Below are 222,376 nucleotides of genomic sequence, written 5' to 3'. Positions count from 1 at the left end.
CCAGCATCATGGTGTAGAACTGCTTCATGATGGCGATGACGATGAATGCCGCCGCGATCGCGCAGAAGTGCGCCAGTTGCAGCTTGAACGCGGCGAAGTCGCGCGCTTCCAGGGCGTTGTAGAAGACGCGGTTCCAGTTGGTCAGCCAGACGTTGGCGGCCACCAGGGCCAGGTTCAGGCCGACGACCAGCGCCAGCAGGCCGAGCGCCGCCTTGCGGTCGTCGGACACCCAGTAGGGCTTGAGCAGCCGCCAGGTGGCGCCCAGGCGCAACTGGCCGCGGATGTCGCGGGGAGCGGGGCCGGTGTCTGCGGCCGGGTCGTCGGGGCGGGGCGGGGCGAGGGACATGGCGGACATCCACGTGGCAACGGTGCCACGTTAGCCACGCTGCCTTAAGTGCCGCTTAAGGCGGCCAGCCGGGCGGACCGCACGGCCTCGCGGATGCCGCCGGGCCGGTCCGCATGCCGGGCGGCGATGGCGCCGGCATCGACTCCCCTGACCGTGTCCCGCCACGCCGTCCATTGCGCCACGTCCACCGGCATCCGCCGTTGCGCGGCCGCCAGCAGTTGCTCGAAACGCTCGGGCTTGCGCAGGGCGTCCGCGCGTTCCAGCAGGGCCAGCACGCGTTCGGGGTCCCGGCCCGCGCGCGGCAGCTCGGCCAGGGCCAGTTGCAGCAGGCGCGCCATGTCGTTGCAGTCGTTCGAGGCGCGCAGCCGCTTGCCCAATCCGGCCGGGTCGGCGCTGTCGGAGCAGAGCAGCGCGTAGCGCGAGGCCAACGGCAGCCCCGCATCGGCGGCCTGGTCCAGCACGGCCAGCAGTCGGCCGTCCACCGCCAGGCCGGGCGCGACACGCGGCAGCGCGTCGGTGTCGGCCAGCACCTGCAGCATGCGGGAGGGCCGCTCCTGCATCAGGCCGCGCGACAGCTCGCGCCAGACACGTTCGGGCACCAGGGCATCGACCTCGCCCTCGGCCGCCATGCGGCGGCACAGTTCCAGGGTCTCGGGCGCCACCGCAAAGTCGTGGAAGCGCGCCGCGAAGCGGGCCAGCCGCAGGATGCGCACGGGGTCTTCGGCGAAGGCCGGGCCGACGTGGCGAAAGCGCCGGGCGCGCAGGTCGTCCCGGCCGCCGTAGGGATCGATCAGGCGGCCATCGGGGGCCTGGGCGATGGCGTTGATGGTCAGGTCGCGCCGGCCCAGGTCGTCCTCCAGCGTGACCTCGGGGCCGGTATGGAAGGTGAAGCCCTTGTAGCCGCGTCCCGACTTGCGCTCGGTGCGGGCCAGCGCGTATTCCTCGCGCGTGGCGGGATGCAGGAAGACGGGAAAATCGCCGCCCACGGGTACGAAGCCGCGGGCCGACATCTGTTCCGGCGTGGCGCCCACCACCACCCAGTCGCGGTCGCCCGCGGGCAGGCCCAGCAGCGCATCGCGTACCGCGCCGCCCACGACGAAGACCGCCAGTCCGTCGGTGGCCGGGTCGGGACCCGGCGCCGGCCGGGCGAGGTCAGCGTCGGCCATGGCGCATGCGGAACATGTCGAAGCGGGTGTGTTCGCCCTGCCCGAGGTAGTCGGGCGCCAGCGCCTCCAGCGAGCTGGGATGGATGCCCAGTTCCGGCGCCAGCGGCCCGTCCAGGACCGCGTCCCGCGTCAGGGTATCGAGATTGTCGCGCGTGATCAGAGGCGAGCCGGGCAGCATTTCCATGGCGGCGGCCTGCAGCTTGCCCAGGCCCATGGGCAGCGGCAGCACGCGGCGGGGATGGCCGCTCCAGGCGGCGGCCTTCTCGACCAGTTCCCGCAGCGTATAGGCTTGCGGTCCGGCCACGGCATAGGTCTTGCCGTAGGTACGGTGATCGCCCAGCGCGTTGACCATGGCCTCGGTCAGGTCGCCCACGTAGATGGGCTGCAGGCGCGCCGATGCGCCCGCCACCGGCAGCACCGGGAAGCAGCGCGCCAGCGCGGCGAAGGTATTGAGGAAGCGATCGTCGGGTCCGAACACCACCGACGGCCGGAAGATGGTCAGCGCGCCCTCGGGCCAGGCATCGAACACACGGCGCACGGCGGCCTCGCCGTCGCCCTTGGAGCGCTGGTACATGCTGGCGCCGTGGGAATCGGCGCCCAGCGCGCTCATGTGCAGCATGCGGGTCACGCCATGCGCCACGCAGGTGCGGGCCAGGCGTTCCGGCAACTCGACGTGCAGCTTGCGGAAGGTCTGGCCGTAGGGCGTGCCGCGGTCGCCGTGCAGCGTGCCGACCAGGTTGATGACGGCGTCGCGCCCCTGCACCAGGCGGTTCAGCGTGGCGTCGTCGGACAGGTCGGCCAGGGCGATGTCCACCGTGGGCAGCGGCAGCAGGTGGCGGGCGCTCATGTAGCGGCGGGTCGGGACCAGCAGCTTGCGGCCCTGGGCCGCCAGGCGGGCGACCAGGTGGCTGCCGATGAAGCCCGAACCGCCTAGCACGAGTATGCGAGGGTAGATCATGGTCATGGCGTGCGCTTCCTCAGGGTATGGCGGTGGTCTCCACCGTCTGCGGGACGACCGTTCCCAGCCGGGCCTTGAGCGATTGCGGTTGTCCCGTGAACAGGGCCGCGTAGTACGTGGCGTTGGACAGCACCTTCTTGACGTAGTCGCGGGTCTCGGTGAAAGGAATGGTCTCGGCGAAGATCGCGCCTTCCACCGGGCCCGGCAGGGTGGCGCGCCAGGTATGGGGCCGCCGGGGACCGGCGTTGTAGCCGGCCGAGGCCAGCAGGGGGGAACCGCCCAGGTCGTCCAGCACGATGCGCAGGTAGCTGGTGCCCAGGGTCAGGTTGGTGTCCATGTCGTTGACCCGGTGCTGCGCGTAGTCGCTCATGCCGATGCGGCGCGCCACCCACTTGGCGGTGGCCGGCATCAGCTGCATCAGGCCGGAGGCGCCCACGCTGGAGCGGGCGTCCATGACGAAGCGCGACTCCTGGCGGATCAGGCCATACACCCAGGTCGCGTCCACGCCGATCTCGCGCGCCTTGTCCACCAACTGGTCGCGGAAGGGCGTCAGGAAGCGCAGGTTGAAGTCGTGCTGGTCGCGCGTGCGCTCGGCGGTGTTCACCGCGCGGTCGTACAGGTTCTCGCGATGCGCGAGCTGGGCGGCGGCCAGCAGTTGCCGGTCGTTCATGCCGCGCAGCGCGTAGTTCCATTCGCGCACCGCTTCGGTGCGCCAGCCCAGGCGGAACAGCGCGACCGCGCGTTGCAGGCCCGGGTTGTACTGCGCCTTGGCCAGCTCGTCCGGGGTGATCGGCGCCGTGGACGTGGGGATGGTGGTGGCGATGCCCAGTTCCTCGGCGGCCAGCTGGCCGTAGAAGTTGAATTGCCCGGCGATGCTGCGGTAGCCGGCCTGGCCTTCCTGCACGGCGCCCAGCGCGACCAGGCCGCGCGAATGCCAGTAGATCCAGGTGGGGTCCTCGCGCATGGCGGGCGGCATTTGCTCGATGTAGCGGTTCAGCGTGCGCCAGTCCACGGGCTGCTGGCGCAGCACCATGCGCGCGCGCCAGCCCTGGTTGTATTCGGTCAGCCTGCCGCCTTCGCCCGCGCGATACCAGGCGACGGCGATCGGGTCGAGCTTGAACGAGGCCTGCAGCGCGAACTGGTTGCGCACCCAGTTGGCGTCGTCGGCCGGCAACTGCCTGGCCCAGCTGCGCTCGAAATAGTCGTAGCCCACCTGCAGATCGTTGCGCGCCAGGCGGCTCAGCGCGGTCACCACCAGCTCGCGGCCGGCGCGGTCGCGCGGCAGCGTGTTCTGCCGCACCAGCCAGATCATGGGCTGGTCCAACAGGCCGTTCAGCGTCTTCTGCTGGGCCGGATCGAACACGTAGCGCGCCATGCGCCGGGCATTGGCCAGCGAGTTGGTCTCCAGCATGTTGCGCATCTGCGTGGCGAAGTCGTCCCACTGCATGACGCCGTCGGCCTGGAGCCGATCGTACAGCGACCAGCAGCTGTCGCCCGGTTCGAACTTGGACATGGCCAGTTGGGCCGTGACCCGTTCGCCGCGCGCGTGCATGGCCAGTAGCACCGCACAGTCCACCTGCGGCGTGTTCACCGTGGTGTCGGCCAGCGTGCGCACGGTGGCGTAGTCGGCCTGCTTGGCGGCGGCCAGCAGCCATTCGCCGCGCAGCCGCTCGGCCAGGTAGGTGCCGCGATGGGCGGCCACGAAGTCGTTCAGCTCGGATTCGGGCAGCGGCTTGCGCGGATCGTTCAGCTGTTGCCGCAGCAGCCAGTACTGCGGATAGGCGGCCAGCACATGGCCTTCCAGGCGCGGGATCAGCGAACGGACGATGTCCCAGTTGCCCGTCTGCACCGCGGTCCGCGCCGCCAGCAGGGCGTCGTCGGACCCGGGCGCCGAGACCTGCGCGCAGGCGCTGCCCATGGCGGCGCTTGCCAGCACGGCGGCAAGTGCTGTAATGCGAATTCTGTTGAGGAGAGCTGAATAGGCCATGGCAGCAAGAATAGCATCGGGTAAACCCAGGGAGGCCACCGCCGCCGCCCTGCGTCCACGCCTGCGCGCCCTGCGCGCGGCCATGAGCGCCACCGAACGCGCCGCGGCCGACGCCCGCATCGTCGGCCTCCTGCAAGGCAGGATACACGACTACCTGGCCGCCGCCCCAAGGAGCGGCAGGCGCGTGGTGCTGTCGGCATTCTGGCCCATCGGCGACGAACCCGACCTGCGCCCCGCCTTGCAGGCCTGGGCCCGCGACGACCGGCTGGAACTGACCCTACCCGTCATCTTGACCAAGGCCGCTCCCCTGGAGTTCCGCGCCTGGACGCCCGATGCCACGATGGCCCCCGGCGCCTACGGCATCCCCGAACCCCGGTCCACCCCGGCCCGCACCCCCGACATCGTCCTGGTCCCGACCCTGGGCTACACCGTCGACGGCGACCGCATCGGCTACGGCGGCGGCTACTACGACCGCACCCTGGCCGCCCTGCGCCAGGGCGGCCACGCGACCCTGGCCCTGGGCATCGCCTACGCCTGCGGCCGCCTGGCCCCCGACGTGCACGTACCCGAGCCGCACGACATGCGGCTCGACGCCATCATCACCGAAGAAGGTTGTATTCCCGGCCCCCACACCACCGGCCAGGGCGCCACACCCGCTACACCATAAGACGCCGCAGGTTGTTTCCGGCCTTGGGGCGCGGGGCGCTGTGAGGCGCATTCGGAGCCGCCGGAGTTGGCGCGGTCGGCGGGGAAGCAAGGGCGTGCATGTCTGAGCGCGGCAGTAGGGACAGTCCGGGGGACTGTCCCCGCGCGAGTTCACGCCCGCCCCGCCGACCGCGCCAACTCCGGGAAGTCCCGGCAAAGCCGGGACCGGCTACGCTGCGCCTCACAGCGCCCCGCGCCCCAAGGCCGGAAACAACCGTCTAAAGAACTCGAACGACCGTCACCGCTCCAACTCTTCCCAAACAGCCTGCGTAGCATCCGCCTGGTTCATCGTATAGAAATGCAACCCCGGTGCCCCCCCATCCAGCAACGTCTGGCAAAGCTCCACCACCACATCGTGCCCGAACGCCCGGATCGAAGCCCGGTCATCCCCGTACGACGCCAGCCGCAACCGTATCCATCGCGGAATCTCCGCCCCGCACATATCCGAGAACCGCGCCAGCTGCGTGTAATTCGTGATCGGCATGATCCCCGGCACGATAGGCGCCAGCACCCCCTTCGCCGTCGCCCGGTCCACGAAATCGAAATACGCATCCGCATTGAAGAAATACTGCGTGATCGCGCTGTTCGCCCCCGCCCGCATCTTCTCCACGAACCGGTCCAGGTCCGCCTCCGGCCCCTGGGCCTGCGGATGCATCTCCGGATACGCCGCCACCTCGATATGGAACCAGTCACCCGTTTCCTTGCGGATGAAATCCACCAGGTCCCGCGCATAGCGCAGCTCGCCCATGTCGCCCATGCCCGACGGCATGTCCCCGCGCAGGGCCACCAGCCGCCGGATCCCGGCCTGCCGGTACGTATGGAGAATCTCGCGCAGGCTCTCGGGCGTCGAACCTATGCACGACAGGTGCGGGGCGGTCTCGTAGCCCAGCTTCTGCAGCATCGATACCGCCAGCATCGTGCCGTCGCGGGTCGAGCCGCCCGCGCCGAAGGTCACGCTGGCGAAATGGGGATGCAGACCTTGCAATTGCTTGGCCGTGCGGACCAGCCTTTCCTGCGCCGGGGTGTCGCGCGGCGGGAAGAATTCCAGGCTGAAGACCGGCGCGGCGTCAGCCGGCGCCGCGTCGGGAAAGACGGATGAACTCACTTGCGGGCAACCTGTAGGAAGAGGGTCAGTTGGGCACGATGGCCGACAACAGGCCCGAGATCAGACTGTAGAGCAGCGCGCCGATGACCGCCCACCAGAATCCGTTGACCTGGAAGCCCTTCAGGATCGAGCCCGCGAACCAGAACAGCAGCGCGTTCAGCACGATCAGGAACAGGCCCAGCGTGACGACCGTGATCGGCAGCGTGAGCAGCACCAGGACCGGCTTGACCAGCGAATTGAGCAGGCCCAGGACCAGCGCCGCGATCAGCGCCGAGCCGAAGCTCGCCACGGTGATGCCGGGCAGCAGATAGGCCACGACCAGCAGTGCCACGGCGTTGAGCAACCAGACGAGTAACAGGGTCATCGCGAACTCCTTGCCAAGGGGAAAAGGGGGCGTCCGGGGCGCGGCGGCCCCGGAAGGGGAACGATCAGTAGCGGTAGTGCTCGGGCTTGTAGGGGCCCTCGACCGGTACGTTGATGTAGGCGGCCTGGTCGGCGCGCAGTTGCGTGAGCTGCGCGCCCAGCTTCTTCAGGTGCAGGCGCGCGACCTTCTCGTCCAGGTGCTTGGGCAGCACGTAGACCTGCCCCTTGGCGTACTTCTCGTTGCGGGTCCAGAGCTCGATCTGGGCGATGGTCTGGTTGGCGAACGAGGACGACATCACGAACGAGGGATGGCCGGTGGCGCAGCCCAGGTTCACCAGCCGGCCCTGCGCCAGCAGGATGATGCGCTTGCCGGAGGGCAGGATGATGTGGTCGACCTGCGGCTTGATCTCTTCCCACTTGTATTGCTTGAGCGAGGCGACGTCGATCTCGTTGTCGAAGTGGCCGATGTTGCAGACGATGGCCTCGTCCTTCATCGCGACCAGGTGCTCGTGCGTGATGACGTGGTAGTTGCCGGTGGCCGTGACGAAGATGTCGGCCTTGTCGGCCGCGTAGTCCATGGTCACGACCTTGTAGCCTTCCATGGCGGCCTGCAGCGCGCAGATGGGATCGACTTCCGTCACCCAGACCTGGGCCCGCAGCGCGGCCAGCGCCTGGGCGCAGCCCTTGCCCACGTCGCCGTAGCCGCACACCACCGCGACCTTGCCCGCGACCATGACGTCGGTGGCGCGCTTGATGCCGTCCACCAGCGACTCGCGGCAGCCGTACAGGTTGTCGAACTTGGACTTGGTGACCGAGTCGTTGACGTTGATCGCGGCGAAGGCCAGCTCGCCCTTCTTGGACATCTGGTAGAGACGGTGCACGCCGGTCGTGGTTTCCTCGGTCACTCCCTTGATCTGGGCGAGACGGGTGGAGTACCACTTCGGATCGCGCTTGAGGGTGTTGCGGATCGAGTCGAACAGCGCGACTTCCTCGTCGCTGCCGGGCTTGGCCAGCACGGTGGCGTCCTGTTCGGCGCGGGTGCCCAGGTGCAGCAGCAGCGTGGCGTCGCCGCCGTCGTCCAGGATCATGTTGGCGTGGGTGCCGGCCGGCCATTCGAAGATCTGGTGAGTGTATTCCCAGTAGTCGGCCAGCGACTCGCCCTTGATCGCGAACACCGGCGTGCCCGAGGCGGCGATGGCCGCGGCGGCGTGGTCCTGGGTCGAGAAGATGTTGCACGAGGCCCAGCGCACGTCGGCGCCGAGGGCCTTGAGCGTCTCGATCAGCACGGCGGTCTGGATGGTCATGTGCAGGCTGCCGGCGATGCGGGCGCCCTTGAGCGGCTGGGTGGCGGCGAATTCCTCGCGGATCGCCATCAGGCCGGGCATTTCGGTTTCGGCGATGCTGATCTCGCGGCGGCCCCAGTTGGCCAGTGCGATGTCGGCGATGCGGTAGTCGGGGGTCTGGGCGTTGGGTACAGCGTTCATGGGGACTCCAAAGTGCTTGCCCTTTGACGCCGCGGCGTGAGCCGGGAAGGCTCGCCGCATGGCCTGCAAGGGGCAGGATGTGGGGCGAGCGCCGTTGCCGTGGACCGGCGCCGCCTGGGGCCGCCGCCGATCCGTTACCTGAGCCTGGCGGCCTGGCGTGGTGCCGGTCGTCGCAACGCTCCTCAGGTGGCAAGCATTGTAGCGGGTTCCCGCGCTGCCGGCATGACAGGCGGGGGCGCGGGACGCGGCCATCCGGTATCAGAATGTCGCGGGGGCCAGGTCCGGATTGCGCTTGAGCTCGGCCAGCAGATAGTCGGCCAGCGCGCGGCAGCGCAGGGGGATATGGTCGCGCTGGGGCAGGTAGAGATGGACGTCGACCTGGCGCGAGACATAGCCGATGGACAAGGGGAGCAGCCTGCCCGCGCGAATGTGCGGTGCCGCGTAGTAGCTGGCGATCTGGCCGATGCCCGCGCCGTGCAGCACCGCGCGGTGCTGGCTTTCGGCGTCCTGCACCGACAGGGCGCCCTCGGGATTGAGCGTGACGATGTCGCCGCCCGACTGGAAGGTCCACGGCCAGAGCCGGCCCGTGCGCGGATGGCGCAGCAGCACGCAGCGGTGGTCGCGCAGGTCGTCCACGTGGCCCGGCACGCCCCATTCGTCCAGGTAGGCCGGCGAGGCGCACAGCACGTGGTTGAAGGTTCCGGCCTTGCGGGCGACCAGCGAGCTGCTGGGAAGCTCGCCGCCGATGATGCCCACGTCCACCCCGTGTTCGACCACGTCCGGCAACTGGTTCAGGGTCAGCATGTCGACCCGGACCTGGGGGTAACGGTCCATGAAGCGCCCCATCAGCGGCGCGACGAGTTCAAAGCTGATGGCATAGGGCAGCGCCAGCCTGACCGTGCCCACCATCTGCTCGGTGCGGTCGCGCAGGACGTCGAGTCCGCCCTGGATGGTTTCCATGCCGGCGCGGCAGCGCTCATGGAAGGCCCGGCCTTCCTCGGTCAGGTTGATGCTGCGGGTGGTGCGGTAGAACAGGCGCACGCCCACCTGCTGCTCGAGCTGCCGGATCTGGGCGCTGACGGCCTGCGGCGTCACGCCCAGCGTGCGGGCCGCCTTGCTGAAGCTGCCCGCTTCCGCCGCCCGGGCGAACGTGACGATGAGCCGCAAGTGGTCCATATTTACAAATGCAGCTTGAAAGTGATTCAAGCGATTATCCACTACACGATAAATATCGACCACCCTAGACTGCGTCTGCATCGAACGCCTTCGGGGAGATGAATATGGATGGCAAGCGCAAGGACGGCATGCGGCCGGGCCGGCGGGCGGGATTGCGCGCCGGGGCCGGGCTGGCCGCCTGTTGGCTCGCGGGTGGAGGCCTGCTGCCCCGGCCCGCGCTGGCCCAGGGGTTTCCCGCCAGGCCGGTGACGCTGGTCGTGCCCTTTCCGCCCGGGGGCGGGGTGGACCCCATCGCGCGGCTGCTGAGCGAGAAGCTGGGCAAGGCCTGGGGGCAGCCGGTGGTGGTCAGCAACCGCCCCGGCGGCGGCAGCAGCATAGGTACCGGCATCGTCGCCCGCGCCGAACCCGACGGCTACACCCTGCTGGTCACCGCCAACACCTTCGCCATGGCTCCTCACGTCCTGCCCCGGAACCTGGGCTACAGCTTCGACGTGCAGCGGGACTTCACGCCCATCGCGATGATTTCCTCCACGCCCATGCTGCTGCTGGCGCATCCCGGCCTGGGCGTGAAGAACGCCCGCGAGCTGGCCGAGCTGGCCCGGACCGGGCCGCCCCTGGCCTACGCGACCTCCGGCAACGGGTCGCCCATGCACATCGCCGGCGAGCTGTTCAACCGCACCGCCGGCCTGTCGCTGCTGCATTCCCCCTACCGGGGCGTGGGGCCGGCGCTGAACGACGCGCTGGGCGGGCAGGTCAAGCTCATCTACCTCGGCTATGGCGGCGCCAAGCCCTACATCGAGACCGGGAGGCTGGTGCCGCTCGCCGTCGTGGACCAGCGCCGCAGCCCGCTGATCCCCGACCTGCCCACGATGGCCGAGCAGGGGTTCCCGGGCGTGTTCGTGGACATCTGGTTCGGCGTCTACGGCCCGGCGGGGATGGCGCCCGCGCTGGCCGACCGCCTGAACGCCCGGATCAACGCGGCGCTGCGCGAGCCGGATGCCGTGGAGCACTTCAAGCAGCGCGGCGAACTGGTGGTGGGCGGGCCGCGCGAGGTGCTGGCCAAGGCCACGCGCGACGACTACGAGCGCTACGGCGAGATCGTCAAACGCTTCAAGATCCAGGCGGATTGAGCCATGTCCGCGCCCAACTTCCTGATCTTCATCACCGACCAGCACCGGGCCGACCACCTGGGCTGCTATGGCAATCCCGTGCTGCGCACGCCCCACATCGACGCGCTGGCCTCGACGGGCGTCCGCGCCGAGCGTTTCTACGCCGCCAGCACGACCTGCATGTCGAACCGCGCGACGCTGATGACGGGGCGCCTGCCGTCGGTGCACGGTGTCGTCCACAACGGCATCAACCTGTCGCTGGACCAGACCACCTTCGTGGAACTGCTGCGGGACGCGGGCTATGCCACCGCGCTGATCGGCAAGTCGCACCTGCAATGTTTCGGCTACGACCATCCCGACAAACGAGCCTGGCGTCCCGTCGAGGGACGCCGGTCGCCCGCCGAAGGCCTGCGCGACGCCACCAAGCGGCCGCGCATGGGCGAAGGCTACGACAACGAATGGACGCCGGACTGGAAGGCGGGGCGGCGCCGGCGCGTCGACACGCCCTACTACGGCTTCGATCACGTCGAACTGTGCACGCTGCACGGCGACCAGGTGCAGGGCGACTATGCCCGCTGGCTGGCCGGGCGCCATCCGGATCCGGACAGCCTTCGCGGACGGGACCATGCGCTGCCCGCCCAGGGGTACGGGGCGCCCCAGGCCTGGCGCACGCGCCTGCCGGAATCGCTCTATCCTTCGTCCTACATCGGCGAGCGGGCCTGCGGCTGGCTGGAGTCCCTGGCCGCGCAAGCCGGGCCGAAGGCACCGTTTTTCCTGATGTGTTCTTTTCCCGATCCACACCATCCCTTCACGCCGCCAGGCAGGTTCTGGGATATGTACGATCCGGCCGGCGTGCCGCTACCGGCGTCGTTCCATGCACCCGGCGCTTCGCCGCTGGTGCGGAGCGTGCACGATTACGGCCGCGGCGGCGGCACGCGCGAGGGCTATACCGCCTTCCCCGTCTCGGAACGCGAGTGCCGCGAGATCACGGCCCTGACCTACGGCATGATCGGCCTGATCGACGAGCAGGTCGGCCGCGTGATGGCGACGCTGGACCGCCTGGGCATGCGCGAGGACACGATCGTCATCTTCACCAGCGATCACGGCGACATGATGGGGGACCACGGCGTCATGCTGAAGGGGCCCATGCACTACCAGGGCGTGGTCAGGGTGCCGTTCATCTGGAGCGATCCCGCGTTGCCGGAAGCTCGGCCCGGCACGGTATGCAAGGCGCCGGCCGGAACCCTGGACATCGCCGCCACCGTGCTGGACCGGGCAGGCATCGCTTCCTACAACGGCATGCAGGGCTTGAGCCTGCTCGATGTCCTGCATCGCGGCGCTTCGTTGCCGCGGCCGGGCGTGCTGGTGGAGAACGAGCCGGTCATGTTCCAGTTCGGCCGTCCGCGGCGCTTTCGCCTGCGCACGCTGTTGACGGGGAGATGGCGGATCACGCAGTCGGACGACCGGGCGCTGTGCGAGCTCTATGACCTGGAGCAAGATCCGCTGGAGCAGCACAATCTCTGGGACGATCCGGCCGCGGCCGGCCGGCGCGCCGAGCTGACCGATCTCCTGCTGGCCTCCATGATCGAGCACGCCGACGCATCGCCGCTGCCCGCCGGGGTTGCCTGAGGCGTCAGCGGTGGCCGTGCGGCGGGTGCAGGTCCGGATAGACCAGGGATAGCAGCGCCAGGTCCCGCAGGTCTTCGGTGGACAGGTCGGTTGGCGCCAGCGTGCCCAGGGCCCGCATGCCCTTGCGCAGCCAGGCGCGCGACTCGCGTCCGTCGGCGAAATAGCTGCCGGCGAAGATCAGCGCCTTGGCGATATCCGGGCGCGGGCCGTCGCGCCACTGGCGCGAGAAGAAGTGGCGCAGGTAGCGGACCTGGACCACGAGACTGCGGCGGGTGGTCTCGCTGGCCAGCCCGCCGCCGCGCAGATCCCATTTGATCCAGTTGACGATGCGGGGCGCCAGGCTGGGCGCTTCCCATCCGGGGCCGCGGCCCGGACCGTTGGCGACCGCCCAGTTCAATACCAGCGCCCGGTGCCACTCCCGTCGCTGCTCGGCGTCGGCGGCGTTCAGGTCGTCGAAGCGGTGCAGCTGGCCGATCCAGTCCTGGCCCCAGGGCTGATGATGCCAGCCGCGCGAATCCGGCAGGACGCGTTCGATGCCCTGGAAGGAAAAGGCCCGGGGAGCGGTCATGGAGCGGGGGCCGCTGCCGGCCGGCCAGCGCCGCGCGGCGGGCCGCAGCGACGGCGACCGGCCATGGACGGGGTCCATCAGATAGCGCTCGTGGCGCTTCAACCCATGGACGTAGTCGCGGACGAAACGGGACAGGAGGCGGCGCAATCCGGCCGGCGGGCGCCGGTCGCCCCGGACGTGGCCTGCCCCGCCGGTGGCCTGCCGGGTCACAGGAAGTGGCGCAGATCCGTCAGGCACGGGGACTTGAGGTGACGGGCTAGGCATGGCGTCTTGGGCGGAACGGACAAGGTGAAGGGGACGCCGGGCTCGAGCAGGAGGACGATCTGGAAGTCCCGCGGCAAGTGGGGGTATAGCGGCGTCAGTTCTCCCAGATCGAGGTTCGGCAGGGAGACGTTCAGGAACAGCGTCGTCGGCTGCCATTCGGCCAGGACCTGGACGAGGTGCCGCCGGTCGTGCACGGCGCGCGCATGGCAGCCCTGCTGGCTGAGGAAGTCGCAGACATCGGCGCAGAACCGCTTGCCCATGTCGGCCACCAGCACGCGCTTGTTGGTGCGCGCGGGCGGGGGGGAGGGCGAGGCGACGGCCAGGGCGAAGTCATTGCGGGGGATGCGCTTGGCGCTGCGGCGCGGCGTCTTGCGCGCGGGGCGGGCCTTGGCCGCGGGGGCGGCCGGTTCGTTCCGGGCGGGGGCGGCGGTCATGGTGGCGGTCCGGTCAGTGACGTTCGCCCGCGCAGGCCGCCAGGCGCCACGGGCTGGGCCGCAGCCAGGGAGCATGCAGCGCGGGAAGGCCCGCCAGGACGCCCTGGATCCATACGCCCGCCTCGCGCGGCAGGCGCAGCAGGTCGGCGGGATCGTCCACGCCCTGGATGACGACCGCCGGCGCCAGCCGGCGGCACAGGCGGATCAGGCCGGAGGTGCCGCCCACGCCGTGCAGGCGGCGCGCGCGATGCAGGTATGCCGGAGCGATCCTGACGATGTCGGGACGGGCATCGAGCAGGAAGTCCACGGTGCCGCCGGCCGCGCCGAAATCGTCGATGGCCAGCAGGCAGCCCAGTTTGCGCAGCCGGCCGGCAAGGCCGAGGGCTTGCCGCGATTCCAGCCTGTCGTCGCTCTGGGCCAGTTCGATCACCAGCCGCCGGGCGAGCCGGTTGTCGGCGCGCAGTTCGTCCAGCAGGGGGGCCCAGCCGGCCTCGTCGGCCAGCATGTCCGGCGAGACGGAGCAGCCCAGCGTGATCCAGGGGTGGTCACGCAGGACCGCCATCACGGCCTGGACAAGCGCAAGGCCGGGCGCGTCCCGCGCGTCGTCGTCGGGCGATGCCAGCAGGCGGGACGTGACGCTCTGGTAGAGGTTGCGGGTGCCATCCAGCAGCGACGAGACAGGCTGGAACGCCAGGGCCCGGGCGCCGGGTCCGGGCATGTCGACGTAAGCGGGCGGCGGGGCGGGAAAGGAGAGAGGGAGGGCCGGCTGCGCTGGCGATGGATGGGTAACCTGCATGGAATGCTGCCTTCGACGTCAGTTCTCTCGACCTGCCGTCCATGCCTATGGACCGATAGTCAAGAATGCAAGGATAAGGGGGGCATCGCATCTTTATCTGAGCAAATCTGAGCAAGCGGCCCCGATTCCGCGATTCAGATCGTGGCGGCCATGGTGCGGCTGCAGTCCAGGACCAGGTCCAGCATGGCCTGGGACGCCGGGCTCAGGCTGGCGTCGCGCAGCGTTATCAGGTCGAGGCTGCGGGTTGCGCCCTGGTCGGCCAGGGGCAGCAGGCGGACGGTCCGGCTGGCGGTGACGGCCATGGTCGGCAGCAGCGTGACGCCGAAGCCCTGGGCCACGAAGGTCAGCAGCGACGTGGTGTTGTGCAGGTTCAGCGGCGCCTGTTCCACCAGGCGCGACAGTTCGGGCGAGGAAAAGCGCGAACACAGGCCGTTGGCGATGAACTCGGCCGGATCGATGTCGCGCCAGCGGACCGGCCGTTTCAGCGCGTTCAGGCGGTGCCCGGCGGGGCAGACCAGCACGAAGGGATCCTTCAGCAGCGGTTCGGCCTTCAGGTCCGGGTCGGCATTGGAGGCGGGCGCCGTGGCGATGCCGAAGTCGACGACGCCGGCGGAAACGGCCTGGATCACTGCCGCCGAATCGATGTCCCGCAGGTCGATGCGCACGCCGGGGCGGGTCGCCCGCATGCGGGCAATGGCGGCCGGCAGCAGACGGGTGGCCGCCGACGGCACGGCGGCGATCCGGGCGATGCCCTGGCCGCCCTGCGCGTAGCCGCGCATCTGGGCCAGCGCGGCATCGAAGGCATGCAGCGCCCGCTGCGCCTGGAGATGCACGTGCCGGCCCAGCGGCGTCAGCCGGTTCTTGCGCTCTCCTTCGAACAAGGCGCCGCCCAGTTCCGCTTCGATCTGCTTGAGGGTCATCGACACCGCGGCGGGCGTGCGGCCCACCCTGTCCCCCGCCTCGACCAGCGCCCCGGTGTCCACCACCGCCACGAAAGTCCGTAGTTGGTCGATCTTCATTCAAGAAAAATTTGAATTTATTGAATATCTTTTAGTTTGACTGAATTTCATCCGGATCTCTACAGTTCCGCTACCAATGACGCAGGAGCTGGAACCGGGAATGGGCATCGACAGGTCGCAACCCTTTCGCATCGACGGGCTGCAATACAACAACTGGTCCGAGAAAATCTTCCGCCAATGGCGGGAAGGCGGCCTGGACGCCGTGCACGTCACCATCGCGTATCACGAGAACTTCCGTGAGATGGTGCAGGTCATCGAGCGCTGGAACCGCTGGTTCGAGACTTTCCCCGAGCTCATCGTCCTGGCCCGCGGCGCCGACGACGTGCGCCGGGCCCGCGAGGAGGGGCGCACGGCGGTCGTGTTCGGCTGCCAGAATCCTTCGCCCATCGAGGACGACATCGGGCTGGTGGAAGTGCTGCACACGCTGGGCGTGCGCTTCATGCAGCTCACCTACAACAACCAGTCGCTGCTGGCCAGCGGCTGCTACGAAGCGAACGACGGTGGCGTCACGCGCATGGGGCGCGAGGTCATACGCGAGATGAACCGCGTCGGCCTGGTGATCGACATGAGCCACTCGGGCGAGCGTTCGACGCTGGAGGCGATCGAGCTGTCGCGGCGTCCCATCGTCGTCAGCCACGCCAATCCGCACGCCTGGGCGCCCGCGTTGCGCAACAAGTCGGATACGGTCATCAAGGCGCTGGCCGCGTCCGGCGGCATGCTGGGCTTTTCCCTGTATCCCCATCACCTGAAGGACAAGTCCGCCTGCCGGCTGGAAGCGTTCTGCGAGATGGTGGCCCGCACCGCCGAGCTGGCCGGCGTGGAGTCGTTGGGCATAGGTTCGGACCTGTGCCAGGACCAGCCGGACTCCGTCGTGCAGTGGATGCGGATGGGGCGCTACACCAAGCGCATGGACTACGGCGAAGGATCGGCCGCGCAGCCGGGGTTCCCGCCGCAGCCCGACTGGTTCCGGGACAGCCGCGACATGGCCAGGATCGAGGCCGGGCTGCGCGCCGTCGGCTTCTCCGAACGGGACACCGCGATGGTGCTGGGCGAGAACTGGCTGCGCTTCTTCGAGGCGGGTTTCGGACCCATGCAGGCCGAGACGCGGGAGGCGGCGTGATGAGCATCCACAGAGTCGGGCCCGGCAAGCGCATGTCGGAAATCTCGGTCTTCAACGGCGTCCTGTACCTGGCGGGCCAGGTGCCCCGGGAGACACGCGGGCGCGACATACGCGAACAGACGGCCGAAGTGCTGGCCATGATCGACGGGCTGCTGGAAGGCTCGGGCAGCAACCGGTCCCGGCTGCTGTCCTGCCAGATATTCCTGCGGGACATGGCGCTGTTCGCGTCCATGAACGAAGTCTGGGATGCCTGGGTCGCCGCCGGCCAGGCCCCGGCCCGCGCCACGGTGCAGGCCGCGCTGGCTTCGCCCGGGTGCGACATAGAAATCGTCGCGGTCGCCGCGGCCTGAACCGTCAAGAAGGAGACCTTTCATGTCCATGCATCGCGTTGCCGCCGCCGTCCTGGCGCTGTCGTGTGCCGCGGGCGCCCACGCGGCGTCCTTTCCCGGCAAGATGATCCACCTGGTCGTGCCTTTTCCCCCCGGCGGCGTGGCCGATCTCGTGACGCGCACGGTGGGCCAGAAGGTGGCCCAGGACATCGGCCAGCCCGTGGTGGTCGACAACAAGCCGGGCGCAAGCGGCATCATCGGCGCCGAGCACGTGGCGCGGGCGGCGCCCGACGGCTATACGCTGCTGGTGGCGAACCTGCCGGTCATGTCCATCAACGAGCTGCAATACTCGGACCTGCCTTATTCCGCGAGCCGCGATTTCACGCCCGTCGTCATGCTGGCGGACCAACCGTACATCATCGCCGCCAAGCCCGGCCTGCCGGTCGCCGACCTGGCCGCATTCACCCGGCTGGCCAAACAGAAGCCGGGCGCGCTGACCTTCGGCTCGGCGTCCATCTCGACCTACCTGGCGGGCGAGCTTTTCAACGCGCGGGCCGGTACGCGGATGACGCACGTGCCCTACAAGGGCAGCGCTCCCGCCATCAACGACCTGCTGGGCGGGCACATCGACCTGCTGCTCGATCCCGTCATCACGCTGCTGCCGCATGCGCGCGCCGGGAAGATCCAGGCGCTGGCGGTGACCTCGCCCACGCGCATCGACATCGCGCCCGAGATCCCGACCTACAAGGAAGCCGGCCTGGAAGGGCTGGACATCACCTCCTGGCAGGGCATCGTGGCGCCCGCGGGAACGCCGCGCGAGGTGGTCGAGACCTTGAACGCGGCGTTCAACCGCGCGCTCAAGTCGCCCGAGGTCGCGGCGCCCTTGAAGGAGCAGGGAGTCTCGGTGAAAGGCGGATCCGCCGCCCAGTTCGCCGCCTTCGTCGAGGCCGAGAACCAGCGCTGGGCGAAGCTGGCCCGGGAAGTAGGCTTCCAGCCCACCAAGCGCTAGGAGGCCGCGCATGTCTGACGCCGATGAACGCCTGCGCGCGCTGGGGCTCGCGTTGCCGCCGCCCACGCCCACGCTGTTCTCCTACGCGCCGGCGATCCGGTACCGCGATACCGTCCACGTAGCCGGACAGATACCCAAGACCGGGGCGGATACGCTGCTGGCGCAGGGCGTCGTGGGCGAATCGGTGGACGCCGCCGCGGGCCGCGAGGCCGTCAGGCTGTGCGTGCTGCATGCCCTGGCATGGGTGAAGCACCTGGCCGGCGGCACGCTCGCCGACGTCGAGCGGGTACTGCGCGTGAACTACTTCTTCCAGGTCGGCCGCGAACGCGGCGGGTGGTCGCAACTGGCCGATGAAGGGTCCGAGCTGCTGGTCGCGCTGTTCGGCGAGCGCGGACGCCATCCGCGTTCCGTCATCGGCGTGAGCGAACTGCCGCGCAACGCGCCGGTGCTGGTGGACCTGGACATCGCGCTCCGGGAAGGCGCCCCCGGCGCCTGAAGCCCGGGGCCGCTACACCGCGCCCTGCGGGTACCAGTCCAGGTCGGCCTTTTCGCGGTTCGGATCGGCGGGCACCTGCAGCTCCAGCAAACGCGAGGCGATCGCGGTCCAGCTGTGCTCCAGCGCGTGCTGGCGGATGTCGGTGCCCGACAGTTCCAGCGCCCCCATGCAGGCCGCGCGCAGGTTGTCGTGCAGGACGCCGGTGCGTCCTTCGCTTACGACCGCCATCGGCGCCTCGCTGCGATAGGCGGCCACCGGCGTGCCGCAGGCGATCGCCTCCAGCATGACCAGGCCGAAGGTATCGGTCTGGCTGGGGAAGACGAACACGTCGGCGCCCGCGTAGTAGCGCGCCAGCTCGCCGTGCGGCTTCATGCCCAGGAACACCGCGCCGGGATACTTGCGCCGCAGCCGCGCCTCGTCCGGCCCGCCGCCCACCACGACCTTGGTGCCTGGCAAGTCCAGGGACAGGAAGGCATCGAGGTTCTTTTCCCTGGCCAGGCGGCCGACGCTCAGGAAGATGGGGCCGGGGTAGGGCAGCGCGCCGCCCGCTTCGGGACGAAAACGCTCGGTATCCACGCCGCGCGCCCAGATGTGGAGGTTGCCCAGGCCCCTGGCCGCGAGCGTGTCGCGCACGGTGGGCGTCGGGACCAGCACCCGCTGCGAGGGGCGGTGGAACCAGCGCATGAAGCGCCAGGTCCAGTTCGCCGGGATGCCCATCCGGGCCTGGAGATAGTCCGGGAACATGGTGTGGAAGGACGTGGTGTAGCGCCATCCCCGTTGCCGCGCCAGCCGCCGCGCCGCCAGGCCCAGCGGCCCTTCGGTGGCGATGTGCAGGGTGTCCGGCTCGCGGCCCGCCAGGGTGCGCAACAGGTGCCGGCGCGGTTCCACGCACAGCCGCACGTCGGGTTCGGTCGGGGTGGGGATGGTGCGGCTGCCGACCGGGCTGACGACGATGAGTTCGTGGCCCCAGGAGGTCAGCGTTTTCTGCATGTACGTCCAGGTATGGACGACGCCGTTGATTTGCGGATGCCAGGCATCCGTGACGAGGACGATGCGCATGGGCCGTAGGGGTCGGTGCGATGGCGCCTATTTAGCCTGCGGCATGTGACAGGCCGAAGACTGTCATGATGCGGGCGCCACGGCCCGGCCCGCCGATCAGCCCTTGCGCCGCGGGTAGCCCTGGGCCCGGATCCGCTGCCACACCGCCTGTTTTTCCTCGGGACTCATCTGCACCCAGTTGGCGACTTCCATGGCGGTACGGCCGCATCCGCGGCAGATGTCGTCGAACAGGGTGGAGCACACCGCCACGCAGGGCGAATCGGGGGTGGAGGAGGGAGCGGGAGAGTCGGAAACGGGTAACTTGGCGGTCATATCGCGGCAGTGTAACGCCAACCGCCGCCCCTTCCGGCCAGGGCCGCCCGGCCCGCATATCCTTACTTCGAACGATTGGTTCCAGGAAGCGCCGGGGTGTTCTAGCATAGTCGGTTCCTTCCATTCTCCACCGACGCATCCATCATGACCTTGGCCACCACCCGCCTGGGCCGCACCGGCCTGACCGTCAGCCGCCTCGCGCTCGGCACCATGACCTTCGGCCTGCAGACCGAGGAATCCGTCGCCCGCCAGATCCTGGACAAGGCGGCCCAGGGCGGCATCAACTTCCTGGACACCGCCGACGTCTATCCGCTGGGCGGCGGCTTGAACACCATAGGCGCCACCGAGGAAATCCTGGGCCGCTGGCTGCGCGACGCGCCGGGCGGGCGCGCCGGCTTCGTCGTGGCGACCAAGGCCTTCGGCCGGACCGGTCCGCACCCCTGGGACCAGGGATCGTCGCGCAAGCACCTGTTGGATGCGATCGACGCCTCGCTCGCGCGTCTGCAGACGGACTACGTCGATCTCTACCAGCTGCATGGCGACGACACGCGCACGCCGCTGGACGAGACCCTGGAGGCCCTGGATACCATCGTGCGTTCCGGCCGCGCCCGCTATGTGGGCGTGTCCAACTTCCTGGCGTACCGCCTGGCCCGCGCGCTGGGCAAGTCCGAGCTGCATGGCCTCGTGCGCTTCGTCTCGGTGCAGCCCCGCTACAGCCTGCTGTTCCGCGAGATCGAGCGCGAACTGCTGCCGCTGGCGCAGGAAGAGGGCCTGGGCGTGATTCCGTACAACCCGCTGGCCGGCGGCCTGCTGACCGGCAAGCATCGCCGCGGCGCGCCCACCGAAGGCACCCGTTTCACGCTGGGCACCGCGGCCGAGCGCTACCAGGAACGCTACTGGGCTGACCGGTATTTCGACACGGTCGATGCGCTGCAGGCGCTGGCCAAGGAGGCGGGCGTGTCGTTGACGACGCTGTCGGTGGCGTGGGTGCTGGCCAACCCGGCCGTCACCGCGCCGCTGCTGGGCGCGAGCCGGCCCGGTCAACTGGACGATACGCTGGCGGCGGCGGACTACGTGCTGGACGCGGACCTGAAGCAGCGGCTGGACGAACTGACCCAGGTCTATCGCTGGGGCGATTCGGCGCGTTAGCTCCGGCGCGTTTGCTCAGGGGGCGCGCACCGCCTGGGCGATCGTCTGTATCGCTTGCCGGAACCAGATGTGAGCCGGGTCCCGGTGGTTCAATTCGTGCCAATACATGCTGATGTCCGGGTTGGCGATCTTGAACGGCGGCTGGACGGCCTTGATGTCCAGCCGCTTGGCGGCTTCGCGGGCGATGCGCAGCGGAACGGTGGCGATCATGTCCGTGGCCGCCACCACCGCCGGCACGATAAGGATGTTCGGCACCCGGATGGCGTGCCTGAACGGATGCCTGGCGTTGCCCAAGGCGCGTGCGACCGACGTCTCGATGGACCGATAGGAGGTTTCGTCGGCGCCCCAGACCACGTGGGGATACGCGAGGAACTGCCGCAAGGTGATGCGCCCGTCGATCTCGGGGTGCCGGCCGCTGACGATGCAGCACGCGCTCTGGGGATAGATGAGCTTCTTCCTGAGGTCCGACGGCGGATGCAGGATGTGGCCGATGGTCAGGTCGCATGCCTGGTCCCGCAGCGCTTCGACCGTGCCACGCATGTCCGAGGGCTGGATCGTGAGCCGAATGCCGGGCGCATGCTGCCGCAGATGGCTGGCGATCGGGGGCGCGAGCAATAGCGCCAGGCCTTCCGTCGTAAGGATGCGAAAGTGCCTCTCGGATGCCTGCGCACGGAACGTGCGTTCATGCAGGCGGCCCGGTTCGAGCAATTCCAGTGCGACCCGGGCGCGTCTGGCCAGTTCCAGTGCCTTGGCCGTGGGTACCATGCCCTTGGCCGTCCTGATCAGCAGCGGATCGTCGAACTGCCGGCGCAGCCTGGCCAGCGCCGCGCTCATCGTGGACTGGCTGATGCCCATGCGCTCGGCGGCACGGGTGACGTGGCGCTCCTGTATCAGCGCTTCGAACTGCACGAGCAACTGCAAGGTGACGGGAGAAACCGGGGAGCGGCCAGGCATGCGAGGCCTCCTGCCAAGGTCGGAATCATGGAATGGAATGAATAATGCCATCGATTCGACGCTATCGATCATCAGGCTTCCGGCTGCTTAAATCTGCTCCATGAAAAGACCATGAAACGGGACGGAGACAGACGATGGCCAGGGTTTCCTATGTGGATGAGCGTTCTCATCCCGAGCTGGCGGCGTTGATCGGACAGATAAGACAGGAGCGCCGGGGCAAGCTGATTCCCGTCTATGGGCTGCTGTTGCACAGCCCTGACGTGGCGCGCGCCTGGATGGCGCTGATCAACGCGGTGCGCTGGAGCACGCGGCTCGATGCCCGCGTGCGTGAACTGGCGATTCTCCGCGTTGCCGCCTTGAACGGCGCGTCTTACGTAATCGACGTGCATCGCCGTCATTTCACCGACGCGGACGGCCTGGCCGCCGCCGAATGCGATGCCCTGTGCGCGCCACGGGTGCCGCCTGGCGTGTTCGGCGCGGCGGATACGGCGGTCATTGCCTACGTGGATGAATCGACCTGCGGTGCGAAAGTGCCGGCGCAGGTGTTCCGCCGCGCGCGGGAGTTCCTGGACGAGCGCCAGATGGTCGAGCTGACGGTGTTGGTCGGCGCCTACAACATGCACACCCGCGTCATCAACGCGCTGGAAATCGATCCCGAATAGCCGCAGGCCGGCGCCTATCCACCTCATCATCGGAAGTCACATGTCCAGCCCTCGCATCGTCGTCGAAGAAGACGTATTCACGCGCGTCCTCGGCGTTATTCTCGACCCTTGCACCGAGGCCGCACGTATCGCGGCCTTCGAAGATTTCTTCGCCCACGACGTTCCCGATTTCCGTGCTTGGCTCGACACCGTGCGCGCGCGCTGCCAGCGGGTGTTTCCCGCTACGGTGGTGTTCGTGGCCTCGCCTTCGGAACTGCAAAGGGAACTGCCGCAGGCTGACGCGGTGCTGGTCGAATCGCTGACGGTGGGGCGTCGGGAACTGGAACTCGCGCCACGGTTGCGCGCCGTCCAGAAGTACGGTGTGGTGACCCGCAACATCGACGTGCAAGCATGCGGGCGCCAGGGGGTTGCGGTGCTGACCTTGCGCAGGCGCGCCAATATCGCCTGCGCGGAGCAGGCCATGATGATGGTGCTGGCATTGGCCAAACGGCTGCCGGAATTGAACGGGCGCACGACGGTTCGTCGTCTGCGCGACGCAGGCTTCAAGCCCGGGCCGTTCGACCGGGCGCATACCCCGAGTTCCAACTGGGCTCGTGTCTCGGGCATTTCCATGCTCAACGGCGCGACCATGGGCATCATCGGCATGGGCGAGATCGGGCGGGAAGTCGCCCAGCGCGCGCGGGCCTTCGGCATGCACGTCGTCTACACCCAGCGCACTCGGCTGGCGGCCGGGGACGAAGCGGCGCTGGGGGTCCAGTATCTGGAGATGGATGAGTTGCTTGGCCGAAGCGATTGGCTCGTGCCGCAATTGCCGGCCACGCCTTCCACCGAAAGGCTGCTGGATGCGGCCAAGTTCGCCAGGCTCAAGAAAGGCACGCGCGTGGTGAACGTGTCCCGTGCGCAGGTCATGGACCGGGAAGCGACGCTGGCCGCTCTACGCGACGGAACCCTGGCGGGCCTGGGCCTGGACACGCTCTGGAGCGAGCCGGGCGAGGACGACGACGAATTGCTGGGGTATCCCCAGGTCGTGCTGACGCCCCACATGGCGGGCAGCCCTCGCTTGAACGCCACGGCCGATTTCGAGGAACTGGTCGCCGGGCTTGACCGGGCGCTGGCGCGCTGAGGCGGTCGGGGACGTTTGGAACAAACAGGCGCCTACTGCGCCAGAGGAGGAGATTCCATGAGTCGATGCACAGCGGGTTGGGCGGCGGCACTGGCAGCGGTTTGCACGCCGGCCCTGGCCCAGGATGCCTGGCCGGAGCGGCCCGTGCGGATGATCGTGCCGTTCCAGGCCGGCAGCGCGACCGACTCGGCGGCGAGGGTGGTGGGCCTGCGCATGGGGGCGTTGCTCAAACAGCCTGTCATCGTCGAAAACCGGGTCGGAGCGAGCGGCCTGATCGGGGCCGAGGCGGTCGTGCGCGCGGCGCCCGATGGCTACACGATCCTGCTCGGCACGGTCAGCACTCAATCCGTGTCGGTCGGATTGGGCAGCAAGATGTCCTTCGATCCGGTCCGGGACCTGGCGCCTGTGGGCCTGATAGGCGCCTCTCCCTATGTGTTGGTCAGCGCCTCGCGCATCGCGGCCAAGGACCTGAACGCCTTTGTCGCCGAGGCGCGGGCCCAGCCCGGCAAGCTCACCTACGCCTCCGCGGGCAACGCCAGCATGGCCAACCTCGCCGCCCAATTGCTGGCTTATCAGGCGGGCATCCAGTTGGCGCACATTCCCTACAAGAGCTCGGCGCAATCGGTCACCGACACGATCAACGGCACCATTGCGTTGCAGTTCGGGTCGGTCATGCCCGTCTTGCCCTACGTCAAGAACGGTGCGCTCAAGGCCTTGGCGGTAACCGGCGCGCGGCGGCTGCCTCTGCTGCCCGATGTGCCGACGGTGGCCGAATCCGGATTGCCCGGCTATCGCGCTGAATTATGGATGGGACTCTTCGCGCCCAAGGATACGCCGGCGGATGTGCTGGACAGGTTGTCCCGCACGTTGAACGCCACGCTGGCCGACAGGGAGGTGGCAGACAGCCTGCTCGCTCAGGGCATACAGGCAACTCCCCTGGACCGCCGGGCCTTTGCCGGCTTCGTCCAGGCCGAGACAGCGAAGTGGAGCAAGGTGGTCAAGGATGCCGGCATCACAGGCGAATGACCGCCGGCCCCCTTCCCCGGTACGGGGCAGGGGGCAAACAGATGGCCCGCAATTTGCTTGGATGGCCGTCGGGGGATGAAGCTCCGGCTGGTCCCCGCAGGTGCACCACATTGGAATTGCCATGCCTGCGGCGTCGTGCGCATTGAGCCGACATGGGGCATTTTTTTGGCATGTTCAGTCTCAAAAAAGAGATTCATGAGAATTTCTTTAACACCGACTCTTGGGGATTCAGATATCATGAACCGCGTTTTCCGCCTTTTCTATACGGCCGTGGCCGCGTCGCTCCTGCCCTGCCTGGCCAGTGCGCAGACGTATCCCAATCGTCCCGTCAAGATCGTGGTGACGTTCACCCCCGGAGGCGCGGCCGATGTCACGGCCCGTGTGTTCTCCGAGAAATTGGCGGAGCTTTGGAAGCAGGGTGTGGTGGTCGAGAACCGCCCCGGGGCCGGCGGCTCGATCGGCGCCGAAGCGGTGCTGCGAGCGCCGGCGGACGGCTACACCTTGCTGCTCGCGACCAATACGCACGTCATCAATCAGGTCGTCTATCCCAACCTGGCGTTCGATTTCACCAAGGACTTCGCGCCGTTGGGGCTATTGACTTCATCACCGATGATGCTGGTGACCAATCCTTCCCTGCCGGCCAGGAACATGAAAGAGTTCACGGCACTCCTGAAGGCCAATCCGGGCAAGTATGAGATTGCCAGTTGCAATGTCGCCAGTCCTCATCATTTCGGCCTGGAGATGTTCAAGCATGCGATGAACATCAAGGCGTTGCATGTTCCGTATCGCGGCTGCACGCCCGCCGTCGCCGACGTGCTGGCAGACCATGTCCACGCGGCAGCGGTATCGGCCCCGGCCGCCATCGCTTTCACCAAGAACGGCAGGCTGAACGCGCTGGCGCTGTTTTCCACCGAGCGTAGCGAGTCGGCCGCCGGCGTGCCGACGATACGCGAGTCGGGCATTTCCGAACTGAAGGACTTTTCGCTGGACAACTACTATGGACTGATGGCGCCTCCTGGCACGCCGGCTCCTGTGCTCAAGAAGATAGAGGAAGATATGCGCCGCGTGGCCGCGATGCCGGACGTACAGAAGCGCTTGAGGGACGCGGGGCTGGACATGCTCGTGATGAATCCCGAGGAGATGATGAGGCTGGTGCGCGCGGATTACGAGAAGTACGCGCGTGTCGCCAGGGACGCGAATATCCAGCCCGAGTGATCCGTCCGTGCCGCCGCCATCACCGGCCGGGGCGGCCCGGTTCTTCCCATTGGATTTCGAAACCAGGAGACCACATGTCCACCTTGCAGCTCAGCCTAGGCTGCTGCGACTACGACCGCACGCGCGCATTGTTCGATGGCCGGGTGGCCGTCGAAGGATGCGAGCTCGTTCCGCTCGCCCTGCATCCCGAAGAGATCTTCCATCGCGCCTTCAACGGCCAGGAGTTCGATATTTCCGAACTTTCCTTGAGCAGCCATACGGTCATGACGGCGCGCGGCCAAACCGACTACGTCGCCATTCCCGCGTTCGTCTCGCGTGTATTCCGTCATTCCGGCATCTACATCCGGACCGATCGGGGCATTGACAGTCCCGCGGCGCTCAAGGGCCGGAAAATAGGCGTGCCTGAATACCAGATCACCGCCAACGTCTGGATCCGGGGCATGTTGCAGGACGAGTTCGGGCTTCATCCGCGCGACGTGCATTGGCGCCGGGGCGGAGTGGAGCAGCCAGGCCGCGAAGAGCGAGCACCGATCGATCTGCCGCCCGACATCGACGTGCGCCAGATCGGCAATGACGAGACCTTGTCGGGGCTTCTGGAGTCGGGGGAACTCGATGCGGTCTTCAGCGCCAAGGCACCGTCTTGCTTTCAGCGCGGGGCGCCTGGCGTGGGCCTGATGTTTCCCGATTTCCGCGCGGTCGAGCGGGATTATTTCGCCCGTACGCGCCTTTTCCCCATCATGCACGTGGTGGGCATCCGCCGCGCGCTGGTGGAGAAGCACCCCTGGCTGCCGGTCAGCGTCTACAAGGCGTTCGTCCAGGCCAAGCGCCTGGCCATGGAAGAGCTTGCCCAGATCGGGCATCTCTATGCCTCGCTGCCCTGGGGCGTGGCCGAGTACCAGGCATCGCGCGAGTTGATGGGGGACGATTTCTGGAGCTACGGACTCGAGCCGAACCGGCACGTCCTCGAGACTTTCACTCGCTATCATCACGAGCAGGGACTCTCGCCACGCCGCGTGGCCCCGGAGGAACTGTTCCACCCTGGCGTGCTGAACCTCTCGAAGAACTGACGTACCAGATGGCGGCTCAGGAGAAATAGAAGCGCAGCGCGGTGTCGCCGAATATCCGGCGACGGATGGCGGGATCGGCAATGGTGTCGACCAGCCAGTCGATCGCGGCCGGGTAGCTCATGGTCGATTCGGCGCCAACGAAGGGGCAGTCGCTGGCCCACATCAGGCGCTCGTGGCCCGCTTCGCGGCACAGGGCCTGCGCGCACTCGCGAGCGTTGGCGCCCAAGCGGTAGGCGCCCGACAGCTTGACCCAGGTCCTCCCCTTTTCCACCGCGCGCAGCATGGCCCGGAAGCCTTCGCTGTCGACGCCGGCGACCGGATCCGGTCGCCCGATGTGGTCGATGACGATCTTGACGCCCGAGCGTTGCAGCGCAGGCAGCACTTCAGGAAGACGCGGTCCTTCGATATGGACGTGAACGTGCCAGTCGAGATCGGTCAGGCGGCGCAGGAATTTGCGGTAATCCCAGGAATCCAGGTCGGGCAGGCGGTCCAGGCTGATGAAAGGCAGGCGTACGCCGCGCATGCCCGCCGCATGCATGGATTCCAGAACCTGCCGTTCGATCGAGGGTTGCACGATGACCGTACCGCGCAATCGCGCCGACTTGCCCAGAGACTCGAGCACGTAGTCGTTGTAATCCCCCCAGGGACTGGCGGCGGCGATGACGGCGTAGTGCACGCCATGCCGGTCCATGGTGTCCAGCAGTTGCTCCACCGTGAAGCTGTAGTCCGGGCTGTGCCGCGGGTTGGGCACGAGCGGCATGTCGCGCGTGAAGACGTGGACGTGGGCATCGACCAGTACCGCGTCGGCCGGGGAAGTCGCGAAGGTCACGGAAAAGCTCCTGCTAGTTCTGTTGCATGGGAATGCCCGCCTTGCGGATGACGTCGGCCCACTTGGCGATGTCACGCTTGAACACGTCCGCCAGCTCCTCGCGCGTGCTGCCCTGGGCCTGCGTGCCGAGTTCCTCCAGGCGCTGGCGGATGGCGGGTTCGCGCAGTACTTCGTTCAGCGCGGCGTTCAGGCGGTCCAGCCTGCGGGGCGGCGTGCCGGCCGGTGCGAACAAGGCGTTCCAGCCGGCGACTTCGTAGCCGGGCACGCCGCTCTCGGCGACGGTAGGCACCTTGGGCAGCCAGCTCGAGCGGCGGCTGCCGGTGGCCGCGATCGGCGTTGCCTGGCCCGACGTGATGGCGCCCTTGAGCGCCGCATAGGACTCGAACATCACGTCGACGTCGCCGCGCAGCAAGGCGGTCAGCACTTCGGGCGTGCTCTTGAAGGGCACGACCATGGCATCGATGCCGGCCATGGACTTGAACAGTTCGGCCGACAGGTTCTGCGTGCTGCCCGGGTTGATGGTGCCCAGCACCAGTTGGCGTTTCCTGCCCTCGGCCAGCAGCGCGGGCAGGGATTGCAGCTTGCCCTTGGCGTTGGTCAGCAGCACCAAGTCGAAGTAGGCGACGGTGGAGACGGGTTCGAAATCGGCGACGAGGTCGTAGGGCAGCTTGAAGAGGGTCTTGCTGATCGCCGTGCCGTTGGCGAACACCGCGAGCGTATAGCCGTCGCGCGGCGCGCCCAGTACGGCGTTGGCGGCCACCACGCCGCCCGCGCCGGGCTTGTTCTCGACCACGACCTGCTGGCCCAGGCGTTCGGACAGGCGCTGCGTGACCAGGCGCAGCGAGATGTCGGCCAGCCCGCCGACGCCGAAGGGCACGACCACGCGTATGGGTTGCTCGGGGTAGCGGTCGTCCTGCGCGTGTAGCGGGGCGGTGGCGGCGAACATCAGCGCGGCGGCAATGGGCCGCGCGGCGCGGTGGAACATGGCGGTCTCCTCGTGGCGCGGTCCGGGCCCGTGCCGAGGCATGCGGGAGGACCGTCGATTCGCCGCCAGTCTAGGCAACCGGGGTTGCGCGGACAAATGAATTGTTTGGCGGATTCATGCGCGCCGTTCATGGACGGCCGCCAGGCGGTCCCGGATCTCGGCCACCAGCAGGTCGCGCATGGCCTGCGCGGCCGGAGCGAGCACGGCGCCGTGGCGCGTGACCACCGCCAGATGACGTGCCACCGAGGGACCGGCCAGCGGCCGCGTGACCACGCCGGGCGCCCTGGTGGCCGACAGCGCCGGCACCACGGTCAGCCCCAGCCCGTTGGCGACGAAGTCCAGTGCGATCGACGTGTGCTGGGCCTCGTAGGCCCAGCGGAACTGCAGGCGGCGATCGCCCAGCGCATCGTCGATGGTGGCCGCGTTGCCGGCGGGCAGGCTGATACGGATCAGGGGTTCGCCGCGCAGGCGCTCCCAATCCACTTCCCTGGCCCGTGCCAGGCGGTGGCGGGGCGGGCAGGCCAGCACGAACGGTTCTTCGGCGAACACGTCCATGTCCAGCCCGAACCGGTTCGAGCTGGCCAGCGACACGCCGAAGGCCGCGGTGCCGTTGTGCACGTGCTCGGCGATCTCGCCGATGGAATCGTCCAGCACGCGCACCGAGATGTCCGGATGCTGCGTCGCGAAGCGCAGCAGCGCCGGCGACAACTGGGTGGCCGCCAGGGTCGGTAGGCAGCCGAACACCAGCCAGTGCGGCGCGCTGCCCGCGTGCTGGCGCACGGTATCGTAGGACAGCTCCAGCTCCTGCATGGCCTTGCGCACGCGCGGCAGCAGGGCGCGGCCGGCATCGGTCAGCGTGATCGCGCGCGTGGTGCGCGTCAGCAGCTTCATGCCCAGGCTGTCCTCCAGCTTGCGCAGGCGATGGCTGACCGCTGTCTGGGACAGGTTCAGGTGCGTGGCGGCCGGCAGGAAGCCGCCTTGCTCGACGATGCAGAGAAAGGCCTGCATGCCGAGGAAATCGATTTGCATGGATGCCTCGTCGGAAGGAAAACGGCACAGCGACATCATCATCACGAGCGGGGCGGCATGCAAGGAATTCATGGACTGGTGCAAAACAATCATTTGAGGCGGGTCGGCCACCGCCTCTAAGCTCAGCGTCCCGCAAACCAGGAGGCGAGACCCGATGCCGTGCCCATACCCTGTCCGTCGCGCGTGGCTGCATGCCGCCGCCTGCCTCGGCGCCAGCCTGGCACTGGCCGCGCCGGCCGAGGCTGCCCGCTATCCGTCCCGGCCGGTCACGATGGTGGTGCCGTTCTCGGCCGGCGGTTCGGTGGACGCCGTGGCGCGCATGCTGGCCGCGCAGCTCGGCCGGCGGCTCGACGCTCAGTTCGTGGTCGAGAACGTTCCTGGCGCCGGTGGCGTGATCTCCACCCAGCGCGTCGCCCGCGCGGCGCCCGACGGCTACACACTGCTGTTCACCACGCCCAACCACACCATCAATCCGGCGATCACGCCACGCCTGTCCTTCGATACGGAAAAGGACTTCGCGCCCATCGGACTCATCGCGCAGATCCCCGAGCTGCTGGTGGCCAACGGCCAGCAGCCCTTCGACGACTTCAAGGGCTTCGTCGATTTCGCCCGCAAGAACCCGGGCAAGCTGACCTACGGTTCGGCAGGCAACGGCACGCTGCCCCACGTCACGATGGAACTCCTGCTGGAGAGACTGGGCATCCAGGTCGTGCACGTGCCCTACAAGGGGGCGGCGCCGGCGCTCAACGACCTGCTGGGTGGCCAGATCGCGGTCAAGATGGACACCGTCACCACCTCGCAGCCCCATTTCGCCAGCGGACGGATCAAGCCGCTGGCCATCGCCAGCGCGAAGCGCTCCGCGTTGCTGCCCGAGGTGCCGACCATCGCCGAGTCCGGCGTGCCGGGCTACGAAGGCATCCTGTGGCTGGGCGTGCTGGCGCCGGCGGGCACGCCGCGCGAGGTGATCGACGTGTTGCACCGGACGATGGCGGATATCGGCAAGGACCCCGCCTGGAACAGCCAGTTGCAGGCGGCGGGCGTGGAGCCCAGGACCAGCACGCCCGAGGACTTCGCCGGCATGATCTCGGCCGAGATCCGGCAATGGAAGGACGTGGTGCGGCGTGCCCGCATCACCGCGAACTGATGGAGAACCCCATGTCCGGCCAGGACGCGCTTCCGCTGACGCCGCCGCCCGACCCGCACCCGCGCAAGCCCCGGCTGGCCGCGCCGGCGGGCGCCATCGATTGCCATGTGCACTTGTTCGGACCCGCCAGCCGCTATCCGTTCCATCCGGGCAGCAAGTATCGCTCGGCGGACGCGCTGCCCGAAACCAACATCGCCTTGCAGGACACCTTGGGATTGTCCGGCGCGGTGGTGGTCAGCGGCGCCGGCTACGGCCAGAACCCGGACCACCTGGCCGAAGTGCTGCGGCGCTTCCCGGACCGCTTTCGCGGCGTGGCGCTGCTGCCCGACGACGTGGACCGCGCGCGCGTGGCCGAGCTCGACGCGCTGGGCGTGCGCGGCGCCCGCTTCGTCAGCCACGGCCATCGCGGCGCCTTGCCCCGATTGTCGTCGCCGCGCATCCCCGAGCTGATCGCCGAGTTCGGCTGGCACGTCCAGTTCTATCCGCATGGCACCGACCTGGTCGAACATGCCGATGCGCTGCTGCGGCTGCCCAACCGCATCGTGCTGGACCACTTCGCCTGCATTCCCGCCGCGGGCGGGGTGGAGCAGCCGGCCTTCCGGCGGCTGCTGGAGCTGCTGGATACCGGGCGTGTCTGGGTGAAGATCTCCGGCCCCATGCGCTGCACGGCACAGGACTACCCCTATGCCGCCGTCACGCCTCTGGCGCGCGCGTTGGTGCGCCATGCGCCCGAACGCCTGTTGTGGGGCAGCGACTGGCCCCACACGAACATGCAGGGCAGGGGCATGCCCAACGACGGCGACCTGTTCGACCTGCTGGCCGAGTGGGTGGAGGACCGTTCGGTGCTCGAACGGATCCTGGTCCGCAATCCGCGCGAAGTCTACGGAGACTTCGGCGGGTAGCGAGGCGTTACCGCGCCGACCGCAGCGCCGCCGCCTTGTCGGTGGCTTCCCAGCTGAACTCGGGCTCGGAGCGGCCGAAGTGGCCGTAGGCGGCCGACTTCTGGTAGATCGGGCGCAGCAGGTCCAGCATGTTGACGATGCCCTTCGGACGCAGGTCGAAGTGCTCGCGCACCAGCTTGGCGATCTGGTCGTCGGGGATGACGCCGGTGCCGTAGGTGTCGACCGTGATGTTGATGGGCTCGGCCACGCCGATGGCGTAGCTGACCTGGATCTGCGCGCGCGTGGCCAGGCCCGCGGCGACGATGTTCTTGGCCACGTAGCGGGCGGCATACGCGGCCGAACGGTCGACCTTGGACGGGTCCTTGCCCGAGAACGCGCCGCCGCCGTGCGGGCACGCGCCGCCGTAGGTGTCGACGATGATCTTGCGGCCGGTCAGGCCGCAGTCGCCCTGCGGGCCGCCGATGACGAAGCGGCCGGTGGGGTTGACCAGGTAGCGGGTCTTGTCGGTGATCAGGCCATCGGGGAAGGTCTTCTTGATGATCTCTTCGATGACGGCTTCGCGGATGGTGTCCTGGCTGACGTCCGGCGAGTGCTGCGTGGACAGCACCACGGTGTCGACCTCGACCGGCTTGCCGTCGACGTAGCGGAAGGTGACCTGCGACTTGGCGTCGGGACGCAGCCACGGCAGGCGGCCGTCCTTGCGCAGTTCGCTCTGGCGCTGGACCAGGCGGTGCGAATACCAGATCGGCGCGGGCATCAGGTCGGGCGTTTCGCTGCACGCGTAGCCGAACATCAGGCCCTGGTCGCCGGCGCCCTGGTTCAGGTAGTCGTCCGAGGCGCGGTCCACGCCCTGGGCGATGTCGGGCGACTGCTTGTCGTAGGCGACCAGTACCGCGCAGCCCTTGTAGTCGATGCCGTAGTCGGTGTTGTCGTAGCCGATGCGCTTGATGGTGTCGCGGGCGACCTGGATGTAGTCGACGTTGGCGCGCGTGGTGATCTCGCCCGCCAGCACGACCAGGCCGGTGTTGCACAGCGTTTCCGCAGCCACGCGCGAGGTCGGGTCCTGCGCGAGGATGGCGTCCAGGATGGCGTCGGAGACCTGGTCGGCGACTTTGTCGGGGTGTCCTTCGGAGACGGATTCCGAAGTGAAGAGGTAGGAATTGGCCACTCGATAGTCCTTTGAAAGCTGACCGGCGCGCACGCCGGCTATCGGTTCCGCGGCGTGTTGCACGTTGCTGGGTCTTGGACCTGTGGCGAGCAGCGACGCTTTAGCGGCATTTATGCGCGCACCGGACGGGCCGGCGCCGCGATCGCCCCGCAAGTTGTCTGTTAACTCGGCGATCTTTCCCATTTTAGGGGAAAATCCCGATGGAGCCCACCCCCCAGCCGGCAACGTGGCCGCGGGGCCTGTTCTTCGAGGTTCGGATCGTTCGATGCTGCTGACTTTCTATCGTTTGCTCGCGCGGCTGCCGCTGGGCTGGCTGCACCGCCTGGGGCGCTGCCTGGGGCTGCTGGTGTATCGCAGTTCCGCCGACTATGCCGCGCGCCTGCGCGCCAACGCCGCCCTGGGCGGCTATGAAGGCGAGGATTTCGCGCGCCGCTCGGCCGCCGCCGCGGGGGAGGGCGCGCTGGAGATCCCGCGCGTCTGGTTCCGTCCCGACCGGGCGCTGGCCGAGTGCCGCACCGACGACTGGGACGCGGTGCAGGGCGCGCTGGACGAGGGCAAGGGCATCCTGTTCCTGACGCCGCACCTGGGCTGCTTCGAGGTCGCGGCGCGTTACTACGCCCACCGGGGCGGCCCCATCACGGTGCTTTACCGGCCGCCGCGCAAGGCCTGGGTATCGCAGCTGGTCGAGGGCGGCCGGCGCGGTCCGAACCTGGACACCGCGCCCGCCAACCTGCAGGGCGTGCGCCAGCTGGTGCGGGCCCTGCGCCGTGGCGAGGCCATCGGCATCCTGCCGGACCAGGTGCCCGGCAACGGCGAAGGCGTCTGGGCGCCGTTCTTCGGCAAACCCGCTTTCAGCATGGTGCTGCCCGGCCGGCTGGCGGCGCAGACCGGCGCCGCCGTGGTGCTGGCGGCGGGCGAGCGACTGCCCGGCGGGCAGGGCTGGAAGGTCCATTTCGTGCGGCTACCCGGCCCGGTGCCCGAGACGGCCGAAGACCAGGCCGCCTGGGTCAATGCCGGCATGGAGGCCATGATCCGGCGTTGTCCCGAGCAATACCTGTGGGGCTACAACCGCTACAAGGCGCCACGCGGCGAGACCCCGCCGGCGGCATGACGCGCGGGCATCACTCGGTGAAGAACTTCGCCCCGCCGAAGAAGCGGTTGGGCTTCATGAAGACCGAGAGGAAGGTCGCCCCTTCCGGGGCGCGGGCGATGTGGATGTTGCCGCCCGGCCGCCAGACGAAGCCCCCCGGACCCACCTCGCCCTCGTCGTCCACCAGGCGTCCGGACAGGATGTAGGTTTGCTCCAGCGCCGTGTGCTCGTGCAGGGGCACGACCGAACCGGGCGCCATCCGGAACAGGATGGTCGACATGCCGCTGTCGGCATCGGCATACAGGATCTTCATGTCGATGCCGGGGAAGTCCGTCGGGTGCCAGGCCATGGCGGCGGCATCGACGTAGCGCGAGCGAAGGTTCGGGGGCTGGCTCGGCCGGGCGGGCGAGCGCTGTTCATGCGGTTGTGTCATGAGGCATTCCGTCGGAGGGAACAAGTGGGGAAGGGCCCGCCAGCCGCAGGCTGAACGCGCGCTCGTGGGACAGGCCGGGCAGCTCCGCGCGGACCCGGGTCACGGCGGCCAGGTCCAGCGGCACGGTCAGGCAGTCGGGCTCGTCGCCCAGTTCGCCCAGCGTGTCGCCCCAGGGGCCCAGCGCCAGGCTGTGGCCGTAGCTGGCCCGGCCGCCGGGGCTGTCGCCGCAGGTCGCGGGCGCCAGCACGAAGGCGCCGTTCTCGATGGCGCGGGCGCGCAGCAGCGCATGCCAGTGGGCGGCGCCGGTGGCGCGGGCGAAGGCGGCGGGGACCACCAGGATCTGCGCGCCGGCCAGTGCCAGCGCGCGATACAGGCCGGGAAAGCGCAGGTCGTAGCAAATGGACAGCCCCACGCGTCCCCAGGGGGTATCGACCACGACGGCCTCGTCGCCCGCGGTGTAGGCCGACGACTCGCGTATCGTCCTGCCGTCGGGCAGCGTGGCGTCGAACAGGTGGAGCTTGTCGTAGCGGGCGGCCAGGCCGCCTTCGGCATCGAACAGCAGGCTGCGGTTGAACATGCTGCGCGGTCCGTCGGGAACCACCAGCGAACCCAGCAACACCCACATGCCCAGGTCCCGCGCGAGGCTGCGCACGGCGGCCTCGACGTCGTCGGCGCGGGCGGCCGCGGCCCGCATGGCCTGCCGGCTGCCGTGCAGCATGGCGGCGTACTCGGGCAGAAGCAGCCACTGGGCGCCCTGGCTGCGCGCCCGCAGGGCCATGGCCGCCAACTCGTCCAGGTTGCGGTCCAGGTCCGGGCCCGGGCGCACTTGCGCCAGCGCGACGCGCACCGGTTCTTCCATGGTCATCGTGGCGTCAGTCCGATCATGCGCCGCGCCTCGTCGGGCGCGGCGGGCTCCATGTCGAGCGCATGCAGGATCTCCACCGCGCGCCGGACCAGCTCCGCGTTGCTGCGCGCCTGTACGCCTTGCGACAGGTACAGGTTGTCCTCCAGCCCCACGCGCACGTGGCCGCCCAGCAGCGCCGCCTGCGCCAGCATCGGGAACTCCTGGCGGCCGATGCCGAAGGCCGCCCAGCGCGCGCCCGCCGGCAGCTGGCCGCGCAGGTGCATCATGGTCTCGCTGTTGGCGGGCGCGCCCCACGGTACGCCCAGCACCAGCTGCCATAGCGGGTCGGGTTCGATCACGCCGCGATCGATCAGGTGCCGCGCCAGCGCGATGTGGCCGGTGTCGAATATCTCCAGTTCGGCCTTGGAGCCGGCCTCGCGGATCACGGCGGCGATGGCCTCGATGTGGTCCGGCACGTTGATGAGCGCTCCCTTGCCGAAGTTGAGCGATCCCATGTCCAGCGTGCAGATCTCCGGCCGCAGCGCCAGGATGTGGGCGCAGCGCTCGGCCGGCGGGCGCAGGTTGGAGCCGGCCGCCGCGGCGTTCGGCGCGGAGGCGTCGGGCAGGAAGCGTGCGCCGGCGCCGGTGGTCAGGTTCAGGATGACGGGCGAGCCGCTGTCGCGCACGCGCTCCACCACTTCCCGGTAGAGCGCGGGGTCCAGCGATGGCTTGCCGGTGGCCGGGTCGCGCACGTGGATGTGGGCGATGGCGGCGCCCGCGCGGCAGGCTTCGATGGCCGACTCCGCGATCTGGCGCGGCGTGACCGGGACGGCCGGGAATCGCCCGGCCGTGTCATCCCCGCCCGTGATGGCGCAGGTCAGGATGGGGGTGGGCACTATCTCCTCCTTAAATACATACGTTTGTTTAAATTATAGGCGCGGCAAAATAAGGCGGTCAACGCTTCCGACGTACAATCGGGACTCGTTCCCGTTACGGCCTTCCATCCATGACCCGTAAATCCGCTTCCGCCGTGTCAGCCCCGCCCGCCACGCGAGTCCGGCCCCGTGGCTCGCAGAACGCGGCCGGAGAGGAAACGCGCACCACCATCCTCGACGTGGCCGAGCGCATCTGCGCGGCGGAAGGGTTCGAAGCCTTGTCGGTGCGCGCCATCAGCGAGGCGGCCGGCGTGAACCTGGCCGCCATCACCTATCACTTCGGCGGCAAGTCCCAGCTGTTCGAGGAAATGTTCCGGCGCCGCGTCGTGCCGCTGAACGATGAGCGGCTGGCGCTGCTGGACGCGGCGCTGGCCAGCGGCGCCCCCACGCTAGAAGCGGTGGTGCGGGCCTTCGTCGAGCCGCCCATGAAACTGACGGCGGCGATCAACGCCCGCAGCAACAATTCGGCGCTGGTGGTCATGCAGTTCCTGTCGCGCGCCTTCGCCATGCCCGGCGAGAACGAGTTCCTGCAGACCTACTACGAACCCGTGCGCAGCCGCTTCATCCTGGCCCTCAAGCACTTCCTGCCCAAGCTGCCGCTGGAGGAAGTGATCTGGCGCTACAACCTGATGGTGGGCGGCATCATCTACGCCATGGGCGGCTGGGAGCGCATGGAACGGCCGCCCGCTGCCTTCGCGTCCGCGCCCCTGCCGCAGGTCCACCACCGGCCCGACGACATGGTCGACCGCATGGTGCGCTTCTTCCTGGCCGGCCTGCTGGCCGACTAGCCTTCCGGCGCGGTTCCGCGCCGCGCGTCCGTTCCCTTCGTTTCCCTTGCGCCCGCCGTCCCGCAGCGCGTTCGCCTTGCCGCGCGCATGCTGCTCGAACCATCGATGCCAGGGTTAACCCCGGTGGCGAGTGGCCGATGGCGGCCTATAATCGCCATTAATAATTCAAACGTTGGTTTAATAAATGCGGGAGACAAGCATGGTTCGACACTTCCTGGCGGGCCTGGCCGCCTGGGCGCTGGCCGGGTCCGCGCACGCCGCTGCCGGATCCTGGCCGACGCATCCAGTCACCATCGTCGTGCCCTATGCGCCGGGAGGCGCGACCGACGCCGTCGCGCGGCTGGTGGGGCAGCGCATGGCCGAGAAGCTGGGGCAGCCCTTCATCGTCGAGAACAAGCCCGGCGGCAGTTCCAACATCGGCATGCAGGCCGTGGCGCGCGCGGCGGCCGACGGCTACACGCTGCTGCTGGTGGCCAACTCCATCGCCACCAACAACAGCCTGTTCGCCGACCTGCCGTTCGACGGCCAGCGCGACTTCGCGCCGGTGGGCATGATCGCCTCCGCACCGCTGGTGGTGGCGGTGCCGGCGGCCTCGCCCTTCAAGACGCTGGGCGACCTGCTGGCCCGCGCCCGCGCCAAGCCGGGGGAATTGACCTACGCATCGCCGGGCATAGGCAGCTCCGCCCATCTGGCCGGCGAGTCGCTGAAGCAGGCGGCGGGCATCGAGGTGCTGCACGTGCCCTACAAGGGCGCGGCGCCCGCGCTGTCCGACATGCTGGGCGGGCGCATCTCGTTCATGCCGCTGAACACGGTCGAATCCATGGCGCACATCAAGGGCGGCAAGTTGCGCGCGCTGGCGATCGCGCGCGCCAGCCGCATGGATCTGCTGCCCGACGTGCCGACCGCGACCGAGGCGGGCGTGCCCGGCTACGAGGAATCGGTGTGGTACGGGCTGGCCGCGCCCGCGTCCACGCCGCCGGCGGTGCTGGACAAGTTGAACGCGGTGCTGCGCGAGGTCGTCGACGAGGCGGCGGTAAAGCAGCGGCTGGTGGACCTGGGCGCGACGCCGTCGCCGGGGACGCGCCAGCAGTTCGCCGACTTCATCGCCCGCGAGCGGACGCGCGTCGCCAAGGTCGTGAAGACCGCCAACATCCAGGCCGAGTGACGCCATGCCATCCATCGAGCCGGCATCCAGGGCGCCGACGATCACGATAGGGGCCGTGGGTGACCTGTACATGGGCAAGCCGCTGCATGGCGAGACGGATCCCGGTTTCATCGCGGCGGTCCAGGCCCTGCGCGAGTGCGACGTGCGCTTCGCCAACCTCGAGATCCAGTTGCTGAGCCATCCGACGGTGGCAGCGGCCCAGGCGCCGGGGGCGTGGGCGGGCGCGCCGGCGGCGCTGGCCGGGGACGTGGCCTGGCTGGGCGTCAACGTGGCGTCCACGGCCAACAACCACGCCGGCGACTACGGCGTCGACGGTCTGCGCCAGACCGAGGCCGCGCTTCGCGACCTGGGCATTCCCCATGCCGGCACCGGCGCCGACCTGCAGCTGGCCCTGCGCCCCGCCATGGTCGATACCCGGGGTGGCCGCGTGGCCGTGCTGGCCGTCTCGTCCAGCCACCTGGACCACGCGCGGGCCGGGCGGTCGCGAGACGATACGCCTGGCCGGCCGGGGGTCGCGCCGCTACGCTTCGGCACGCGCTACCGCGTCGATGGCGAGGCCTATGCCGCGCTGGAACGCATCCGGGAGCACCTGCCCGTGGGCAAGCATCGCGAACATCCGCTGGCGAGGGCCTACGACGATGAGCGCGGCCCGGCGTTGTCGCTGCTGGGTGCCCGCTTCGTGCGCGGCAAGGATTTCGGCGTGGAGTCCTGGGCCGCGCCCGACGACGCTGCCGACATCGAGGCGGCGGTGCGCGCGGCGCGCCGCGACGCGGACTGGGTGCTGCTGAGCATGCACACGCACGAGTACGACAGCCGGCCCGACATGCCGCCGGGCTTCGCGGTGGAGATGGGCCGGCGCGCCATCGAGGCGGGCGCCGATGCCGTCATCGGGCACGGCGCGCACGGCGTGCGGGGCGTGCAGCTGCATCGCGGCCGGCCCATCTTCCATGGCATCGGCGCCTTCGTGTTCCAGCCCTACCTGTTCCCCACGCAGCCCGCGGATTTCTTCGATGCGTACGCGATGCGCGACGAATCATTGGCCGACGTCTACCGTGCCCGACGCGACAGCGCCGGCTTCTACCGCAGGCGTTCGGCCTGGGAAGCCCTGTTGGTGCGCCTGACCTGCGGCCGGGACGGTCCGCCCACGTTCACGCTGCAGCCGCTCACCCTGTGGGCCGAGGGAGAGGGGCCCGACGGCCTGCCCAGGCTGGCGCGCAACGGCGAGGGCCTGAAGCTGCTCGAGAAAGTGCGCGACCTGAGCCGCGAGCTGGGAACCGACCTGCGGCTGGACGCCGCGCAACATCTTTTGCATGGGCATGGCGCAGCCGTGTCCGCCCAACCAAGGAGGCAGTAATGCGTATCTGGTATCAGCTCGTCTCGTCCGAGACCGGCATGGCGAATTTCCTGCGTGCCACCCAGGCGCTGTGCGACGGCGCCGCGCTGCCGGGGACCAAGGTGGAAGTGCGCGGCACCCGGCAGGGTGCGCTGGGCGACCAGTTCCGCCTGTTCTGGAACTACGACGTGCGCGAGATCATCGACAACGCGCTGGCCATCCGCCAGCAGGGCGGCTACGACGCGTTCGTGCTGGCCAACTCGCTGGATCCCGCACTGGTGGAGCTGCGCGAGATGCTCGACATTCCCGTGGTCTCGTTCATGGAGGTCTGCTGCTTTCATGCCTGCACCATGGGCGAGCGCTTCGGCCTGGTCGTGCCCAACGAGAAGATGGTCCCCCGTTACCGCGAGATTCCCATCGGCTACGGGTTGCGCGACCGGCTGGCCTCGGTCGAGTACATCGAGTTCTCGAACATCCGCGGCTTCGATTCCGTGTTCACCGACACGCGCGCCGGCGATGACTGCGTGGAACAGATCCTGGCCGCCTCGCGCCGGTCCATCGAGCGCGGCGCCGAAGTGGTGATCCCTGCCGGGCCGTCGTCGACGCTGCTGGCCCAGCGCGGCATCTTCGAGGTCGACGGCGTGCCGCTGCTGGACTGCTACCGGCTGCTGGTCAAGGCGACGGAAATGGTCGTGGCCATGAAGGAGATGACCGGCGTGCACGTCAGCCGCAAGCTGCTGTACCAGGCTCCGCCGGAGGAATACGTGCGCAAGGTGGCCGAGGTGCGCAACATCGACGCCCTGCGGTCGCGGTGATGGCGCAGCCGAGCGGCGGGAGACGCGGATGATGCGGGAACGGCTGGCCATCAACCAGATCACCACGCCCGCCTGGTCGCTGGAAGAGGCCATTGCCGGCTACGCGCGCCACGGCGTGCACGGCGTGGGCGTCTGGCGCGACAAGCTGGCCGAATGCGGCGTGGCGCGGGCTCGCCGGCTGCTGCGGGACGCGGATGCCTGGGTGCCGTCGCTGTGCAAGGCGGGCGACCTGGCGCAACTGCGCGAACGTGGGCCGGGCGCCGCGCTGGCCGATTGCCGGCAGGCCATCGATGAGGCGGCCGAGATCGGCGCGGGCGCCGTCGTGTTCGTCTGCGGAGGCGGTGCGGTGGCCGGCCTGGCCCGGGCGCGCGAAGAGGTGCGGGACCTGCTGTGCGAAGCCGCGCCGTTGGCCGCCCAGGCGGGCGTGAAACTGGGCATCGAGCCTTTCCACCCCATGCACGCCGCCGAGCGCGGCTGCGTGAACACATTGGCGCAGGCCCTGCGCCTGTGCCGGGAAGCCGGCCCCGGCTGCGGCGTCGTGCTCGATGTGTTCCACACGTGGTGGGATCCCGACCTGTACGACAGCCTCGCGCCGCCGCACCTGCCCCACATCGCCACCGTGCAGTTGTGCGACTGGCGCGTGCCCACCCGCCATCCGGTCAACGACCGCGCCATGATGGGCGATGGCGCCGCCGACCTGGCGGGGCTGCTGGCCTGCCTGGCCCGCAACGGCTACGCCGGCCCGTACGAAGTCGAGATCTTCTCCACCGACTGGTGGGAGCGCGATCCGGACGAGGTGGTGCGCATCGCCATCGAACGCTGCCGGATCCTTCTTTCAAACCCATGCAACGGAAAGACGCCATGCAAGCCATATCGTTGATCGTCGAGTTTTCCATCAAGCCCGAGCACCGCGCGGAGTTCCTCGCGGTCATGCAGACGCACGCCGCCAACTCGCTCAAGGAGGAAGGCTGCCTGCAGTTCAAGATCATCACGCCGTCGGCGCCGATGGACGACCGCGTCTTCCTGTTCGAGGAATGGAAAGACCAGGCTGCGCTGGACTGGCACCTGGCGCATTCCGCGCTCAACGACACGCGCAAGCGCTACGACGCCTGGATCTTCAACCGCCACATCACCCACGGCCGCGTGGTCGCGCCCGCCGCCTAGGCTACGGTCGCCGCCCTTCCGACAACGAGGAGACACCCATGCATGCCTTGCTGCGCTTGATCGTGTTCACGTCGGCCGCCGCACTTGCGGGACCGGCGCCGGCCCAGAACGGCTATCCCGCCAAACCCGTGCGCATCGTCGTCGGCGCCGCGCCCGGCGGCCCCACCGACCTGGTCGCGCGGCTGCTGGGGGACAAGCTGTCGCAAAGCATGGGCGTGCCCTTCATCGTCGAGAACCGTGGCGGGGGCGGCGGCGTGATCGCCGCCGAGACCGTGGCGCGGGCGGAGCCCGACGGCTATACGCTGCTGATGGGCACGGTCAGCACGCACGGGATCAATCCGACGCTGTATCGCAAGCTGGGCTACGACGCGGTCAAGGACTTCACGCCGATTTCCTTGGCCGTCACCTATCCGCTCGTGCTGGCCATCAACCCCGCCACCGTTCCCGTTGCCAACATGACGGAGTTCCTGGCCTATGTCCGCCAGCATCCGGGCAAGGTGAACCGCGGCTCCGCCGGCAACGGCACCTCGATGCACATCGCGGGCGAGCTGTTCAACAGCCTGGCGGGCACCAGCATGACGCACGTTCCCTATCGCGGCAGCGCGCCCACCGTTGCCGCCTTGCTGGCCGGCCAGATCGGCGTCGACTTCGAGAGCATTCCCGTCGTCATGCCGCATGTCGAATCGGGCAAGCTGCGGGCCCTGGCCGTCACCAGCGCCAAGCGCTTCGAATCGATGCCGGATGTTCCCACCGTGGCCGAGACGCTGCCGGGCTATGAGTTCGTCGGCTGGCTGGGACTGGTCGCGCCGGCGGGAACGCCGCAGCCCATCGTCGAGACGCTGTCCCGCAAGATCGCCCTTGCCCTGCGGGACAAGGAGGTCAAGGCCAAGTTGCTGGCCCAGGTCATGCAGCCGGTGGGCGATACGCCCGAGGAGTTCGGGCGCTTCATTCGCAGCGAGATCGCCAAGCTGGGCGCGGTGGTGCGGGAGTCGGGCGCGACGGTGGACTAGGGAATGCGAGGCTCCTTTTAGGGGGGCAGGACCTAGGCGGGATCGACATTCATGGCATCCATGATGACGGGCTTCAACTGTAGGATTGAGTTCTTGAACCGTCCTTGGTCGGTGGGGCGGGGCGGCCCGCTCGGGGGGCGCAGCGAAGCCGGTCCCGCTGCGCGGGACTGCCCGGCGAGGGCAGGCTTGGCGGGGCGGGCGCAGAACTCGGGCGGGCACAGTCCCCCGGACTGTGCCTACTGCCGCCCTCAAACAGCTGCGCCCTTGCTTCCCCGCCAAGCCCACCCTCACCGGCGGCTCCGAATGCGCCCCCCGAGCGGGCCGCCCCGCCCCACCGACCAAGGACTACCACGGTGACGATCGCAGATCGAGACGCGGCGATGGGTCTTTCTCCATTTAATAAGACGACCGTGCTGAAGTTCATGGGGCTACGTGACGAGCGGTGCAGGTCTTGTCCGATGCGCAGGGGCCGGGCAGTCCCGCGCAGCGGGACCGGCTTCGCTGCGCTCCACCGCCTGCCCGGCCCCTGCGCATCGGACAAGACCGGGTAAAGAACATGAACGTCGATTCAGCCTCAGGCCGCGCTTTCCAGTATCGCGGCCAGCCCGTGCTCCATCGCGTGCCGCGACACCACCAGTTCCAGCCGCAGCATCGCGCGCGTGGCGCCCACGAAGATCTTGCGCGCCGTCCGCTCGTCCAGGTGGTCGAAGTCGACCTCGGTGAAGACGACGGCGGGGGCGGCCTGGCCCTTGAAGCGGTAGACCGACTCCATCAGCACTTCGCCTTCCGAGAACTCAGGCTTGCCGAACAGGTCGTAGCGGCCGGTGAAGGTGCGCATGGCATGCGGGCCGAGCTGGGTCTGGCCCAGCACGGCCGAGCTTTCGCGGCCGCGGAAGCTGACCACCGCGATGTCGGCGCGCTTGAAACCGGCGGCCAGGCATTGCGAGATGGCCTTCTTGGTGTGCGCCAGCAGCTCCGCCTCGTTGTCGTAGACCAGCACGCCCAGGCCGCCGGCGGCGATGGGGCCGCGCGGCTCGATGTGCTGGTCGTCGGGCAACAGCCGGTCCAGCAGCTTCACGATGCTGCGCGGGCTGCGGTAGTTGCTTTGCGCGCGCAGCGTGACCCAGTCCGGCAGGTGCACGGCGGGCTTGCCGTAGAGGTTCTGCATCGGGTCTTCCAGCCAGACCATGCGTGCGTGCTCGCGCGCATGGCGCAGGATCTGGTCGCGCCATTCGTCGGAGAAGTCCTGGCCTTCGTCGATGATGATGGTGTCGAAGCGCAGGTGGTCGGGCACGGCTTCGCGCGCGGCGCGTGCGACCAGGGTGGTGAAGGCGTCGGGGCCCGAGAAGTCCACCGGCTGCCCGGCGGCGTGCAGCACCTTGTCGCACAGGGTGTGGAAGGTGCAGGCCAGGCCGCCGTCGGGCGCGATGCCGTTGAAGTGGTCGGCCAGCGGCCGGTTGAAGCACACGTACAGCGGCCGGCGGCCGGCGTCGATGGCGGCGCGGAATTCCGCGTGGGCGAGCTGGGTCTTGCCCGAACCGGCGGTGCCGATCACCCTGAGCCGGAACGGCTCGAACTCCAGCCGCCGCGCCCAGTGCGCCAGGCCGCCCGAAATGCGGGTGACCAGCGCCCGCGCCTGCCCCACCAGGGCGTTGGCGTCGGGTTCGAGCTGGATGATGTCGTCCAGGAAGCGGCGCACGGCCGGCGCGGCCTGGGTGGCGGGCGCCTGCGGCAGCGCGAGCTGGATGACCGCGCACAGGCGGTCGCGTTCGGCGGCATCGACGATGCGTTCGGACGACAGTCCGGCGGTTTCCGGGTGGCGCACCGAGTAGTCCGGGCAGTACAGCAGGTATTCGACGCGGATGGCGTCCAGGTGGGGGCGCCGGGCCAGCCGGCCGCGCAGCACCGCCAGTTGGCGGGCGATCTGTATCGGCACGTTGGTGCTGTGGCTGGGGTATTTCTTGCAGAGCCCCTCGGGCGTTTCCTCCAGGAACCCGCTGACCTGCTCGATCAGCAGCAGGTCGCCGGCGGCGTTGACGATGGCGAAGTCGATGTCGCCATAGACCGAGAAACCGTGCTCCACGTTGGTCCAGTGGACGGCATGGTAGACGGTGTAGGAATCGGGCAGGCCGCGTTCGAGCGTGGCCAGGGTTTCGATTTCCCGGCGGGCGGCGCCGGTGGCGTTGATTTCCCGCCAACCGTCGGGGACGATACGAGCCATTGCGAGTTCCAGTAGACCGGCCAGTCGCCAGAATACCAAGCTCCGCCCCCGGCGGCGCGTGGTGCCTGGGCGCGGACTATAATTCCGGCATGACCTGGCACTTCACCAAAATGCATGGCGCGGGCAATGATTTCGTCGTCCTGGACGGCGTGCGCCAAGATATCCGGCTCACCCCCGAGCGGGCGCGCAAGCTCGCCCATCGGCAGTTCGGGATCGGCGCCGACCAGATCCTGCTGGTCGAGCGGCCCACTCGTTCCGATGCCGACTTCCGCTATCGCATTTTCAACGCCGACGGCGGCGAGGTCGAACACTGCGGCAACGGCGCCCGCTGCTTCGTGCGCTTCGTGCACGAGCAGGGGCTGACCGACCGCAATCCCGTGCGCGCCGAGATCTGCACCGGCATCATCGTGCTGAACGAACAGGACGATGGCGAGGTCAGCGTCGACATGGGCCGCACCAGTTTCGATCCGGCCGCCGTGCCGTTCGATCCGGCGGGCCTGACGCCGCGGCGCGAAGGCGCGGACGACGTCTGGCCGCTGGACGTGTCGGCGCCGGGCGAGGCCGAACGCATCGTCTGGGTGTCGGCCGTCGGCATTTCCAATCCGCACGCGGTGCAGGTGGTCGACGACGTCGACGCCGCGCCGGTGGCGTCCGTCGGTCCGCGGGTCGAGAGCCATCCGCGCTTTCCCCGCCGGGTCAATGCCGGTTTCATGCAGGTCGTCGGTCGCCACGACATCCGGCTGCGCGTCTACGAGCGCGGCGCGGGCGAGACGCTGGCCTGCGGCACGGGCGCCTGCGCGGCGGTGGCCGCGGGCATCCGCCGGGGGCTGCTGGAGTCGCCGGTGCGCGTGCAGACGCGGGGCGGCGTGCTGACCATCGCCTGGGACGGCGAGCAACTGCTGATGACCGGCCCGGCCGTGACCGTGTTCGAAGGCACCGTCGACGTCGACCGCCTCCTGGGGTAGAGGGGGGAGGGGAATCCACCCCCCACGCGCTTCGCGCGCCCTTGCCTTATATCAACAATGAATTCCGGAACGTACATGGACGCCAACGAAGTCGCGCAATACCTCAAGGACAACACCGATTTCTTCGAACGGCACGCCGAGCTGTTCTCCACCATGAAGGTGCCCCATCCCCACGAGGGCAAGGCCGTCTCGCTGGCCGAGCGCCAGGTGCTGGCGCTGCGCGAGCGCGTGCGCGGCATGGAGCTGCGGGTGTCGGAACTGGTGCGTGCCGCTTCCGAGAACGAACACATCTCCGACCGGCTCCTGCTGTGGAGCCGGGGCCTGCTCAAGGAGCGCGATCCGCAGGCGCTGCCCGCCGCCGTTGCCGGCGGCCTGGGCGAGATCTTCAGCGTGCCCGACGTGGCGCTGCGCATCTGGGCCGAGACCGCCCTGGGCGATGCCGAGGCCCCCTGGCGCGGAGAAGTCTCGGCCGATGCACGAACCTTCGCCAATGGACTGATGTCGCCGTACTGCGGCCCCAACTCGGGCTTCGAGGCCGCGGCCTGGCTCGATCGCGAAGTGCGTTCGCTGGCCCTGATCCCGCTGCGCGTGGGCATCGCGCCCGAAGCCTTCGGCCTGCTGGTGCTGGCATCGCCCGACGCCGAGCGCTTCACGCCCTCGATGGGCACGACCTTCCTGACGCGCATCGGTGAACTGGCCAGCGCGTCGCTCTCGCGCCTCCTGACCGAGGCGCCGCGCGCCTGAGCGCGTACCGTGGCCGACGATCCCCGTCCCGGTTCCGAGGCCACGGGGCCGGCGCTGGCCCGGCCCATGCTGGAATGGCTCGAACACCTGGGTTCGGGCCGCCGCTATTCCCCCCATACCCTGGCCGCCTACCGGCGGGACCTCGTCCACCTGGTCGAACTGGCCGATGACGTGCCGCTGGAGCGCGTGTCGCAGGGGCACGTGCGTCGCTACCTGGGACAACTGCACGCGCAGGGCATGAGCCCGCGCAGCCTGGCCCGCCTGCTGGCCAGCTGGCGCGGCTTCTACCAATGGTGGGCGCCGCGCGTGGGCATGCCCGGCAATCCGGCCGCGGGCGTACGCGGCCCCAAGGCGCCGCGCGGCCTGCCCAAGGCCTTGTCGGTGGACCAGACGCAGGCCCTGCTCGATCACACCCCGCCCGTCGCGGCGGAAGTCACCGGCCAGAGCGCCGAGCAGCGACATGCCATCGAATTGCGCGACACCGCCATGTTCGAACTGTTCTATTCCAGCGGCCTGCGCCTGTCCGAACTGGTGGGCCTGGACCTGGCCTACGCGCGCGAACCAGGCTACGAATCATCCAGCTGGCTGGACCTGGCCGAGGCCGAGGTCAGCGTGCTGGGCAAGGGCAGCAAACGCCGCATCGTGCCGGTCGGCACCCAGGCCTGCGAGGCCCTGCGCGCCTGGCTGGGCGCGCGTCCCGTTCTGGCCGCGGGCGGCGATGCCCACGCGCTGTTCGTCGGACTGCGCGGCCGCCGCATCTCGGCCCGCGTCGTCCAGGCGCAACTGGCCAGGCGCGGCCAGGCCGCGGGCGTGCCCACCCACGTGCATCCGCACGTGCTGCGCCACAGTTTCGCCAGCCACGTGCTGCAATCGGCCGAGGACCTGCGCGCGGTGCAGGAGATGCTGGGCCACGCCAGCATCTCGACCACCCAGATCTATACCCGGCTGGATTTCCAGCACCTGGCCAAGGTGTACGACAAGGCGCATCCGCGGGCGGGTCGCAAGGAACCCGGGAAGAAGGAATAGGGCGGATCCGTTCCAGGCCCTGCCAGGCGTGCGCGGGGAGCAATTTGGGCCTGGCGCCCGGCGGCGGTACCATGGCGGCCTGCCATCCGGCCCCATCCCTCCGCTTTGAAGAAGTCCCGATGAACGACGTCGTTCTCAAGCCCGGCAAGGAAAAGTCCCTGCTGCGGCGCCATCCCTGGGTCTATGCCACGGCCGTGGCGCAGGCCGTCGGCCGGCCGCTGGCCGGCGATACCGTGCGCGTGGTCGACAGCCGCGGCAATTTCCTGGCCTGGGGCGCCTACAGTCCCGATTCGCAGATACGCGTGCGCTGCTGGACCTTCCGCGAGGATGAGCCGGTGGATGCCGGGTGGATGGCCGCCCGGGTGGCCGACGCCGTGGCTCGCCGCGCGGCGCTGGCCGGCCGCACCGACGCGGTCCGGCTGGTGTTCGGCGAGGCCGACGCCCTGCCGGGTTTCGTGGCCGATCGCTATGCCGGCCAACTGGTGGTCCAGTTCCTGGCTGCCGGGGTCGAGCGCTGGCGCGAGGCCCTGGTCGATGCGCTGGTGGCCGCGACCGGCTGCGCCGACGTGTACGAACGCTCCGACGCCGCGGCGCGGGAACGCGAAGGCCTGGCACCCCGCACGGGCGTGCTCCGGGGGGCGGAGCCGCCCGCCGAGGTCGAGATCGTCGAGGATGGCGTGCGCTACGGCGTGGACGTGGTCCATGGCCACAAGACCGGCTTCTACCTGGACCAGCGCGAGAGCCGGCGCCGGGTGGCGGAGCTGGCCGCGCTGGTCGGGCCCGGCGCCACGGTGTTGAACTGCTTCTCGTACACGGGCGGTTTTTCGCTGGCGGCGATGCGCGCCGGGGCGGCGCGCGCCGTGTCGGTCGATTCGTCGGCCGACGCGCTGGCGATGGCCGCGCGCAACGCGGTCCGCAACGGCCTGCCGGAAGCGGCCTTCGAGTGCCGGGTGTCCAAGGTGGCCGAGGCGCAGAAGGCGCTGGCCGCCGAGGGACAGTTGTTCGATATCGTGGTGCTGGACCCGCCCAAGTTCGCCCCCTCGGTGCACCACGTGGACAAGGCGGCGCGCGCCTACAAGGACGTCAACCTGAAGGGCATGAAGCTGGTCAAGCCGGGCGGCTACCTGCTGACCTTCTCGTGTTCCGGCGCCATCAGCGTGGACCTGTTCCAGAAAATCGTGGCTGGCGCCGCGGTGGATGCGCGGCAGGACTTCGTGCTGCTGGAACGGCTGGCGGCCGGCATCGACCATCCCATGCGCATGACCCACCCCGAAGGCGAGTACCTGAAAGGGCTGCTGCTGCAGCGGGTCTAGCGGCGCGGCCGGAGCGGGCCAGGTGCCTGCCCGGATGGCCCGTTTCAGGGCGTATGTGCCCGCTGCCGTCGCAAACGGTTACCAAAATCGGCCGAAAGGCTTGAATTCCCCCAAAACGACCCCACATGTCGCGTTTGCCGGTGGCGATTCGTGGTACACCGTCCGGTGCTTTTTGTCTGGGGTCGCCTCCAGCGGAAAGCAATTGCGCCGCGGGGGCCTACCGGGGGTTAGTCCGGGTTTGCCCAGGCAAAGCGGCTTGTGCTGTAATCCGGCCCCGCTTGGCGGGCCGAACGGAAGGAGCGACGCGTGGAGGATCTGGCCCGCGAGGCGATACGTGCCCAAGGCGCACGAGTCACCGCGACACGGGTGCATGTCTTGGCAACCCTGATGGAGGCGGCAAGCGCGCTGTCGCACCAGGAGTTGTTCGACCGCATCGGGTCGTCGGTGTCGGTCGACCGGGTCACCGTGTACCGCGTGCTGGAATGGCTGGTGCAGTCCGGCCTCGCGCACCGCATCGCCGGGGAAGACCGCGTCTGGCGTTTCAGCGTCGCCCGGCCCGGCGACGAAGCGGGAGCGCCCCATGCGCACCACCACCACCACGGCGAGCCGCATGGGCACTTCCAATGCGATGTCTGCCGACGCATGTTCTGTATCGATGCACCGGTGGGTATCCAGCAGAATCTCGATCGCCTGCCCGACGGTTTCGAAGGGCGCGATGTGGAAATGGTCGTTCGCGGGCGCTGTCCCGCCTGCGTCCAGGCCGGCCGCGAAGCCGGCGACGAACGCAAAACGCATTGACGCGTCCCCGGACGCATGTGCAAGGAGCTGTATAGATGAAGGCTGTGGACAAAACACCGAAGCAGATTCCGGTAACTGTCCTGACGGGGTTCCTGGGCGCGGGCAAGACGACGCTGCTCAACCGGATTTTGAACGAGCATCATGGCCGCCGGATCGCCGTGATCGAGAACGAGTTCGGGCCGGAAGGCGTGGACAACGATCTCCTGATCCAGGACCGCGACGAACAGATCATCGAGATGAACAACGGCTGCGTGTGCTGCACGGTGCGCGGCGATCTGGTGCGCATCCTGATCGACCTCAAGGACAAGCGGCGCGCGGGCGCGCTGGACTTCGAGCGGGTCATCATCGAGACCACCGGCATGGCCAACCCCGGCCCGGTGTGCCAGACCTTCTTCATGGAAGACGAGGTGGCCAGCTACTTCAGGCTGGATGCCGTCATCACCGTGGTGGACGCCAAGCACGGCATGCAGACGCTGGACGAGCAGCCCGAGGCGCTCAACCAGGTTGGGTTCGCCGACCGCCTGCTGGTTTCCAAGGTGGACCTGGTCGAGGACGCCGACTACCAGGCCCTGCGTTCGCGCCTGGTCCACATCAACCCGCGCGCCACGATCACGCCGGTCAATTTCGGCGAAGTCGACCTGAAGGAAATCCTGGACATCAATGGCTTCAACCTGAACGCCATCCTGGACATCGATCCGGAGTTCCTGGCCGACGAGCATCCCGATGCCGCGACGCACGACCACGATCATGACCATGGACACGACCACGATCATGGCCACGGCCACGAGCACGGCGAGCACTGCGCGGTAGACGGCTGCGACGATCCCAGCCACCATCATGCGCACGGCCATCACCACCACCATCACGACGACGCCATCGGCGCCTTCGTCTTCAAGTCGGACAAGCCGTTCGATCCCATGCGCCTGGAGGAATTCCTGGGAGGCGTGGTGCAGGTGTACGGAACCGATTTATTGAGGTACAAGGGTATTCTGTACATGAGTGGCGTGAACCGCCGGATGCTGTTCCAGGGCGTGCACATGCTGATGGGCGCCGATGCCGGCCGGGCCTGGGCGCCGGGCGAGAAGCGCGGCAGCAAGCTGGTCTTCATTGGTCGCAACCTGCCTCGCGACGTCTTCATGCACGGCCTGGAGCAATGCCTGGTGTAGGTCGCCCCCCTACGCGCTGACGCGCGCCCCCAGGGGGCGGCGCTGGCGGACCGGCGGAGCCGGATCCGCGGCGCCCATGGTGGGATACCCGGCTCGCCGGGAGCGATTGGAATATGCGGTGCTGTGTGGGAATTGGAAAGCCTTATTGATTCGCGCGGAGCATTTTCATGGCAACGAAAGCGTCGAGCAAAACCTTAAAAGTCACTCAGGAGGACGCGTTGGAAAACGTGATGACCAAGCCGGCCGAGGCCGTGCTCTCTGAAAAAGAGTTGTTGGCCATGCCCGAGGCCGACTATATGAACGAAGCGCAGCTTGCCTTTTTCAAGAGCCGGCTCCAGGAAATCGAGCGCGAACTGCTGCAGAACGCCGGTGAAACCACCGAGCACCTGCGCGAGACGCCTTTCGTGCCGGATCCGGCCGATCGCGCCACGATCGAGGAAGAGCATGCGCTGGAACTGCGCACGCGCGACCGCGAGCGCAAGCTGCTGAAGAAGGTCCAGCAGGCGCTGGGCCGCATCGAGTCGGGCGAGTACGGCTGGTGCGAGGAAACCGGCGAGCCCATCGGCGTCGCCCGGTTGCTGGCGCGGCCCACGGCCACGCTGTCGCTGGAGGCGCAGCAACGCCGCGAATTGCGGCAGAAGCTGTACGGCGACTGACGCGATCGTCCGCGCGATCCGTATGAACGGCGCCTCTGGCGCCGTTTTTTTCGCGAAAACTTGCTTTATCATGAAGTATCAAGATGAATCATGATGGAACGGCCATGACCACAACCGTTCGGGAGAAATTCTCCTCTCAAGCCGCCCCTGAAGTGCTCGCCGCCTTGCGCCAGATCGCGGAAACCCAGGGACGCCAATTCCAGGCAGTGCTGGATGACGCATTGCGCGATTACATCGACAGGCAGCAAAAAGAACGTCCCCGCCGCCACGTCATGGCTGCGTTCGCGTCGAGTGTGGACGAATTCGACAGTCTGTATCGCGAACTGGCCAAGTAGACCGTGTCGCACGATTATCTGACCGTGGCGGACGTGCTGGGCATGCATGCGCTATTGATGCAGCGCTACGGTGGCGCGCCGGGCGTACGTGATCCGGGTGCAATCGAAGCGGCACTGTTTCGGCCGCAAACCGGCTATTACGAGGATATCGTGGCCGAAGCCGCGGCCCTGATGGAAAGCATGGCGATCAATCATCCGTTCGTGGACAGCAACAAGCGCATCGCTTTCGCCGCGGCCGACGTGTTCCTGCGCATCAATGGCTGGCGCCTGCAACGGCGACCGGCGCGTATCCACAAGGAGACGATGCAGATGTTCGAGGCAGGAACGTTCGATATTGCCCATCTCGATCCGTGGCTGCGCGGGTTTGCGGTTTCCGGGGAATAAGGCTCAGGGCGGGAGACCCACCTCTTGAATCGGGCCCCGTCGCCCCCACTATCCAGAAGTCGTTTTCGCTCGCCGGCCCGGCGCGCCAGCGCGGGGCCTCGGGCCCATCAGGAAGAGCAAATGGAACAATTCCACGGCACGACCATCATCAGCGTGCGCCGCGGCAACCGCGTTGCCCTGGGCGGCGACGGGCAGGTCACCCTGGGAAACATCGTCATGAAGGGCAGCGCCCGCAAGGTGCGGCGCCTGTACAAGGATTCGGTGCTGGCGGGTTTCGCCGGCGCCACGGCCGACGCCTTCACGCTGATCGAGCGTTTCGAAGGCAAGCTGGAAAAACACCAGGGCCACCTGCTGCGCGCGGCGGTAGACCTGACGCGTGACTGGCGCACCGACCGCGTGCTGCGCCGGCTCGAAGCCATGCTGATCGTGGCCGACCGGGAATCGACGCTGGTGCTGACCGGCAACGGCGACGTGCTGGAGCCCGAGCACGGCCTGGCGGCCATCGGTTCGGGCGGCGCCTATGCGCAATCGGCCGGCCTGGCACTGCTGCAGAATACCGACATGGCACCCGAGGACATCGTCAGGAAGTCGCTGGCGATCGCGGGCGATCTTTGCATTTACACCAACCAGCATCACACCGTCGAGGTACTGGAATGAACATGATGACCCCCGGTGAGATCGTCTCCGAACTGGATAAATACATCGTCGGCCAGGACCGCGCCAAGCGTTCCGTGGCCATTGCGCTGCGCAACCGCTGGCGTCGCCAGCAGGTGGCCGAGCCGCTGCGCCACGAGATCCATCCCAAGAACATCCTGATGATAGGCCCGACGGGCGTGGGCAAGACCGAGATCGCCCGCCGCCTGGCCAAGCTGGCCGATGCGCCCTTCGTGAAGGTCGAGGCCACCAAGTTCACCGAGGTGGGCTACGTGGGCCGCGACGTCGACACCATCATCCGCGACCTGGCCGAGGTGGCCGTCAAGCAGGTGCGCGAAGCGGAAATGCGCCGCGTGCGCACGCAGGCAGAGGACGCCGCCGAAGACCGCATCCTGGACGTGCTGGTGCCACCCGCGCGCGACGCGATGGGCAACCCGCAGCGCGACGACAATGCCGCGCGCCAGACCTTCCGCAAGCGTCTGCGCGAAGGCCAGCTCGACGACAAGGAGATCGAGATCGAAGTGGCCCAGCCGGTGCCGCAGATGGAGATCATGTCGCCGCCGGGCATGGAGGAAATGACCGAGCAGATCCGCGGCATGTTCGCCGGCCTGGCCCAGGGCAAGAAGAAGGCGCGCAAGCTGCGCATCAAGGAAGCCTTCAAGCTGCTGGTGGACGAGGAGGCCGGCCGCCGCGTGAACGAGGAAGAGCTGCGCACCAAGGCGTTGGCCAGCGTGGAACAGAACGGCATCGTGTTCCTGGACGAGGTCGACAAGATCGCCACCCGCCAGGAGACCAGCGGGTCGGACGTCTCGCGCCAGGGCGTGCAGCGCGACCTGCTGCCGCTGGTCGAGGGTACGACCGTCAACACCAAGTACGGCATGGTCCGCACGGACCACATCCTGTTCATTGCGTCGGGAGCCTTCCACCTGTCGCGGCCGTCCGACCTGATCCCCGAGCTGCAGGGGCGCTTCCCGATCCGGGTCGAGCTCGATTCGCTGTCGGCCAAGGATTTCGTGCGCATCCTGTCCGAGACCGATGCGTCGCTGGTCAAGCAGTACACCGCGCTGCTCGAAACCGAGGGCGTCAGGCTGGAATTCACCGACGATGGCATCGAACGCCTGGCCGAACTGGCCTTCGCGGTGAACGAGAAGACCGAGAACATCGGCGCGCGCCGGCTGTACACGGTGATGGAAAAACTGCTGGAGGAACTGTCGTTCGACGCGACCCGCAAGAGCGGGGAAGTGGTGCGCATCGATACCGACTACGTCAACCGGCAGCTGGAAGAAGCCGCGGCGCACCAGGACCTGGCGCGCTACGTGCTGTAAGCCTTATTTCGGCTGGATGGCCGTGATCGTGTATTGGCCGTTGATTTTTTCGGCGGCGAACCGCACGTTGTCGCCGGCCTTGATCTGGCTCAGCATCGAGGGGTCGGCCACCTTGAAGACCAGCGTCATGGCCGGCAACTGAAGGTTGGAGATCGGGCCGTGCTTGAGGGTGACCTTGCCGTTCGCCGCGTCGATGCGGCGCACCTCGCCTTCGGCATTGAGCGCCTGCGCAAGCGCGGCGCCCGCGGTCAGCGCGAGCGCGGCGACCGTGGCGATCAGGGCGAGTAGACGTTTCACTGCATTCTCCTTCTTGCGATAGACGCGGCGGGCAAGCCGCCGATACCCGAAATGCTAACAGGGTCGACCGGCGGGCTACCCGGGCATGGGGATTGGTTTCATCCGTTGCAGGTATGCTCGGCCAGGCCGCGCGTGCCCATGCCCGGGGTCGCCAGCCCGCTCAGGATGGGGCAGTCCGGACGGTGGTCCCCATGGCAGTGGGAAGCAAGCTGCTCCAGCGTGGCCTTCATGGCCTGTAGACCCCGGATCTTCTCGTCCAGTTCATCGATGTGGGCGCAGGCCAGGCGCTTGACCTCGGCGCTGGGTCGGCCGCGGTCATTCCAGAGTTCCAGCAGCGTTCCGATCTGCGGGATCGAAAAGCCCAGGTCGCGCGCATTGCGAATGAACTGCAGCGTATGGACATCGCTTTCGCCGTAGAGCCGGTAGCCGGATTCGGTGCGGTGGGCGGGCGGTATCAATCCTATGGATTCGTAATGCCGGATCATCTTGGCCGAGACGCCCGATGCCTCCGAAGCCTGTCCGATGTTCAACGCCTGCATGGTGATCTCCTGACCTGGAATGGGACGATTCTAGACCTTCCCATCATGTCAAGGTAAATACGGCCAATCCGCGGTATTTCAAGCTTCGCGCCTTTTGTGGACAACCCTGGGGGCAAGGCTGTGGAAGACCGTTGGAAACCTATGTGGACAACATGTGGGCAACCTTGTGGAAAGGCTGTGGGCAAGCTGTGGGTTTCCTGGGGAAATGCAGTGGAAAACCGGGGGCGTTCATGTGGAGAAGCTGTGTGGAACCCTGTGGGGAAGCCGTGGACAGCCCTGCGGACAAGCCTGGGGAAAAGGCCGGGACAAGCGGGGGATAACGGCGGGATATCCTGTGGACGGAATCCGGCTGGCGCAGTGGCTACAATTGAGCCTGTTTGTCCATTCCTTCCCTCAGGCGCGCCGCCATGACCGACACCCATCAAGCAGATTCCTCGTCTCCCGAACACGGACCGCTGGCTACGCTCACGCCCCGGATCAAGGCCGGCGTGCTGGCCGAAGCCCTGCCGTACATCCGCCGTTTCCACGGCAAGACCATCGTGGTCAAGTACGGCGGCAACGCCATGACGGAAGAACGCCTGCAACGCAGCTTCGCGCATGACGTGGTGCTGCTCAAGCTGGTGGGCCTGAACCCCATCGTCGTGCATGGCGGGGGCCCGCAGATCGACGACGCGCTCAAGCGCGTCGGCAAGCAGGGCAGCTTCGTGCAAGGCATGCGCGTGACCGACGCCGAGACCATGGAAGTGGTGGAGTGGGTGCTGGGCGGCCAGGTCCAGCAGGACATCGTGATGATGATCAACGAGTTCGGCGGCAAGGCCGTGGGCCTGACCGGCAAGGACGGCGGCCTGATCCGCGCCCGCAAGATGCTGATGCCGGACAAGAACAACCCCGGCGCGCAACTGGACCTGGGCTTCGTGGGCGAGATCGCGTCCGTCGACCCGTCGGTGGTGAAGGCGCTGCAGGACGACCAGTTCATCCCTGTCATCTCGCCCATCGGCTTCGGCGAGGACGGCATGGCCTACAACATCAACGCCGACCTGGTGGCGGGCAAGATCGCCGAGGTGCTGCACGCCGAGAAGCTGATCATGATGACCAACACTCCGGGCGTGCTGGACAAGAACGGCAACCTCTTGACCGGCCTGACCGCCAGCAAGATAGACGAGCTGTTCGCCGACGGCACCATCTCGGGCGGCATGCTGCCCAAGATCTCGTCGGCCCTGGAAGCCGCCAAGAGCGGCGTGAATTCCGTGCACATCGTCGACGGCCGCGTCGAACACTGTCTGCTGCTGGAAATCCTGACCGCGCAAGGCGTGGGAACCATGATCAAAAGCCACTGATGGGGGCCATGTTCGCCGGTCCGCCCGCATCGCCCCCTGGGGGGCGCGCGCAGCGCGTAGGGGGGGACCTCTACGTAAGTGAAGTTGCCGCGGCGGTTACTGGGGTACCTTCGGTGGCGTCGGCGCCGCGGCGGCAGGTGCGGCGGCCGTTGAGCCGCGTGCGGGTGACGCGGCGGCCGGCGGGCGCGGGGAAGGGGGAGCCGGTCTGGTTCTTCGACCTGGACAACACGCTGCACGATGCCTCGCACGCCATCTTCTCGCACATCGACCTGTCCATGACCCAGGCGGTCATGGAGACACTGAACGTGTCCGAGGAAGAGGCCCACGTGCTGCGCAAGCGCTACTGGCAGCGCTACGGCGCGACGCTGATCGGCATGGTCCGGCACCACGGCGTGTCGCCGGCGGAGTTCCTGCACCGCAGCCACAGCTTCGACATCCGCCCGCTGGTGCGCGCGGACAAGGATTTGCGTAACCGGTTGTCACGGCTGCCCGGACGCAAGATCCTGTTGACGAACGCGCCACACAATTACGCCCGCACCATCCTGCGCCATCTCGGCATCCTGCACTGCTTCGACAGCCTGTGGGCGGTCGAGGACATGCGCTTCCATGGTGAATTCCGGGTCAAGCCTTCGCCGGCTTTGATGCGCCACGTCATGGCCATGGAGGGAGTAAGCGCTAACAATTCAGTGCTGGTCGAAGACACGTCCGCCAACCTGCGCGGCGCTCGCAAGGCCGGCATGCGCACCGTCTACGTCCGCCATCCGGGCACGCCGTTCGCCAAGACGCATCGAGGACGCCCGCTTTTCATCGACCTTCAAGTAAACTCCGTCAGTCACTTGTTGTTACAGCGTCGCGCCCTGCGCCGTAGTTAGCCGTTTCCGTCTGGGGCGGCCCTGCGAAGCGGGCGATTTTTCCTCCTTTGCACGGAAACCCACCGCGACATGGCCTCTAGCAAGACGAGCGAGCGCAAGACCCAGATCCTCCAGATGCTGGCCGAAATGCTCGAGCATCCCAAGGGCGAACGCATCACCACCGCGGCGCTGGCCGCGCGTCTCCAGGTTTCCGAAGCCGCGCTGTACCGGCATTTCGCCAGCAAGGCGCAGATGTTCGAGGGCTTGATCGAGTTCATCGAAAGCTCGGTGTTCGGCCTGTTCAACGTGATTTCCGAATCCGAGACCAGCGGCCTCGCGCAGGCGCGCAAGGCCATCCTGATGCTGCTGACCTTCGCCGAGCGCAACAAGGGCATGACGCGGGTGCTGATCGGCGATGCGCTGGTGTCCGAGGACGAACGCCTGCAGGAACGCATGAACCAGTTCCTGGACCGCATCGAGGCCTCGCTGCGGCAGTGCCTGCGCAACGCGCTGGCCTTGAACGAGCTGCCTCCCACCGACGACATCCATGCCCGCGCCAGCCTGATCCTGCATTTCATCCTGGGACGCTGGCAGCGCTACGCCAAGAGCGGCTGGAAGAAGTCGCCGTCGGAATTCCTGGACGTGCAGATCCAGATCATGCTGGCCTGACCGCCGCCGTCCGGTGGCCAGTCAGTCGCGGCCGGTGCCTTCCCAGCCGCTTTTCGAGATGTCGAACACCACGCCGAAGGGGTCCTTGAACTTCTTCTCGAAGTTCTTCTTTTCCGGATCGTTGCCCAGCGAGAAGAAGAACTTGCCGCCGGCCGCCTCGATCCGGCGCTCGGCCTCGGCCAGGTCGTCGACCTGGAAGCCGAAGTGGTGCACGCCCGCAAAACCGCTGGACGGCGCCAGCGGATGGCCTTCTTTGTACTGCAGCAGGGCCAGGTTGGTGCTGCCGTCCGACAGGTAGATGCCCGAGCCCATTTCCAGGTCGTCGCGCCCGACGCGCTTCATGTCGAACGCGGTTTCGTAGAAGGTGGCGGCTGCCTCGAGATCGGGGACGACCAGCGCGATGTGCTTGATCTTCATGGGGACCTCCCAGGGCGGGCGCCGATACCGTTCAGGAGGCGGGTGGATGCGCGGGACGCCCGCCGCACACCGGGCAGCCCGCGTCCCGGCCCACCCGCACTTCGTGCCATTTCATCGCCAGCGCGTCCAGCATCAGCAGGCGCCCCGACAGGCTGGTGCCGATGCCCGCCAGCAGCTTGATCGCCTCGGCCGCCTCGGTCGAACCGACGATGCCCACCAGCGGCGCGAATACGCCCATGGTGGCGCAATTGACTTCGTCGACGTCCTCGCCGTCGGGGAACAGGCAGTGATAGCACGGCGCATCGCCGCGCCGCAGGTCGAACACGCCGACCTGGCCGTCGAACCGGATGGCCGCGCCCGAGACCAGCGGCTTGCGGTGCCGGACACAGGCGCGGTTGATGGCGTGGCGGGTGGCGAAGTTGTCGGTGCAGTCCAGCACGATGTCGGCGGCGGCCACCTGGGCGTCCAGCGCCTCGTCCATCAGCCGCTGGGTCAGGGCCTGGACGGCGACCTCGGGGTTGATAGCGGCCAGGGTCTGCTTGCCGGATTCGGCCTTGTAGCGGCCCACGCGGTCGGTGGTGTGCAGGATCTGGCGTTGCAGGTTGGTCAGGTCGACGGTGTCGTCGTCGGCCAGTACCAGGTTGCCCACGCCTGCCGAAGCCAGGTAGAAGGCGGCGGGCGAGCCGAGTCCGCCCGCCCCGACGATCAGGGCACGCGCCTCCAGGAGGCGCTGCTGCCCTTCGATGCCGATTTCGTCCAGCAGCACATGCCGCGAATAGCGCAGTAGCTGCTCGTCGTTCACTTGGCCGGCGCGGGAACGGGTTGCTCGGGCGGCGCGGGGACGGGCGCGGCGGGCTTCTCGTCCTTCGTGGCGTCCTTGGCCTTTTCGGCGGGAGTCTTGTTCCGCTCGGCCAGTTCGGCGGCGGCCTTGGCCACGTCTTCGGCCTTGGCCAGCTGCACCGGCTTGCCGGCCAGCAGGTTCAGCGCCTGCGCGAGCTGGAAGTCGTCGGCGCTGCCGAACTCGATCGGCTTGATGGTCTTGCGCTCGGCGGCCTTGGCCGGATCCTGGGCGGCCGACTTGATCTCGCCGTTTGGATCCTTGTCGTTCAGCAGGTGCTTGGCCAGGTCGGCTTCGCGCGGCCGCTCGTACAGGTCGCCCTCGGGCGTGTCGGTGACCGGGTAGTCGGGCACGATGCCCTTGGCCTGGATGGACCGTCCGTTGGGCGTGTAGTAGCGCGAGGTGGTCAGCTTGATGGCCGAGTCGCGCGAGATCGGCAGGATGACCTGTACCGAGCCCTTGCCGAAGGTCTGGGCACCCAGCACCCGGGCGCGCTTCTGGTCCTGCAGCGCGCCGGCCACGATTTCCGAGGCCGAGGCCGAGCCGGCGTTCACCAGCACCACCATGGGCACGGTCTTGGTCCAGGCCGGCAGGCGCTTGATGTAGTCGTCGCTGCTGCGCAGGTAGTCGGCCGGATTGGTCTGGTACTTGCGCTTGGCGTCGGCGGTGCGGCCGTCGGTGGAGACCACCAGCGTGTTCTGCGGCAGGAAGGCGGCCGAGACCGCGATCGCGCTGTGCAGCAGGCCGCCCGGGTCGTTGCGCAGGTCCAGCACCAGCGCCTTGGGCGCGCCGCTCTTGCCCAGGCGTTCGAGGTGCGTGGCCAGGTCGGCGCCGGTCTGCTCCTGGAACTGGGCGATCCGCACGTAGGCGGTATTGCCGTCCAGCATCTTGCTGCGCACGCTCTGGACCTTGATGATGTCGCGTTCGATCTTGACGACGATGGGCTGGACCTCGTTCTTGCGCACCAGCGTCAGCGTGATCGAGGTCTTGGGCTTGCCGCGCATCAGCTTGACCGCATCGTTCAGCAGCAGCCCCTTGGTGGACTTGTCGTCGATCTTGACGATGAGGTCGCCGGCCTTGACGCCCGCGCGCGCGGCGGGGGTGTCCTCGATGGGGGAGATGACCTTGACGAAGCCGTCCTCGGTGCCGACTTCGATGCCCAGGCCGCCGAATTCGCCTTGCGTGGCGGTCTGCATTTCGCGGTAGGCGTCGGCGTCCAGGTAGGCCGAATGCGGGTCGAGATCGGACAGCATGCCGGCGATGGCGCCGTCGATCAGCTTCTTGTCTTCGACCGGCTCGACGTAGTTGTTCTTGATGGTGGCGAAGACATTCGAGAACTGCCGGAGTTCTTCCAGCGGCAAGGGGCCACGGGTTTCCCGCTGCGCCACGGCGGTGATGCCCAGGCTGACCAGGACACCGGCGACCACGCCCAGGCTGACCAGGCCGATACTGCGAACTTTACTCTTGCTGCCCATGTATTCCTCCGGGCCCCGGTTCGGGACGTCAAGCTTTGACATCCCAGGGCCTCGCGGGTTCTCGTCGATAGGTTGAATGTGCTGGGGAAGGCGCGCAAGCGCGCGTGCGATCAGGATATCCGGGTAGGGGGGTCAGCGCAACGAGGCCCACCGCAGCGGGTCGAACGGCGCGCCTTGATGCCGCAGTTCAAAGTATAGGCCCGATTCCGCCTGCCCTCCGGTGGCGCCCACGCTGGCCACGACGTCGCCGCCCTTGACGTCGTCGCCGACGTGGCGAAGCACCGACTGGTTGTTGCCGTAAATCGACAGGTACTGGCTGCCGTGGTCGATGATCAGGAGATTGCCGAAGCCTCGCAGCCAGTCCGCGAAGACCACCTTGCCGGCGGCGACCGCCCGTACCTCGGTGCCTTCGCTGGCGCGGATGAAGACGCCCTTCCAGGTGCCGCCTTCGCCGCGGGCGGCGCCGAAGCGGCCCACGATGTCGCCCCGCACGGGCAGGCGCAGGCGGCCGCGCAGCTTCTCGAACTGGCCCGCCAGCGAGGCGTCGGGCAGGGTGTCGTTGCGCGCCACCGCGCGCTCGGGCGGGGGCTCGGGGGGCGGTGGCGGGGGAGGCTTGCCGGCCTCGCGCGCGGCCTGTTCGGCGGCGCGCTGCGCGGCGGCCCGCCTGGCCGCTTCCTCCGCCCGGCGGGCGAGTTCCGCCTTGCGCGCCTGCTCGGCCTTGCGGCGGGCTTCCTCGGCGCGCCTGGCCAGCATGCGGGTCAGGTCCTCGATCACGCGCGACAGGCGCTGCTCGTCGCGCGCCAGGCTGGCGGCCTGGCGGCGCTGGCTGTTCAGCTTGGACGAGATGTCGGCCAGGACCTTGCGGCGCTGCTCGGACTGCTTGAGCAGTTCCTGGCGCTGGTTGTTCTCCTCGGACGCCAGTTGTTCCAGCTCGCTGCGCTTGGTGTCGGCCTGGGCCCGCAACTGCGCCAGTTCCTCCAGCTCGCCCTGCAGCTCGGTCACGGTGTTGGCGCGGGCCTGGGCGATGTAGCCCAGGTAGGCGAGATTGCGGTTCAGCCGCTGCGGATCGTCGCCCGACAGCAGCGCGCCCCAGGGCGTGAGGCCACCCACCGCGTACTGGCGGCGCAGCAGGTCGGCCAGGTGGGCCTGGCGCTGGGCCAGGTTCTTTTCCTTTTCGGCAATGGCCTGCTTCTGGCGCTCCAGCTCGGCATTGGCCCGGCGCTGGGCGTTGCCCAGCTCGACCAGCCGGCGGTTGACCTTGGAGATGGTCTGCTCCGACTCCTTCAGGGCGTCGGCCGCGTCGGCGTGTTCTTCCTCGCCCTCGGCGATGTCCTTCTTGAGCGCTTCCAGTCGCTTGCGCAGGGCTTCGCGCTCGCGCGCCACGGCCGCCGGGTCGGAGGGCGCCTTGCCCGCGTCGGCGGCGGCCGCGGCAAGCGGCCAGCCCGCCGCCGCGGGCAAGGCGATCAGAAGTATCGCCGCGAGCCGCTTCACTTGGCCTTGGCCTTTCCTTGCGCGGCCACGGCGGCCATGGCGGCGGCGATTTCGTCCGCGTTGCCCAGGTAGTAGTGGCGGATCGGCTTGAGGTCGTCGTCCAGCTCGTACACCAGCGGCTGGGCCGTGGGGATGTTCAGGCCGACGATGTCGTCGTCCGAGATGCCGTCCAGGTGCTTGATGAGCGCGCGCAGGCTGTTGCCGTGGGCGGCGATCAGCACCCGCTTGCCGGCCTTCAGCGACGGGGCGATGGTCTCGTTCCAGTAGGGAACGACCCGGGCCACGGTGTCCTTCAGGCATTCGGTGGCGGGCAGTTCGTCGGCCGGCAGGCCGGCGTAGCGCGGATCGAAGCGCGGGTGGCGCTTGTCGTCCGCGGACAGGGGGTTCGGGGCGATGGCGTAGGCGCGGCGCCAGACCAGCACCTGTTCCTCGCCGTACTGGGCGGCGGTCTCCGCCTTGTTCAGGCCTTGCAGGGCGCCGTAGTGGCGCTCGTTCAGGCGCCAGCTGTGCTCGATCGGCAGGTACATGTGGTCCATGGCGTCCAGGGCGATCCACAGGGTGCGGATCGCGCGGCGCAGGACCGAGGTGTAGGCGAGGTCGAAGTCGTACCCTTCCTGCTTGAGCAGTTCGCCCGCCTTGCGGGCTTCTTCGCGGCCCTTGTCCGTCAGGTCGACGTCGGTCCAGCCGGTGAAGCGGTTTTCAAGGTTCCATTGGCTTTCGCCATGACGCATCAGTACGAGTTTGACCATGTCCCGGGAGCGCAGGGGCGCTGCGCGTAAAGGTTGAATACAATTCGGCTGCCCGCCCGAAAACGGCGGGGACTGACGGCAGCAGCCCGTTGAAAAAGCGGCTGCCTATCCCGACATTTTATAATCCTGCGGCATTGTCTTTGCCGCGGGGCCGGAATCGGGCCGCCGCAACGGCAAAAATCCGGCGGATCTTGTGGTTTTCCCGCCGTTTTGCGAATTCGTAAGCGCGCGTAACGCCAGGCTGTCCGGCCGGCGGGGCGTGTGTTCCTCCCACCAGGTTTCCAGGGTCCGCTCGTGAAATTCATCCTCGACAACATTCTCCTGATCGCATTGGCCCTCGTGTCGGGCGGCATGCTGCTGTGGCAATCGCTGCGGGGCGGCCAGGCCGGGGGGGCCATGAGCGCGGCCGAAGCCACGGCCGCGGTCAACCAGCGCCAGGCGGTGTTCGTCGACGTGCGCCCGGCGGCCGATTTCGCGGCCGGGCACATCGCCCAGTCGCGCAGCGTGCCGCTGGCCGACCTGGCACAGAAGGCGGCCGGCCTGCCCAAGAACAAGCCGCTCATCCTGGTGGGCGGCAACGGCCGCGACGCGGCCAAGGCGGTGGCCCAGTTCAAGGCCCAGGGTTTTGCCGAGGTCAGCAGCCTGTCGGGAGGACTGTCCGGCTGGGTGCAGGCGGGCATGCCCATTGCGAAGGGATAGCGCCATGCAGAAAGTCCTGATGTATTCGACGGGGTATTGCCCCTTTTGCATGCGCGCCGAGATGCTGCTCAAGCAGCGCGGCGTGCAGGAGATCGAGAAGGTGCGCATCGATGCCGAGCCCGAGCGCCGGGCCGAGATGATCGAGCGCACCGGCCGGCGCACCGTGCCGCAGATCTACATCGGCGATACGCACGTGGGCGGTTTCGACGAACTCGCCGCGCTCGACCGCGCGGGCGGGCTGCAACCCCTGCTTGCCGGCCAGGCGACGCAGGACCAGTGATTTCGTTGTAGCCGGGGCGCGTCCCCGGCGTGTTCTTTTGGTGCATACGTTTCGGCTCCGCGCGTACCGGGGGCCGGGTTCAGCCAGCAGGCTTTCCGTTTCCAGACTTTCTCCCCATGTCCGACAATCAAGAGCAGCAAGCCCCCGTGTTCAACATCCAGCGCGTCTACCTGAAAGACCTGTCGCTGGAGTTGCCCAACGCGCCCCAGATCTTCCTGGAAACCGAGCAGCCCGGAGTCGAGGTCGCCATCGACGTCGGCGCCCAGGCGCTGGCCGAGACCGTCTTCGAAGTGACCGTGACCGCCACCGTGACCACCAAGGTCGGCGACAAGGTCCTGTACCTGGTCGAAGGCAAGCAGGCCGGCATCTTCGAACTGGCCAACATTCCGCTGGAGCAGCTCGACCCCATCCTGGGCATCGCCTGCCCCGGCATCATCTACCCCTACCTGCGCAGCAACATCGCCGACGCCATCACCCGCGCGTCGATGGCGCCGCTGCACCTGGCCGAGGTGAACTTCCAGGCCATCTACGAGCAGCGCGTGGCCCAGGCCGCCGCCGAGCAGCAAGTCGCCCAGGCCGGCAACGATGCCGGCCTGATCCTGCCGCCGGGCACCAAGCACTGAGCGGCCGCGGCATCATGGCGGACATGGCGCCGGGCCTGCGCGTCGCCGTCCTGGGGGCGGGCAGCTGGGGCACGGCGCTTGCCGCCGCCTGCGCCCGCGGCCATGCCACCATGCTGTGGGCGCGCCGTCCCGAACTGGCGCGCCGCATCGCCGATACCCACGAGAACGCCGATTACCTGCCCGGGGTCGCGCTGCCGCCGGATCTGCGCTGCACGAGCGAACTGGACGACCTGTTCGGCCACCTGCGCGGTGCCCCGCGCCCGCTGCTGATCCTGGGCGTGCCGGTGGCCGGCATGGAGCAGGCCTGCCGCGACGTGGCGGCAGGCGTGGCCCGCCACGGCATCAGCGACCTCGCCGTGGCCTGGACCTGCAAGGGCCTGGACGCGGGCACCGGCCGGCTGCCGCACGCCATCGCTGAGGCGGCGTTCGCCGGCGCGGCCGGTATTTCCACCGGCGTGCTGTCCGGCCCGTCCTTCGCCCGCGAGGTGGCCCGCGGGCTGCCGGTGGCGCTGACCATCGCCAGCGCCAGCGCGGAACTGCGCGACCGCGTGACCGATGCGCTGCACGGCGGCGCGATCCGCGTCTACGGCAGCGAGGACATCGTCGGCGTCGAGGTCGGGGGCGCCGTCAAGAACATCATGGCCATCGCCTGCGGCATCGGCGACGGCCTGGGCATGGGCGCCAACGCCCGTGCCGCCCTCATCACCCGAGGCCTGGCCGAGATGACGCGCCTGGGCGTGGCCCTGGGCGCGCAGGCCGACACCTTCTCCGGCCTGACCGGACTGGGCGACCTGATCCTGACCGCCACCGGGGACCTGTCCCGCAACCGCCACGTTGGCCTGGAAATCGGCCGCGGCCGGTCGCTGGACGAGATCCTGGGCGACATGACCCAGGTGGCCGAGGGCGTGCGCTGCGCGCCGGCCGTGCGCGACCTGGCTCGCCGCTGCGGGATCGAGATGCCGATTACCGAGGCCGTCTGCTCGGTGCTGTTCGACCGCGTGCCGCCGGCGCAGGCGGTGTCTCGCCTGCTGGCTCGTGATCCGAAGGTGGAAGCCCCCCCTACGCGCTTGCGCGCGCTCCCCCAGGGGGGCGATGCTGGCGGACCGGCGGAGCCGGATCCGCGGCATCCTGGGTCGGAGGTGCCTGGGGCCGGGGGCGGTAGGGGTTCTTAAGGGAATTTCAGATGGATGCGGTTTGTGTGTATTGCGGGGCCAGTGCCGGGAACGATGCCTTCTTCGCCGAGGTGGCGCGCGACTTCGGGCGCGCGGTGGCGGCGCGGGAGATGCGGCTGGTGTACGGCGGCGGCAGTGTCGGGTTGATGGGGCACGTGGCCAATGCCGCGCTCGAGGCGGGCGGGCAGGTGACCGGGGTCATCCCCGAGCGGCTGTGGGAAAAGGAAGTCGGGCACAAGGGCCTGACCGACATGTACGTCGTGCCCACCATGCACGCCCGCAAGGCCCGCATGGTCGAGCTCTCGGATGCCTTCGTCGCGCTGCCCGGCGGTTTTGGCACGCTGGACGAACTTTTCGAGGTGCTGACCTGGCAACAGATCGGCTACCACTCCAAGCCGGTGGGGTTGCTCAACGCCAACGGCTATTACGATGCCTTGCTTGCCTTCGCGCGCCATGCCCATGAACAGGGGTTCGTGCGCGCCGTGCATCTCGAGGCGCTGATCGTCGACACCGATATCGACCGCCTGCTGGACCGCCTGGCCAGCGCGCAGCCGGTACATGTGGACCGATGGGTCAAGAACAGCGACGCGGTGTGAAGCAGTCCCGCCCGCCAGTCCAACATCCAATAACGGAGATATCCATGCATTCTTCCGCCTCCTCCGCGCCGGCCCTGCGCCGCCGCCTGCTCGGCGCGGCCGTGGCCGCCGGCCTCATGGCCGCCACCCCCGCCTTCGCCCAGCACGACTGGCCCAGCCGGCCCATCAAGCTGGTCGTGCCGTTCCCCGCCGGCTCGTCGCCCGACATCATCGCGCGCGTGATCTCGCAGCCGCTGGCCAAGCAGCTCGGGCAGGCGATCGTGATCGACAACAAGCCCGGCGCCGGCGGCAACATCGGTACCGGCACGGTGGCCCATGCCGCGCCGGACGGCTACACCATGCTGTTCACCATCAACGGACCGCTGGCCACCGCCCCCGCGCTCTACACCAAACTCAACTACGACCCGCTGAAGGACCTCGCGCCCGTCACGCTGGTCGCCACCAGCCCCAACGTGCTGGTCGTGCCGCCTTCGCTGAACGTCGACTCGGTCGGCGCCTTCACCTCGCTGGTGAAGAAGGAGCCCGGCAAGCTTAACTACGGCACCGTCGGCGCGGGCAGCTCCGCCCACCTGGCGATGGAATTGCTCAAGGGCAAGGAAAACCTGGACATCCTGCACGTGCCGTACGCCGGCTTCCCGCAGGTCGTGACCGCCATGCTGGGTGGCCAGGTGCAGGCCGGCTTCATGGTGCCCGCCATCGCCATGCCGCAGGTGCGCGACGGCAAGCTCAAGGCCCTGGCCGTGACCAGCACCAAGCGCAGCCCGGCGCTGCCCGACCTGCCGACCATGGGGGAGCAGGGCGTGCCCGATTTCGAGGTCATCTCCTGGCAGGCCATCCTGATGCCCGCGGGTACGCCGCAGCCCATCATCGACCGGCTGAACAAGGAGCTGGTGCAGATCATCAAGAGCGAGGAAGTGCAGAAGCAGCTGACCGCCCAGTACTTCACCGCCGCGCCGTCCACCCCGGCCGAACTGACCGCGCTGATCAAGAAGGAACAGCAGACGCTGGGCGCGGTGATCAAGCGCTTGAACCTGACGCTCGATTGAACGGGGCCCGTCCTCTTCAAGCCAAGGCGCTCTCCGGAGCGCCTTTTTTCCAAGATGAGAACGTCCCCTGGGGGACAGCGCCGCCGCACAGCGGCAAGCGCGGGGGCTATTTTCCATCTGGCGCTTCAGGCCAGATGCACCGCTCGTGCCAGCATGAACGCGCCGGTCGCGGCCAGGACCAGCGCCGTGCCGCCCACGAAGCGCCTGCCGGCATGCCGCCACGCCGCCCGCATCTCAGCGCCTGCCGTATTCATCGCGCCGGCGCCACCAGACTCCCTGCTCGTTGCGCCCCAGCGGCGCGCGGTCCAGCCACTGGTACATGCCCCAGAGTCCGTCCAGCCCGCGCGCGTAGGTGGAATAGGTGTGGTAGACGGTGCCGTCCTGGATCGCGAAGGCGCTCATGCCTGGGCGTTCGCGCAGGTAGGTGTTCGTGTCGGTGCCGCACATCGCGGCCAGGCGGCCATCGACGCGCTGGCCGGTGTCAGCCGGGGCCGGGTGGCAGCCGCAGGCGGGTTCGCGCCGGTAGTTGTAGGCGATGCCTTGTTCGAACTGTTGGGCCTCGGTGTGCGAGACGCTGAAGTCGAAGTTGAAGTCGGCGTCCTGGGACGAGGCCCAGGGAAAGCGCCAGCCCATGCGCTGCCTGTACGCCAGCAGCCTGGCCAGCGGCGCGCGCGAGACCGCCATCAGCGTGACGTCGTGGTTGGCCAGGTGGACGGCGAAGCCGTCGAAGCTGTCGGCGATCGACGAGCAGGACGGGCATCCCGCCTGATAGTCGGGACCGAACATGAAGTGATAGACGAGCAGTTGCGATCGTCCCTGGAAGAGGTCGGCCAGCGATGCGCTGCCTTGCTCCGTGTCGAAGCGGTAGTTCTTGCCGATCGCCACCCAGGGCAGCGCCTGCCGCTGCCGGGCCAGTGCGTCCGATTGGCGCGTCAAGGCCTTCTCGGCCTCCAGCAGATCGAGCCGCGCGGCCAGCCATTCTTCCCGTGTGCCTGTCGTATGTCGCATCATCGTTTCTCCTTGGATTTCCCGCGGGTCGGACCCGATCGGCGCGATCGGCATGCGGGAGGCGTGTGCTAGATTAGGATCGGGCCGCCGGACGGCGGGAGTGACAAATGTGGCGGGATTCGGATGGATGCGCTGATAGCCGAGGCCGCCCGGGCGCTGGCCGCCGGTGATCCCTTCGGGGCCTTGAACCGCGTGGCGCTGCGCGACGATCCGCCGGCACTGGCGCTGCGCGGCATCGCGATGGCCCAGCTTGGCGAATTCGTCCGCGCCAGGATGCTGGTGCGGCGGGCGGCTGGCGCGTTCGGACCCGGGCAGGCCCTGGCCCGCGCGCGCTGCGTCGTGGCCGAGGCCGAGATCGCGCTTGCGTCGCGTGAGCTGGCCTGGCCGGACAAGGCGCTGGCGGCCGCGCGCGCCACGCTCGAGGCGCATGGCGATCTGACCAATGTCGCGCACGTGCGCCACCTGGAAATCCGGCGTTGCCTGTTGATCGGCCGCCTGGCGGAGGCTGAACGGCTGCTGGCCGGGGTCGATGCCGGTCCGCTGACGGTTGCCGCGGCGGCCATCCATGAACTGCTGGCGGCGGGGATTGCAATGCGGCGCCTGCGCACCGCCGACGCCCGGGCGGCGCTGGCACGGGCGGAACAGGCCGCGAACCGCGCCGGTATTCCCGCCCTGCAAGCCGAAGTCAGGCAGGCCGCCGCCGTCCTGGACATGCCCGCGGCCCGGCTGAGATGGCAAGGGCAGGAGCGCCTGGTCGCGCTGGCGGAGGTGGAAGCGATGTTGGCCTCGGATGCGCTCGTGGTCGATGCCTGCCGCCATGCGGTGCGCGAGGGGAGGCTGGTGGTGCCGCTGGCGCGGCGCCCGGTCTTGTTCACGCTCGCGCGCATGCTGGGCGACGCGTGGCCCGCCGACGTGGCCCGCGAGACGCTGATCGAGCGCGCCTTCCGCACGCGGCATCCCGACGAGACGCATCGTGCGCGACTGCGTGTGGAGATAGGCCGCCTGCGCAAGGCGCTGGCGGGACTGGCGGACGTCGGTGCGACGCGGCGCGGCTTCGCGCTGGCGCCACGCCGGGCGCGCGATGTCGCCGTGCTGGCCCGGCCCGTGGAGGGGCCCCACGCGGCGGTGCTGGCCCTGCTGGCGGACGGCGAATCGTGGTCGAGTTCGGCGCTGTCGCTGGCGCTGGGCGCCAGCCAGCGTACCGTGCAGCGGGCCCTGGACGAACTGGCCGGAGCGGGCAGGGTGCAGGCCACCGGCCGGGGGCGGGCTCGCCGCTGGCTGATGCCGCCGGTGCCCGGGTTCGCGACAACCTTGTTACTCCCGGCCGCGTTGCCGGAGGGCTAGGATGCCTCCATGGACATCCCGTTCCTTGACCCTACCAGCGAGCAAAAGCCATGAAGACATCGACAGCCCACATTCTCCGCGAGTACGGCCCTTTTCCCGGTGCCGAAGGCGTGCACGGCGTGACCTACGACGGCAAGAACGTCTGGTTCGCCACCGGCGACCGGCTCAGCGCCATGGACCCGGCCAGCGGCGAGGTCCAGCGCTCCATCGAGATCCCGGCGAATGCCGGCACCGCGTTCGACGGCCGGCACCTCTACCAGATCGCCGACGGCCACATCCGCAGGATCGACCCGGAAACGGGGCGGGTGCTGGCCACCATCCCGTCGCCGGCCGGCGGCGAGGACTCGGGGCTGGCATGAGCGGAAGGATCCTTGTGGGTGGGCCACTACCGCGCGCGCAAGATCCACCAGATCGATCCCGAGACCGGGAAGATCCTCCGCTCCATCACGTCCGAGCGCTTCGTCACCGGTGTGACCTGGGTCGACGGCGAGCTTTGGCACGGCACCTGGGAAGGCGACGCCAGCGACCTGAGGCGCATCGATGCGCGCAGCGGTGAAGTCCTGGCGAAGCTGGAGATGCCGCCGGGCACTGGCGTGTCGGGCCTGGAGTCCGATGGCGCCGACCGCTTCTTCTGCGGCGGCGGCACGAGCGGGACGCTCAGGTCGGTACGGCGCCCGGCGCGTGCCTGAACGCCCCCCGGTCCTGGCTTGCCGCCCGGGCCGGGGAAGTCAGATCCGGCCCAGCAGATTGGTCCGCGCGTGCACGATGTGTTCGAAGATTTCCCGCCGCGCGGTGTCCGCATCGCGATGCTTCAAGGCTTGCACGATGCGGCGGTGTTCCGCCTCGTATTCCCTGCGCCGTTCGGGCGTCACGATCTTCTTTTTCAGGAAGCCCCATTCCCCGCTGTTCCGCACCTCCGCCAGCAGCCTGAACATGCCGACGAACAGCGCGTTGTGGGTGGCCAGTGCCAGCTGCTCGTGCAGCGCGTTGTCCCAATGCTCGAACTCCTCCAGCGTGTCGGCGGCCTCGGACCGCGCGCAGCAGGACTCGAGCCGTTCGAAGTCGGCCAGGGTGGCATTGCTGACGATGAGCTCGACGATCATGGGTTCCAGCAACAGCCGTGCTTCCATGATCTCGGCCGGGCTGGCCGACGGAATCGCCAGCAGCTTGCCCGCAGCCGCCACGATGCCCGGTGCGGCGCCGGACGGCGTGTCCGAGACATAGGTTCCGCTTCCCACCTTCTGCACGATCAGGCCCTGGTCCCGCAGCTCTTGCAGCACCCGGCGCAAGGCGGACCGGCTGACGCCGAAGTCCGCGCACAGGCTGCGCTCGGTCGGCAGGCGGCTGCCGGGCGCCCATTTTCCCGTACGCAGGCCGTCTAGCAATTCCGCGCGCAGCGCCTGGACAGGATCGGCGCGGACCTGGAGGCTGGGAGACGGGAGCATGTCTGGTCCTATATTGGTTCAAATTGGTTTCATTGTAAGGCGCTGAACGGTATTGAATCTAGGTGAAAACACCGGGAATGTCGCGGGAAGAATGGCTTTATAGTTCGACAAATCAATACCATTGAAAACCAAATAAAACCAATTGGTCGGATGAAAGGCAGATCCGGCCATCCAGCCAGGATGGCGGGCCCGGCAGCCGGGCCGCCTGCAAGGCGCCGCCAGAGCGCCGCCAGACCACTTTCACATGGAGACAGACCATCATGAAAACCACGCTGTGGGCCGCGGCATTCGCCGCCCTGTCGCTGGTCGCCGCGCCCGGCGCGCGGGCGGAGTATCCCGACCGGCCGGTCAACCTGATCGTTCCCTTTCCCCCGGGCGGCACGGCGGACAACATGGCTCGCGCGCTGCAGCCCGCGCTTCAGCGCGCGCTCAAGCAGACCGTGGTGGTCGTCAATCGCCCGGGGGCGGGCGGCGCCATAGGCGTGAGCCAGGTCGCCAATGCGCCGGCCGACGGCTATACGATCCTGTGTTCGCTGCTGAGCGTGGCCAGCCTGCCCGAGCAGGCGGTGGTCAACAAGCAGAAGCCGCCGTTCACGCTGGAGCAGCTCACGCCCATCGCGATGCTGAGCGCCGAGCCGGTGGCCATGGTGGTGCCCGAGGCCAGCCCCTACAAGACCTTTCCTGACTTGATCGCGGCGGCCAAGGCCAGGCCCGACGCCCTGACCTACGGGTCGACCGGCTTCTTCGGCGAGGTGCACGTGCGCACCGCCGCATTCGCGGACACGGCGCACATCAAGGTCCGGCACATTCCCTACCAGGGGGGAGGCCCGCTGGTGACCGCGCTGGTGGCCGGCGAGGTCGATTTCGCGCTGCTGTCGCGCTCGCTGTCGCTGACCCAGGTCAAGGCCGGGCGGCTGAAGTACCTGGCCACCGCCGGCGACGAACCATGGACCGATCCGGCCGGCCTGCCCCGGATGAAGGATGGCGGCGTGGACTTCGACTCGGTCGCGGGCACGGCCATCTTCATTCCCTCCGGCACGCCGCAGACGGTGGAGCGCAGGATCCGGCAGGCGGTGGAGGCCGCGGCCGGCGATCCCGAGTTCAAGAAGATCGTGTCCAGCGCGGGCGGCGAGGTCAAGTATTCCGCCGGAACCCAGTTCGCGGCGTTCTGGGCCTCCTACGTGAAATCGATCGCGGCCATCACGCACCGCATCGCCGCGACCGAGACGCGGGAGGTGGCCAAATGAGCGGCACGGCGCCGGTCTTCATCGGCACCGACGCGGTCGAGCGGGTGCTGACCTGGGACGCGTTGGTGGCCGCGCTGCGCGAGGCCTATGCCCAGCGCCACGACGAGCACATCAGTCCGCCCCGCACCTTCGCCCGGGGCGACGGCGCGTCGCTGCGCGCCCTGGCCAGCGTGCCGCCCGGCAAGCGCTTCATGGGCGCCAAGGTGTTCGGCCGCGGCCGCAACCGCGGCATGAACTACCTGATTTCGCTGGCGGACCAGGACACGGGCGAGATCCGCGCGCTGCTCGACGCCAACAAAATCACCGCCTATCGCACCGCGGCCACCTCGGCGCTGGCGGTCGACTGCCTGGCGCCCCGGCGGCCGGTGCGGCTGGGCGTGCTGGGCAGCGGCGCCGAGGCGCGCGCCCACGTCCAGGCCATCGCCTCGCTGCGGCAGGTCGAGGGCTTGCGGATCTACAGTCCCACGCCGGCCAACCGCGAGCAGTTCGCGCGTGATTTCGAAGCGGCGCTGGGCGTGCCGTGCCGGCCGGCGGCTACCGCGGCGGCGGCAATGGAAGGCGCCGACATCGGCATCGCGGCCGCGCGGTCGCGCGACGAGACGCCCATCCTGCATGCCGACGCGCTGCGCGACGGCATGGTGCTGGTATCGGTCGGCTCCACGCTGCCGCAGCAGCGCGAGATCGACGCCTCGGTGGTCGAGCGCTGCGACCTCATCGTCTGCGACATGCCCGACGAGGTCAGTGCCGAGTCCGGGGACATGCTGGAGGCGCGGGCCCGCGGCATCGATTTCGCCCCCAGGCTGCGCTCGCTCAACCAGCTGGTGCGCGGCGAGATCGCGGCCGGCGCCCGGCTGCCGATGTTCAAGTCGGTGGGCTCGGCCTTGCAGGACATCGTCGCGGCCGAGCTCGTCTTCGACCTGGCCACCCGCGCGGGGCTGGCCGTCGAGCTGCCCATCGCCTTCACCTACAAACAATAGATTTCTTCGCACAGGAACTGGAACATGGCCTCCTACCAACGACACGAAGCCCGCGACTGGGCACACGAACACCTGCGCGGCGTCGCCAACGTCGTGATCCCTTCGTTCACCGCCGACCTCAAGGGCCTGAACGAGCAGGGCATCCGCCACGACATCCGCCATGAGATCGAGCTGGGCTTCTCCGGCACGCTGATGGTCTCGGAAGTGGCCATCACGCTGCCCGAGTACGAGCAGTTCTTCGCGTGGGCGAACGACGAATCGCGCGGCCGGCTCAAACTCATCCACCATGCCAGCTTCAACACGCTGGAAGAGAACATCGAGGCGGCGAAGATTGCCGAGCGCAACGGCGCCGAGCTGATCCTGCTGTCCTATCCGGCCAACTTCTACGCCCGCACCTCGCAGGACATCTACGACTACACCAAGGCCTTCTGCGACGCGACGGACCTGGGCGTGATGCTGTTCCAGGTGCCCCACTGGGGCTTCGAGCGCGTCCACCCGTCCGACCTCGAGGCGCCGCTGATCCGGCGCCTGCTGGACGACTGCCCGAACATCGCCGCGCTGAAGGCCGAGGGCGGCATGCCCAGCATCATGGGCTGGGTCGAGGCCTATCGCCTGTTCAGCAAGGACGTGGTCGTGACCATGCCGCTCGAACAGTACGCACTGGCGCTGGCCCAGCTCGTGCCCATCCAGTTCATCGGCACCAGCGACACCGAGTACTACGGCGGCATGATCCCGCGCATCTTCAACCTGATCCAGGAGAAGAAATACGACGAGGCCACGAAGCTCTACTGGCAGCTGACGCCGGCGCGCAAGGCGCGGGCCGCGGCCAATTCGTATTCCTCGCAGACCCAGTTCCTGAACCGCATGCTGTGGAAGTTCGAGGGTTGGCTCAATGGCTTCAACGGCGGCCCGGTGCGCCAGCCGACCATGCGCATCAACGAGAACACGATGAACAGCCTGCGGCAGGCGCTGGTCAAATCGGGCCTGACGCCCACCGACTCGCCCAACGGCGATTTCTTCGTCGGCCGTCATCCCATGGATACCGCCGCCTGACGCCATGCGCGAGATCCCTATGCTATCCATCGCCAATCTGCCCACCGGTCTCTACATAGACGGCAACTGGGCGCGGCCTTCCCAGCCACGTTCGTTCACGGTGTCGGACCCGGCCACGGGCGAGTCGGTCGCCCAGGTGGCCGACGCCGGCCTGGACGACGCGCGCGCGGCCGTCGACGCCGCCGCGGCGGCCTTGCCCGCGTGGCGCGACACACCGCCGCGCACCCGGGCCGAAGTGCTGCGCAAGGTCCACCTGCTGATGCTGGAACGGCTGGAGGAACTGGCGCGCATCATCACGCTGGAGAACGGCAAGCCGCTGGCCGACAGCCGGGCCGAGATCCGCTATGCCGCCGAGTTCTTCCGCTGGTATTCGGAAGAGGCCTGCCGCAACCTGGGATCGGTCAGCCAGGCGCCGGCCGGCGGTTACCGGATCCTGGTCCAGCATCAGCCCATAGGCGTCGTCGCGCTGGTCACGCCATGGAACTTTCCCTCGGCCATGGGGGCGCGCAAGATCGCTCCCGCGCTGGCGGCCGGCTGCACGGTGCTGGTCAAGCCGGCCTCGCTGACGCCGCTCAGCATGCTGGCGCTGGCCGGCATCCTGGCCGAGGCGGGCGTGCCGGACGGCGTGGTCAACATCGTGCCGACGTCGCGCTCGGGCCCGTTGGTGGACCTCTGGCTGCACGACCCGCGCGTGCGGCTGGTGTCCTTCACCGGTTCGACCGAGGTGGGACGCATCCTGCTGAAGGCAGCCGCCGACCAGGTCCTGAAGACGCCGATGGAACTGGGCGGCAACGCCCCTTTCCTGGTGCTGGACGACGCCGATGTGGAGGCCGCGGTCGACGGTGCGATGATCGCCAAGATGCGCAACATGGGCGAGGCCTGCACGGCGGCCAACCGCTTCTATGTCGGAGCGGGGGTCTACGACGCCTTCGTCCGGGCCTTCGCGCAGCGCATGCGCGAACAGAAGATCGGCCATGGCCTGGACGAGGCCAACCAGGTTGGCAGCCTGATCGACGCCGCGACCCGCGACAAGGTGGAGGAATTGGTCCAGGACGCCGTGTCGCGTGGAGCAAAAGTATTGTGCGGTGGGGAAAGGCTGCCCGGTCCGGGCTACTTCTATCCGCCCACCGTCCTGGGCGACGTTCCCGCCGACAGCCGCGTGCTGAGCGAGGAGATCTTCGGCCCCGTCGCGCCCATCGTGCGCGTGGCGTCCGAGGACGAGATGGTGGAACTGGCCAACGGCACGGAATACGGCCTGGCCGCGTACCTCTACACGCGCGACCTGGCCAAGGGCTTGAAGCTGGCGGAGCGGCTGGAGTTCGGCATGGTGGCGCTGAACCGGGGGCTGGTGTCGGATCCGGCGGCGCCGTTCGGCGGGGTCAAGCAGAGCGGGCTGGGCCGGGAGGGCAGCTGGGAGGGTATGCAGGAATACATGGAGACCAAGTACGTGTCGGTGCAGTGGTAGGCGGCCCGCCTGCCCGGGCCGCTCCTTCCGTGTCCGCCTATCGGGCGGCGCTGGCCCGGTCGGCGCCGTCGCGCAGCGCCGACAGCTTCATCCAGGTCACGGCCGGATCGATCTTGCCGTAGTTCGCGAAGGTGCCGAAGCCGCAATCGGTACTGGCCACCACCCGGTCTTCGCCCATGAACGAGACGTAGCGCTCCAGCCGCTGGCGGATCAGTTCCGGATGCTCGACGTAGTTCGAGCAGCTGTCGATCAGCCCGGGGGCCAGGATCTTGTTCTCGGGCCGGGCCGCGCGCCAGATTTCCCATTCGTGTTCATGGCGCGGGTTGGCGGCTTCGAACAGGATGGTGGCCGGCCGGGCCGCCAGGATCAGGTCGATGACCTTTTCCGGCGCGATGTCGCAGTGGTGGGGGCCTTCGTAGTTGCCCCAGCAGATGTGCATGCGCAGCTTCTCGGGCGGGATGTTGCTAGTGGCGGCGTTCAGGGCCTCGACGTTCTGCCATGCCCGCTTGATGAACTCGGCCTCGCTCAGGTTCTGGTAGCCGGTGTGGGCGGCCATGGCCAGGTCCGGGCAGTCCAGTTGCAGGTCGAAGCCCGCCGCCACGATGGCCTCGTATTCGGGGCGCATGGCCTCGACCAGGTCCGCCAGGTAGGCCTCGTGCGTCGGATAGTGCTTGTTGGGCTGGAACGCGGTCACCAGCCCCGGCGAGGCCGCGTTCATGAAGGCCCGACGGCCCTGGCCGTGGCGCTCGACGGCGGACTTGAAGCGGCGGATGTCGGCGTGGCAGGGCTCCATGGTGCGCAGCTTCACCGGACCGACGCAGGCGGCGCGCACGAACTCCTGGGAGCCCATGATGGCGGCAAGTTTCTTGCGCAGTTCGGGAAAGTCGGCCAGGTCCTTGGCGGGCTGCCGGTCGATGTGGCCGCCGAAGCCTTCCAGCCGTTCGGTGATGTAGGTGGCATAACCGACCTTGCCGAGTTCGCCGTCGCTCATGATGTCGACGCCGGCCTGGACCTGTTTCTGCACCGCGCCGTCGATGGCCGCTTGCACGGTCCGCTCGAACTGGTCGAGATCGACTTCCTGGCCATGGTCGCGCGCAAGCAGCAATTGCGCCAGTTCGTCGCCGCGGGGAAGACTGCCGACGTGGGTGGTCAGAATGGGCATCGCGTTCCTCCTTTTCGTATCCGTATCTTACAGGCCGCCTTCGTAGCCCGACTGCCGCCAGGCCTCGAACACCGCCACCGCGACGGAGTTGGACAGGTTCAGGCTGCGCTGGCCCGGTCGCATCGGCAGGCGCAGCCGCTGGGTCTCCGGAAAGCCGTCGCGGATGGCGGCGGGCAGTCCCGCCGTCTCGCTGCCGAACACGAAGGCGTCGCCGGGCTGGAAACGGACCGCGCCGAACAGCCGGGAGCCGCGCGTCGTGAAGGCGAACACGCGGTCCGCCGCCGCGCCGGTGGCGGCGATGGCGGCGGCGAAGTCGTCGTGCACCTGGACCTGGGCCCATTCGTGATAGTCCAGCCCCGCGCGCCGCAGCTTGGCGTCCTCGAGCTCGAAGCCCAGCGGGCGCACCAGGTGCAGCTGCACGCCGGTATTGGCGGCCAGGCGGATGGCGTTGCCGGTGTTGGGAGGGATTTCCGGGTGGACGAGGACGACGTGGAACACGGTGCGCAGTGGAGCGGGACTGGGTTGCGCCGATGGTACCGCATCCGGCTCCCCCAGGCGCGCTACAGCTCCAGCACCAGCTTGCCGCCACGCGCCCGCGAACAGCAGGTCATCATCCTGTCGTTCGCGTCGCGTTCGGCCTTGGTCAGCACCATGTCGCGATGGTCGACCTGGCCGGCCAGCACGCGCACCTCGCACGATCCGCACAGGCCTTCCTCGCAGTCGCTGGGCACGTCGATGTTGGCCGCGCGCAGCGAAGCCAGCACGGTGCGGTCGGCCGGGACCGTCACGGTGATGCCCGAGTCCTTCAGCTCGACCTCGAAGGCGTGCTCCCTGGCCGGGTCGAGCTGGGCGAGGTTGGACTCGAAATGCTCGATGCGCAGCGCGTCGTCGGGCCAGGCCGCGCAGTGCGCTTCCAGGGCTTGGAGCATGCGCTTGGGGCCGCAGGCGCAGATCTTCCAGCCTTCCCGGGGCTGGCCCAACAGCGCGGCCAGGTCGTTGCGCCGGCCTTCTTCCGAGACGTACACGTGCAGGCGCTCGCCATGCAGGGCGGCCAGTTCGTCCAGGAAGGCCATGCCGGCGCGACTGCGGCCGCTGTAGTGCAGTTCGTAGTCCATGCCCAGTTCGCGGGCGCGCCGGGCCATGGCGGCGATGGGCGTGATGCCGATGCCGCCGGCGACCAGGACCAGCTTGCGGGCCGTCTCGTCCATGCGGAAGTGGTTGCGCGGGCCGCGTATGCGCAGCTTGTCGCCCACGCGCACATTGCCGTGTATCCAGGACGATCCGCCGCGTCCCCCGGGTTCGTGCAGCACGGCGATCTCCAGCGCCGCCGCGTCGGCGGGGTCTCCGCACAGCGAGTACTGGCGCGAGCGTCCGGGTTCGCCGCATTCGACGTCGATGTGCGAACCGGGCGTCCAGCGCGGCAGCGCGCGGCCGTCGGGCGAGACCAGGCGCAGCTTGAGGACACCGTCGGCCACGGGCGTGGCGCTTTCCACCACCACGCTGCGCGCGATCGCGTGGCGCGAGGGCTCGCCTATGCGCACCGGCGCCTGGACCCGCAGCAGAGCGGCATTCCGCCGCTCGGGGTTCTGTGCCGGATCCCACTCCACCCACAGGTGCTCCGGCCCCCGGAACGAGGTGTTGGGCACATAGGTGAAGCGCTGGTCGGCCAGCCGCATGTGGGGCAGCCGGCGCGTGAGTTCCTGCAGGAATATCTGCATCTCCATGCGCGCGAGGTTCTTGCCCATGCACTGGTGCGAGCCGTAGCCGAAGGTCAGGTGGTCGCTGGCGTTCTCGCGGCGGATGTCGAAGAAGTCGGCGTCGGCGAAGTGGCGCTCGTCGTGGTTGGCCGACGAGGTCACGATCAGCAGCTTCGAGCCGGCCGGGACGTCCATGCCCTCGATGCGCGTGTCGCGGGTGACCAGGCGGCGCCAGGCCGCGACCGAGCCGTTGTGGCGCAGGCATTCCTCGACCGCGCTGGGGATCAGGCCGGGATCCTCGCAGATCTCGCGCCAGGCGTCGGGGTGCTGCAGCAGCAGCTTGATCGCGTTGGCCGTGGCGTTGGCGGTGGTTTCGTGGGCGGCGACGATGCCGGCCATCATCATCGAATGCAGATAGGAGTCGGTCACCACGTCGGGGTGCTCTTTCTGCTTGCGGATGCCGTAGCGCATCCAGCCGGGCTGGTCCGGCGCCTGGCGCATCTTTTCCAGCACCTTGCCGGCGTATTGCCAGAAGTTGCCGACGGCGTGGGCCACCGCCACCTGCTCCTCGGGCTTGGGCCGGCCCCAGGTGTTGACCGTGTGCGCGATGGAATACCGCCGCAGCGTGTCCATGTCTTCCTCGGGCACGCCCAGGAAATGCAGCGCCACGGTCAGCGGCACTTCCCACAGCATCTGGTCGACCAGGTCGGCGCGTCCGTCGTCGATGAAACGGTCCACGTACTCGCGCGCCAGCCGCCGCACCATGGGCTCGTGGTGCTTCAGGTGCTCGGGCGTGAAGGGCTCCATCAGGATGCGCCGGCGCGGCATGTGCGCCGGTTCGTCCTCGTTGACCAGCGTGCGGTTCATCGCATAGCCGTACTGTTCGAGCACCGCGTTGGCCTCGGGGCCGGTGGGGGTGATCTTCTCCAGCGCGATCGAGGGGCTGAAGGTGATGTTGTCGCGGAAGATGGCCTTGATGGCCTCGTAGCGCGTGACCACCCAGTAGCCCAGCCGGGGACTGTAGAAAATGGGTTCCTGCTCGCGCGCCCAGCGTACGTACTCGGGCGGATCCTGCTGGTAGCCGTCCTCGAAGGGGTCGAACTCGGCCGCGCGCGCGCTGACGGGGCAGCCGGTGAGGCCGACGCCGGCGGGCGCGGCATCATGGTGGATCGGGCAGCCTGCGGCCCGGGTCGAGGGTGCGGCCATGGCATGTCTCCTGTTGCCGGATCCCGGGAAGGGGATCAATTTGCGTAATTATTGTACGCAATGCGTAAAAAGAGAACTGCCGATTACACCTAGATACCGTAGCCCAGCCGCTTGCTGACGGCGTCGGCCGCTTCGCGGACCCACCGGGCGACCTCCCCGCCCGGTTCCGGATCGAAGGCGCCGGTCGGGCCCAGCGCCGTGATGACCACGGTGACGGCACCGTCGGCGTTGAACACGGGGGCCGCCACCGCGCTGATGCCGTTCAGCATCACGTCGCGCACGGGGGCGCAGCCCATGGCGCGGACGGCGGCGAACAGGCGGTCGGCGGCCTCGCGGTCGGGAACCTGGCGGCGGTGCTCGGGCGTGGCGCCGGCCAGTTCGCCCGCGACCAGCGCGTCGAGCACCGCCGACCGCGCAAAGGCGCCGAAGGCCCGCCCGGTGGCCGACCACAGCACCGGCATGACCGAGCCGACACGCACATTCACCGCCACCGGCTGGACCGGCTCGCTCCAGCGGACGATGGTCGGGCCGGCGTTGCCCAGCACCGAGACGAAGCAGGACAGGTTGTGCGATTCGCCCAGCCGCGCCAGTTCGGCGGCGGCCAGCGTCAGGGCGTCCGACTGCCGCATGGCGGCCAGCCCGATGGCCAGCGATTCGGGGCCCAGCACGTAACGCGAGGTGGCCGGGTCCTGGATGACGAACCCGGCCTCGACCAGGCTGGCCAGGTAGCGGTGGACCTTGGCCGGGCTTTCCCCCAGCCGGCCCGCCAGCGCGGTCAGCGGCGCGGCGCCCCCCATGGCGGCCAGGGTCTTGAGCACCGCCATGCCGGTGCCGGCCGACTGCACCTTGCTGCGGCGGGAGGCGGCCCTGGCGGGCGCGGTATCGGCAGGGGACGAAAGGGGCGTGGCGGTGTCGCGCTTGCTGGGCATGGGATGGGAAAGAGAAAGGGATGCGCGCTATGTTACGCAAAAGGCGGTTGCGCGCCTTGTCCCGTATCAGGACAGCGCCGCCAGGCCCGCCCGCAGCGCGGCGGCCGGGTGCTCGCCCAGGTCGGCGTCGATTCCAGCATGGGTGGCGCGCCAGATGGGCAGTGCCCGCGCCAGGGCCGCATGTCCCTTTTCGGTCAGGACCAGCAGGCGGCTGCGGCGGTCGCCGGGGTCCACGTCCACCCGCACCAGTCCCTCGCGCTCCAGCGGCTTCAGGGCGGCGGTCAGTGTCGTCCTGTCCATGGCCAGCAATTGGGCCACGGGCGCCATGGGGGGAGGCTCGGGCCGGTTCAGCGACATCAGCAGCGAGAATTGCCCATTGGTCAGGCCCGCCGGCCGCAGGGCATCGTCGAAGCGCTTGGCCAGCGCCCGCGCCGCGCGCTGCACGTGCAGGCACAGGCAGGTGTCGCGCACTTCCTGCGTGGTGTCGAACGGAATTTTCTTTGACATGATGAGGCTATTATGTTGATATCAACATAAATGTCAAATTGGCGAGGCATGATCGCCAACGAAGACCGGTTCGCCGCGGGGCGGACCGCCACACCCGCAAAGGAGATCGACGATGGCGATGAAATACGTGGAGGGTTTCCTCGTGGCCGTGCCGGCCGCCAACAAGGAGCAGTACATCAAGCACGCCGCCGACGCGGCGCCGCTGTTCAAGGAATTCGGCGTCACGCGCATGGTCGAGTGCTGGGGCGACGACGTGCCCGACGGCAAGCTGACCGATTTCCGCCGGGCCGTGCAGGCCAAGGAAGACGAAGTGGTCGTCTTCAGCTGGTTCGAGTATCCGTCCAAGGAAGTACGGGATGCCGCCAACCAGAAGATGATGTCCGACCCACGCATGAAGAGCATGGGCGAAACCATGCCTTTCGACGGCAAGCGCATGATATTCGGCGGCTTTGTTCCCGTCGTGGACGTCTGACGGGCGGGCGGCGTCTAGCCGCGTTCGGCCAAGGCCTTGCGGAAGTACACGACCCTCTCGGTTTCCTCGAAGCCCAGGGCCCGGTGCATGTGCTGCGAGCCAACGGCGTCGGCGGCCGCGTCCGAGGCGAACTCGGTGCAGCCCAGCGACCGCGCCCAGGCCTCGGCCGCCGCGCACAGGCGCCGCGCGACACCCTGGCGTCGCGCGGCCGGGTCCACGTAAATGCCTTCCAGGAAACCCACGGGCGAGGTCTCGCAGCCGTTCACGTAGTCCCGCCGCAGCGACGCCTCGGCCAGGCCGATAGCCCGGCCGGCGGCGTCGCGCGCGATCCAGGCCGCCTCGGCGTCGGGTGGGCCGTCCAGGATGCCGCGCACCTGCTCGGTCTTGGCCATCGTGCCTTCGCCGGGCCAGAGGGCGTCGCGCAGGGTGGCCCAATCGGCGACGTCGGCGGGGCCGCAGCGCCCGATGGTGTGGCCGTCCGTCATTGCGTGGCCGTATCGGCCTTGGCGCCGTCCTGCTTCGAAGCCAGGGCGTCGGCGTGCCAGCCGCCGCCCAGCGCTGCGATCAGGTTCACGCTGGCGGTCAGGCGATTGCCCAGCAATGACAGCGCGGTGCGTTCGTTGCTGAGCGCCGAGGTCTGCACCGTGACCACGCTCAGGTAGTCGATCAGGCCGGACTCGAACTGGTTGGTGGTGAGCCGCAGCGATTCGCGCGCCGCATCCAGGGCACGCTGTTGCACGGCCTGCTCTTCCTCCATCACGCGCAGTTGCGACAGATAGTTCTCCACCTCACCCAGCGCGGACAGCACAGTCTGCCGGTAGGCGGCCACCTGCTGGTCGTAAGTGGCTTCGGCCTGGCGGGTCTGCGCGCGGCGCAGGCCGGCGTCGAACAGCGGCGCGGCCAGCGAAGGGCCAAGAGACCAGAAGCGCGCCGGCGCGGTCAGCCAGTCCGAGAACTGCGAACTGCGATAACCCAGCGAGGCCGACAGCGTCAACGACGGGAAGTAGGCCGCCTTGGCGACGCCGATGCGGGCATTGGCCGCCTGGACCTGGCGTTCGGCCGCGGCGATGTCGGGCCGGCGTTCCAGCAGCTCCGAGGGCAGGCCCACCGGGATGGCGGGCAGCATGGCCCGGAATTCCGTGGGCGCCAGGCTGAACTCGGACGGCGGCTGGCCGGCCAGGATGGCGATGGCGTGCTCGAGCTGGGCGCGCTGCCAGCGCAGGTCCACGGCCTGGGCCCGCGTCGATTCCAGCTGGGTGCGCGCCTGGGCGATCTCGGCCTTGGCCGAGACGCCCACCGCATAGCGGTTCTCGTTCAGGCGCAGCGAGCGTTCATAGACCTTGATGGTGGTTTCCAGCAGGCGCTGTTGCTCGTCCATGATCCGCAACTGGAAGTAATTGCGCGCCAGTTCGGCCTGTGCGCTCAGGTGGGCATTGGCCAGGTTGGCCGCGCTGGCCTGGGCGCTGGCGGTGTCGGCCTCGATGCTGCGGCGGATGCGGCCCCACAGGTCGGCTTCCCAGCTGGCCGTGGCGCTCATGCTGTATTGGTTGCGGATGCTTTGCGAGCCGCCCTGGCTGATGACGACGCCGCTGCTGTTGGTGGTGGTGCTGCTGCTGGTGCCGGTACCGCTGCGCGTGGCCGAGGCGCTGCCGCTCAGCGTGGGGAACTGCCCGGCGCGCGTGGCCTGCACGGTGGCCAGCGCCTGCCGGTACTGCGCCTCGGCCTGGGCGATGGTCTGGTTGGCGGTCTCGACCTGCGCCATCAGGCGCGACAGCTCGGGGTCGCCGAAGACCTCCCACCACGGGCCGCGGCGGACGTCGTCGCGAGGCTCGGCGGCCTTCCAGCCGGCGGCTTCCTTGAACTGGACGCCGCTGTTCACGGTCGGCCGCACGTAATCGGGCCCCATGGCGCATCCGGCCAGCAGGGCGGCCAGCGCGGCGCAGACGGCCAGGCGCGCGCCGCCGGTCCGCGGCGGGCGGTCATCGGAAAGCGGCGAAGGGCGGGGCGTGCCCGCCACGGCGGGCCACGTCTTGGTCATAGATTGTCTCCGGGTAGCGCAAGGCCCGCCGATCGCGGCCGGCCCCAGCGCCGTTGCGCCCGCCAGTGCAGGCGGTCGAGATACAGGTAGACCACCGGGGTGGTGAACAGCGTCAGCAACTGGCTGACGACCAGCCCGCCGACGATGGTGATGCCCAGCGGCTGGCGCAGCTCGGCGCCGGCGCCCGTGCTGATCACCAGCGGTACGGCGCCCAGGATGGCCGCCATGGTGGTCATCAGGATGGGACGAAAGCGCATCAGGCAGGCTTCGTGGATGGCCTCGCGCGAACTCAGCCCGCGCCGCCGCTCCGCATCCAGCGCGAAGTCCACCATCATGATGGCGTTCTTCTTGACGATGCCGATCAGCAGGAACACCCCGATCAGGGCGATCAGCGAGAACTCCCGGCCCAGCATCATCAGCGCCAGCAGGGCCCCCAGCCCGGCCGAGGGCAGGGTGGACAGGATGGTCAGCGGATGGATGTAGCTTTCGTACAGCATGCCCAGCACCAGGTACATGGTGACCAGCGCGGCCAGGATCAGCCAGGGCTGGGCGCTCAGCGACGATTGCAGCGCCTTGGCGCTGCCGGCGAAGCCCGCCTGGATCTCGGTGGTGGGCAGACTGATGCGGGCGACTGCCTCGTTGACCGCGCGCGTGGCCTGTTCCAGCGATACGCCCGGGGCCAGGTTGAAGGAGACGGTGTCGGCGGCGAACTGGCTCTCGTGCGAGACGCTCAGCGGCGCGTTCGTGGTGCGCCACTTCGCGAAGGCCGACAGCGGCACCCGCGCGCCGGTCGAGGTGACGACGGTGACCTGCTGCAGCGCGTCCGCGTTCTGCGCGAAGCGCTGGTCCACCTCCATGACCACCCGGTACTGGTTGAGCGGGTTGTAGATGACCGAGACCTGCCGCTGGCTGAACGAGTTGTTCAGCACCGCGGCGATCATCGACATGTTCACCCCCAGCCGCGTCGCGGTCTCGCGGTCGATCTCCAGCGAGATCTGCCGCCCCTTGTCCTCGACGTCCACGTCGACGTCGGCCAGCTCGGGCAGCGCGGCCAGCGCGCGCGTCACGCGCGGCATCCAGGTGCGCAGCGCCGACAGCTCCGAGGCCTTCAGCGAATACTGATAGCTGGAGTTGGACATGCGGGCCCCGATGCGTATGTCCTGGTTGGGCATCAGGAACATGCGCGCGCCGGGCACGTTGCCCAGCCTGCCCCGAAGCCGGTTCATCACCTCGTCCACCGATACCTTGCGCTCGGCCAGCGGCTTGAGCTGGATCATCATGAAGCTGGTGTTGCTGCCGCCGCGTCCGCCGCTGTAGCCGACCATGCTCTCGACCGCCGGATCGGCCAGCACCACCTTGCGGAAGTATTCCAGCTTGGGACGCATGGCCTGGAAGGACGTGCCCTGGTCGGCGCGGATGAAGCCCATCAGCTGGCCCGTGTCCTGCTGGGGGAAGAAGCCCTTGGGCACCTTGACGTACAGGTAGACATTGAGCCCGATTACCACGCCCAGCACGAGCAGGGTCAGCAGCGAATGGCGCAGCACCCAGTGCAGCGCCCGGCCGTAGCCCCGCGTCATGCCGGCGAAGCCGGCTTCCATCAGGCGGGAGATCCGCCCCGGGGGCCGCTGCTCGCGCACCGGGCGCAGCATGCGGGCGCACATCATGGGCGTCAGGGTGACGGACACGATCAGCGACATCAGGATGGCGGCGGACAGCGTGACCGAGAATTCGCGGAACAGCCGGCCGACGATGTCGCCCATCAGCAGGATGGGGATGAATACCGCGATCAGCGACAGGCTCATCGACAGCACCGTGAAGCCGACCTCGCGCGAGCCCACGAGGGCCGCCCGCAGCGGCGACATGCCGGCCTCCAGGTGCCGCGAGATGTTCTCCAGCACGACGATGGCGTCGTCCACCACGAAACCGGTGGCGACGATCAGTGCCATCAGCGACATGGTGTTGAGCGAGTAGCCGCACAGGTACATCACGGCGAAGGTGGCGATGAGCGAGACCGGCACCGCCACGCTGGGGATGATGGCGGCGCGGACGTTGCGCAGGAACAGCAGCACCACCAGGATGACCAGGATGACGGCGATGATGAGCGTGTGCTCGGCCTCGGCCAGCGAGGCGCGGATGCTGGGCGTGCGGTCCTGCGCCACGGTCAGCGCCACGTCGCCCGGCAGCAGCGCCTGCATCTGCGGCAGCGCTTCGCGGATGCGGTCCACCGTCTCGATGATGTTGGCGTCGGCCTGGCGCCCCACCACCAGCAGGATGGCCGGGCTGTTGTTCAGGAAGCCCATGTTGAAGAGGTCTTCCACCGAATCCTCGACGCGCGCCACGTCGCTCAGCATCACGGGCGAGCCGTTGCGGTAGGCCACGATCAGCCCGCGATACTCGCGCGCCTTGCGCAACTGGTCGTTGGTGGCGACCTGCCAGCTCGTCTCGTCGTTCTCGAGCACGCCTTTCGGGCCGCGCGCGTTGGCGTTGTTCAGCGCGGTGCGCACTTCGTCCAGCGCGATGCCGTACTGGTTGAGCGCGGTGGGGTTCAGTTCCACCCGCACCGCGGGAAGCGAACTGCCGCCCACCTGGACGTCGCTGACACCCTTGATCTGCGCGATGCGCTGCGCCAGGATGGTCGAGCCCACGTCGTAGAGCTGGCCCTGGTCCAGCGTGGGCGAGGTCAGCGCCAGCACCATGATGGGCGCCGAGGCAGGGTTGCGCTTGGTGTAGGTCGGATTGCTGCGCAGCGCGCTGGGCAGCATGGTGCGCGCCGCGTTGATGGCGCCCTGCACGTCGCGCGCAGCGCCGTCGATGTCGCGGCTCAGGTCGAATTGCAGCGTGATGCTGGCCGAGCCCTGGGTGCTGCGCGAGGTCATCTCGCTGATCCCGGCGATGCTGCCCAGCGCGCGCTCCAGGGGCGTGGCGACGCTGGAGGCCATGGTCTCGGGGCTGGCGCCGGGCAGGCTGGCGCGCACCGATATCGTGGGGAAGTCCACTTGCGGCAAGGGCGCGACCGGCAGCTTGACGAAGGCCAGGGCGCCGGCCAGCACCACGGCGATGGCCAGCAGCACCGTGGCCACCGGCCGCATGATGAACGGCGCGGAGATGTTCATGGCGTGCCGCCCGGCTGGCCCAGCGAGGCCGTGCGCCGTTCGCGCCTGCGGTTCATCGCGTGGCCCAGGCGGTCGAACATCAGGTAGATGACCGGCGTCGTGAACAGCGTCAGCAACTGGCTGAACAGCAGGCCGCCCACCATCACGATGCCCAGCGGCTGGCGCAGCTCGGCGCCGCTACCGGTACTGAGCATCAGCGGCACGGCGCCGAACAGCGCGGCGCAGGTCGTCATCAGGATGGGCCGGAAGCGCAGCAGCGCGGCCTGGTGGATGGCGTCGCGCGGCGCCATGCCCTGCTTGCGCTCGGCCTCGAGCGCGAAATCGATCATCATGATGGCATTCTTCTTCACGATGCCGATCAACAGGATGATCCCGATGATGCCGATCATGTCGAGATCGCTGCCCGCGATCATCAGCGCCAGCAGCGCGCCCACCCCGGCCGAAGGCAGGGTGGACAGGATGGTGATGGGGTGGATGTAGCTTTCGTACAGCACGCCCAGCACAATGTACATCGTGGCGATGGCCGCCAGGATCAGCAGCAGCGTGCTGTTCAGCGAGGCCTGGAAGGCCTGGGCCGCGCCCTGGAAGCTGGTCTGGATGCCGAGCGGCATGCCGATCTCGTGCTCGGCCTGCAGGATGGCGTCCACCGCGCCGCTGAGCGAGGCGCCATGGGCCAGGTTGAACGAGACCGTGGCCGAGGGGAACTGGCCCAGGTGGCTGATCGACAGCGCCGTCGTCCGTTCGGATACCTGCACGATGTTGGTCAGCGGCACCTGCTTGCCGTCGGCGGTCGCCACGTAGATCTGTGACAGCGACGACGGGTCCTGGCGGAACTGCGGCGCCGCTTCCAGCACCACGCGGTACTGGTTGGCCTGGGTGAAGATGGTCGATATCAGCCGCTGGCCCAGCGCGTCGTACAACGCGTTGTTGATGTCGGCCGCGGTCACGCCCAGCCGCGAGGCGGCATTGCGGTCGATCTCGACGTAGGTCTGCAGGCCGCGGTCCTGCAGGTCGTGGGTGACGTCGGCCAGCTGCGGCAACTGCCTGAGCCGGTCGACCAGCTTGCGGGTCCAGGTGCCCAGGGTGTCCAGGTCGGGGTCCTGCAGCGTGAACTGGTACTGGGTGCGGCTGACGCTGTCCTCGATGGTCAGGTCCTGCACCGGTTGCATGTACAGCCGCAGGTCCTCGAGCTTGTCCAGTTGCGGCTGCAGGCGGGCGATCACCTGCGCCGCCGACGCGCTGCGTTCGGCATGGGGCTTCAGGTTGATCTGCAGGCGGCCGGTGTTGAGCGTGGCGTTGGTGCCGTCCACGCCGATGAAGGACGACAGGCTGGCCACGTCGGGGTCGCGCAGGATGATGTCGGCCGCGGCCTGCTGGCGCCGCGCCATGGCGGCGAAGGATACCGACGGCGAGCTTTCGCTGATGGCCTGGATGACGCCCGTGTCCTGCTGGGGAAAGAAGCCCTTGGGGATGACGGCGTACAGCAGCACCGTCAGCAGCAGCGTGCCCAGCGCGACCAGCAGCGTCAGCGGCTGGTGCGAAAGCACCCAGCGCAGCATGCGGTCGTAGCCGGCGATGATGCGGTCGAACCATTCGCCGCTCTTGCGGTAGAACCGGCCCTGTTCCTCGTCGGGTATGTGCCGCAGGTACTTCGAGCACATCATGGGAGTCAGGCTGAGCGAGACCACCAGCGAGATCAGGATGGAGACCGCCAGCGTGATGGCGAACTCGCGGAACAGCCGGCCGATCACGTCGCCCATGAACAGCAGCGGGATCAGCACGGCGATCAGCGAGAACGTGAGCGAGATCAGCGTGAAGCCGATCTGCGCCGCGCCCTTCAGGGCCGCCTGCACCGGCGTCTCGCCCTGCTCCAGATAGCGGGCGATGTTCTCGATCATGACGATGGCGTCGTCCACCACGAAGCCGGTGGCGATGGTCAGCGCCATCAGCGTGAGGTTGTTGATGCTGAAACCGGCCAGGTACATGACGCCGAAGGTGCCGATCAGCGACAACGGCACGACCACGCTCGGGATGATGGTGGCCGTGAGGTTGCGCAGGAACACGAAGGTGACCATGACCACCAGCGCGACCGCCAGCATCAGCTCGAACTGCACGTCCTTCACGGACGAGCGGATGGATTCGGTGCGGTCCGACAGCACGGCCACGTCCAGCGTGCTGGGCAGGGCCGCCTGCAGGTCGGGCAGCAGCTTGCGGATGTTGTCCACCACCTGGATCACGTTGGCCCCGGGTTGGCGCTGCACGTTCAGCAGGATGGCGGGCTGGCCGCCGGCCCAGGCGGCCTGGCGGGTGTTCTCGGCGTCGCGCTCGATCTCGGCCACGTCCGACAGCCGCACCGGCGCGTTGTTGGCGTAGGCGATGATCAGGTCGCGGTACTGCTCGATGGTCTTCAACTGGTCGTTGGCGTCGAGCGTGGTGGCGCGCGTGGGACCGTCGAAGTTGCCCTTGGGCTGGTTGACGTTGGCGCCGGTGATGGCGGTGCGGATATTGCCGAGGTTTAGCCCCACCGAGGCCAGGGCGCGCGGATTCGCGCGGATGCGCACGGCCGGGCGTTGGCCGCCGGCGATGCTGACCAGGCCCACGCCCGATACCTGCGAAATCTTCTGCGCCATGCGCGTGTCCACCAGGTCGCGCACCTGGTAGAGCGGCAGCGTGGGCGAGCTGATCGCCAGCGTCAGGACCGGCGTGTCGGCGGGATTGACCTTGTTGTAGATGGGCGGCGCGGGCAGGTCGTTGGGCAGCAGGTTCGAGCCGGCGTTGATGGCGGCCTGGACCTCTTGCTCGGCCACGTCCAGCGGCAGGTCGAGGTTGAACTTCAGGGTGATGACCGAGGCGCCGCCCGAACTGATGGACGACATCTGGTTCAGGCCCGGCATCTGGCCGAACTGGCGCTCCAGCGGAGCCGTCACCAGCGAGGTCATGACGTCGGGGCTGGCGCCGGGATATTGCGTGACCACCTGGATGGTGGGGTAGTCGACCTCGGGCAGGGCCGAGACCGGCAGCATCTTGTAGGCGATCAGCCCCGACAGCAGGATCGCCACCATCGCCAGCGACGTGGCGATGGGGCGCAGGATGAACAGCCGCGACGGATTCATGGCGCGGCGCGTCCGTTGCCTCGGCGGCGCGCGCCCTGGCCGGCGCCGCGCTGCAACTGCGAGCCGGCGGCCTCGGGAACGGCCTCGCTGCCTGTCACGACCTGGACCTGGGCGCCGTCGCGCAGGCGGTCCACGCCCTCGACCACGATGCGGTCACCGGGCTTGAGCCCCTCCTGCACCGACACGCGCTCGCCATCGCTCGGGCCGAGCTTGATCACGCGCAGCGACACGGTGTTGTCGTCGTTGACGACGTAGACGAAGGTGCCCGGCGTGCCCCGCTGCACCGCCCCCGCGGGAATGACCGTGGCGCCGGCCAGCGTGCGCACGTGCAGCCGGGCGTTGACGAACTGGTTCGGGAACAGGCTTTCGTCCTTGTTCTCGAAGCGGGCCTTGAGCTTGACCGTGCCGGTGGTCGTGTCGATCTGGTTGTCCACCGTGGTCAGCACGCCGTCGGCGATGTGGCGCACGTCGGCCCGGTCGTAGGCCTGGACGGCCAGCGTCTTGCCCGCGCGCAACTGGGCCAGCACGTCGGGCAGGTCGGCCTCGGCGATGGTGAACAGCAGGGAAATGGGCTGGGTCTGGGTGATGATGACCAGGCCGTTGGTGTCGCTGCTGCGCACGAGGTTGCCCAGGTCGACCTGGCGCAGGCCCAGGCGGCCGGAGATCGGGGCCACCACGCGGGTGTAGTCCAGCTGCAGCTTGGCGTTGTCCACCGCGGCCTGGTTGGTCTTGAGCGTGCCTTCGTACTGGCGCACCAGGGCCACCTGGGTATCCACCTGCTGGCGCGCGATCGAATCCTGCGCGTACAGGGTCTGGTAGCGTTCGAGGTCGCGCCGCGCGTTGTCGAGCTGCGCGCGGTTCTGTTCCAGCGTGCCCTGGGCCTGGGCCAGCGCCACCTGGTAGGGGCGCGGGTCGATCTGCACCAGCAGGTCGCCGGCCTTGACGAGCTGGCCTTCCTGGAAAAGGATCTTCTGCAGCTCGCCGTCGACCTTGCTGCGCACGGTGGCCGTGTTGTATGCGGTAACCGTGCCCAGCGCCTTCAGATAGACCTTCATGTCCTCGGCTCGGGCGGGCGAGACCCGGACCGGCGTGGCCGCCTGGAAGCCGCCGGGGCCGCCCGGGCCGCCGGGTCCGCGCGGTGCGCCGGCCCCCGGCTTGCCCGCGTCGGGCGCCGCCTGCTGGCGCGCATGCCACCACCAGTATCCGCCGCCGGCCAGGGCGACCACGACCGCCAGCCAGAGCCAGCGCAGTTTTTTCTTGCCGTTCGACGTGGAAGAAGACGGAGCCCGTTCGGGCTGAGGGGGAATATCGGCCATGGAGTTCCAGAAAAGGCTTGCCTGATTCGCGCCGCGAGGAAAATGCCCCGGATCGCGGCGCCCTCTAAGGTATTCCAGTTGCGCCGCAATGTGTTGACAAGAAGCCCGGGTTTGAAATCGATCGAAATCGTTTGTTGCCTCAGTCCCGACATTCTGCCCGTGGCCTTGCGCGCGAACCGGCTGGGAATTGCCCTGGGGTGCGCGCGACGGCCAATGCGACCACCGAGGCGGCCCCGGCCATCCGCAGCGCGGCCGCCGCTGCATGCAGGGTGCTGCCCGTGGTCATGACGTCGTCCACCAGGCCGATGCGCAGCCCGCCGGCCCGGGGAGCGCAAGCATACAGTCCCCGCACCGCCTCGCGCCTGCCCAGGCGCCCCAGGCCGCTCTGCTTGGCCTGTTCGCGGCTGCGGCGCAGCAGGTCGTGCCGCACCGGCAGCGCCAGGTCGCGGCCCAGGGCGCGGGCGATCTCGGCGGCGGGGTTGAAGCCGCGCCGCCGCAGCGAGGCGTAGGACGACGGAATGGGAACCAATACGGTCCCGGGCTCCAGGGGTCGAGCCTGGTGGCGCACCGCTTCGGCCAGGAGGTTGCCCAGCAGGTCGGCCCGGCCATAGCGGCGGCCGTTCTTCAGTTGCAGCACCAGGGCGTCGGCCGGCGGCGCATAGTCGAAGGCGATGATGGTGCGGGTGAACGCCGGAACCTGGCCCGCGCAGTCGGGGCAGGCGGTGTCGTGCTCCGGCAGGGGCAGCGCGCACCGGGCGCAGCGCCACGGCAGGCCCAGCCCCGGCGAGGTGCGGGCGGTCCAGCAGACGGCGTCTTCGCAGGCGGCGCACAGCATGCCGCCCCGGCTGCGGCCGGCGCACAGCGGGCAGTCGGACGGCACGAGCGCCCGCAGGCGCGCCGCCAGGTGCCGCCAGCGCGGCATGGGAAAGGGTCCGGGCATGAAAAATCTGTCGGTGGCATCATGGAGGGTGGGCGCGGCCCGTGCGCCCGGGCGCTTTTGCGCCGCAGTTTAGGGATTCCTTGGATTTTCGTGCGTGTTGCAATGACAGAAAGCTCCCATCCAGACCGCCTGCCGTCGCTGCCGCTGGCGCGCGAGCACGTCGCGCTGCAGTTCGGGCGCCGGGGCGACCTGGAGGCGGCGCAGTTCCTGTACGGCGAGATAGGCGCCCGCATGTTCGAGCGCCTGGAATACATCCGGCTGGCGCCCAAGGCCATGCTGGATGCGGGCTGCGGCGCCGGCGCGGCGCTGGAGCGCCTGCAGGCGCGCTATCCCGGGGCCGCCTATACCGGCGTGGATCTCAGCGCCGCGGTGCTGGCCCATGCGCGCCGGCTGCACCTGCCCTCGTCGGTGGGGGCCCGGCTGCGCCATTCCGCGCTGAAGCTGGCCGGCCGCGGCGCGCCGCAACTGCCGGCGTTCGTCCAGGCCGACATGGCCGGAACGGGCCTGCCGCCCGAGTCGCTGGACCTGGTCTGGTCCAACATGGCGCTGCACTGGCATCCCGAGCCGCACGCGGTGCTGGCCGAATGGCGCCGCCTGCTGCGCGTGGGCGGGCTGGCGATGTTCAGCTGCCTGGGGCCGGCGACGTTCCGCGAGCTGCGCGAGGCCGTGGCGCGGGCGGGCCTTGCCACGGCCACGCCAGAGTTCGTCGACATGCACGACTTCGGCGACCTGCTGATCGAGAACGGTTTCGCGGATCCGGTGATGGACCAGGAGGTGCTCACCTTCACCTACCGGCATGCCGACAGCCTGCTCGACGACGTGCGGCGCCTGGGCGGCAATCCCGCGCGGGGCCGCAAGCGGGGGCTGGCCACGCGCGCATGGCGCGCCCGGCTGGTCGAGGCCATCGAGGCGGGACGAGGGCCGGACGGCCTGATCCGCCTGACGGCCGAGGTCGCCTACGGCCATGCGTGGCGGGCCGCGTCGTACCGTTCGGCGCCAGGCGAGACGCACGTTCCGGTCTCGTCCATACGGCGTGGCGGAGTGCGTTGAGCCTGCTCGGAAGCGGGTCGGGTTGCTGGTCCTGTCTGGCACCCCGTATAATCCTGCGATTCTATGCGCTAGCAACATAATTATTTTCCAAGGCGCATGGTAAGGAGTTTTGTGGCGGTGGGGGCCCGCGCAAGCTGCGCACGGTGTCGGCTGCCTGAATAACACTAAACGCTGTTCTTCGAGGTCGGACATGAAGAAGTGGTTGGGTGGGTCGTTGGGGGCGTTGATGGTCAGCATGCTGGCCGGCAACGCAGCATTTGCCGTCAACGACAGCGTGGGCGGCCCGAAAGTCAATCAGCTCAATCTGCACGAGCCCGTCACCAGCATCGCGGCGCAGATCGAGTGGCTGCACTGGATGATGCTGGCCATCTGTTTGGTCATCTTCATCGCGGTGTTCGCGGTGATGTTCTATTCCATCTGGGCGCACCGGAAGTCGCGCGGCGCCAAGCCCGCGTCGTTCCACGAGAGCATAGGCGTCGAAGTCGCCTGGACCGTGATTCCGTTCCTGATCGTGATCGGCATGGCCCTGCCGGCCACCAAGACCGTGGTCGCGATGAAGGACACGTCCAATGCCGACCTGACGGTGAAGGCCACCGGCTACCAATGGAAATGGGGCTACGACTACCTGAACGGCGAAGGCGAGGGCATCTCCTTCCTGTCCAACCTGTCCACCCCGATGGAGCAGCGCAACGGTACCGAACCCAAGGGCGACAACTACCTGATCGAGGTCGACAATCCCCTGGTCGTGCCGGTCAACAAGAAGGTCCGCGTCATCACCACCGCCAACGACGTCATCCACGCGTGGATGGTGCCGGCCTTCGGCGTCAAGCAGGACGCGATCCCCGGATTCGTGCGCGACACCTGGTTCCGCGCCGAGAAAACCGGCGAATTCCGCGGCCAGTGCGCGGAACTGTGCGGCAAGGACCACGCCTTCATGCCCATCGTCGTGAAGGTCGTCTCCCAGGAGGACTATAGTAAGTGGGTCGAGGAGCAGAAGGCCAAGCTGGCCGCGCAAGCCGACGATCCCAACAAGACCTGGACGGCCGACGAACTGAAGACCCGCGGCGAAAAGGTGTTCGCGTCCAATTGCGTGGCCTGTCACCAGGCCAACGGCAAGGGCGTGCCGGGCACCTTCCCCGCGCTGGATGCCGACCCGACCGTACTGGGCCCCAAGGACAAGCAGATCGAAACCGTGCTGAAGGGCCGTCCCGGCACCGCCATGGCCTCGTTCGCGCACCTGTCCGACGTCGAGATCGCCGCCGCCATCACCTATACCCGCAATGCCTGGAGCAACGCGGGCAAGGGCCAGGATCCCGTCGTGCAGCCCGCCGATGTGAAGTCGGCCCGCTAAGGACGAGCGGCCGCCCCGCGGGGGCGGCCTGCAGTACCGGTTCAGTTTTCACATATTGAGCGCCTTCGTCACGATAGCGAAGACAGCAGTACGGAGCAGCAAGGAGCCATCATGAGCAGCACCGCGATCGATCACGCCCACGGGCACGATCATGACGACCACGCCCACGGCCATCCGACTGGCTGGCGGCGCTGGCTGTTCGCCACGAACCACAAAGATATCGGTACGATGTACCTGATCTTTTCCTTCACGATGCTGATGGAAGGCGGACTGCTGGCGCTGCTGCTGCGCACCGAGCTGTTCGAGCCGGGCATCCAGTTCTTCCAGCCCGAGCTGTTCAACCAGTTCACCACCATGCACGGCCTGATCATGGTGTTCGGCGCGATCATGCCGGCCTTCGTGGGCTTCGCGAACTGGATGATCCCGCTGCAGATCGGCGCCTCGGACATGGCCTTTGCGCGGATGAACAACTTCAGCTTCTGGCTGCTGCCCGTCGCCGCCATCCTGCTGACGGTCTCGTTCTTCGTGCCGGGCGGCGCCACCGCCGCGGGCTGGACGCTGTACGCGCCGCTGTCGGTCCAGATGGGCCCCGGCATGGACTTCGCGATCTTCGCCGTGCACATCATGGGCGCCTCGTCCATCATGGGCGCGATCAACATCATCGTGACCATCCTGAACATGCGCGCGCCCGGCATGACGCTGATGAAGATGCCGCTGTTCTGCTGGACCTGGCTCATCACCGCCTACCTGCTGATCGCCGTGATGCCCGTGCTGGCCGGCGCCATCACCATGGTGCTGACCGACCGCCATTTCGGCACCTCGTTCTTCAACGCGGCCGGCGGCGGCGATCCGGTCATGTACCAGCACATCTTCTGGTTCTTCGGGCACCCCGAGGTCTACATCATGATCTTGCCGGCGTTCGGCATCGTGTCGGCCATCGTCCCGGTTTTCGCCCGCAAGCGCCTGTTCGGCTATGCCTCTATGGTCTACGCCACGGCCTCGATCGCCATCCTGTCGTTCATCGTGTGGGCCCACCACATGTTCACGACCGGCATGCCCGTCACCGGCCAGCTGTTCTTCATGTACGCGACCATGCTGATCGCGGTGCCCACCGGCGTGAAGATCTTCAACTGGCTGGCCACCATGTGGCGCGGCTCGATGACCTTCGAGACGCCGATGCTGTTCGCGATCGGCTTCATCTTCGTGTTCACGATGGGCGGCTTCACCGGCCTGATCCTGGCCGTCGCGCCCATCGACATCCAGGTGCAGGACACCTACTACGTGGTGGCGCACTTCCACTACGTGCTGGTGGCCGGTTCGCTGTTCGCGCTGTTCGGCGGCACCTACTACTGGCTGCCGAAGTGGACGGGCGTGATGTATGACGAGAAGCTCGGCAAGATCCACTTCTGGTCGTCGCTGATCTCGTTCAACGTCACCTTCTTCCCGATGCACTTCCTGGGCCTGGCCGGCATGCCCCGCCGCTATGCGGACTACGCCGCCCAGTTCACCGACTTCCACCAGATCGCCACCATCGGCGCCTTCTGGTTCGGCCTGTCGCAACTGCTGTTCCTGTACGTCGTGCTGAAGGCCTACCGGGGCCATGGCGAGCCCGCTCCCGCCAACCCCTGGGGCGCCGAGGACGGCGGCCTGGAGTGGACCCTTCCTTCGCCGGCGCCGTACCATTCGTTCGAAACGCCGCCTCAGGTCAAGTAGATGGTCACGTCCGAGCAGCGCCGCCGCAACCGGCGCACGGGCCTTGCACTCGCAGTTCTGGTCGCCGCGTTTTTCCTCGCGGTGATCCTGCGCAAGGTCTTCCTCGGCTGACCCGATACGTGTCGCAGGTGCCCGCATGACGCATCCCGACCCCAGGCAACCCGCCAAGCCCGCGTCCGACAACTGTCGGATGCTGGGCAAGCTGGCCGTCATCATCGCGATGATGTTCGGCTTCGGCTATGCGCTGGTTCCCATGTACCGCGCCATTTGCGAGGTGACGGGCATCAACGTGCTGACCAAGGTCGACGACGATGCCGCCGCCTTCGCGCGCAATACGCAGGTCGACACCAGCCGTACCGTCAAGATCGTGTTCGATGCGAACATCCACGGTCCATGGCGGTTCCGGCCGGTGCAGTCGTCCATGGACGTCAATCCGGGCGAGCTGGCGACCATCGTCTACGAGATCGCCAACCAGCAGGACCGCGAAATGGCGGGGCAGGCCATCCCCAGCTATGCGCCCATGGTGGCCGGCCAGTATTTCAAGAAGCTGGAGTGCTTCTGTTTTTCCCAGCAGGACCTGAAAGCGCGCGAGACGCGCCAGTTCCCGGTGGTGTTCGTGGTGGATCCCAAGCTGCCGAAGGATGTGCATACGATCACGCTGTCGTATACGTTCTTCGAGGTCGGCGGACGGTCGGCCGACGTGCGGCCCGCCGCCGGGTCCGGAGGCAAGAGTTGAGCGACGACCTGAAATCGGCCGCCGGCCGCAAGCTCAATTTCTTCCAGACCCTGGGCGCGGTGCTGTGGTCCTTCACGGGTTTGCGGCGCGGGGCGGACTACCGCAACGATGCCGCCAAGCTCAATCCGATCTACGTCATCATCGCCGGTGTCGTGATGGCGGTGGTGTTTGTGGTAGTGCTGCTGCTGATCGTCAGGACGGTCGTCGGCTAGAAGAACAAGGATGGCCGGGAAGGCCGTCTCCGAATCATGTGCGGTTTTGTGGAATTCGCGAAGGAGAGTTGAGATGAGTGCAAGTCACTCGGTTTCGGGCAAGGAGGCGCCGTACTATTTCGTGCCGGCTCCATCCATGCATCCCGCCACGGCCAGCCTGGCACTGCTGTTCTTCCTGCTGGGCATGGCCCTGTGGGTCAACAGCGTGAGCGTCGGCCCATGGTTCGTGCTGGCCGGCGTGCTCGGCTTCCTCTTCGTGCTCTACCGCTGGTTCGGCGATGCCATCGCCGAGTCCACCGGCGGGCTCTACAGCAAGCGTGTCGACGTTTCGTACCGCTGGAGCATGAGCTGGTTCATCTTCTCCGAGGTCATGTTCTTCGCCGCCTTCTTCGGCGCGCTGTTCTACGCCCGCGCGTTCACCACGCCCTGGCTGTCGGACCTCGACAACCGCATGGTGCTGTGGCCGGATTTCGCCGGCGCCTGGCCCAATACCGGCCCGGCCGGGACCATCGAGCCCTTCACCGCGATGGGGCCCTTCTGGATCCCCACCATCAACACCGCCCTGCTGCTGACCTCGGGCGTGACGCTGACGATCTCGCACCACGCGCTGCTGGCCAGCAACCGCGCGAAGGCCGCCTTCTGGCTGTTCGTCACCATCCTGCTGGGCGCGACCTTCATGGGCTTCCAGGCCTATGAGTATTTCCATGCGTACACCGAGCTGAACCTCAAGCTCACCTCGGGCGCCTTCGGCTCCACGTTCTACATGCTGACGGGCTTCCACGGCTTCCACGTCACCATGGGCGCCATCATGCTGGCGGTGATGCTGCGCCGCCTGATCCGGGGCGACTTCACGGCTACCCACCATTTCGGCTTCGAAGGCGCCGCCTGGTACTGGCACTTCGTCGACGTCGTGTGGCTGGGCTTGTACCTCTTCGTCTACTGGTTCTAGAAGGGAACCCCCCCTACGCGCTGACGCGCGCCCCCCCAGGGGGGCGGCACTGGCGGACCGGCGGAGCCGGATCCGCTGTGCCCTGGTTCGGGGGGGGCGTGAGACGGAAGGGGGACATGTTCTCTGCGGCCTGCGACAGTTGGCCGCTTCCCGGGGTGTGTGGGGGCAGGCACACTAGCAGGCTGGGCCTTCCGGTGAGCCGGACAGGGGCCTGCCCTTCGGGGCCGCCGGGGCCGTCCAGATGCCGCGCCGCCTGGCGCGGGCCGGTCAACGCAGGCCGGTGCTCTGGATCCAGCCCATCCAATGGGCGAACAGCACGAACAGGAACAACAGCACCGACAGGCCGATCCGGGCCGTCAGCGCGTAGACCATACGCTTGCTATTGCCGGTGTCCCTCATCAGGTAGACCAGGGCGGAACCCAAGCTGTACAGAATGCCGACGAAGGCTATGCCTACTATGATGCGCATCGAATCTCTCCTCCAGCCCGCGATTATGGCAGTCCGCGCGGTGCCGTGCGCTTCTTCCGCTGCATGAAACGCTCGGCGCCCCATCCTGCCGGCATGCCGGCGCCGATCCCGCCGGCCGGCCGCAGGCATGCCGGCGGTGGGTCGGTCCCGCTGGCCCTGGTGCTGCTGGCCGCCACCGTGGCGGTCACGGTCGCGCTGGGCCGCTGGCAACTGGGGCGGGCTCACGAAAAAGCCGCCACCCTGGCCGCGCTGGAAGCGGGCCGCGGCTTGCCGCCCTTGGCCCTGGGGCCGGAGCGGACCGCCCAGGACCTGATCCCCTGGCGGTCGGCCCAGGCCTCCGGCCACTGGCTGGCCGACCGGACGGTGCTGCTGGACAACCGCATGGCGGACGGCCGGCCGGGTTTCTGGGTCGTGACGCCGCTGGCGTTCGACGACGAGGGCCGGCAGGCGGTGGCCGTACTGCGGGGCTGGCTGCCGCGTCCCGTGCCCGACGCCCCGGTCACCGTACGTACGCCGACCGGCCCGGTCACCGTGCGGGGCGAACTCGTCCCGCGCGTGCCGCGCCTGTTCGAACTGCCCGCGTTGAGCGGGCGCAAGCGCGACGAGTTGGCATCGAGCCTGCCCGGCTGGCCCGGCGCGCCGCCCCGGGTGCAGAACCTGGAGCTGGAGACCTACGCCAAGGCCGCGGGTGTGGCCCTGCTGCCCGCCGTGCTGGAGCAGACCGGCGAAGCGCCGGACGGGCTGGTCCGCGACTGGGCCGGTCCGCCTACCAATATAGACACGCACCGCGGTTATGCGTTGCAGTGGTTTTCGTTCGCGGCCATCGCCGCCATCGCCTTTGGAGTCATCCTTGTCCGAGTCCTCCGCCCGAAACGCTAGCGGCGCCGCCGTCCGGCCACGGCGCTCGCTGTTCGCCCTGTACGCGGTGCTGGCGATCTGCGCCGCGCCCGTGGTGGCGGCCGCGCTGGTCTATTTCCTGGAATGGCGTCCGGGCAGCGCCGGCACCAACTACGGCGACCTGGTCGAGCCGCAGCGCCCGGTTCCGCCGGCCGAGCAACTGCAATTGACGGACCTGGACGGCACGCCGTTCGACCTGCGCAGCCTGAACGGCAAGTGGGTCATGGTGGCCGCCCACGGCGGCGACTGCGGCGACGAGTGCGCCAAGAAGCTCTACATCATGCGCCAGACGCATGCCAGCACGGGCAAGAACGTGGGGCGCATCGAGCGCGTCTGGCTGATCCTGGACGACGAGCCCGTGCCGACCGTGGTCATCCGCGCCTACGAAGGCACCCACATGGTCCGCGCCCGGGCCGAGCAGGTGGGGCGCTTCCTCGCGCTGCCGCCCGGCGTCGACGCCACGCCCGCGGCGCTCGGCCAGCACATCTGGCTGGTCGACCCTCGCAACAACCTGATGCTGCGCTTCCCCGAGAATCCCGATCCCCTGCGCCTGCGCGAGGACATCGGCAAGCTGCTGCACGCGTCGCGCATCGGCTAGGGCGGGACCATGGACACGCAACGCCTCGAAGAGGGCACCACCCGGATCCGCGCCCGCTACGCCAGGCTGGTGGCGATCACGATGTTCCTGACCTTCGACCTGATCATGTTCGGCGCCTTCGTGCGGCTGACCGATTCCGGCCTGGGCTGCCCCGACTGGCCGGGTTGCTACGGCAATGCGTCCCCGATCGGGGCGCGGCATGACATCCACGCCGCCGCGACGGCCATGCCCGAAGGACCGGTTACACTATCCAAGGCCTGGATAGAGATGATCCACCGCTACGCGGGCACCCTGCTGGGCATGCTGATCATCGGCATCGTGTTCATGGCCTGGCGCCACCGCAAGGCGCTGGCACAGTCCCCCTGGCTGGCCACGGTGATCCTGCCGGCGGTCTGCCTGCAGGGGGCCTTCGGCGCCTGGACCGTCACCCATCAACTGATGCCGGCCGTGGTCACCGCCCACCTGCTGGGCGGGATCAGCCTGCTGGCGCTGCTGACCTGGCTGTCGGCCAGGCAGACCGTGCTGCCGGATATCGTGCCGGAAGCCGGACGTTGGCGGAAATACGTGGCGGTCGGCCTGGTGTTGCTGTATACGCAGCTGGCGCTGGGGGGCTGGGTCAGCACGAATTACGCGGCGCTGGCCTGCATGGATTTCCCGACCTGCCACGGCCAGTGGCTGCCGGACATGGACTTCGGCGGCGGCTATTCGATCGTGCGCGGGCTGGGCGAGCTGCCATCGGGCGAGATCATCTCGCAAAGCGCGCTGACCGCCATCCACTGGACGCATCGCAATTTCGCGTTCGTGGTCCTGATCTACCTGGGCGGATTGGCGCTCAGGTTGCGCCGATACGACGGCCTGCAGGGGCCGTCGCGGGCGCTGCTGGCCATGCTCGTGGTGCAACTGCTGACCGGGCTGACCAGCATTTTCCTGCAATGGCCTATAGTGATCGCCGTGCTGCATAACGGCGGGGCCGCCGTCCTGACCATCCTGTGCGTGACGCTGCTGGTCAGGCTGGGACGGGCCCGCCACGCGCCGGATGGCGGCGCGAGGGCCTACTGAAGTTCGGGAATCCTCATGGAAAGCATTACTGTGTCTACCGTCAGTCTGCGTCTTCGGCAATATTGGGTGCTGACCAAGCCTCGCGTCAGCCAGCTTGCCGTTTTCTGCGCGGTCATCGGCATGTTCCTCGCCACCCCCGCCGTGCCGCCGTGGCAGACCGTGATCGCGGCGACGATAGGCATCTGGCTGCTGGCGGCGGCCGCCTTCGCCATCAACTGCCTGATCGAGGAGCAGGTCGACGCGCGCATGGCCCGCACCGCGCACCGGCCCACCGCGCGGGGCGACATCGGCGCGCTGCAGATTATCGCCATGTCGGGCGTGGTCGGCGGCCTGGGCATGACCGTGCTCTACACCCTGGTCAATCCGCTGACCATGTGGCTGACCTTCGCGACCTTCGTCGGCTACGCCATCATCTATACCGTCATCCTGAAGCCCCGCACGCCGCAGAACATCGTGATCGGCGGCCTTTCCGGCGCCATGCCGCCGGCGCTGGGCTGGGCCGCCGTGGCCGACAGCGTCCCGGCCGAGGCGTGGCTGCTGGTACTGATCATCTTCATCTGGACGCCGCCGCATTTCTGGGCCCTGGCGCTGTACCGCACCAAGGACTACGAGAACGCCGGCCTGCCCATGCTGCCCGTCACGCACGGCCAGAAGCTCACGCGGCTGCACATCCTGCTGTATTCCGTGGCGCTGTTCGCCACCACGCTGCTGCCCTACGTGATCCGCATGAGCGGCCTGGTCTACCTGGCCAGCGCCGTGGCCCTGGGGCTGGTGTTCGTGGGCTATGCCTGGAAGCTCTACCGCAGCTACAGCGACGAGCTGGCGCGGCGCCTGTTTCGCTATTCGATCCTGTATCTGTCGCTGCTGTTCGCGGCCCTGCTGGTCGATCACTGGTTGTGAGGGACGTCCGCCCGTGTCCGGGCGGATTCTCCCTCCGTTTGTCGTCATTGAGGGTTAGTCATGGCCGAGTTTGCTGTTTCCCGCCGTTTCGTCCTGCGCGCCGGCGCTGCCGCCGTGGCGGCGGCGATGTTGGCGGCTTGCCAGAAGAAGCCTTCGTTCAACAGCACCGACGTGAGCGGATCGGATCTGGGAACGGATCTGTCCCTGACGGATTTCAACGGACAGCCGCGCACGCTGCAGGACTTCAAGGGCAAGGTCCTGGTGGTGTTCTTCGGCTTCGTGCAGTGTCCCGACGTGTGTCCGACCACGCTGGCCGAGTTCGTGCAGGTCAAGAGCAGCCTGGGCAAGGACGGCGACAAGGTCCAGGTCGCCTTCGTGACGGTGGATCCCGAGCGTGACACGCCCGAGATCCTGCGTGCGTACGTGACCCAGTTCGACCCCAGCTTCCTCGGGCTGCGCGGCGACGCCGATGCCACCGCCCGCGTGGCCAAGTCCTTCAAGGTGTTCTACGCCAAGGTCCCCGGCAAGGAGCCCGGTTCCTACACCATGGACCACACCGCCGGCGTCTACATCTACGACCCCGACGGCCACCTGCGCCTCTTCGCCCGCCACAATGCCGGCGTCGACGCCCTGGCCAGCGACATTCGCCAATTGTTGTAAAGGGAGACCCACCCCCTACGCCCTTCGGGCGCCCCCTCAAGGGGGCGAAACCGGCGGACTGGCAAAGCCAGATCCGCGGTTTCCTGGGTCTAGTACCTGTTTCGTGCTACGCCACGCCGTTGCTATCGCTGGCAGCCAGCGATAGCAACGGTGCCACAATCCAAGAAACCGGTACTAGACCCAGGATGCGGTGGATCCGGCTTTGCCGGTCCACCCGCATTGCCCCCTGGGGGCGCGCGTCAGCGCGTAGGGGGAGCATAAAAAAACGGGACACCGAAGGTGTCCCGTGGAATATCCGCCTCAAGTGGGGGGGAGGGAGGAGAAAAGCAGAGGCGGATGTATCGGCTGGTACCGGCAGACTGCGCCGGAAGAAACGTCGAGCGGGGGAAGCCCGACATTCCGACACGAGGGCGTTGCACCCAAAGCGTGTCCCACCTGATGGTTAGTCCACGCCCAGGCGGGGAAGTTCACCCGCCACCCGTGTTTCCACGTAAATTTCCGCCATTTCTGTAACTTCGTGTGACGGCTGTCGCGCCCAAATAAAAAGGGCGGATCCGGTGCTCCGGAATCCGCCCTCGGGCTCGTGTCGCCCTGGCCGCTGCCTGCGGGGTCAGGCGTACTCGGCCAGCGCTCCGCGCATCTTGGTCATGGCGCGGGCCTCGATCTGCCGGATGCGCTCGGCGGACACACCGAATTCGTCCGCGAGTTCCTGCAGGGTGGCGCCACCTTCGTCTTTCAGCCAGCGCGCCTCGATGATGCGGCGCGACCGCTCGTCCAGGCTATCCAGCGCTTGCAGCAGTCCGCTGCCGTGCAGTTCGTCGCGGCGGCGTTCCTCGAGGATGGCGCTGGGCTCGTGCTGGCCTTCGTCCGACAGGTAGGCGATAGGGGCGAAATCGTTTTCGCCGTCATCGGTGCCACGGCCTTCCAGGGCCATGTCCTGCCCGTACAGGCGCACTTCCATCTCGGTCACGTCCTGCGGCCGCACGTTCAGGCTGGCGGCGATTTCCTCGACCTGCTCCGGCGTCAGCGCATGCGAGTCCGGTTTCAGGCTGCGCAGGTTGAAGAACAGCTTGCGCTGGGCCTTGGTGGTCGCCACCTTGACCAGGCGCCAGTTCTTCAGGATGTACTCGTGGATCTCGGCCTTGACCCAATGGATGGCGAAGGAGACCAGCCGTACGCCGCGGTTGGGGTCGAAGCGCTTGACGGCCTTCATCAGGCCGACGTTGCCTTCCTGGATCAGGTCGGCGTGCGGCAATCCGTAGCCCAGGTATTGGCGGGCGATGGCCACCACCAGGCGCAGGTGCGACAGCACCAGTTCGCGGGCGGCGTTGAGGTCCTGCTTTTCCTGGTAGCGCAGGGCCAGGTCGTGTTCCTGCTCGGCCGTCAGCACCGGCAGGCGGTTGACGGCGCCGATATAGGCTTCGATCGTGCCAAGGGCGCCCGGGTTGGCGATGGCCAGGGCCAGCGCGCCCGGACCGCTTGTGGCGGGTGCGAGGACGTTGGACTGATTCGACGAACGTTTCATAAACGGCTTACCTCCATGTCTGAAGGTTAGCACTCTCGAACAAAGAGTGCTAATGGGTGTTTTTGATGGGTGCGATAAAGCGATTCGATCGCTGTGCAATGCAGCACGGCGAGCGGACCCGGTCGGGACGGCGCCGGAGGGAAGCCGATGGGGACCGGGCTTGGGCGGGCGATCAGGGTTTCATACTGCATAGACCATGAAATCGGCGTATCGTTCGCGGAAACCTGCATTTTCCGACCTTCTATATTGATGCGTCCCCAATAAACATGGCCCGCCTTCCCCGCCTGTACGCTCCGGATCTTCCCCATCTCGCCCAGGCCCGTTTCACGGTTCCCCTGTCGGCGGGGGGCGACGGCGGCGCCATGCTGGACCAGGTGGCCGCCTGGCTGGAGGCCGACGCCCGGCAGCACGGCGTGGCCGTTCATGGGTGGGCGCTTACTTTCGATCAACTGTTGCTGATGGCCACGCCCTCGGGCCCAGGCGGGATTTCGGCCGTGATCCAGTCCCTGGGACGCCGCCTGGCCGCCCGATTACATATAGGCAGGGTCTTTGCCGGCCGGTTCCGCTCCACGCTGGTCGAGCCGGGCGCCTGGGTGCTGCCCTGCCTGATCTGGCTCGAGACGGTCCCGCTGCGCCAGGGGCTGGCCGGCGATGCGGAACTGTGGCGCTGGTCCTCGGCCCCGGCGCACGTGGGGGCCGCGGCGGCGGGGCTGCTGCACGACCATGCCGACTATTGGGCCTGCGGCAATACGCCGTTCGACCGGCAGGCCAACTACCGCGCCAGAATGGCCGAGGGCGTGGCGCCCTCGGCGGCGCAGCGCATCGAACAGGCGCTATACGGCCAATGGGCCTTGGGTGGGCCGGCCTTCGTGCAGTCGCTCGAGGGCACCAGCAGCCGGCGCGCCGCGGCCAGCAAGCGGGGGAGGCCCCGGAAACAGCCGCGAGCAGAGGATGAAAACGCACGGTAATGGTGCGACCCCAATTTAATTTCCTCGATTTGTAGCCTGGATAATAATTGGGGACGTTCCCCTTTTTATTTTTCTTGCAGCCCCTGGTGCGCCGCAGTATCGTCGTTTTCCCCTGGCGCTGCTCCTGTGCGCGCCGGGTTCGGAATTCCCGATGTCCAGTACCCGGATTCGTGCCCGGCACGCGAGTCCTCCAGCGGAGCGCACCATGCCCCTATCCAGCCAGGATCACCTCTCGGCCCCGTTGTCCCGGACGGCCGTCATCGACGCTTCGCGCATCGGCCTGCCCGCGCCGCGCCAGCCGGACGCCCAGGGCCTGTACGACCCGTCCAACGAACACGACGCCTGTGGCGTGGGTTTCGTGGCCCACATCAAGGGCCAGAAAAGCCATTCCATCATCCAGCAGGGCCTGAAGATCCTCGAGAACATCGACCACCGCGGCGCGGTGGGCGCCGATCCCCTCATGGGCGATGGCGCCGGCATCCTGATCCAGATCCCCGATGCGCTGTACCGCGAGGAAATGGCCGCCCAGGGCGTGGTCCTGCCCGCTCCCGGGGAATACGGGGTGGCGATGGTGTTCCTGCCCCAGGAAATAGGGTCGCGGCTGGCCTGTGAGGCCGAGCTCGAGCGCGCCGTGCGCGCCGAGGGCCAGGTGGTGCTGGGCTGGCGCGACGTGCCCATCGACAAGGACATGCCGATGTCGCCCAACGTGAAGAGCATGGAACCGGTCATCCGGCAGCTCTTCATCGGCCGGGGCGGCGACGTCATGGTGCCCGACGCGCTCGAGCGCAAGCTGTATGTCATCCGCAAGATGGCCTCGCACGCCATCCAGAAGATGCACCTGAAGCACGGCAAGGAATACTTCGTGCCGTCCATCTCCAGCCGCACCGTGGTCTACAAGGGCCTGCTGCTGGCCGACCAGGTGGGCCGCTACTACCGCGACCTGGCCGACGCGCGCGCCGTCACGGCGCTGGCCCTGGTGCACCAGCGTTTCTCCACCAACACCTTCCCCGCCTGGCCGCTGGCCCACCCCTATCGCCTGATCGCCCACAACGGCGAGATCAACACGGTCAAGGGCAACTTCAACTGGCTGCGCGCCCGCGAAGGCGTGATGCAGTCGCCGGTGCTGGGCGAGGACCTGAAGAAGCTCTATCCCATCGTCTACGAAGGCCAGTCCGACACCGCCACGTTCGACAACTGCCTCGAACTGCTGGTCATGTCCGGCTATTCCATCTCGCACGCCATGATGATGATGATTCCCGAGGCCTGGGAACAGCATGCCGAGATGGACGAGGCGCGCCGTGCCTTCTATGAATACCATGCCGCGATGATGGAACCCTGGGACGGCCCGGCCGCCATCGCCTTCACCGACGGCCGCCAGATCGGCGCCACGCTGGACCGCAACGGCCTGCGCCCGGCGCGCTACATCGTCACCGACGACGACCTGGTCATCATGGCTTCGGAGTCGGGCGTGCTGCCGGTCCCGCAAAGCAAGATCGTCAAGAAGTGGCGCCTGCAGCCGGGCAAGATGTTCCTGATCGACCTGGAGCTCGGCCGCATCATCGACGACAAGGAACTGAAGGACCAGCTCGCCAACAGCAAGCCGTACCGCCAGTGGATCGAGCGCATCCGCATCAAGCTGGACACGCTGCCCGAACCCGTCCGCGAAGAGGTCGAGGAAGGCCGCTCGTCCGTGCCCATGCTCGACCGGCAGCAGGCATTCGGCTGGACGCAGGAGGACTACAAGTTCATCCTGCGCCCCATGGCCGCGCTGGGCGAGGAAACCACGGGCTCGATGGGCAACGACGCGCCGCTGGCCGTGCTGTCCAACAAGAACAAGAGCCTCTACAACTACTTCCGCCAGCTGTTCGCGCAGGTCACCAACCCGCCCATCGACCCCATCCGCGAAAACATGGTGATGTCGCTGGTGTCGTTCATCGGGCCCAAGCCCAACGTGCTCGACATCAACAACGTGAACCCGCCGCTGCGCCTGGAAGTGGCGCAGCCGGTGCTGGACTTCGCCGACATGGCGCAGATCCGCCACATCGAGCGCGTCACGAACGGCAAGTTCAAGAGCTTCGAGCTGGACATCACCTATCCGGCCGCCTGGGGCAAGGAAGGCATCCAGGCCCGGGTCGCGGCGCTGTGCGCCCAGGCGGTGGATGCCGTCAAGAGCGGCTACAACATCCTGATCGTGTCCGACCGGCTGGTCGACGCGAACCGCGTGCCCATTCCCGCGCTGCTGGCCACCTCGGCCGTGCACCAGCATCTCATCCGCGCCGGCCTGCGCACCAGCACCGGCCTGGTGGTGGAAACCGGCTCGGCGCGCGAGGTGCATCATTTCGCGCTGCTGGGCGGCTACGGCGCCGAGGCGGTGCACCCCTACCTGGCGATGGAGGCGCTGGCCCACGAGCACGAGCACGACGCCAAGGTGCCCGTGGACAAGGCCATCTACAACTACGTCAAGGCCATCGGCAAGGGCCTGCAGAAGGTCATGTCCAAGATGGGCATCTCGACCTACATGTCGTACACCGGCGCCCAGATCTTCGAGGCCGTGGGCCTGAACCGTCCGCTGGTCGAGCAGTATTTCCCGGGCACCGCCAGCAACATCGAGGGCATCGGCATCTTCGAGGTGGCCGAGGAATCCCTGCGCATGCACAAGGCGGCCTTCGGCAATGACCCGCTGCTGGACGGCGCGCTGGACGAGGGTGGCGAATACGCCTTCCGGATCCGCGGCGAAGAGCACATGTGGACGCCGGACGCCATCGCCAAGCTGCAACATTCCACCCGTGCGGACAACTACCGCACCTACAAGGAATACGCGCAGATCATCAACGACCAGAGCAAGCGCCACATGACGCTGCGCGGCCTGTTCGAGTTCAAGTTCGACCCTGCCCACGCCATTCCGCTGGCCGAGGTCGAGCCGGCCAAGGAGATCGTCAAGCGCTTCGCGACCGGCGCGATGTCGCTGGGGTCGATCTCGACCGAGGCCCACTCGGTGCTGGCGATCGCGATGAACCGCATCGGCGGCAAGTCCAATACGGGCGAGGGCGGCGAGGACGAACTGCGCTATCGCGCCGAACTGCAGCACGGCAAGGCCGGCATCAAGGACGGCGACACCCTGGCGTCGGTGCTGGGCGCCGACCGCGTGGTGGCCGACGTGCCGCTGAAGGCCGGCGATTCGCTGCGTTCGCGCATCAAGCAGGTGGCCTCGGGACGCTTCGGCGTATCGGCCGAGTACCTGGCCAGCGCCGACCAGATCCAGATCAAGATGGCGCAGGGCGCCAAGCCCGGCGAGGGCGGCCAGCTGCCCGGCCACAAGGTGTCGGAATACATCGCCAAGCTGCGCTTCTCGGTGCCGGGAGTGGGCCTGATCTCGCCTCCGCCGCACCACGACATCTATTCCATCGAGGACCTGGCCCAGCTCATCCATGACCTGAAGAACGCCAATCCCCAGGCATCCATCTCGGTCAAGCTGGTGTCCGAGGTCGGTGTCGGCACGGTGGCCGCGGGCGTGGCCAAGGCCAAGTCCGACCACGTGGTGATCGCCGGCCACGACGGCGGCACCGGCGCTTCGCCCGTGTCGTCGATCAAGCATGCCGGCACGCCGTGGGAACTGGGCCTGGCCGAGACGCAGCAGACCCTGGTGCTGAACCACCTGCGCGGCCGTATCCGCGTGCAGGCCGACGGCCAGATGAAGACCGGCCGCGACGTCGTGATTGGCGCGTTGCTGGGCGCCGACGAATTCGGGTTCGCCACCGCGCCGCTGGTGGTCGAAGGCTGCATCATGATGCGCAAGTGCCACCTGAATACCTGCCCGGTGGGCGTGGCCACGCAGGATCCCGTCCTGCGCGCCAAGTTCCAGGGCAAGCCCGAGCACGTCGTCAACTTCTTCTTCTTCATCGCCGAGGAAGTGCGCGAAATCATGGCCCAGCTGGGCATACGCAAGTTCGACGACCTGATCGGCCGTTCCGACCTGCTCGACATGCGTGCCGGCATCGAACACTGGAAGGCGCGCGGCCTGGACTTCAGCCGCGTGTTCCACCAGCCGCGCGTGGCGGCCGACGTGGCCCGCCTGCACGTGGATGAACAGGACCACGGCCTGGCCAAGGCGCTGGACCACCAGTTGATCGAGCGTGCGCGTCCCGCCATCGAGCGTGGCGAGAAGGTCTCGTTCATCACGACGGTGCGCAACGTGAACCGCACCATCGGCGCCATGCTATCCGGCATGGTGGCGCGCAAGTACGGCTACGAGGGCCTGCCCGACGACACCATCCACATCCAGTGCAACGGCACCGCCGGCCAGAGCTTCGGTGCCTTCCTGGCCCATGGCGTGACGCTGGACCTGGTGGGCGACGGCAACGACTACGTCGGCAAGGGACTGTCCGGCGGCCGCATCATCGTGCGCTCGCCCAATGATTTCCGCGGCCATGGGCCCGAGCACATCATCGTCGGCAATACCGTGCTGTACGGCGCGCTGTCGGGCGAGGCCTACTTCAACGGCGTGGCGGGCGAGCGCTTCGCGGTGCGCAACTCGGGCGCCGCGGCGGTGGTGGAAGGCGTGGGCGACCACGGCTGCGAATACATGACCGGCGGCACCGTGGTGGTGCTGGGCGAGACCGGCCGCAACTTCGCCGCGGGCATGTCGGGCGGCGTGGCCTACGTCTACGACCCGGACGGCGCCTTCCGTCTGCGCGCCAACATGGCCATGGTCGAGCTCGAGGAAGTCGTTCCCGCGGCGGTCCAGGAGAAGGAAGGTTCGCAGCGCCTGTGGCACAGCATGGTGCGGGGCGGCGAGCGGGATACCGACGAGGCCATCCTGCGCCGCCTGGTCGAGAACCATTTCCGCTACACCGGCAGCTTCCGCGCCCGCGACATCATGGATGCCTGGGAGACCGCCCGCACCCGGTTCGTCAAGGTCATGCCGACGGAGTACCGGCGCGCGCTGGGCGAAATGTGGGATGCCCGGAATCCGCAGAAGCTGGCCGCCTAGGCACGCCCTGCCGCCGGGAGGCGGCGTGAACCGTAATGAAGAATCGGAGCCGGCGCGGCGCACGCGCCGGCTCCAAACAGGATAGTCAGGAAAGAGCCATGGGTAAGGTCACCGGATTTCTGGAATACCAGCGTCTGCAGGAAGCCGCGGAAGCGCCTGAGCAGCGCGTCAAGCACTGGAAGGAATTCGTCCTCCATCTGAACACCGAGCAGGCCAAGCAGCAGGGTGCCCGGTGCATGGACTGCGGCATTCCGTTCTGCACGAACGGCTGTCCGGTCAACAACATCATTCCCGACTGGAATGACCTGGTGTACAGGCAGAACTGGAAGCAGGCGCTGGCGGTGCTGCATTCCACCAACAATTTTCCCGAGTTCACCGGGCGCATCTGTCCGGCGCCCTGCGAGGCGGCGTGTACCCTCAATATCAACAGCGATGCCGTCGGCATCAAGTCGATCGAGCACGCCATCATCGACCACGGCTGGGAGCACGGCTGGGTGGTGCCGGCCTCGCCCAAGGCCAAGACGGGCAAGAAAGTCGCGGTGGTCGGCTCCGGCCCCGCGGGGCTGGCCTGCGCGCAGCAACTGGCGCGCGCCGGCCACGACGTGACCGTGTTCGAGAAAAGCGACCGCATCGGCGGGCTGCTGCGCTACGGCATCCCCGACTTCAAGCTGGAAAAGTGGCAGATCGACCGCCGCATGGCGCAGATGGAGCAGGAAGGCGTCGTGTTCCGTCCCTCGACGTTCGTGGGGCGGCCCGAGGACGCCAAGGCGCTGGGCATCTCCGCCACCGTGAAGACGCCGCAGGAACTGCAAGCCGAGTTCGACGCCATCGTCGTGTCGGGCGGGGCGGAAACCCCGCGCGACCTGCCGGTGCCGGGCCGCGAACTGCAGGGCGTGCATTTCGCGATGGATTTCCTGCGGCAGCAGAACAAGGTGGTGGCGGGCGACAAGCTCAAGGACCAGATCATGGCCACCGGCAAGCACGTCATCGTGATCGGCGGCGGCGACACGGGCTCGGACTGCGTGGGCACCAGCAACCGCCATGGCGCGGCGTCCGTCACCCAGTTCGAGGTCATGCCGCAGCCCCCGGTATCCGAGAACAAGGAACTGACCTGGCCGTACTGGCCGCTGAAGCTGCGCACCTCCTCGTCCCACGAAGAGGGCGTGGACCGCGACTGGGCGGTGTCGACCAAGGCCTTCAAGGGCAAGAACGGCAAGGTGACCTCGCTCGTGGCCTGCCGCGTCGAGTGGGTGCGCGGCGACAACGGTCAGATGAAGATGGTCGAGGTCGAGGGCTCCGAGTTCGAGTTGCCCGCCGACCTGGTGCTGTTCGCCATGGGGTTCGTGTCGCCCGTGCAGCAGGTGCTGGAAGCCTTCGGTGTCGAGCGCGATGCCCGGGGCAACGCGCGGGCCAATACCGACGACTACCGCACCAACGTCGACAAGGTCTTCGCGGCCGGCGACATGCGGCGCGGCCAGTCGCTGGTGGTCTGGGCCATCCGCGAAGGCCGCCAGTGCGCGGCCTCGGTCGATACCTTCCTGATGGGGGCGACCGAGCTGCCTCGCTGACATTAATCCGCGCTTAAAAGCGCGGTGGCATCATGCCCCGAGTCGTCCGGCCGGACCTCGGGGCGTTTTTCATGTGGATACACCGGCGAGCCGGGCGTTTGTTGTAAAAACGTAAACCGGCGCGGGGCGCCGTGGTTCATAATCTGCACTCTTCCATGGGCCATGCCGGGCTTCGGCGCGCCATGGACAGGACGAGCATGCGCCGCCGGCAAATCGCGGCGTATGCGCCGGGGGACAAAACCCGCTGCTGCCTAAGGGTTAGCACGGTGCCCAGGCGTGCTGCTGTTAGAATCCCCCGCTGGATTCCCCTCGAACCCACCGGTTTTTTGCAAGCAACGCCCATCTTTTCAACTCTTCTTGCCTCTACATGCCTGATTCGGCACGATCTACGCATTCCCCCACCGATGTGGCGCTAGCCTTCGACGGCCTGTCGGTGGGCTATGGCGACCGTGTCATCCTGCGGGACGTCGACATGCAGGTCCGTCGCGGGCAGGTGGTGGCCATCATGGGCGGCTCCGGGTCGGGCAAGACCACGCTGCTGCGCGCGGCCACGGGCCAGTTGCCGCCCCAGGCGGGCAGGGCGTTTGTGCTGGGCGAGGATATCGGGCAGTTGTCGGGCGACCGCCTGTTCGATCTGCGCAAGCGCATGGGCGTGCTGTTCCAGCAGGGGGCGCTGTTCACGGACCTGGACGTCTATGAGAACGTGGCGTTCCCGTTGCGCGAGCACACCTCCATGACCGAACAGCAAATCCTGGAACGGGTGTTGTCCAAGCTGGACGCCGTGGGCCTGAAGGCGGCCGCCTTCCTGCGGACCTCGGAAATCTCGGGCGGCATGGCGCGCCGGGTCGCGCTGGCGCGAGCCGTGGTGCTGGAACCCGAGCTGATCCTGTATGACGAACCGTTCGCCGGCCTGGACCCCATCTCCATGGGCGTGACCGCCCAGTTGATCCGGACCATGACCGACCGGCTGGGCTGCGCGTCGGTGCTGATCACGCACGACGTGCAGGAGTCCTTCCACATCACGGACCAGGTCTACCTGCTGGGGCGCGGGACCGTCGTCGCCGGCGGTACGCCGGCCGAACTGTCCGCGTCGCAGGATCCGTTCGTGCACCAGTTCCTCCACGGCGAGCCCGACGGCCCGGTGGCTTTCCAGTATCCCGAAACGCCTGCCTACCAGGCCTGGCTCGAGCGCCAGCGGAGGGTGCGCTGATGGCCCTGACCCGTTTCCTGATCTCGGTGGGCGCCGGCACGCGCGCATCGCTGGTCGGCCTGGGCACCTTTGCCCGGTTTTTCATCGAGTTGCTGTTCAAGAGCGGCACCGCGCTGCGCCGTCCGCGGCTGGTGGTGCAGCAGATCCACTTCATCGGCAACTATTCGCTGGTGATCATCGCCGTATCCGGCCTGTTCGTCGGCTTCGTGCTGGGGCTGCAGGGGTACTACACCCTGAACCGCTACGGTTCCGAGCAGGCGCTGGGCCTGCTGGTCGCGCTCAGCCTGGTGCGTGAGCTGGGCCCGGTCGTGACCGCGCTGCTGTTCGCCGGCCGAGCCGGCACCTCGCTGACCGCCGAAATCGGCCTGATGAAGGCGGGCGAGCAACTGTCGGCCATGGAGGTCATGGCCGTGGATCCCGTGCGCCGGGTGCTGGCGCCGCGCTTCTGGGGCGGCATCATCGCCATGCCGCTGCTGGCGGCGGTGTTTTCCGCGGTCGGTATCCTGGGCGGCTGGGGCGTGGGCGTGCTGCTCATCGGCGTGGATGACGGCGCCTTCTGGTCGCAAATGCAGAATGGCGTCGATGTCTGGAAGGACGTGGGCAACGGCGTGCTCAAGAGCATCGTCTTCGGGGTGGCGGTCACGCTGATCGCGCTCTACCAGGGCTATTACGCCAAGGCCACGCCCGAGGGCGTGTCGCGCGCGACCACGCGTACCGTCGTGGCCGGGTCGCTGGCGGTGCTGGGCCTGGACTTCCTGCTGACGGCCTGGATGTTCGGCAACTAAACAAGGCGCGGCGCCCGTCGGGCGGCCGTTGCAAGCAATTGGCTTAGGGACCCGCCGCGTGGGCGGGGTACCGGAGGAATACGAGATGTCGCGAGAAAAAGTCGATCTCTGGGTGGGAATATTCGTGCTGGTGGGCGCACTCGCCCTGGTCTTCCTGGCCTTGAAGGCAGGCAACCTGCTGAGCGTGCTGTCGGTGGGCAAGACCTATGCGGTGACGGCCAATTTCGACAACATCGGTGGGCTCAAGCCGCGCGCGGCGGTCAAGAGCGCCGGCGTGGTCGTGGGGCGGGTGTCCAGCATCGCGTTCGACGACAAGATGTTCCAGGGCGTGGTCACGCTGGACCTGGACGCGCGCTACCAGTTTCCCACCGATTCGTCCGCCAAGATCCTGACCTCGGGGCTGCTGGGCGAGCAGTACATCGGCATCGAACCGGGCGGCGACGACAAGAATTTCGCCCCCGGCGACAAGATCCGCTATACCCAGAGCGCGGTCGTGCTGGAGAACCTGATCAGCCAGTTCCTCTACAGCAAGGCTGCCGAGGGTGGTACCGGCAAGCCGGCGGAAGGCGGTTCCGCGGGCTCGGCAGAGCCCGCCGCGAAATGACGACGAGTGTATGAAGATGAATAAGAAAATCCTGGCATTGATGCTGGCGGCAGGGCTGGCGGGCTGTGCCACCGCCCCGGAAGGGCGGCCGGCCGACCCGCGGGATCCCCTGGAGGGATTCAACCGCAGCATGTACAAGTTCAACGACACGGTCGATCGCGCCGTGCTCAAGCCGGTGGCGCAGGGCTACGTGAACGTGGTGCCGTCGCCGGTGCGAAGCTGCGTGCGCAACATGTTCGCCAACGTGGGCGACGTGATGTCGGCCATCAACAGCTTCCTGCAGAACCGTGCGCCGGACGGCATCAACACCACCTTCCGCGTCCTGCTGAACACTACGATGGGCGTGTTCGGCTGCTTTGACCTCGCCACGCAGAACGGCCTGCCCCGCAACAAGGCCGATTTCGGGCAGACCCTGGGCGTCTGGGGCGTCGGCGCCGGCCCGTACCTGGTGCTGCCGCTGCTGGGGCCCAGCACCATCCGCGACGCGGGCGGCACGGCGGTCGATTTCCTGGCCGATCCGGTGGCCGTCGGCAATATCGACAACGTGCCCGTGCGCAACAGCGTCTACGGCCTGCGTGTCGTGAACGCGCGCGCCAACCTGCTCGAAGTGGGCAACCTGCTCGACCAGGTCGCCCTGGATCCCTACACCTTCACCCGCGATGCCTACCTGCAGCGGCGCGCCAGCCTGATCCGCGGCGCCAGCGGCGCGGAGGGGGCGTTGCCGGACTATTCTCTGCCCAACTACGACGACGATGACGATGCCGCGGCGCCCGCTCCGGCGTCGGGTGCACCGCAAAAGTAAGGATTTCCATGATTTCAAAAAACATGACGATGCCCGCGGCGGCCGCGCCCCGGATCCTGAACTGGCTGCTGGCGCTGGCCGCCGGCGTCATCCTGGCCATGGGCGCCATGCAGGCGGCCCGGGCGCAGGGCGCCGGTACGCCCGAGGCGCTGATCCAGCAGGTCACGGGCGAAGTGCTGGCCGCCATCAAGGCCGATCCGTCGGTGCAGTCCGGCAATCCGCAGCGCCTGCTGCAGCTGGTGGACCAGAAGATCCTGCCGTACGTCGACTTCGAAAAGACGACCCGGCTGGCCGCCGGCCGCTACTGGCGCCAGGCGACGCCCGAGCAGCAGAAGGCGCTGGTCAAGGAATTCCGCACTACCCTGGTGCGCACCTATAGCGGCGCGGTCTCGTCCGTGAAGCAGCAGACCGCGGTGGAACTGCGGCCCTCGCACTACCCGGCCGACGCCACCGACGTGGTGGTCAAGACCGTGATCAAGCAGCCGGCCGGCGATCCCATCCCCGTGGACTACCGCATGGAGAAGGCGGGCCAGGGCTGGAAGATCTACGACGTCAACGTGCTGGGCGTATGGCTGATCGAGAACTATCGCAACCAGTTCTCGCAGCAGATCGGCCAAAACGGCGTCGACGGCCTGATCAAGTCGCTGGCGGAGCGGAACGCTGCATTCAAATGACCCCCTACGCGCTGACGCGTGCCCCCAGGGGCGGCACTGGCGGACCGGCAAAGCCGGATCCGCGGTGCCCTGGGGTAGGCCGGGTAGTCAGCTCTTGCTGTTTCCGACCATCCTCTATAATGGGGAATTGCCCGGCGTTTGCCGGGATTTGCGCTTTTTAGGGGGCTGCGAGGCCCTCCCGGCGCGGTAGTGTTTTCTGATCAAGCCATGTCATCCGCCGTTCGCATCGAGCATGTTTCCAAGGTGTACCCCAGGCAGACCAGCCTGTGGCGGCGCGTGGGCGCTGGCCAGGCGGTGGATGGGTTCCAGGCGCTGAACGATGTCAGCCTGGACATCGCCCAGGGCGAATTCTTCGGGCTGCTGGGGCCGAACGGCGCGGGCAAGACCTCGCTGATCGCGATCCTGGCGGGCTTGTCGCGCGCGACCACGGGCCAGGTATCCATCTGCGGCTACGACGTCGTGTCCCAGTTCCGCGCCTCCCGCCGGGCACTGGGCGTGGTGCCGCAGGAGCTGGTGTTCGACCCGTTCTTCACGGTCCGCGAGACGCTGCGCATCCAGTCGGGCTATTTCGGGCTGCGCAACAATGACGACTGGATCGACGAGATCCTGGAAAACCTGGGCCTGACCTCCAAGGCCGACGACAACATGCGCGCGCTGTCGGGCGGCATGAAGCGGCGGGTGCTGGTGGCGCAGGCGCTGGTGCACCGGCCGCCCGTGATCGTGCTGGACGAGCCCACCGCCGGCGTGGACGTGGACCTGCGGCGTACGCTGTGGCAGTTCATCTCGCGCCTGAACCGCATGGGCCACACCATCCTGCTCACCACCCATTACCTGGAAGAGGCCGAGGAACTGTGCGGCCGCATCGCCATGCTCAAGGCCGGCCGCATCGTGGCATTGGATACCACGCGGGCGCTGCTGGCCAAGGTCGGCGGTTCGCGCCTGGTGCTGCACATGGGCGCATCGGGGTGGCCTGCGGGCAAGAGCCGCACCCTGGACGAGAAGCTGGTGCAGCGCCAGGACAACCGCGCGGTGCTGCGCCTGGACAACAGCACGGAACTGGAGTCCCTGCTGGCGCAGGTCCGCACGGCCGGCGGGATCATCGACGGCATCGAAGTGCTGCCCGCCGATCTCGAGGATGCTTTCCTGAACATCATGCACGGGGACTCCGCCTCGGCGTCGCTGGAGAAGGCGGCATGAGCGTCGTCGCACGGCCGCCCGAGAGCGGCGTTTCCACCACGGGTTCCGAGGCCGGCAAGCCGGCGGGCTTCGTCGGCCTGCAGCCCAACCTGAACGCGGGCTCCGGCTTCCTGACGTTGTTCTACAAGGAAATGCTGCGCTTCTGGAAGGTAGGATTCCAGACCGTGGGCGCGCCGGTGATGACGGCGGTGCTGTACCTGCTGATCTTCGCCCACGTGCTGGAAGGCCGCGTCACGGTGTATGGCACCGTGCCGTACACCGCCTTCCTGATCCCGGGGCTCATGATGATGAGCATGCTGCAGAACGCGTTCGCCAACTCCTCGTCGTCGCTGATGCAAAGCCGCGTCACGGGCAACCTGGTCTTCATGCTGCTGCCGCCGCTGACGCACTGGGAAGTGTTCTGGGCCTACGTGCTGGCCGCCATCGTGCGCGCCCTGTTCGTCGGGCTGGGAATCTACGCGGTGTCGCTGTTCTTCGCCGCGCCGCATTTCGCCGAACCGCTTTGGATGCTGGTGTTCGCGGTGCTGGGCAGCGGCATCATGGGCGTGCTGGGGCTGGTGGCCGGGATCTGGGCCGAGAAGTTCGACCAGATGGCGGCCTTCCAGAATTTCCTGATCATGCCGGCAACCTTCCTGTCCGGGGTATTCTATTCCGTGCACTCGCTGCCGCCGTTCTGGCAGGCGGTGTCGCACTGGAATCCGATCTTCTACACCATAGACGGCTTCCGCTACGGGTTTTTCGGGGTCTCCGACGTCACCCCCTGGCACAGCCTGGCGGTGGTCGCGGGGACGTTCCTGGTGGTGGCCGGGTTCGCGCTGCGCCTGTTGTCCACCGGCTACAAACTGCGTTACTGAAAGCATGACTCTTCCGACTCCGGAGCAGGTCCGGCAATACATCCTCGACGGACTGCCCTGTGAACATGTCGACGTGCAGGGCGATGGCCAGCACTTCGAGGCGGTCATCGTCAGCGCCGAATTCGCGGGCAAGCGCCCCATCGCGCGGCACCAACTGGTCTATGCCGCGCTGGGCGAACGCATGCGGGAAGAAATCCATGCCTTGTCGATGCGCACCCTCACTCCCCAGGAATTCAAGGCGGGCAATTAATGGATAAGCTGCAGATCACCGGCGGTCGCCCTCTGCGTGGCGAGGTCGAGGTGTCGGGGGCGAAGAACGCCGCGCTGCCTTGCCTGTGCGCGTCGCTGCTGACCGCCGATGCGGTCACGCTCGAGAACGTCCCCCAGCTCAACGACATCGGCACCACGCTGCGCCTGCTGCGCCAACTGGGCGTGAAGGCCGAGCGCGCCGGCCAGCCGGGCGACCGCGTCACGCTGGATGCCACCCGGGTCGAATCGCTGGAAGCGCCGTACGAGCTGGTCAAGACCATGCGCGCCTCGATCCTGGTGCTCGGGCCGCTGGTCGCGCGTTTCGGCGAGGCCCGGGTCAGCCTGCCCGGCGGCTGCGCCATCGGCCAGCGTCCCATCGACCAGCACATCAAGGGGCTGGCGGCGATGGGAGCCGAGATCAGCATCGAGCACGGCTTCGTCGTGGCCAGGGCCAAGCGCCTGAAGGGCGCCACCATCCGCACCGACATGATCACGGTGACCGGCACCGAAAACCTGATGATGGCGGCCGTGCTGGCCGAGGGGCTGACGGTGCTCGAGAACGCCGCGCGCGAGCCCGAGATCGTCGACCTGGCGGAACTGCTGATCAAGATGGGCGCCCGCATCAGCGGCCACGGCACGGACCGCATCGTCATCGAGGGCGTCTCGCGGTTGCACGGCACGACCCACCGGGTCATGCCGGACCGCATCGAAGCCGGCACCTTCCTGTGCGCGGTGGGCGCGGCGGGTGGCGAGATCGTGCTGCGCAACGCCGATCCGGCCAGCATGGGCGCCACGCTGGACAAGCTGGCCGAGGCCGGGCTGGCCATCGAGTGCGGTACCGACTGGGTGCAGGCGGGCATGAGTGGCCGGCCGCGCGCGGTGGGTTTCCGCACCCTGGAATATCCCGGCTTCGCGACCGACATGCAGGCCCAGCTGATGGCCCTGAATGCCATCGCAGAAGGAACCGCGGTCATCACCGAGACCATCTTCGAGAACCGCTACATGCACGTGCAGGAGTTGCGCCGGCTGGGAGCGGACATCGAGATCGACGGCCATACCGCCGTGGTCAAGGGCGTGGCCGGCCTGTCGGGCGCCACCGTCATGGCGACCGACCTGCGGGCCTCGGCCAGCCTGGTCATCGCGGGCCTGGTCGCCGACGGCCAGACCACGATAGACCGCATCTATCACCTGGACCGCGGCTACGAGCAGATGGAGCGCAAGCTGTTGCAGCTGGGCGCCGACATCCGCCGCGTGAGCGGATCCGGGGGGCAGGCACGATGAGCGCCTTCGCACCGGCCGATCCGAACACGCCCATCACCCTGGCGCTGTCCAAGGGCCGCATCTTCACCGAGACCATGCCCCTGCTGGCCGAGGCCGGCATCACGGTGGCCGAGGACCCGGAGAAGTCCCGCAAGCTGATCCTGCCGACCAGCGACCCCGGCGTGCGCATCATCATTGTGCGTGCCTCGGATGTCCCCACCTATGTCCAGTACGGCGCCGCCGACCTGGGGGTGGCCGGCAAGGACGTGCTGATCGAACATGCGGCCCAGCATCCGGGCGGCCTGTACCAGCCCGTGGACCTGCGCATCGGCAAGTGCCGGCTGTGCGTGGCCGTGCCCGAGGGTTTCGACTACGCCAGCGCGGTGCGCCAGGGCGCCCGCCTGCGCGTGGCGACCAAGTACGTGCAGGCCGCGCGCGAGCATTTCGCCGCGAAAGGAGTGCACGTCGACCTGATCAAGCTGTACGGGTCGATGGAGCTCGCGCCGCTGGTGGGGCTGGCCGACGTGATCGTCGACCTGGTATCCACCGGTGGGACATTGCGGGCCAACAACCTGGTCGCGGTCGAAGATATCATGGACATATCGTCTCGCCTGGTGGTCAACCAGGCGGCCCTGAAGACCCGGCGACACCGGTTGCAGCCTCTGATCGACGCCTTCGCGCGCGCCAGCCTGGCCATGCCGGCCTGATCTGGCGGCATCCGCGGGGCGCTCGCCGCGCGGCCGGCCCGCCGCGCCATGCAGAGGCTGCGTCGTCCATCGCTCCCGCGCCGCCGGCGCGGGGCAGGGCTGCCTTCCGGAAACCGATTTTGCAGAGCTAGCGTATGTCCCTCATCAACCGACTCGATACCCGTAGCGACGACTTCCGAGCCCGCCTGCACGCGCTGCTGGCCTTCGAAGCGTCCGAGGACGCGTCCATCGAACGCGCCGTGGCCGACATCCTGCTGGACGTCCGCACCCGTGGCGATGGCGCGGTGCTGGAATACACCCGCCGCTTCGACCGTGTACAGGCCGCGTCCATCCGCGAACTGGACATTCCCCGCGCCGACTGGATCGCGGCCCTGGAGGCGCTGCCGCGCGAGCAGCGCGCCGCCCTGGAGGCCGCCGCCGACCGCATCCGGGTCTACCACGAACGCCAGCGGGCCGAGACCTGGACCTACGCCGAGCCCGATGGCACCGTGCTGGGGCAGAAGGTCACCCCGCTCGACCGCGTGGGCCTGTACGTGCCCGGCGGCAAGGCGGCCTACCCGTCCTCGCTGCTGATGAACGCCATCCCGGCCAAGGTGGCCGGCGTGGGCGAGGTCGTCATGGTCACGCCCACGCCCGACGGCGTGCGCAATCCCATGGTGCTGGCCGCCGCCGCCATCGCCGGCGTCGACCGCGCGATCGCCATCGGCGGCGCCCAGGCGGTCGGCGCGCTGGCCTACGGCACGCCTTCCATCGTCCCGGTCGACAAGATCGTGGGCCCCGGCAATGCCTACGTCGCCGCCGCCAAGCGGCGCGTGTACGGCACGGTGGGCATAGACATGATCGCCGGCCCCAGCGAGATCCTGGTCATCTGCGACGGCGGGACGCCGGCCGACTGGATCGCCATGGATCTCTTCTCGCAGGCCGAGCACGACGAACTGGCCCAGGCCATCCTGCTGTGCCCCGACGCCGGCTACATCGCGCAGGTCGAGGCCGCCATCGCCCGGCTGCTGCCCACGATGCCGCGCGCGGACATCATCCGCACCAGCCTGGCCAACCGCGGCGCGCTGATCCTGGTGCGCGACCTGGAAGAAGCCTGCGCCATCGCCAACGACATCGCGCCCGAGCACCTGGAAATCTCCACCGCCGAGCCCGAGTGCTGGGCTGACCTGATCCGCCACGCCGGCGCGATCTTCATGGGCACCCACAGCTCGGAGTCGCTGGGCGACTACTGCGCCGGCCCCAACCACGTGCTGCCGACCTCGCGCACCGCGCGGTTCTCGTCGCCGCTGGGCGTGTACGATTTCCAGAAGCGATCCAGCCTGATCAAGGTCTCGGGCGCCGGCGCGCGGACCCTGGGGCGCGTCGCCGCCACCCTGGCCTATGGCGAAGGGCTGCAGGCGCACGCGCGCAGCGCCGAATACCGCCTGGACGACGGCAGCGCCTCGTGACGCCGCCGCCCATTCAACCCGACCATCCGGAAACGATCATGCGTACCGCCGAGATCACCCGCAACACCAACGAAACGCGCATCCGCGCGGTCGTCAACCTCGACGGCACCGGCAAGCAGAACCTGCAGACCGGCGTGCCGTTCCTGGACCACATGCTCGACCAGATCGTGCGCCATGGCCTGATCGACATCGACGTCGTGGCCGACGGCGACCTGCACATCGACGCGCACCACACGGTCGAGGACGTCGGCATCACGCTCGGCCAGGCCGTGGCCAAGGCGGTCGGCAACAAGGCCGGCATCCGCCGCTACGGCCATGCCTACGTGCCGCTGGACGAGGCGCTCTCGCGCGTGGTGGTGGATTTCTCGGGCCGCCCCGGCCTGGAGTTCCACGTTCCCTTCACGCGCGCGATGATCGGCCAGTTCGACGTCGACCTGACGCGCGAGTTCTTCCAGGGCTTCGTCAACCACGCCCTGGTGACGCTGCACATCGACAACCTGCGGGGCGTCAACGCCCACCATCAGTGCGAGACGGTGTTCAAGGCCTTCGGCCGGGCGCTGCGCATGGCGCTGGAAGTCGATCCGCGCGCCGGCGGCACCGTGCCCTCGACCAAGGGAGTCCTCTAGATGAGAACAGCCCCCACGCTCACTACGTTCGCTGCCCCCCGGGGCGGCGTGTCAGCCCCTTGGGGCGGCCCGGCGGAGCTGACATGACGCGCATAGCCATCGTCGACTACGGCATGGGCAACCTGCGCTCGGTCGCCCGGGCGCTGGAACACGTCGCGCCCGAGGCCGAGGTGCGCATCTGCAGCGATGCGGCTGGCGTGCGCGCGGCCGACCGGGTCGTGTTCCCGGGGCAGGGCGCCATGCCCGACTGCATGCGCTACCTCGAGGAAACCGGCCTGCGCGAGGCGGTGGTCGAGGCGTCCCGCAGCAAGCCCCTGTTGGGCGTGTGCGTGGGCGAACAGATGCTGTTCCAGCGCAGCGAGGAAGGGCCGGCCGACGGCCTGGGCATCTTCGAAGGGCAGGTCGTGCGCTTCGCCGGCCCGGCCTTCCAGGGGCCCGAACGGCTGAAGGTGCCCCACATGGGCTGGAACCGCGTGCGGCAGACCTTGTCCCATCCCCTGTGGGACGGCGTGGCCGACGACACCTATTTCTACTTCGTGCACAGCTACTATGTGGCCCCCGCCGATCTAGGGGTAATTGCCGGTCAATCCGATTACGGGGTCGCCTTTACCTGCGCGGTAGCCAGAGATAACATCTTCGCAACTCAGTTTCACCCTGAGAAAAGCGCAGGGGCGGGCCTGCGTATCTACCAGAATTTCGTGCGGTGGAACCCGTGAGTCCCGTTAGCCGACAAGGCCCCCTTTTTCCGTCCCGCAGCCCAGTTAGCGCCACTGATTCGAACGACATCCTGATTCGCCATGCTCCTCATTCCCGCGATTGATCTCAAAGACGGTCGTTGTGTCCGCCTGCGCCAGGGCGATCTCGACGATGCCACCGTGTTTTCCGAAGAGCCCGCCGCCATGGCCGCCCACTGGCTGGAGCAGGGCGCGCGCCGCCTCCACCTGGTGGACCTGAACGGCGCCGTGGCCGGAAAACCCAAGAACGAGGCCTCCATCAAGGCCATCCTCGACGCCGTGGGCGATGACATCCCGGTGCAGATCGGCGGCGGCATCCGCGACCTCGACACCATCGAGCGCTACCTGGACAACGGCATTTCCTACGTGATCATCGGCACCGCCGCGGTCAAGAACCCCGGGTTCCTGCATGACGCGTGCAGTGCCTTCCCCGGCCAGATCATCGTCGGCCTGGATGCCAAGGACGGCAAGGTGGCCACCGACGGCTGGAGCAAGCTGACCGGCCACGACGTGACCGACCTTGCCAAGAAGTTCGAGGACTACGGCTGCTCGTCCATCATCTACACCGACATCGGCCGCGACGGCATGCTGTCGGGCGTCAACGTCGAGGCCACGGTCAAGCTGGCCCAGCACGTGCGCATCCCGGTCATCGCCTCGGGCGGCATCGCCAACCTGACCGATATCGAGCAGCTCTGCGCCGTCGAGGACGAAGGCGTGGAAGGCGCCATCCTGGGCCGCAGCATCTACGAGGGCACGCTGGATTTCCAGGCGGCGCAGGCTCGTGCCGATGAACTAGGTACCCCCCCTACGCCCTGACGGGCGCCCCCCAGGGGGCGATGCGGGTGGACCGGCGGAGCCGGATCCACCGCATCCTGGAGGAACAACCGCGCTGATCCGCGGTGCCCAAGGTGGGCTGCGTTCTTGGGAATGGGCGTATCGTAGTGGTTGGGCGGAGGGATTCTGCGCCCGGCAACGTGTGTTTTTGGAATTCTGTGATGTTGACGCGTCGTATTATCCCTTGTCTGGACGTGACTGCTGGTCGCGTGGTCAAGGGAATCAATTTCGTGAATCTGGTCGATGCCGGGGATCCGGTGGAGATCGCGCGCCGCTATGACGACCAGGGCGCGGACGAGATCACGTTCCTGGACATCACGGCGTCGAGCGATCAGCGCGACATCATCCTGTCCGTGATCGAACAGGTCGCCTCGCAGGTGTTCATTCCGTTGACCGTGGGCGGCGGCGTGCGGCAGGTGGCGGATGTGCGCCGGCTGTTGAACGCGGGCGCCGACAAGGTGGGCATCAATACCTCGGCCGTGACCAACCCCGACCTGGTGCGCGAGGCCTCCAGCCGCTACGGCGCCCAGTGCATCGTGGTCGCCATCGACGCCAAGCGGGTGTCGGGCGAGGGCGAGGCGCCGCGCTGGGAGGTCTTCACGCATGGCGGGCGCAACGCCACCGGGCTGGATGCCGTGCAATGGGCGCGCAAGATGGCCGAGTACGGCGCGGGCGAGATCCTGCTGACCAGCATGGACCGCGACGGCACCCGGTCGGGCTTCGACCTCGCGCTGACGCGCGCGGTGTCCGACGCCGTGGCCATTCCCGTCATCGCCTCCGGCGGTGTCGGTTCGCTCAAGGACCTGGCGGACGGCATCACCGAGGGCCATGCCGATGCGGTGCTGGCCGCCAGCATCTTCCACTACGGGCAACACACGGTGCAGGAGGCCAAGCGCTTCATGGCCGACCGCGGCATACGCATGAGGCTGGACGACTGATGGATACCGCACCCCGGACTCTCTCCACCGACCAGGAAGCCTGGCTGGACGCCATCGTCTACGACGACAACGGCCTGGTGCCCGGCATCGCGCAGGACGCCACGACCGACAAGGTCATCATGTTCGCCTTCCTGAACCGCGAATCGCTGCGCGAGACGCTGCGCACCGGCAACGCCACCTACTGGTCGCGCTCGCGCAACCGTCTCTGGCGCAAGGGCGAGGAATCGGGCCACGTCCAGCGCGTGCGCGAGATCCGGCTCGACTGCGACGGCGACGTGGTGCTGCTGCGGGTCGAACAGGTGGGCGGGATCGCCTGCCATACCGGCCGCGAGCGCTGCTTCTACCGCCGCCTGGAAACCGAGGGCGGCGCGCACTGGGTCGAGACCGACCCGGTGCTGAAGGACCCGGAGAGCATCTACAAATGAACGATTTCCTGGTGCAACTGGCCGACACCATCGCCAGCCGCCGGCCAGACCGGGGCGGCTCGCCCGAGACCTCCTACGTGGCCCGCCTGCTCAGCAAGGGGCCCGACGGCATCCTCAAGAAGATCGGCGAGGAAGCCACCGAGACCGTGATGGCGGCCAAGGACGGCGTGCCGGAAAAGATCATTTACGAGACAGCCGATCTCTGGTTTCATTGCCTCGTCATGCTGGAGTATTACGGTTTGCGTCCCGAACAGGTCGTCGCCGAGCTCGCGCGGCGCGAAGGCCTGTCGGGTTTGGATGAAAAAGCCGCCCGAGCCGGCAATGCCCCGAAACAATGAGATGAGCGACAACTGTATTTTCTGCAAGATCGCGCGTGGGGAAATCCCCTCGCGCAAGGTCTACGAAGACGACGAGATCTTCGCCTTCCACGACATCAATCCCATCGCGCCGGTACACTTCCTGGTCATTCCCAAGCGGCACGTTCCATCGCTGCAGGACGTGGCCGCGAGCGACGTGCCGCTGTTGGGTAGAATGCAGGTTCTGATTCCCCGCCTGGCGCTCGAACAGGGCTGCCGCCCCGGCCCGGAAGGGGGATTCCGTCTGATGGCCAACAACGGCGCGGACGGTGGACAGGAAGTGCCGCACCTGCACTACCACGTGATAGGCGGTCCCCGCCCCTGGAAGCGCGACTGAGCCGGGCGATTTCCGCCTCTATTGACTGGACGATTTTCCGCCGCAAGGCGTGGAGCATGTAATGGGTAGCTTTAGCATTTGGCACTGGCTGGTTGTCCTGGTGATCGTGGTTCTGATCTTCGGCACCAAGAAACTGAAGAACCTCGGGCAAGACCTGGGCGGCGCCGTGAAGGGATTCAAGGAAGGGATGAAGGAAGGCGGCGACGCCGCGGCCTCCAACCCGGAAACCACGTCCGCCGACCCCAAGCGCGTCTCCGCCGACACCATCGACGTGGAAGCCAAAGAAAAAGAACGGACCTGACAGGGGTTTCCCCTCCAGATCCATCATCAACACGAAGGCGCCCCGCGCCAAGATAACCGACCCACTCCAGGGCACCGCGGATCCGGCTCTGCCGGTCCGCCAGTGCCGCCCCCTTGAGGGGGCGCCCGTCAGGGCGTAGGGGGTGTTCCCATAGGCGCTGAATGTTCGACGTCAGCTTTACCGAGCTTCTCACCATAGGCGTGGTGGCGCTCATCGTCATCGGGCCCGAGCGGCTGCCCAAGGTGGCGCGTACCATCGGCCACCTGCTGGGCCGGGCGCAGCGCTACGTCAACGACGTCAAGAGCGACATCCGCCGCGAGATGGAGCTCGAGGAATTGCGCAACCTGCGCAAGGAAATGGAAGACGCGGCCCGTTCGCTCGAGACCACGGTCAAGACCAACGTCGAGGAACTGCACAAGGGGCTCAACGAGGTCCAGCAGACCGTCGAGGGGGCCGCCCGCGACGTGAAGGATGCGGCGACGGGGACACAGGAGCCGGCCGCCCCCGCCGAGGCGTCCGCGCTCGACGCGCCGGCCGCCCAAGCTGCTCCGGCGGTCGAGGCGCCCTTCACGGGACCGGCCGCCGGGCCCGCCGCTCCGGCGGCCTCGTCCGCGCAGCCGGAGGGGGCCGAACCGGCCGCCGCCCAGGAAGCGCCGTCCGAGCAGGACCTCGCGCAGGGCTCGCTGTTTCCGCCGGACCTGTTGCCGTCGTCCGCCGATCAACCCGCCGCCGGCCAGCCGGCCGAGGCTTCGACGGTACGTGAAAGAACGTGACTGACAAAGACGTATCGCAGGAAGACAGCTTCATCTCCCACCTGGTGGAGCTGCGCGACCGCTTGCTGAAGGCCATCATCGCGGTCGTGGCCGTCTTCATCGTGCTGTTCCTTTATCCCGGCGCCTCGGCGATCTACGACGTGCTGGCCCAGCCCATGCTGGCGACCCTGCCGCCCGGCACGCGCATGATCGCCACCGGCGTCATCACGCCCTTCATGGTGCCGGTCAAGGTCACGCTGCTGGCGTCCTTCGTGCTCGCGCTGCCCTTCGTGCTGTACCAGGCCTGGGCCTTCGTCGCGCCGGGCCTCTACCAGCACGAGAAGAGGCTGGCCCTGCCGCTGATCGTGTCCAGCACCGTGCTGTTCCTGTCCGGCATGGCCTTCTGCTATTTCGTGGTCTTCAAGACCGTTTTCCACTTCATCGCCACCTTCGCGCCGCAGTCGATCACGCCGGCGCCTGACATCGAGGCCTACCTGAACTTCGTCATGACGATGTTCCTGGCCTTCGGCCTGACCTTCGAGGTGCCGGTGGCGGTGGTGCTGCTGGTCAAGACCGGGGTGACCACGGTGGCCAAGCTGTCCGCGGCGCGCGGCTACGTCGTCGTCGGCGCGTTCGTGCTGGCGGCCGTCGTCACGCCGCCGGATGTTGTCAGCCAGTTCTTGTTGGCGGTACCTTTATGCGTGCTCTACGAACTGGGCCTGGTGGCGGCCCGCTTCGTCAAGAGCCGGGAATCGGATTCGACCGCCATCGAGAAAGTCTGAACCCGCCGTGCCCCGGTGCCGCCCGCGCGGCCGGGGCGGGGGTTCGGTTCCAGAACAAGCACAATGGGGACCTTCATGTTTTCCTTGAACAAACTGGCCCTGGCCGTGGGCCTTGGCGTTTTCGCCGCCGCCGCGCAGGCCGACATCACCGTGGGCGTCAACGTCTCGGCCACGGGCCCGGCCGCCTCGCTCGGCATTCCCGAGAAGAACACCTTCGCCCTGATGCCCAAGACCATCGCGGGCCAGAAGGTCAACTACATCGTGCTGGACGACGCCAGCGACACCACGACGGCGGTCAAGAACGCCCGCCGTTTCGTGACCGAGGACAAGGTCGACGTGATGGTCGGTTCGACCATCACGCCGAACTCGCTGGCAATGGTCGACGTTGCCGCCGAAACCGGTACCCCGGTGGTGTCCATGGCCGCCTCGGCCGTCATCGTCGAACCCCAGGACGTCAAGAAGCGCTGGGCCTTCAAGACGCCCCAGAACGATGCCGAGATGGCCAAGGCCATCGTCGAGCACATGCAGGGCCAGAAGATCAAGTCGGTGGCCTTCATCGGCTTCGCGGACGCCTACGGCGAGGGCTGGTACCAGGAATTCTCGAAGGCGGCCCAGGCCGCCGGCATCAAGGTGCTGACCAACGAGCGCTATAACCGTACCGATACGTCGGTGACCGGCCAGGTGCTGAAGATGATCGCCGCCAAGCCCGACGCCGTGCTGATCGCCGGTGCCGGCACCCCTGCCGCGCTGCCCCAGAAGACGCTGAAGGAGCGCGGCTACCGCGGCACGTACTACCAGACCCACGGCGTGGCCAACAACGACTTCCTGCGCGTGGGCGGCAAGGACATCGAAGGCACCTTCCTGCCCGCGGGTCCGGTGCTGGTGTCGGCCCAGTTGCCGGCGGACAATCCGGTCAAGGCCTCGGCCACCGAGTACGTGCAGAAGTACGAGGCGACCTACGGCAAGGGCTCGGTGTCCACCTTCGGCGCCCACGCCTGGGATGCCGGCAAGCTGATCGAGGCGGCCGTCCCCGTCGCCCTGAAGAAGGCGCAGCCGGGCACGCCGGAGTTCCGCGCGGCCCTGCGCGACGCGCTGGAGAACGTCAAGAACGTGGCGGGCGCGCACGGGGTATTCAACATGAGCCCCACGGACCACGTCGGCCTGGACAACCGTTCCCGCGTCATGGTCGTGATCGAAAACGGTGGCTGGAAGCTGATCAAGTAATTTTCTGGTGGACCAGGGCGGATCTCCGGCCCTGCCGGAGCTGACATGGATTTACAGATCGCCCTTTTCCTGATCCAGGACGGTGTCGTCAACGGCGCCATCTATGCGTTGCTGGGGATGGCGCTGGTGCTGGCCTTCACGGTCACGCGCGTGATCTTCATTCCCCAGGGCGAGTTCGTCGCCTGGGGGGCCCTGACCCTGGCGGGCTTGCAGGCCGGCCAGTTGCCGGGAACGGTCTGGCTGCTGGCCATGGGCGGGTGCGCCGTCATGCTGGTGGAGCTGTGGACCGCGTGGCGGCGCCAGGACTGGCGTGCCGTTCCGCGGGCCGCCGGCTGGAACCTGCTCTATCCCGCATTGATCTTCGCCGCCGCGCGTTTCGTCGATTTCCAGCAAATGCCGCTGGCCGTGCAGATCCTGTTCGCGCTGCTGGTGGTGGTGCCGATGGGCCCCATGGTCTGGCGCCTGGCCTTCCAGCCGGTGGCCGAGAGCAGCGTCCTGGTGCTGCTGATCGTCTCGGTGGCGGTGCACGTGGCCATGGTGGGGCTGGGGCTGCTGTTCTTCGGCGCCGAAGGAGCGCGCACTTCGCCGTTCACCGATGGCGGCATCGAGCTGGGTGGCATTCCGGTCTCGGCCCAGACGCTGTGGGTGATCGGTTCGTCGATCGCCCTCATCCTGGCGCTGACCGTGCTGTTCGGCCGGACGCTGTATGGCAAGGCCCTGCGCGCCACGGCGGTGAACCGGGTCGGCGCCCGCCTGATGGGCATTCCGACCAGCCTGGCCGGCAAGCTCTGCTTCACGCTGTGCGCCTTGATCGGAGCGTTCTCGGGCATCCTCATCGCGCCCATCACGACCATCTACTACGACACCGGCTTCCTGATCGGCCTGAAGGGCTTCGTCGCCGCCATCATCGCCGGCCTCGCCAGCTATCCGCTGGCCGCCGCCGGCGCGGTGCTGGTGGGCCTGCTGGAGGCCTTTTCGTCGTTCGCGGCCAGCGCCTACAAGGAAGTCATCGTGTTCACGCTGATCATCCCGGTGCTGATCTGGCGCTCGCTCGCCTCGCGTCACGTGGAGGAAGAATGATGCGGCTGCGCCCCATCTGGTTCGTCGGCGCCGGCCTTGTCCTGCTCGTCGCCGCCGTGTTCGGGATGTCCGAGTTCACCGTCACGCTGCTGAACTACATCGGCTTGTACGCGCTGGTGGCGCTGGGGCTGGTGCTGCTGACCGGCGTGGGCGGGGTGACTTCTTTCGGCCAGGCGGCCTTCGTCGGCCTGGGCGCCTACACCAGTGCCTGGCTATCCATCGCCACGCTGCCGCCAGCCTTCGCGTGGCTGGGCGGCTCGCCCTGGTTGGGGTTGCTGGCCGGCCTGGTGGTCACCGCGGTGGCCGCGTGGGTGCTGGGCGCGATCGCGCTGCGCCTGTCCGGGCACTATCTGCCGCTGGGCACCATCGCCTGGGGGCTGAGCCTGTACTTCCTGTTCGGGACGCTGGATTTTCTGGGGGGCCATACCGGGCTGTCCGGCCTGCCGCCCATTTCGATCCTCGGGCTGGACCTGTCCAAGGGCCGGCACCTGTTCTGGCTGATCTGGGCGATCCTGCTGCTGGCCATGCTGCTGGTCAGCAACCTGCTCGATTCGCGCGAGGGACGGGCCATCCGGGCGTTGAAGGGCGGCATGGTGATGGCCGAGTCGATGGGGGTGAACACCGCCCGCTCGCGCATCGCGATCTTCATGATCGCGGCCCTGCTGGCATGCGTCTCGGGCTGGCTGTATGCGCACATGCAGCGCTTCGTGAATCCCACGCCTTTCGGCCTGCATATCGGCATCGAATACCTGTTCATGGCCGTCATCGGCGGAGCAGGGCAGGTGTGGGGCGCGCTGGTCGGCGCCGGCCTGGTCACCATGCTCAAGCAATGGCTGCAGGACCTGCTGCCCGGCCTCCTGGGCGCCTCGGGCAATTTCGAGAGCATCGTCTTCGGCATCCTGCTCGTGGTCGCCTTGCAGCGCGCGCCGGACGGGCTCTGGCCCGTGATCGTCCGCCTGGCCCGGCGCTGGCTGCCGCTGGCCGAGTCCCGGCGCACCGTCGACGAGCAAGCGCGGCCGCTGGCGCGGCGTGCCCAGCCGGCGCACGGCGAAGTCGTATTGGAGGCCCGGGGCCTGACCAAGCGCTTCGGCGGGCTGGTGGCCAACAACGACATCAGCTTCACCGTCCCCGCCGGCGGGGTGCTGGCCCTGATCGGCCCCAACGGCGCGGGCAAGAGCACCATGTTCAACCTGCTGTCCGGCGTGGACGACCCCACCTCCGGGAAGGTGGTCTTCCGCGGGCGGGACGTGACGGGCCGGCCCTCGCGCGAGATCGCCGCGCTGGGCATGGGCCGCACGTTCCAGCACGTGCGCCTGCTGCCGCAGATGACCGTGATCGAGAACATCGCGCTGGGCGCCCACTTGCGGGAGCGTCCGGGCCTGCTGTCGGGCCTGGTGCTGGGCGGCCTGCACCTGGAACGCCGCGAGGAGGCGCGCCTGTTGGCCGAGGCGGCGCGGCAGGCCCGGCGCGTGGGGCTGGGCGACGCCCTGCACGTGGCGGCCGGTTCGTTGCCGCTGGGCAAGCAGCGCATGCTGGAGATCGCCCGCGCGCTGTGCGCCGATCCCTGCCTGCTGTTGCTGGACGAGCCGGCGGCCGGCCTGCGCTACCTCGAGAAGCAGGCCCTGTCCGACACCCTGAAGGCGCTGCGCTCCGAAGGCATGGCCATCCTGCTGGTCGAGCACGACATGGATTTCGTCATGGGCCTGGCCGACCGCGTGGTGGTGATGGAGTTCGGAGAGAAGATCGCCGAGGGCTTGCCCGAGGACGTGCAGCGCGATCCGCGCGTGCTGGAAGCGTATCTGGGAGGTGTGGAATGACGGGGTCGGCGGCAATGGCCGCGCCGCTGCTCGAGGTCTCGGGCCTGTCGGTGTCCTACGGCAAGGTCGAGGCGCTGCATGGCATAGACCTGGCGGTGCCGGCGGGCACCATCGTGACGGTGATCGGCCCCAACGGCGCGGGCAAGACCACCTTGCTGTCGGCCATCATGGGACTGCTGCCGGCGCGTGGCGCCATCAGCCTGGAGGGCCGTCCACAGCGCCGCGTGGACATCGAGCAGATGGTCGCCGCCGGCCTGAACCTCGTGCCCGAGAAACGCGAACTGTTCGGCGAGATGAGCGTCGAGGACAATCTGCTGCTGGGCGCTTTCCAGCGCTATCGCTCGGGCCATCGCGACCAGGCCGCGTCGATGGAGGAAGTCTACGGGCTCTTCCCCCGGCTCAAGGAACGCCGCCGCCAGCTGGCTGCCACCCTGTCCGGCGGCGAGCGCCAGATGCTGGCCCTGGGGCGCGCCCTCATGGCCAAGCCCCGCCTGCTGCTGCTGGACGAGCCATCGCTGGGGCTCGCGCCGCGCATCGTCAAGGAAATCTTCCTCATCATCGCCGAACTGCGGCGCCGCGGCGTGGCCATCCTGCTGGTCGAGCAGAACGCGCGCGCGGCCTTGCAGACGGCCGACTACGCCTATGTGCTGGAGACCGGCCAGGTGGTGCTGGCCGGCCCGGCCCGCGAGCTGGCGGACGATCCGCGCGTGGTCGAGAGCTACCTGGGCCTGGGCCGCAAGTAGGTCCGGGCCGGCGTCAGGGTTGCTGGGCCTCGCGCCTGGGCTTGGGCCGCGTGCCGATGGTCACGCTGGCTTCCATTTCCTGTCCGCCACGGACGATCTTGATGGACACCTTCTCGCCCGGCGGCAACTGGGCGATGGCGTTCAGCATCGTGGTGGTGTCCAGGATGGCCTTGCCCGCGACCGATACCACGATGTCGCCCGTGCGTATGCCGGCCTTGGCCGCCGGCCCGCCGCGCACCACGCCGGCGATGATGACGCCTTCCTTGCGCGACAGCTTGAAGGCGTCGGCCAGCTCGGCCGTCAGGTCCTGCGGCTCGACGCCGATGTAGCCCCGCGTGACCGTGCCGGTCGTGATCAGTTGCTCCATCACCTGGCGCGCCGTGCTGACCGGGATCGCGAAGCCTATGCCCAGCGAGCCGCCCGAGCGGGAATAGATGGCGGTGTTGATGCCGACCAGGTTGCCCTGGGCGTCGATCAGCGCGCCCCCGGAATTGCCGGGGTTGATGGCGGCGTCGGTCTGGATGAAGTTCTCGAAGGTGTTGATGCCCAGGTGGGTGCGGCCCAGCGCCGAGACGATGCCCATGGTCGTGGTCTGGCCCACGCCGAACGGGTTGCCGATGGCCAGCACCACGTCGCCCACCTGGAGATCCTCGGCCCGGCCGAAGGTGACCGAGGGCAGGTTGGGCAGCGCCAGCTTCAGTACCGCCAGGTCGGTCTCGGGATCGGACCCGACCAGGGTGGCCTTGCCCTTGCGGCCATCGGCCAGCGCCACTTCGATCTCGTCCGCCGCCTCGATCACATGGTTGTTGGTCAGGATGTAGCCTTCCGGGCTGACGATGACGCCCGATCCCAGGCTGGAGACCGGTTCGGGGTTGGTGTCGGGTTCGCCGAAGAAACGCCGGAATACCGGATCGTCGGAGAACGGATAGGCAGGCTGCTGGGGCGTGTCCTTGCTGGTGAAGATGTTCACCACGGCCGGCGCCGCCTTGTGGGTGGCCGCCGCATAGGACGCGGTCGCGCCGCCTTCGCCGGTCGGCGAGGGCGAGGCCTCGAAGAACGGGACGACGATGGCGTTATTGCTGCCCGGGCCCCCGCGGCGTGGCAGCCATTCGGGGCGCAGGGTGGCGACGATGAATAAAATGGCCAGACAGACGGTGGTGGTCTGGGCAAAGATCAGCCATAGTCGGCGCATGTGCAAAATACTTTTCCCTAGCTTAGGAGATTGACAATGATCGCAGGCGAGCGGGCCTCAGCGCAAACCCATGCACCAGCGGGGGGCGCGGGCGGCGTCAGCGCCGAGGAACTCGCGTCCTGGCTGGCCGCCGAACTGCAGGTCGCCCGCTTCCGCGACTACTGTCCGAACGGATTGCAGGTCGAGGGACGGCCCGTGGTCCGGCATATTATCGCCGCCGTCACCGCATCCGAGGCCGCCATTCGGCATGCCATCGCCGCCGGGGCGGACGGCCTGCTGGTCCACCACGGCTGGTTCTGGAAGAACGAGGACCCCCGCGTGCGGGGCACCCGCCGCACCCGCCTGTCGCTGGTCCTGGGCCATGACCTGAACCTGTTCGCCTACCACCTGCCCCTGGATGCCCACCCCCGGTGGGGCAACAACGCACAACTGGCCGAGGTGCTGGGCCTGGCCCCCCACTTCGTGGAGGGCGTGCCCCAGACCGCCGGCCATGACGGCCTGATCTGGCTGGGCCAGGCCCCCGGCCTGGCCACGGTGGGCGACCTGGCGGCCCGCATCGCGCAGCGCCTGCAGCGCGAACCCATGCTGATCGGCGACCCCTCCCGTCCCGCGGGCCGCATCGCCTGGTGCACCGGCGCGGCCCAGGGCATGCTCCAGGACGCCATCGACGCCGGCGCCCAGACCTACATCACCGGCGAGATCTCCGAACCCACCGTCCACCTCGCCCGCGAAACCGGCACCGCCTTCCTGGCCGCCGGCCACCACGCCACCGAACGCTACGGCGTCCAGGCCCTGGGCCGCGCCATCGCCGACCGCTTCGGCATCCGGGTGGATTTCATCGACATCGACAACCCGGTCTGAGGGGAAGCCCACCCCCTACCCGCTGACGCGGGCCCCCTAAAGGGGGCGAAACTGGCGGACTGGCAAAGCCAGCTCCGCGGTTTCCTGGGTCTAGGGAAACGATCTTGGGCTGAATCACCGATGCTATCGCTGGCAGCCAGCGATAGCATCGGTGCCGCAACCCAAGAATTGGGTACTAGACCCAGGATGCGGTGGATCCGGCTCCGCCGGTCCACCCGCATCGCCCCCTGGGGGGCGCCCGCAGGGCGTAGGGGGGGGGCCTACCTCTTCAGCAGGTCGCGGATTTCGCGCAACAGTTCGACGTCTTCCGGGGTCGGCGCGGGCGCCGGCGGCGGGGCTTCCTTGGTGAAGCGGGCCTGGGCGCGGTTCATGGCCTTGACCATCCAGAAGATGACGAAGGCCAGCAGCACGAAGTTGATCAGAATAGTCAGGAAATTGCCCCACCCGAGCAGGGTGGCGCCGGCCTTGCTGAGGGCGTCGTAGGTCTGCGGGCCGGTGTAGTCGGCCGGCGCCCGGAGTACGATGAACTTGTTGCTGAAATCGACGTTGCCGCCCAGGATGACGTTGACGATCGGCATGACGATGTCTTTGACCAGGGAGTCGACGATCTTGCCGAACGCCGCGCCGATGATCACACCGACCGCGAGGTCGACGACGTTGCCGCGCATCGCGAAATCGCGGAACTCCTTCATGATGCTCATGGACCACCTCCCGTTTGTTGTTGCGCGAGAGTATCTCTCATTTTTCTGCGTGGCGGTGAGCTCGGCCGTAACAGTGCGATGGCGAATGTGCTACGAAGTCTGTCGGGCCCTGTAGGCATTGCGTTATACTCGAAGGTTACTATAAGGCGCCGGTCCGCCAAGAGCGCCAATCTGCTTTCAAGTGCTAAGAGAAGAAGTAATCTTGAGGGTCAATCAATGAGTCAGGACAAAGTGGTAGACGCCGACCGCCGTTTCTGGGTCGGCACCACCTGTGCTGTCGGGGGAGTCGCGGCCGTAGGAGTGGCCGTTCCTTTCGTCAGCACGTTCGCCCCGTCCGAACGGGCGAAGGCGGCGGGTGCTCCGGTGGAAGTCGAAATTGGAGACATGCAGCCCGGTGAAATGCGCACCGTCGAGTGGCGCGGCAAGCCGGTCTGGATCATCCGCCGGACGCCCGAGCAGCTTGCCACGCTGAAGGAAGTCGACGCCCAGCTCGCCGACCCCAACTCCGAGCGCAACCCGAACGAAATCACGCCCGAGTACGCGCGCAACGAGTACCGCTCGATCAAGCCCGAGTACCTCGTCGCCGTCGGCATCTGCCCGCACCTCGGGTGCTCGCCCACCGCCCGGTTCGCCACCGGGCCCCAGCCCAACCTGCCGGCCGATTGGCACGGCGGCTTCCTGTGCCCCTGCCATGGGTCGACCTTCGACATGGCCGGACGGGTGTACAAGAACAAGCCGTCGCCCGACAACCTGACGATTCCTCCCTACGAGTTCGTGTCCGATACCAAGATCGTGGTCGGTGTCGACAAGAACAACAAGGCCTGAGCGTCAGTCATTCGCAGCGGGGGAGGCGATAACCGCGTCCTCCTGTCAAACGTAGCCATAGAAACACGTCGGCGTTGCGGCACCAAGCAGCGCAGCGCCGAACCCGCCGAGCAAAAGGAGCAGCAGCCATGGCTGGCGAGAAGAATGTCGAGACCACTGGCCTTCTGGGCTGGATCGACGCCCGCTTTCCGCTCACCTCGACCTGGAAAGCGCACCTGTCCGAGTACTACGCACCGAAGAACTTCAATTTCTGGTATTTCTTCGGCTCGCTGGCGCTCCTGGTGCTGGTCATCCAGATCGTGACCGGGATTTTCCTGGTCATGCACTACAAGCCCGACGCCGAACGCGCGTTCCAGTCGGTCGAATACATCATGCGGGAAGTGCCGTGGGGCTGGCTCGTCCGGTACATGCACTCCACCGGCGCCTCGATGTTCTTCGTCGTGGTGTACCTGCACATGCTGCGCGGGCTGTTCTACGGCTCGTACCGCAAGCCGCGCGAGCTGGTCTGGATCTTCGGCGTGGCGATCTTCCTGTGCCTGATGGCCGAGGCCTTCATGGGCTACCTGCTGCCCTGGGGCCAGATGTCCTACTGGGGCGCCCAGGTGATCGTGAACCTGTTCTCGGCCATCCCGTTCGTCGGTCCTGACCTGGCGATCCTGATCCGCGGCGACTACGTCGTCTCCGACGCGACCCTGAACCGCTTCTTCTCGTTCCACGTCATCGCCGTGCCCCTGGTGCTGCTGGGCCTGGTCGTGGCGCACGTCATCGCGCTGCACGAAGTCGGCTCCAACAACCCCGACGGCGTCGAGATCAAGGCCAAGAAGGACGCCAACGGCGTTCCGCTCGACGGCATCCCGTTCCATCCCTACTACTCCGTGCACGACCTGTTCGGTGTGGCGATCTTCCTGATGATCTTCAGCGCGATCGTCTTCTTCGCGCCGGAGATGGGCGGCTACTTCCTCGAGTACAACAACTTCATCCCGGCCGATCCGCTCAAGACCCCGCCGCACATCGCGCCGGTCTGGTACTTCACGCCGTTCTACTCGATGCTGCGTGCCTGCACCGACGACTTCACCTGGGTGCTGGCGTTCGCCGCGGTCGCGGCGGCGGTGTGGTTCCTGCTCAAGAGCCGCGTCAGCGGCGTCGCCAAGATCGCCATCGTCGTGGTGCTGCTGGCCATCGCCGTCCTGCTGCGCGTCTGGGACGCCAAGTTCTGGGGCGTGCTGACGATGGGCGGCGCGGTGGTCATCCTGTTCTTCCTGCCCTGGCTCGATCATTCGCCCGTGAAGTCCATCCGCTACCGTCCCGGTTGGCACAAGTGGATCTACGGCATCTTCATCGTCAACTTCCTGGTGCTGGGCTACCTGGGCACGCAGCCGCCCAACGACGTCTTCAACCTCATCTCGCAGATCGGCACGGTCCTCTACCTCGGCTTCTTCCTGTTGATGCCGTTCTGGAGCCGGCTCGGCACGTTCAAGCCTGTGCCCGAACGTGTCACTTTCTCCGCCCACTGAGGATGTTCACCGGGCCGGCGGCGGTTGCGCCGGCCCGACAGACTAACGGATATCACGATGAAGAAGCTGCTCGGTCTACTGATTCTGATGCTTGCCTGCACTGGGGTGCAGGCAGCCGAAGGCGGGTATCACCTCGAGAAGGCGCCCTCGCGCCTGAACGACCTGCCGGCCCTGCAAAACGGGGCCAAACTGTTCGTCAACTATTGCCTGAACTGTCATGCCGCCTCGTCGATGCGGTACAATCGGCTCAAGGACATCGGCCTGACCGACGAACAGATCAAGGACAACCTCCTGTTCACGGACGGCAAAGTCGGCGACATGATGACCGTTGCCATGAGCGCCAAAGAGGCGAAGGAATGGTTCGGCGCCGCGCCTCCCGACCTGTCGGTCATTGCCCGGGCGAAATCCGTCAACGCGGGACCGTCGGGCGCCGATTACCTCTACACCTACCTGCGTACGTTCTACCGCGACGATACCCGGCCCACGGGCTGGAACAACCTGGTCTTTCCCAACGTGGGCATGCCTCATGTCCTGTGGGAACGCCAGGGTCCGCGCGAACTCACCACCGTCGCCATGCACCGGGGCGAAGGCGAGCACGGCTGGGAGCGTGTCACGACGACCTACGACGTGAATGGCGCTGCCACCGTCAAGCATGAGCCGGTTGCCGACTACCATGGCCACGAAACGATGGAAACGCGTTTCACGGCCAAGGATGCGGCCCGGGTGCAAGCGTACGACAACGACGTGGCCGATCTGGTCGCGTTCATGTCGTGGATGGCCGAGCCCGTGCAGCAGCATCGCGTGCGCCTGGGGGTGTGGGTGCTGATTTTCCTGGCTTTCTTCACGGTCATCACCTGGCGCCTGAACGCCGTGTACTGGAAGGACGTCAAGTAGTTCTCGAACTACCTGTCCGGGGCCAGCATCCTCTTGGATGACTGGCCCTTTAACGTTTTTACATCCCCTCTCGGAGGCCCCGCCATGATGGTGCTTTACTCCGGAACCACGTGTCCGTTTTCCCAACGCTGCCGTTTCGTGTTGTTCGAAAAGGGCATGGATTTCGAAATCCGCGACGTCGACCTCTACAACAAGCCCGAGGACATCGCCGTCATGAACCCGTACGGCCAGGTGCCCATCCTGGTCGAGCGCGATCTGGTGCTGTACGAGTCGAACATCATCAACGAGTACATCGACGAGCGCTTCCCGCATCCGCAGCTGATGCCCGCCGATCCGGTGATGCGCGCTCGCGCGCGGCTGTTCCTGTTCAACTTCGAGAAAGAACTGTTCGTGCACGTCGGCACGCTGGAAGCCCGGGAAAGCCGCGCCGACGAGAAGGCGCTCGAACAGGCGCGCCAGCAGATCCGCGACCGGCTTTCGCAGCTCGCGCCGATCTTCCTGAAAAACAAGTTTATGCTTGGCGAAGAGTTCTCGATGCTGGACGTGGCGATCGCGCCGCTGCTCTGGCGCCTGGACCACTATGGCATCGAGCTGCCGAAGAACGCCGCCCCCCTGCAGAAGTATGCCGAGCGCATCTTCTCGCGGCCGGCGTACATCGAGGCGCTGACGCCGTCCGAAAAGGTCATGCGCCGCTGATGCGCAGCGCACGGATCATCCGCCGGCCCCGCGCGGCGGCCTTGCTGTCCGGGCCGTGCGCGAGCCGCGGCATGCCGCGCGAGGGATGCAACCATGAGCGAAATCTCCACCAAGCCTTACCTGATCCGCGCGCTGCACGAGTGGTGCACCGACAACGGCTACACGCCGCACCTGGCGGTGACCGTCGACGAGCGGGTAGTGGTGCCCCGCGAGCACGTCAAGAACGGCGAGATCGTCCTGAACGTCGGCAGGCTGGCCACCCACAAGCTGCAACTGGGCAACGAGTTCATCGAGTTCCAGGCGCGCTTTGGCGGCGTGGCGCGCCAGATTTCCGTCCCGGTGGATGCGGTCACGGCCATCTACGCCCGCGAGACCGGACATGGCATGGCCTTCGAGGCGGGACCGCCCGCAGGCACGGGCGCCGCGCCCGACAGTCCGGTCGTCGACGACGCCGCTGCCGCCGAGCCCCAGGAGAACGTGTCGGGCAGCCGTCCGCAACTGTCCGCCGTACCGGCGGGCGAGACGCCTCCGGCCCCGTCCGACGAAGGGCCGGACGATACGGATCCCGCGCCCTCGGGCGGCCCCGATCGTGGCCGGCCGAAGCTGACCGTCATCAAGTAAGTCCTCTCCGAGCCGGCGGGGCAACTGCCCCGCCCGCGCTTTCACGCGACGCATAACGAAACTCGGAAACATTCGTTAGCGGCCGCGGCGGCCGTCGTTATTCTGGCTCTCTTTCGCGAGACGAATGACGATGAACGCATTGCTCAAACCGCTGCATCGGCCCGCGGACACCGAGCTGCACCAACCCCGCATCCTCGCCCCCGAGCTGTATCGCTACGACGAGGCGCGCCTGGGCGAAATCCGCATCCAGCCGTATTCCCCCATCGTGGGGGGACTGGTCCAGGGGTTCCGCTTCCAGCCCGAGGTCCGGACACCGGACGAAGTCCAGGCCTTCCTTTACCGCGCCCTGCTGGAGTACGGCTTCCTGTCGTTCGAGCCGGGATCGGTCGCGGCCGGCGACTTCGAGCCGTTCGCCGCCTTGTTCGGCTCGCCCCGGTTCGCCGGCAACCCCCAGGCGCCGCGCGTGGGCGGCGAGGCCAACGCCATCGATTCGGCGCGCAAGAAGACGCGCACCAACTATATCTGGCACATCGACCAGGCCTATCGCGAGCGTCCGCAGAAGTTCACGGCCCTGTACGCCGTGCAGGCGCCCCGGCACGGCGGCGGGACGCTGTTCTCGAACGCCACGGCGGCCTACCAACTGCTCGATCCACGCTTCGCGGCCTATCTGGACACGTTGACCATCCTGCACAACGCCGACCAGATGGGGCTGGTGTCCATGTCCTACGGCGATCCGGAGCGGCTGGCCCAGGCGCGGCTCGACACGCCACCGCTGGAGGTGCCGCTGGTGCGGGTGCATCCGGAAACCGGCGCGCGCCAGCTTTTCGCCTGCGAACTCTATGCGCAGCGGGTGCTGGGCGTGCCTCGGCTGGTCAGCGACCATCTGCTGGGCATCGTGTTCGAGTTCATCAAGTCGCCCGAAGTCTGCACCGAGTACCGCTGGGAGACCGGCGCCGCGCTGATCTGGGATAACCGTATCGTCCAGCATCGGGGCATCTTCAACTACGCGGGACAAGACCGCGTGCTGCATCGCGCGGTGCTGGACTGATAGTCATGAAAAACCTGAAAGAGCTGTTCCGCAAGGTCGGCACCGCGCTGGCCGTGGGGCTGGCGGTGAACGCCACGGTATCCTTCGCCCAGGCGGCCGAGCCGCTGCCTAGGCTGGCGGTCACGGTGTTCTCGCCGCCTTCGCAAAGCATATGGATACCGGTGCTGATCCAGAAGCTGGGGCTGGACCGCAAGCACGGGTTCGAACTGACCGTCACGCCCAAGCCTTCCAACGTGGCCTATACCGATTTCGCCACGGGCCGGGATCCGGTCTGCTTCTGCGCCGCGATCGCCGCGGTCAGCCGCTTCAAGCAGCAGGGCGCCGATTTCACGTTGCTGTGGAACATCTTCAATTTCGAGTCGGACATCGTCATCCGCGATCCCGCGATCACGGACATCAAGCAGCTCCAGGGCAAGGTGGTGCAGACCGACACCATCACGGGAAGCTGGGCGCTGTCGAAGTGGTTCCTGCAGGCCCGGGGCGTGGACCTGGGCAAGGTCACGATCAAGTCCTCGAGCGCGCGCGGCGCCGCGGGACTGGCCGAGCTGCAACTGGGGCGCATCGACGCCCTGCTGGTCAATCCCACCGAGGGCGCCGCCGCGGTCGCGCAGGGCAAGGGGGCGTTGCATGCGCTGCCGGTGTTCGACAAGGCCGTCTGGCAAAAGGCCTCGGGCACGGATTTCGTGCCGTCCATCACGCTGGGCGTGGCGTCGCCATGGATCGCCCAGGCGCCCAACCAGGCGCTGATCCGCAAGTTCTACGCGGCCAACCGCGAAGCGGCGGCGTTCATCCGGCAAAAACCGGCCGAGGCCGCCCGTCTGGTGTCCAAGGACGCGCAGGTCGAGGTGGACGCATTGCAAGGCGTGCTGGAACGTTATCGCGACCTGACCCGCATCGAGCCCCTGCGCCGCCACATCAAGACCGTGGCACTGCTGACCCAGAAGCTGTTGCCCGAAGGGGGCCAGTTGCCGCGCCCGCTGACCGACGCGGAACTCGATTCGCTGGTGTCCGCCTTCGACGTGGAAGGAAGGAATGAGTAGCCTGGCGGACCCTCGCGTAGCGGCACGCAGGCGCGGCGCGCGGCCGGCCGCCTGGCCGGCCGTGCCGTGGGAAGGCGCGCTGGCCATTGCCTTGATGCTGGGGGCGTGGGAATGGGCGTCGCATCGTTCGACCCCCATGTTCTTCCCCTCGCTGGCACAGATAGCGGCCACCGGCGGCGATCTGCTGGCCTCGCCCGAAGGCTGGTCCGCCATCGCCATCACCTACGGACGTATCTGGGCGTACCTGCTGGCATCGTTCCTGGTGTCGTCCCTGCTGGGCGCGGCCGTGGCCGGCAACGTCCACGTCGAGCGCTTCCTGGTGCCGCTGGTCGAGCTCAAGCAGGGCATTCCGTCCCTGTGCTGGGTCATCTTCGCCATCCTCTGGTTCCGCGATGCCGAGGCGCGCATCGCCTTCGTGGTAGTCACCTCGGCGCTGCCCGCGTTCTTCTACCAGGCCCGCGACGCCCTGCGCGGCATCCCGCGCGACTGGGTGGACCTCGTGCAATCCATGCGGCCCACGCCCTGGCAGCGGGCGCGCATCCTGTGGTGGCCGGCGGTCCTGCCGTCGCTGCTGACGGTGTGGCGGATCAACATCGGCAATGCCACCCGCGTCACCATCATGGCCGAGCTGCTGGGCGGCATCACCGGCATCGGCCACCAGTTGCGCGTGTCGCAGGAGATGTTCCGCATGGACCAGACCATCGTCTGGACGGCCGTGCTGGTGGCCTTCGTCATCCTGAGCAATCAGGTGCTGAGCGGCCTCGAACGCCGCTTCCTGTCGTATCGCGGCCATGACGGAGTACGCAGCCATGCCTGACGCCATTGCATTCACCCAGGTCGAGAAGCGGTTCGGCAAGGGCCGCGCGCCGGCCATCGCCGACCTGAGTTTTTCCGTGTCCGCCGGCGAACACGTCTGCATCGTCGGCCGCACCGGCTGCGGCAAATCGACGGCGGTCAACCTGATCCTGGGCCTGGCGGAAGCTTCGGCCGGCCGGGTGCGAGTGCTGGGCGTCGATCCCCTGCGCGACTTCAACCGCCTGCGCGGCCGGATAGGCTGCGTCTTCCAGACCGATCGCCTGCTGCCTTGGCGCTCGGCGCTCGACAACGTGCTGGTGCCGCTGGAGATCCTGCGCGCCCGCTCGTCCGGCACCGAGGCGCAGGCCGTCGAACTGCTGCACAAGGTCGGCCTGGCCGGCCACGAACAGGCCTATCCCCAGCAACTGTCGGGCGGCATGCGCCAGCGGGTGGCGCTGGCGCGGGCGCTGATCACCCAGCCCGAGGTCATGATCGCCGACGAGGCCTTCGGCGCGCTGGACGAGGTGACCGCCGCCGCGTTGCGCGGCGACTTCCAGCGCATCGCGAAGGCGCGTGGCCAGACCGTCCTGCAGATCACGCATTCGCTGGACGAGGCGTTGTCCATGGCCGACCGCGTGCTGGTCTTCGACCGGCCCGGGCGGGTGGTGGGCGAGTTCCCGCGCGCGCAATGGGAAACGCCGGCCCAGCGGCAGGTGGTCCGGCAGGCGCTGCGGACACTGATCGCCGGCGAGGCGGAAATTGAAGCGGATGCCGGCACGGCCGGTGTGCGCCGGGCGGCCTGATGCCTCCAGCAGCCACCGCGGCGGCCGCGCCGCCCGAGCGCCTGTCGCCGCAGACCCGGCGCACCGCATGGATCGTCTCGTCCATTTTCTTCGTCGAACAGCTCGACGCGACCAGCGTGGCCTCGGCGCTGCCCGCGATGGCGGCGGACCTGAACTCGGACACGGTCACGCTCAGCGCCACCATTACCGCCTACCTGCTGGGGCTGACCATCCTGATTCCGCTGAGCGGCAGGCTGGCAGAACGTCACGGCGACAAGCGGGTGTTCGCCGGCGCGATCTGGCTGTTCCTGGCCAGCTCCATCGCCTGCGGCTTCGCGCCCAACGCCCTCGTCCTGATCGTGCTGCGCTTCGTGCAGGGCATGGCGGGCGCCCTGATGGCGCCGGTGGGCCGGCTGATCGTGCTGCGCACCGCCGCCAAGCACGAACTGGTCGAGGCGATGGCGCTGGTGATCCTGCTGGCCATGATCGCGCCGATGGTCGGCCCGTTCCTGGGCGGCCTCCTGACGACCTATGTGGGATGGCGCTGGATCTTCTGGATCAACGTGCCGCTGTGCCTGGGCGCGCTATGGCTGGTCCGGCGCTTCCTGCCCGCCACCGAAGGCCGGGGCCAGGGCGCTTTCGACCTGCGCGGCACGCTGCTGAGCGGCATCGGCTTCGCCTGCCTGATGTGGGGACTGATGGCGCTGGCTGAGGCCCGGGTCCGGACCGGGCCGGCCGTGGCGGCGCTGGCGGCCGGCGCACTGCTGGTGGCAGCCTATGTGCGGCATGCGCGGCGCACGGCCGAACCCGTGCTGGCCTTGGATCTGCTGACATTGCGCAGCTTTCGTGACGCGATGGCGGGCGGTTCGGTGTTTCGCATCGCCGTGGGTGGCGTGCCCTTCCTGCTGCCCGTGACCTTGCAGCAGCGCGACGGCTACAGCCCGCTCGAGGCGGGGCTGTTCGTGCTGGTCCCGGCCGTGGGAGGCTTCGCGATGAAGTTCTTCAGCGGCAAGATCCTGCGCCGGACCGGATACCGCAAGGGGTTGTTCCTGCATGGCGCGCTGGCGGCCGGCTGCCTGGCGGCGGCGGGATGGGTGCCGCCGCGCGAGGCCATGGTCGTGTACGCGGCCACGCTGTTCGGCTTTGGCTGGGCGCGCTCGTTGCAGATGAACGCCTACGGCACGCTGGCCTATGCCGACGTGGCGCGGCCCCGGCTGGCCGCCGCCACCAGCTTCTTCCTGGCCATCCAGAACCTGACCGTGGCCATGGGCGTGGCCGCGGCCGCGCTGCTGCTCCAGGGCGGGGCCGCGGCCGGCACGGGCGATGCCGCCTATTCCTGGGTCTACCTCGTCCTGGGCGCCGTCGCCCTGGCCAGTGCGGCCATGACGCTCGCGATGCCGCCGTCGGCCGGCCGGGACCTTCTGCAAGCCAAACGCTGATCCTTCACAAGGAATCCCCATGAGCACCGTTCTTCCCGCTTCCGATACGCTTTCCCCCTTCATCTCCGCTGAAACCCTGGCGGCGGCCCTGGCCTCGGGAAACGTGGCCGTGGTCTACGTCGCCCCCGATGCGGGCCCGCCGCCGGCCGAGCCGGTGCCGGGTTCCATCGAGACCGCGCTGCCGACGCACTACGCCGAGCCTGGCGATCCCGCCCGCGGCCGCCTGCCGCTGCCCGCGCCCGAAGCGGTCCGTCGCTGGACGGCCGAGGCCGGCCTGGACCCGGACGGCGACATCGTCGTCTATGACGCCGCCAATGGCTCGGCTGCCGCGCGCGCATGGTGGGTGCTGACCTGGGCCGGCCTGCCTCGCGTCCGCATCCTGGATGGCGGCCTGGGGGCATGGGCCGCCCGAGGCGCAGGCGCGGCGCCGCTTGCCGCGCCGGCTGCCGCGCCTGAACTGCCTTCCATCGATACGGACGTCATCGCCGCGGATCTCCCGGCATATCGCCTGTTCGATGCACGTACCGCGGCGGCCTATGCCGGCGACGGCAGGCAGCCGTCCCACTTGCCGGGCGCGGTCAGCAGTCCCGCCGGCATCTGGCAGGATGCGAACGGCCGCCTGCTGCCTTTCGCCCAGCGCGAGGCCCTGGCGCGCAAGCTCGGCCTGTTCGACGACGACGAGCGGCCGGTGGTGGCCTATTGCGGATCGGGCGTGGCGGCCGCGTACTGGATCGCCGCCGTGCAGGATCTGGGAGTGAAGGCGGCGCTGTACGCGGGCTCGTGGAGCGCCTGGTCCTGCGACCCGGCGCGTGTCGCGGCGGCCGCCCCGGCGTGACGGACATCGATTTCCATTACAATCCCGCCTTCTGCCGGTGTAGCTCAGTTGGTAGAGCAGCTCACTTGTAATGAGAAGGTCGAGGGTTCGATTCCTTTCACCGGCACCAGTGCCTTGTCATTTCCCCGGATAGGACCGCGTCCTGACAAGGCCGATTTGACATCTCGCGCTATCCGGTCCATAGTCCGCCAGCCACGACCTTCAAGAGTCGTAATCCAGTTCAGTCAAAGTCCACGATAGCGGTCTTCGTCGTTCCAATTTCTTCCTTGAGTGTCGTGAGTTGACGGGAAATCCGTTTTTTTATCACCAAGGAAATGACATGGAACAAACAGGCATCGTCAAGTGGTTCAACTCCGAGAAGGGCTTCGGTTTCATCGTGCCGGACGCGGGCGGCAAGGATCTGTTCGCGCACTTTTCGGAAATCCAGGGCAGCGGCCACCGCTCCCTGGAAGAGAACCAGCGCGTGAGCTTCATCGCCGGCCAGGGCGCCAAGGGCCCGGCGGCGACCAAGATCAAGGTGCTTTGAGCTTGCGCAAGCAGGCTGACTGAAAGCCGACAGCTCCCCAGGGAGCTGTTTTCATTTGGACGGCCGTGGCCGTCATTTTTTCCGGGGATTGGGGCCGGGGTTGGCAGGGCGGCCCGCGATATGGCGGAACGTGATGCGGCCCTTGGTCATGTCGTAGGGGGACATCTCGAGCGTGACGTCGTCGCCCGCGAGTACGCGGATGTTGAATTTACGCATCTTTCCGCCGGAATACGCGGTGATTTCGAAGCCGTTTTCCAGCGTGACCCGGAACCGTGAGTCAGGCAGGACCTCGTTGACCACGCCACGCATTTCGATCAAATCTTCCTTGGGCAAACTGCTCGCTCCTAAATGGGTCTGGCGAAAAAGCCCGTGACCCGGGTGGGCCATGTTGCACTGTTTGCCGCAATTGGGCAACCGCCGCGATCCGGGCAGACCGCCGGGATCCCTGGCGGTATCATGAAGGGCAAACCCCGGATCACCGGGCGGGACGCCGCATTTCCCCCTTGGCATCCCCGACAAGCGCGACGCAAGAGACTCGATGACACGCACCGCACCGGCCTGGCTGATGCCAGTAGTGGCCATTTGCATTCTGCAGACCATTTCGTCGTTCCTGACCCGCCTCATTCCCATCATCGCGCCGGCCATGTCCGCGGAGTTCGGCTGGAGCGGCAGTTCCATCGGTTATCTGACCGCCAGCAACTCGATGGGCGGACTGGCCATCCTGCTCGCGGGCTCCGCGCTGCTCAAGCAGGTCGGCGGCATGCGCACCCTGCAACTGACGTTGTCGCTGGGGGCGGTTTGCCTGGCGTTCCTGCTGTATCCCAGCCTGGGCGTGGCGCTGGCCGCGTGCTTTGCCATGGGCCTGAGCAATGGCGCCGCCAACCCGGCCGGCAGCGAGGTCCTGCAAAGATTCTCCCCGCCGGGCAAGCGCAACCTGATGTTCTCGATCAAGCAGGCCGGCGTGCCGCTGGGCGGCGTGATGGCGGGGCTGCTCGTGCCTGCCGTGGTGGCGCTGGCGGGCTGGCGCATCGCCCTGTTGGCCTGTGCGGTGGTCGTGTTGCTGCCCATTGTGCTGACCTGGCGGCTGAGCGCGGGGCTGGACGAGGTCCCCGAGCGGACGGGGCGCGCCTTTCCGATGCCGACGTGGCGGTCGCTGCGTACCCTGGGCGTGCCCCTGGCATCGCTGATGCACAACCGCGGCCTGCTGAAGATCTCCGTCGTGGGCAGCCTGTTCGCCGTGTCCCAGAGCTGCTGGTTCACGTTCACCGTGGTCTATCTGGTCGATGGGCTGGGTTATTCCCTGGGGCGGGCCGGCATGGTGTTCGCGGTGATGCAGGCGGGGGGCGTGATCGGCCGTATCGCGCTGGGCTGGTTGTCCGACTATCTGCGGTCGGCCACCGCGGTGCTGTCGATCGCGGCCGTGCTGTCGGCGGTGACCACGGTGCTGCTGGGGCTCACCAGTCCGGCCTGGCCGCTGTGGGCGGCCATCGTGCTGGCCTTCGTCGCGGGATGCTCGGCCGCGAGCTGGAACGGCGTGCAGATCGCGGAAGTGGCGCGCCGCTCGCCGCCGCACATGATTTCGGAAACCGCCGCGGGGTCCAGCATCCTGGTCAACCTGACCAACATGGTGGCGCCCACGCTGTTCGCGATATTCGTCTCGGCCGGCGGGGGCTACGGCCTTGCCTTCATCTGCGCCGGGGCGTGTTCGCTGCTGGTGCTGGTCTGCCTGCCGCGCGAGCGGAGCGAGGTCGGCGCACAGGAACGCCCCGCACGCTAAGGGCCGTCCACGCGGCCACCGCGGTCAGCCCGCGGCATCCAGCCTGGCTCGCCGGGCTCGTGGCCGGGGCGCGACGCCCAGGCGCGGGTCGCGTTCCCGTGCGAGTTCCGCCAGCCTGGCCGCGACGGTTTCGAACTCCGCGTGGTCCTGCGGCAGGTACAGCCACTTGCCCAGCACCGCGTGGGGACGCAGCGCGGGCTCGTCGTCGATCAGCGCGGCGTGGCGGTCCTTGGACGTGCAGACCAGCAGGCCGCTCCAGGGATCGCCGCGGTCCGCCACCACGAGGCACAGCAGGTCGTCCAGGTAGGCGGCGATGCAGCCGAACATGCGCTTGCTGGAATAGCCCGCGTCCCGTTCCAGCGGCTCGAAGATCCACAGCAGCGAGTTGCGCGGCGCGGCGGCCTGGCGGCGGGGCGGCGCGAAAGGGAGGGAGCGGTCCTTGGGCATGAATGGGCTAGCTCGTCAGCAATGCCGGCAGCCTTCCCGCCGCCGTCTGTCCAGGATACAGGGTTTGCAGCGTGCGTCCCGGGCCCGCCATGTCGCGCGCCGGCATCAGTCCCGCTGCCGTTCGCACACCGCCTGCGCATCGGCATAGGGAACGACGGCTTCGGGGGTGGCCATCATGGTCGAGCCGCCCGCCGCATGCCACCGCCGGACGGTTTGCCCTTCCTGGTAGGCCACGGCATAGACCCGTCCCTGGCACAGGTCGTCCAGGCGCCGGTCGAGGCGGGCGCGCAGTTCGGCGGGGGATTCCCCGGGCTGGCCGACGACCCGGACGGCGCGCGCGTCCGGGCCCAGTTCCGTTTCGATCGCCTGCGGTTCGGCGGCGGCCGCGCCGGCGGCCAGGCAGCCGGCCCAGGCCAGCATGCGCCATGTCGTCCGTATCTCCATCCCACGTCTCCTTGTGCGGGTGCGGAGCAACGATACGTGGGCGCCGGTCGGCCGGCAAGCGGCGGGCTTACTCGTCGGCCTTGATCCCTTCCGCGCGGATCAGGTCACCCCACTTCTTGGCATCCTTGCGGCCCAGTTCGTCGAATTCCCTGGGCGTGGTGGGCGACAGTTCGACACCGCTCGACTCGGCGTAGGCCTTCAGCTCGGGCGAAGCCAGGACCTTGCGGACCGCGGCGTTCAATTCGGCCACCTTGTCGGCCGGCGTGCCCTTGGGCGCATACAGGCCGTACCAGTTGTTGGCGTAGACGTTGGGCACGCCCAGTTCGTCGAAGGTGGGGACGTCGGGAAGCAGGGGCGAGCGCTTGGGCGCGGCGATGGCGAGCGCCTTGGCCTTGCCCGCCTTGATGTTCGACATCAGGCCGGAGATGTCGCCGATGAAGCCGTCGACCTGTCCCCCTATGGTGTCGGTAATGGCGGGCGCGGCGCCCTTGTAGGGCACATGCAGGATGTTGGCCTTGGTCGACAGCTTCAACTGCACGATGGCCATGTGCGGCATGCTGCCCACGCCGGAGGAGGCCATCGTGGCGCCCTTCTGCGTCTTGGCGCGCGCGACGAAATCCTTGGCGGTCTTGCTGGGATGGTTGGGGCCGACGATCAGCACTTCGGGCGTGGAAACCAGCAGGGAGACCGGCGCGAAATCCTTGGCAGGATCGTAGATCAGCTTGGGGTACAGGGCGGGGTTGATCGAGATCGCGCCCACCGAACTCAGGAACAGCGTCTGGCCGTCGGGCCGCGCGCGGGCCACCTGGCTGGCGGCGATGGCGCCGTTGCCGCCCGGCTTGTTCTCGATGACGACGGTCTGCTTGAGCTCTTTCTCGAGCTGGGTGGCGACGACGCGCGCCAGCGAGTCGGCGGGGCCCCCGGGCGGGAAGGCGACGACGATGCTGGTGACGGACTGGGCCTGCGCGCCGAAGGCGGCCAGGCCGAGAAGCGCCGCGGCCAGCGGCGCGAGAGCTTGGAAACGGATCGGATTGAACATGGTGTTCTCCTTTATCGTTTTTGAAGTCCGGGCGCGGGCGTTCAGCCGCCGGAGGCGCCCTGGGTGTTGACGAACAACGAGTAGATCGACGTGCTGGAAGCCATGAACAGGCGGTTGCGATGCTTGCCGCCAAAACAGAGATTCGCGCAGCGCTCGGGCAGGGCGATGCGGCCCAGGAGTTCCCCCCGCGGCGAGTAGACGCGGACCCCGTCGAGCTCGGGCGTGCCCATGCCCCAGCCGCACCAGAGGTTGCCTTCCACGTCCACGCGAAAGCCGTCGGGCGTGCCGTCGGCGGCGTCGAACAGCACGCGTTGCGGCCCCAGCCGGCGGCCGTCGTCCGAGACGTCGAACACCAGGATGTTGCGGGGCCGGGCACGCGATTCGATCACGTACAGCTGTTTCTCGTCCGGCGAGAAGGCCAGGCCGTTCGGTCCGTTGACCGTGTCGCAGACCATATCGACCGCGCCGCTGTGCGGGTCGATGCGATAGATGGCCGCGGGGATTTCCTGCTCGGCCTTTTCGCCCTGGTAGTAGCCGACGATGCCGAAAGGCGGATCGGTGAACCAGATCGAGCCGTCGGATTTCACGACGACGTCGTTGGGCGAGTTCAGCCGCTTGCCCTGGTAGCGGTCGGCCAGCACGGTGATGCGGCCGTCGTGTTCGGTGCGGGTCACGCGCCGCCCCTGGTGCTCGCAGGTGACCAGCCGTCCCTGGCGGTCGCGCGTGTTGCCGTTCGCGTGGCCGGACACCGGCCGCCACACGTGCGTCTGGCCCGTGATCTCGTCCCAGCGCATGATGCGATCGTTGGGCACGTCGCTCCACAGCAGGTAGCGGGCGTCGCCGAACCACACCGGCCCTTCGGCCCAGCGGCATCCCGTGGCCAGGCGTTCGACGGCCGCCAGCGGCAGCACCAGTTTCTCGAAGCGCGGATCCAGCGCGATGACGGCCGGATCGGGATAGCGCACGGGGGCGTCAGTCGCAGCGCGCACTCATGCCTCCGTCGACCACGATTTCGGTGGCGGTGATGAAGCGGGCTTCGCTGGAAGCCAGGAATAGCGCGGCGTTGGCGGTGTCCAGGCCATCGCCCATGAAGGGCAGCGGGATGCGCGACTGCCGTTGCGCCAGCAGTTTTTCCACGTCGCCTCCCGCGCGTTGCCCGGCCAGCCGGACCTCCACCATCGGCGTATGCATCTGGCCCGGAATGACGGTGTTGCAGCGGATGTTCTTCTTCGCGTACTCCAGCGCCACGACGCGCGACAGCTGGATGACGCCTGCCTTGGCGCTGGCGTAGCCGACCTGGGCCGAGCCGGTCCAGCGCGTGCCGGAAGTCGATGCGATGTTGACGATGGCGCCGCCGCCTTGTTCCACCATCAGCGGCAGCACGTGGCGGCAACCCAGGTAGACGCTTTTCAGGTTGAAGTCGATCTGCGCGTCCCATGCCGCTTCGTCCAGGTCCACGGGGCCGCCCTTGCGCGAGCCGCCCACGTTGTTGACCAGGATGTCCACGCCGCCCCAGGTGTCGACGCAGGCGCGCACCATGTCGCGCACCTCGTCCGACGAGGTGACGTCGCAGCGCCAGATGGCGATCTCGCCGCCGATCTCGCGCACGCGGGCCACGGTTTCCTCCATGGCGGCGGGGTCGCGGTCCACCGCGAACACGCGCGCGCCTTCCTGCGCGAAACGGTAGGCGATGGCGCGGCCGTTGCCCCAGCCGGGGCCGACGCTGCCCGCGCCGGTGACGATCGCTATCTTGCCTTGCAGGCGGCCAGTCATGGTGTGTCTCTCGTATCTGATGATGGTTGGAAATGAATCAGCGCCCGAACTCGACGGTGCTGCCGTCGGGCGTGGGAATCTCGAAGACGCTCAGCGTCATCGAGATCAGCGTGTAGTAGCCGGCCATGCCGACCAGGTCCACGACACCGTCCTGGCCCAGCACTTCGACGGCTTCCTGGTAGAGCGCGTCCGGGACCTGCCGCGTTTCCACCAGCTCGCGCACGAAACGGTAGACGACCGATTCGTCGCGCTGGGTGAACACGGGCGTGGTTCCCGCGCGGATCTGCTCGGCCACGTCGGCGTCCAGGCCCGCCTTCAGCGCGATGGGGTGGTGCGCCCACCATTCGAAGGGGGCCCGCCACAGCGCGGCCATGGTCAGGATGGCCAGTTCGGACAGGCGCGGGGGCAGGCTGGAGTCGTAGCGGCAATACTGGCCCAGGGCCTGGGCGTGCTCGGCCAGGCCGGGGCGGTGCAGCCAGATCGCCAGCGGGCCGCGCACCTTGCCGCGCGGGCCCGACGCGATGGCGTCGTAGACGCGGCGCTGGTGTTCGGACATCTGTTCGACGTCGGGGGGATTCAGTCTAGGCATGGTCAGGTCTCCTGGTGTCCTGGGCGAAGTGGAACACGCGCCGTGTCATTGCGCGAACCGGAACAACTCGTGGGGGTTGTCCGCCAGGATGCGTCGGCGCGTGGCGGCATCGGGGCACAGCCGCAGGAAGGTGTTCAGCAGTTCGCCATCGTCGGGCATGTCGCCGCGCACGTTCGGATGGGGCCAGTCCGTGCCCCACAGCAGGCGCTCGGGCATGGCTTCCAGCAGCGCCGACACCAGCGGCTCGGCGTCCTGGAACGGCCGCTTGCCGCTGCTGGACGTGCGGTCCAGCCCGGAAATCTTCACCCAGGCGCGAGGGTGGTCGCGCAGCGCGAGCAAGGCGCGGAAGGCCGCCCCCTGCGTGCCTTCGGCGGCGGCCACGCGGCCCATGTGGTCGATCACGAACGGAACGGGCAAGGTTCTCAGCCTGGGCAGCAGGCCTTCGAGCGAGGCCTGGTCCGAATGGATGCAGACATGCCAGCCGAAGGGCGCGATGCGCGGCACGACCTGCGCCAGTTCGTCCCAGCCGGCGTTGGCCAGGTGGGCCACGAAATTGAAGCGCACGCCGCGCACCCCGCGCCGGTCGAGTTCGGCGATGCGCGCCTCGTCGGCTTGCGGATCCAGCAGCGCCACGGCCCGGTATTGGCCCGCGCCGCGATCCAGCGCGTCGAGCGTGACCGACAGGTCGTAGCCGTGGCAGCCCGGATGCACGATGACGCCACGCTCGAATCCCAGCCGCCGATGCAGGTCGCGCAGCCGTTCGAAGGGCGCGTCGGGCGGCGTGTAGGGGCGGTCGTCCGCGTAGGGGAAGACGTCGGCGGGACCGAAGACGTGGAAGTGGGTGTCGCAGGCGTGCTTCGGCAGGGACTCGGCGGCAGGCGTGATCTCGGCCAGGGGAGGAGCGCAGTCGGGCATGGCGGGATAGCGGTGAACGTCAGCCCCGCATCATGCGCAAGCCCTCGGAGCCGAGCAATGCGCCCAGCCTGACTTCTGATATAGGAAAAACGTATACCATTGCGTCCATGGACCTTCGGCAAATCCGCTACTTCATCGTCGTCTGCGAAATGCGCAGCCTTTCCCGCGCGGGCGAGGTGCTGGGCGTCTCGCAGCCCTCGCTCAGCCGGCAGATCCAGTTGCTCGAAGCCGAACTGCGCCATCATCTGCTGGCGCGCACCGGCCGGGGCGTCGAACCCACCGAGGCCGGCCTGCGGTTCCTGGAGCACGCCAAGACGCTCGATGCCATGGCCCAGCACGCGCGCCAGGACATGCGCGCCTTTCGCGCCGCCGCCCAGGACAAGGTGCGGCTGGGCATGCCGCATCGCGTGGCGCGCCGCATGGCGCCACACATCGTGCAGTCGTTCCGCCGCCTGCACCCCGACGCCGCGCTGACGCTGGCCGAGGGCCTGAGTTCCGAGATGAACGAATGGCTGGTCAAGGGCAGGGTGGACCTGGCGCTGCTGTACGATCCGCCGTCCTCGTCCCTGCTGCGGTTCGAGTCCATCTACCGCGAGGACCTGGTGCTGGCCTATGGCAAGGCCTGCCGGCCGGTGCCCCCGCCGCGCGTGCGTGCGCGCGACCTGGGCCGCTATCCGCTGGTGCTGCCCAGCGCGCCCAACACCATCCGCGCGCTGGTGGACCGCACCTGCCGCGAATTGAACGTGACGCTGGACGTCGTGGCCGAGGTGGACGTGGTGCACACCATCCTCGAGACCATGGCCGAGGAAGGCATGTTCACCATCATCCCGCGCTCGGCGCTGAGCGACATGGCGGGCCAGGACTTCCTGGCCTTCTCGTCCATCGTCGAGCCGGTCATCATGAACAACCTGACCCTGGCCACGCCCGCCAGCGGCCCGCTGCCTCCGCTGGCGGAGGCGACCGCGCAGATCATCCGCGGGCTGGAGATGAAGCGCTTCTTTGCGTAGCGGCGCGCTTTACGCCATCGCCTCCGGCCCGAAGAACTCGTAGCGCGTCTGCGCTTCCGGCACGCCCAACTCCTTCAGGTAGCGCCGCACGTTGCGCATGAAGGGCTTGGGGCCCAGGAAGTAGACGTCGACGTCGCGGTCCTGCGGCAGCCATTGCGCCAGTTGCTCCTTGGTCAGCAGGCCGACCGCATCGGGGCGCTGCGCCGTCTCGCCGGCCTCGTCGTAGCAATAGAAGCGCTTGAGCTGCGGAAACTTGCCGGCCGCGGCGTCCACGTAGTCGCGGAAGGCGTGGACCGCCTGGTTGCGGGCGCAGTGGATGAAGTGGATGGCGCGCGAGCTGCCCAGGGCGGCCTGCAGCATGGCCAGGGTGGGCGTGATGCCGACGCCGCCGCTGATCAGCACCAGCGGCTTGTCGCTGGCCTGCAGCGTGAAGTTGCCCGAGGGCGGGAAGAGTTCCAGTGTGTCGCCTTCGCCGATCTTGTCGTGCAGATGGTTGGAAACCACGCCGTCGCCTTGGCGCTTGACGCTGATGCGGTACTCGCGGCCGTTGGGCGGCGCGGACAGCGAGTAGTTGCGGCGCACTTCCTCGCCGTCGACGACCAGCTTCAGGCCGATGTACTGGCCGGGCTGGAAGTCCAGCAGGGCGCCGCCATCGGCGGGCACCAGGTAGAACGAGGTGATCTCGGCGCTTTCCTGTTCCTTGCGGGCGACGCGGAAGGTGCGCGCGCCGCGCCAGCCGCCGGCTGCGTTCTCCTGCGTGGCGTAGCACTGTTCCTCGGCGCCGATCAGCAGCGTGGCCAGTTGCTGGTAGGCGGCACCCCAGGCCTCGATGACTTCGTCGGTGGCGACGTCGGGGCCGAGCACTTCGCGGATGGCGCGCAGCAGGCAGGTGCCGACGATGGGATAGTGTTCGGGCAGGATCTGCAGCCCGACGTGCTTGTTCACGATGCGGCCGACCAGCCCGCCCAGGGGCGTAAGGTCGTCGATGTGGCGCGCATAGGCCAGCACGCCGTTGGCCAGCGCGCGCGGCTGGTCGCCGCTGGCCTGGTGGGCCTGGTTGAACAGGGGCCGGACCTCCGGGTACTCGGCCAGCATCAGGCGGTAGAAATGGGTGGTCAGGGTTTCGCCGCCGGTTTCCAGCAGCGGGACAGTGGCCTTGATGATGGCTCGTTGTTGAGCGGACAGCATGGTATCTCCTGCAAGAGCGGCCGGCCGGAAAGGGGGCGGCCTTCGCTTCCCTCTTTCAAGATGCATGCCAGGCCGATTCTCGCGGCACTGCGCCATTTTTCGCGGGGGCGAGTCATATTGACCTATAATTTTCATGTGTCTTTATGACCTATTGTTAGTCAGAATGACTGCAAATGCCCTGCTGCATGCCCTTGTTCCATTGGTGGATGACCTGGCGCGCGACCTTGCCGAAGGGGAGCGTTACCGGCGTCTGCTGGAAGCCGTGCGCACCTTGGTTCCTTGCGATGCAGCAGCCCTGCTGCGGCTGGACGGCGAATGGCTGGTGCCGCTGGCGGTCGATGGCCTGAGTAGCGACACGCTGGGCCGCCGTTTCAAGGTGGACGAACATCCCCGTTTCCAGTTGCTGCTCCAGTCCGACGGCCCGACGCGCTTCCCGGCCGGCAGCCGCCTGCCCGATCCCTACGACGGACTGGTCGAAGGGATGGAAGGCGAGCAATTGGAAGTGCACGACTGCCTGGGCTGTGTGCTGCGGGTGGGCGAGCGCCCCTGGGGCCTGCTGACGCTGGACGCGCTGGAGGCCGGGCGTTTCTCGGCGCACGACCTGGACGCCTTGCAGGCGTTCGCCAGCCTGGCCGCCGCCACGGTCAGCGTGGCCGACCGGTTGCAGCAACTGGCCTCGCGCGCCAGCGACGAACACCAACGCGCGGAAATCTACCGCGCCGCGGCGGCGGAAGCCGCGCCGCGTCCGCTGCTCGGGCACAGCGCCTTCATCCGGCGCCTGCTGGACGAAGTCCGTGCGGTGGGCGCCAGCGACCTGACCGTGCTGGTGACGGGCGAGACCGGCGTCGGCAAGGAGTTGGTGGCGCAGGCGCTGCATGCGGCTTCGCCGCGCGCGGCCCGGCCGCTCGTCAGCATCAATTGCGCGGCGCTGCCCGAGGCCCTGGTGGAGAGCGAGCTGTTCGGCCACGTCAAGGGCGCGTTCTCGGGCGCGGTGGGCGACCGGCGCGGCAAGTTCGAACTCGCCGATGGCGGCACCCTGCTGCTGGACGAAGTGGGCGAGCTGCCGCTGCCGGTGCAGGCCAAGCTGCTGCGGGTGCTGCAAAGCGGCCAGTTGCAGCGCCTGGGCTCGGACCGCGAGCATCATGTGGACGTGCGGCTGATCGCGGCCACCAACCGGGACCTGGCCGAGGAGGTCCGCAAGGGACGCTTCCGCGCCGACCTCTACCACCGCCTGAGCGTCTACCCGCTGCGGGTGCCGCCCCTGCGCGAACGGGGCCGCGACGTGCTGCTGCTCAGCGGCGCTTTCCTGGACGAGAACCGCTCGCGCCTGGGACTGCGCAACCTGCGCCTGTCCGCCGAGGCGCAGGCGGCCCTGCTGGCCTACGACTGGCCGGGCAACGTCCGCGAACTGGAGCACCTGATCAGTCGCAGCGCGTTGAAGGCGCTGTCCCGGCAGGCCAAGCGCCCGGCCATCCTGACGCTGACCGTGGCGGACCTTGGGCTGGAGGAAAGGCATGCGGCGCAGCCCGCTCGCGCGCACGATGATCCGGCCGCCGCCGCCCGCGTGTCGGCGCAGCCGCTGAAGCAGGCGGTCGAGGACTACCAGCGCAGCCTGATCGCCGCCGCCCTGCGCCGCCATGGCGACAACTGGTCGGCGGCCGCGCGCGAGCTGGGCGTGGACCGGGCCAACCTGGCGCGCCTGGCTGCCAGGCTGGGTCTGCGGCCTGCGGCATCGGAGCCCTGACGGGGCCTGGGGCGCAAGCGGAAAAGGAGAGGAGTGCCGTGAGCAAGCGGCTGGCGGAGCTCGAGCGCGAGCATGGCGTGGCGTTGCTGCGGCGGACCGGCCGGGGCGTCGAGCCGACGGCGGCGGGCGAGGCGCTGTACCGCCATGCGACCTCGCTGCTGTCGGCCGCGCGTCAGTTGGAGCGGACCCTGGCGAGTCATGCGCAACATGTCGCGCCGGCCGGCCGATGAGAGTGTCATGACTGCCTCCTATGTGCTGTTCTAGTCAGGCCATCATAGGAAGCGGCCTCGCGGCCGGGTTGAAAATCAGGAACGGAAATGGTTCCCGGATTTCATGCCGGTACGGCGGTCAGTGATCCGAGGCGAAACGCTCGGCCAGGACCTCGGTCGTGCGCATCAGGTGCAGCTTGAGCAGCGCCACGGCCTTGGAGGCCTGTCCCGACAGCGCGGCCTTCATGATGGCCTCGTGCTCGCTGATCACGTCCTGCGCCAGTTGGCGCTGCGACAACGGATGGACCAGGCGGATGCGCCGATAGCGCTCGGAATGGTTGACCAGTTGCTCGTTGATCCGCAGCAGCCATTTGGACCTGGCCGCCGACAGCAGCGCCCGGTGGAATTCGCGGTGCGCGGCTTCCCAGTAGTCGGCGCCATCGTGTTCGGACGGACTGTTGGGCAAGGGCGCCTTCGAAAGCTTGTACCAGGCGGAGGTGACGGCGGCTCCCCAGTTGTCGTCGCCATGGGCGATGGCGTCCTCGAACAGCATGCTTTCGATGGCGATGCGCGCCGACATGAGGTCGTCCAGGTCCGCCCGCGACAGCGGCGCCACGCGGAAGCCGCGCTGGCCTTCGTTGTTGACCAGGCCTTCGCCCGACAGCTGCAGCAAGGCCTCGCGGATGGGACTCAGGCCCAGATCGTAGCGCTTCTGGAGATCGGCCAGCTTGAGCTTTTCTCCCGGAGCCAGCTCGCCGGAAATGATGTCGGTACGCATGCGCTCGTGGGCGACTTCCGAGATCGTACGCTTGGGTGCCTGGGCCATGGTGTCTGGAGATTTGCCTGGAGAGGGCGCGCCGTTTCCTGCCTGGCCGCGCCGTTGGGTATGACGGAAATTATAAATTCTTTCATTCCCGGGCCGAAGTCCATTGCTTCGATTCGCTGGCGAAACACGCCAGATTCCTCGTGCCGCAAGCCTTGCAGCGCTTGCGGGACCCTTAGGGGATTTCCCTTTAAAATGTAAATTAATAAGGAATTTATATTTAATGCAAAAAATTCGATGGATAGAATGCGCCGCATAAGCAATATCCAACGGCGAATTCCATGGCCATCCTGATTACCGGCGCGGGACTGATCGGCTGCCATACCGCCCGTCTGCTGGCGGAGCGGGGCGAACGGGTCGTGCTCTACGACGCCTGCCCCATTCCCGGCGCGATTGCCTCCATCGTGGACGATTCGCGGGCCTCGGTCGTAACCGGCGATGTGACCGACCTGGATCATCTGGCGCGCGTGGCCGAGCAGGAAGGCGTCGACCGGGTCGTGCATACCGCCGCCCTGCTGTCCAATGCCATCCGCCGATCGCCGCTCGACGGTATCCGCGTCAACGTGATGGGGACCGCCAACATCCTCGAGCTTGCCCGTCGTCTGGCGTTCAAGCGCGTCGTGCTGGCCAGCTCCACCACCGTCCACTACCCGGCGTTCGGCGATTTCGCCGGTCCGGCCTTCCCCGAGGACTACCCCATGCGCATGCTCGCTCATCGGCCGGCGTCGATCTATGCGGGCACCAAGGTCGCCGCCGAATACTTCGGCCTGCTGTACCGCGATCTCCATGCGCTGGACGTGGTCGCGTTGCGCTATGCCGCCGTGCTGGGCGGATGGTCCGGTCCGGGCACCTCGGTGCCCGGCAAGCTGCTGGCCACCTTGCTCGAAGCGGCCCGTGCCGGCCGCGAGGCGGTGATCGACGATCCGCTGCTGGTCTGGGAGGGGGGCGATGAATTCGTCGATGCCCGCGATTGCGCCCGGGCCAACGTCGCCGCGCTCGATGCGCGCGAGCCGGCACAGGGCGTCTACACCATAGGCAGCGGCGCGCTGCATCGCTTCGATGACTTCGTCGATGCGGTCCGCGCGGCGCACCCCGGGCTGCGCGTGCGGTTGGCGGTCACGCCCAAGGGCGGATTCGCCGGTTTTCCGCACATACGCCATACGCCTTCGGACATCTCCGCCGCGCGCCGCGAACTGGGTTGGGCACCCAGCCATGCGCTGGCCGATTCCGTGCGGCACTTTTTCGAACACATGCCCTAGTACGGCTGCGGCCGGCGGCCGCGCAACCCCGCATCCAGGCGTTCCGTGCCACCCCGAAGGGGGAGGCGGGCCCCCTTTTACCCGACTTCAGAGGAATCATGACCATGGACAAGAGGACCTTCACCAAGATCGCCGGCGCGCTGGGCCTTGCGGCGGCGCTGGCGCCGGCGCTCGCGCTGGCCGCCGATCCCATCAAGCTGCGCGTGTCGTCGGCGGCGGCCGACACCGACTGGCTCTCGGGCGGCCTGCGCGTGTTCAAGGAACAGCTCGAGAAACTGGCCCCGGGCAAGTTCGCGGTCGAGGTCTACACCGGCAGCTCGCTGTTTCGCCAGGGAACGGAGGTACCCGCCCTGCAGCGCGGCAACCTCGAGATGAGCACGATGACCACGTTCGAGGTCGAACAGCAGATTCCCGAGTTCTCGGTGTTCTCGTCGGGCTACCTGTTCCGTGACTACGCGCATGCCCGCAAGGTGTTCGACAGCGACATCGGCAAGGCCTACTTCGCCGAGGTGGCCAGGAAGATGGAGCTGCAGATCATCGAGCCCATGTACCTGGGCACGCGCCAGGTCAACCTGCGCGACGGCCGCGCCGTGAAGACGCCGGCCGACCTGTCCGGCATCAAGCTGCGCGTGCCGGGCGGCCCCGGCTGGGTCGCGCTCGGCAAGGGCCTGGGCGTCACGCCCACTCCCATGGCGGTGTCCGAGGTCTACCTGGCCTTGAAGACCGGCGCCATCGATGGCCAGGAAAATCCGCTGCCCATCACCAAGGCGAACAACTTCCAGGAAGTCACCAAGACCATCGTGCTGACCAGCCACCTGGTGCAGCCGGTGTTCCTGACCATGGCCAAGAAGAAATGGGACCAGATCGACGCCGCCGGCCAGCAGGCCGTACGCCAGGCCGCCCGCCTGGCCGCCGACTACAACGACCAGGGCCGCATCAAGGAAGAAGCCGAGATCGTGGATTTCTTCAAGAGCAAGGGCCTGACGATACAGACGCCGGACCTGGCTGCTTTCCGCGCGAGCGTCGACAAGGAGTACGCGCAGGCGGGCATTGCCGCCAAGTGGCCCAAGGGACTGAAGGAAAAAATCGAAGCGGTGAGGTAGGCAGCCATGTACCGGAAAGGGTTCGTTCGCCTGCAGCGAGGCATGGAAGCGCTGTGTACGCTGGCCTTCGTGGCGATCTTCGGGATTTCGCTCCTGGGCATCGTGATGCGCTACGTGTTCTCCATGCCGCTGGTCTGGACGGACGAGCTGGCGATGGTGCTGCTGCTGTGGGTCGTGCTGTTGACCGACGGCCTGCTGCTGTCCGATCGAGAGCAGGTGCGGTTCGACGTGGTCTACGACCTGTGCGGACCGCGCGGCCGGCGGGGCATAGGGTTGCTGGCGTCACTGGCCATTGGCGTGACCTTCCTCGCCTCCCTGCCCACCATCTACGACTACGTCGCCTTCCTGTGGCGCGAGCGTACCTCGGTGCTCGATTGGCGCCTCGATGCAGTGTTCAGCTGCTTCGTCGTCTATTGGGTGGCCGTCATCGTGCGTGCCGTCATCCAGTTCTGGCAGCTGTTGCGGCCGGACTGGCGCGAGCGCGTTGCTGACGACGCGCCTGAAGAAAACTCCAACATCCTCGGCTGATCGTTCCATGAGCACCGCATTCCTGGCGCTGTGCGCCGTCGTCGTCCTGGGCGCCGTGCTGCGCTTCCCGGTCGTGCTGATCATGTTCTGTTCCGGCGTGCTCTACCTGTTGGTAAGCGGCCAGGACCTCGGCATCATCGTCGACCAGACCCTGAATTCGTCGTTCGAGATGACCGTGTTGATCGCCGTGCCCATGTTCATCCTGGCCGGCAACGTGATGAACGCCGCCACCATCAGCGAGCGGCTCTGGGGCGCGGCCGACGCCCTGGTGGGCCGCTTTCGCGGCGGGATGGGCCACGTCACCATCCTGATGAACCTGGTCATGTCCAGCCTGTCGGGCAGCGCGGTGAGCGAGGCCGCCGGCGCCGGGATGGTCGCCACGCGCATGATGCGCAAGGTCGGGAATTATCCCGGCGGCCTGTCGGTGGCGATCACCGCGGCCGCGTCCTGCCTCGCCCCCATGGTGCCGCCGTCGATCCCGATGGTGATCTATGCGCTGATCAGCGGCGCCTCGATCGGCGCGCTGTTCATGGCGGGCATCGTGCCGGCGCTGATCATGACCGTCGCGCTGATGGCCATGATCGTGTGGATGGCGCGCCGCCACGACCTGCCGCGCGGCCGCGCGGTGCCGCTGTCCGAACTGCCCGGCGTGCTGGCGCGCACCGCGGTGCCCATGACGCTGCCGGTCATCCTGCTGGGGGGCATCTGGACCGGCATTTTCACGCCCACCGAGTCCGCCACGGTCGCGGCCTTCTGGGCCATGGTGCTGGGCGTGCTGGTCTACCGCAACGTCGGCCTGCGCGGCCTGGCCGCCGTATTCGTGCAATCCATGCGCCAGTCGGCGGCGGTGATGCTGCTGATCTTCAGCTCCTTCATCGTCAACTACGCCTTCACCTCGGAAGGGCTGAGCCAGTCGCTGGCGGGCTACGTCATGGGCCTGGACCTGTCGCCCGTGATGTTCCTGCTGCTGGTCAACCTCATGTTCCTGGTGCTGGGCACGGTGCTCGACGGCGCCGTCATGCTGCTGGTGCTGGTGCCGGTGCTGCTGCCCGCGGTCCATGCCTTGGGAATCGACCTGGTGCATTTCGGCGTGGTCGCGACGCTGAACTTCATGATCGCGATCATCTCGCCGCCCTACGGATTGATCCTGTTCGTGCTGTCGGCGCTATCGGGCGTTCCCATCGGACAGATCAACCGCGCGATATGGCCGTTCTGCTTCCTGTTGGTTGGCGTCCTGCTGCTCCTGGTGCTGTTCCCGGGACTGTCGCTGTGGCTGCCCAGGATGTTCGGCTACGGAGCCTGACCGCGCCATGTGATCCACGGCGGGACGCGGGCTTCCGCGGCTCGCCACCCACGGTTTGCCGGCCGCCACCCACGCCTGGCCGGCAACGCCTCTCTTCCAGCCCTGTGCTCATAGAAGGAAATGTCATGAAGCTTCGCACCCGACTTCTGCCCGCTCTCCTGGCGACCTGCGCCAGTGCGCCCCTGTTCGCCCAGACCTCCAGCGTCACCTTGTTCGGGATCGTGGACATGGGCTTCCTGCATGACAGCGGCAACGCCGCCGGCACCAACAACAAGCTCAACTCGGGCATCATGTCCGGCTCGCGTTTCGGTCTGATGGGCAGCGAGGACCTGGGCGGGGGCAACAAGGCCATCTTCATGCTGGAAGGCGGCGTCAACGTCGATAACGGCAGTTCGGCCCAGGGCGGCACGCTGTTCGGCCGCCAGGCCTGGGTCGGGCTCGAAGGCAGCCTGGGCCGCCTCACGCTGGGCCGCCAGTACACGACCGTGGCCATGGCGCAGGTCGAGTTCGATCCCTTCTCGACCGGCATGACCGGCACCTCGGCCAGCCTGATCTCGGCCGGCGGCCAGGGCGGAAGCAATCGCGCCAACAATGTCGCCAAGTACTACCTGGGCCACGCCTCGGGTTTCAATGGCGAGCTGTCATATGCCCCGGGCGAGGTCGCAGGTTCCAGCAGCACGAACTCGCAACTGGGCGCCTCGGTGGGCTACACCAAGGGCCCGTTCGGCATGAAGATCGCCTACGCCAAGGCCAACGATGCCGTCGCCCCGGGCAAGGACGCCAAGATGACCTTCATCGGCGCCAAGTACGACTTCGGCGTGGCCACCGCCTTCGTCAACTACGTCATCAACCGCGGATCCATCGTGCCCGGCACGGTCAACGACAAATCCGAGGACCTGTTGCTGGGCGCGCGCATTCCCGCCGGCGCCCGCGGCCGCGTCATCGTCTCGTTCATCAACAAGAACGACCGCACCGCCGACAACCATGACGCGCGCCTGTACGCCATCGGCTACGTATACGACCTGTCCAAGCGCACCAGCCTGTACACGTCCTACACCTACATCGACAACAAGGCGCCCAATACGTCGCCCACCGGCTTCTACAAGGTATGGAACGCCAACGATGTGGGCAATGCGCTGGCCGGCAACCGGGCCTTCGCGATCGGGATCAACCACCGGTTCTGAGCCGGCTCGTCCGCCTTCAATCCGTCCGGTACCGCTCGATGAACTCCGGATCGAAATCCACGCCCCAGCCCGGCCCCTGGGGCAGCATGTAGTGCCCGTTCGCTATCGCGCCGCGTCCGATCAGCATCTGGTGGAAGATCGGGTCCCGGTCGGGATGGTGGGTTTCGACATAGGTGCCGTTCTCCACCGCGGCCAGCAGGTGCGAGCCCACCATGGGCTCGCCGTGGTGGCCCATCTGCACCCCGAAGCACGCCGCCATGCGCGCCACCCGCAGCCAGGCGGTGGGGCCGCCGCCCCAGCTCGCGTCCAGGTTGCAGACATCGATGGCGGCGTCCAGCATCAGGTCGCGGCAGTCCTGGGTGGTGATCTCCGACTGGCCGGCGGCGATGGGCATGCCCGTCTGCGCGCGCAGCAGCGCCAGGTCGCGCCGGTCGTCGTCCCAGTGGCAGGGCTCCTCGAACCAGCGCAGGCCCAGGTCGGCCGCCTGCCGGCAGAAGGCCAGGGCCTGGGTGCGGCTCCAGGCACGGTTGGCATCGGCGAACAGCACGAAATCGTCGCCGCCCGCGCGCCGCGCGGCGCGGGTGCGCGCCAGGTCTTCCTCGACTTCGCGCCCGCCCACCTTGAACTTGCAGCCGGCCAGGCCCAGCGCGCGGTATTCCTCCATCTCGGCGCCGTAGTCCTGCGGCGCGTAGCCCTCGCGGTACTGGCCGCCGATGGCGACGATGGGCAGCGCGTGGCGCGCGCCGCCCCACAATTGGTAGAGGGGCAGTCCGGCGCGCTTGCCGAGCAGGTCCCACAATGCGCTGTCCACGCAGGCCACGGCGCGCACGGCAGCCCATTTGTCGCGGCCGCCGCGATGGGTGGACGTCCACATGCGCGACCACAGGGTTTCGATGGCGGTGGGGTCCTCGCCGATCAGCAGCGGGGCCAGTTCCCGGTCGACGATCTCGCGCGCCTGGCGATGGACGTCGAAGTTGCCTTCGCCGTTCACGCAATGGCCGACCAGGCCCTGGTCGGTATGGATGCGGGTGACGATGGCGTTCTTGCGGGGCACGCTGTAGACGCTGCCGCCATAGTCGCGATTGAGCGCGATGGTCAGCAGGATGGTTTCGACGCGGACGATTTTCATGCGGGGTTCCTGCGTGGGGCGGCGGGGGCCGCGGTCATTGCTTGGGGATGCCGGCGTGTTCGACCAGTTCGATGTAGGTGCGGGCCTCGGTCGGGATCATCTGCGCGAGCTGCTCGCCGTCCAGGACCTGGGCCTCGCCGAAGGTCTCGGTCAGCTTGGCGACGTTGTCCGGCGCCGCCATGACGGACTTCGCCGTCTGGCGCAGCGTGCGCAGCACGTCGGCGGGCGTGCCGGCCGGCGCGAACAGGCTGATCCAGTTGACGACCTCGACGCCGGACACGCCGGCCTCGGCGGCGGTGGGCACGTCGGGCAGCTTGCTGTCGCGCCGCGATCGCAGGATGGCCAGCGGCCGGACCTTGCCGGCCTCGATGTTGCGGAGCTGGTTGGTGAGCGAGTCGAACATGACCTGCACGTGCCCGCCGGCCAGGTCGGTGGCGGCGGGAGCGCCGCCCCGGTAGGGGACGTGGACCATCTTGGTGCCGGTACGGGCCTGGAACAGCTCGCCGCCGAAATGCTGGACGGTGCCTATGCCCGACGAGGCGTACGACAGCTTGCCGGGGTTGGCCTTGGCGTAGGCTACGAGTTCGGCCAGCGTGCGGACCGGAAGCTGGCTGTTGACCACCACGACCTGTCCGGGCGTGACGATGCCCCAGACGGGAGCGAGATCCTTGACCGGGTCGTAGGGCAGCTTCTCGTACAGCGCGGCGGCGAAGGAAATGGGCGACGCCGTGGTGACCAGCAGCGTATGGCCATCGGGCGCCGCCTTGGCGACGTAGTTGGCGCCCACGGTGCCGCCGGCGCCCGAGCGGCTTTCGACGACGACGTATTTGCCCCAGGCCTGTTCCAGGTTCTGCGCGACCAGGCGGCCGACGTACTCGACCGGCGAGCCGGGCGGGAAGGGATTGACGATGTGCACGCCCTTGGACGGAAAGTCGGGCCGGGACTGGGCCTGGGGCGCGCCGCAGGCCAGCAGCGCCGCGAGGGCCAGCGCGGGGGCCAGCAAACGTTTCATGGATGCCTCCTGTTGTCATGGGCGCCGCGAGGCGGCGCCTTGGAAGCCAGGCAGTATCATCGTCGGGGGCGGTCCGGGGCAACGGGCCGGTACCCTATATGAGATATAGGTAATGGCCTATCGGAGGACGCATGATCAGCCTGTCTCCGCGCGGACTCGAGGTGCTGGTGGCGGTGGCCGAGACCGGCAGCTTCGCCGGTGCCGCCCGGCAACTGGACATCGCCCAGCCGTCGGTCAGCCAGCACATCCAGATCCTGGAGCGCAGGGCGGGAACAGTCCTGTTCCTGCGCCAGCGCGGCCGGCGCGCCACGCTGACCGAGGCGGGCGAGCGCGTGCTGGCGCATGCCCGCGCGGTGCTGGACGACGCGGCGCGGCTGTCCGAGGACCTGGGCGGCGGCCGGGGGGCCGGAGAACGGCGCATCGCCTTCGCCTGCCAGCGGCCGGTGGCCAATTCGGTGCTGCCGCCGGCGCTGGCCGGCTTCGCCCGGGAGCATCCCGAGTACGAGCTGGCCATGGTGGCCGGCACGCTGGACGAAGTCCTGGCGCAGTTGCGCGACGGCACCGCCGACCTGGCCTGTTTCCTGAGCCGGTGGCCGCAGGAGGGCGTGGCCGGCCGGGCCATCGGCGTCGAGCGTTTCGCCCTGGTTGCCGCACCCTCGCATCCCCTGGCCGGACGCGCCGCCGTGCCGCCGCGGGAGCTGGCCCGGCACAAGTTCGTGCGGGCCGCGCACCGTTCGGGTTTCTCGATCCACATGGCCGACATGCTGCGCGCCGCGGGCATCGCCGGCACGCCGGTGGCCTCGCGCGCCACCGAGTCCGGGATGGTGCGGGAACTGACGGCGGCGGGAGTGGGCATCTGGTGCGTGCTGGCGAAGACGGTCCGGCAGGACGTCGAATCCGGCCTCCTGGCCGAGCTGTCGCCCGGCGGGCCGCCCATGACCATGGGTTTGTGGCTGGCCCATGACGAGCGGCGGCCGTTGTCGGCGGCGGCGCGGCGCCTGGCGGACTACATCGAGGCCTGTTCCACGGCCGAGCGCGAGGCCCCTCGCGCGTCATCGTGATTGGCAGGGTCGCCTTCCGTTGGTATCGTAGGTCCGACGGGGACGCCGCGCGATCCGCAGTCTTCCCGTCCCGCCTCCGGATCCTCGCCCGCCCAACGGGCCGCAACACGCGCGCCGCCGCGTCCGCCACACCAGGGAGATCAGCATGGAAGGACCCTCCACCGAAAACCTGCGTTGCATCCTGCTTGCCACCGACCTGAGCGCGCGCTGCGACCGCGCCCAGGACCGGGCCGTGCAACTGGCCCGCGAGCACGGCGCCAAGCTGATCGCGGTGTGCGTGAACGAGACGTCGCTGGGCGACGTGCTGACCGCCCGCCGCAGCCAGGTGGCCGACCGCAACGCCGCCGAGCGGCGCTTCCGGGCCGGCCTGGGCAGCGTCGACGTCCAGGCCGAACTGGTGCTGGAAACGGGGCATGCGGTCGAGGTCATCCGCAAGACGGCCGAGGCACGCCATTGCGACCTCATCGTCACCGGGGTGGCCCGCGACGAGACCCTGGGCCGCCTGCTGCTGGGCACCACGGTCGAGAAGCTGGCGCGCGAGGCCGCCCAGCCCATCCTGGTGGTGCGCGAACGCCCGCATCACGACTATCGCGATTTCGTCGCCGCCGTCGATTTCTCCGAGGGGTCGCGCCAGGCGCTGCAAGCGGCCCTGACGCTGTTCCCGGATGCGCGCCCGCTGTTGTTCCACGCCTTCTCCGCCCATAACGCCCATGCCGAGGCGGCCGTGGTGGAGCAGGCAAGGGCGAAGGCCGACAACGAAGTGACCGAGTTCATGAAACGGAACGCGGCGCTGTTGAACCGGCCCGACATCGAATGGAAGATCGAGCACGGCCTGCCGGAAGACGTGTTGCCCGACTACGTGGCGCGCCATCCCTCCGAGCTGCTGGTGGTCGGCACGCACGGCCGCACGGGAATACTGCGCACGGCCATCGGCAGCGTGGCGGAACAATTGATCCAGCACACGCCCTGCGACGTGCTGATCGTCCGCCAGCGGCAGCCCTGATTGGCTCAGCCCGCGCGCCGCCCGTATTCCCCGGGGGGCACGCCAGCCCAGCGCCGGAAGGCGCGGGCGAATATCTTTTCCGAGCCGTAGCCGACCAGTTCGGCCACGTCGGCCAAGCGTACCGATCCCAGCCGCAGCCGTTCGGCGGCCCGCTCCATGCGGCGCGCCGTCAGGTAGGAGATCGGCGATACGCCCACCAGCTCGCGGAAGCGCGCGCTGAAGCGTGATCGCGACATGCAGACCTCGTCGGCCAGCGAGGGCAGGGTCCAGGGTTTCTCGGGCCAGCGGTGCATCAGCATGATCGCTTGCGCGATCTTGGGGTCGGCCAGGCCGCGCAGCCAGTTCGGCTCGGTGTCGCGGTGCCGCAGCAGGTAGGCGCGCAGCACGTGCACCATCAGCAGGTCTCCCATGCGCGCGGCCGACAGTTTCCAGCCCGGCTCGCGGTTCAGGCTTTCCTCGATGAACAGCCGCATGGTGGGCGCCAGGCACGAGGCCAGGTTCACGTCGTCCTCGCGCAGGTGGATCAGGCCGGGCAGGAAGCGCAGCACGGTGTTCTGCCCGACGGGGCCGTAGTCGACGATGGTGGTGAAGAGTTCGGTGGGCGTGCCGCCTTCGCCGTGGGTGAACACCAGCGGCTTTTCCCCGCGCTCGCGCATGCCGTGCGCCGCCAGCACCTCGGCGAAGGGAACGGGCGCGAGTCCCGGCTCGGACGAGATGATGTGCCGGCCGCCGCGGGGCAGCACGACGAGGTCGCCCGCCGGCACCCGCACGGGCGCCATGCCTTCGGGCTGTATCCAGTAGGGCGCGCCCCGGGCGATGCGGAACATCGCGCCCTGCAGGCCGGTGGATTCCAGCGACCACGGGGCATGCAGGGTGAAGCGGCCGGTCGTGGCGCTGTCGGCCCGGCAGCCGGACAGGACCTCGCTCAATACATCCACTTCTTCCTCCGTCGATCGCGCAGCGTCGATTTTATCGGCAGGCGGGACGAATTGCGCCCTAATGAGGCGTTATTGGGGTGGAGGCCGGCCGATTTTCAGGGAAGAATCTGCCCTTCTTCGCGTTCGCCTCGTATCCGATAGGTGCCCCTATGTACGCATTGCTCCGCAAATTCGCCCTGGCCCTGGGCTGTCTGCCGCTTGCCGCGCTGACCGCGCATGCGCAAGGGAACGATTTCCCCTCCAAGCCCATCACCATCATCGTCGGCTATCCCGCCGGCGGCGGGCCGGACATCGGCGCGCGCATGCTGGGCGAGAAGCTGGCCGCACGCCTGCACCAGTCCGTCATCGTCGAGAACCGCCCGGGCGTCAGCGGCATGATGGGGGCGTCCGCCGTCGCGCGTGCGCCGGCCGACGGCTATACCCTGCTGTTCGCGCCCAACACTTTCCTGATCGCTCCCCACGTGTTGCCCAAGGGCGCGAACGTGAACCTGGACGTGCTGAACGACTTCGTGCCCATCGTCGCGCCGTCCAAAGGCGCGATGATGATGGTCGCCCATCCGTCGCTGGGCGTGAAGAACGCCAAGGAGCTGGTCGCGCTGCTGAAGAAGCAGCCGGGGCTGGCCTACGCCACGCCTGGCAGCGGCTCGCCCATGCACATCGCCGGCGAACTGTTCAAGAAGTCGGCCGGCGTGGACATGCTGCACGTGCCCTACAAGGGCGTGGCGCCGGCGATCGCCGACGTGCTGGGCGGCCACGTGAAGATCACCTACGCCAGCATCGGCGTGGTGGCACAGCACATCGCCGCCGGCCGCCTGGTGGCCCTGGGCATGGCCGAGAAAGAGCGTTCGCCGCTGATGCCCGACCTGCCCACGCTGGCCGAGCAGGGCTACCCCAACACCGCGACCGGCGCCTGGTACGGCGTGTTCGCGCCCAAGGGCACGCCGCCCGCCGTGGTCGAGAAGCTGAACCAGGAGTTCAACACCGTGCTGCGCCAGCCGGACACCGCCGCCAAGCTCAAGCAGCAGTGGGAAGTGCCGCTGGGCGGCTCGTCCGAGGACCTCGCCCGCATGGCCAGGGCCGAGTACGAGAGCTACGGCAAGATCGTCAAGGAATTCAACATCTCGGCCGATTGATCGCATGGATCCACGCGCTTCCAAGCGGCCCAACATCCTGCTGGTCATGACCGACCAGCAGCGGGCCGATCACCTGGGCTGCTACGGCAATCCCATCCTGCGCACGCCGCACCTGGACGCGCTGGCGCGCGACGGGGTGCGGGCCTCGCAGTTCTACGTGGCCAGCCCCACCTGCATGTCCAACCGGGCTACGCTGATGACCGGACGCATGCCCTCGCTGCACGGTGTGCTGCACAACGGCATCCCGCTGTCGCGCGAGGACGTCACCTTCGTCGAGCTGCTGCGCGACGCGGGCTACGCCACGGCGCTGATCGGCAAGTCGCACCTGCAGAACTTCGGCTACAACAATCCGCCTATCCGCGGCTGGGAAAACCTGAACGGCGGCACGCCGCCTTCCGAGGCGATGAAGGATGCGCACCGGCATCACCGTCGCGGCCGCGAGTACGACAACGAGTGGACGCCGTACTGGAAGGCCGATCCGTCCTTCCATGTACAGACGCCGTTCTACGGCTTCGACGACGTGCGCCTGTGCACCTTGCACGGCGACCGCGTGCAAGGCGACTACGCGCGCTGGCTGGCCGAGCGGCATCCCGATCCGGACAGCCTGCGCGGCCGCGAGAACGCCATTCCCGACGACCGCTACGATTCGCCGCAGGCCTGGCGCACGCGCATGCCGGTGGAACTGTATCCCTCGACCTACGTGGCCGAGCAGACCTGCGAGTGGCTGGCCCGGCACGCGCGGCGGGACGATGACGCGCCGTTCTTCATCCAGTGCTCGTTTCCCGATCCGCACCACCCGTTCACGCCTCCCGGCAAGTACTGGGACATGTACGACCCGGCCGGCATTCCGCTGCCGCCGTCCTTTCACCAGGAGAACATGCCGGCGCTGCTGCGGGCCGTGCACGAGCGCACTCGCGCGGGCGCCTCGCGCGAGGCCTACGTACCGTTCGCCCTGAACGAGCGCGAGTGCCGCGAGGTGACCGCGCTGACCTACGGCTCGATCAGCCTGGTGGACGATTCCGTCGGCCGGGTGCTGGCCAAGCTGGACGAGCTGGGACTGCGCGAGGACACCGTGGTCATCTTTACCTCCGACCACGGCGAGATGATGGGCGACCACGGCATCGCGCTCAAGGGCGTCATGCACTATCGCAGCGTGACCCAGGTCCCGTTCATCTGGCACGACCCGCAACTGCCCGGACCCAGGCGCGGCGCGGTGGTGGACGACGTGGCGGGCACGATAGACATCGCGCAGACCATCCTGGCGCGCGCGGGCCTGGCGCCCTTCAACGGCATCCAGGGCGCGAACCTGCTGCCGGCCATCCGCGGCGAGGCCGCGTCGGTCCCCGAACGCGCCGGCATCGTGGTCGAAAGCGAGCCTTTGCAATACGCGTTCGGGCGGCCCCGCCGCTTCAAGGTGCGTACGCTGTTCGACGGCCGCTACCGGCTGACGCTGTCGGACGACCCGGCGGTGTGCGAGTTCTACGACCTGGAAGCCGACCCGCACGAGGTCGAGGACCTGTGGAACGAACCGTCGGCCCGAGGCCAGCGGGATCGCCTCGTGGCCGCGCTGGCGGTGGAGATGGTCCGCCTGTCGGAAAGCTCGCCCCTGCCCAGCGCGCAGGCCTGAGGCGGGCGTCAGGCCAGGTCGAAGCGGAACAGCGCGGCGTAGCGCCGCTCCGATCCGGCCGGCGCCGAGGCATACAGCCCCAGGGTGCCGAAGCGTGCCGGCGGAACCGCCGGCATGGGCCTTGGCAGGTGCGGCATGGACTGGCCCGCCTTGAAGCGCGCCAGCGTCACGTGCGGGCGGAAGGGGCGGCCTTCCACCGGCAAGCCCATGCCGCGCACGATGGCCCGCGTGTCCTCGACCAGCCGGCGCAGCGGCGCGGGCAATGAGAAACTGGCCACCGCCACGCGGGGCCGGGCGGGCTGCGGCCAGAGTTCCAAAGACTCGCCGTCCAGCACGGGCAGGGCGCGCGCCAGGGGAGCCAGGGCCGCCTGTAGCCGGTGCTCGTGATCGGGCGTCAGGCTGCCCAGGAAAGCGATGGTCAGATGCAGGTCGGCGGGCAGCAGGCGCGCCGGCGGCAGACATGCGCCCAGCGCGGCCAGGCGGGCGCGCGTGTCGTCGTCGGGACCGAGGGCGATGAAGCAGCGGGCGTGGTCGGAAGCGGTGGCGGGCATGCCCTAGCATACCCTGGCCGGTTCAATGCGCCCGGATAGGGCCGCCCATCGTTTCTATCCGATTGGTCCAGACATGGCCGGGAAAGCGGGCCGGCACCTGCGCCAGGTCGGCCGGCGTGTCGATGCCCGAACTGAAGCCCCCGCCCGAGTAGGCGCCCATCACGATGACCTCGCTGCCCGCCTCGCGCATGCGTGCGGCGAAACGATAGGGCCAGCCCCACAATGCCCAGGCGTAGTTGACCGGCACGATCACCAGCGTATTGCGGCATGCCTCGGGCACGATGCCACTCCAGCCCTGGAGTTCGTAGCGCAGCAGGCAGGACAGCGTGGATGCGCGATCGTAGCCACGCAGCCCCGGCACGCGCGCGATGCTGGCGCGCGTGGGCTCGGCGCCGCCGTAGACGCCCATGACCGCCTCGCGCCACGCGGGATGGGCCGCGAGCATTTCCGCCAGGGCCCGGCCTTCCTCTTCCCGCCGGCTCTTGAAATTGACCAGGAAGCGGCCGCCGGGGAAGGCGTCCAGCACCTCGTCCAGCGTGGGCATCTGGCCCACGCCGCGGCCTCGCAGCGGCCAGGTCCTGCCGTCGTCGGCGGTATAGCCATGGCCGACGTCCAGGGTCCGCAACACCGTCATGGGCGTGTCCTGGGTGACGCCGTGGCCGTTCGTGCGGCAGTCCAGCGTCCAGTCGTGAAAGACCGCGAACTTCCCGTCCGGGGTCAGGTGCACGTCCAGTTCGACCGTCCGGGCGCCGGCCTCGAAGGCGGCACGCATCGAGGCGAGCGTGTTTTCCATGTAGCCGTGCACGGGCGGCCGGATCCGGGCCGCGGTGCAGGTATCGGCGTCCAGGTCCTGCACGGCATAGGTCCGGTGCACGCCGCGATGCGCCAGGGGGAGCGGGTGACCGTCGCGGGGGGCGTGGAACAGCGAGGTGTTGCCGGCCCAGAGTGCGAAGGCGGCCAGGGCCAGTAGCGCGGCGATCTTCTTCATGTCGTCGGTTCCGCAAGAGTGGGCGCAGTTTACGCCGGGGTGCGCGCGGTGGCGCGGCACGGGTAAACCCCCTGGTCATCGTGGTCATCCGCTTGCTAGGATTTGATCAAAGATCGAATATCCAATATCGAATTCTGGCGCGCCTCGGGGAATCCATGCCGGCAGACATCGCCCAGCTCATCGACGACCGGCCGGCGGACGGCGTATTCCGCGTCCATCGCGACGTTTTCCGTCGCCAGGATGTCTACGCCCGGGAAATGGACCGCTTTTTCCATGGCGGCTGGGTGTTCGTCGCCCATGCTTCCCAGGTGCCCAACCCGCAGGACTACCTCACGACCAGCATCGGCCGGCAGCCGCTGGTCGTCATGCGCGGCCAGGACGGCACGCTGCGCTGTTTCCACAATTCCTGTCGTCACAAGGGCGCCCTGGTCTTCCACCAGCGGCGCGGCAATCGCCGCACTCATGTCTGCCACTACCACGGCTGGGCCTATGGCAGCGACGGGCGCAACCTGGGCGTCAAGGGCAGGGCCCAGGGCGACTATCCCGCCGCCTTCGACGACGACAGCCACGACCTCCAGCCGGTGGCCCGCTTCGCGGAATACCGCGGCTTCCTGTTCGCCAGCCTGGCGGCCGAGGTGCCGCCGCTCGAGACACACCTGGGCGACATCCGGCGCTTCATCGACATGGCGGTCGACCAGAGCGAGGCCGGCCTGGAAATCGTTCCCGGCGCGGTCACCTATACCTATCGCGCCAACTGGAAGCTGCAGCTGGAGAATTCCACCGACGCCTACCATTTCACGTCCACGCATCCGTCCTACCTGCGGCTGCTGGACCGGCGCTCGGGGATGGCGGGGCGCACCGACGTCGAGGCGGCGATCTGGCAGGCCGGCGGCAAGAAGCGCGAGGAAATGATGGGATCCTTCGGCTTTCCCAACGGGCACGCGCTGGTATGGACCACCTCGCCGGTGGAGAACCACCCCTTGTATGCGCGCCTGCCGGAACTGCGCGCGCGCGTGGGCGATACGCGCGCCGAATGGATGCTGCGCACGCGCCAGTGCAACATCTTTCCCAACCTGCAGCTGGCTTCCAACGCGGCCCTGCAGATGCGCGTGATCCGCCCGCTGGCGGTGGACCTGACCGAGATCACCTCTTATTGCCTGGCCCCGGTGGGCGAGGATGCCGAGCAGCGGCGCCAGCGCCTGCGCCAGTACGAGGATTTCTTCAACCCCAGCGGGCTGGCCACGCCGGACGACACGGTCACCTTCGAGGACTGCCAGCGCGGCTTCGAAAGCGGCGAGATCGAATGGCAGCAAGGCTATGCGCGCGGCATGGGGCGGGTGGTACGGGGCGCCGACGCCCATGCGGCGGAACTGGACATCGCGCCCGATACGTCGATCGCGGGGCCGTTCGAGATGAGCGACGAGACCGTGTTCCACGCGCTGTACCGCAACTGGTCGAGGAAGTTGAAATGAGCAGGCTGGCGCTGGAAGTGCAGGCCGATGCGCAGGCCGTCGTGTTCCAGGAGGCCGCCCACCTGGACGCGCAGCGCTGGGACGACTGGCTGGCGCTGTATGCCGAGGACGCGAGTTTCTGGCTGCCGGCCTGGACCGACGAACATCGCCTGTCGGTATCACCGGACAGCGAGTTGTCGTTGATGTATTGCGCCGCGCGCGCGGGCCTGGAAGACCGGGTCTGGCGGGTGCGGTCCGGGCTGTCGGTCGCGTCCACTCCCTTGCCCCGTACCTGTCACGCCGTGACGGGATGCGTGGCGACGGCGGCCGGCGAAGGCCGGGTGCGGGTCGAGTCGGCCTGGACCTGCCATGTCTACAACGTCAAGCACCGCGACCAGCACACCTTCTTCGGCCGCTACGAGCACCTGCTGCGGCCGGAAGGCGAGGGCTGGCGCATCGCCGCCAAGAAGATCGTGCTGATGAACGACGTCATTCCCACCATGATCGATTTCTACTGCGTCTAGGATGGCCGCCATGCTCCCTGCCCTGGGCGAAATCAAACCCGTCGTTCGGTCCTCGGTGTCCGACGCGGTCTACCAGACCCTGCGCAACAAGCTGATGCACGGCGAATATCCCGCCGGCCAGCTGCTGGGCATCCAGGACCTGGCCAACGCGCTGGAAACCAGCACCATGCCGGTGCGGGAAGCGCTGCGCCAACTGGTGGCGCAGCAAGGGCTGGAACCGATGCGCAGCGGCACCGTGCGCGTGCCGCTGATCACGCCCGAGCGGCTGGACGACATCCGGCGTTCGCGCGTGCTGATCGAGGGCACGGTCACCGAATGGGCGGGACCGCGGCTGACCGCCCGCCAGCTGGACGACCTGGAACAACTGGCCGCCGAGATCACGGTGGCGCGCCGTTCGCGCGAAGGGCTGGCCGACAGCCTGGAGAAGAACCGCATCTTCCACTACACCATCTACCAGGCCGCGCAGTCGCCCGTCATGCTTGCCATGATCGACAGCCTCTGGCTGCAGTCGGGCGCCTACCTGCGCGCCACGCGCGAGTTCCTGCACACCGACACCATCGCCGCCGATCGCCTGCACGAGTCCGCGGTGGCGGCCATGCGCGCGGGCGACTATGCGCAGGCCCGAAAATTCATCGAGACCGACGTGAGCTGGGTGTTCGACCGGCTCAGCGCCGTGCCCGATGCCATGAGCCGATAAGGCCGGCAACAAGACCGAGAATCCGGAGTAGAAGAGAATGAAGACCAAGCGCCTGAGATCCGACATCACCCGCGAGGGACTGGACCGGACGCCGCACCGCGCCTTCATGCGCGCCACGGGCCTGGACGACGAGGACATCGCCAAACCCATGGTGGGCATCGTCAGCATGCGCGGCGACCTGAGCCCCTGCAACATGACCCACGCGCCGCAGGTCGAGGCCGCGCGCATGGGGGTCGCCTCGGCCGGCGGCACGCCGCGGGAGTTCTCCACCATCTCGGTGTCCGACGGCATAGGCATGAACCACGAGGGCATGAAGTTCTCGCTGGTCAGCCGGGAGCTGATCGCCGATTCCATCGAGGCCGTGGTGCACGGCCATGCGCACGACGGGCTGGTGGCGTTCGGCGGCTGCGACAAGACCCTGCCTGGTGCGATGATGGGCCTGGTCCGCTGCAACGTGCCGGGCGTGTTCGTCTACGGCGGCAGCGCGCTGCCGGGCCGTTTCGAAGGGCGCGACATCACGGTGCTGGATGCCTATGAAGCGGTGGGCGCGGCGCAGACGGGCAAGATGACCGAAGAGAAGGTCATGATGCTCGAGCGCGCCTGCAAGCCCACCATCGGCGCCTGCGCCGGCCAGTTCACCGCCAACACCATGGCCATGGTGGCCGAGGCGCTGGGGCTGACCGTGCCGAATTCGGCCATGGTGCCGGGCGTGTACTCCGAGCGCCTGGACATCGCTCGGCGCGCCGGCCAGATCGTGATGAAGCTGATCGAGAACGGCGGCCCGCTGCCGCGCGACATCGTCACGCGCAAGGCGCTGGAGAACGCCTGTGCGCTGGTGGCGGCCACCGGCGGCTCGACCAACGCGGCGCTGCACATTCCCGCCATCGCCAACGAGGCCGGCATCGCCTTCGACGTGGACGACGTGGCGGCGGTGTTCGCGCGCACGCCGCTGATCGGCGATCTGCGGCCGGGCGGCAAGTACGTGGCCAAGGACGTCTACGACATCGGCGGCGTGTCGGTGTTGATACGCGAACTGATACGCAGCGGGCACATCGACGGCAGCTGCGTCACCGTGACCGGCCGCACGCTGGCCGAGGAGCATGGCGCGGCGCCGGAGCCCGACGAGAAGGTCGTGCGCCGGGCCGATCAGCCCATCCTGGTCGACGGCGGCCTGGCGGTGCTCAAGGGCAACCTCGCGCCCAGCGGCGCGCTGCTGAAGGTCGCGGGCCTGGCCAAGCGCGTGCATGAAGGTCCCGCCCGTGTGTTCGACGGCGAGGATGCCTGCGCCGAGGCCGTCAGCCAGCGGCGCTACGCCGAGGGCGACGTGCTCATCATCCGCTACGAGGGCCCGGCCGGCGGCCCCGGCATGCGCGAGATGCTGGGCGTGACGGCGCTGATCTACGGCCAGCAGATGGGCGAGAAGGTGGCCCTGTTGACCGACGGCCGGTTCTCGGGCGCCACGCGCGGCATCTGCGTGGGCCACATCGCGCCCGAGGCGGCCGCGGGCGGCCCCCTGGCGCTGGTGCGCGACGGCGACCGCATCCGCATCGACGGCGACGCGCGCACCCTGGAACTGCTGGTGGACGATGCCGAGCTGGCGCGCCGCCGTGCCGCCTGGCAACCGCCGCCGCCCAATCACAAGGCAGGGCTGCTGTCCAAGTACGCCAGGACCGTGGGGCAGGCCGATACCGGCGCCGTCACCCATGCCGGGGGCGCGCAGTGGCCCGAGCCGGCGGCCCCCTCCGTTTGAACGCCACCGCCTTCGAGACAAAGGAAGCATCATGAGTAGCACGGCACGATTGGGATATCTGGGCATGGGCCTGATGGGCCTGCCCATGTCGCTGCGGTTGCGGGCGGCGGGTTGCGAACTTGCCGTCTGGAACCGGTCGGCGGCCAAGGCCGAACCGGCCCGGGCGGCCGGCGCGCGCGTGGCGGCCAGTCCCGCCGAGGTGGCACGCGAGGCCGACATCGTGTTCATGTGCCTGACCGACGCCGCCGCGGTCGAGGACGTGGTGTTCGGCGCGAACGGGCTCGCGTCCGTGCCCGGCCGGGGCAAGGTGGTGGTCGATTTCTCGTCCATCACGCCGGCCGCCACGCGTGACATCGCGGCCCGCCTGGCTGCCGCCAACGGCATGCGCTGGATGGATGCGCCGGTGTCGGGCGGGACCAAGGGCGCCGAGGAAGGATCGCTGGCCATCATGGCCGGCGGCAGCCAGGAAGACTACGATCGCGTGCAGCCCTACGTGGCGCACATGGCCCAGCGCTTCACACTGATGGGGCCGCTGGGGGCGGGGCAGACGACCAAGCTGTGCAACCAGATCATCGTGGGCGGCACCATGGCCATCCTGGCCGAGGCCACCCGGCTGGCGGCGAACTCGGGCATCGATCCGATGCTGCTGCCGCAGGCCCTGGCCGGCGGGTTCGCCGACTCCAAGCCGCTGCAGCTGTTCCTGCCGCGCATGGCGCAGGGTATCCACAATCCCCCCATCGGCCACACCTACACCATGCTCAAGGACCTGGACAGCGTGGTCGAACTGGCCCGCCAGACCGGTACGCCGGTGCCGATGACCGCCGTCGCCTCGCAGATGTTCCGGCTGGTCAACGCGACGCGGGGCCCCGAGTCCGAAGCGCTCGAAATCTACAAGCTGAGCGAAAGCCGCTGACCCCCCAAGCATCGTGGAATTGAAATCCGATCGTCAACCTGCCAGGAGTCATTCATGAAGAAAATCGCAGCGCTTGCCCTGACCGGCCTCATCGCCGCATGGTCCGTACCCGCCGCCGCCCAGCAGGTGATCCGCGTGGGCTGGCTGATTCCGGCCGAGGAGGCCAAGTACTGGATGATGAAGCGCCCCGCCGAGTTCCCGCAACTGGGCTCGAAATACAAGATCGAGTGGGTGCAGTTCCAGGGCACCTCGCCCGTCATGCAGGCCTTCGCCGCCAAGGCGGTGGACTGCGGCACGCAGACGCCGCTGTCCGTGGGGCAGGGCCTGATCGAGGCCAAGGTGCAGACCTCGATCATCGCCCAGCACGTGTTCGAGACGCCCACCAGCTTCTCGGTGTACTGGGCCGTCAAGGACGATTCGCCCATCAAGTCCGTCAAGGACCTCAAGGGCAAGCGCATCGGCGTGTCGGTGCTGGGCGCCGGCGTCTACGCGCCGCTGGTGCAGATGCTGGAGAAGAACGGCCTCGACCCCAAGACCGACGTGAAGATGATCGAGACCGGTTTTGCGCCGTCCGAGGATGCCATCCGTTCGGGCCGCGTGGACGCCGGCGTGCTGAACCAGCCTTTCGCCGCGCGCGCCGAGGCCAAGGGCGGCCTGCGCAAGCTGTTCTCGGTGGCCGACCAGCAGCCCAATTTCGTGCACATCCTGGAAGCGTGCCGCAAGGATTTCGTGGACCAGAACCCCGAGCTGGTGAAGGCCTACATCCGTGACCTGACCACCGCGATGGGCAAGGTGCTGGCCAATCGTCCCGAGACGCTGAAGGTCGTGTCCGAGGTGACCAAGGCGCCGGTATCGGTGCTGGATACCTACCTGCTCAAGGGCAACGACTTCGCCCGCGATCCCGGCATGGCCCCCAACTTCCCGGCCATCCAGAGCCTGCTCGACAGCTTCACGCAGGCGGGCCTGATGTCGCAAAAGGTGGACGTGGCCTCGTTCAGGAACGGCGACATCCACGCCCCGATCAAGTAGCGCCCCGGCGCGATGCAAGGACAGGTCCCGCACGGGCGGGGCCGCGCTCTGGAACTTCTCCATGATTGCCATCAAGCACGTTTCCCAGGTCTTCGCCGTCGGCAAGGGCGAGCGGCATGTCGCGCTGTCGGACATTTCCCTGGACCTTCGCGACGGCGAGTTCATCTCCATCCTCGGCCCCTCGGGTTGCGGCAAGTCCACGCTGCTGTACATCGTGGGCGGATTCGTCAAGCAGAGTTCGGGGTCGGTCGAGATCGACGGCCGGCCGGTCACCGGTCCCGGCCCGGACCGCGGACCGGTGTTCCAGGAGTTCGCGCTCTATCCATGGAAGACGGTGCTGGGCAACGTGGCCTACGGCCTGCGCCAGCAGGGCGTGGCCCGGGCGCCGGCCGAGGCGCGGGCGCGTGAGCTGCTGTCCATGGTGGGCCTGTCGGGCTACGAGAATTTCTACGCCAAGCAATTGTCGGGCGGCATGAAGCAGCGGGTGGCCATCGCCCGCACGCTGGCCTACAACCCCGCCGTCCTGCTGATGGACGAACCGTTCGGCGCGCTGGACGCGCATACCCGCAACCGCCTGCAGAACGACCTGCTCAAGATCTGGGAGCGCGACCGCAAGAGCGTGCTGTTCGTCACCCACAGCGTGGAAGAGGCGGTCTACCTGTCCGACCGGGTCGTGGTGCTGACCAAGTCGCCCGGGCGCATCAAGGAAATCGTCACCATCGACCTGCCCCGGCCGCGCATGCGCGCCGAGCTGCTGCTCAACCCCCGCTACCAGCAATACGTCATCGACATCGAGGCGATGATCGACAACCAGCCCGAGCAGGAGGAAGCGGCGTGAAGAAGCTGCTGCGAGCGCCGGGCGTTTCCGCGCTGCTGGTGTGCCTGGGGCTGCTGGCGGCATGGGAACTGGCGGCGCGCCTGTACGACAACCCGGGCCTGCCGACGGCCGCGCAGGCGCTGACCGAACTGCCGCGCATCTTCGCCGATCCGCAGGCGACCTTCGACATCCTGGATTCGCTGCGGCGCATGCTGATCGGCTTCGTCCTGGCGCTGATGGTGGCCGGTCCCATCGGGCTCCTGATGGGCCGTTCGCCGGTGGTCGAGACGCTGATGAATCCGCTCCTGATGGTGGTCTATCCCATTCCCAAGGCCGCGCTGATGCCGCTCATCATGCTGTGGCTGGGCGTGGGCGATGCCTCGAAGATCCTGGTGGTGTTCCTGGGCGTCAGCCTGCCGCTGCTGTACCACAGCTACCAGGGGGCGCGCGCGGTCGAGGAGAAGATGCTGTGGTCCGCCGCGGCCATGGGCATGAACGGCGCGCAGCGCATGTTCCGGATCGTGCTGCCGGCCGCGCTGCCGGAGATTCTGACCGGCTGCCGGACCGGCATCGTGATGGGCCTGATCACCATGATCACCAGCGAAATGATCGCGCGCCAGACCGGCGCGGGCAACATCCTGTTCAATGCCATGGACATGGCCCAGTACGAGACCGTGTACGCCATGATCATCGTCATCGGCGTCCTGGGCATCGTGCTCGACATGTGTTTCGAGGCGGTGCGCGCGCGGCTGACCCGCTGGGCCGACCGGCAGTCCGATGCCGCCATGGGGGCCCTATGAAGACGGTCCGCCGCATCTCTCCGTTCATCGGCGCGCTGCCCATCGTGCTGATCCTGGCCGCATGGCAGGGGCTGGCCATGTCGGGCCGGGTCACCGAGAACCAGTTGCCCAGCCTGTACGCGGTGGTCATGAGGCTGCTCGAGCAGCTGGCTTCGCCGGCTTTCCTGTCCGATGTCGGCATCACCCTGTTCCGTCTGTTCGTGGGTTTCTTCATCGCGCTGGTGCTGGGCGTCGGCCTGGGCATGGCGGCCGCCCGGTCCAAGGTGGGCGCCGCGGTCGTGGTGCCCGTGGTCAGGGTGCTGGGCCCCATCCCCAAGGTGGCGCTCTATCCCGCCTTCATCCTGCTGCTGGGTTTCGACCATTCGTCCAAGATCGCGCTGGTCGTGGCCGACGCCGCCTTTCCCATCCTGCTCGCCACGCTGCATGGCGCGCGCTCGGTGGAACCCAAGCTGATCTGGTCGGCGCTGGCCGCCGGCACGCCGCGCTCGCGCATCGTGACTTCCATCGTCCTGCCGGCGGCCATGCCGTCCATCCTGACCGGCTGCCGCATCGGCCTGGTCATTTCCTGCGTGGTGGTGTTCCTGGCGGAGATGATCACGTCCACCGACGGCCTCGGCCACCAGCTCGTGATCGCCTCGCGCAGCTTCATCACCGTCGACATGTTCGTCGCGCTGGTCGCGATCTCGCTGCTTGGCCTGGTGCTGAACTTCCTGCTGGGGCGCGCCCGCCGGTTCTTCCTGCGCGGCTTTCCCGAGGAGTCCTGAACCGTGCGCGCTTCCGTCTCGAACCTGTCCTGATTCCCGCCATGATCCGATTCTCGGCCAACCTGTCCATGCTCTTCCTCGAGGTGCCCGAACTGGAGCGGCCGGCGGCCGCCCGCCGGGCCGGCTTCGACGCCGTCGAGGTCCAGTTTCCCTACGACCACGAGGCCGCGCGGTGGCGCGACGCGCTTCACGCGGCGGGGGTCGAGCTGGCGCTGTGCAACGTGCCGGCGGGCGATCTGATGGCGGGCGGACAGGGCCTGGCGGCGGTGCCGGGAAGGGAGGCCGCCTTTCGCGAGGCGGTGGCGCAGGCCGCCAAGGTTGCGCAGGTGCTGCGGCCTCGCAACGTCAACGTGTTGGCGGGTTGCCCCGGGCCCGAGCACGATCGCGAGCGCTGCCTGGATACGCTGGCCGGCAACCTGGCCCACGCCGCCCAGGTCCTGGGCGACCTGGGCATGGGCGTGGTGACCGAGGCGGTCAATACCGTGGACCGTCCCCGCTACCTGATCGACACCACGCGGGCCGCGCTCGACGTCATCGATCGCGCGGGGCATCCCAACCTGCGCATCCAGTACGACCTCTACCATATGCAGATCATGGAGGGCGACCTGATCCGCAGCCTGCGCACCCACTGTGCGCGCATCGGCCACATCCAGTTCGCCGACACGCCGGGGCGCCACGAGCCGGGAACCGGCGAAATCCATTTCCCCAACGTGTTCGCCGCGCTGGACGAGCTGCCCTACGACGGCTTCGTCGGCGCCGAGTACGTGCCCACGGGCCGGACCGAGGACACCCTGGCATGGATGGCGGGGCGCCGCCGCTGACGCTGCGGCGATGCCCGGTCAGGCGCTGTGGCGCATGGCCGGCGCGGCATGCGCGCGGGCCAGGCCGATCGCGTCTCCCACGAGGATGATCGCGGGGCTGCCCAGCCCCGCCCCGCGCGCATCGTCCGCCAGCTGGCCCAGCCGGGTCGCCAGCCTTGTTTCGTGCGGTGTCGAGGCCCACTGCACCACCGCGGCCGGGGTGGAGGCGGGCAGGTGCGCCAGCAGGCCGGCCTGCACTTGCTCGATACGCTGCATGCCCATGTAGATGACCAGCGTGGTGCGGCTGCGCGCCAGCGCCTGCCAGTCCGGCTGCGCGCCGTCCTGGGTATGGGCGGTGACGAAGCTGACCCCGTGGCAGTGATCCCGGTGGGTGAGCGAGATGCCCAGCGCCGCGGCGGCCGCCATGCCGGCGCTGATGCCATTGATCAGTTCCACTTCGATGCCGGCGGCTTCCAGGAAGGCGATTTCTTCGCCCGCGCGTCCGAACATCAAGGCTTCGCCACCCTTGACGCGCACCACGGTCCTGCCTTGCAGCGCGTAGCGGCGCATCAGCCGCTGGATGAAGGGCTGGGGCGTGGAACGGCAGCCGCCGCGCTTGCCCACCCGCAGCACCCGCGCCCGGGGAGCGAGTTCGGCGATGTCGGGCGGCACCAGTTCGTCCAGCAGCAGCACGTCCGCCGACAGCAGGGCGCGGACCGCCTTGCGTGTCAGCAGGTCCGGGTCGCCCGGGCCGGCGCCCATCAGAATCACTCGTCCTGGCTTCATGTCATCGTCCTTGTCGAGGCGGCGTCATGCCGACATCCGCGAGGCCCCGCACAGGCGGGACAGTTCCGGAACGCAGGACCCGCACACGGTCCCGCACCCCAAGGTGGCTTTCAGCGCCGCGACGTCGGCCCCGCGCGCGATGGCGGCGGCGATGGCCGATTCGGGCACGCCCTTGCATTGGCAGACCGTGCGGTCCCGCGCGGGGGCGCCGCCTTCGGGCGTGAAGACGCGCAGGCGCGAGCCGCTCCACGGCTCGGCGGACAGCAGGCGTTCGATCAGCGGTTCGGCATGGCCGGCGTCGCCGGCCAGCAGGAAGGCGCGCAGCCGTCCCGCCTCCCAGCGCGCGCATTTGCGTACGCCCTGGCCGCGGTCGAGGTATTCCAGGACGTCGGGGCTCGCGCCCATGTCCAGCGCGACGGCCAGCGCGTCCAGCCAGGCTTCATCGGGAGCCGCCATCGCGGCGGTCAGGGTCAGCACGGAGCGCGAGGCGTCGCCGCGCAGGCACAGCGCGGCGTAGCCACAGGGCGCCAGCAGGGGACGCAGCGCGGCGCGCAGGCGTTGCGTGTCTTCCTGGTCCGTGGCCGCGATCGCCGCACGGATCCGCCATCCCAGCTCCGCCTTCTCGACCCGGACCGCGCTGTGCTTGAGCTCGGGCTGGAAGGACTTGTCGTCCACGGCCGCATTGCAGACCTCGTTGATGCCGCCGCTGTTCAGGAACTGCGCGTTCCAGTGCATGGCCGCGAACAGACTGCCGGGCGGCACGTCCTCCGTCAGCCGCAGCGGCAGCACCATGGCACCGTCGCGGCTGGCCACGCGCACCAGGTCGCCGTCGGCCAGCCCGCGCCGGGATGCGTCGGCCGGGTGCATGTCCAGGGTGGGGTCCGGCGCGTGCGAGAAGGCCTGGGCGATGCGGCCGGTGCGGCTCATGCCGTGCCACTGGTCGCGCAGCCGGCCCGTGGTCAGGTGGAAAGGATGGCGCGCGCTGGTCGCCACCGCCACGGGGCGATAGGGCACGGGCTGGAAGCGCGCGCGGCCGGATGCGGTGGCGTAGCGGCCGTCGGCGTAGCGGCGCGCCAGGCCGGTGGCCTGGCCGGCGGGGAAGGGCCATTGCTGGGGGCCGCGTGTCTCGAGCAACTCGTAGTCCAGTCCGCCGATGTCCAGGTCGCGCCCGCGGGTCAGCGCCCGGTGTTCGTCGAATATCTCGCGCGGCGTCCGGTAGGGGAACAGGTCCGGCGTGCCCGGACGCAGCAGGGCCTGCATGCGCCGCCCGACCTCGGCCACGATGCGCCAGTCGGCGCGCGCCTGGCCGGGCGGCGCCACGGCGGGCCGCACGCGCGAGATGCGGCGTTCCGAGTTGGTGACGGTGCCGTCCTTCTCGCCCCAGCTCGATGCGGGCAGCAATACGTCGGCGTAGGCCACCGTGTCGGTGTCGGCATAGGCTTCCTGCACCACCACCAGCTCGGCCCGGCGCAGCGCGCGCCGCACGGCCGCGAGATCCGGCAGGGAATGGGCGGGGTTGGTGCAGGCTATCCATATCGCCTTGACCTTGCCGGTCTCCAGGGCCTGGAACATGTCGACGGCGGCCAGCCCCGGCCGGTCGGACACGGCATCCACGCCCCAGAACGCGGCCACCTCGGCGCGGTCCGTCTGGCTGGCGATGTCCCGGTGGGCGGCCAGCATGGTCGCCATGCCGCCCACTTCGCGGCCGCCCATGGCGTTGGGCTGGCCCGTCAGCGAAAAGGGGCCGGCGCCGGCGCGGCCGATCTGGCCGGTGGCCAGGTGCAGGTTGATCAGCGCCAGGTTCTTGTCCGTGCCATGGCTGGACTGGTTCAGGCCCATGCAGTACAGCGACAGCGTGGCGGGGCTGCGGGCGAACCATTCGGCCGCCTGGCACAGGTCGCGCTCGCGTATGCCGCACAGCGCCGCGGCCACCGACGGGGGCGTGTCGCGCACCATGCGCTTGACGGCGTCGAAGCCCTCGGTACTGCCGGCGATGTGGTCCGGATCCAGCCAGCCTTCCCAGATCAGGTGGTGCAGCATGCCGTTGAACAGCGCGACGTCGGTACCCGGCTGGATGGGCAGGTGCAGGTCCGCCATCGCCGCGGTGTCGGTGCGCCGCGGGTCCACGACGATCCAGCGCGTGCCGGGCCGAGCCTCGCGCGCGGCTTCCAGCCGGCGGTACAGCACCGGATGGGCGTAGGCCATGTTGCTGCCGGCGATCAGCACCGTGTCCGCGTGGTCCAGGTCCTCGTAGCAGGTGGGCGGTCCGTCGGCGCCCAGCGACAGCTTGTAGCCGGTCACGGCGCTGGACATGCACAGGCGGGAATTGGTGTCGATGTTGTTGGTGCCGACCAGGCCCTTGGCCAGCTTGTTGAAGACGTAGTAGTCCTCGGTCAGCAACTGCCCGGACACGTAGAAGGCCACCGCGTCGGGGCCGTGCCGGCGCACGACGTCGGCCAGCCGGGCGGCCACGTGGTCCAGCGCGGTGTCCCAGTCCACCGGCGCGAGCGGCGCTTCGCGCCGCGGCCGCCACGCCGGGCGCAGCGCGCGGCCGGCATCGCTTTGGGCGGTCTGCGCCAGCGACAGGCCCTTGGAGCACAGCCTGCCGGCATTGGCGGGGTGGTCGGGATCGCCGCGCACGCCCGTGATGCGGCCATCCTCGCTGTCGATCAGGACACCGCAACCCACGCCGCAGTAGCAGCAGGTCGACGCGGTGGTTCGTGGCTCGCCCATGACGTCCTCCCGCCTTCAGTCCAGGCCCAGGTAGACCACGCCTTCGTCCACGCGCACGGGGAAGCGGCGCGCGCATCCCTCGTCGGGCGCCCGGGCGCGGCCGTCCTCCAGCCCGAGCTGCCAGCCGTGCAGCGGGCAGGTCACCGATTCGCCGTGCACGATGCCTTGCGACAGCGGCCCGGCCTTGTGGGGACACCGGTCCAGCAGCGCGAAGACCTTGTCCTGGGCGGTGCGGAACACCGCCAGGTTGCCCTCCGCGCGCTCGACGACGCGGCTGCCCAGGCGCGGGATGTCGTCGACCCGGCACAGGCGTATCCAGGGGTGTGCGTCGTGGGCGCTCATCATGCGATTTCCTCCGAGACCAGTTTCAGGGGGATGTATTCGCGGGCGGCCTTGCCGTCCACCCGTTCGGCCCAGGGGTCGCGCAGGCCCTGCAAGGCATGCAGCAGGCGTTCGTGCAGCGCGCGGCGGCCGGCGGCGTCCTCGACGATCCGGCGCTTGACGTAGTCCAGGCCCACGCGCTCGATGTAGTGCACGGTCCGGTCCAGGTACCAGGCTTCCTCGCGATACAGCTGCAGGAAGGCGCCGGCATATTCCTTGACCTCTTCCGGCGTCCGCACCTTGGCCAGGAACTGCGCCACCTCGGTCTTGATGCCGCCGTTGCCGCCCACGTAGATCTCCCAGCCGCTGTCGACGGCGATCACGCCCACGTCCTTGATGCCCGATTCGGCGCAGTTGCGCGGGCAGCCCGACACCGCCAGCTTGACCTTGTGCGGGCTCCACATGTTGGCCAGCATGGTCTCCAGCTCGATGCCCATCCGCGTGCTGTCCTGCGTGCCGAAGCGGCAGAACTCCATGCCCACGCAGGTCTTCACGGTGCGGATGGACTTGCCGTAGGCATGGCCGGAGTTCATGCCCAGGTCGCGCCAGACGGACACCAGGTCTTCCTTCTTCACGCCCAGCAGGTCGATGCGCTGCCCGCCCGTGACCTTGACCATGGGGATGGCGTATTTGTCGGCCACGTCGGCGATGCGGCGCAGTTCGTCGGGATTGGTCACGCCGCCCTTCATCTGCGGCACCACCGAGAACGTGCCGTCCTTCTGGATGTTGGCGTGCGCGCGCTCGTTGATGAAGCGGCTTTGCGGATCGTCCACCGCCTCGTGGGGCCAGGTCGAGATCAGGTAGTAGTTGATCGCGGGCCGGCAGGTGCTGCAGCCGTTGGGGGTGCGCCAGTCCATGAACTCGTAGACCTGGGCGTGGCTCAGCAGCCGGTGCTCGCGTATGGCCTGGCGCAGCGCGGCGTGGCTGTGGTCGGTACAGCCGCATACCGCCTTGGTCTTGGGCGCTTCCTGGAAATTGGAACCCAGCGTGTTCATCAGGATCTGTTCCACCAGGCCGGTGCACGAGCCGCAGGAACTCGCGGCCTTGGTGTGCTTCTTGACGTCGTCCACGGTGAACAGGCCCTGGTCCTGGATGGCGCGCACGATGGTGCCCTTGCAGACGCCGTTGCAGCCGCACACCTCGTCGGCGTCCTGCATGGCCGCCGCGCGGCTCTGCCCCTGCACGCCGGCGTCGCCCACGCTCGATTCGCCGAACATCAGCCGGTCGCGCAGTTCGCCGATGGCACGGCCCTCGCGCAGCAGCTTGAAGTACCACGCGCCGTCCACGGTGTCGCCGTACAGGCAGGCGCCGACCAGCTTGCCGTCCTTGATGATCAGCCGCTTGTAGACGCCGCCGGCCGGATCGGACAGCACGATGTCCTCGGTGTCGGCGCCGCCGGTGAAGTCGCCGGCCGAGAACAGGTCTATGCCCGTGACCTTGAGCTTGGTCGACAGCACCGAGCCCTTGTACGCGCCATAGCCCAGCTCGGCCAGGTGATTGGCCGCCACCTTGGCCATCTCGAACAGCGGCGCCACCAGGCCATACGCCGTGCCGCGGTGGTTCACGCATTCGCCCACGGCGTAGATGCGCGGATCGAAGGTCTGCAGCACGTCGTTGACGACGACGCCGTTGCGGCAGTGCAGGCCGGCCGCCTCGGCCAGGGCGGTGTTGGGCCGGATGCCCACGGCCATCACCACCAGGTCGGTCTCGATCTCCGAGCCGTCCTTGAAGCGCACGCCGCGCACGCGGCCGGCGTCGTCGCCCAGGATCTCGCTGGTCGAGCGGCCCAGCAGGAAGTCCAGCCCGCGATCGGCCAGCGAGGCCTCCAGCATCTTGCCGGCGGTGCGGTCGAGCTGGCGCTCCAGCAGCCAGTCGCCCAGGTGCACCACGCTCACGTCCATGCCGCGCAGCTTCAGCCCGTTGGCGGCCTCCAGGCCCAGCAGGCCGCCGCCGATGACGACCGCGCGGCGCTGGGTGCGGGCCGCCGCGATCATCTTCTGCGTGTCCTGGATGTCGCGGTAGGTGATGACGCCGTCCAGGTCCCTGCCCGGTATCGGCAGGATGAAGGGATTGGATCCGGTGGCCAGCAGCAGGCGGTCATAGGGCGCCTCGGTGCCGTCGGCGGCCACCACCACGCGGCGGCGCCTGTCGATGCGCGCGACGGGCGTGCCGGTGCGCAAGTCGATGCCGTGTTCCTCGTACCAGGACAGGGGATTGAGCACGATGTCCTGGAAGTCCTGCTCACCGGCCAGGACCGGCGACAACAAGATGCGGTTGTAGTTCGGGTGCGGCTCGGCGCCGAAGACCGTGATGTCGTAGCGGTCGGGCGCCAGCGTCAGCAGCTCTTCCAGCGTGCGTATGCCCGCCATGCCGTTGCCCACCACGACCAGTTTCGATCTGTTCATCATGTTCGACTCGATCAGACTGTTCCGGAAGCGACAACGGCGTCCCGCCGCAGCAGGGCTGCGAGGGGACGCCGTTGTCCGGGGCCGGGCCGCCCAGGGTGCGGGCGCCCGGAAATGCGTGCCGCGCGAGCGGCCGCATCCTGGATTAAGCAAGGGGCGTGCCGGATGGGCGGGAAACCCGGTGGCGCCCTGCATGGGCGGGGCTGGACCGGGACGGAAGGCGGGGTTCGCCCGGGCCGCATGCACCGGCCTTGTGCGCTCCGTGCCCACGGCGCACCCCGGCGGGGCGGCCGAGCCCGTTTCCGCGTGCGCGCGGCGCCTTCAGGCCCGGATGTCGAAGCCGCGCGCGTAGCCCGCGGCATGGCCGCCGTCCCAGGTCCGGCCATCCATGAGCCGGCTGGAACGCATGGCGGACGCGGGTACCGCCACGCCCAGCTGCGCGGCCGCCTCGCGGTACAGGTCCAGCCGGTTGATGGACTGCGCGATGCGCAGATAGTCAGGATCCTCGCGCAGCATGCCCCATCGCCGGTATTGCGTGGCCATCCACATGCCGTCCGACAGATACGGATAGTTGGCCTCGCCGTCGGCGAAGAAGCGTATGCCGGGCGCGCTGCCGTCCGCGGCCTTCTCCGGCAGCAGGCGCGCGGCGATCACGTCGCGCGGCGCGTCCACGAAATCGGGCAGCGCCAGCCAGGAGGCCGCCTCTTCCCTGTGGGCGGGGACGTCCAGGTAGCGGCAGGCTTCCAGCAAGGCCATGATCAGCGCCCGCGCCGTGTTCGGATGGCGATCGGCGAAGTCGCGCGTGCAGGCCAGCACCTTCTCGGGGTGGTTGGGCCAGACCTCGGACGTCAGCGCGACGGTAAGCCCCTTGCCTTCGCTCTGCGCCAGCGCGTTCCAGGGTTCTCCCACGCAATAGCCGTCCACGTCGCCGCGCCGCAGCGCCTCGGCCATCTGGGGTGGCGGGATGACGGTACTGCGTACGTCATGCAGCGGATGGATGCCGTGCGCGGCCAGCCAGTAGTACAGCAGCATGGCGTGGGAGCCGGTCGGAAAGGTGTGGGCGAAGGTCAGGCGATCGGGCGACCCGTGGATGACGCGGGCCAGCGCCGCGCCGCTGGCCGCCCGGGCGGCCAGCGCGCGCGACAGCGTGATGGCCTGGCCGCCCTGGTTCAGCGACATCAGCATGGCCATGTCGCGCTGCGGTCCGCCCAACCCCAGCTGGATGCCGTATCCCAGTCCATACAGCGCATGCGAGGCATCCAGGTCGCCCGACAGCAACCTGTCGCGCACCGCCGCCCACGAAGGCTGCCGTTGCAGGACGATCTCCAGCCCGTACTTGCGGTCGTAGCCACGCGCCACCGCGATGACCAGCGGCGCGCAATCGGTCAGCGCGATGAAGCCCACGCGCAACTGGGGTTTTTCGGGCGCATCGGACCCCGCGATCACGCGGCCCGCCTGCGGCGCCGGGGGAGAGGAGGGCATCGGGGTATCTCCGTTCATGGGCATGGCGGCTCCGACCGCGACAGCAACTGCCGCGCGACGTCGCCCAGCCTGACGCCCTGTTTCATGGCCTGGCCGCGCAGCAGTTCGAATGCCTCGGACTCGCCCAGCCCGTACCGGTCCATCAGCCAGCCCTTGGCGCGGTCGATGTCCTTGCGGTCGGCCAACTGTTGCTCGACCTCGGCCAGGCGCCGCCTCAGCTTGTCTTCCTCGTCGAAGCGGGCACAGGCCACCTCGAGGATGGGAACGAGCTTCCCGGGCGCCATGCCGTCGACCACGTAGGTCGTGACACCCGCGCGCACCGCGGCCCGGATGACGGACTGGTCGGCGGCGTCCGAGAACATGACCACCGGCCGAGGCGCCGAGGCGTTCATGACCGCCAGTTGTTCCAGCGTGTCGCGGGTGGGCGATTCGGTATCGATCAGGATCACGTCCGGGCGCTGGGTCTCGACGGCGTGCAGCAGCGCGCGGGCATGCGCGACGTCGGCCAGGATCTCGTAGCCCGCCCGCTGCAAGGCCTCGCGCAGTTCGGCGATGGGCTTGTCAGTGTCGTTGACCAGCAGGACTCGAGGCATGGGAAGACGGTCAGGCCGCCTCGCGCGCGGGGTGGCTTTGCTTGCGGTAAAGGAAGTCGATGACGGCCGTGCGGCACGCATGGTAGTGCTCGTCGTCCGCCAGTTCGACCCGGCTGCGCGGCCGGGGCAGGCGCACGTCCAGGATCTCGCCTATGGTGGCGGCCGGGCCGTTGGTCAGCATCACGATGCGGTCCGACAGCAGCACGGCCTCGTCCACGTCGTGGGTGACCATGATCACCGTGCTGCCCGTCTTGGCCACGATCTCCAGCAGCTCGTCCTGCGGGTGCGCGCGGGTCAGCGCGTCCAGCGCGCCGAATGGCTCGTCCATCAGCAGCACGTCGGGTTCGATCGCCAGCGCGCGGGCGATGCCCACGCGCTGCTTCATGCCGCCCGAGATCTCGTGCGGCAGCTTGTGTTCGGCATGGGCCAGGCCTACCAGTTGCAGCGCGGCCAGCGTACGCTCGCGCAGCCGCGCCTTGCTCTCGGTGGCGCCGAACACCCGTTCCACGCCCAGGTGGATGTTCTTGTAGCAACTCAGCCAGGGCAGCAGCGAGTGGTTCTGGAACACCACCGCGCGCTCGGGGCCCGGGCCATCGATTTCGCGTCCCGCGCAGATCAGCGCGCCGGAGGTCGGGCGCGTCAGGCCCGCCACGAGATTGAGCAGCGTCGACTTGCCGCATCCCGAATGGCCGATCAGCGAGATGAACTCGCCCTTGGCGACGGTCAGGTCGATGTCGCGCAGGGCCACGAAGCTGCCCTTGCGGGTCTTGAAGACCTGGCCCACGTTTTCGATGCTGAGGAACTTGTCCATGGCGATTCCTTGTTCGTGTCAGTCGGCGTAGGTGAAGCGCTTGACCAGTTGCGTCAGCAGGACTTCCAGCACCAGCCCGACGATGCCGATCACGAAGATGGCGATGACGATGTGCTCGACCTTGAGGTTGTTCCATTCGTCCCACAGCCAGAAGCCGATGCCCACGCCGCCGGTCAGCATCTCCGCGGCGACGATCACCAGCCAGGCCGTGCTGATGGACAGCCTCACCCCCGTCAGCATGTAGGGCAGCACGGCGGGAAACAGCACGCGCGTCATGACCTTCCATTCGGACAGCTTCAGCACCCGCGCCACGTTCATGTAATCCTGCGGCACGCGCGTCACCCCGACCGCGGTGTTGATGATCATCGGCCAGATGGAGCAGATGAAGATGGCCCAGATGGCGGCCAGGTTGGCCGCCTTGAACAGCAGCAGGCCCAGCGGCAGCCACGCCAGCGGCGAGACCGGGCGCAGCAGGCTGATCAGGGGCGAGACCACCGCGCTGACCGCGGCGAAGCGGCCGATGACGAAGCCGGCCGGGATGCCGACCAGCGCCGCCAGGCCGAAGCCGATGGCCACGCGCCGCAGCGACGACAACAGGTTCCAGCCTATGCCCTGGTCGTTGGGCCCGTTGTCGTAGAAGGGGTCGGAGAACAGCGCCAGCGCCGCCTTGCCCGTCACGGCCGGGGTGGGAATCTCGGGGATGGCGTTGGACACCAGTTGCCAGGCCAGGATCAGCAGCGCGAAGCCCAGGCAGGGGCCCGCCACCGTCTTGACGAGGGTTTCCCAGACGCCCCGCCAGTCGACGCGGGCGAGCAGGGGCGGGCGGGACGGCGCGGCCGGGGTTGGCACGGACGAGGCGGCCGCATGCAGGTCGATGACTTCGGCAACCGGCGGAGCGGCGGCGGGGCCGGGGGAAAGGGTACGGGCCGTGGCGGTCATGGCGGGGCTCCCGGGGCGGCGCTCAGGCCGCGTTGATCTTGAAGCCGTCGGCATAGGCGGCGGGATTCTTACCGTCCCAGACGACGCCGTCGACGAGCTTGGACGAACGCATCTCCGACTTGGGCAGCGAGACCCCGGCCGCGCTCGCGGCCTGCTTGTAGACGTCGATGCGATTGACCTGCCGCGCCGTCGCGAGATAGTCGGGATGGCTCTTGAGCAGGCCCCAGCGCTTATGCTGGGTCAGGAACCACATGCCGTCCGACAGGTAGGGGAAGTTGGCGGCGCCGTCGTTGAAGAATTTCATCGCGTCGGGGTCGTCCCAGGTCTTGCCCAGGCCGTCCGAGTAGCGCCCCAGCATGCGGTCCAGGATCACGTCCATGTCGGTGTTGACATACGACTTGGCGGCGATGGTCTCGGCCGTCTTGCGGCGGTTGGAGGCCGAGGCGTCGATGAACCTGCCCGCCTCCAGCACCGCCGCCGTCACGGCGCGCGCGGTGTTCGGATAGCGCTGCACGAACTCCGCGGTCGTGCCCAGGACCTTTTCGGGATGGTCGGTCCAGATGCCCTGGGTGGTGGTGGCCGTGAAGCCTATCCTGTCGATGATGGCCCGCGCGTTCCAGGGCTCGCCCACGCAGAAACCGTCCATGTTGCCGACCCGCATGTTCGCCACCATCTGCGGCGGCGGCACGGTGATCACCTTGGCGTCGCGCATGGGATTGATGCCATGGGCGGCCAGCCAGTAATAGATCCACATCGCGTGCGTGCCGGTCGGGAAGGTCTGCGCGAAGGTGTACTCGGCCTTTTCGCTCTTCATCAGCTTGGCCAGCGTGGCGCCGTCGCGCACGCCCTTGTCCTTGAGCTTGCCGGAAAGAGTGATGGCCTGGCCGTTGTTGTTCAGGTTCATCAGCACCGCCATGTCCTTGCGCGGGCCGCCTATGCCCAGCTGCACGCCGTAGACCAGGCCGTACAGCACGTGGGCCAGGTCCAGCTCGCCGTTGACCAGCTTGTCCCGCACGCCGGGCCACGACGCTTCCTTCACCGGCGTGATCTTCACCCCGTACTTCTTGTCCAGCCCGAGCGTGGATGCCATCACCACCGAGGCGCAGTCGGTCAGCGGGATGAAACCGATCTTGACCTCGGCCTTTTCGGGCGCGTCCGAGCCCGCCGCCCAGGCGCCGGCGCGCACCAGCGGATCGACCAGGCTCATGAGGCCCGTGGCGGCGCCGGCTGTCAGCAGCCTGCGCCGTTGCCCATCGGGGGCGGCTGCAGGCGAAGAATCGTGCGAGGGGGTCTGTGTCATCCGGCGCTCCAGGCAAAAAAAAGCGTCCCGCGCGAACAAGGCCGTGCCTGGTCGCCGCGGAACGCCGTTGTTCCTACCGCTGAGTTGTCTACCGGCCCGCATTGGCCGGCACATCCATCAAGCAATAGCCATGCCATCGGCCGTATGCCCGGAAAACCCGCGGATGGCGCCAAGTGCACACCCCAATCTTGTGCAATGCACCAAAGACGTGCCCGGAAACGAGGCGAGCGGACCCGGATTCGACAAATGATGATAAGAATGATTATTATTCGTGCCGTTCAGCTTTATGTAAGTCAGCTTTTTGTCAGGTTCGCCCGAGGCGTTCTGCGGCGCCCGCGCGGATTCCCCCCATCCACCTGGAGAACTTCAAGAATGGCTTTAGCCGCCCGGGGCATTCCTTTCCTGCTGTCCACGTCCCATCTTGCCGTCCTTGCCGCGCTCGCCTCCGGCAAGGTCCTGGCGCAGGAAGCCACGACCGAACTCGCGCCCATCGTCGTGACGGCGACCGGCTACGAGCAGGAAATCAAGAACGCCCCCGCCAGCATCACGGTGATCGGACAGGAGGCCCTGCAGGAGAAGCGCTACAACAACCTGGCGGAAGCCCTGAGCGAGGTCGAAGGGGTGGACGTGCGCGGCAACACCGGCAAGACCGGCGGCCTGAACATCAGCATCCGCGGCCTGCCCAGCGAGTACACGCTGATCCTGATCGACGGCCGGCGCCAGAACGCCGCCGGCGACGTCACGCCAAACGGCTTCGGCGAGACCAGCACCAGCTTCATGCCGCCGCTCTCGGCCATCGAGCGCATCGAAGTCATCCGCGGGCCCATGTCCACGCTCTACGGCTCGGACGCCATGGGCGGGGTGGTCAACATCATCACCAAGAAGGTCGCCACGGCCTGGGGCGGCTCGATCACTTTCGACAAGGGCATCCCGCAGAACAGCGACTTCGGCGACACCTCCAACGCGAATTTCTACGTAAGCGGCCCGCTGGTGCCTGACATGCTGGGCCTGGCCGTGCGCGGCGGCATCTTCAACCGCGGCGCGACCGACATCGACCTGCCCGAGGGTACCGGCAGCATCAGCAAGCGCGGACCGGCGCCGGTGGAATCGCGCATCTACACGGCCGGAGCCAAGCTCACGCTGACGCCGAACAAGCAGCATGATTTCTGGCTGGATGTCGACCGTTCGCGCCAGTGGTACAACAACGACGAAAGCCAGCTCGGCACGCTGGACGACCCGTCCACCAACACCTACAACGGCTACAGCCGCGACCTGCGCTTCAACCGCGACCAGTTGGCCGTCGGCCACACCAGCCGGTTCGAGTTCGGCACGCTGCAATCGAGCCTGATGGTCAACAACACCGAGACGCTGGGCCGCACGGTGCCCAACATCGCCGCCAATTCGCCGCTCGCGGCGGTGCTGGTGCCGGGCGCGCCCCGCAAGCTGGAAACCACCAACGTCGTGCTCGACACCAAGCTGGTCAAGGCCATCGGCGACTCGCACATGCTGACCCTGGGCGGCCAGTACTGGGATGCCGAGATGACGGACAGCCTGGCCACCCAGCGCTACAAGCAGACCACCAAGTCGCTGTTCGCCGAGGACGAATGGCGCCTGCGCGAAGATCTTGCCCTGACCACCGGCGTGCGCTACGACCACCACGATGCCTTCGGCGGCCATTTCAGCCCGCGCGGCTACCTGGTCTGGAACACCACGCCCAACTGGACGGTCAAGGGCGGCGTCAGCCGCGGCTACCGCACGCCTCGCCTGAACCAGCTGCACGACGGCATCAACGGCATCAGCGGCCAGGGCCGCACGCTCACCATCGGCAATCCCAACCTCAAGCCCGAGGTCAGCACCAGCACGGAATTCGGCGTCAACTACGACAACTTGGCCGGCCTGACCGCCAATGCGACGCTGTTCCACAACCGCTTCAAGGACAAGATCTCCGCCGCGGCCAAGGGCATCCCGAACTGCGACTACGCGGCCAACCCCAACCAGCCGGGCTGCATCTCGATCGGCGCGCTGCCCACCCAGGCCGAGTTCGGCCAGCAGGTCAACCTGGAGCAGGCCACCACGCGCGGCCTGGAGCTGGGCACCCGCGTGCCGCTGGCGCCACGCTGGACGCTGGGGCTGAACTACACCTTCACCGACAGCGAAGTGAAGAACGGCGGCGTCTACGGCGGCAAGCTGGCCGACACGCCCAAGCACATGGCCAACGCCAACCTACGCTGGCAGGCCACCGACAAGTTCGCCATGTGGCTGCGCGCCGAGTTCCGCGGCAAGAGCCGGCGCTTCGACGGCGATCCGGCCGCGCTCACCGGCGACAACCTCCTGGCCCAACAGCAGGTGGGCGACCTGAAGGCCTACTCGCTGCTGCACCTGGGCGGGTCCTACAAGGTCTCGAAGAACGTGACCCTGACCGGCACGGTCTACAACTTGCTGGACAAGGACTTCATGAAGTTCAAGTCCTACGTGAACGGCGCCGGCGAGACGGTGTACCTGAACGAGTACATCCATTCCGCGCAATCGACCCGGGGCACCATCCAGCCGGGCCGCACGTTCTGGCTGGCCGCCAACATCACGTTCTGACGCGGGATCCGGTCCGGCTCCCGTCGGGGGCCGGGCCGGTAGGGGCAAAGGCGGTAAACTGCCGGCCATGCGCATACGTCCCGACTCCGCGGCATTCGTCCTGCTTCTGGCCTCATTGTCCGCGCTGCCGGCGCTCTCCACCGACATGGCGCTGCCCGCCCTGGCCGCCATCGGCCTGGACCTGCACGTTCCTCCCTCCAGCGCCGCCCTGACCCTGAGCCTGTTCCTGGCCGGCTTCGCCATCGCGCCGCTGGCCTACGGCCCCCTGGCCGACCGCTACGGCCGCCGCCCCATCGTACTGTTCGGCGGGGTGCTGTTCTCGCTGGCCAGCGCGGCGTGCGCACTGGCGCCCAGCCTGGCTTCGCTGCTGGTCTTCCGGGTGCTGCAAGGGGTGGGGGCGGGCGCCGGCTCGGTCATGTCGCTGACCATCGTGCGCGACCTGTTCCAGGGCCACATCGCGCGCGCCCGCCTGTCGTATGTCGCCAGCATGCGCATCGTCGCGCCCATGATCGCGCCCACGCTGGGCAGCTGGGTCATGTACTTCGCCGGCTGGCGCTCGATCTACGGGGTGATGGCCCTGGCGGGCGTGGCGACGACCCTGGCGGTGTACCTGGGCATGGCCGAGACCCGGCCGGCGGATGCCGCGCCCGTGCGCATCTCGGTGGGCGCGCTGCTGCGCACCTACGCGCGGGTGCTGAGCAATCCCGTCCTGCTGGGCAACACCCTGGTCAACGCGCTGACCTTCGGCTGCCAGTTCGCCTACATCACCGGATCGCCGCTCTTGATGATGCAGCTGCTGGGCATGTCGCCGCAGGCCTTCGGCGCCGTGTTCGCGATGACGGCATTCGGCATCATGGCGGCCTCGCTCATCAACGGCCGCCTGAACGCGCGCGGCATCGCGCCCCACAAGCTCCTGTGGACCGGACTGATCCTGTCGAGCTCGACCAGCGTGCTGCTGGCGGTGCTGGGGTTCGCCGATGCCCTGTCGGCGTGGTCGCTGGTGCCGCTGCTGATGCTGAACACTTTCTCGTTCGGCATGATCGCGCCGAACGCCTCGCACGCGGCGGTGGAACCGCTGCCCGAGGTGGCGGGCGTGGCCTCGGCCGTGGTCAGCTGCGTGATGATGGCGGTGGGCGCGCTGTCGGGATCGCTGGTGACCATGCTGTACGACGGCCACAGCGCGCGGGCCATCACCGGCATCATGGCCGTGTGCACGCTGTCGGCCCTGTCCCTGTATGCGTTCTGGGTGCGGCGGCTGCCCGCGGCCGCCCATCGGCGGGCCTGATCAGCGCAGTACGAAGCCGCCGACCTTGCCGCCCTGCAGGTTCAGCGTGCCCACCAGGTCGTCGCCGCCGTCCTTGAACGTGATCTTCCACAGCGAGAATTCGTAGGACTGCTGCCGGTAGTCGCCCAGGCGCTGCACCTGGTAGCCGGCATGCAGGCGCGGTCCCAGCTGCGTCGCCACGGCATCGAACTGGGCGCGGTCCAGCTTGGCGAAATCGGCGCTGCCCGAGGACACGAATTGCTGGTAGTTGCCGGCTTCGATGGCCGTCAGCAGTGTCTTGAGCATCTGCGTCTCGGTCTCGATGGCGGCCGCGTCGGCGGCATGGCCTTGGGGGGCATGGAGCGCTGCGGCCAGCGCCACGGCCGCGAGCGCGTTGCGCGTGACATTCATGATGACTCCTGGTGGGAGGGAGAGGCCGCATGCGCCGCGGCAATGGCTTGCAGGCAGTCGTCCGGGCCACCCCGGACCAGGGTGACGCTGCAGGCCAGCATCAGGTTCAGGCCCAGTCCGAAATTCTCGACCAGGTGGCCCCGGGCGTCGACCGGACGGCCTTGGGCATCCGTGCCGGTGGCGACGCGCTGCGCCAGCGGCCGCGTATCGTCGGCGTAGGCCCAGACGGGCTTGCCCCGCGCGGCCGCATAGCCGATCTCGAACGCCGTGCCCGAATCCGGCTCCTGGCCACGGAAAGGCGCCAGGTTGGCCATCACCACGTCGGCCCGCTCCAGCAGCGCCAGGTTGGCCCGGTAGATGCCCCGCGCCGCGTCCGGGGACGCGGCGTGCGTAACCGGTTCGTCCAGGGGAAACAGCCCTTCATGGCCGTGCCGGGCGCAGGCGGCCTTCAGCCGTTGGCCATGGGCGCGGGCGTCGGGCCGGAATACGTCCGGCCCGGCCAGGTAGATCCGCATGGCGGGCCGGTTCCGGGTCAGGCCACGACGCCGGCGTCCGTCAGCAACTGCTTCAGTTCGCCGCTTTCGTGCAATTCGGCCAGGATGTCCGAGCCGCCGATGAACTCGCCCTTGATGTAGAGCTGCGGGATGGTGGGCCAGTTGGAATATTCCTTGATGCCCTGGCGGACCGCGTCGTCTTCCAGCACGTTCACGGTGGCCAGCTGGCGCACGCCGTTGGCCTTGAGCAGCTGGATGGCGCGCCCCGAGAAGCCGCATTGCGGAAACTGGGCGGTGCCCTTCATGAACAGCACGACAGGGTTGTCGGTAACGGTCTGCCGGATGAAATCTTGCACGTCGCTCATGGCGATCCTCGTACAGAGTGAAAGGTGATGATGTCGATTATAGGTACCCGCCGGAAATCCGCTCGATGCCCGCCAGGTCGCGGCGGCTTTCGACGTGGGCGAATCCGGCCGCGTGCAGCAAGTCCCGCACCCGGGCGGCCTGGTCCCAGCCATGCTCCATCCAGAGCGCGCCGCCGGGCCTGAGCCAGGCCGGGGCGCCGCGGACGATGGCGCGCAGCGCCTCCAGCCCGTCGGCCCGGTCCGTCAGGGCCAGCGGCGGTTCATGGCGCAGGTCGCCTTGCGACAGGTGCGGATCGGCGGCGGCGATGTAGGGCGGATTGGAGACGATCACGTCATAGGTGGGGGCGGGCGCGGCACCGTTCAAGGCCCCGTACCAGTCTCCCCGGGCGAACGTGACGGCAGCGCCCAGCCGCGAGGCGTTGGCGGCGGCCACCGCCAGTGCCTCGGCGCTCAGGTCCGTGGCCTGGACCGCCGCGTCGGGACGCGCCAGTGCGATCGAGACGGCGATGGCGCCGCTGCCGGTGCCCAGGTCCAGCACACGCGGGGTGGCCCGGCCGCGCAGGTGCTCCAGCGCGGTTTCCACCAGCAGCTCGGTTTCGGGGCGGGGAATCAGCACCGCCGGCGACACCTGGAAATCGTGGCCCATGAACTCGCGCTCGCCCAGCAGATAGGCCATGGGCTCGCCATTGCCGCGCCGCCGCGCCCAGTCCCGGAAGACCGCCGCCCGGTCGTCGGGCAGGGCCTCGTCGTCGTGGGCGATCAGCCACGCACGGCCGACGCCCAGGGCCCGCTCCAGCAGCATGCGGGCCTCCAGCAGCGGCAGGCCGCTGCCGGCGATCAGCTCGCGCGCGGTGGCCATGACGCTCAGTCGTCGCCCAGCGCGGCCAGCAACTCGGCCTGGTGTTCCGAGGCCAGGGCGGAGATCAGTTCCTCCAGGTCGCCGTCCAGCACGTTCTGCAGCTTGTACAGCGTCAGGTTGATGCGGTGGTCGGTCACCCGGCCCTGCGGGAAGTTGTACGTGCGGATGCGCTCTGAACGGTCGCCCGAGCCGACCAGGCTCTTGCGGTGCGCCGCTTCCTTGGCATGGCGCTCGCGCTGTTCCTTGTCCTTGATCCGGGCCGCCAGCACCTTCATCGCCTTGTCGCGGTTGCGGTGCTGCGAACGATCGTCCTGGCATTCGACCACGATGCCCGTGGGCAGGTGGGTGATGCGCACCGCCGAATCGGTCTTGTTGATGTGCTGCCCGCCCGCGCCGCTGGCGCGGAAGGTATCGATGCGCAGGTCGGCCGGATTGATCTGCACCTCGGCCACCTCGTCCGCTTCCGGCATGATCGCCACCGTGCAGGCCGACGTATGGATGCGGCCTTGCGTTTCGGTGGCGGGCACCCGCTGCACGCGATGCCCGCCCGATTCGAACTTGAGCTTGCCGTAGGCGCCGTCGCCCGCGATGCGCGCGATCACTTCCTTGTAGCCGCCCAGTTCCGACTCGCTCATCGACATGATCTCCACCTGCCAGCGATTGCGCTCGGCATAGCGGGTGTACATGCGCAGCAGGTCGCCGGCGAACAGTGCGCTCTCGTCGCCGCCCGTGCCGGCGCGCACTTCCAGGAACAGGCTGCGGTTGTCGTCCGGGTCGCGCGGCAGCAGCAGGATGCGCAGCTCGCCTTCCAGTTCCTCCAGCCGGTCCCGGCCCGCGCGCAGCTCTTCCTCGGCCATGGCCTTCATGTCGGGATCGCCCAGCATCTCCTGGGCCGTCTCGATGTCCGCCTCGGTGCCTTCGTACTGTTTGAAGCCATTGGCGACCGGTTCGATCTCCGAGCGTTCCCGCGACAACTTGCGAAAGGTGTCCATGTCGCTGGCGGTTTCAGGCGCCGCGAGCAACGCGTCCAGTTCGGCAAGGCGTCGAGACAACTGCTCGAGCCGGGCCCGCATCGATGCTTTCATGAAAGGCTAGTGGTTGCGCTCAGAGCGCGACGAAAACAGGCGCGGCAACCAGGCCAGCAGCTGCTGGCGGTCGGCGCCTTCGCTATGGTTGAGGGCGGACAGCGGGCCGTGCAGGTACTTCTGCGTCAGGCCGTGCGCCAATTGTTCCAGGACTTGATCCGGCGCATCGCCCCGGGCCAGCGCCTTGCGGGCGCGATCCAGCTCCGCCTGCCGCATCGCGTCGGCAGCCTGGTGCAGGTCGCGGATGACCGGCACGATGGTGCGCGTATCCATCCAGTGCATGAAATTCTGCACCCGTGTCTCGATGATGGCCTCGGCCTGCACCACCGCCGCCTTGCGCGCGTCGGAAGCGTTCTGCACCAGCCGGCCCAGGTCGTCCACCGAATACAGGTACACGTCGTCCAGCCGGCCGACCTCGGGTTCGATGTCGCGCGGCACCGCCAGATCGATCATCACCATCGGCCGGTGGCGGCGCGTCTTGGTGGCGCGCTCCACCATGCCCAGCCCCAGGATGGGCAGCGAACTGGCCGTGCTGGACACCACCACGTCGAAATCCGCCAGCTTCTCGGGCAGCTCCGACAGCCGCATCGCGCCGGCCGCGAACTTCGAGGCCAGCGTCTCGGCCCGTTCCACCGTGCGATTGGCCACCACCATCTTCTTCGGATGATGCGCGGCCAGGTGCGTCGCACAGAGCTCGATCATCTCGCCCGCGCCGATCAGCAGCACATTGACCTCGGCCAGATCGCCGAACACCCGCTCGGCCAGCCGCGCCGCCGCCGCGGCCATCGACACCGACTGCGCGCCGATCGCGGTCTGCGAGCGGACCTCCTTGGCCACCGAGAACGTGCGCTGGAACAACTGGTGCAACAGCGTGCCCATCGCCCCGGCTTCCTCGGCGGCGCGCACCGCGTCCTTCATCTGCCCGAGGATTTGCGGCTCGCCCAGCACCATCGAATCCAGCCCGCTGGCCACGCGGAACGCGTGCCGGACGGCGTCGTGATGGATATGCCGATACAAATGCGGCTGCAGCGACCGGTTGTCGAACTGGCGATAGTCCGCCAGCCAGGCCGGCAGATGCTCGGCCACACCCGGTTCGGCCGCACAGTAGATCTCGGTGCGATTACAGGTGGACAGGATGGCCGCTTCGCGCACCGCGCCCCCGAACGCCGACCGCAACCCCGCCAGCGCCGGGCGAACCAGCTCCAGCGGCAGCGACACCCGTTCCCGCACCGAGACCGGGGCGGAGACGTGGTTCAGGCCGAATGTAAGGACGTCGACGGACATGGGCAGGAAAAAGGGCCCGGATGAGGAGGGCCACCCGCCATTATAAAGGGTCGGGGCGGGGGAGGGTGCGACGGGCGGTCGCATAGGGCCGAGCGCTTTGCCAAGCGGGAAAAAAGTGTGTAATATCCTGCGTTCTTTACGGGACGCGCTTAATTTCGCGTAGCCGTAAAGCGTTTCGTTGCAGCGCTCGTTGCGACACTGGCCTGGTAGCTCAGTTGGTAGAGCAGCGGATTGAAAATCCGCGTGTCGGTGGTTCGATTCCGCCCCAGGCCACCATCCCCCTTTCCCATCCGGTTTCACAAAGTCCCATTTTCCTTGAGAAAACATGGGCTTACGCCAGAAGCCTGTCCCATAGCGTTGCATCGGGTTCCACCGAATCCCGGGGTTTTTGTTCCCCGACGTGTTCCCTTACCCTGTTCCCTGTCTATCTGGGGAACACGCCGGGAGCGCGGCTATGAGACTCACTGCCAAGATCATCGAACAAGCCCAGCCTGCGGACAAGGAGTACCTACTGTCCGACGGGGACAAGCTCTATCTTCGTGTCCGTCCAGGCGGCGGCAAGAGCTGGCAGTTCAACTATCCCAGCGTCGACGGTAGGCGGGTCAAGCTGACGCTGGGTCCCTACCCGGAGATCTCTCTGGCCGGTGCCCGAGACCTCGCGGCGGAACAGCGGCGGCACCTTGCCATGGGCAAGGATCCTCGCGTCAGAAAGCATGAAGAACGCCAGGAAGCCGTGCGCCAGGCGCTGGCCACCTTCGAGAAGGTGGCGCGCGAGTGGCATGCTCACGCGACCGAGCTGCACGAGTGGAGCGAGAGCTACAGCCAGAAGATTCTTCGGCAGCTGGAACTGCATGCCTTTCCCAGACTGGGGCGCCACCCCATCAACACCCTCAGCCAGATGGATGTCCTGCAGTGCCTGGAGGCGGTCTCTCTGGCCGGCACGAGGGAGACCGCCATCCGCCTGCGCGAAAGCCTGCAACGCGTTTACGCCAGGGCCGTCACAGTCGGCGTGCTGGAGCCGGGCGAGAACTTCATGGCCAAGAGCGTTGCCGACTTCAAGTTGCGCACCCCTAGGGTGAAGCACTACGCCACCATGCTCGATCCCGAGAAGATCGGGAAGCTCTTGCGCGACATCCGCGGCTACAAGGGGCACTACACCGTCTGCTGCGCTCTGCAGATCATGCCCTACGTGTTCCAGCGGCCCGGTCAGATACGCATGATGGAATGGGAGCAGCTCGACCTAGATGCCGGCATCTGGACCTGCCCTCCGCACATCATGAAGCTGCGGGAGATTCACAAGTTCGACAATCAGACGCCCCCGCACATCGTGCCGCTGCCGCGTCAGGTCATCGAGATCCTTACCCGGTTGCACACGATCACCGGCCCATCGGGACCTGTGTTCAAGAGCGTATCCCGCCGGCGAGGGAAAGACGGCTTCTCTCGGTACATATCGAACAACACGATGAACAGCGCGCTGCGCGCCTTGGGCTACGACACCCAGCAGGACATCACCGGGCATGGCTTCAGGGCAATGGCCCGAACGCTGATCCGTGAAAAGCTCGGTTGGGACAGGGAACTGATCGAAAAGCACCTGGCGCATGTGTCGGATGAGGAACTGGGTGATGCCTACGACCGAACCCGCTTCATCGAACAGCGCCATGCAATGGCGCAGGCATGGGCGGACTACCTGGACCAATTGGCGGACAACAAAATACCACCGGCCCGGCGCTTCACCCCTACGCTATTAGTCAGAAACCACCCCGACATTGACGACGGCCTCTCTGCCTCGCCGCCTACGCTTCAATAGCGTACTTGGCGCACCTTGGCACCCAGGGCAGTGGTAATGGTCTTGCAGGACTCCATCAGCTTGAAACCTGCTGGATCCTGTGCCCACTGCTCTAGATCGCTGCGGCGCCAGCCTTTCGCCGCACCGCCCAACGACACAGGTGGGGGGAAAGCGCCGGCCGCGATGCGCCGATAAAGGCTAGATCGGCTTAGTGACGTCATGCGCAGCACGTCACGCATGCGGTAGAACATGGGCGATGCGCGATGAGGTTCCGAAGCAGATTTTTGGGGCGCGTGCTGTTCGGTATGAAACATGCGGGTCTCCGGGTGTTCCCTCCAACACCAGATTGCCCCAAATGAATTCACATGCACACATGCTCCAGCGTAGTACAGCGAAGAATAGACTCTCGAACGAACTGTTAGGGCTCGTTCTCGACCCTTTCCAAGTCCAAGTCATCCAACTCGTTCTGCGGATCGCGCCGATAAATTCCAATGACAGTCGACCATACGAAAAGGCCGAACTCATAAAGCTTGCGAGTCTTCTCAAGCGTTACTTGGCTGACCTGCCAGTGTCTGCTGCCGTCGCTCGTTAAACCGAAGTGCCTACAGTGATCGTAAGTGTCAGCGAACTCTCGAAACTGATCTTTCAGCTCGTGAGCGAGTTGATGCTCATCAACGAGAAACTCGAATATCTTGAACGGTGAGGGCACTCGGTTGCCGGGAACAGGATTGTTCTGGCCAAGCAGTTGCGTCACGCTTAGTCCGATGGTGCATATGATGAACACGCACCTCTCATGAAAATGATCGACGTCGCTGCCTTGCGCGAGATCGTTCGTAAGCGCGGCCCAATAGAGCTTGGCCTGTTTGAGCGAGTACAACTGAAGGTTCGTATCCTCGCCGTTAGAGTCGATGAGGTAGTAACGGCGCATTGGATGGACCTCCAGGCAGGGCTAACTGACAACGACACGTGAGCCGTACCGACGCTCGGATGTCGTCTTCACATCAATCGAGCTCTAGGCAAGCATTCACTGCTTTGGTGCAGGATGGTCGCGACGATACAGCGCCCACTCCTCGATTTCCTCGCCGCTGGCTAATACGCAGATTCCCACCTGTCCGCCAGGCCGTTGTTCGATGCGAAGCCGTCCGCCCTGGTCCTCGCAGTAAACGGAGGCCGGATTGGCCATGCCGACTGGGCGATCCTCCCTAGCCGGCGCGCAACCAGCCAACACCGCCATCGAAACCACTAGCATGGTTTTAGGCATAAGAGGATCCTTCCGCATTGGAGACCTATGCAGTGTATCAAGCCTCTCCGGCCTACCCCTGACGCACCTAAGCTCTATTCGCTTCGCTGCCTGAACCCCCGGTCGTTCTTGAGGAACCAAGCCAGCATGTGCGGCGCGAGCGCGGCCGCATCGACCTGTTCGCCGTAAACCTGACTGTGCATGGCGGCGTACCGTTCCAGATTGGCCTTCAGCTCCACCGGCAGGCTGATCGTCATCTTGACGGTCTCCTGCTTCGGGAGCGGCCCCAAGCGCAGTTTCGTTGCCATCCCCTCACCTATTGATGAAGAGCGGCCGATATGGCCGCAGCGTGATGTCCCGGTTCACGATCACGCGCAACGGCATTCCAGGCCGGATCGTCAACGTGGGCTGGATGTTTATGTTGCGCCGGGTGATTTCCTGTCCAACCTGGTTCACGGTGTCCTGTACGCCGTCACGCGTAGCGATGATGACGCGCCCGTCGCCGCTGCCCTGGTTCTGTGGGGCCGCCAGCTCGGCGCCGACACCCAGAAGCGTCGTCAGCGCCGCACCAGCCAGTATCCGGCTCCAGTGCCAGTCCACGTCGTCCTCCAGCCCGGCGTAGCCGGCGGGGTCGGTGGCGGCCAGATTGTCGAGCACCACCGATGACGTGTCGGGCATGATGATGCGGTCCAATACGCCCTGCATCAGGCTCTGCCCGTAGGCTACCTGGCTGTTGTACCGCCCCATCAGGCGTGAGCCCTGCGGAATCAACACGTTGCGGTGGGTCGCACTGTCGTAGACATCTTCGGTCACGGTGGCGATGATGTCGCCTGGCAGGTCGGACTTGATGCCGGTCATCAATGCGGCGGCGATGACCGTACCGGCCATCAGCGTATTGGGCTCCCGAGACGCTTCCAGGCCATGCGCGCTCTGAGTGACCGTTCGACCCTGGCCAGCGAACGCGATCTTGTTGTCCTGCATGTTCTGCGTCTGTACGCTATCGACCGCACCGCCCTCAGCAGGAGCGCTCCCAGTTGGCGCTGTGTCAGCCGTCGAAGCCGCGCTGGCCGGCGAACCGCCGCGATTGCTCGATTTGTAGAAGAGCGGCGCCCGCGCCGCATCGGCTGCCTCCTTCGCCCGCGCCTGGCGTTCGGCATCGGCCGCGGTCGGGCCGGCCGGCCGCAGTCCAGCCTCTTGCTCGGCGCGCACGATGGGCCGCCCGAGGTCCCCCGGTAGCGGCTCGCCCAGCACGGGCGGCGGCGCAGGCGGCGGCACCTGGCTGTAGTCGCGCGGCAGCGTCTGCAAGCCTTCGGCCTGTGAAATGCGATCGACGTTATAAAGTTCCTCGCCGGCGCCTGCCGGGCGCGAGCGTGGCTGCAGCGACCAGATGGTGGCACCCAGGACAGCGAACGACACGACCCCGGCCCCCACGACAAGCGTGCGACGGTTCAGGCGCATTGCGGGCCGGGGCGCAGCCCGCAACTCGACCGACTCGGGCGGCAGCTTGGGCGGCGGCGTGCCGGGCTCTTCGGTCGGCTCGCTCATGATCCGCCCCGCGCGGTGGCCACGTCGTTGCGGCTGATGCGCACGACCTTGGCATCGTCACCGCCCAGACGCAATTCCACCGCCCCGAACAGCCGGTCCACCACGTAGTACGGCGCCCGGTACTGGTGGTTCACCAACTGCAAGTCGCCGCTGGGGCCGACCAGGAACAGCGGCGGCAGCTCGCCCTGGGCGATGCCGGCTGGGAACTGGATGTAGACCCTCTGGCCGTCGTCGAAAGCGCGCAGCGGCCGCCAGGGCGGCGTATCGCCCGTAATGTCGTAGCGGAAGCGCAATTGCTCCACCGGCACACCCGCGGCCAGCGGTGTGGCGGCCTGGGCTTCCTCGTTGCGCTTCTTCAACTCGGCCATCCGGTCCTGTGGATAGTCCCACGATACAGACGCCATCCAGGCCGACGCAGTGGAGGCCAGCTCCAGCAGATAGATGCGCCGGTCGGTCGTCACCACCAGATTGGTTGTCAGGCCCGCCCGCACGGGCTTGACCTGCAGGTTGGCTCGTGCCGTGGCACCGCTGCCGCTACTCGAATCCCCAACGATCCAGCGCACCGTGTCGCCGGCCGACACGTCGATCAGCTTTTCGCCGGGCTGCAACTGGATCAGCGTCACGCGGCCCGGACTGGCGTAGACCTGGTACAGCGCGCCCTCGCTGTACGGCCAGGTCTGGATGGCGTTGATGAACCCGTCACGGCTCGGCGCCATGCGCGCCTCCTGATTCGCTCGGGCGATGCGCGTAGCGGGGTTGGCCGGTTCGGGCGCGGGCAGCGGTTCGTCGACGGGTTTCAACTGCCCCGGCAAAGGCAGCAGCTGCGGCATCGGCACGATCTCCACCGGCTTGGGCGGCTCGGGCAGCGCGACCGGCTCGCTTTGCGCGACAGGCGGATCGTCCAGTGCGATTTCAGGCGGTGGCGTGCCGCGCGAGGCGCAGCCGGCAATCGTGGCGAGCACGACAAGCGTAGGAATGGGGCTTTTCATGGCGAAGTGCCTCCGGACAAAGCGTTCGTGGACAACTGGCGGCTCCAACTGATGCCGTCCACATAGATGCCCAGGGGATTGGCGCGCAGCTTGGCTTCCGTGTTCGGCGGCTGCAGCACGATGGTCAGAATCGCAGTCCAGCGGTCAGAACCCGCCGCGGTTCCATTGACATAGGCCTTTTCCTCCCACTGGACCTGGAAGGATTTGTCGCTGGCGCGCACGATGCTGGATACCGCGACCGTGATGGACCGCTTGCCGATCTGTGCGAAAGGATCGTTCTGGCGGGCGTACTCGTTCAGAAAGGCCGCGCCCCGGTCGGTGGTGTAGGCATAGGCATCGAGCCATTGCTTGCGCACGACGATGGGATCGATGGATACCGACCGGACGTTGGCCACGAACTGCTCCAGGTGGTGGGCGATCTGCGCGTCCCTGGGTTGGTATGGCGTGGCGGCTTCGCCGACCGCCCGCACCTCACCGCTGCGCGCGACCTCGACGACGTAGGGCGTAACCAGCGATTGCGTCGAACGCCACACATAGGCGCTGGTCGAGCCTATCGCCAGCAGCAGGCAGCCGAAGGCCATCGCCCGCCAGTTGTGCGCCTGTACGCGGGCACTGCCCAGCCGCTCGTCCCAAGCCTGGGTCGCCCGCTGGTATGGCGTGACGGGCTCGGGGGACGTGCCGTAATGCACGGAAGGTCGCCGAAAGCGCATCGTGTTCTCCTATCCGTTCGAGTCATCGCGCAGACTGGGGCCGGCGCCGCTTCCGCCGGCATCGCCGGAACGCACGGCGTGGGCGGCGAGCATCGCGCCATGCGCGGCGTGCTGGCGCGCCTGGGCCCGCTTGGCCCAGGCGGGAGGTTCAGACGGTGCTGAAGAAGGCGCGGGCGCGGCGCCACCGCTGCCCCGCAAGCCCGCCTTCACCCGGCTACCAACGGCGGATGCCCCGGCACGAGCCACGTCCGCCAGGCCCGCGCCGACCGCCTTCAATCCCGTCTGCCCCGAAAAGCTGCTGCCCTCGACATACGCCTTGCGTGCGCCGGCGGCCATCGACGCGGCGGCCCGCACGCCGCCGCCGGACAGGCGTGCGGCGCTGCCCGCTGCCGATGCGCCAACCGCCACGCCCGCAGCCGCGACACCGGCCGCCCCGACCGCCGTCCCTACCGCCGCCCCTGCGCCGAGCTGCGGTGCACCGGACACGAGGCCCGTAGCGATGCCCGGCCCGAAGATACCCAGACCCAGCATCGCCAACGACGCCAGCATCACGGCGGTGGCTTCGTTCAGTGTCGGCGCCGGGGAGATACCGGCCCGGAAATCATTGAAGACCAAGGTGCTGATGCCAACGATGACCGCCAACACCAATACCTTGATGCCGGAGGAAATGACGTTACCCAGCACCTTTTCGGCTAGGAACGCGCTTTTGCCCCACAACGAGAACGGGACCAGGACGAACCCCGCCAAAGTGGTCAGCTTGAATTCGAGCAACGTCACGAACACCTGAATCGACAACACGAAGAAGCTGATGATGACGATCACCCAGGCCAGCAGCAGCACGACGATGGTTTCGAAGTTGGCAAAGATGGTCGTGAACCCCGAAAGCCGGCCGACCTGTTCGAGCAGCGGCGCGGCCGTATCGACACCCACCTGCGCGAGCCGGCCCGGCTGGAGAAGCTGTGCCTGCGAGATGGTCGAGCCGGAGGCCATCAGCCCGAGGCCGGCGAAGGACCGGAACAGAACGCCGGCCAAGGCATTGAAATTACCGATGATGTACGCGAAGGCGCCGACGTAAAGGGTTTTCTTGATCAGCCGGCCGAGGATCTCGTCCTGGCCGCCATGCCCCATCGCCCATGCGAGCCCGGCCAGCGTCATGTCGATGGCCACGAGCGTAGCCGTGAGAAACGCGACCTCGCCATGCAGCAGCCCGAAACCGCTGTCGATGTATCGAGAGAACGTGTCCAGGAAGCGGTCGATGACGGCCAGGTCGTCCACGGTCAGAATCCTTGCACGTCCTGCGGGGTGTAGCGCGACTTGCCATCGCCGTAGAACTGCTTGCGGCGCTGGTCGGCCTCCTGCTTTGCCTTGGCCTCGTCGGCAACCGATGGCAAGGCAGGCGTATCGGCCAGCGGTGCCGCGGGCGGTTCCTCCTTGCCGCAGCCGGCAATGGCACCCATCAGGAGGGCACTCGCAATCCAGCATCGGGTCATGGCATGCTCCTTAACGGTAGAACTGCACGGGTTGCGGGGTGTAGCGCGACGGGGCACCCGAGAACTGCTGGCGCACGGCTTCGGCGCGCGCCATCTCGGCGGCCTCCTGTGCGCGGTCCAGCGCCATCGCCCGGTCCTGGGCGATCTGGAGCTGCTGGTGCTGGATCGCCTGCTTGGCCTGTAACGCCAAGAGTTGATTGGTGGCCTGGGTCGCCTGCAGCGAACCTACGGCCGACTGGCTCTGCGCCACGATGTCGGACAGCACGCCCTGGTCGTCGGCCAGGTTCTGCACTGCGCGCGCCTGCATGTCGGCGGTGGTGCGCAGCGCCTGCTGCGACTGCATCCATCGCTGGCGAGCGTCTTGCGCCATCGCGTCGTTCGTGACGGTTGAGGCGTACTGCTCCGGGTACAACCGGGCGAAATCGGCATCGGCGCGCGACACGTCGAAGGACAAGCCCCGCGCCTGGTCCAACAGCCGGTTGGTCGAGGCCAGCGCCGTGCGCAGCCGGCCGATGGCATTGAAGTTCAGCCCGGTCAGGTTCAGCGCCTGGTTGGTGAGCATCCGAGCTTCGTTCTGCAATTGCAGGATCTGGTTGTTGATCTGCTCCAGCGTGCGTGCCGCGGTCATGACGTTCTGGGAGTAGTTCGACGGATCGAAGACCGTCAGCGCACCGGCAGGCGGCGCGGCCAGGGCCGCCAGCACGGCGGCAGTGAACAGCAGGCGTTTCATGGCAAGACCTCCTCGGGTTGGGAATCAGGCAAAGGAATGAACTGGTCGATCATGTCGGCGGCCCAGCCCAGGTTCTGGTGTCGCACCCATGCCGCGGCAAAGCCTTCGGGGCCGTGCTCGGCCAGTACGGCATCGATTGCACGCTGGTCGGCCGGCGTGGACGCGCCGGCAAACGCCATGGCCACCGGCCCCAAGTCCAGATCGAAAACGCGGTTGCCCAGCCTCGACTGGTAGTAGTAGTCACGCTTGGGCTGCGCGTGCGCGATCAGTTGGATCTGCCGAGCGCTCAGGCCGAAGCTCGTATAGATGTCTCGAATCAGCGGCTCGGTCGCCTGCGGATTGGGCAGGAAGATGCGATTGGCACATCCTTCGATGATGGCCGCGGCGATACTGGAATCGCGGATGTCGGCCAGCGACTGGGTGGCGAAGATGACCGACACGCCCAGCTTGCGCAGCAGCTTCAACCATTCACGCAGTTGCGCCAGAAACAGCGGATCGTCCAGCGCTACCCAGGCCTCGTCGATCACCAGGACCGTTGGCCGGCCGTCGAACCGGGTCGCCAGCCATTCGAAGAGATAGCGCAGCACGGCATTGGCGGCGGCTTTATGCGGCCGCAGGGCCGTCATGTCGAAGCCTTGGATGTAGCCGTCGGCCAGACGGCTCCGGTCGGCGTCCAGCAGCCGCCCGTAGGCTCCCCCGAGTACATAAGGTGCCAGCGCCTGGCGCAGGCGGTTGGATTGCAGCAGCGCCGACAGCCCTGTCATCGTCCGCTGCTCGGCGGGCGCGGTGGCCAAGCTGCCCAGTGCCGACCAGACCGCCGCTTTGTCGTCAGGATCGGCCGTCAGGCCTTCCATCGCCAGCCGTGCCTCGATCCACTCGGCGGCCCAGCTCCGATAGCCCGGCTCGTCGACCCGCGCCAGCGGCTGGAACGCCATGTCGCCATCCAGGCTGAGGTCGTGATAGTGCCCGCCCAGGCCTAGGATCGTGGCCCGCAGCGACCGGCCCATCTCGAACACATAGACGGCGGAATTCGGATAGCGGCGAAACTGCATGGTCAGCAGCGACAGCAGGGTCGACTTGCCCGCGCCCGTGGGACCGACCACGGCGGTATGGCCCACATCGCCGATATGGGTGACCAGACGGAACGGCGTCGAGCCATCCGTGCGCGTGATGATCAAGGGCGGGCCGTCGAGATGGTCATTGCGTTCCTGCCCGGCCCAGACCGCCGAGACCGGCATCATGTGGGCCAGATTCAGCGTGGACACGAGGTACTGCCGGACATTGGCGTAGGCGTGGCCGGGCAGCGACGACAGCCAGGCCTCCACCGCATTGAGTGTTTCCGGTACGGCGACGTAGCCGCGTCCCTCGATGACCCGGGCCGCCAAGCGCAGCTTTTCATCGGCTGCCGCGGCATTCCGGTCGCGCACCACCACCGTGGCGGTGATGTAGCCGTAGGCCACGTCGTCGGCGCCCAGCGCCTGCAGCGCCGCGTCGGCATCCAACGATTTGTTGTCGGCGTCGGTATCGACCAGGGGGCTTTCCTGCTGGGACAACGTCTCGCGCAGCAAGGTGAGCACGCTCTTTCTCTTGGCGAACCATTGCCGTCGAATCCGTGTCAGTTCCGCTTCGGCTTCGCGTTTGTCCAGGCAGATGAAACGTGTCACCCACCGATACGCGATACCCAAGCGGTTCAGGTCATCCAACAGCCCTGGCCAGGTGGAGGCCGGGAACCCCCGGATCGACAGTACCCGAAGATGTTCGTCGCCCAGCACCGGCGCCACGCCGGTGGTCAGCGGGCAGTCGGCCAGCAGATGGTCCAGATGGAACGGCACCTCCGGCACGCTGACCGGATGCCGGCGGGTGGAGATCGTGCCATGCAGGTAAGTCAGCGTTTCGGGGCTGTCGAGCCACCGGATTTCTGGAATGGTTCCTTTGAGCAGTCCATAGAACCGCTCGGTCTCTGCCTGGAACCCGGCCAGCCGTTCACGCCAGTCCACGCCTTGGCGGGCCTGGTTCTCATAGAGCAGCCGGCCGGCGTGCGCCGTCGCATCCTCGGGCGGCAGCCACAGCCCGGTCAGGTAGTAGCGGCTCTCGAAGTGCGAGCCCGCTTCTTCGAAGGCAGCACGCCGTTCCTCATCGACCAGCCAGGACGCGGCTTCCGGAAAGGAAGACCGGGGATATGCACCGGCTTCGAAGCGCTCACCTTCCATGAAGAGCGCCCAGCCTGATCCGAACCGCTTGAGCGCATTGTTCAGCCGCGCCGCCACGGCCACCAGTTCGGTGTCGGTGGCGCTGTCCAAGTCCGGGCCGCGCAGTCGCGCTGTGCGCTGGAACGCACCGTCCTTGTTCAGCACGACGCCTTCGCCCACCAGCGCCGCCCACGGCAGCCAGTCGGCCAACAGCGCGGGGCGTTTGCGGTATTCGGCCAGGTTCAGCATGGCGCTTACACGTCCAGCAACGCCGGATACTTCACATGCCGCGCGAAGACTTGCGCGAACTGCACGTCCATGCGGGCGCCCCATACCGCCAGCATGTGCCCGACGAACCAGCACGCCAGGCCTGGCACCCAGAGCTGCAGCCCCAGGCCGATCGCGGCAGCCAGCGTGCCGTTTGCGATCGCCACGGTGCGAGGCGCGCCGCCCAGCAGGATGGGTTCCGTCAGCGCACGATGCAGCGGCGCCTCGAAGCCGTCGGGAAGCGATGCGGGCAACGTCATACCAGCGCTCCGCCCGAGAAGCTGAAGAAGCTCAGGAAAAACGACGACGCCGCGAACGCAATGCTCAGACCGAAAACAATCTGCACCAGCCGGCGAAATCCTCCCGACGTATCCCCGAAAGCCAATGCCAAGCCGGTCACCACGATGATGATGACGGCGACGATGCGCGCGACCGGCCCCTGTACGGACTCCAGAATGGATTCCAGCGGCGCCTCCCACGGCATGCTGGAGCCGGCCGCATGCACGCGCATCAGCAGCATCGCGGCGAACAGCACCAGCCAGCTATGGCGGTGCAGGAAAGCCGCGGCCTGGCTGCGCGGCGGCAATGCGTAGGCGGTCGTCATGAGGACGCTCCTGTGTTGGCGGAAACGGGTTCGAGGTGGTATTGCTCGCCGGACAGGCCAACGACACGAACGACTTCCTTGACGCGCCGGGCTTCGCCGCGCCCCGTCAGGAAGACAATCACGTTGACGGTTTCGGCAATGAGCGGACGCGGTACGGCGTTGGCCGCTTCCAGCGTGAGCTGTTCCAGGCGCAGCAGCGCGCCGTAGGCAGAATTGGCATGCAGCGTGGCGATGCCGCCCGGATGGCCGGTGCCCCAGGCCTTGAGCAAGTCCAACGCCTCGCCGCCGCGCACTTCGCCCACGATGATGCGATCAGGACGCTGGCGCAGCGTCGAGCGCACCAGGTCCGCCATCGAGGCTGCGCCGGGCGACGTGCAGAGCTGCACGCGATCGTCGTTGCGGCACTGCAGTTCGGGCGTGTCTTCCAGGATCAGGATGCGGTCGCCGCCGCCGGCGATCTCGTCGAGCAGCGCATTGGCGAACGTCGTCTTGCCCGAGCTGGTGCCGCCGGCCACCACGATGTTCAGCCGATCGCGCACGGCCGCCCGCAGAAAATCGGCGTGGCCGGCCTCCAGGATGCCGGCGCGCACGTAGTCATCCAGCGTGAACATCACGCTGGAATGCTTGCGGATGCTGAAGCTGGGCGAGTACACCACCGGAGGCAGCACCCCTTCGAAGCGTTCGCCGCCCAACGGCAGCCGCGCCGACAGCAGCGGCCGTGCGCGGTGCACTTCGGCGCGCACGCAGGCCGCCACCAGCCGAATGATCCGCTCGGCGTCGGCCGCCGACATCGACACGCCGGTCGGAGCGCGTCCGCTGCGATGTCGGTCCAACCAGAGCCGGCCGTCCGGGTTCAGCATGATCTCCACCACGTCGGGGTCGTCCAGTGCTTCGGCAATGGTGGGTCCCATCGCCGTGCGCAGCATCTGCAGGCTGCGCGCGCGTGATTCGTCGTCGGCGTCAGGCTTGGCGCTCATGTGTGGTCTCCTCGGTGGCAGAGGGCGGCACCTGCGTGCTACCTATCGATCCGGCTATGTAGGGATCGGGGAATAGTTCTTCGTGAACGTCTCGGACCAGACTGCGGCCCCGCTGCAAGTGGCGGGCGAGCTGGTCGACGAACTGGGCGTAGCGCGCCTTGCCCTGGGCACGCGCGGCCTCCTGGTGCGCTTCCGTGACCGGCGGCGAGACGGTCAGGAAGTAGCGCACGTACAGCGCGACGGTTTCGATCAGAATGGATTGATCCCTGTCCAGCTTGTCGAACTGCCGGGAGAGCCGGTCCAGGCGCCGCGTCAATGCGGCTTCGCGCTGGTCGGCGGCATCGGGCGACAGGAACGCCGCCAGAGCGGCCGCGACGATCGAGGACTTAGAGACTCCGCGGTGCGCGGCGAGGTCGTCCAGGCGCCGGGCGTGGGCCGGCTCAATGAACAAGTTCAGGCGGGTACGGCTCATAGCGGTATCCCGTCGGCCGGATCGAGTGCGGCCAGGCGTGCGGCACGCTGCAGGCGCCGGTCGGGCGCCATAGGCAGCGCTGCTTCATCCTCATCGTCGAGCAGATCCAGGCTGACATCCGACGCGGGCTGCACCGCGGCTACGTCAGCATCCAGTTCCGGCCGGATGTACAGGCCGCCGTCGTCGGCATCGTTCGCGGCGTCCTCGGCCGGATCATCTCGAAGAGGCGGTATGGGCAGCCCCGTCCAGTCATCCGGCCTGGACGCCGGCAGGTCGGCGTAGCCCCCCGGGGCGAGCACGGGCGGCGGCAGAATGCGCCGCGTGAAATTGTGATCCTCGTAATAGCGCAGCTTCTTCGCCTGAATGGGCGGCTGCCCCGACACCATGATGATCTCGTCGTCTGCCGGCAACTGCATGATTTCGCCCGGCGTGCGTAAGGCTCTCGCCGTCTCCTGGCGCGACACCATCAAATGCCCCAGCCACGGCGCCAGGCGGTGGCCGGCATAATTGCGCTGGCTGCGCTGCTCGGTCGCGGTTCCCAAAGAATCTGAGATGCGTTTGGCGGTCCGCTCGTCGTTCGATGAAAAGACGACGCGCACGTGGCAGTTGTCGAGAATCGAATTGTTCTGGCCGTAGGCCCGTTCCACCTGATTCAGCGACTGCGCGATCAGATATGCCCGAAGCCCATACCCGGCGATGAACGCCAATGCGGACTCGAAGAAATCCAGCCTTCCAAGGGCTGCGAATTCGTCCAGCATCAGCAGCAGTTTGTGCCGGCGGGCAATGCCATCCGAACCGTCCAGGGACTCGGTCAATCGGCGGCCGATCTGGTTCAGCAGCAGCCGGATCAAGGGTTTGGTCCGGTTGATGTCCGAAGGCGGCACGACCAGATAGAGGGAAACGGGATGCTCGCCATCGATCAGATCGGCGATTCGCCAGTCACAGCGGGACGTTACCGCTGCGACCGTCGGATCGCGGTACAGGCCGAGGAACGACATTGCGGTCGACAAGACCCCTGAGCGTTCGTTTTCTGATTTGTTCAGGACTTCGCGCGCTGCTGACGCCACGACCGGGTGCGGACCGTCGTCGAGGTGGCGTGTGTCCATCATGAGGCGCAACGAGGTCTCGAAAGGCCATGACGGATTGGACAGGAATGCCGCCACGCCGCGCAGCGTCTTGTCGTCCTCTGCATAGAGCACATGCAATATCGCACCGACAAGCAGCGCATGGCTGGTTTTTTCCCAGTGGTTCCTGCGCTCCAGCGCTCCTTCAGGATCCACCAGAATGTCGGCCACGTTCTGCGCATCGCGCACTTCGTGCACGCCCTGGCGCACTTCCAGCAGGGGGTTGTTCGCTGCCGAGCGCGGGTCCGTGGGGTTGAACAGCAGACAATGCGAGAAGCGCGAGCGCCAGCCGGCGGTCAAGGCCCAGTTTTCCCCTTTGATGTCGTGCACGACCACGGACTGTGGCCAGGACAGGAGCGTGGGCACCACCAGCCCGACGCCTTTGCCACTGCGGGTGGGCGCAATGGCCATGACGTGCTCGGGGCCGTCATGGCGCAGGTAGGCCGGCGCCTTGCCGTCCAGTCTGCCGAGAAAGACGCCGGCCGGGCGCAGCAGGCCCGCCTGTTCGATATCTTCAGCCGTGGCCCACCTTGCCGATCCGTAGGTGGTCACGCGCCGGGCCTGCCGTGCCCGCCAGACCGATATGGCAATGGCCATGCCGATCGGCAGGATACCGCCCAGCGCGGCCAGCGCGCCCCCACGCATGAAGATCTCGGGCGCGTAGGCATCGAAGGCGTACCACCACAGGAAAAGATCCCACGGGTGGTAGACCGGCACATCGCCTAACGTGAACCACGGCAAACCGAGCTGGCTCTGATAGCCCAACGCGCCAGCCGTCCATTGCGTAGCGCCCCACAGGCACGCCAGCGCCGTGGCGAGCACTGCGATGATCTGTCCAAACAACACGCCGGTCGGCATACGGTCCTCCTTCCAGGTCGGTCCGTCCCGCGTCCGCCTTCGCGGCACGCAAGCGTGTCGGGGCAGGCACGCGGAAACGTGCCGCCAGTCTGGAAGCGAAGGCGCATCATGCAAACCGGGCCGGGCGTAGCGTGGCGTAGTCGCCAGCCTCGGCTGGGTTCAGTCTCGGCGCACGGCGGATCGCACACGGGTGTCGGGCGTGCTGTGTGCGAGCGAAGGCGCGGCCTGGAGCGAAACTGGGCGCAGGCCGGCGTGCCGTGTCATGGTCTTGTCACAAGCATCGACAGACCATGCCAGGGTGTCAAATCAAACTGGGAAAGACGGCGTTGTGTTGCAGGTCATACAGCGTCTGTATGGACCTCCGCCACGCTGCGGCCCAGCGCCACGAACCGCGCCATCGAGGCACGAAGGTCATCATGGCGGGCCGCTTTGGTGGCCGCGAAGATGGTCAGCCGGGCATCGGGATCGACCACGGGCACCATCGCCACGTCCGGGCGCTGCAGCGTCCGGGCATGGTTGGCATCCAGAAACCCGACCCCGCAGCCCGCGCCGACCTTGACGATGAACCCCGCCAGACTATCGACCGGCTCGGCCAGAATCGGCGTAATGCCCCGCGCCTGCAGCAACGGCTCGATCTGCGCACGCGGGCCGGGTTTGAAGCGCGCGTGACAGAAGATCAGTGGACAGGCGGCCGCATCGGCCAACGTCAACGTCTCGGCCTGCGACAGCGGATGCTCGGTGGATACGGCTGCCACGATCGGATCGCTCCAGAGCGGTTCGATCGTTAGGCCTTCTTCCTGGGCCACGCCGAACGAAAGCCCAAGGTCGATACGCTCGATCAGCAGGGCCTCATGCTGCTGGAAAGACGGGAGCTCGGTGATGCGCAACTGGACATCGGTACTCGTCTCTCGCCAGCGCTGGAACAGCTCGGACAGCCGGGGTTGCGCCATACCTTCGGCCAAGCCGACGCGCAGTACGGTGGGCTCGCCCCCGATCTGCGCGACGGTGCGACGCGCCCGCTCGATGGCGGTCAATATTTCGCGGGCTTGGTCGCGCAAGGCCTCGCCGGCTGGTGTCAGGCTCGTGCCGCCTTGCCGAGAGCGGATGAATAGCGGTACTCCTAACTCCTCTTCCAGTTGCGTAATGCTGCGGGACAGTGGCGACTGCTCGATATGAGCACGTGCCGCAGCTCTTCCAAAATGCAGCTCCTCAGCTAAAGCCAAGAAGTATCTTATATGGCGAATTTCCATTCCGTCAGTTACGCTTAATGGCGCGCTCTATTTTTTGCACCGCAAAGACCATCTCACGGAGAGCGCTGGATATTATGGAGTCGCTGCCTTTGCGCAAGCGCTGACTAGGCAAGCAGACAAAGGCGATGCCATCATTGCCGACGGCAAGCTGCTAACAGATCAAACTTTGGTTCGTATGCAGTCGCTTTGACGTCGAACAGTCCGAGCAATGTTGACGGCAGGTCATCGTGAGAGCGCGGCGTCTTTGTCGTGCGGCGCAAGCAAGATATATCGACGGCTAGAGTGTGCGACAGTGGCTCGGATAGCCACATCACCAAGGGCACACGCTTTTGCACATCTGGTGCAAGAACATAGGGCAAGCCGTGCAGATATACATTGCTCTCGCCGAGAGATTCGCCATGGTCAGATATGAAAAGGAGCCCAGTTTCATGACTGCTGATCTGCCCCAGGAGGTCGATCGCTTTGGAAACCACATAGTCTGCATAGGCAACACCGTTGTCGTAGGCGTTGACTAAAGCAGACGTTGTGCAAAGGCCAAGGTTTACGTCTGTACACACAGGAGCCCAGCGCATAAAGGTGGGCGGATAACGTAGTGAATAGGCCGGTCCGTGATTCCCCATCATGTGAAGCACGATGAGTATGTCGCCATTATTGGACTGAATTTTCTTGGCTAGGCCGTCAAGCAGATGTTCATCGAAACATTGAGTTTTTCGGCAATCAGGTAGAGCCTCGTTCAGCGATTCGAAGGGCAGGCCTTCGCAAACTCCCTTGCAACCAGCTTGATTGTCACGCCAGAGTGTAGTCACCCCCACCCTATTAAGCACGTGCAAGACCGATTCGGTAGCTCTGATTTGCCGCTCGTCGTAGTTCCTACGGCCACGGAATGAGAACATGCAGGGCAAGGATACCGCAGTGCTCGTCCCGCAGCTCTCTACATCTTCGAAGTTGATGACTTGACGTTGCGAGAGACTAGGTGTGGTCTGCCGTCTATATCCATTCAACCCCCAGTTCGCGGCCCTTATCGTTTCTCCTACTATCACGACGAATGCCTTTGGTTTGTACGGTACAGAAGGGGTAATGCGAATAGCGTCTGGCGCAGCTACAAGCTTAGGCGAATTTCCGCTGGGCTGGGCCTCGGTCAACACTCGTGCTGCGGAGGTGAGATAGTTTGCAGGCGTTACGAGATAGCGCAGTTCCTTTTGCTCACGAAACAAGGGAACTAAGTCACCTGCAGCGTTCCACAAGGCGCCAGTCGCTATCAAGATACTAAGCACGATGCAAACGCTCCGCCGGATCACTGCATGGCGATACCCGAATCGCTTCACAGGTAAGAGAATCAGAGCGGCGCTGGGTAGGGCGCCGAACACAAACACGTGCCAAAGCAAGCTATCGTTAGAGACCAGTTCTCTAGTCTCTGCGACGTTCGTTTCGAATACGTTCTGCAGCATCCCCTTATCCAGGTACACGCCATATGCATGCATGAGATATGCCGCTGCCGACGTGGTGATGCACAGAACGGGGAGTACGAACTTCGCTGCGGATCTGGGCACGAATAGCAGCAACAGTGACCACTGCGTTGCAATAAGGATCGTTGCAACGTTGACAAGGAGCCAAGGCAGTTCGTCGGGAGCACGGCCACTATGGCGGACGACCGCCTGCCAGAAGCTCGTGTTTGCCGAAAGCGCAAACCAAATACTTACCGCTAAAAGAAGAAGCTCGATAGATATCGGTGGAATACGCCACCGTAAAGGTGCGCGCGCCTCTCCCTTGCTCCAGAGCAATGGGAACAGTCTGAGTTTCATGGGTCGTGCCTATTCGTTGGTAGCTCGCATGTGGCTTCGGTCAAAGCCACGATATGCACGAGTCAGTTCTCGGTATGCCTACTCGCCGAAAGACTTCTGCTGCGCAGGACGAATGCACGCGCCGCCGTCGAAGGCGACACGCACATAGCGGGGGGAGGTACTGCTGAATAGGCGCGAGGTCTATGTAGACTGCTAGAGCGTCCCGATGGGACGGCTATCGATCACGCGATTCAGCTCGCTAGCCAACAGACCATTGCGGTCGATCTGGACTAGGAGCGATTGTTGATTGGTAGTGCTGAGAGACGGCGCCAAACTTGACGCGGCGGGGAAGGATTTGGGCATCCGTATCGAACTGAGGCATGATGGCTAGTAAGCCAAAAGCGTGGCATACCTCGCACGAATGGTGTACGGCCTTGGTCTTAGATGTATGTCCCTGTGAAAGGTGTATATCTACATGGTGGCCGGGGTGGCCTCTTTCGGGTCCTGCGGAGCCATGGTTGCAGTAGCCAACGCTTGCGCCGAGTATGCAGCGCACGAGAAGCGCTACGAGGATGATCGCAGTTGTAACGATCATCCGTCGGCGATTAAGGCCCCGCCTTCGGGGTGTTGGCGCAGAACGCCGCTCAGTGGCGCCGTACATCACTGCAGGGTCTCCAGCACACTACTGCGATAAACATCCTGCTATGGTAACCCAGCCAGTAGGCGCTGCAGTAGAGAGGACGGCTCCTTCTGAAAAGCGCAGGTCGTCCCCACCTGCGTGTAGGCCGCTGTGTGGCTGTTGAAGATAATGAAGCGGGTCTCTGACGAAGTAGATTCTTGCTCTACGTCGCGTTTGCCGCGATCTGCCTGCTAGGCTGCTTGAGCTTTTCCAGGACGAACCAAGGACAATTGCGATTGTGCGTACCCAGTACCGTTGCCACATCTCCTCGTTGCAACATCGTCGGTTCCGAAAAGAGATAGACCGATCGCGTCCAGCTCGCCGCGGCTGCACGATTGTCGGGGGCATTTTCGAAGGTGCTTTTGTCGTCCAAATAGACGCGAATCCACTGGAGGATGCCAACGCATTTCCCATCGCGCGTGGCCGATATTTCTATGGATTTCGTCTGCCCCGCCCAAGCTGTCTGCCTTCGGAAGTCGAATGAAAACGCTTCTACCGGATCGCTGAGCAACTGAGGAGTAAGGTCTTCACGGGCTAGCGGCTGTCGCTTTGGAATGATCGAGTTGAAGGGGCGCAGATCGAAGTCGCAGACATCGCCAACAAATAGGTTGTCGCAAAGGGAGTCTCCGCCCACCAATGCAATCATGATACTGGCGGCTTGCGGGATGATTTTGGTCGTAGGCGCCAAGATTCGTCGTTTGGCATCTTCAATGGCGCCGAGAACATGTTCACCGAGCAGTTCGCTCGAGAATACTTCAGAGACGAACACATCTGGCGAACGCGGAAGTTGGTCTCCAATGTGGATGTCACTGGAGTGCACTGGCACGACATGGATCTTCGAGGTGTAACCATTGCGTTTGATGACCTCAATTGCTGTCTCAGCGATAGTCGCATCCGCTTCGCAGGTGACTACTGTTTCTGCGCCGAGTTTGGCCGCCATCATGGCGAGCAGACCAGACCCTGTACCGATCTCGAAAACTACGGATCCGGGAGTAACGGCGCGGCTCAATGCGGCTTGGTACGCTTCGTTGCGCCCAACGTCGTTCATCATTGGAACGTGCCAAAGCGGAACCGTACGCATTGCTATGTCGGCTAGCGCGCGATGGGCAGGAATGAATGTCGGCGAGATAGTCAAAGCCGCTTGGTAATGCAGCCGGGCCTCTTCAATGTGGCCCGTCTGCTCCATTAGCATGCCTAGGTTGTGATGGGCTTGAACGTCGTCCGCTTGGTAGCTTAGTGCTGTCGAGTACGAAACAATAGCTTCGTCGATACGGTCTTGAAGCTGCAATAGTCGCGCGAAGTTGTGGTGGGCGATACCGAGGTTGGGAGCTAGGGAGATCGCGGTGGGCTTGCCCCGCCTCTCCGGACAGGTTGTTTAACCTAACAAACCGCCGCCTCGAACTGCATGGGGCTGACGTATCCCAGCGTTGAGTGCTGGCGCCTTGTGTTGTAGAACCGCTCGATGTAGTCG

The 222,376-nt window shown here is 67.7% G+C and carries 225 protein-coding genes, 2 tRNA genes, 1 pseudogene and 1 riboswitch (1 of these 229 cut by a window edge); of the genes and pseudogenes, 131 read left to right on the top strand and 97 right to left on the bottom strand.

All coding sequences use genetic code 11. The features are described 5' to 3' along the window. The 4 genes in view from CDO46_RS12140 to CDO46_RS12125 are tightly spaced (at most 44 nt apart) and all read right to left on the bottom strand, a layout consistent with a single transcriptional unit that may run on beyond the window. A protein-coding gene (locus tag CDO46_RS12140) for an ABC transporter ATP-binding protein/permease (RefSeq protein WP_087838722.1) crosses the window boundary here: on the bottom strand, window positions 1-346 show its beginning. Its footprint begins 1,499 nt before the window's first position; the window shows 346 of its 1,845 coding nt (coding positions 1-346); the start codon lies at window positions 344-346; the stop codon falls past the left edge of the window. Window positions 347-390: 44 nt separating this feature from the next. Beyond that, entirely contained in the window at window positions 391-1,512 is a 1,122-nt protein-coding gene (locus CDO46_RS12135) for a CCA tRNA nucleotidyltransferase (RefSeq protein WP_087838721.1), read from the bottom strand. Further along, complete coding sequence (locus CDO46_RS12130) at window positions 1,499-2,476, bottom strand: complex I NDUFA9 subunit family protein (RefSeq protein ID WP_176400720.1); 978 nt, start codon at window positions 2,474-2,476, stop codon at window positions 1,499-1,501. Before CDO46_RS12130 ends, CDO46_RS12135 begins: the two co-directional genes overlap by 14 nt. Before the next feature lie 13 nt (window positions 2,477-2,489). Further along, window positions 2,490-4,406, bottom strand: a complete 1,917-nt coding sequence (locus CDO46_RS12125) for a lytic transglycosylase domain-containing protein (RefSeq protein WP_254914591.1) — start codon at window positions 4,404-4,406, stop codon at window positions 2,490-2,492. A gap of 49 nt (window positions 4,407-4,455) precedes the next feature. Here CDO46_RS12125 and CDO46_RS12120 point away from each other — a divergent pair, with 49 nt between their 5' ends. Continuing rightward, window positions 4,456-5,124, top strand: coding sequence for a 5-formyltetrahydrofolate cyclo-ligase (locus CDO46_RS12120; RefSeq protein WP_087838717.1), 669 nt, complete (start codon window positions 4,456-4,458; stop codon window positions 5,122-5,124). A 276-nt stretch (window positions 5,125-5,400) separates the two neighbouring features. On the opposite strand, the gene metF is transcribed toward CDO46_RS12120, so the two are convergent. The 4 genes from metF to CDO46_RS12100 form a co-directional block, all read right to left on the bottom strand. Beyond that, the gene (metF, locus tag CDO46_RS12115) at window positions 5,401-6,267 is read right to left on the bottom strand and encodes a methylenetetrahydrofolate reductase [NAD(P)H] (protein WP_087838716.1); all 867 of its coding nucleotides are present in this window, start codon (window positions 6,265-6,267) and stop codon (window positions 5,401-5,403) included. 25 nt (window positions 6,268-6,292) lie between these two features. Next, complete coding sequence (locus CDO46_RS12110) at window positions 6,293-6,631, bottom strand: phage holin family protein (RefSeq protein ID WP_087838715.1); 339 nt, start codon at window positions 6,629-6,631, stop codon at window positions 6,293-6,295. Window positions 6,632-6,695: 64 nt separating this feature from the next. Beyond that, on the bottom strand, window positions 6,696-8,114 hold the full coding sequence (ahcY, locus tag CDO46_RS12105) for an adenosylhomocysteinase (RefSeq protein WP_087838713.1): 1,419 nt from the start codon (window positions 8,112-8,114) through the stop codon (window positions 6,696-6,698). A gap of 79 nt (window positions 8,115-8,193) precedes the next feature. After that, window positions 8,194-8,304: riboswitch (S-adenosyl-L-homocysteine riboswitch) on the bottom strand. A 68-nt stretch (window positions 8,305-8,372) separates the two neighbouring features. Continuing rightward, a complete protein-coding gene (locus tag CDO46_RS12100; protein ID WP_165963126.1) occupies window positions 8,373-9,290 on the bottom strand; it encodes a LysR family transcriptional regulator in 918 nt (305 codons plus the stop codon). A 104-nt stretch (window positions 9,291-9,394) separates the two neighbouring features. Here CDO46_RS12100 and CDO46_RS12095 point away from each other — a divergent pair, with 104 nt between their 5' ends. Together CDO46_RS12095 and CDO46_RS12090 are read left to right on the top strand one after the other, a co-directional pair. Further along, window positions 9,395-10,420 (top strand): tripartite tricarboxylate transporter substrate binding protein, encoded by a 1,026-nt coding sequence (locus CDO46_RS12095; protein ID WP_254914590.1) that lies wholly within the window; start codon window positions 9,395-9,397, stop codon window positions 10,418-10,420. A 3-nt stretch (window positions 10,421-10,423) separates the two neighbouring features. Beyond that, a complete protein-coding gene (locus CDO46_RS12090; protein ID WP_087838711.1) occupies window positions 10,424-12,028 on the top strand; it encodes a sulfatase-like hydrolase/transferase in 1,605 nt (534 codons plus the stop codon). A gap of 4 nt (window positions 12,029-12,032) precedes the next feature. Here CDO46_RS12090 and CDO46_RS12085 read toward each other — a convergent pair whose 3' ends face one another. The 4 genes from CDO46_RS12085 to CDO46_RS12070 form a co-directional block, all read right to left on the bottom strand. Further along, on the bottom strand, window positions 12,033-12,806 hold the full coding sequence (locus CDO46_RS12085; RefSeq protein WP_087838710.1) for a hypothetical protein: 774 nt from the start codon (window positions 12,804-12,806) through the stop codon (window positions 12,033-12,035). Then, window positions 12,803-13,294, bottom strand: coding sequence for a hypothetical protein (locus tag CDO46_RS12080; protein WP_087838709.1), 492 nt, complete (start codon window positions 13,292-13,294; stop codon window positions 12,803-12,805). The genes CDO46_RS12085 and CDO46_RS12080 overlap by 4 nt, the downstream gene beginning before the upstream one ends. Before the next feature lie 13 nt (window positions 13,295-13,307). Beyond that, entirely contained in the window at window positions 13,308-14,012 is a 705-nt protein-coding gene (locus tag CDO46_RS12075) for an EAL domain-containing protein (RefSeq protein ID WP_165404393.1), read from the bottom strand. A 212-nt stretch (window positions 14,013-14,224) separates the two neighbouring features. Then, a complete protein-coding gene (locus CDO46_RS12070) occupies window positions 14,225-15,109 on the bottom strand; it encodes a LysR family transcriptional regulator (RefSeq protein ID WP_087838707.1) in 885 nt (294 codons plus the stop codon). Window positions 15,110-15,209: 100 nt separating this feature from the next. On the opposite strand from CDO46_RS12070, the gene CDO46_RS12065 reads away from it, so the two are divergent. The 4 genes from CDO46_RS12065 to CDO46_RS12050 are packed head-to-tail and all read left to right on the top strand — an operon-like array spanning window position 15,210 to window position 18,063. Beyond that, a complete protein-coding gene (locus CDO46_RS12065; protein WP_176400719.1) occupies window positions 15,210-16,229 on the top strand; it encodes a membrane dipeptidase in 1,020 nt (339 codons plus the stop codon). After that, window positions 16,229-16,579: a RidA family protein gene (locus CDO46_RS12060; RefSeq protein ID WP_087838706.1), complete on the top strand. Its 351-nt coding sequence runs from the start codon at window positions 16,229-16,231 to the stop codon at window positions 16,577-16,579. The genes CDO46_RS12065 and CDO46_RS12060 overlap by 1 nt, the downstream gene beginning before the upstream one ends. A gap of 22 nt (window positions 16,580-16,601) precedes the next feature. After that, on the top strand, window positions 16,602-17,567 hold the full coding sequence (locus CDO46_RS12055) for a tripartite tricarboxylate transporter substrate binding protein (RefSeq protein WP_087838705.1): 966 nt from the start codon (window positions 16,602-16,604) through the stop codon (window positions 17,565-17,567). 10 nt (window positions 17,568-17,577) lie between these two features. Further along, complete coding sequence (locus CDO46_RS12050; protein WP_087838704.1) at window positions 17,578-18,063, top strand: RidA family protein; 486 nt, start codon at window positions 17,578-17,580, stop codon at window positions 18,061-18,063. Between the two features lie 12 nt (window positions 18,064-18,075). On the opposite strand, the gene CDO46_RS12045 is transcribed toward CDO46_RS12050, so the two are convergent. Both CDO46_RS12045 and CDO46_RS12040 read right to left on the bottom strand, forming a co-directional pair. Further along, complete coding sequence (locus CDO46_RS12045; protein WP_087838703.1) at window positions 18,076-19,122, bottom strand: glycosyltransferase family 1 protein; 1,047 nt, start codon at window positions 19,120-19,122, stop codon at window positions 18,076-18,078. Between the two features lie 96 nt (window positions 19,123-19,218). After that, window positions 19,219-19,434 (bottom strand): DUF1289 domain-containing protein, encoded by a 216-nt coding sequence (locus CDO46_RS12040; protein WP_087838702.1) that lies wholly within the window; start codon window positions 19,432-19,434, stop codon window positions 19,219-19,221. 150 nt (window positions 19,435-19,584) lie between these two features. Here CDO46_RS12040 and CDO46_RS12035 point away from each other — a divergent pair, with 150 nt between their 5' ends. After that, window positions 19,585-20,583, top strand: a complete 999-nt coding sequence (locus CDO46_RS12035) for an aldo/keto reductase (protein WP_217896309.1) — start codon at window positions 19,585-19,587, stop codon at window positions 20,581-20,583. A gap of 15 nt (window positions 20,584-20,598) precedes the next feature. On the opposite strand, the gene CDO46_RS12030 is transcribed toward CDO46_RS12035, so the two are convergent. After that, on the bottom strand, window positions 20,599-21,537 hold the full coding sequence (locus CDO46_RS12030) for a LysR family transcriptional regulator (protein ID WP_176400718.1): 939 nt from the start codon (window positions 21,535-21,537) through the stop codon (window positions 20,599-20,601). A 134-nt stretch (window positions 21,538-21,671) separates the two neighbouring features. On the opposite strand from CDO46_RS12030, the gene CDO46_RS12025 reads away from it, so the two are divergent. The 5 genes from CDO46_RS12025 (at window position 21,672) to CDO46_RS12005 (ending at window position 26,630) form a co-directional block, all read left to right on the top strand. Beyond that, window positions 21,672-22,199 (top strand): carboxymuconolactone decarboxylase family protein, encoded by a 528-nt coding sequence (locus CDO46_RS12025; protein ID WP_087838699.1) that lies wholly within the window; start codon window positions 21,672-21,674, stop codon window positions 22,197-22,199. Window positions 22,200-22,239: 40 nt separating this feature from the next. Then, window positions 22,240-23,322 carry an NAD(P)-dependent oxidoreductase gene (locus tag CDO46_RS12020; RefSeq protein WP_087838697.1) on the top strand — a complete coding sequence of 361 codons (1,083 nt, stop codon included), beginning with the start codon at window positions 22,240-22,242 and terminating at the stop codon, window positions 23,320-23,322. Between the two features lie 57 nt (window positions 23,323-23,379). Continuing rightward, entirely contained in the window at window positions 23,380-24,348 is a 969-nt protein-coding gene (locus CDO46_RS12015; RefSeq protein WP_087838696.1) for a tripartite tricarboxylate transporter substrate binding protein, read from the top strand. Between the two features lie 237 nt (window positions 24,349-24,585). Next, window positions 24,586-25,563: a tripartite tricarboxylate transporter substrate binding protein gene (locus CDO46_RS12010; RefSeq protein ID WP_176400717.1), complete on the top strand. Its 978-nt coding sequence runs from the start codon at window positions 24,586-24,588 to the stop codon at window positions 25,561-25,563. 74 nt (window positions 25,564-25,637) lie between these two features. Continuing rightward, a complete protein-coding gene (locus tag CDO46_RS12005; RefSeq protein ID WP_087838694.1) occupies window positions 25,638-26,630 on the top strand; it encodes a 4,5-dihydroxyphthalate decarboxylase in 993 nt (330 codons plus the stop codon). Window positions 26,631-26,646: 16 nt separating this feature from the next. Here the strand turns inward: CDO46_RS12005 and CDO46_RS12000 are convergent, their stop codons facing one another. The 3 genes from CDO46_RS12000 to CDO46_RS11990 all read right to left on the bottom strand — a co-directional run bounded on the left by CDO46_RS12000 (window position 26,647) and on the right by CDO46_RS11990 (window position 29,545). Continuing rightward, window positions 26,647-27,459: an amidohydrolase gene (locus CDO46_RS12000; RefSeq protein WP_254914589.1), complete on the bottom strand. Its 813-nt coding sequence runs from the start codon at window positions 27,457-27,459 to the stop codon at window positions 26,647-26,649. Between the two features lie 13 nt (window positions 27,460-27,472). Continuing rightward, window positions 27,473-28,444 carry a tripartite tricarboxylate transporter substrate binding protein gene (locus CDO46_RS11995; RefSeq protein WP_176400716.1) on the bottom strand — a complete coding sequence of 324 codons (972 nt, stop codon included), beginning with the start codon at window positions 28,442-28,444 and terminating at the stop codon, window positions 27,473-27,475. A 114-nt stretch (window positions 28,445-28,558) separates the two neighbouring features. Continuing rightward, the gene (locus tag CDO46_RS11990) at window positions 28,559-29,545 is read right to left on the bottom strand and encodes a LysR family transcriptional regulator (RefSeq protein WP_254914588.1); all 987 of its coding nucleotides are present in this window, start codon (window positions 29,543-29,545) and stop codon (window positions 28,559-28,561) included. Between the two features lie 82 nt (window positions 29,546-29,627). On the opposite strand from CDO46_RS11990, the gene CDO46_RS11985 reads away from it, so the two are divergent. Further along, entirely contained in the window at window positions 29,628-30,617 is a 990-nt protein-coding gene (locus tag CDO46_RS11985; protein ID WP_087838692.1) for a tripartite tricarboxylate transporter substrate binding protein, read from the top strand. A gap of 11 nt (window positions 30,618-30,628) precedes the next feature. After that, the gene (locus CDO46_RS11980; RefSeq protein WP_087838691.1) at window positions 30,629-31,519 is read left to right on the top strand and encodes an amidohydrolase; all 891 of its coding nucleotides are present in this window, start codon (window positions 30,629-30,631) and stop codon (window positions 31,517-31,519) included. Between the two features lie 7 nt (window positions 31,520-31,526). On the opposite strand, the gene metK is transcribed toward CDO46_RS11980, so the two are convergent. Continuing rightward, window positions 31,527-32,687 (bottom strand): methionine adenosyltransferase, encoded by a 1,161-nt coding sequence (gene metK, locus CDO46_RS11975; RefSeq protein ID WP_087838690.1) that lies wholly within the window; start codon window positions 32,685-32,687, stop codon window positions 31,527-31,529. 265 nt (window positions 32,688-32,952) lie between these two features. Between metK and CDO46_RS11970 the strand changes: the two genes are divergently transcribed. Then, window positions 32,953-33,798: a lysophospholipid acyltransferase family protein gene (locus tag CDO46_RS11970; protein ID WP_087838689.1), complete on the top strand. Its 846-nt coding sequence runs from the start codon at window positions 32,953-32,955 to the stop codon at window positions 33,796-33,798. A gap of 10 nt (window positions 33,799-33,808) precedes the next feature. Here CDO46_RS11970 and CDO46_RS11965 read toward each other — a convergent pair whose 3' ends face one another. From CDO46_RS11965 to CDO46_RS11955, 3 genes are read right to left on the bottom strand one after another with little or no spacing between them, the layout of a single operon-like run. Then, window positions 33,809-34,210: a cupin domain-containing protein gene (locus tag CDO46_RS11965; protein WP_087838688.1), complete on the bottom strand. Its 402-nt coding sequence runs from the start codon at window positions 34,208-34,210 to the stop codon at window positions 33,809-33,811. Next, window positions 34,194-35,075 carry a carbon-nitrogen hydrolase family protein gene (locus CDO46_RS11960; RefSeq protein ID WP_217896307.1) on the bottom strand — a complete coding sequence of 294 codons (882 nt, stop codon included), beginning with the start codon at window positions 35,073-35,075 and terminating at the stop codon, window positions 34,194-34,196. The genes CDO46_RS11965 and CDO46_RS11960 overlap by 17 nt, the downstream gene beginning before the upstream one ends. Continuing rightward, window positions 35,072-35,950, bottom strand: coding sequence for a 3-keto-5-aminohexanoate cleavage protein (locus tag CDO46_RS11955; protein ID WP_243724488.1), 879 nt, complete (start codon window positions 35,948-35,950; stop codon window positions 35,072-35,074). Before CDO46_RS11955 ends, CDO46_RS11960 begins: the two co-directional genes overlap by 4 nt. A 110-nt stretch (window positions 35,951-36,060) precedes the next feature. Between CDO46_RS11955 and CDO46_RS11950 the strand changes: the two genes are divergently transcribed. The 7 genes from CDO46_RS11950 (at window position 36,061) to CDO46_RS11920 (ending at window position 42,264) form a co-directional block, all read left to right on the top strand. Beyond that, on the top strand, window positions 36,061-36,777 hold the full coding sequence (locus CDO46_RS11950) for a TetR/AcrR family transcriptional regulator (RefSeq protein WP_087838685.1): 717 nt from the start codon (window positions 36,061-36,063) through the stop codon (window positions 36,775-36,777). Between the two features lie 199 nt (window positions 36,778-36,976). Next, window positions 36,977-37,942, top strand: coding sequence for a tripartite tricarboxylate transporter substrate binding protein (locus tag CDO46_RS11945; protein WP_087838684.1), 966 nt, complete (start codon window positions 36,977-36,979; stop codon window positions 37,940-37,942). A gap of 4 nt (window positions 37,943-37,946) precedes the next feature. Then, window positions 37,947-39,296, top strand: coding sequence for a CapA family protein (locus CDO46_RS11940; RefSeq protein ID WP_087838682.1), 1,350 nt, complete (start codon window positions 37,947-37,949; stop codon window positions 39,294-39,296). Beyond that, on the top strand, window positions 39,296-40,090 hold the full coding sequence (locus CDO46_RS11935; RefSeq protein ID WP_087838681.1) for an aspartate/glutamate racemase family protein: 795 nt from the start codon (window positions 39,296-39,298) through the stop codon (window positions 40,088-40,090). The genes CDO46_RS11940 and CDO46_RS11935 overlap by 1 nt, the downstream gene beginning before the upstream one ends. 28 nt (window positions 40,091-40,118) lie before the next feature. Further along, window positions 40,119-40,970, top strand: coding sequence for a sugar phosphate isomerase/epimerase (locus CDO46_RS11930; RefSeq protein ID WP_087838680.1), 852 nt, complete (start codon window positions 40,119-40,121; stop codon window positions 40,968-40,970). After that, the gene (locus tag CDO46_RS11925) at window positions 40,952-41,254 is read left to right on the top strand and encodes a putative quinol monooxygenase (RefSeq protein ID WP_165963128.1); all 303 of its coding nucleotides are present in this window, start codon (window positions 40,952-40,954) and stop codon (window positions 41,252-41,254) included. The genes CDO46_RS11930 and CDO46_RS11925 overlap by 19 nt, the downstream gene beginning before the upstream one ends. Window positions 41,255-41,292: 38 nt before the next feature. Then, window positions 41,293-42,264: a tripartite tricarboxylate transporter substrate binding protein gene (locus CDO46_RS11920; protein ID WP_087838678.1), complete on the top strand. Its 972-nt coding sequence runs from the start codon at window positions 41,293-41,295 to the stop codon at window positions 42,262-42,264. 574 nt (window positions 42,265-42,838) lie between these two features. On the opposite strand, the gene CDO46_RS11915 is transcribed toward CDO46_RS11920, so the two are convergent. Beyond that, window positions 42,839-44,485, bottom strand: a complete 1,647-nt coding sequence (locus CDO46_RS11915; protein WP_087838676.1) for a DEAD/DEAH box helicase — start codon at window positions 44,483-44,485, stop codon at window positions 42,839-42,841. 89 nt (window positions 44,486-44,574) lie between these two features. Here CDO46_RS11915 and dapF point away from each other — a divergent pair, with 89 nt between their 5' ends. The 11 genes from dapF to hslU all read left to right on the top strand — a co-directional run bounded on the left by dapF (window position 44,575) and on the right by hslU (window position 53,851). Next, window positions 44,575-45,450, top strand: coding sequence for a diaminopimelate epimerase (gene dapF, locus CDO46_RS11910; RefSeq protein ID WP_087838675.1), 876 nt, complete (start codon window positions 44,575-44,577; stop codon window positions 45,448-45,450). A 75-nt stretch (window positions 45,451-45,525) separates the two neighbouring features. Next, complete coding sequence (locus CDO46_RS11905; protein ID WP_254914586.1) at window positions 45,526-46,194, top strand: DUF484 family protein; 669 nt, start codon at window positions 45,526-45,528, stop codon at window positions 46,192-46,194. Window positions 46,195-46,260: 66 nt separating this feature from the next. After that, window positions 46,261-47,220, top strand: coding sequence for a tyrosine recombinase XerC (gene xerC, locus CDO46_RS11900; RefSeq protein WP_087838753.1), 960 nt, complete (start codon window positions 46,261-46,263; stop codon window positions 47,218-47,220). A gap of 119 nt (window positions 47,221-47,339) precedes the next feature. After that, on the top strand, window positions 47,340-48,533 hold the full coding sequence (locus tag CDO46_RS11895) for a class I SAM-dependent rRNA methyltransferase (protein ID WP_087838673.1): 1,194 nt from the start codon (window positions 47,340-47,342) through the stop codon (window positions 48,531-48,533). A 306-nt stretch (window positions 48,534-48,839) separates the two neighbouring features. Beyond that, window positions 48,840-49,331 (top strand): Fur family transcriptional regulator, encoded by a 492-nt coding sequence (locus CDO46_RS11890; RefSeq protein WP_087838671.1) that lies wholly within the window; start codon window positions 48,840-48,842, stop codon window positions 49,329-49,331. A 35-nt stretch (window positions 49,332-49,366) separates the two neighbouring features. Then, on the top strand, window positions 49,367-50,497 hold the full coding sequence (locus tag CDO46_RS11885) for a GTP-binding protein (RefSeq protein WP_087838670.1): 1,131 nt from the start codon (window positions 49,367-49,369) through the stop codon (window positions 50,495-50,497). A 167-nt stretch (window positions 50,498-50,664) separates the two neighbouring features. Further along, window positions 50,665-51,153: an RNA polymerase-binding protein DksA gene (gene dksA, locus CDO46_RS11880; RefSeq protein ID WP_087838669.1), complete on the top strand. Its 489-nt coding sequence runs from the start codon at window positions 50,665-50,667 to the stop codon at window positions 51,151-51,153. A 104-nt stretch (window positions 51,154-51,257) separates the two neighbouring features. Continuing rightward, on the top strand, window positions 51,258-51,488 hold the full coding sequence (locus tag CDO46_RS11875; RefSeq protein ID WP_087838667.1) for a hypothetical protein: 231 nt from the start codon (window positions 51,258-51,260) through the stop codon (window positions 51,486-51,488). Between the two features lie 3 nt (window positions 51,489-51,491). Continuing rightward, window positions 51,492-51,872: a type II toxin-antitoxin system death-on-curing family toxin gene (locus CDO46_RS11870; RefSeq protein WP_087838666.1), complete on the top strand. Its 381-nt coding sequence runs from the start codon at window positions 51,492-51,494 to the stop codon at window positions 51,870-51,872. A gap of 120 nt (window positions 51,873-51,992) precedes the next feature. Continuing rightward, complete coding sequence (gene hslV, locus CDO46_RS11865) at window positions 51,993-52,529, top strand: ATP-dependent protease subunit HslV (protein ID WP_087782942.1); 537 nt, start codon at window positions 51,993-51,995, stop codon at window positions 52,527-52,529. A 5-nt stretch (window positions 52,530-52,534) separates the two neighbouring features. Next, window positions 52,535-53,851, top strand: a complete 1,317-nt coding sequence (gene hslU / locus CDO46_RS11860; protein ID WP_087838752.1) for an ATP-dependent protease ATPase subunit HslU — start codon at window positions 52,535-52,537, stop codon at window positions 53,849-53,851. 3 nt (window positions 53,852-53,854) lie between these two features. Here the strand turns inward: hslU and CDO46_RS11855 are convergent, their stop codons facing one another. Both CDO46_RS11855 and cueR read right to left on the bottom strand, forming a co-directional pair. Further along, a complete protein-coding gene (locus CDO46_RS11855; protein WP_087838665.1) occupies window positions 53,855-54,148 on the bottom strand; it encodes a copper-binding protein in 294 nt (97 codons plus the stop codon). Window positions 54,149-54,246: 98 nt separating this feature from the next. Further along, window positions 54,247-54,678 carry a Cu(I)-responsive transcriptional regulator gene (gene cueR / locus CDO46_RS11850; RefSeq protein ID WP_087838751.1) on the bottom strand — a complete coding sequence of 144 codons (432 nt, stop codon included), beginning with the start codon at window positions 54,676-54,678 and terminating at the stop codon, window positions 54,247-54,249. A 416-nt stretch (window positions 54,679-55,094) separates the two neighbouring features. Here cueR and argB point away from each other — a divergent pair, with 416 nt between their 5' ends. The 3 genes from argB (at window position 55,095) to slmA (ending at window position 57,544) form a co-directional block, all read left to right on the top strand. Continuing rightward, complete coding sequence (gene argB, locus CDO46_RS11845; RefSeq protein WP_087838664.1) at window positions 55,095-56,024, top strand: acetylglutamate kinase; 930 nt, start codon at window positions 55,095-55,097, stop codon at window positions 56,022-56,024. Window positions 56,025-56,173: 149 nt separating this feature from the next. Next, on the top strand, window positions 56,174-56,896 hold the full coding sequence (locus CDO46_RS11840) for a pyrimidine 5'-nucleotidase (RefSeq protein ID WP_254914585.1): 723 nt from the start codon (window positions 56,174-56,176) through the stop codon (window positions 56,894-56,896). A 69-nt stretch (window positions 56,897-56,965) separates the two neighbouring features. Continuing rightward, window positions 56,966-57,544 carry a nucleoid occlusion factor SlmA gene (slmA, locus tag CDO46_RS11835; RefSeq protein ID WP_087838663.1) on the top strand — a complete coding sequence of 193 codons (579 nt, stop codon included), beginning with the start codon at window positions 56,966-56,968 and terminating at the stop codon, window positions 57,542-57,544. A 21-nt stretch (window positions 57,545-57,565) separates the two neighbouring features. Here the strand turns inward: slmA and CDO46_RS11830 are convergent, their stop codons facing one another. The 5 genes from CDO46_RS11830 to gpmA form a co-directional block, all read right to left on the bottom strand. Further along, complete coding sequence (locus tag CDO46_RS11830) at window positions 57,566-57,961, bottom strand: VOC family protein (protein ID WP_087838662.1); 396 nt, start codon at window positions 57,959-57,961, stop codon at window positions 57,566-57,568. Between the two features lie 31 nt (window positions 57,962-57,992). Then, window positions 57,993-58,763 (bottom strand): molybdopterin-synthase adenylyltransferase MoeB, encoded by a 771-nt coding sequence (locus CDO46_RS11825; RefSeq protein ID WP_087838661.1) that lies wholly within the window; start codon window positions 58,761-58,763, stop codon window positions 57,993-57,995. Continuing rightward, a complete protein-coding gene (locus tag CDO46_RS11820) occupies window positions 58,760-60,274 on the bottom strand; it encodes a S41 family peptidase (protein WP_087838660.1) in 1,515 nt (504 codons plus the stop codon). Before CDO46_RS11820 ends, CDO46_RS11825 begins: the two co-directional genes overlap by 4 nt. A gap of 132 nt (window positions 60,275-60,406) precedes the next feature. Beyond that, on the bottom strand, window positions 60,407-61,765 hold the full coding sequence (locus CDO46_RS11815) for a murein hydrolase activator EnvC (RefSeq protein WP_087838659.1): 1,359 nt from the start codon (window positions 61,763-61,765) through the stop codon (window positions 60,407-60,409). Further along, on the bottom strand, window positions 61,762-62,514 hold the full coding sequence (gene gpmA / locus CDO46_RS11810) for a 2,3-diphosphoglycerate-dependent phosphoglycerate mutase (RefSeq protein ID WP_087838658.1): 753 nt from the start codon (window positions 62,512-62,514) through the stop codon (window positions 61,762-61,764). Before gpmA ends, CDO46_RS11815 begins: the two co-directional genes overlap by 4 nt. A 294-nt stretch (window positions 62,515-62,808) precedes the next feature. Between gpmA and CDO46_RS11805 the strand changes: the two genes are divergently transcribed. From CDO46_RS11805 to CDO46_RS11780, 6 genes are all read left to right on the top strand, one after another. After that, on the top strand, window positions 62,809-63,213 hold the full coding sequence (locus tag CDO46_RS11805; protein WP_279815810.1) for a rhodanese-like domain-containing protein: 405 nt from the start codon (window positions 62,809-62,811) through the stop codon (window positions 63,211-63,213). A gap of 4 nt (window positions 63,214-63,217) precedes the next feature. Further along, window positions 63,218-63,493, top strand: coding sequence for a glutaredoxin 3 (grxC, locus tag CDO46_RS11800; protein WP_087838657.1), 276 nt, complete (start codon window positions 63,218-63,220; stop codon window positions 63,491-63,493). A 116-nt stretch (window positions 63,494-63,609) separates the two neighbouring features. Beyond that, entirely contained in the window at window positions 63,610-64,116 is a 507-nt protein-coding gene (gene secB, locus CDO46_RS11795; protein WP_087838656.1) for a protein-export chaperone SecB, read from the top strand. Window positions 64,117-64,130: 14 nt separating this feature from the next. After that, window positions 64,131-65,288 carry an NAD(P)H-dependent glycerol-3-phosphate dehydrogenase gene (locus CDO46_RS11790; RefSeq protein WP_087838655.1) on the top strand — a complete coding sequence of 386 codons (1,158 nt, stop codon included), beginning with the start codon at window positions 64,131-64,133 and terminating at the stop codon, window positions 65,286-65,288. Between the two features lie 11 nt (window positions 65,289-65,299). Further along, window positions 65,300-65,884, top strand: coding sequence for a TIGR00730 family Rossman fold protein (locus CDO46_RS11785; protein ID WP_087838654.1), 585 nt, complete (start codon window positions 65,300-65,302; stop codon window positions 65,882-65,884). A gap of 116 nt (window positions 65,885-66,000) precedes the next feature. Further along, window positions 66,001-66,930 (top strand): tripartite tricarboxylate transporter substrate binding protein, encoded by a 930-nt coding sequence (locus CDO46_RS11780; protein ID WP_132979665.1) that lies wholly within the window; start codon window positions 66,001-66,003, stop codon window positions 66,928-66,930. Between the two features lie 234 nt (window positions 66,931-67,164). Here CDO46_RS11780 and CDO46_RS11775 read toward each other — a convergent pair whose 3' ends face one another. Then, window positions 67,165-67,941 carry a DUF899 domain-containing protein gene (locus CDO46_RS11775; protein WP_087838652.1) on the bottom strand — a complete coding sequence of 259 codons (777 nt, stop codon included), beginning with the start codon at window positions 67,939-67,941 and terminating at the stop codon, window positions 67,165-67,167. 120 nt (window positions 67,942-68,061) lie between these two features. Between CDO46_RS11775 and CDO46_RS11770 the strand changes: the two genes are divergently transcribed. Beyond that, a complete protein-coding gene (locus CDO46_RS11770) occupies window positions 68,062-69,282 on the top strand; it encodes a helix-turn-helix domain-containing protein (protein ID WP_087838651.1) in 1,221 nt (406 codons plus the stop codon). Between the two features lie 50 nt (window positions 69,283-69,332). Continuing rightward, window positions 69,333-69,971, top strand: a pseudogene (locus tag CDO46_RS11765) (PQQ-binding-like beta-propeller repeat protein). A 39-nt stretch (window positions 69,972-70,010) separates the two neighbouring features. Here the strand turns inward: CDO46_RS11765 and CDO46_RS11760 are convergent. Beyond that, a complete protein-coding gene (locus CDO46_RS11760) occupies window positions 70,011-70,727 on the bottom strand; it encodes a FadR/GntR family transcriptional regulator (RefSeq protein ID WP_087838650.1) in 717 nt (238 codons plus the stop codon). A gap of 260 nt (window positions 70,728-70,987) precedes the next feature. On the opposite strand from CDO46_RS11760, the gene CDO46_RS11755 reads away from it, so the two are divergent. Genes CDO46_RS11755 through CDO46_RS11740 form a run of 4 tightly spaced genes read left to right on the top strand, consistent with a single transcriptional unit; the run spans window position 70,988 to window position 75,469 of the window. After that, complete coding sequence (locus CDO46_RS11755; protein WP_087838649.1) at window positions 70,988-71,974, top strand: tripartite tricarboxylate transporter substrate binding protein; 987 nt, start codon at window positions 70,988-70,990, stop codon at window positions 71,972-71,974. After that, window positions 71,971-72,951: an ornithine cyclodeaminase family protein gene (locus CDO46_RS11750; protein ID WP_087838648.1), complete on the top strand. Its 981-nt coding sequence runs from the start codon at window positions 71,971-71,973 to the stop codon at window positions 72,949-72,951. The genes CDO46_RS11755 and CDO46_RS11750 overlap by 4 nt, the downstream gene beginning before the upstream one ends. A 24-nt stretch (window positions 72,952-72,975) precedes the next feature. Beyond that, a complete protein-coding gene (locus CDO46_RS11745; RefSeq protein WP_087838647.1) occupies window positions 72,976-74,004 on the top strand; it encodes a dihydrodipicolinate synthase family protein in 1,029 nt (342 codons plus the stop codon). Window positions 74,005-74,023: 19 nt separating this feature from the next. Further along, window positions 74,024-75,469 carry an NAD-dependent succinate-semialdehyde dehydrogenase gene (locus CDO46_RS11740; protein WP_087838646.1) on the top strand — a complete coding sequence of 482 codons (1,446 nt, stop codon included), beginning with the start codon at window positions 74,024-74,026 and terminating at the stop codon, window positions 75,467-75,469. A gap of 37 nt (window positions 75,470-75,506) precedes the next feature. Here the strand turns inward: CDO46_RS11740 and CDO46_RS11735 are convergent, their stop codons facing one another. The 5 genes from CDO46_RS11735 to CDO46_RS11715 all read right to left on the bottom strand — a co-directional run bounded on the left by CDO46_RS11735 (window position 75,507) and on the right by CDO46_RS11715 (window position 80,970). Beyond that, a complete protein-coding gene (locus CDO46_RS11735; RefSeq protein WP_087838645.1) occupies window positions 75,507-76,631 on the bottom strand; it encodes a cobalamin-independent methionine synthase II family protein in 1,125 nt (374 codons plus the stop codon). A 27-nt stretch (window positions 76,632-76,658) separates the two neighbouring features. Beyond that, window positions 76,659-77,129, bottom strand: coding sequence for a tRNA (cytidine(34)-2'-O)-methyltransferase (locus CDO46_RS11730; RefSeq protein ID WP_087838644.1), 471 nt, complete (start codon window positions 77,127-77,129; stop codon window positions 76,659-76,661). 62 nt (window positions 77,130-77,191) lie between these two features. Further along, a complete protein-coding gene (locus CDO46_RS11725; protein WP_087838643.1) occupies window positions 77,192-79,534 on the bottom strand; it encodes a cytochrome P450/oxidoreductase in 2,343 nt (780 codons plus the stop codon). 89 nt (window positions 79,535-79,623) lie between these two features. Then, window positions 79,624-80,463 (bottom strand): IclR family transcriptional regulator, encoded by an 840-nt coding sequence (locus tag CDO46_RS11720; RefSeq protein ID WP_087838642.1) that lies wholly within the window; start codon window positions 80,461-80,463, stop codon window positions 79,624-79,626. A gap of 66 nt (window positions 80,464-80,529) precedes the next feature. Then, complete coding sequence (locus CDO46_RS11715; RefSeq protein WP_087838641.1) at window positions 80,530-80,970, bottom strand: MarR family winged helix-turn-helix transcriptional regulator; 441 nt, start codon at window positions 80,968-80,970, stop codon at window positions 80,530-80,532. A gap of 118 nt (window positions 80,971-81,088) precedes the next feature. On the opposite strand from CDO46_RS11715, the gene CDO46_RS11710 reads away from it, so the two are divergent. After that, window positions 81,089-81,442, top strand: coding sequence for a DUF1428 domain-containing protein (locus tag CDO46_RS11710; protein WP_087838748.1), 354 nt, complete (start codon window positions 81,089-81,091; stop codon window positions 81,440-81,442). Between the two features lie 14 nt (window positions 81,443-81,456). On the opposite strand, the gene aac(6') is transcribed toward CDO46_RS11710, so the two are convergent. The 6 genes from aac(6') to CDO46_RS11680 all read right to left on the bottom strand — a co-directional run bounded on the left by aac(6') (window position 81,457) and on the right by CDO46_RS11680 (window position 91,962). Then, window positions 81,457-81,927: an aminoglycoside 6'-N-acetyltransferase gene (aac(6'), locus tag CDO46_RS11705; RefSeq protein ID WP_087838640.1), complete on the bottom strand. Its 471-nt coding sequence runs from the start codon at window positions 81,925-81,927 to the stop codon at window positions 81,457-81,459. Continuing rightward, window positions 81,924-83,480, bottom strand: coding sequence for an efflux transporter outer membrane subunit (locus tag CDO46_RS11700; protein ID WP_087838639.1), 1,557 nt, complete (start codon window positions 83,478-83,480; stop codon window positions 81,924-81,926). The genes aac(6') and CDO46_RS11700 overlap by 4 nt, the downstream gene beginning before the upstream one ends. Beyond that, window positions 83,477-86,593, bottom strand: coding sequence for a multidrug efflux RND transporter permease subunit (locus CDO46_RS11695; RefSeq protein WP_087838638.1), 3,117 nt, complete (start codon window positions 86,591-86,593; stop codon window positions 83,477-83,479). The genes CDO46_RS11700 and CDO46_RS11695 overlap by 4 nt, the downstream gene beginning before the upstream one ends. After that, window positions 86,590-89,706: an MdtB/MuxB family multidrug efflux RND transporter permease subunit gene (locus tag CDO46_RS11690; RefSeq protein WP_087838637.1), complete on the bottom strand. Its 3,117-nt coding sequence runs from the start codon at window positions 89,704-89,706 to the stop codon at window positions 86,590-86,592. Before CDO46_RS11690 ends, CDO46_RS11695 begins: the two co-directional genes overlap by 4 nt. Then, complete coding sequence (locus tag CDO46_RS11685; RefSeq protein ID WP_087838636.1) at window positions 89,703-91,022, bottom strand: MdtA/MuxA family multidrug efflux RND transporter periplasmic adaptor subunit; 1,320 nt, start codon at window positions 91,020-91,022, stop codon at window positions 89,703-89,705. The genes CDO46_RS11690 and CDO46_RS11685 overlap by 4 nt, the downstream gene beginning before the upstream one ends. Window positions 91,023-91,161: 139 nt before the next feature. Continuing rightward, the gene (locus CDO46_RS11680) at window positions 91,162-91,962 is read right to left on the bottom strand and encodes a ComF family protein (protein WP_140416858.1); all 801 of its coding nucleotides are present in this window, start codon (window positions 91,960-91,962) and stop codon (window positions 91,162-91,164) included. Window positions 91,963-92,064: 102 nt separating this feature from the next. Here CDO46_RS11680 and CDO46_RS11675 point away from each other — a divergent pair, with 102 nt between their 5' ends. The 7 genes from CDO46_RS11675 (at window position 92,065) to CDO46_RS11650 (ending at window position 97,973) form a co-directional block, all read left to right on the top strand. Next, window positions 92,065-93,012, top strand: a complete 948-nt coding sequence (locus CDO46_RS11675) for a methyltransferase domain-containing protein (protein WP_087838635.1) — start codon at window positions 92,065-92,067, stop codon at window positions 93,010-93,012. 190 nt (window positions 93,013-93,202) lie between these two features. Then, the gene (gene coxB, locus CDO46_RS11670; protein ID WP_087838634.1) at window positions 93,203-94,363 is read left to right on the top strand and encodes a cytochrome c oxidase subunit II; all 1,161 of its coding nucleotides are present in this window, start codon (window positions 93,203-93,205) and stop codon (window positions 94,361-94,363) included. A 111-nt stretch (window positions 94,364-94,474) separates the two neighbouring features. Next, the gene (gene ctaD / locus CDO46_RS11665; RefSeq protein WP_087838633.1) at window positions 94,475-96,076 is read left to right on the top strand and encodes a cytochrome c oxidase subunit I; all 1,602 of its coding nucleotides are present in this window, start codon (window positions 94,475-94,477) and stop codon (window positions 96,074-96,076) included. Beyond that, the gene (locus CDO46_RS28495) at window positions 96,077-96,187 is read left to right on the top strand and encodes a cytochrome oxidase small assembly protein (protein WP_217896306.1); all 111 of its coding nucleotides are present in this window, start codon (window positions 96,077-96,079) and stop codon (window positions 96,185-96,187) included. 25 nt (window positions 96,188-96,212) lie between these two features. Continuing rightward, on the top strand, window positions 96,213-96,812 hold the full coding sequence (locus tag CDO46_RS11660) for a cytochrome c oxidase assembly protein (protein WP_087838632.1): 600 nt from the start codon (window positions 96,213-96,215) through the stop codon (window positions 96,810-96,812). Further along, complete coding sequence (locus tag CDO46_RS11655; protein ID WP_087838631.1) at window positions 96,809-97,024, top strand: DUF2970 domain-containing protein; 216 nt, start codon at window positions 96,809-96,811, stop codon at window positions 97,022-97,024. Before CDO46_RS11660 ends, CDO46_RS11655 begins: the two co-directional genes overlap by 4 nt. A gap of 73 nt (window positions 97,025-97,097) precedes the next feature. Further along, a complete protein-coding gene (locus CDO46_RS11650; protein ID WP_087838630.1) occupies window positions 97,098-97,973 on the top strand; it encodes a cytochrome c oxidase subunit 3 in 876 nt (291 codons plus the stop codon). Between the two features lie 267 nt (window positions 97,974-98,240). Here the strand turns inward: CDO46_RS11650 and CDO46_RS11645 are convergent, their stop codons facing one another. Next, on the bottom strand, window positions 98,241-98,441 hold the full coding sequence (locus tag CDO46_RS11645; protein ID WP_087838629.1) for a twin transmembrane helix small protein: 201 nt from the start codon (window positions 98,439-98,441) through the stop codon (window positions 98,241-98,243). Between the two features lie 93 nt (window positions 98,442-98,534). Here CDO46_RS11645 and CDO46_RS11640 point away from each other — a divergent pair, with 93 nt between their 5' ends. From CDO46_RS11640 to CDO46_RS11620, 5 genes are read left to right on the top strand one after another with little or no spacing between them, the layout of a single operon-like run. Next, window positions 98,535-99,320 carry an SURF1 family protein gene (locus CDO46_RS11640; protein WP_087838628.1) on the top strand — a complete coding sequence of 262 codons (786 nt, stop codon included), beginning with the start codon at window positions 98,535-98,537 and terminating at the stop codon, window positions 99,318-99,320. After that, complete coding sequence (locus CDO46_RS11635; RefSeq protein ID WP_243724492.1) at window positions 99,292-99,936, top strand: hypothetical protein; 645 nt, start codon at window positions 99,292-99,294, stop codon at window positions 99,934-99,936. Before CDO46_RS11640 ends, CDO46_RS11635 begins: the two co-directional genes overlap by 29 nt. Before the next feature lie 9 nt (window positions 99,937-99,945). Continuing rightward, window positions 99,946-100,995 (top strand): heme A synthase, encoded by a 1,050-nt coding sequence (locus CDO46_RS11630; protein WP_087838627.1) that lies wholly within the window; start codon window positions 99,946-99,948, stop codon window positions 100,993-100,995. Window positions 100,996-101,010: 15 nt separating this feature from the next. Beyond that, window positions 101,011-101,895 carry a heme o synthase gene (gene cyoE / locus CDO46_RS11625; protein WP_087838626.1) on the top strand — a complete coding sequence of 295 codons (885 nt, stop codon included), beginning with the start codon at window positions 101,011-101,013 and terminating at the stop codon, window positions 101,893-101,895. A gap of 60 nt (window positions 101,896-101,955) precedes the next feature. Then, window positions 101,956-102,555 (top strand): SCO family protein, encoded by a 600-nt coding sequence (locus CDO46_RS11620; RefSeq protein ID WP_087838625.1) that lies wholly within the window; start codon window positions 101,956-101,958, stop codon window positions 102,553-102,555. A gap of 610 nt (window positions 102,556-103,165) precedes the next feature. Here the strand turns inward: CDO46_RS11620 and rpoH are convergent. Beyond that, window positions 103,166-104,080, bottom strand: a complete 915-nt coding sequence (gene rpoH / locus CDO46_RS11615) for an RNA polymerase sigma factor RpoH (RefSeq protein WP_087838624.1) — start codon at window positions 104,078-104,080, stop codon at window positions 103,166-103,168. A gap of 266 nt (window positions 104,081-104,346) precedes the next feature. On the opposite strand from rpoH, the gene CDO46_RS11610 reads away from it, so the two are divergent. The 28 genes from CDO46_RS11610 (at window position 104,347) to CDO46_RS11475 (ending at window position 132,345) form a co-directional block, all read left to right on the top strand. Beyond that, window positions 104,347-105,048, top strand: a complete 702-nt coding sequence (locus tag CDO46_RS11610) for a hypothetical protein (protein WP_087838623.1) — start codon at window positions 104,347-104,349, stop codon at window positions 105,046-105,048. 205 nt (window positions 105,049-105,253) lie between these two features. Further along, window positions 105,254-110,038 carry a glutamate synthase-related protein gene (locus tag CDO46_RS11605; protein ID WP_087838622.1) on the top strand — a complete coding sequence of 1,595 codons (4,785 nt, stop codon included), beginning with the start codon at window positions 105,254-105,256 and terminating at the stop codon, window positions 110,036-110,038. A 98-nt stretch (window positions 110,039-110,136) separates the two neighbouring features. Further along, a complete protein-coding gene (locus CDO46_RS11600) occupies window positions 110,137-111,606 on the top strand; it encodes a glutamate synthase subunit beta (RefSeq protein WP_087838621.1) in 1,470 nt (489 codons plus the stop codon). Window positions 111,607-111,973: 367 nt separating this feature from the next. Further along, window positions 111,974-112,816, top strand: coding sequence for an ABC transporter ATP-binding protein (locus CDO46_RS11595; RefSeq protein WP_087838620.1), 843 nt, complete (start codon window positions 111,974-111,976; stop codon window positions 112,814-112,816). Next, window positions 112,816-113,601, top strand: coding sequence for a lipid asymmetry maintenance ABC transporter permease subunit MlaE (gene mlaE / locus CDO46_RS11590; protein ID WP_087838619.1), 786 nt, complete (start codon window positions 112,816-112,818; stop codon window positions 113,599-113,601). The genes CDO46_RS11595 and mlaE overlap by 1 nt, the downstream gene beginning before the upstream one ends. An 85-nt stretch (window positions 113,602-113,686) precedes the next feature. Further along, on the top strand, window positions 113,687-114,205 hold the full coding sequence (gene mlaD / locus CDO46_RS11585; protein ID WP_087838618.1) for an outer membrane lipid asymmetry maintenance protein MlaD: 519 nt from the start codon (window positions 113,687-113,689) through the stop codon (window positions 114,203-114,205). A gap of 16 nt (window positions 114,206-114,221) precedes the next feature. Further along, window positions 114,222-115,007: a VacJ family lipoprotein gene (locus CDO46_RS11580; RefSeq protein ID WP_087838745.1), complete on the top strand. Its 786-nt coding sequence runs from the start codon at window positions 114,222-114,224 to the stop codon at window positions 115,005-115,007. 23 nt (window positions 115,008-115,030) lie between these two features. After that, window positions 115,031-115,681, top strand: coding sequence for a phospholipid-binding protein MlaC (locus tag CDO46_RS11575; RefSeq protein ID WP_254914584.1), 651 nt, complete (start codon window positions 115,031-115,033; stop codon window positions 115,679-115,681). 207 nt (window positions 115,682-115,888) lie between these two features. Next, window positions 115,889-116,878: an ABC transporter ATP-binding protein gene (locus CDO46_RS11570; protein ID WP_087838617.1), complete on the top strand. Its 990-nt coding sequence runs from the start codon at window positions 115,889-115,891 to the stop codon at window positions 116,876-116,878. Beyond that, the gene (locus CDO46_RS11565) at window positions 116,875-117,732 is read left to right on the top strand and encodes an ABC transporter permease (protein ID WP_087838616.1); all 858 of its coding nucleotides are present in this window, start codon (window positions 116,875-116,877) and stop codon (window positions 117,730-117,732) included. The genes CDO46_RS11570 and CDO46_RS11565 overlap by 4 nt, the downstream gene beginning before the upstream one ends. Before the next feature lie 4 nt (window positions 117,733-117,736). Continuing rightward, entirely contained in the window at window positions 117,737-117,982 is a 246-nt protein-coding gene (locus CDO46_RS11560) for a BolA family protein (protein ID WP_087838615.1), read from the top strand. After that, complete coding sequence (murA, locus tag CDO46_RS11555) at window positions 117,982-119,262, top strand: UDP-N-acetylglucosamine 1-carboxyvinyltransferase (protein ID WP_087838614.1); 1,281 nt, start codon at window positions 117,982-117,984, stop codon at window positions 119,260-119,262. Before CDO46_RS11560 ends, murA begins: the two co-directional genes overlap by 1 nt. Then, entirely contained in the window at window positions 119,259-119,948 is a 690-nt protein-coding gene (hisG, locus tag CDO46_RS11550) for an ATP phosphoribosyltransferase (protein WP_087838613.1), read from the top strand. The genes murA and hisG overlap by 4 nt, the downstream gene beginning before the upstream one ends. Window positions 119,949-120,082: 134 nt before the next feature. After that, window positions 120,083-121,396 (top strand): histidinol dehydrogenase, encoded by a 1,314-nt coding sequence (gene hisD, locus CDO46_RS11545; protein ID WP_087838612.1) that lies wholly within the window; start codon window positions 120,083-120,085, stop codon window positions 121,394-121,396. A 38-nt stretch (window positions 121,397-121,434) separates the two neighbouring features. Next, complete coding sequence (gene hisB / locus CDO46_RS11540; RefSeq protein WP_087838611.1) at window positions 121,435-122,022, top strand: imidazoleglycerol-phosphate dehydratase HisB; 588 nt, start codon at window positions 121,435-121,437, stop codon at window positions 122,020-122,022. An 83-nt stretch (window positions 122,023-122,105) separates the two neighbouring features. After that, a complete protein-coding gene (gene hisH, locus CDO46_RS11535; protein ID WP_087838610.1) occupies window positions 122,106-122,738 on the top strand; it encodes an imidazole glycerol phosphate synthase subunit HisH in 633 nt (210 codons plus the stop codon). Between the two features lie 81 nt (window positions 122,739-122,819). Continuing rightward, window positions 122,820-123,572, top strand: a complete 753-nt coding sequence (gene hisA / locus CDO46_RS11530; RefSeq protein WP_087838609.1) for a 1-(5-phosphoribosyl)-5-[(5-phosphoribosylamino)methylideneamino]imidazole-4-carboxamide isomerase — start codon at window positions 122,820-122,822, stop codon at window positions 123,570-123,572. Window positions 123,573-123,748: 176 nt separating this feature from the next. After that, entirely contained in the window at window positions 123,749-124,528 is a 780-nt protein-coding gene (hisF, locus tag CDO46_RS11525) for an imidazole glycerol phosphate synthase subunit HisF (protein ID WP_087838608.1), read from the top strand. Continuing rightward, complete coding sequence (gene hisI, locus CDO46_RS11520; protein WP_087838607.1) at window positions 124,528-124,953, top strand: phosphoribosyl-AMP cyclohydrolase; 426 nt, start codon at window positions 124,528-124,530, stop codon at window positions 124,951-124,953. Before hisF ends, hisI begins: the two co-directional genes overlap by 1 nt. Further along, entirely contained in the window at window positions 124,950-125,291 is a 342-nt protein-coding gene (locus tag CDO46_RS11515; RefSeq protein ID WP_087838606.1) for a phosphoribosyl-ATP diphosphatase, read from the top strand. Before hisI ends, CDO46_RS11515 begins: the two co-directional genes overlap by 4 nt. A gap of 1 nt (window position 125,292) precedes the next feature. Then, window positions 125,293-125,646, top strand: a complete 354-nt coding sequence (locus tag CDO46_RS11510; RefSeq protein ID WP_087838605.1) for a histidine triad nucleotide-binding protein — start codon at window positions 125,293-125,295, stop codon at window positions 125,644-125,646. Window positions 125,647-125,707: 61 nt separating this feature from the next. Further along, complete coding sequence (gene tatA / locus CDO46_RS11505; protein WP_087838604.1) at window positions 125,708-125,947, top strand: Sec-independent protein translocase subunit TatA; 240 nt, start codon at window positions 125,708-125,710, stop codon at window positions 125,945-125,947. Between the two features lie 161 nt (window positions 125,948-126,108). Next, entirely contained in the window at window positions 126,109-126,720 is a 612-nt protein-coding gene (gene tatB / locus CDO46_RS11500; RefSeq protein ID WP_087838603.1) for a Sec-independent protein translocase protein TatB, read from the top strand. Next, window positions 126,717-127,481 (top strand): twin-arginine translocase subunit TatC, encoded by a 765-nt coding sequence (gene tatC, locus CDO46_RS11495; protein ID WP_087838602.1) that lies wholly within the window; start codon window positions 126,717-126,719, stop codon window positions 127,479-127,481. Before tatB ends, tatC begins: the two co-directional genes overlap by 4 nt. Before the next feature lie 75 nt (window positions 127,482-127,556). Next, the gene (locus tag CDO46_RS11490; protein ID WP_087838743.1) at window positions 127,557-128,705 is read left to right on the top strand and encodes an ABC transporter substrate-binding protein; all 1,149 of its coding nucleotides are present in this window, start codon (window positions 127,557-127,559) and stop codon (window positions 128,703-128,705) included. Window positions 128,706-128,750: 45 nt separating this feature from the next. Then, window positions 128,751-129,785, top strand: a complete 1,035-nt coding sequence (locus CDO46_RS11485) for a branched-chain amino acid ABC transporter permease (protein ID WP_087838601.1) — start codon at window positions 128,751-128,753, stop codon at window positions 129,783-129,785. A 65-nt stretch (window positions 129,786-129,850) separates the two neighbouring features. Continuing rightward, on the top strand, window positions 129,851-131,602 hold the full coding sequence (locus CDO46_RS11480) for an ATP-binding cassette domain-containing protein (protein ID WP_254914594.1): 1,752 nt from the start codon (window positions 129,851-129,853) through the stop codon (window positions 131,600-131,602). Between the two features lie 14 nt (window positions 131,603-131,616). Beyond that, window positions 131,617-132,345, top strand: coding sequence for an ABC transporter ATP-binding protein (locus CDO46_RS11475; RefSeq protein ID WP_087838599.1), 729 nt, complete (start codon window positions 131,617-131,619; stop codon window positions 132,343-132,345). Between the two features lie 13 nt (window positions 132,346-132,358). Here the strand turns inward: CDO46_RS11475 and CDO46_RS11470 are convergent, their stop codons facing one another. Beyond that, window positions 132,359-133,537: a S1C family serine protease gene (locus CDO46_RS11470; protein ID WP_087838598.1), complete on the bottom strand. Its 1,179-nt coding sequence runs from the start codon at window positions 133,535-133,537 to the stop codon at window positions 132,359-132,361. 36 nt (window positions 133,538-133,573) lie between these two features. On the opposite strand from CDO46_RS11470, the gene CDO46_RS11465 reads away from it, so the two are divergent. Next, window positions 133,574-134,398, top strand: coding sequence for a Nif3-like dinuclear metal center hexameric protein (locus tag CDO46_RS11465; RefSeq protein ID WP_087838597.1), 825 nt, complete (start codon window positions 133,574-133,576; stop codon window positions 134,396-134,398). 260 nt (window positions 134,399-134,658) lie between these two features. Here the strand turns inward: CDO46_RS11465 and mscL are convergent, their stop codons facing one another. Beyond that, a complete protein-coding gene (gene mscL, locus CDO46_RS11460; protein ID WP_087838596.1) occupies window positions 134,659-135,099 on the bottom strand; it encodes a large conductance mechanosensitive channel protein MscL in 441 nt (146 codons plus the stop codon). Between the two features lie 216 nt (window positions 135,100-135,315). Between mscL and petA the strand changes: the two genes are divergently transcribed. From petA to CDO46_RS11395, 13 genes are all read left to right on the top strand, one after another. Then, a complete protein-coding gene (gene petA, locus CDO46_RS11455) occupies window positions 135,316-135,924 on the top strand; it encodes a ubiquinol-cytochrome c reductase iron-sulfur subunit (RefSeq protein WP_087838595.1) in 609 nt (202 codons plus the stop codon). 128 nt (window positions 135,925-136,052) lie between these two features. After that, on the top strand, window positions 136,053-137,438 hold the full coding sequence (locus CDO46_RS11450) for a cytochrome bc complex cytochrome b subunit (protein ID WP_087838594.1): 1,386 nt from the start codon (window positions 136,053-136,055) through the stop codon (window positions 137,436-137,438). A gap of 51 nt (window positions 137,439-137,489) precedes the next feature. Next, complete coding sequence (locus CDO46_RS11445; RefSeq protein ID WP_176400721.1) at window positions 137,490-138,332, top strand: cytochrome c1; 843 nt, start codon at window positions 137,490-137,492, stop codon at window positions 138,330-138,332. An 84-nt stretch (window positions 138,333-138,416) separates the two neighbouring features. After that, entirely contained in the window at window positions 138,417-139,028 is a 612-nt protein-coding gene (locus CDO46_RS11440) for a glutathione S-transferase N-terminal domain-containing protein (RefSeq protein ID WP_087838592.1), read from the top strand. A gap of 93 nt (window positions 139,029-139,121) precedes the next feature. Beyond that, window positions 139,122-139,649: a ClpXP protease specificity-enhancing factor gene (locus CDO46_RS11435; protein WP_087838591.1), complete on the top strand. Its 528-nt coding sequence runs from the start codon at window positions 139,122-139,124 to the stop codon at window positions 139,647-139,649. A gap of 130 nt (window positions 139,650-139,779) precedes the next feature. After that, window positions 139,780-140,697 (top strand): TauD/TfdA family dioxygenase, encoded by a 918-nt coding sequence (locus CDO46_RS11430; RefSeq protein ID WP_165963339.1) that lies wholly within the window; start codon window positions 139,780-139,782, stop codon window positions 140,695-140,697. A gap of 5 nt (window positions 140,698-140,702) precedes the next feature. Then, window positions 140,703-141,737 (top strand): ABC transporter substrate-binding protein, encoded by a 1,035-nt coding sequence (locus CDO46_RS11425; RefSeq protein WP_087838589.1) that lies wholly within the window; start codon window positions 140,703-140,705, stop codon window positions 141,735-141,737. Next, entirely contained in the window at window positions 141,730-142,554 is an 825-nt protein-coding gene (locus tag CDO46_RS11420) for an ABC transporter permease (protein WP_087838588.1), read from the top strand. The genes CDO46_RS11425 and CDO46_RS11420 overlap by 8 nt, the downstream gene beginning before the upstream one ends. Further along, complete coding sequence (locus CDO46_RS11415) at window positions 142,547-143,335, top strand: ABC transporter ATP-binding protein (protein ID WP_165963340.1); 789 nt, start codon at window positions 142,547-142,549, stop codon at window positions 143,333-143,335. The genes CDO46_RS11420 and CDO46_RS11415 overlap by 8 nt, the downstream gene beginning before the upstream one ends. Further along, window positions 143,335-144,753 carry an MFS transporter gene (locus tag CDO46_RS11410; protein WP_087838586.1) on the top strand — a complete coding sequence of 473 codons (1,419 nt, stop codon included), beginning with the start codon at window positions 143,335-143,337 and terminating at the stop codon, window positions 144,751-144,753. Before CDO46_RS11415 ends, CDO46_RS11410 begins: the two co-directional genes overlap by 1 nt. Window positions 144,754-144,772: 19 nt before the next feature. Further along, window positions 144,773-145,588, top strand: a complete 816-nt coding sequence (locus tag CDO46_RS11405; RefSeq protein ID WP_087838585.1) for a sulfurtransferase — start codon at window positions 144,773-144,775, stop codon at window positions 145,586-145,588. A gap of 33 nt (window positions 145,589-145,621) precedes the next feature. Further along, a tRNA-Thr gene (locus CDO46_RS11400) sits at window positions 145,622-145,697 on the top strand. A gap of 210 nt (window positions 145,698-145,907) precedes the next feature. Continuing rightward, the gene (locus tag CDO46_RS11395) at window positions 145,908-146,114 is read left to right on the top strand and encodes a cold-shock protein (RefSeq protein ID WP_087838584.1); all 207 of its coding nucleotides are present in this window, start codon (window positions 145,908-145,910) and stop codon (window positions 146,112-146,114) included. A gap of 72 nt (window positions 146,115-146,186) precedes the next feature. Here CDO46_RS11395 and infA read toward each other — a convergent pair whose 3' ends face one another. Further along, the gene (gene infA / locus CDO46_RS11390; protein WP_087838583.1) at window positions 146,187-146,447 is read right to left on the bottom strand and encodes a translation initiation factor IF-1; all 261 of its coding nucleotides are present in this window, start codon (window positions 146,445-146,447) and stop codon (window positions 146,187-146,189) included. Window positions 146,448-146,679: 232 nt separating this feature from the next. Here infA and CDO46_RS11385 point away from each other — a divergent pair, with 232 nt between their 5' ends. Beyond that, window positions 146,680-147,891, top strand: a complete 1,212-nt coding sequence (locus tag CDO46_RS11385; RefSeq protein ID WP_254914593.1) for an MFS transporter — start codon at window positions 146,680-146,682, stop codon at window positions 147,889-147,891. A 24-nt stretch (window positions 147,892-147,915) separates the two neighbouring features. Here CDO46_RS11385 and CDO46_RS11380 read toward each other — a convergent pair whose 3' ends face one another. The 7 genes from CDO46_RS11380 to CDO46_RS11350 form a co-directional block, all read right to left on the bottom strand. Next, a complete protein-coding gene (locus tag CDO46_RS11380) occupies window positions 147,916-148,338 on the bottom strand; it encodes a hypothetical protein (protein ID WP_087838581.1) in 423 nt (140 codons plus the stop codon). Window positions 148,339-148,443: 105 nt separating this feature from the next. Then, window positions 148,444-148,782, bottom strand: coding sequence for a hypothetical protein (locus CDO46_RS11375; protein ID WP_087838580.1), 339 nt, complete (start codon window positions 148,780-148,782; stop codon window positions 148,444-148,446). Between the two features lie 67 nt (window positions 148,783-148,849). Further along, on the bottom strand, window positions 148,850-149,821 hold the full coding sequence (locus CDO46_RS11370; RefSeq protein ID WP_087838579.1) for a tripartite tricarboxylate transporter substrate binding protein: 972 nt from the start codon (window positions 149,819-149,821) through the stop codon (window positions 148,850-148,852). A 41-nt stretch (window positions 149,822-149,862) separates the two neighbouring features. Further along, window positions 149,863-150,810: an SMP-30/gluconolactonase/LRE family protein gene (locus CDO46_RS11365; RefSeq protein WP_087838578.1), complete on the bottom strand. Its 948-nt coding sequence runs from the start codon at window positions 150,808-150,810 to the stop codon at window positions 149,863-149,865. After that, window positions 150,794-151,594: an SDR family NAD(P)-dependent oxidoreductase gene (locus tag CDO46_RS11360; RefSeq protein WP_087838577.1), complete on the bottom strand. Its 801-nt coding sequence runs from the start codon at window positions 151,592-151,594 to the stop codon at window positions 150,794-150,796. Before CDO46_RS11360 ends, CDO46_RS11365 begins: the two co-directional genes overlap by 17 nt. A 37-nt stretch (window positions 151,595-151,631) precedes the next feature. Further along, on the bottom strand, window positions 151,632-152,183 hold the full coding sequence (locus CDO46_RS11355; RefSeq protein WP_176400715.1) for a carboxymuconolactone decarboxylase family protein: 552 nt from the start codon (window positions 152,181-152,183) through the stop codon (window positions 151,632-151,634). A 45-nt stretch (window positions 152,184-152,228) separates the two neighbouring features. Continuing rightward, the gene (locus CDO46_RS11350; RefSeq protein WP_087838575.1) at window positions 152,229-153,098 is read right to left on the bottom strand and encodes an amidohydrolase; all 870 of its coding nucleotides are present in this window, start codon (window positions 153,096-153,098) and stop codon (window positions 152,229-152,231) included. Window positions 153,099-153,205: 107 nt separating this feature from the next. On the opposite strand from CDO46_RS11350, the gene CDO46_RS11345 reads away from it, so the two are divergent. After that, window positions 153,206-154,105, top strand: coding sequence for a LysR family transcriptional regulator (locus CDO46_RS11345; protein ID WP_087838574.1), 900 nt, complete (start codon window positions 153,206-153,208; stop codon window positions 154,103-154,105). 9 nt (window positions 154,106-154,114) lie between these two features. Here CDO46_RS11345 and hmpA read toward each other — a convergent pair whose 3' ends face one another. Further along, the gene (gene hmpA, locus CDO46_RS11340) at window positions 154,115-155,293 is read right to left on the bottom strand and encodes an NO-inducible flavohemoprotein (protein ID WP_087838573.1); all 1,179 of its coding nucleotides are present in this window, start codon (window positions 155,291-155,293) and stop codon (window positions 154,115-154,117) included. A 163-nt stretch (window positions 155,294-155,456) separates the two neighbouring features. Here hmpA and norR point away from each other — a divergent pair, with 163 nt between their 5' ends. Together norR and CDO46_RS28355 are read left to right on the top strand one after the other, a co-directional pair. Then, the gene (gene norR, locus CDO46_RS11335; protein WP_087838572.1) at window positions 155,457-157,037 is read left to right on the top strand and encodes a nitric oxide reductase transcriptional regulator NorR; all 1,581 of its coding nucleotides are present in this window, start codon (window positions 155,457-155,459) and stop codon (window positions 157,035-157,037) included. Window positions 157,038-157,075: 38 nt separating this feature from the next. Next, the gene (locus CDO46_RS28355; RefSeq protein ID WP_176400714.1) at window positions 157,076-157,267 is read left to right on the top strand and encodes a LysR family transcriptional regulator; all 192 of its coding nucleotides are present in this window, start codon (window positions 157,076-157,078) and stop codon (window positions 157,265-157,267) included. Window positions 157,268-157,385: 118 nt separating this feature from the next. On the opposite strand, the gene CDO46_RS11325 is transcribed toward CDO46_RS28355, so the two are convergent. After that, the gene (locus CDO46_RS11325; RefSeq protein WP_087838570.1) at window positions 157,386-158,072 is read right to left on the bottom strand and encodes a GntR family transcriptional regulator; all 687 of its coding nucleotides are present in this window, start codon (window positions 158,070-158,072) and stop codon (window positions 157,386-157,388) included. Window positions 158,073-158,350: 278 nt separating this feature from the next. Between CDO46_RS11325 and CDO46_RS11320 the strand changes: the two genes are divergently transcribed. From CDO46_RS11320 to CDO46_RS11300, 5 genes are all read left to right on the top strand, one after another. After that, on the top strand, window positions 158,351-159,328 hold the full coding sequence (locus tag CDO46_RS11320; protein ID WP_087838569.1) for an NAD(P)-dependent oxidoreductase: 978 nt from the start codon (window positions 158,351-158,353) through the stop codon (window positions 159,326-159,328). Between the two features lie 104 nt (window positions 159,329-159,432). Further along, window positions 159,433-160,431 carry a TRAP transporter substrate-binding protein DctP gene (dctP, locus tag CDO46_RS11315; protein ID WP_165963342.1) on the top strand — a complete coding sequence of 333 codons (999 nt, stop codon included), beginning with the start codon at window positions 159,433-159,435 and terminating at the stop codon, window positions 160,429-160,431. A gap of 42 nt (window positions 160,432-160,473) precedes the next feature. Continuing rightward, complete coding sequence (locus CDO46_RS11310) at window positions 160,474-160,959, top strand: TRAP transporter small permease (RefSeq protein ID WP_158213437.1); 486 nt, start codon at window positions 160,474-160,476, stop codon at window positions 160,957-160,959. Window positions 160,960-160,966: 7 nt separating this feature from the next. Beyond that, the gene (locus CDO46_RS11305) at window positions 160,967-162,262 is read left to right on the top strand and encodes a TRAP transporter large permease (RefSeq protein ID WP_087838567.1); all 1,296 of its coding nucleotides are present in this window, start codon (window positions 160,967-160,969) and stop codon (window positions 162,260-162,262) included. A gap of 125 nt (window positions 162,263-162,387) precedes the next feature. Then, on the top strand, window positions 162,388-163,446 hold the full coding sequence (locus tag CDO46_RS11300; protein WP_165963343.1) for a porin: 1,059 nt from the start codon (window positions 162,388-162,390) through the stop codon (window positions 163,444-163,446). Between the two features lie 16 nt (window positions 163,447-163,462). Here the strand turns inward: CDO46_RS11300 and CDO46_RS11295 are convergent, their stop codons facing one another. Continuing rightward, window positions 163,463-164,575 carry a mandelate racemase/muconate lactonizing enzyme family protein gene (locus CDO46_RS11295; RefSeq protein ID WP_087838565.1) on the bottom strand — a complete coding sequence of 371 codons (1,113 nt, stop codon included), beginning with the start codon at window positions 164,573-164,575 and terminating at the stop codon, window positions 163,463-163,465. A 34-nt stretch (window positions 164,576-164,609) separates the two neighbouring features. Continuing rightward, on the bottom strand, window positions 164,610-165,587 hold the full coding sequence (locus tag CDO46_RS11290; RefSeq protein WP_087838564.1) for a tripartite tricarboxylate transporter substrate binding protein: 978 nt from the start codon (window positions 165,585-165,587) through the stop codon (window positions 164,610-164,612). 131 nt (window positions 165,588-165,718) lie between these two features. On the opposite strand from CDO46_RS11290, the gene CDO46_RS11285 reads away from it, so the two are divergent. Beyond that, the gene (locus CDO46_RS11285) at window positions 165,719-166,648 is read left to right on the top strand and encodes a LysR family transcriptional regulator (protein ID WP_087838563.1); all 930 of its coding nucleotides are present in this window, start codon (window positions 165,719-165,721) and stop codon (window positions 166,646-166,648) included. A gap of 145 nt (window positions 166,649-166,793) precedes the next feature. Then, window positions 166,794-167,651, top strand: coding sequence for a universal stress protein (locus tag CDO46_RS11280; protein WP_087838562.1), 858 nt, complete (start codon window positions 166,794-166,796; stop codon window positions 167,649-167,651). Between the two features lie 5 nt (window positions 167,652-167,656). Here CDO46_RS11280 and CDO46_RS11275 read toward each other — a convergent pair whose 3' ends face one another. Further along, entirely contained in the window at window positions 167,657-168,589 is a 933-nt protein-coding gene (locus CDO46_RS11275) for an AraC family transcriptional regulator (RefSeq protein ID WP_087838561.1), read from the bottom strand. 149 nt (window positions 168,590-168,738) lie between these two features. Here CDO46_RS11275 and CDO46_RS11270 point away from each other — a divergent pair, with 149 nt between their 5' ends. Both CDO46_RS11270 and CDO46_RS11265 read left to right on the top strand, forming a co-directional pair. Next, window positions 168,739-169,722 (top strand): tripartite tricarboxylate transporter substrate binding protein, encoded by a 984-nt coding sequence (locus CDO46_RS11270; RefSeq protein WP_087838560.1) that lies wholly within the window; start codon window positions 168,739-168,741, stop codon window positions 169,720-169,722. Window positions 169,723-169,726: 4 nt separating this feature from the next. After that, entirely contained in the window at window positions 169,727-171,349 is a 1,623-nt protein-coding gene (locus tag CDO46_RS11265) for a sulfatase (protein ID WP_087838559.1), read from the top strand. Between the two features lie 8 nt (window positions 171,350-171,357). Here the strand turns inward: CDO46_RS11265 and thpR are convergent, their stop codons facing one another. Both thpR and CDO46_RS11255 read right to left on the bottom strand, forming a co-directional pair. Then, window positions 171,358-171,900 (bottom strand): RNA 2',3'-cyclic phosphodiesterase, encoded by a 543-nt coding sequence (gene thpR / locus CDO46_RS11260; protein ID WP_087838558.1) that lies wholly within the window; start codon window positions 171,898-171,900, stop codon window positions 171,358-171,360. Between the two features lie 22 nt (window positions 171,901-171,922). Further along, window positions 171,923-172,888: a glycerophosphodiester phosphodiesterase family protein gene (locus CDO46_RS11255; RefSeq protein WP_087838557.1), complete on the bottom strand. Its 966-nt coding sequence runs from the start codon at window positions 172,886-172,888 to the stop codon at window positions 171,923-171,925. Between the two features lie 155 nt (window positions 172,889-173,043). On the opposite strand from CDO46_RS11255, the gene CDO46_RS11250 reads away from it, so the two are divergent. The 10 genes from CDO46_RS11250 (at window position 173,044) to CDO46_RS11205 (ending at window position 182,454) form a co-directional block, all read left to right on the top strand. After that, a complete protein-coding gene (locus CDO46_RS11250; RefSeq protein WP_087838556.1) occupies window positions 173,044-174,360 on the top strand; it encodes a Rieske 2Fe-2S domain-containing protein in 1,317 nt (438 codons plus the stop codon). Next, window positions 174,357-174,863 (top strand): aromatic-ring-hydroxylating dioxygenase subunit beta, encoded by a 507-nt coding sequence (locus CDO46_RS11245; RefSeq protein ID WP_087838555.1) that lies wholly within the window; start codon window positions 174,357-174,359, stop codon window positions 174,861-174,863. The genes CDO46_RS11250 and CDO46_RS11245 overlap by 4 nt, the downstream gene beginning before the upstream one ends. 10 nt (window positions 174,864-174,873) lie before the next feature. After that, entirely contained in the window at window positions 174,874-175,560 is a 687-nt protein-coding gene (locus tag CDO46_RS11240) for a GntR family transcriptional regulator (RefSeq protein WP_165963346.1), read from the top strand. A 37-nt stretch (window positions 175,561-175,597) separates the two neighbouring features. After that, window positions 175,598-177,310, top strand: a complete 1,713-nt coding sequence (gene ilvD / locus CDO46_RS11235; protein WP_087838553.1) for a dihydroxy-acid dehydratase — start codon at window positions 175,598-175,600, stop codon at window positions 177,308-177,310. A 31-nt stretch (window positions 177,311-177,341) separates the two neighbouring features. After that, window positions 177,342-178,223, top strand: a complete 882-nt coding sequence (locus CDO46_RS11230; protein ID WP_087838552.1) for an NAD(P)-dependent oxidoreductase — start codon at window positions 177,342-177,344, stop codon at window positions 178,221-178,223. A 54-nt stretch (window positions 178,224-178,277) separates the two neighbouring features. Next, the gene (locus CDO46_RS11225) at window positions 178,278-179,252 is read left to right on the top strand and encodes an ABC transporter substrate-binding protein (RefSeq protein ID WP_087838551.1); all 975 of its coding nucleotides are present in this window, start codon (window positions 178,278-178,280) and stop codon (window positions 179,250-179,252) included. A gap of 61 nt (window positions 179,253-179,313) precedes the next feature. Continuing rightward, window positions 179,314-180,090 carry an ABC transporter ATP-binding protein gene (locus CDO46_RS11220; protein ID WP_087838550.1) on the top strand — a complete coding sequence of 259 codons (777 nt, stop codon included), beginning with the start codon at window positions 179,314-179,316 and terminating at the stop codon, window positions 180,088-180,090. Next, a complete protein-coding gene (locus CDO46_RS11215) occupies window positions 180,087-180,869 on the top strand; it encodes an ABC transporter permease (protein ID WP_087838549.1) in 783 nt (260 codons plus the stop codon). The genes CDO46_RS11220 and CDO46_RS11215 overlap by 4 nt, the downstream gene beginning before the upstream one ends. Continuing rightward, window positions 180,866-181,633, top strand: coding sequence for an ABC transporter permease (locus tag CDO46_RS11210; protein WP_087838548.1), 768 nt, complete (start codon window positions 180,866-180,868; stop codon window positions 181,631-181,633). The genes CDO46_RS11215 and CDO46_RS11210 overlap by 4 nt, the downstream gene beginning before the upstream one ends. Window positions 181,634-181,674: 41 nt before the next feature. Beyond that, complete coding sequence (locus tag CDO46_RS11205) at window positions 181,675-182,454, top strand: hydroxypyruvate isomerase family protein (protein WP_087838547.1); 780 nt, start codon at window positions 181,675-181,677, stop codon at window positions 182,452-182,454. An 18-nt stretch (window positions 182,455-182,472) separates the two neighbouring features. Here the strand turns inward: CDO46_RS11205 and cobA are convergent, their stop codons facing one another. The 9 genes from cobA to CDO46_RS11160 all read right to left on the bottom strand — a co-directional run bounded on the left by cobA (window position 182,473) and on the right by CDO46_RS11160 (window position 193,863). Beyond that, window positions 182,473-183,219 (bottom strand): uroporphyrinogen-III C-methyltransferase, encoded by a 747-nt coding sequence (gene cobA / locus CDO46_RS11200; protein ID WP_087838546.1) that lies wholly within the window; start codon window positions 183,217-183,219, stop codon window positions 182,473-182,475. A gap of 24 nt (window positions 183,220-183,243) precedes the next feature. Further along, window positions 183,244-185,952, bottom strand: coding sequence for a nitrate reductase (locus tag CDO46_RS11195; protein WP_087838545.1), 2,709 nt, complete (start codon window positions 185,950-185,952; stop codon window positions 183,244-183,246). A 15-nt stretch (window positions 185,953-185,967) separates the two neighbouring features. Further along, on the bottom strand, window positions 185,968-186,294 hold the full coding sequence (gene nirD, locus CDO46_RS11190) for a nitrite reductase small subunit NirD (RefSeq protein ID WP_207958696.1): 327 nt from the start codon (window positions 186,292-186,294) through the stop codon (window positions 185,968-185,970). After that, complete coding sequence (nirB, locus tag CDO46_RS11185) at window positions 186,294-188,738, bottom strand: nitrite reductase large subunit NirB (protein WP_087838742.1); 2,445 nt, start codon at window positions 188,736-188,738, stop codon at window positions 186,294-186,296. The genes nirD and nirB overlap by 1 nt, the downstream gene beginning before the upstream one ends. Before the next feature lie 321 nt (window positions 188,739-189,059). Next, window positions 189,060-190,220, bottom strand: coding sequence for a CmpA/NrtA family ABC transporter substrate-binding protein (locus CDO46_RS11180; RefSeq protein ID WP_243724677.1), 1,161 nt, complete (start codon window positions 190,218-190,220; stop codon window positions 189,060-189,062). Window positions 190,221-190,234: 14 nt separating this feature from the next. Next, window positions 190,235-190,813 (bottom strand): ANTAR domain-containing response regulator, encoded by a 579-nt coding sequence (locus CDO46_RS11175; protein WP_087838542.1) that lies wholly within the window; start codon window positions 190,811-190,813, stop codon window positions 190,235-190,237. 10 nt (window positions 190,814-190,823) lie between these two features. Further along, window positions 190,824-191,624, bottom strand: coding sequence for an ABC transporter ATP-binding protein (locus CDO46_RS11170; RefSeq protein WP_087838541.1), 801 nt, complete (start codon window positions 191,622-191,624; stop codon window positions 190,824-190,826). An 18-nt stretch (window positions 191,625-191,642) separates the two neighbouring features. Beyond that, a complete protein-coding gene (gene ntrB, locus CDO46_RS11165) occupies window positions 191,643-192,617 on the bottom strand; it encodes a nitrate ABC transporter permease (RefSeq protein ID WP_243724678.1) in 975 nt (324 codons plus the stop codon). Continuing rightward, on the bottom strand, window positions 192,586-193,863 hold the full coding sequence (locus CDO46_RS11160; RefSeq protein ID WP_087838540.1) for a CmpA/NrtA family ABC transporter substrate-binding protein: 1,278 nt from the start codon (window positions 193,861-193,863) through the stop codon (window positions 192,586-192,588). Before CDO46_RS11160 ends, ntrB begins: the two co-directional genes overlap by 32 nt. Window positions 193,864-194,235: 372 nt before the next feature. Here CDO46_RS11160 and CDO46_RS11155 point away from each other — a divergent pair, with 372 nt between their 5' ends. Both CDO46_RS11155 and CDO46_RS11150 read left to right on the top strand, forming a co-directional pair. Next, window positions 194,236-196,452, top strand: coding sequence for a TonB-dependent receptor (locus tag CDO46_RS11155; protein ID WP_087838539.1), 2,217 nt, complete (start codon window positions 194,236-194,238; stop codon window positions 196,450-196,452). A 67-nt stretch (window positions 196,453-196,519) separates the two neighbouring features. Next, window positions 196,520-197,737: a multidrug effflux MFS transporter gene (locus tag CDO46_RS11150; protein ID WP_087838538.1), complete on the top strand. Its 1,218-nt coding sequence runs from the start codon at window positions 196,520-196,522 to the stop codon at window positions 197,735-197,737. Here CDO46_RS11150 and CDO46_RS11145 read toward each other — a convergent pair whose 3' ends face one another. The 6 genes from CDO46_RS11145 to hemA are packed head-to-tail and all read right to left on the bottom strand — an operon-like array spanning window position 197,738 to window position 202,214. Next, on the bottom strand, window positions 197,738-198,127 hold the full coding sequence (locus CDO46_RS11145) for a hypothetical protein (RefSeq protein WP_087838537.1): 390 nt from the start codon (window positions 198,125-198,127) through the stop codon (window positions 197,738-197,740). It abuts the gene before it with no gap. Beyond that, window positions 198,124-198,642, bottom strand: coding sequence for a nucleoside 2-deoxyribosyltransferase (locus CDO46_RS11140; RefSeq protein ID WP_087838536.1), 519 nt, complete (start codon window positions 198,640-198,642; stop codon window positions 198,124-198,126). The genes CDO46_RS11145 and CDO46_RS11140 overlap by 4 nt, the downstream gene beginning before the upstream one ends. A gap of 17 nt (window positions 198,643-198,659) precedes the next feature. Next, on the bottom strand, window positions 198,660-198,986 hold the full coding sequence (gene grxD, locus CDO46_RS11135; protein WP_087838535.1) for a Grx4 family monothiol glutaredoxin: 327 nt from the start codon (window positions 198,984-198,986) through the stop codon (window positions 198,660-198,662). A gap of 37 nt (window positions 198,987-199,023) precedes the next feature. Then, window positions 199,024-199,845: a peptide chain release factor N(5)-glutamine methyltransferase gene (gene prmC / locus CDO46_RS11130; RefSeq protein WP_087838534.1), complete on the bottom strand. Its 822-nt coding sequence runs from the start codon at window positions 199,843-199,845 to the stop codon at window positions 199,024-199,026. 5 nt (window positions 199,846-199,850) lie between these two features. Next, window positions 199,851-200,930, bottom strand: a complete 1,080-nt coding sequence (gene prfA / locus CDO46_RS11125; protein ID WP_087838533.1) for a peptide chain release factor 1 — start codon at window positions 200,928-200,930, stop codon at window positions 199,851-199,853. A 6-nt stretch (window positions 200,931-200,936) separates the two neighbouring features. Next, on the bottom strand, window positions 200,937-202,214 hold the full coding sequence (gene hemA, locus CDO46_RS11120; RefSeq protein WP_165963347.1) for a glutamyl-tRNA reductase: 1,278 nt from the start codon (window positions 202,212-202,214) through the stop codon (window positions 200,937-200,939). Between the two features lie 200 nt (window positions 202,215-202,414). Between hemA and CDO46_RS11115 the strand changes: the two genes are divergently transcribed. Together CDO46_RS11115 and CDO46_RS11110 are read left to right on the top strand one after the other, a co-directional pair. Next, window positions 202,415-202,490 (top strand) — tRNA-Phe (locus CDO46_RS11115). A 178-nt stretch (window positions 202,491-202,668) separates the two neighbouring features. Further along, complete coding sequence (locus tag CDO46_RS11110; RefSeq protein ID WP_087838531.1) at window positions 202,669-204,021, top strand: integrase arm-type DNA-binding domain-containing protein; 1,353 nt, start codon at window positions 202,669-202,671, stop codon at window positions 204,019-204,021. Here CDO46_RS11110 and CDO46_RS11105 read toward each other — a convergent pair. The 20 genes from CDO46_RS11105 to CDO46_RS28010 form a co-directional block, all read right to left on the bottom strand. Beyond that, window positions 204,015-204,314, bottom strand: coding sequence for an AlpA family transcriptional regulator (locus CDO46_RS11105; RefSeq protein WP_087838530.1), 300 nt, complete (start codon window positions 204,312-204,314; stop codon window positions 204,015-204,017). The genes CDO46_RS11110 and CDO46_RS11105 overlap by 7 nt on opposite strands. Before the next feature lie 104 nt (window positions 204,315-204,418). Beyond that, window positions 204,419-204,928: a hypothetical protein gene (locus CDO46_RS11100; RefSeq protein WP_087838529.1), complete on the bottom strand. Its 510-nt coding sequence runs from the start codon at window positions 204,926-204,928 to the stop codon at window positions 204,419-204,421. Between the two features lie 96 nt (window positions 204,929-205,024). Next, window positions 205,025-205,261 carry a DUF333 domain-containing protein gene (locus tag CDO46_RS11095; protein WP_087838528.1) on the bottom strand — a complete coding sequence of 79 codons (237 nt, stop codon included), beginning with the start codon at window positions 205,259-205,261 and terminating at the stop codon, window positions 205,025-205,027. 74 nt (window positions 205,262-205,335) lie between these two features. Next, entirely contained in the window at window positions 205,336-205,548 is a 213-nt protein-coding gene (locus CDO46_RS11090) for a DUF2274 domain-containing protein (RefSeq protein WP_087838527.1), read from the bottom strand. A gap of 4 nt (window positions 205,549-205,552) precedes the next feature. Next, complete coding sequence (locus tag CDO46_RS11085; protein ID WP_087838526.1) at window positions 205,553-206,785, bottom strand: TrbI/VirB10 family protein; 1,233 nt, start codon at window positions 206,783-206,785, stop codon at window positions 205,553-205,555. After that, window positions 206,782-207,774 carry a P-type conjugative transfer protein TrbG gene (gene trbG / locus CDO46_RS11080; RefSeq protein WP_087838525.1) on the bottom strand — a complete coding sequence of 331 codons (993 nt, stop codon included), beginning with the start codon at window positions 207,772-207,774 and terminating at the stop codon, window positions 206,782-206,784. The genes CDO46_RS11085 and trbG overlap by 4 nt, the downstream gene beginning before the upstream one ends. Beyond that, the gene (gene trbF, locus CDO46_RS11075) at window positions 207,771-208,484 is read right to left on the bottom strand and encodes a conjugal transfer protein TrbF (protein WP_087838524.1); all 714 of its coding nucleotides are present in this window, start codon (window positions 208,482-208,484) and stop codon (window positions 207,771-207,773) included. Before trbF ends, trbG begins: the two co-directional genes overlap by 4 nt. A gap of 9 nt (window positions 208,485-208,493) precedes the next feature. Further along, on the bottom strand, window positions 208,494-209,759 hold the full coding sequence (gene trbL, locus CDO46_RS11070) for a P-type conjugative transfer protein TrbL (RefSeq protein ID WP_087838523.1): 1,266 nt from the start codon (window positions 209,757-209,759) through the stop codon (window positions 208,494-208,496). 2 nt (window positions 209,760-209,761) lie between these two features. After that, complete coding sequence (locus CDO46_RS11065) at window positions 209,762-209,974, bottom strand: hypothetical protein (RefSeq protein ID WP_132980622.1); 213 nt, start codon at window positions 209,972-209,974, stop codon at window positions 209,762-209,764. A 10-nt stretch (window positions 209,975-209,984) separates the two neighbouring features. Continuing rightward, entirely contained in the window at window positions 209,985-210,704 is a 720-nt protein-coding gene (gene trbJ, locus CDO46_RS11060) for a P-type conjugative transfer protein TrbJ (RefSeq protein WP_087838521.1), read from the bottom strand. Then, window positions 210,701-213,142 (bottom strand): conjugal transfer protein TrbE, encoded by a 2,442-nt coding sequence (trbE, locus tag CDO46_RS11055; protein WP_087838520.1) that lies wholly within the window; start codon window positions 213,140-213,142, stop codon window positions 210,701-210,703. The genes trbJ and trbE overlap by 4 nt, the downstream gene beginning before the upstream one ends. 5 nt (window positions 213,143-213,147) lie before the next feature. After that, a complete protein-coding gene (locus tag CDO46_RS11050) occupies window positions 213,148-213,420 on the bottom strand; it encodes a VirB3 family type IV secretion system protein (protein WP_087838519.1) in 273 nt (90 codons plus the stop codon). Then, complete coding sequence (locus tag CDO46_RS11045) at window positions 213,417-213,764, bottom strand: TrbC/VirB2 family protein (protein ID WP_087838518.1); 348 nt, start codon at window positions 213,762-213,764, stop codon at window positions 213,417-213,419. Before CDO46_RS11045 ends, CDO46_RS11050 begins: the two co-directional genes overlap by 4 nt. After that, entirely contained in the window at window positions 213,761-214,741 is a 981-nt protein-coding gene (gene trbB, locus CDO46_RS11040; RefSeq protein WP_087838517.1) for a P-type conjugative transfer ATPase TrbB, read from the bottom strand. Before trbB ends, CDO46_RS11045 begins: the two co-directional genes overlap by 4 nt. Further along, on the bottom strand, window positions 214,725-215,213 hold the full coding sequence (locus CDO46_RS11035; RefSeq protein WP_243724679.1) for a CopG family transcriptional regulator: 489 nt from the start codon (window positions 215,211-215,213) through the stop codon (window positions 214,725-214,727). The genes trbB and CDO46_RS11035 overlap by 17 nt, the downstream gene beginning before the upstream one ends. Further along, a complete protein-coding gene (locus CDO46_RS11030; protein ID WP_087838516.1) occupies window positions 215,210-217,195 on the bottom strand; it encodes a conjugal transfer protein TraG in 1,986 nt (661 codons plus the stop codon). Before CDO46_RS11030 ends, CDO46_RS11035 begins: the two co-directional genes overlap by 4 nt. 338 nt (window positions 217,196-217,533) lie before the next feature. Further along, a complete protein-coding gene (locus tag CDO46_RS11025) occupies window positions 217,534-218,445 on the bottom strand; it encodes a LysR family transcriptional regulator (RefSeq protein ID WP_087838515.1) in 912 nt (303 codons plus the stop codon). A gap of 131 nt (window positions 218,446-218,576) precedes the next feature. Further along, window positions 218,577-220,247, bottom strand: a complete 1,671-nt coding sequence (locus CDO46_RS11020; RefSeq protein ID WP_087838514.1) for a phosphoethanolamine transferase — start codon at window positions 220,245-220,247, stop codon at window positions 218,577-218,579. Window positions 220,248-221,068: 821 nt separating this feature from the next. After that, window positions 221,069-222,193, bottom strand: coding sequence for a 50S ribosomal protein L11 methyltransferase (locus CDO46_RS11015; RefSeq protein ID WP_140416857.1), 1,125 nt, complete (start codon window positions 222,191-222,193; stop codon window positions 221,069-221,071). Between the two features lie 92 nt (window positions 222,194-222,285). Then, the coding region (locus CDO46_RS28010; RefSeq protein ID WP_140416819.1) for an IS3 family transposase at window positions 222,286-222,376 on the bottom strand (91 nt) is incomplete at its 5' end.

The organism is Pigmentiphaga sp. NML030171 (assembly GCF_002188635.1).
GTDB lineage: Bacteria > Pseudomonadota > Gammaproteobacteria > Burkholderiales > Burkholderiaceae_B > Pigmentiphaga > Pigmentiphaga daeguensis.
The sequence above is the reverse complement of the archived record's forward strand: the minus strand, read 5'-3'. Positions and strand labels throughout refer to the sequence as shown.

Excerpts from the sequence above, each read along its gene's own strand:
- CDO46_RS12135 (WP_087838721.1), bottom strand. The coding sequence starts at position 1,512 with ATGGCCGACGCTGACCTCGCCCGGCCGGCGCCGGGTCCCGACCCGGCC.
- CDO46_RS12130 (WP_176400720.1), bottom strand. The coding sequence starts at position 2,476 with ATGACCATGATCTACCCTCGCATACTCGTGCTAGGCGGTTCGGGCTTC.
- CDO46_RS12120 (WP_087838717.1), top strand. The coding sequence starts at position 4,456 with ATGGCAGCAAGAATAGCATCGGGTAAACCCAGGGAGGCCACCGCCGCC.
- CDO46_RS12110 (WP_087838715.1), bottom strand. The coding sequence starts at position 6,631 with ATGACCCTGTTACTCGTCTGGTTGCTCAACGCCGTGGCACTGCTGGTC.
- ahcY (WP_087838713.1), bottom strand. The coding sequence starts at position 8,114 with ATGAACGCTGTACCCAACGCCCAGACCCCCGACTACCGCATCGCCGAC.
- CDO46_RS12100 (WP_165963126.1), bottom strand. The coding sequence starts at position 9,290 with ATGGACCACTTGCGGCTCATCGTCACGTTCGCCCGGGCGGCGGAAGCG.
- CDO46_RS12095 (WP_254914590.1), top strand. The coding sequence starts at position 9,395 with ATGGATGGCAAGCGCAAGGACGGCATGCGGCCGGGCCGGCGGGCGGGA.
- CDO46_RS12090 (WP_087838711.1), top strand. The coding sequence starts at position 10,424 with ATGTCCGCGCCCAACTTCCTGATCTTCATCACCGACCAGCACCGGGCC.
- CDO46_RS12080 (WP_087838709.1), bottom strand. The coding sequence starts at position 13,294 with ATGACCGCCGCCCCCGCCCGGAACGAACCGGCCGCCCCCGCGGCCAAG.
- CDO46_RS12075 (WP_165404393.1), bottom strand. The coding sequence starts at position 14,012 with ATGCCCGGACCCGGCGCCCGGGCCCTGGCGTTCCAGCCTGTCTCGTCG.
- CDO46_RS12070 (WP_087838707.1), bottom strand. The coding sequence starts at position 15,109 with ATGAAGATCGACCAACTACGGACTTTCGTGGCGGTGGTGGACACCGGG.
- CDO46_RS12065 (WP_176400719.1), top strand. The coding sequence starts at position 15,210 with ATGGGCATCGACAGGTCGCAACCCTTTCGCATCGACGGGCTGCAATAC.
- CDO46_RS12060 (WP_087838706.1), top strand. The coding sequence starts at position 16,229 with ATGAGCATCCACAGAGTCGGGCCCGGCAAGCGCATGTCGGAAATCTCG.
- CDO46_RS12055 (WP_087838705.1), top strand. The coding sequence starts at position 16,602 with ATGTCCATGCATCGCGTTGCCGCCGCCGTCCTGGCGCTGTCGTGTGCC.
- CDO46_RS12050 (WP_087838704.1), top strand. The coding sequence starts at position 17,578 with ATGTCTGACGCCGATGAACGCCTGCGCGCGCTGGGGCTCGCGTTGCCG.
- CDO46_RS12045 (WP_087838703.1), bottom strand. The coding sequence starts at position 19,122 with ATGCGCATCGTCCTCGTCACGGATGCCTGGCATCCGCAAATCAACGGC.
- CDO46_RS12040 (WP_087838702.1), bottom strand. The coding sequence starts at position 19,434 with ATGACCGCCAAGTTACCCGTTTCCGACTCTCCCGCTCCCTCCTCCACC.
- CDO46_RS12030 (WP_176400718.1), bottom strand. The coding sequence starts at position 21,537 with ATGCCTGGCCGCTCCCCGGTTTCTCCCGTCACCTTGCAGTTGCTCGTG.
- CDO46_RS12025 (WP_087838699.1), top strand. The coding sequence starts at position 21,672 with ATGGCCAGGGTTTCCTATGTGGATGAGCGTTCTCATCCCGAGCTGGCG.
- CDO46_RS12020 (WP_087838697.1), top strand. The coding sequence starts at position 22,240 with ATGTCCAGCCCTCGCATCGTCGTCGAAGAAGACGTATTCACGCGCGTC.
- CDO46_RS12015 (WP_087838696.1), top strand. The coding sequence starts at position 23,380 with ATGAGTCGATGCACAGCGGGTTGGGCGGCGGCACTGGCAGCGGTTTGC.
- CDO46_RS12010 (WP_176400717.1), top strand. The coding sequence starts at position 24,586 with ATGAACCGCGTTTTCCGCCTTTTCTATACGGCCGTGGCCGCGTCGCTC.
- CDO46_RS12005 (WP_087838694.1), top strand. The coding sequence starts at position 25,638 with ATGTCCACCTTGCAGCTCAGCCTAGGCTGCTGCGACTACGACCGCACG.
- CDO46_RS11995 (WP_176400716.1), bottom strand. The coding sequence starts at position 28,444 with ATGTTCCACCGCGCCGCGCGGCCCATTGCCGCCGCGCTGATGTTCGCC.
- CDO46_RS11990 (WP_254914588.1), bottom strand. The coding sequence starts at position 29,545 with ATGAATTCCTTGCATGCCGCCCCGCTCGTGATGATGATGTCGCTGTGC.
- CDO46_RS11985 (WP_087838692.1), top strand. The coding sequence starts at position 29,628 with ATGCCGTGCCCATACCCTGTCCGTCGCGCGTGGCTGCATGCCGCCGCC.
- CDO46_RS11980 (WP_087838691.1), top strand. The coding sequence starts at position 30,629 with ATGTCCGGCCAGGACGCGCTTCCGCTGACGCCGCCGCCCGACCCGCAC.
- CDO46_RS11970 (WP_087838689.1), top strand. The coding sequence starts at position 32,953 with ATGCTGCTGACTTTCTATCGTTTGCTCGCGCGGCTGCCGCTGGGCTGG.
- CDO46_RS11965 (WP_087838688.1), bottom strand. The coding sequence starts at position 34,210 with ATGACACAACCGCATGAACAGCGCTCGCCCGCCCGGCCGAGCCAGCCC.
- CDO46_RS11960 (WP_217896307.1), bottom strand. The coding sequence starts at position 35,075 with ATGACCATGGAAGAACCGGTGCGCGTCGCGCTGGCGCAAGTGCGCCCG.
- CDO46_RS11950 (WP_087838685.1), top strand. The coding sequence starts at position 36,061 with ATGACCCGTAAATCCGCTTCCGCCGTGTCAGCCCCGCCCGCCACGCGA.
- CDO46_RS11945 (WP_087838684.1), top strand. The coding sequence starts at position 36,977 with ATGGTTCGACACTTCCTGGCGGGCCTGGCCGCCTGGGCGCTGGCCGGG.
- CDO46_RS11940 (WP_087838682.1), top strand. The coding sequence starts at position 37,947 with ATGCCATCCATCGAGCCGGCATCCAGGGCGCCGACGATCACGATAGGG.
- CDO46_RS11935 (WP_087838681.1), top strand. The coding sequence starts at position 39,296 with ATGCGTATCTGGTATCAGCTCGTCTCGTCCGAGACCGGCATGGCGAAT.
- CDO46_RS11930 (WP_087838680.1), top strand. The coding sequence starts at position 40,119 with ATGATGCGGGAACGGCTGGCCATCAACCAGATCACCACGCCCGCCTGG.
- CDO46_RS11925 (WP_165963128.1), top strand. The coding sequence starts at position 40,952 with ATGCAAGCCATATCGTTGATCGTCGAGTTTTCCATCAAGCCCGAGCAC.
- CDO46_RS11920 (WP_087838678.1), top strand. The coding sequence starts at position 41,293 with ATGCATGCCTTGCTGCGCTTGATCGTGTTCACGTCGGCCGCCGCACTT.
- CDO46_RS11915 (WP_087838676.1), bottom strand. The coding sequence starts at position 44,485 with ATGGCTCGTATCGTCCCCGACGGTTGGCGGGAAATCAACGCCACCGGC.
- dapF (WP_087838675.1), top strand. The coding sequence starts at position 44,575 with ATGACCTGGCACTTCACCAAAATGCATGGCGCGGGCAATGATTTCGTC.
- CDO46_RS11905 (WP_254914586.1), top strand. The coding sequence starts at position 45,526 with ATGGACGCCAACGAAGTCGCGCAATACCTCAAGGACAACACCGATTTC.
- xerC (WP_087838753.1), top strand. The coding sequence starts at position 46,261 with ATGCTGGAATGGCTCGAACACCTGGGTTCGGGCCGCCGCTATTCCCCC.
- CDO46_RS11895 (WP_087838673.1), top strand. The coding sequence starts at position 47,340 with ATGAACGACGTCGTTCTCAAGCCCGGCAAGGAAAAGTCCCTGCTGCGG.
- CDO46_RS11885 (WP_087838670.1), top strand. The coding sequence starts at position 49,367 with ATGAAGGCTGTGGACAAAACACCGAAGCAGATTCCGGTAACTGTCCTG.
- dksA (WP_087838669.1), top strand. The coding sequence starts at position 50,665 with ATGGCAACGAAAGCGTCGAGCAAAACCTTAAAAGTCACTCAGGAGGAC.
- CDO46_RS11875 (WP_087838667.1), top strand. The coding sequence starts at position 51,258 with ATGACCACAACCGTTCGGGAGAAATTCTCCTCTCAAGCCGCCCCTGAA.
- hslV (WP_087782942.1), top strand. The coding sequence starts at position 51,993 with ATGGAACAATTCCACGGCACGACCATCATCAGCGTGCGCCGCGGCAAC.
- hslU (WP_087838752.1), top strand. The coding sequence starts at position 52,535 with ATGACCCCCGGTGAGATCGTCTCCGAACTGGATAAATACATCGTCGGC.
- argB (WP_087838664.1), top strand. The coding sequence starts at position 55,095 with ATGACCGACACCCATCAAGCAGATTCCTCGTCTCCCGAACACGGACCG.
- slmA (WP_087838663.1), top strand. The coding sequence starts at position 56,966 with ATGGCCTCTAGCAAGACGAGCGAGCGCAAGACCCAGATCCTCCAGATG.
- CDO46_RS11830 (WP_087838662.1), bottom strand. The coding sequence starts at position 57,961 with ATGAAGATCAAGCACATCGCGCTGGTCGTCCCCGATCTCGAGGCAGCC.
- CDO46_RS11820 (WP_087838660.1), bottom strand. The coding sequence starts at position 60,274 with ATGGGCAGCAAGAGTAAAGTTCGCAGTATCGGCCTGGTCAGCCTGGGC.
- gpmA (WP_087838658.1), bottom strand. The coding sequence starts at position 62,514 with ATGGTCAAACTCGTACTGATGCGTCATGGCGAAAGCCAATGGAACCTT.
- grxC (WP_087838657.1), top strand. The coding sequence starts at position 63,218 with ATGCAGAAAGTCCTGATGTATTCGACGGGGTATTGCCCCTTTTGCATG.
- secB (WP_087838656.1), top strand. The coding sequence starts at position 63,610 with ATGTCCGACAATCAAGAGCAGCAAGCCCCCGTGTTCAACATCCAGCGC.
- CDO46_RS11790 (WP_087838655.1), top strand. The coding sequence starts at position 64,131 with ATGGCGGACATGGCGCCGGGCCTGCGCGTCGCCGTCCTGGGGGCGGGC.
- CDO46_RS11785 (WP_087838654.1), top strand. The coding sequence starts at position 65,300 with ATGGATGCGGTTTGTGTGTATTGCGGGGCCAGTGCCGGGAACGATGCC.
- CDO46_RS11780 (WP_132979665.1), top strand. The coding sequence starts at position 66,001 with ATGGCCGCCACCCCCGCCTTCGCCCAGCACGACTGGCCCAGCCGGCCC.
- CDO46_RS11775 (WP_087838652.1), bottom strand. The coding sequence starts at position 67,941 with ATGATGCGACATACGACAGGCACACGGGAAGAATGGCTGGCCGCGCGG.
- CDO46_RS11770 (WP_087838651.1), top strand. The coding sequence starts at position 68,062 with ATGGATGCGCTGATAGCCGAGGCCGCCCGGGCGCTGGCCGCCGGTGAT.
- CDO46_RS11760 (WP_087838650.1), bottom strand. The coding sequence starts at position 70,727 with ATGCTCCCGTCTCCCAGCCTCCAGGTCCGCGCCGATCCTGTCCAGGCG.
- CDO46_RS11755 (WP_087838649.1), top strand. The coding sequence starts at position 70,988 with ATGAAAACCACGCTGTGGGCCGCGGCATTCGCCGCCCTGTCGCTGGTC.
- CDO46_RS11750 (WP_087838648.1), top strand. The coding sequence starts at position 71,971 with ATGAGCGGCACGGCGCCGGTCTTCATCGGCACCGACGCGGTCGAGCGG.
- CDO46_RS11745 (WP_087838647.1), top strand. The coding sequence starts at position 72,976 with ATGGCCTCCTACCAACGACACGAAGCCCGCGACTGGGCACACGAACAC.
- CDO46_RS11740 (WP_087838646.1), top strand. The coding sequence starts at position 74,024 with ATGCTATCCATCGCCAATCTGCCCACCGGTCTCTACATAGACGGCAAC.
- CDO46_RS11735 (WP_087838645.1), bottom strand. The coding sequence starts at position 76,631 with ATGCCCATTCTGACCACCCACGTCGGCAGTCTTCCCCGCGGCGACGAA.
- CDO46_RS11725 (WP_087838643.1), bottom strand. The coding sequence starts at position 79,534 with ATGGCCGCACCCTCGACCCGGGCCGCAGGCTGCCCGATCCACCATGAT.
- CDO46_RS11720 (WP_087838642.1), bottom strand. The coding sequence starts at position 80,463 with ATGCCCAGCAAGCGCGACACCGCCACGCCCCTTTCGTCCCCTGCCGAT.
- CDO46_RS11715 (WP_087838641.1), bottom strand. The coding sequence starts at position 80,970 with ATGTCAAAGAAAATTCCGTTCGACACCACGCAGGAAGTGCGCGACACC.
- CDO46_RS11710 (WP_087838748.1), top strand. The coding sequence starts at position 81,089 with ATGAAATACGTGGAGGGTTTCCTCGTGGCCGTGCCGGCCGCCAACAAG.
- CDO46_RS11700 (WP_087838639.1), bottom strand. The coding sequence starts at position 83,480 with ATGACCAAGACGTGGCCCGCCGTGGCGGGCACGCCCCGCCCTTCGCCG.
- CDO46_RS11695 (WP_087838638.1), bottom strand. The coding sequence starts at position 86,593 with ATGAACATCTCCGCGCCGTTCATCATGCGGCCGGTGGCCACGGTGCTG.
- CDO46_RS11690 (WP_087838637.1), bottom strand. The coding sequence starts at position 89,706 with ATGAATCCGTCGCGGCTGTTCATCCTGCGCCCCATCGCCACGTCGCTG.
- CDO46_RS11685 (WP_087838636.1), bottom strand. The coding sequence starts at position 91,022 with ATGGCCGATATTCCCCCTCAGCCCGAACGGGCTCCGTCTTCTTCCACG.
- CDO46_RS11680 (WP_140416858.1), bottom strand. The coding sequence starts at position 91,962 with ATGCCCGGACCCTTTCCCATGCCGCGCTGGCGGCACCTGGCGGCGCGC.
- CDO46_RS11675 (WP_087838635.1), top strand. The coding sequence starts at position 92,065 with ATGACAGAAAGCTCCCATCCAGACCGCCTGCCGTCGCTGCCGCTGGCG.
- coxB (WP_087838634.1), top strand. The coding sequence starts at position 93,203 with ATGAAGAAGTGGTTGGGTGGGTCGTTGGGGGCGTTGATGGTCAGCATG.
- ctaD (WP_087838633.1), top strand. The coding sequence starts at position 94,475 with ATGAGCAGCACCGCGATCGATCACGCCCACGGGCACGATCATGACGAC.
- CDO46_RS28495 (WP_217896306.1), top strand. The coding sequence starts at position 96,077 with ATGGTCACGTCCGAGCAGCGCCGCCGCAACCGGCGCACGGGCCTTGCA.
- CDO46_RS11660 (WP_087838632.1), top strand. The coding sequence starts at position 96,213 with ATGACGCATCCCGACCCCAGGCAACCCGCCAAGCCCGCGTCCGACAAC.
- CDO46_RS11650 (WP_087838630.1), top strand. The coding sequence starts at position 97,098 with ATGAGTGCAAGTCACTCGGTTTCGGGCAAGGAGGCGCCGTACTATTTC.
- CDO46_RS11645 (WP_087838629.1), bottom strand. The coding sequence starts at position 98,441 with ATGCGCATCATAGTAGGCATAGCCTTCGTCGGCATTCTGTACAGCTTG.
- CDO46_RS11640 (WP_087838628.1), top strand. The coding sequence starts at position 98,535 with ATGCCGGCGCCGATCCCGCCGGCCGGCCGCAGGCATGCCGGCGGTGGG.
- CDO46_RS11630 (WP_087838627.1), top strand. The coding sequence starts at position 99,946 with ATGGACACGCAACGCCTCGAAGAGGGCACCACCCGGATCCGCGCCCGC.
- cyoE (WP_087838626.1), top strand. The coding sequence starts at position 101,011 with ATGGAAAGCATTACTGTGTCTACCGTCAGTCTGCGTCTTCGGCAATAT.
- CDO46_RS11620 (WP_087838625.1), top strand. The coding sequence starts at position 101,956 with ATGGCCGAGTTTGCTGTTTCCCGCCGTTTCGTCCTGCGCGCCGGCGCT.
- rpoH (WP_087838624.1), bottom strand. The coding sequence starts at position 104,080 with ATGAAACGTTCGTCGAATCAGTCCAACGTCCTCGCACCCGCCACAAGC.
- CDO46_RS11610 (WP_087838623.1), top strand. The coding sequence starts at position 104,347 with ATGGCCCGCCTTCCCCGCCTGTACGCTCCGGATCTTCCCCATCTCGCC.
- CDO46_RS11605 (WP_087838622.1), top strand. The coding sequence starts at position 105,254 with ATGCCCCTATCCAGCCAGGATCACCTCTCGGCCCCGTTGTCCCGGACG.
- CDO46_RS11600 (WP_087838621.1), top strand. The coding sequence starts at position 110,137 with ATGGGTAAGGTCACCGGATTTCTGGAATACCAGCGTCTGCAGGAAGCC.
- CDO46_RS11595 (WP_087838620.1), top strand. The coding sequence starts at position 111,974 with ATGCCTGATTCGGCACGATCTACGCATTCCCCCACCGATGTGGCGCTA.
- mlaE (WP_087838619.1), top strand. The coding sequence starts at position 112,816 with ATGGCCCTGACCCGTTTCCTGATCTCGGTGGGCGCCGGCACGCGCGCA.
- mlaD (WP_087838618.1), top strand. The coding sequence starts at position 113,687 with ATGTCGCGAGAAAAAGTCGATCTCTGGGTGGGAATATTCGTGCTGGTG.
- CDO46_RS11580 (WP_087838745.1), top strand. The coding sequence starts at position 114,222 with ATGAATAAGAAAATCCTGGCATTGATGCTGGCGGCAGGGCTGGCGGGC.
- CDO46_RS11575 (WP_254914584.1), top strand. The coding sequence starts at position 115,031 with ATGACGATGCCCGCGGCGGCCGCGCCCCGGATCCTGAACTGGCTGCTG.
- CDO46_RS11570 (WP_087838617.1), top strand. The coding sequence starts at position 115,889 with ATGTCATCCGCCGTTCGCATCGAGCATGTTTCCAAGGTGTACCCCAGG.
- CDO46_RS11565 (WP_087838616.1), top strand. The coding sequence starts at position 116,875 with ATGAGCGTCGTCGCACGGCCGCCCGAGAGCGGCGTTTCCACCACGGGT.
- CDO46_RS11560 (WP_087838615.1), top strand. The coding sequence starts at position 117,737 with ATGACTCTTCCGACTCCGGAGCAGGTCCGGCAATACATCCTCGACGGA.
- murA (WP_087838614.1), top strand. The coding sequence starts at position 117,982 with ATGGATAAGCTGCAGATCACCGGCGGTCGCCCTCTGCGTGGCGAGGTC.
- hisG (WP_087838613.1), top strand. The coding sequence starts at position 119,259 with ATGAGCGCCTTCGCACCGGCCGATCCGAACACGCCCATCACCCTGGCG.
- hisD (WP_087838612.1), top strand. The coding sequence starts at position 120,083 with ATGTCCCTCATCAACCGACTCGATACCCGTAGCGACGACTTCCGAGCC.
- hisB (WP_087838611.1), top strand. The coding sequence starts at position 121,435 with ATGCGTACCGCCGAGATCACCCGCAACACCAACGAAACGCGCATCCGC.
- hisH (WP_087838610.1), top strand. The coding sequence starts at position 122,106 with ATGACGCGCATAGCCATCGTCGACTACGGCATGGGCAACCTGCGCTCG.
- hisA (WP_087838609.1), top strand. The coding sequence starts at position 122,820 with ATGCTCCTCATTCCCGCGATTGATCTCAAAGACGGTCGTTGTGTCCGC.
- hisI (WP_087838607.1), top strand. The coding sequence starts at position 124,528 with ATGGATACCGCACCCCGGACTCTCTCCACCGACCAGGAAGCCTGGCTG.
- CDO46_RS11515 (WP_087838606.1), top strand. The coding sequence starts at position 124,950 with ATGAACGATTTCCTGGTGCAACTGGCCGACACCATCGCCAGCCGCCGG.
- CDO46_RS11510 (WP_087838605.1), top strand. The coding sequence starts at position 125,293 with ATGAGCGACAACTGTATTTTCTGCAAGATCGCGCGTGGGGAAATCCCC.
- tatA (WP_087838604.1), top strand. The coding sequence starts at position 125,708 with ATGGGTAGCTTTAGCATTTGGCACTGGCTGGTTGTCCTGGTGATCGTG.
- tatB (WP_087838603.1), top strand. The coding sequence starts at position 126,109 with ATGTTCGACGTCAGCTTTACCGAGCTTCTCACCATAGGCGTGGTGGCG.
- CDO46_RS11490 (WP_087838743.1), top strand. The coding sequence starts at position 127,557 with ATGTTTTCCTTGAACAAACTGGCCCTGGCCGTGGGCCTTGGCGTTTTC.
- CDO46_RS11485 (WP_087838601.1), top strand. The coding sequence starts at position 128,751 with ATGGATTTACAGATCGCCCTTTTCCTGATCCAGGACGGTGTCGTCAAC.
- CDO46_RS11480 (WP_254914594.1), top strand. The coding sequence starts at position 129,851 with ATGTCCGAGTTCACCGTCACGCTGCTGAACTACATCGGCTTGTACGCG.
- CDO46_RS11475 (WP_087838599.1), top strand. The coding sequence starts at position 131,617 with ATGGCCGCGCCGCTGCTCGAGGTCTCGGGCCTGTCGGTGTCCTACGGC.
- CDO46_RS11470 (WP_087838598.1), bottom strand. The coding sequence starts at position 133,537 with ATGCGCCGACTATGGCTGATCTTTGCCCAGACCACCACCGTCTGTCTG.
- CDO46_RS11465 (WP_087838597.1), top strand. The coding sequence starts at position 133,574 with ATGATCGCAGGCGAGCGGGCCTCAGCGCAAACCCATGCACCAGCGGGG.
- mscL (WP_087838596.1), bottom strand. The coding sequence starts at position 135,099 with ATGAGCATCATGAAGGAGTTCCGCGATTTCGCGATGCGCGGCAACGTC.
- petA (WP_087838595.1), top strand. The coding sequence starts at position 135,316 with ATGAGTCAGGACAAAGTGGTAGACGCCGACCGCCGTTTCTGGGTCGGC.
- CDO46_RS11450 (WP_087838594.1), top strand. The coding sequence starts at position 136,053 with ATGGCTGGCGAGAAGAATGTCGAGACCACTGGCCTTCTGGGCTGGATC.
- CDO46_RS11440 (WP_087838592.1), top strand. The coding sequence starts at position 138,417 with ATGATGGTGCTTTACTCCGGAACCACGTGTCCGTTTTCCCAACGCTGC.
- CDO46_RS11435 (WP_087838591.1), top strand. The coding sequence starts at position 139,122 with ATGAGCGAAATCTCCACCAAGCCTTACCTGATCCGCGCGCTGCACGAG.
- CDO46_RS11430 (WP_165963339.1), top strand. The coding sequence starts at position 139,780 with ATGAACGCATTGCTCAAACCGCTGCATCGGCCCGCGGACACCGAGCTG.
- CDO46_RS11425 (WP_087838589.1), top strand. The coding sequence starts at position 140,703 with ATGAAAAACCTGAAAGAGCTGTTCCGCAAGGTCGGCACCGCGCTGGCC.
- CDO46_RS11420 (WP_087838588.1), top strand. The coding sequence starts at position 141,730 with ATGAGTAGCCTGGCGGACCCTCGCGTAGCGGCACGCAGGCGCGGCGCG.
- CDO46_RS11415 (WP_165963340.1), top strand. The coding sequence starts at position 142,547 with ATGCCTGACGCCATTGCATTCACCCAGGTCGAGAAGCGGTTCGGCAAG.
- CDO46_RS11410 (WP_087838586.1), top strand. The coding sequence starts at position 143,335 with ATGCCTCCAGCAGCCACCGCGGCGGCCGCGCCGCCCGAGCGCCTGTCG.
- CDO46_RS11405 (WP_087838585.1), top strand. The coding sequence starts at position 144,773 with ATGAGCACCGTTCTTCCCGCTTCCGATACGCTTTCCCCCTTCATCTCC.
- CDO46_RS11395 (WP_087838584.1), top strand. The coding sequence starts at position 145,908 with ATGGAACAAACAGGCATCGTCAAGTGGTTCAACTCCGAGAAGGGCTTC.
- CDO46_RS11385 (WP_254914593.1), top strand. The coding sequence starts at position 146,680 with ATGCCAGTAGTGGCCATTTGCATTCTGCAGACCATTTCGTCGTTCCTG.
- CDO46_RS11380 (WP_087838581.1), bottom strand. The coding sequence starts at position 148,338 with ATGCCCAAGGACCGCTCCCTCCCTTTCGCGCCGCCCCGCCGCCAGGCC.
- CDO46_RS11375 (WP_087838580.1), bottom strand. The coding sequence starts at position 148,782 with ATGGAGATACGGACGACATGGCGCATGCTGGCCTGGGCCGGCTGCCTG.
- CDO46_RS11370 (WP_087838579.1), bottom strand. The coding sequence starts at position 149,821 with ATGTTCAATCCGATCCGTTTCCAAGCTCTCGCGCCGCTGGCCGCGGCG.
- CDO46_RS11360 (WP_087838577.1), bottom strand. The coding sequence starts at position 151,594 with ATGACTGGCCGCCTGCAAGGCAAGATAGCGATCGTCACCGGCGCGGGC.
- CDO46_RS11355 (WP_176400715.1), bottom strand. The coding sequence starts at position 152,183 with ATGCCTAGACTGAATCCCCCCGACGTCGAACAGATGTCCGAACACCAG.
- CDO46_RS11350 (WP_087838575.1), bottom strand. The coding sequence starts at position 153,098 with ATGCCCGACTGCGCTCCTCCCCTGGCCGAGATCACGCCTGCCGCCGAG.
- CDO46_RS11345 (WP_087838574.1), top strand. The coding sequence starts at position 153,206 with ATGGACCTTCGGCAAATCCGCTACTTCATCGTCGTCTGCGAAATGCGC.
- hmpA (WP_087838573.1), bottom strand. The coding sequence starts at position 155,293 with ATGCTGTCCGCTCAACAACGAGCCATCATCAAGGCCACTGTCCCGCTG.
- norR (WP_087838572.1), top strand. The coding sequence starts at position 155,457 with ATGACTGCAAATGCCCTGCTGCATGCCCTTGTTCCATTGGTGGATGAC.
- CDO46_RS11325 (WP_087838570.1), bottom strand. The coding sequence starts at position 158,072 with ATGGCCCAGGCACCCAAGCGTACGATCTCGGAAGTCGCCCACGAGCGC.
- CDO46_RS11320 (WP_087838569.1), top strand. The coding sequence starts at position 158,351 with ATGGCCATCCTGATTACCGGCGCGGGACTGATCGGCTGCCATACCGCC.
- dctP (WP_165963342.1), top strand. The coding sequence starts at position 159,433 with ATGGACAAGAGGACCTTCACCAAGATCGCCGGCGCGCTGGGCCTTGCG.
- CDO46_RS11310 (WP_158213437.1), top strand. The coding sequence starts at position 160,474 with ATGGAAGCGCTGTGTACGCTGGCCTTCGTGGCGATCTTCGGGATTTCG.
- CDO46_RS11305 (WP_087838567.1), top strand. The coding sequence starts at position 160,967 with ATGAGCACCGCATTCCTGGCGCTGTGCGCCGTCGTCGTCCTGGGCGCC.
- CDO46_RS11300 (WP_165963343.1), top strand. The coding sequence starts at position 162,388 with ATGAAGCTTCGCACCCGACTTCTGCCCGCTCTCCTGGCGACCTGCGCC.
- CDO46_RS11295 (WP_087838565.1), bottom strand. The coding sequence starts at position 164,575 with ATGAAAATCGTCCGCGTCGAAACCATCCTGCTGACCATCGCGCTCAAT.
- CDO46_RS11290 (WP_087838564.1), bottom strand. The coding sequence starts at position 165,587 with ATGAAACGTTTGCTGGCCCCCGCGCTGGCCCTCGCGGCGCTGCTGGCC.
- CDO46_RS11285 (WP_087838563.1), top strand. The coding sequence starts at position 165,719 with ATGATCAGCCTGTCTCCGCGCGGACTCGAGGTGCTGGTGGCGGTGGCC.
- CDO46_RS11280 (WP_087838562.1), top strand. The coding sequence starts at position 166,794 with ATGGAAGGACCCTCCACCGAAAACCTGCGTTGCATCCTGCTTGCCACC.
- CDO46_RS11270 (WP_087838560.1), top strand. The coding sequence starts at position 168,739 with ATGTACGCATTGCTCCGCAAATTCGCCCTGGCCCTGGGCTGTCTGCCG.
- CDO46_RS11265 (WP_087838559.1), top strand. The coding sequence starts at position 169,727 with ATGGATCCACGCGCTTCCAAGCGGCCCAACATCCTGCTGGTCATGACC.
- thpR (WP_087838558.1), bottom strand. The coding sequence starts at position 171,900 with ATGCCCGCCACCGCTTCCGACCACGCCCGCTGCTTCATCGCCCTCGGT.
- CDO46_RS11255 (WP_087838557.1), bottom strand. The coding sequence starts at position 172,888 with ATGAAGAAGATCGCCGCGCTACTGGCCCTGGCCGCCTTCGCACTCTGG.
- CDO46_RS11250 (WP_087838556.1), top strand. The coding sequence starts at position 173,044 with ATGCCGGCAGACATCGCCCAGCTCATCGACGACCGGCCGGCGGACGGC.
- CDO46_RS11245 (WP_087838555.1), top strand. The coding sequence starts at position 174,357 with ATGAGCAGGCTGGCGCTGGAAGTGCAGGCCGATGCGCAGGCCGTCGTG.
- CDO46_RS11240 (WP_165963346.1), top strand. The coding sequence starts at position 174,874 with ATGCTCCCTGCCCTGGGCGAAATCAAACCCGTCGTTCGGTCCTCGGTG.
- ilvD (WP_087838553.1), top strand. The coding sequence starts at position 175,598 with ATGAAGACCAAGCGCCTGAGATCCGACATCACCCGCGAGGGACTGGAC.
- CDO46_RS11230 (WP_087838552.1), top strand. The coding sequence starts at position 177,342 with ATGAGTAGCACGGCACGATTGGGATATCTGGGCATGGGCCTGATGGGC.
- CDO46_RS11225 (WP_087838551.1), top strand. The coding sequence starts at position 178,278 with ATGAAGAAAATCGCAGCGCTTGCCCTGACCGGCCTCATCGCCGCATGG.
- CDO46_RS11220 (WP_087838550.1), top strand. The coding sequence starts at position 179,314 with ATGATTGCCATCAAGCACGTTTCCCAGGTCTTCGCCGTCGGCAAGGGC.
- CDO46_RS11210 (WP_087838548.1), top strand. The coding sequence starts at position 180,866 with ATGAAGACGGTCCGCCGCATCTCTCCGTTCATCGGCGCGCTGCCCATC.
- CDO46_RS11205 (WP_087838547.1), top strand. The coding sequence starts at position 181,675 with ATGATCCGATTCTCGGCCAACCTGTCCATGCTCTTCCTCGAGGTGCCC.
- cobA (WP_087838546.1), bottom strand. The coding sequence starts at position 183,219 with ATGAAGCCAGGACGAGTGATTCTGATGGGCGCCGGCCCGGGCGACCCG.
- CDO46_RS11195 (WP_087838545.1), bottom strand. The coding sequence starts at position 185,952 with ATGGGCGAGCCACGAACCACCGCGTCGACCTGCTGCTACTGCGGCGTG.
- nirD (WP_207958696.1), bottom strand. The coding sequence starts at position 186,294 with ATGAGCGCCCACGACGCACACCCCTGGATACGCCTGTGCCGGGTCGAC.
- nirB (WP_087838742.1), bottom strand. The coding sequence starts at position 188,738 with ATGAACAGATCGAAACTGGTCGTGGTGGGCAACGGCATGGCGGGCATA.
- CDO46_RS11180 (WP_243724677.1), bottom strand. The coding sequence starts at position 190,220 with ATGCCCTCCTCTCCCCCGGCGCCGCAGGCGGGCCGCGTGATCGCGGGG.
- CDO46_RS11175 (WP_087838542.1), bottom strand. The coding sequence starts at position 190,813 with ATGCCTCGAGTCCTGCTGGTCAACGACACTGACAAGCCCATCGCCGAA.
- CDO46_RS11170 (WP_087838541.1), bottom strand. The coding sequence starts at position 191,624 with ATGGACAAGTTCCTCAGCATCGAAAACGTGGGCCAGGTCTTCAAGACC.
- ntrB (WP_243724678.1), bottom strand. The coding sequence starts at position 192,617 with ATGCCGACGGCTTCAAGATCAACGCGGCCTGAGCGCCGCCCCGGGAGC.
- CDO46_RS11160 (WP_087838540.1), bottom strand. The coding sequence starts at position 193,863 with ATGACACAGACCCCCTCGCACGATTCTTCGCCTGCAGCCGCCCCCGAT.
- CDO46_RS11155 (WP_087838539.1), top strand. The coding sequence starts at position 194,236 with ATGGCTTTAGCCGCCCGGGGCATTCCTTTCCTGCTGTCCACGTCCCAT.
- CDO46_RS11150 (WP_087838538.1), top strand. The coding sequence starts at position 196,520 with ATGCGCATACGTCCCGACTCCGCGGCATTCGTCCTGCTTCTGGCCTCA.
- CDO46_RS11145 (WP_087838537.1), bottom strand. The coding sequence starts at position 198,127 with ATGAATGTCACGCGCAACGCGCTCGCGGCCGTGGCGCTGGCCGCAGCG.
- CDO46_RS11140 (WP_087838536.1), bottom strand. The coding sequence starts at position 198,642 with ATGCGGATCTACCTGGCCGGGCCGGACGTATTCCGGCCCGACGCCCGC.
- grxD (WP_087838535.1), bottom strand. The coding sequence starts at position 198,986 with ATGAGCGACGTGCAAGATTTCATCCGGCAGACCGTTACCGACAACCCT.
- prmC (WP_087838534.1), bottom strand. The coding sequence starts at position 199,845 with ATGGCCACCGCGCGCGAGCTGATCGCCGGCAGCGGCCTGCCGCTGCTG.
- prfA (WP_087838533.1), bottom strand. The coding sequence starts at position 200,930 with ATGAAAGCATCGATGCGGGCCCGGCTCGAGCAGTTGTCTCGACGCCTT.
- hemA (WP_165963347.1), bottom strand. The coding sequence starts at position 202,214 with ATGTCCGTCGACGTCCTTACATTCGGCCTGAACCACGTCTCCGCCCCG.
- CDO46_RS11110 (WP_087838531.1), top strand. The coding sequence starts at position 202,669 with ATGAGACTCACTGCCAAGATCATCGAACAAGCCCAGCCTGCGGACAAG.
- CDO46_RS11105 (WP_087838530.1), bottom strand. The coding sequence starts at position 204,314 with ATGTTTCATACCGAACAGCACGCGCCCCAAAAATCTGCTTCGGAACCT.
- CDO46_RS11100 (WP_087838529.1), bottom strand. The coding sequence starts at position 204,928 with ATGCGCCGTTACTACCTCATCGACTCTAACGGCGAGGATACGAACCTT.
- CDO46_RS11095 (WP_087838528.1), bottom strand. The coding sequence starts at position 205,261 with ATGCCTAAAACCATGCTAGTGGTTTCGATGGCGGTGTTGGCTGGTTGC.
- CDO46_RS11090 (WP_087838527.1), bottom strand. The coding sequence starts at position 205,548 with ATGGCAACGAAACTGCGCTTGGGGCCGCTCCCGAAGCAGGAGACCGTC.
- CDO46_RS11085 (WP_087838526.1), bottom strand. The coding sequence starts at position 206,785 with ATGAGCGAGCCGACCGAAGAGCCCGGCACGCCGCCGCCCAAGCTGCCG.
- trbG (WP_087838525.1), bottom strand. The coding sequence starts at position 207,774 with ATGAAAAGCCCCATTCCTACGCTTGTCGTGCTCGCCACGATTGCCGGC.
- trbF (WP_087838524.1), bottom strand. The coding sequence starts at position 208,484 with ATGCGCTTTCGGCGACCTTCCGTGCATTACGGCACGTCCCCCGAGCCC.
- CDO46_RS11065 (WP_132980622.1), bottom strand. The coding sequence starts at position 209,974 with ATGACCCGATGCTGGATTGCGAGTGCCCTCCTGATGGGTGCCATTGCC.
- trbJ (WP_087838521.1), bottom strand. The coding sequence starts at position 210,704 with ATGAAACGCCTGCTGTTCACTGCCGCCGTGCTGGCGGCCCTGGCCGCG.
- trbE (WP_087838520.1), bottom strand. The coding sequence starts at position 213,142 with ATGCTGAACCTGGCCGAATACCGCAAACGCCCCGCGCTGTTGGCCGAC.
- CDO46_RS11050 (WP_087838519.1), bottom strand. The coding sequence starts at position 213,420 with ATGACGTTGCCCGCATCGCTTCCCGACGGCTTCGAGGCGCCGCTGCAT.
- CDO46_RS11045 (WP_087838518.1), bottom strand. The coding sequence starts at position 213,764 with ATGACGACCGCCTACGCATTGCCGCCGCGCAGCCAGGCCGCGGCTTTC.
- trbB (WP_087838517.1), bottom strand. The coding sequence starts at position 214,741 with ATGAGCGCCAAGCCTGACGCCGACGACGAATCACGCGCGCGCAGCCTG.
- CDO46_RS11035 (WP_243724679.1), bottom strand. The coding sequence starts at position 215,213 with ATGAGCCGTACCCGCCTGAACTTGTTCATTGAGCCGGCCCACGCCCGG.
- CDO46_RS11030 (WP_087838516.1), bottom strand. The coding sequence starts at position 217,195 with ATGCCGACCGGCGTGTTGTTTGGACAGATCATCGCAGTGCTCGCCACG.
- CDO46_RS11025 (WP_087838515.1), bottom strand. The coding sequence starts at position 218,445 with ATGGAAATTCGCCATATAAGATACTTCTTGGCTTTAGCTGAGGAGCTG.
- CDO46_RS11020 (WP_087838514.1), bottom strand. The coding sequence starts at position 220,247 with ATGAAACTCAGACTGTTCCCATTGCTCTGGAGCAAGGGAGAGGCGCGC.